The sequence below is a fragment of the Planococcus sp. 11815 genome, assembly GCF_051096385.1.
GTDB classification, from domain to species: Bacteria; Bacillota; Bacilli; order Bacillales_A; family Planococcaceae; genus Planococcus; species Planococcus citreus.
Map to the genome: position 1 here is coordinate 830,793 of NZ_CP096991.1, position 216,708 is coordinate 1,047,500.

A 216,708-nucleotide genomic window follows, 5' to 3' on the forward strand; every position below is an offset into this window, starting at 1 on the left:
ATTCCTATCCAAAACTTCTTTAAAATCATCAATTTCGTCAGTAGAAACAATATTGCCAAAAGTAGAGAAGTCTATAGTTCTTCCTTTCAAAGAATGGAAGTCAAACCCCTTATAAATATCGTGAATGTTGTCCATGTTTATTTATGCCCCTTTCTGTAATACTTGAAATTATAGAATAATTAATCTATTTTGAAAATAAAAATATGTTAATATCATATAAGTAACAGTTAAAATGCGGAGGCAAGTCGCAGTCTAACAATAATTTTTTATTGAATAGTTTTTGAACAATTTTCTTTAATGATAAGAAGAAAAAGATAGGAAGTTGCAAAGATGAAAGAAATAATAATAGCGTTAGTAAGTTCATCTATAACAATAGTTATAACGAGTTTCTTTAATTATCACTTCTTAATTAGAAAAGAGACTAGACTACAGGCTAATTCTTATAAAGTTGAGATATTACAAAAATTATATATGCCCCTAATCAAAGAGATTAATAAAGCTTATCATCCACTAGATGGTTATATGGGATTGAGTTATGAAGGATTTCACGTAACTGATAAAATAATTAAAGATAATTATCAGTTTGTAGATCCTGATTTGGTTTTAATTCACCAAATTTTAATTGAAGAGTATTACTTAATAAATTCGGGGGCGTATCAGCCGAAGTTTATTGATGAAGATAAGCATTTACTTAACCATTTAGAGTATAATTTCAATTTCTACAAAAAAGAATTGGGATTGCCGTATAATAAAGAAAAAATGGAAAACGCTTGGAAGGAAGCAAAAATTAGAAGTGGAAAGCTAAGAACTAGGAATAAGGTGAATCATGACGAATAACTCGAAAAGAACAAACCTAGTTATATATACAGTAGTCGGAGCTTTAATAATAATTATCATATCTTTAGTGCTTACTTTAATAACAGAAGGGTTTAATATATTTCCTCAGTGGCTTTTAGAATCAGTAATCATAGGAGGGTTCACACTTTTAGGAGCTGGATCTGGAGCTTTTTTAGCAGGTAGATATACTTTGAAGTCAGTAAATCAACAAATTGAGCATTCTGAAATAGAAGCGGAAAGAATTAGAATTGAGACTAATAATAATGCTTTAAGAATTATTGACTACGTACTTGAAGATTTTTTTGTAAGCTATAATTTTGTAATTAGTCCTTTTAAACGAAAAAGTGTCAGTCCCGAAGTTTTAGTTCGTGGAATCAATGAGTTTAATGGACCTATATCAAAGATTGAAACTTTAATATTAGATCCTGACTTGCTATCTAAAGTTTCGGTTGAATATATGGAGGAAGTACCAGGGAAATTGGGAAGGAAAATTTCGCATTTAAAAGATATTGTAAGAGTAGTTAATTTACATGCGGATATCTTTAACGAAGACCAGGTTGGGGACATCTATGAAGACTTAGAGAGAGTGTGGCAAGGAATTAATGACGTTAGAAATAGAATAGACTCAATAATTAACAATTCTTCAATATAAGTCATTTTTAAGAGTAATATGATGGTAAGTTTTTTTTGCCATATTTATTGAAATGAAGAAACTACTCTATAAAATTTAATACAATAAGTGCTTGTATAAGTGAAAAAATATATTTTTGTAATCAATTTATAGGTGTCTTAAAAAGTAACTTAGAGGGATTAGGTATTGAGTAAAAGTACATAATTATCATATAGAAAAAATAATTTCAATTTCCTTTAAGAATTTTCTTTTTGTATTGGAGGGAAAAAAGGATGGACTACCGAATCACAGAAAAAACGGGATTCTCACCGAAAGTCGGTGAACTTGTGTCGATCCTTGACTATACGCGCTCAGTTACCTTGGCAGATGTAGAAGGTTTGTCTGTCGAAGAGCTTGATTATTTGGCTGACGGGCATGCAAATTCGATTGGGGCGCTCTTGATGCATATAGCGGCAATTGAATTTGTCCACCAGGTCATCGCATTCGAAAACCGTGACTTGACGGAGCGGGAGCTCGATCAATGGCTCGTCCCGCTTGAACTGGGGGACAGGGCAAGAAATGAAATTCGCGACCAGCCGCTTGATTATTACTTGGCTGAATTAAAAAAGGTCCGGGACCACACACTGTCACTTATGGAAAATGTCGACGACAGCTGGTTATACGAAGAAGGTCAGTATGATAACGGAGTCGTCTATAATAAGTATTTTCTCTGGTTTCATGTCGTGGAAGATGAAACGAGCCACCGGGGGCAGATCCGAATCCTCAAACGGATGCTGGAGAAGCAAAATCAACGAAAATGATATTTTAATGTCCAACCGCAACAAGCCGCTTGACTTCTCCCGGGGAGATGCTAAGATTTAAGGCAATTGCAAAAAGCAACGACTAATATTGAATGATGAATGAGTAGGCTCATTGCGCGCAGCACAAAGAGACTGGACGGTCGGTGGAAGTCCAGGCAGCAATCGGGGTGAATTACGCCATCTGTAGTTTCAACGGTCAATTGAGTGGATGTTCTGGAGTGGAACATCAACTAGGGTGGTAACGCGGAGAAAACCTTCGTCCCTTTTTTAGGGATGAGTGGTTTTCTTTTTTTATTTTCACAATACAGGAGGAACTGGACATGTTTCATATTAAAGCGATTTTATCACCGGGTACAAAAGAAGCGGCAGCCCTCGTCGCACTGGTCGTCGCGATCATCAGCGTCAGCATCATCGGATTCGAAGCGGCTCCGCATGTGCCGATCTTACTGGCGATCTTATTGTTGATGTGCTACGGGCTGGCTAAAAAATTATCGTACCGTGAACTGGAGCGGGGCTTGATCGAAGGCGCGGGCGCAGGAATGGGCGCCGTATTTTTGTTCTTCTTCATCGGCATTCTTATCAGCAGTTGGATGATGAGCGGGACGATCCCGACCTTGATCTATGCCGGGTTCAGCCTGGTGACGCCTGTGTTTTTCTTTGCAGTGGTCTTTATCGTCACGGCGATCATCGGGCTGTCTGTCGGCAGTTCCTTGACGACAGTGGCGACGGTAGGTGTTGCTTTGATCGGTATCGCCGGAGCGCTGGATTTGTCGCTGGCGATCACGGCAGGCGCAATCGTTTCGGGTGCCTTTTTTGGGGACAAGATGTCGCCGTTATCGGATACGACCAACTTGGCTGCTTCCATTGTCGGTGTCGATCTCTTCGAACACATCCGCAATATGGGATGGACAACGATTCCTGCCTTTGTCCTGACGCTGATCTTCTTCGGTCTGTTATCGCCGTCGGTTACCTTGGACCATACAGAAGACATCGCCTTGTTCAAGGAAGGCTTGCTTGAGACGGGGTTGATTCATTGGTACGCCATGGCGCCGCTCGTCGTCTTGATCGCCTTGACGGTATTCAAAGTACCCGCGGTTTTGACTTTGGCTGCTAGTTCAGCGGTAGCGCTTGTCGTTTCCTTGTTCCACCAGAGCCTGCAAGCCTCGTCGATGCTTGGCATCCTGTTCGGCGGCTACGAATCATCGACCGGCATTGACGAAATCGATGCACTGCTTTCACGGGGCGGCATGGAAAGCATGTTCTTCACCATCGCTTTAGTGCTCCTCGCACTCAGCATGGGCGGATTATTATTCAAACTCGGCATCATTCAAAGTTTGCTGGCGAAAATCGAAAGCCTGCTGAAAAAAGTGTCATCTGTCATCGTCGCATCCGCCTTGACGGCGATCGGCACGAACATCCTCGTCGGGGAACAATACTTATCGATCTTGCTGACGGGACAAGCGTTCAGTGAATCGTACGGAAAAGTCGGACTGGCCGGAAAGAACTTGAGCCGCGTCATGGAAGATGCTGGGACGGTCGTCAATCCGCTCGTGCCGTGGAGCGTCTGCGGGATTTTCATCGCGTCGGTGTTGGATGTTTCGACATTGGAGTATTTGCCGTTTGCATTCTTTTGCTTGCTGTCGCCTCTTTTGACGGTGTTGCTTGGGGTGAGCGGGAAAACCTTGACGTATATTGAAAAATCTCCAGTAAAGTGAATGCTAAGCAAGCCAAAAGGGCTGTCGCCAAGTCATCTTCATGATCTTAGCGACAGCCCTTTTTCTATATTTCTACTGGTTAAGGATTCCCTTCCTAGCCTGGGAATCGGTTTTGTGCTTGCTGAAAACGCCGTACAAGCCGAGTGCTATTTGGATGAAACTGAGGAAGAAAAAGAACACGAGCGGCAAATACCAGTCGCCCAGCAATACAATCGGCAACGCCGCGCTCAGCGATAACAGGATTCCTAAACTAATAGTAGCGACAAAACATGTCCGCGTTTTCTTAGTGAATCCGCAAACTGCTGCCACAGCGTTTCCGATTCCAAAGACAACCATTCCATAAATAGCTAAAGCAGGCCAACTAGTAAAAGGCATGACGCCGACCCACTCGGGCGGGAACTCCACGAACATCCCCATGAACGGCAGCATGGAAATGCCCATAAAAAACGCGCCTAACGACATGGCTAGATTAAATGCAGCGACCAGTTTTGTCAGCAAGATCTTTTCCTCCTTTGGTTTCGAAGAATGAGCAAGATGCTCTGAAATTTACTGTTTCCAAAAAGCGAAGGAAGTCAGGACTATTCTTCCTCCTGGTATTCCAATACATCGCCTGGCTGGCAGTCGAGCACTTTGCAGATGGCTTCAAGCGTCGAGAAACGGATTGCTTTCGCTTTGCCGTTTTTCAGGATGGACAGATTGGGCATGGTGACGCCGACTTTTTCGGATAGCTCGGTCATGCTCATTTTGCGCTTAGCGAGCATGACATCGAGATTTATGACGATTGGCATTAGATCACCTCAGACCGTAAGATCATTTTCTGATTTGATGTCGATGGCGTGCGTCAGCAGCTTCTGCAAAACCGCTGCAAAAACGGCGATGACGAATGCGGCGAAACCGATGCCAGCGCCCATCAAAATGAGGCCTGGCGCATCGTCGATTTCTGCGATCATGTAAAACAGCGGCATCGCGAGAAAATAGATGCCCGTGATCGCAAGGGCACACAGCTTGATGTTTTTGATTGCCTTCACTGAGCGCACAGAAAAGGCGGTGTTGTCATCGATGAAACTCAATAATTTAAACGTCTGGTACAGCGCCAGGAAATAAGCGACCGCGGTTGCGTAGAGCATGAAGATAAAGACATACTGCAGAAATGCCAGCTGGTCCGGCCCGTCCTGGATAATGCTCGAAAGTGGCAGCACCACGAAGATGCACAACGCGATGACCGGCAGCGCCATGAGGAACAACACCACTTTTAAAAACAAAGTCTCCCGTTTCATAAAACCCACCTCTTTGCTTGTTAATACTTAAAGTATAGCGACTTATTTATCGTTTATCAATAAATAATTGTTGTTTAGCGATATTACAAATTTGAAAGGGAAGGATGAGTAGCTGCATTTTTAATTAGTTTGTAAAAGTTTGTTCCATTAAATAAGGAAATCAGTGGATTTGTAAATTCTCTAGTCTTTTATTATCAGAATATTGAAATACTTATTGAAGAAGAGTACACTGAGAGTGTTTAGGCCTATGGAATTTGTCGCACGCCATCCGAATTTATGGAGTAAAAAAGGAGGAGTAGCAGTGACTAAGTTCGAAGAAAAACAGCCTTCTGTATCCGTCGACAAGCTGATGTGGATGTACGAGCAAATGGTCAAGATCCGCTATTACGAAGACCAGATGGTGGAGGCGTATACGGAAGGCAAGTCACCGGTGTTCAATATCGGTGAAGGCCCCGTGCCAGGTGAAATGCATCTCGCGACCGGACAGGAACCTGCCGCCGCAGGCATGATGGTGCATTTGACGAAAGACGATACGGTGACCGCACCTCACCGCCCACACCATCACGCGATTGCCAAAGGCGTCGATCTGAAAAAAATGACGGCGGAGATTTTCGGCAAGGAGTCGGGGCTCGGAAAAGGCAAAGGCGGCCATATGCATTTGTTCGATCCGGAAGTGAAGTTTTCGTGCGGCGGCATCGTGGCAGCTGGCATTCCTCATGCAGTCGGCGCGGCAATGGCTAGTAAGATGAAAGGGAAAGACTGGGTTGCCGTCGCGTTTATCGGAGAAGGCGCAGCGAATGCCGGCGCGTTTCACGAATCGCTGAACTTAGCGGCGCTGTGGAATTTGCCGCTCATCATCGTCGTCGAAGACAATTCGTACGGCATTTCGGTTCCAAAAACGGCGTCGACTTCTGTCGAATCGAATGACCTGCGCGCTTCGGCGTATGGCGTAGCGGGGGCTTATGTAAAAGATAATGATCCGATCGCGATGTACAAGGCGTCTGAAGAAGCGGTCAATCGGGCGCGCAACGGCCAAGGCCCGACAATCATCGAAATCGAGACTTTCCGCTTCCTCGGCCATTTCCAGGGCGACCCGGAATTGTACCGCGACAAACAAGAAGTGCCGGGACTGCGGGCGCGCGACCCGATCATGAAACTGCGCCAGCAGCTATTGGAGGCCGAACAAGTAACTGAAGCGGAACTGGAAGAGATCGAATCACGCGCCAAAAAAGAAGTCGATGATGCTTATCAATTCGCACGCGAAAGCGACTATCCAAAACCTGAAGCCGCATTGGACGATGTCTTTACATCTTAAGCCGAAAAGGAGAGATTCCGAAATGGAGACAGCGAAAAAAAGAATGCTGACGGGCAATAAAGCGATGGCGGAAGCGATTGCCCAGGAGATGGAGAACAATCAAAACGTATTCGTGCTCGGGGAGGATATCGGAAAATACGGCGGGATTTTCGGTTCGACGCAAGGCTTGATGGAACAGTTCGGGCCGGAGCGCGTGCTTGATACGCCGATTTCCGAGACAGCGTTCATCGGAGCGGCAATCGGAACGGCGGCAGAAGGCATGCGGCCGATTGCGGAATTGATGTTCGTCGATTTCTTCGGCGTCTGCATGGACCAGATCTACAACCATATGGCGAAAATCCCGTACATGTCCGGCGGCAATGTGCGCTTGCCGATGGTGCTCATGACGGCGGTCGGCGGCGGCTATAGCGATGCTGCGCAGCACTCGCAAACTTTGTATGCGACGTTCGCGCATATGCCGGGGATGAAAGTGGTCGCGCCGAGTACACCGTATGACTTAAAAGGCATGATGACGTCCGCGATCCGTGACGACAATCCGGTTGTGTTCATGTTCCATAAATCGCTTCAAGGACTCGGCTGGATGGACCAGCTCGATTATGCGGTCGGCCATGTGCCGGAAGAATCGTATACCGTGCCGCTCGACAAGGCGAATGTCATGCGGGAAGGGAAAGACGTAACCATCGTCGGCATCCAGATGATGACGCATTATGCGATGGAAGCGGCAGAGCGACTCGCACAAGATGGCATCGAAGCGGAAGTCATCGACCTGCGATCCTTGGCGCCGATCGATAAAGACACGATCCTCAATTCAGTGAAGAAAACGCATCGGCTGGTCGTCGTCGATGAAGATTACCGTTCGTATGGCATGACTGCTGAAATCGCGGCGATCGTCTCAGAAGAAGCGCTTTATGAACTCGAAGCGCCGATCAAGCGATTGGCAATTCCGGATGTGCCGATTCCGTACAGCCATGTGCTCGAAGATTTCGTCTTGCCGGGACCGGATAAAATCGTCGAGACAGTCAAACAGATGATGGATGAAGCGTAAGAGGAGGCGATTGGATGCATGATGTGACTTTGCCGAAGCTGTCTGAAGATACCGATGAGAGCTTGATTGTCCTGTGGTTCGTGGACGAGGGAGATTACGTCAAAGAAGGCGCCGTGTTGTGTGAAGTGCAAACGGAAAAAGCGGTGTCAGAAATTCGTGCCGAAACGAGCGGAACGGTGAAGAAGATTCACGTGAAGCGCGGAGATTCCGCGAAAGCCGGCACATTGCTTGCAGTTATCGATCCGAAAGGACAAGCTGCCGAGAACACGGGGGCTTCTGAAAAAGTCCACCTCGAACAGGCGGAAGAAAACGAAGCGGCACAAGAGACCGCGAGCTTTACCCGCGTATCGCCGAGACTGCGCCATCTAGCCAAAGAACTGGGCGTTAAACTTGAAGATGTCAAAGGCACTGGGAAAGGCGGGTCGATCACCGAACAGGACATCCGTGATGAAGCAGGATTATGAATAGAAAAAGACGCAACCGGTTTGATCGGTTGCGTTTTTTTATTGATGAATAGATTATTCATTGCCTCTGAAATAGAGGGAGAGCAGCACTCGTGCCGTTATTACTCGGAAATTGATAAACACTGCCATAGCTTAAAACATGCCTGCTCTTATTGACTGAAGTACAAATGAATAGATCTATTCCATTAATTCAGGATACACCGTTTCCGCCACCAACTGCACCGCTTCGCCGATGCGCGGTCCAGGGCGGGAAGTGATGTCGGAATCGATGAAGTGCACTTCGTCGTTTTCGATTGCCTCTACGGCAGACCAGCTGTCGCGTGCTTCGATATCGCCGACCGCATCTTCGACGTAAGAAACGGTCGTCAAGATGACTTCGGGATCGCGGGTGATGACTTCTTCTTCGGAGATACTCGGCCATCCTTCAAGATCTTCAAAGGCATTGGTTACTTGGGCGTGGTCAAGGATTTCCTGCATGAACGTCGATTTGCCGGTTGTGTAGATTTCTGGAGACGGGCTGATTTCCACGTACACTTCTTTTTGCTCTTCGACCGCTGCAAGGCGTTCTTGGACATCTTCGATTTGCGTTTGGATGCCTTCGATCACTTCAGCGCCTTTTTCTTCCTTGGCAAGAACAGAGGCGATTTGTTCGATATCGCCGTATACTTCATCGAATGAAGTAGCCGATTCGATAACGAATACCGGAATGTCGGCATCTTCAAGTTGGGAAAGGGCAGGCGGTGCCTCGCCGGTTGAATAAGCCAAAACGACATCCGGGTCGAGCTGGATGATTTTCTCGGCATTGAATTCCACGGAATCACTGACGCGTTCGATGTCCTGTGCCGCTTCCGGGTAGTTGTCATAGTCGGTAACGCCGACCAATTGATCGCCGGAATCGAGTGCAAAGACGATCTCGGTGTTGCTCGGGATGAGCGACACGATCGTTTCAGGCGCTTGCTCGAATTCGAGTTCTTCGCCGCGGTCATCGGTGACCGTGTACGGTGCGTCGCTTGCAGTTTCAGTTGGCGTTTCTTCTGTTGTTTCGTCTGTTGCCGGTACTTCGGCAGTATCATCTTGGCAAGCACCGAGTGTTAAAGAGAGTGGAATGCTGAGTAAGAGAAATGATTTGATTTTCACGAGTGAGTCTCCTTTTTCTTCATGCGTTTTGTTGGATAGGATTTGCTGACGAATGGGATTTCATCGACGCCGTGCTGCTTATTGGCATACACGGCCATGACAAAAAAGACATTGGCGAGCAGGTTGGCATAGTCCATCAAATGCTCCGGCACTTCGCGCTCAAGCATCACATGGTGCAGGGCGCGGACGGACTTTTTCGCTTCGCTGCGGCAGACGTGAAGAATGCACGCAGCGTGGGTTCCTTGCGGCAGGACGAACTGGCCGATTTCCTCTTTCACTTCCGCCACGTAGCGGTCGTACAAGTCGCTGAGCTCGGCGAGGTCTTGTTCGGTAATCGCGATTTTCCCGCGCACCGAGCCGTTCAAGTGATAAACCATCGGCTGCAGGCAGCGCAAATCATCGATGATTTGCGGGACATCGTTGACCGCGATGGCTTCGCCGATCCGTGTCGTCAAGGAATCGGTGCGGATCTCGAAATCGACCGTCGAAGCGCTTTCCCGCATGAACGGGTAGCACAGGTAGCGCATGTCTTTTTTCATTTGTTCACCTCCTGGATAGAATCCGTAAATATCAGCAGACGTATCGCTTTCAAAAAGAGACAAAAAAAGCCACTCTCAACGAAGAGAGTGGCACGATTGCGAATATCCAGCACAAGGCTGTCCATAGGAAAAAGTTGCCGTAGATCCTCTTATCTTCCGAAGAGCAAAAATACGTTCAGAAAAAGGTAGGTCTCCTGGCTTGTGCATCGCTTTACTCTAAGGCCTTCCCGGGTCTCCCCAGTGGCATCTCTTATTTCATACGCACTTACAGTTGCGGAAACAGCTCCGGATTTTCACCGGATTCCCTGTTACGCTGACGAATCAGCACCTTTTCCCTGCATGATTATTTACTTAGTTTCAGTGTAGCACTTTTGATTTGGATTTAGGAGGGCTGGACGAAAATGTTTAGAGCATGAGTCGTTAGAATAGGGGGAAGGGGGAGGAAAGTTTTATCAGCTGGGCATATGCCTAATTTTTGAGGGTAATTGAACAATAGCAGGGAAATGAGTGTTATCGCAAAACTTTAAGGAGGGGAACTATGGAAAATCACAATGGCCTGACATGCCCATTTTGCCAATCGGAAATGAAAAAAGGATTTATCCAGAGTGGCACAAGACTCGCATGGGTGCCGAAAGTATCCAAACTGAGTGCTGAGCCGAGCCTGACTAAAGGTTCTGTGTTGTTATCGGAACAAAGCCGTTTTTCCATCAACCATGTCGATGCTTTTCTGTGTGAATCTTGCAAGAAAGTCATCATTGATTATGAAAGCAATGAACAAGAACAATAACATTTATTCTCTTGAGAAAAATGGCAAATTAGATTTTCTATCAAATAAAAAAGAGCAGCGACGTCGCTGCTCTTTTTTGCTTTGAATAAATGAAGTATTCAAGTCATTAATTGCAGATTTGATCAGTAGCGGCTGTGCAGCCAACACTTCCTACAAGCGCACATATCGCAGCAAGGCCAAGACCGCCAAGGCCTGTTGTGATTCCTAACGCGCCAGCAAGAGCGTAACACGCCACACCGCCGCCCGTTCCGCAAAGAGCACCTACTGCATATTCACAAAAAGAAGCATACGCAACAAACTCGTTGCCATTGTCACTGGCATTTTGACTAGCGCCTTTAATGTTCTTTTCTGCATTGGCCACAAAATCTTCATGGCTTACTTCTAAACCATCTTGATCCCAAAGGCCTCCTTCATTATCGACCGTTACGTTGTAAACTTCAGTTTGTTTTCCGTCTAGGTTGAAGACTGCCTGGATATTGATATTGTCGCCATCCATTTGTTTAGCAAAGAGGGCTTGGTCTGTGATGACATCACGGTTCGCTACATCATACGTGAATTGCACGTAAGCCAAGTTTTCGCTTTGTTTAGCAAGTTCATCGAAGATAAATTCGACATATGCGATATCGCCTTTAGGACCTGGGACTGTGTTGATGATGATGTTATCAGTGGAGATGGCATTGATTTTACTAATCTTTTTATAAACTTGGTATTCATCCGTTTTTTTCAAGGTATTTCTGATTTGATTAAATTCCTTTTGACTAACATTCGAGGTCCCTTTTTCAAACATTGGACCTTCAGCTTGAGCAGCGCCTACAGAACTGAATGCTGATGAAACCAAAAGAATGGCCACTGCTACTAACATGAAGACTTTCTCAAACGATTTTATCGACATAGTTAATCTGCCTCCTAATTTTTTCTCTTTTGTGATATAAGCATTAAAGAAACAACCAAAGCGAAAATAAACAGAAACAACACAATGCCTAATTCCAAATTCGTGTCAAACATGTGCCTCCCCTCCTTCTCAAATGTGTCTTTACTATAATTTCCAATTGTTTAACTTTTAAACATATTTTTAGAAAATTAAAAATATTTTTGAAAAATAATTAGCCATAAAGGATCCCGAGTGAGAACGTGCTTCCCTTTTCCTTGCCAACATTATTGATAAGGGGCAGCAAAAGCAGTATGTCATTTATTGATTAATAAACGCACATGCTATAATGACGCTAAACAAGATAGAGGAGGAGTTCAATATGCTACCAACAAATTTGACAGAGGCGTTAAACGCTCAATTCAATAACGAACTTCAGGCAGCACATGCGTACACAGCGATGGCCTCGTACTTTTCAGGAAAAGGGTATCATGGATTTGCCAACTTCTATTTGATCCAATCAAGAGAAGAACATGTGCACGCGATGAAATTCTATCAATATCTAGTGACGATGGATGAACAGCCCGTACTCCAGGCGTTAACAGAACCTAGAAATGAATATGCAAATGCCTTGGATGTCGTGGAAGCGTCACTTGCGCAGGAAAAGTCAGTGACGTCAAACATATATAAATTGGTAAGCTTGGCCGATGAACTGCAGGAACATGCTACGCTTTCATTTTTGGATTGGTTCATTGAAGAACAGATGGAAGAAGAAAAAATGTTCCGCGACATGATCATTCGCATAAAAGGCATCGAAGAAGGCGGCGAGTATTTCCTGAAAATGGACGATGAGTTTGCTGCAAGAAAACTGGAAGAATAATAGGGTAGAAAACAAACAGCACACGGCTTAGCGTGTGCTGTTTTTATATGGATTATAAAGTTTTCACGACTCACTCTGACTTGAGGAGTGATCATTTTCTAACCAATCCACAATTAACTCTACGATGATTTTTTGTTGTTCACTAACGGTGATCTGCGCTTCATTGTCGCCGGATTGACTCCCATATACGCCGAAATAAGCGTGGTTTCCGCCTGGAATTTCAATGAAATCCGTTGTTTCCGGCAAGTTCGGGCTGTTTTCCTTAATTTTTTCAGGCGTACTTAAGCCATCTTCTGAACCGCTGATGGATAAAACGGGTAAGTTGGATTCGCTTAAATAGTCATTGCTTGCTGCGTATGCCCCAAGCAATAGGAGTCCGCTTACGCGGTCTACTTGCTGATCGGCATACATAGCGGCTGCTGCGCCTCCCATGGAATGGCCCGAAACATACCACTCGATGCTGTCGTCACTTTTGATGATTTCATCCGCTTTTGAAACATCTAGAATTGATAAATTCAATCGGACTGAAGGTATGGCGACTGTGATATTTTGCTTTGATAATTCTTGTGCCAAATAGCCATATGCTTCAGGTTCGACTTTTGCACCGGGATAGAGGATCAACCCTTTTTCTGCATTTTCTGCCCTATAGATATACCACCCGTCCTCTGGTTCGATAACTTCCTCCATTTCGATTTGATCCGCATCTATCGCTTCAAATGTATCTTGAGCCCATATAAAAAAGATAGTGAAGCTCAGAATGACGAGTAAAGCTAGTGTGAAAAGCGAGATAAATAAGGTTTTTTTGTTTAGAATTTTTTTCATCACCGTTACCGAATTATTCCTAATCTCATCAAGTGGAAAGATATAGCCAATCCACTATTTAAAATTATAAATAATTTTCCTTTCTGGGTTTTGGAAATTATTAACTTAAGATATATAAAACTAACACTTGTATGAGGACTTAATTCTGAAAAAGAAATGTATATTTTCTTTTTACAATACGTCATATCAGACATATTAGGCTATGACTATGTTAATCGACGATAATTACTGTGGTCAAGGCAATAACCCTCATACTGAAGCAGGAAAAAAGAGGGGTTTCATCAGGCTGATTCTGTTTGGATTACCGAAAGCGCTCTAAAGCAGATATTGCAGTAGAGCTGTGCCGGCCGCTTTAATCATGCCACTCCATCTATCTCCCATCTTTGAAGGCGGTTTTGCTGGCGGCAGTTCATTGTGATGCGGAATATAAATTCAGATTCTCTTTACGTACAAGTTTCTCCCACTTTTCATCCGCCAAGACAAGTCGCTTCAAGACAAACGAGTTTAGTTAAAGTGCAAGACAGGAAAACTATCACTGTATAAATAAAGTGAATAATCAATCAATAATGCGCTTAATCAATCGGTTGAAGGGGGAAGGACATTGAAAATCGCCATCTTATCTGATATTCACGAAGGGCTCAATCACAAAAAGACTGGAGCTGATATTGTAGGGTTGCTGAAAGAGTCGCTGGCACAGCATACGCCGGATGTCTTTATCATCAGCGGCGATATGACAGCGGGACCGGAAAAAAGCTTGGCACTACTGAAGCAACTGCAAAATGAATTGCCGGATCTTCAAATTTTATTTGTCCATGGCAACCATGATCTTTACCACGAGGATTCTACTAATGCGTATGAAAAACTGCTGGAGTTCAAGGGCAATCTGGGAAATGGCCCGGTTTCCTTGAATGAGGAATGGGTCGTGATCGGCGATGGCGGATGGTACGATTATACATTCGGAATAGAAGGGTTTACAGAGCAGGAGTTTTCAGCAGGCCGTTTCAATGATTTTACCTGGCCAGACAAAGCCTATGCACATTGGCCAGAGGATGATGTAACAGTAACCAATAAGTACTTGACGAAACTGGAGAGCTGGCTGTCGCATCATCAAGAAAAGAACATCATCCTGGTCAGCCATTTTGTGCCGTTTGCCCATTTTGTCCAAGTGAAAAAAGACCCTTCCTGGGATTTTTTCAATGCGATGATGGGAAGCAAAGAAATCGGGAAACTGGCTGAAAAGTATGGTGTCAAAAAAATGATTTTTGGTCATATCCACACCCGCTATCATGAAGAATTCAAAGGCATCGACTGCATCTGCAATCCGCTTGGTTATTATCCGCATGAATGGCGCAGCAATTCGGCACAGGAAGAAATCAATTCGGCGTTGAAAATCATCGAAATCTGATGGATTGCCTATTTAAGTTTATGCACTTCTTTCCAAAGGTATAGGCAAGTAAAAGCTTATTGGAAAGGCAGGTCTATTGCTTATGGACATTTATACTATTGGCCATTCCAGCCATTCACAGGATTTTTTTGATGCGATGCTGAAGAAAACCGGAATCGAGCTTCTGGCTGATGTCCGGGCGTTTCCGGGAAGCCGCAAATGGCCCCAGTTTTCCAAGGATGAGTTTCCCGTGTGGCTAGCAGCCGAAGGGATCAACTATGAGCATTTCCCGAAACTTGGCGGCAGGCGCCGGAAGTCGAAGGAGGTTGAAGAAGACAGGAATGCCGGCTGGCGCAACCAGTCTTTTCATAATTATGCGGATTACACATTGACGGAAGAATTTCAGCAGGGCATCACTGAACTACTGGAAAAAGCGGAAGTCAAACGGATTGCCTATTGCTGTTCAGAGCGTCATCCATCACGTTGCCACAGACTGCTCATCAGCAATTACTTAGCAGCGAATGGCCACCGGGTTTTTCACATTATCGATGGCAAAAAAGGGGCAGTGGACATCGTCGAGCACGAAGTGGGGATGTGGGGAGCCGAAGCCGTCGTAAACGACAAGGGCATAATAACTTATCCAGTAACTGGTTAAAGAGAAACTCCGACCAGCAAAACTTAACTTCCCGCAGTTTACTAGAAAGCGCCTTCTGTCACGAATAGGCTCAGCAGAGGGCCTGGGAAACCAAATCCGCACTTAACCAACCTATATTCGCAACAAATTTTTCGATGCAGCCATGGCATAGCCAGCACGACAATATCCGCTCATGTAATGTGGAAAAGATCATCCTATTCCTGGATGATCTTTTTTGTTCTGGACAAATCGATTCAGTGAGTGGATATGCAAAATACTTTTTTGAAAAACAGGTTTACGTGTCAGGAATTATCGGCATTGACATAAGTAGAGGGGGGAAGAGAAGTCTGGTTATAGCTAACTTTTCCCCCTTTTTATTTATATATATTTGGGTAAACCGATCAAATGGCTTTTGCAAAGGTTTCTAGTTTTATTAACTTTATGTAATTTTTACTAAATAATATTGACGCTATAGAGGGGGTTCTGTAAGGTTAAATATGCGAGAAGAAAAAACTGTAAATTAGAATAATTAAGTACCAGTAATTTACAGAAGAAAACTCAGCAAATCAGCATTCCCTAGCTAAACGCTTTTACAAAAAGGAGGACGACAATAAGATGGACAACAGCTTATGGAACAAATCAGCAAAGGCTTTACTATCGGTAGGGTTGGTCGCGAGTCTTTGGGTGCCGGCTTCGCAAACGGCGGTGCAGGCAGCTGCCCCGGCAAGTGATCTTTTCATTTCTGAATACATTGAAGGCAGCAGCTTCAATAAAGCGATCGAAATTTATAACGGGACCGGTGCTTCCGTTGAATTGAGCCCTTATTCAGTCTCGCTGTATACAAATGGCAGCACGTACGCCCAGAGCGAAATGGCGCTTTCCGGTACTGTCGCAAACGGTGATACGGTAGTTATTTACCATAGCGGCGCGGATTCAGCGATTCAAGGCAAGGGAGATCTGCAAAATAACAGCGTGGTTAATTTTAACGGCGATGACGCATTGGTACTTGAAAAATCCGGATCTCCTATCGATTCGATCGGCCAAGTAGGTTCACGCGTTGAAAACTTGAAAGATGTCACGTTGGTCCTCAATCCGGATATCCTGTCCGGCGACAGCGCAGTGAATGATGCGTTTGATCCTTCGGCTGAGTGGACAGCGTATCCTGCAGATACATTTACATACTTAGGAAGCCATGCGATAGATGAGATTGATGAAACGCCAACTCCAGATCCAACTCCAGATCCAACTCCAACGCCTGTTCCATCCGCTTATTACGAAACAGCGGCTGGTTTGCAAGGATCAGCATTGAAAGCGGAACTTCATGAAATCATTGACGACCATACGCAACTCAGCTATTCGCAAGTATGGGATGCATTGAAAATAACGGACGAAGACCCGAATAATCCGAATAACGTGCTGTTATTGTATACGGGCGAGTCGCGTTCAAAATCTTTGAACGGCGGCAATGTCGGCGACTGGAACCGTGAGCACACATGGGCGAAGTCTCATGGCAGCTTCGGGACAGCGATGGGAGCCGGAACGGATATCCACCATTTGCGCCCGACCGATGTGCAAGTGAACGGGCTGCGCGGCAACCTGGACTTTGATTACGGCGGCAGTATCGTCAGCGGCTGCGATGGCTGCTTGCGAACAGCGACTTCCTGGGAGCCGCCGGATGAAGTGAAAGGCGATGTCGCCCGGATGTTGTTTTATATGGCGGTCCGCTATGAATCGGGCGACGCGGTAGATTTGGAACTGAATGACTTGGTGAATAATGGCTCGACGCCTTACCACGGCAAGATCTCCGTGTTGCTCGAATGGCACGAGCAAGACCCTGTCAGCGCTTGGGAACAGCAGCGCAACGAAAAGATCGAAGACATCCAAGGCAACCGCAACCCGTTCGTCGATTATCCAGAATGGGCGGAATCGATCTGGTAGGCAGTTGCTGATGATTTATTAATGCTAAATAAAAACACCTTCATCCTCGCAGCCTTAATAAAGGGACTGCGGGGATTTTTGATATTTGCAGAAACGCAATCATTCTTTCGAGCTTTTGAATTCTAAAAGCATGGGGCTAATATTCAACACAATCGAGATGATTGTCAACACCCATAACGCGGTTGCCATGATCGGCACGACATCTGATAGCGCAGACCAATCCTCTGCCCGGACCCACTCGGCTACCATGCTGTAATCAGCCGCAAGGGTCATAGCGGTAAACGACAGTCCCATGGCCATCGCTAATTTATAATCCTTGCCAATTGCATACAGATAAAGATTTACGCTGGTGGCTGCGATTGCAATCAGCCCGAATAGGAACCACATAGTTTTACCTCCAATTTTATAGGGAATTAATATGAATAACGACAGTATTAGATGATCATTAGTTTCCTAAAGAGTATTGGATATTTATGAGAGACTTTTAGATTTTAGCTTGGTACATCATTAATTTACTGAAAATACCGATTTTTGAAACTTTATGCAGCTATAAACGTATTATTAAGCAAAGGGAAAATGAGTAATAGCTGAAATGAAAGGGGAGGATTTTATGCATTGGATGATGTGGATCTTCTGGGGATTCTTTGGGGCTTTGTTTATCGGGAGTTATGTAGTGGACAAATTGACCAAAAAGAAATACAGCTTAGATAAAAAAGCGAATACTGCAAACCAGGATTCTGCTGCTGCGGATGCGAGCCGGCAAGCCGGGCGCAATAACCACGAAAGCGGCATGTTTTAACAGAGAAGTGACAGGGGTTCTATTCAAGCAGGTGTAAGTTCCGGATGAGCGGGTACAGTATACAAAATGCACGACGAGGAGGAATGCTGTATGGCTAGAAAAGGAACAGCTGGACGCACGCCTGAAAAGCAAGTCGGGGCGCGTGAGTCCGCGATCGATAAAGCAATCAACAAGACAAAAGAAGCCTTGGACGGAGATAACGAAGCAACGGATTACGGCGAAGAAAAAGGCAGAGACCAGCAAGAAGACGCGAAAGAGTATTCGAAGCACGTCTCAAAAGAAGACGAACGCGATTTACCGGAACAACAGAAATAATAAAATGGAGCTTGAGGGAATTCCCTCAAGCTCCATTTTTGTTTAGGACGGGTTGGTCGACCATAATCCCGCGCTTTTGACGAAGACACGCGGATGCAGTTTCAAGCTGGCGACGATCAAGTCGGCCAAATCTTCCGGATGCATGACGCGTTCAGCGTCGCCGGTAATCAGGTTGGACTCGTGGGCAAGGTCTGTGACGACTGTGCTCGGCGTCATCGCCGTGACACGGATATTGTGTTTGCGCACTTCAAGTGCAAGTGATTCGGTCAAGCCCATGACAGCGAATTTGGAAGAGCTATAGGCGCTTGTAACCGGTGCGCCTTTTTGTCCAGCTGTGGAAGAAATATTGATGATATCGCCTGAACTTTGCTCGATCATGCCTGGAAGTACAGCACGTGTTGCATTATAGACGCCCATCAAATTGACGTCGACGATGTTTTTCCATTCTTCTGGTGACAGTTCCAAAAAGCCACCGAATTTGCCGGTGCCTGCGTTGTTGATGAGGATATCGATATCGCCAAGTTCGTTTTTGAGTTTCTCGATCGCTTGTTCAATCGCAGCGAGATCCGTAACGTCGGCAGAGGCAGTTGCCACTTTGACATTCGCATCTTGCAGTTCGACGGATACTTTGTCGAGGTTTTCCTGTTTCAAGCCGATCAAGCCGACATTGACGCCTTCATTGGCGAGGGCGATGGCTGTCGCACGGCCGATGCCGCGTCCTCCACCTGTAATGATCGCTGTTTTTCCTTTAATTGATTGCATCGTAACACTCCTTAAATTCGGGTACGCCAAAGCCGTCCCGTAACTAAATACTTTCCTATTATCAGTGATTTGATTCGGAAATGCATGTGAGGCGTCTTGGGTGTAAACAATAAAGACCAGCTTTCCCTAACTTGGAAAAGCTGGTCTTCGTTTTGGAACAATTATGTTCAGATGCCTGAACTTTTCAGGAAGCTTAGGAGTTCATTATTGAAACGCTCCGGCTCATCTGCATTGATGCCGTGTCCGCTGTCTTTGAACGGTACGAGTACAGAGTTCGGGATTTCCTTGTCCAGGATTTCGCCAAGTTCGTAAGGGCAGATCTGGTCTTTTTTGCCGTGGAAGATGGCTGTCGGAACGGTAATCGATGACAGCTCGCCGCGCAAGTCTTCGTCGCGCAGCGCAACGGCTGAGTTCAGTGTGGAGTGTGCGCCTGCTTCAAGCGCCAGTGACTGGAACCAATCCAGGAATTGCGGTGAATGTTTCTGTTCGAAAAACAGGTCCGCAAACTCTGCAAGAAACGCCGGGCGGTCTTTTTCGATTTGGGCGATGATGTCGTCCACTTCTTCAGGCTTCATGCCGACATTGAAATCGTTACGCTGCGTGAAGATCGGAGCTGCAGCGCCCATCAATAATAGTTTTGCGACATTGTCTTGGCCGAATTTCGTCAAATAGCGGATTGCGATTGGGCCGCCCATCGAAAAGCCGGCGAGCACGAATTGCTCAAGTCGAAGTTCATTGACGACCGCTTCAAGATCTTTGGCCATTGTGTCGTAATCGTATCCTGACCATGGCTTATCGGATTTTCCGTAGCCGCGCATATCGACGCCGATATAACGGAAGCCGTTCTTCGCAAGCAGGCTCGTCTGGTATTCGAATGCTTTGTTGTTCAATGGCCAGCCGTGGAGAAATACAACCGGCTGTCCTGAACCGATATCTTCTACATGAATTTTCACGTTTTCTTCAACTTGAATATAATGTCCCACTAAAGTTCCTCCTAGAGTTTTGACTAACTACTCCCTTCTATTTCCTTTTTCAAAGTTTCTGTAAACTTAAAAACGAAAATAATCTTTAATTAAAATATCTTTAGTTCAAAAGAGGTGTGATTTCAACATGCCGTCTCCAGCGTTTTTTCACTAGCGCCAGGGGACGGTTCTTTTCATTCCAGCGAAATCAAATGAAACCAATCGAGCCGTTCTTCCGTATTCATACTATTCCGCCATCAACTTGGACGGAAGGGTTAAGTGTTTCGCGTAAAGGGTAATCTGACAGGTAACAAGGCTTGTGCGACGGCCAAATAAATCGACGGAAGAGGAGAATGAAAATGGAAATCCTAAAACGCTTCAGAGACATTATGACGAGCAATATCCACGCAATGCTAGACAAGGCAGAAGATCCAGAAAAGATGATCGATCAGTATTTGCGCGATTTGAATAGCGACCTCGGTAAAGTGAAATCCGAGACGGCCGCGATCATGGCTGCGGAGAAACGCGAGCGCCGCGAGCTTGATGAGTTGAAAAAAGAGATGGATGATATGCAGCGCTACGCAGTCAAAGCGCTTGAAGCGAACAACGAAGATGACGCCCGGAAATTCCTCCAGCGCAAAGCGGAACTATCGGAACGCGTGACGGACAAAGAGACAGCGGTCGAACTTGCGGCGACGAATACGCAGCAAATGCGTCAAATGCACGATAAGCTTCAGAGCGATATTGGGGAACTTGAATCGCGCCGCCAGGAACTGAAAGGCAAAGCGGCAGTTGCGAAGACACAGCAGCGCATGAACGATTTCGCGTCCAGTGTCGGAGGGGCAGGCGAACGCATCTCGGCATTCGATGCGATGGAGAAGAAAATCAACCAGCAATTGGACGAATCGGCAGCGATGGCTGAGCTCAATAAAAGTTCCGAGACGAGCATCAAGGATTTGGCGAAGAAATACGACGACGGTCCGAACGTCGACGAGGAACTGGAGTCCCTTAAAGCAGGCACCAATGTCGACGCTGAACTCGAAGCGCTGAAAAGCCAAATCGGAAAGAACGAGTAATGTCCGGCAACTGGACGCGATCCTGAAGCACGAAGGGAGGAAACTCGTTTGGTCATCCATTATAAATGCCCGAATTGCGGGGCCGATATGGCGTTCGATAGCGACTCGGGCCATTTAAGCTGCCCGAGCTGCGGCCACGAAGAAAACATCGAGACCTTTCCGGAACAGAACATCGAACGGAAATTCGATGAAGGCGAAGCGAAAGAATACCATTGCGAAAACTGTGGGGCGATCATCCTGACAGAAGCTGAAACGACCGCGACCCATTGCAGCTTCTGCGGGGCACCGGTCGTATTGGCAGACCGGTTGACGGGAAATCTCGCCCCGGCCAAAGTCATTCCGTTTACCGTCAGCAAAGACGAAGCGGTCGAAGCGTTCAAGAAATGGACGCGCGGCGGGCGATTGACCCCGCGCGGTTTTACGAGCGGCGACCGTATCAAGAAAATGACCGGCATGTATGTGCCATTCTGGCTTTACGATATCGAAGGCGAAGCCCATATCCAGGCGATCGGCACGCAAGTCCGGACCTATCAAAGCGGCGATACGATTTATACGGAAACGAATTTTTATGACGTGTTCCGGGAAATCGATTTGAGCTATTTGAAAGTGCCGGCGGATGCTTCCGAAAAAATGGACGACGTGCTGATGGATAAGCTGGAGCCTTACGATTACAGCGAATTAAAGGATTTCCGCATGCCGTATTTGGCGGGCTATTTAGCCGAGAAATACGATTTCGATGACGAGCAATTGTTTTCCCGTGTCGAATCGAAAATCGTCCCGTATATCGACGCTTATATCAGCACGACCATTTCCGGTTATTCATCCGTCAGCTACACGAACAAGCAAATCGATGCACAAAAAAAGAAAGTCTATTACACCTTATTTCCAGTGTGGATGGTGTATTACGATTTCGACAATAAAGAACATACCTTTGCGATGAACGGCCAAACCGGAAAAGTGGTCGGCAAGCCGCCGATCAGCGCCGGCAAAGTCGCGTTGTGGTTCACCGGCATCGCTGTATCTAGTTTTGCGGCCATGAAAGCCATCGCCTTTGCGATAGGGGGTGTCTTGTGGTGAGGAATTCTTATTGGAAATGGGCATGGATTCCAGTATTAGCATTGTTGTTGTTTTTCATTGGGGGGCTGTCTGTTTCAGCACAGGCCGGTGACTTGATTCACGATGAAGCCGGCTTGCTCAGTGGCGAAGAAGCGCAGGAACTGGAAGCCTTGGCGGAACAATACGGTGCGGAACAAAACGTGGACTTTCTGTTTTTGACGACCGATAGTACGGAAGGGCAATCGATCGAAGGCTATATGGGCGATTTTTTCGATGATCGCGCAGATAGCACCGGCCGGGAAGATGCGGTACTCTTGACGATCGATATCGGCGGGCGTGAAGTGTATCTCGCCGGATTTGGCACGGCCGAGCGGACGCTTGATTCAGAGCGTGTCGATCTCGTGCTTGACCGGATTATCCCTGAGATGCAATCGGGCGATTATGCTGGAGCGTTCGAGGAAACAGTGACGACCTCAAGCGAATACATGGAATACCGGCCGGGCGTCAATCCCGAAAGCATTTTTTTGAAAACCTGGTTTCATTTAGCTATAGCGCTGCTGCTCGCAGGCATCATCGTCGGATCGATGCTTTATAACGCTGGCGGCAGGGTAACGACGACCCCAGGCACATATGTCGACCGCGACCATACACGCGTGCGCAGCCAGGATGACCGCTTCCGCAATAAAACCGTAACCCGCAGAAAGATTCCGAAGAATAAGGATGGCGGCGGGTTCGGCGGAGGCGGCGGCATGACCGGCGGCGGGCGTTCATTCAGCGGCGGCGGCCGCAGCTTCTAGGCAATCGAAAGAAGGAAGGAATGAAGAACATGGCATTTTTCGGCAATCAATTTTCAGATGTGGTGGAATGGGAAGAATTCCGCGACGATATGATTTTTTGGAAATGGACGAATAAGGAAATTAAGAAAGGCAGCCGTTTGATCATTCGGCCGGGCCAGGACGCAATTTTCCTCAATAACGGCAAAGTGGAAGGGATTTTCGAAAAAGAAGGCGAGTACGACATCGTCTCTGAAATCGTGCCGTTCCTATCGACCTTGAAAGGATTCCGTTTCGGCTTCAACAGCGGCATGCGGGTCGAAGTGCTGTTCGTCAATACGAAGGAATTCACCGTCAAATGGGGCACGAAAAGCCCGATCAATATTCCTGCGCCTCAGCTTCCGGGGGGCATGCCGATCCGCGCGAACGGCACCTTCCATTTTAAAGTGAATGATTATGTCAATTTGATCGACAAAGTTGCCGGTGTCAAAGACAGCTACCTCGTCGAAGATGTCCAGCTGCGCATTACGGCACGGCTCGACCAATTATTGATGAAATGGATCACGCGCGAAGGCAAGGACATGTTCAATTTGCAGTCGAATTCCCACGAAATCGGCAAGGGGATTCAAGACGATTTGAATATGGAAATCATGGACGACGGTATGAAAGTGACCGGTTTCCAAGTGATGAGCTTTAATTACCCGAAAGAAATCCAGGACATGATCAATAAAAACGCCTCGCACGGCATGGTCGGCGACGTCTCGAAATACCAGCAGATGTCCGTCGCAGATGCGATGGGCAAATCCTCAGGTTCAAATACGGCATCCGATATGGCCGGCATGATGATGGGGATGAACATCGCCAAGGAAATGATGGATGGCCAGAAAGAATCATCAGGTGCAAGCAGCCAAACTGGCGGGCATCCGGCAGCGGGCGGCGAAGGGCAAAAAGGCCCGAATTTCTGCCCGAATTGCGGCGAGAAAGTGAGCGGCGCCAAGTTCTGCCCAAACTGCGGCCAGAAGTTGGCCGAATAGGAAGCGAAAAAACAGGAAGAGAGCTTATCGCTCACTTCCTGTTTTTTTATTGGCTAGTTCCGGATTCCGCGGAACAACAGCTCCAGCCAGCCATCGATTTCACCGGACAAGTCAAAGTCGCCATCGAAAATTGCCCAATCATACAGCGTTCCGCGCATACTGCGTGATAACAGCAGCGCAAGCCGGCGGGGGGATACAGAGGATGTCAATTCGCTTTTTTTCTGCCCTTCGGAAATCAGTTGTTCCAGAATGGCGTAAAGCGGGCGTTCCGTATCGGACAGATAATTATCAACAGATGGAGTGAGTGCATAAGCATAGAGTGAACGGATGCCATCCTGTCCCATTTCATCCCGCAAATATTCCATTTGGGCGATCGCGAGCTTGCGGATCTTCTGCTCTGCCGACAAACTTTCGGGTAGGCTTTTCTGGAAATCGCTATAGAATTGGTCGATTTCCTTGAATTTTTCAAGGAAGATATCGTATTTGGACGTAAAATGCCCATAGAATGCCCCTTTAGAGGCTTCGCTTTCCCGGACGATTTCATCGACCGACACCCGGTCAAAACCCTTTTCACTGAACAAGTCAAGAGCCGTGCGGAGAATGCGTTTTTTCGTTTCAATCGCTTTTTCCTGTCTGCTCGTCATAATGGCCACCTTTCTTCTAGTTTAAGCATATAACACTAATGAGAGATATCGGTATAGTAAAAGAAAGTGATGAAGTCGTTTCATCTGAACTATTCAATAGATATGGAGCAAAACAGCGCAGACTCCTTGGGGATTAGCGAAGTGCTGAAATCCATTCGGGCAGTAAGCCCGAATTAGTTCAGCGCAAGCCCCAGGAAAGCCAGCTGTTTTGCGGAATATCGTCTACAGTAGAATTTCAAATAACAAAGGTATCTGTAATGGAGTGTATTCTATAATTCGACTGAATTGTTTGAAAATAATTGACAAAGCTCTGTTGGATTGAATAGACTATAGTCTATAGATTATAGACTGCGGTCTATGGAATTGACAAGATGAGAGAGGATGTTGATGATTTTGACAGCGCAACAGACATTGATCGATCTCTTAAACGCCCAGTGCAAAAAACGCAGCGAGCAGCCCTTCCTGGTTTTTGAAGACAATCAGGAAAAAGTGACAGAATACAGTTACGGCGAATTTTTGGAGCGGGTGGAAAAGTTCAGCGGCGCGCTATACACACGCGGCATCCGCAAGGGCGATAAAGTGACGCTTCATTTGCCGAATTCAGCGGAATTTGTCGTCTGCTGGTTCGCCCTCGCAAAGCTCGGAGCCATCATGGTGCCGACGAATATCCTGTCGACTGCAGCGGAAATGGATTATTTGATCGGTCATTCGGAATCGGTCATGCTCATCACAGAACCAGAGTATATCGAAAAATTCACAGCCATCCAAGAGAATCTGCCGAAGCTGCGCCAGATTGTCCTGGCACGTACGGACGAGTCGGTTGAATTTGAAAGCGTTAACAAAATGATTAGGGAATTCTCGGGCGAAGTGCCGGAAGCGAATATCCAGCCGGAAGACGTGGCAGCGATTTTGTATACCTCCGGAACGACATCGAAACCGAAAGGCTGCCTCATTACGCACGCTAATTACATCTACACTGGGCATGCTGTGGCGGAGCATATCGGCTTTACGGAACAAGACCGTGCGCTTGTCGTCTTGCCGATGTTCCACGGCAACGGCCAATATTATATGATCATGCCAAGTTTGGTTGCGGGAGGCAGTGTTGCCATCACCGAACGCTTCAGTGCGAGCCGCTACGGGCGCCAAATTCAACGTTTAGGTGCAACGCTCGGTTCGCTCTTCGCGGCACCGATCCGCATGATCCTTGCGCAGCCATATGATGAAGATGAGCGGAGTAATAAACTGCGGGCAGTCATTTTCGCCCAGTCGGTAACTTCCGAAGAACTAAAGGCGTTTGAACAACGTTATAACACTGCACTTTACCAGATTTACGGCATGACGGAAACGGTTGCGCCGCCTTTGATGAATCCATTGCAAGGCGCTAAAGACAATTCAGGCATCGGCAAACCGATCTCAGGTTCGCGCATCAAGCTGATTGATGAAGAAGGCAATGAAGTGCCAGACGGGGAACCCGGAGAGATTTTGCTTGAAGGCATTCCCGGCCAGACGATCATGAAAGCTTATTTCAATAATCCCGAAGCGACCAATCAAACTTTGCAGAACGGCTGGCTCCATACAGGAGACAAGGCGCGCAAATCGGAGAATGGCTTCTATTATTTCGTTGATCGCCAAAAAGATATGATCAAGCGCGCCGGTGAGAATGTCGCCGCAAGCGAAGTGGAGAATGTCATCATGGAGCATCCAGCCGTCTATGAAGCAATCGTCATTGGGATTCCGGATGCGATGCATGACGAAGCGTTGAAAGCATTCGTCATCCTGAAGCAAGGGCAAACGGCAACGGAACAGGAAGTGATCGACTATTGCAAAGGCCAGTTGGCCAAGTTCAAAGTGCCTTCAGCAATCGAGTTTGTCGAAGACTTCCCACGCACTTCTGTCGGGAAAATCCAAAAGCATAAACTGAAGGAAATCGAATTGAAAAAATTGCATGAATAGAAAGGGCGAAGGCTTAATGGAGGATGTGTTGAATAATCAAGTCGCACTCATTACCGGTAGCGCACGCGGCATCGGCTTTGCCTGCGCGAAAGCACTCGCAAAACGCTGAGCTTCGATCGTCCTCACGGATATTTTGGATTGCGATGAAGCAAAGCAAGAACTCGAAACAGAGTTTCCAGGCATTCGCGTGTTGGCGCAGCAAGTTGATGTCCGCGACAGGGCGCAAGTCGAACAAGCCATCAACAAAACAGTAGAGGAATTCGGGCGCATCGACATTGTCGTCAATAATGCCGGCACTGTCTCGCGTTTCAGTTTAAAGGACATGACGGATGAGGATTGGAGCCGTGATATCGACACCAACTTGCGCGGTACGTTCTTGTTCACGCAAGCAGCCATTTACCCGCATATGGTCAAGCAGGGAAGGGGGCGCATCATCAACATCAGCTCGATTTCCGGCATGATGGGCGGCGCCATTTCCTACGGAGAAGATGGCGAACGGCAAGGGCGTTCTGGCCCTGCCTATGCTGCGTCAAAAGGCGGCATCATCGCCTTTACGAAATGGGTCGCGAAAGAAGTGGGCGAGTTCGGCATCACGGTCAATAGCGTCGCGCCAGGACCGGTTGAGACCGCCATCACCAAAGGCGTCAATTACCCGCTTGAGCTTCAATCGATCAAGCGTCCCGGACAGCCGGAAGACATCGGCGAAGCCGTTGCCTATTTGGCATCACCAGCTGCGGGATATGTAACGGGCGAAGTATTGAAAGTATGCGGCGGTGCAGGAATCGGCGCATAACAAAAAGGTTCCAGGGAATTAATCCCCTGGAACCTTTTTTATTACTTCGTGCTGGTAAATCCGCCGTCGATGCGGATGACGTCGCCGTTGATGTACTGCGCTTTTGATGTCAACAGGAACGCCACGAGTTCTGCGACTTCGTCTGCAGTGCCGAGGCGTTGCTGCGGGATACCTGCTTCTGCGTTTTTCTTCATTTCCGGATTGGCATCGAAATAGGCTTTGACCATCGGCGTTTCCGTCGGGCCTGGCGCGATGGCGTTGACGCGCAAGCCATCTTTGGCGTATTCGGCGACGAGTGATTTCGTCATGCCGACGATGCCGTGCTTGGTGGCAGAATAAGTGACGACTGTATCCTGGCCGATGACGCCGGCGCTCGATGCGGTATTGACGATGGAGCCGCCGCCGTTTTTCACCATCACTTCTGCGACGTAGCGAAGGCCGTATAATGCGCCGAGCAAGTTGATGCCGACGATCTGCTCGATTTCTTTTATATCGGTTTCGAGGAAGTACTTGCCGCTCCCCGAAATGCCTGCGTTGTTGAAGAAATAATCGATCGAGCCAAAATGCTCGACCGTCTTGTCCACATAGTTTTTGACTTCTTCTGATTGGGACACGTCCGCTTTGATGAAGATAGCGTCCGGCCCGAGTTCTTTCACTTTCTGGACGGTATCGTTGCCGCTTTTCTCACTGATATCGACAACAGCGATATTGATGCCTTCCTGTGCGAGACGCAATGCGGCCGATTGTCCAAGCCCGCTTCCGCCTCCTGTGACGATAGCTGTTTTTGCCATGTAGAATCTCCTCCTTGTGCTGGTAGCTTCATTGCTTTCTTTACCCGCAATAAAGCCTGGATAATCAGCAGGGACGAGGAGTATGGGCTTATTGCGCGATGGCTGTTTTACGGTCTTTTGACTCGTGCAGCTTGACCATCGCGAGGCGAGCCAGCGGTTGGATGAGCAGGCTTTCCGCCAGCAAAACGATAATGAAATTGCGCGGCCAATTGGCGAGCCAGTTGCTGAAGATCTCACCGTGCAAACCGTTGGCGACCAGGTCGCCGATAAAGGTCATCGCGACCGACATGCCGATGACCGTGAAAACGATGCGCAATAAAATCTTCTTATGGAAAGATGAGGAGTGTTTCGTCAATTTGCCTGTCAAAGAGTCGGCGATTCTTCCGAAGACAGTTCCTTCAAGAACCATCGCTATGATCCACATGACCGGCATGATTTTGAGGGTCATCCACATCGTCTCCATCGTGAAATGGTCTGCATGAAGCAGCACGCTGTAGCTGGTCATCAACAGCACAGTCATCGTCACTATAAGCGAGCCGTAAAGCAGCCCTTCTTTGCCGTTATGAGGCAGTCGTTTGTCTTGTAGCATGAATGTTCCCCGTTTCTATTGTATTGGCGCCCAGTGAAAAGGCAGGGCAAAAGGTGTTGTTTCAACAACCATTCCAACACTATAGCAATAGGGAAGTGAATTTCGTAAGTGTCTGTTTTGTGACTCATTTATATGAAGAAGTTACTCGTTATTATAGATCAACTGGTGCAAGCCTTCATATATTTCCACAATTTCGGCCTGTTTCATGCGTACGAGCCCACTGGAGGAAGGGGCGACGTATTCGATGATTCCCGGAATGACCGAATCCGGCTGTTTGCCCCAGTGCGTTGATTTCTTGCCGCTGAACTGAAGGTAGACACCTTTGCCGACAAAACAAACCGCTTTTGGCCGGTAGCGTTCAATTTTGCGTTTTAATTGTTCGGCACCTTCTTTGTATTCTTCCTTTGTGATATCGGCTGCCACTTTGGTCGGACGGGGGACAATATTGGTCAAACCATAGCCGAGCTCGAGCAAATCGTGGTTTTCCTCGGGTGCGTATTTTCTGGGCGTCAGCCCGGATTCAAAAAGGATTTTCCAGAAGCGGTTGTTTGGGTTGGCGTAATGATAGCCGGTTTCACTCGAGCGGATGCTTGGATTGAATCCGACGAACAGGATGTCGAGATGGTCTTTCAAATGGTCGGGTATGGGTGTAAGTTCCAAGAGAAGGCTCCTTTCACATAAATGCATTTGCAGAGTATTAGCGTATCAAAAAAATATAATATATTCTCCACTGAACCATCGTATAATAGAAGAAAATGGCAATAATTAATTGATCTTGCCAAAAGGAGCTGCACGATGCAGGAATTTTCGTACGAGTTGACGGAACAGCAATTTGTTGATTTTAACCTTTATCATGCTAAACATTCCGAAGCGGTTAAGCGTTCGTTGACGATCCAGCGCTTTGTCATTCCCGTTATTTATTTGATGATGCCGTTCGTGATGGCGCCAATTTTTGATTGGTCGGTGTGGGGGCTGATGGTTCCCTTTATCCTATTCGCGGCTTTGTGGATCATCTTCTTTCCGCCCTATTTCCACTGGAATATTAAACGCATGAGCCGGAAAATGGTCAATGAAGGGAAAAATGAAGGCTTGCTTGGCACCCATGAATTGTTCATTGATTCACAAGGAATCCGTGAAGTGACGAAAAATGGAGAGACGCATGTGCGCTGGTCAGGCATCGAAAAATATGGGGAGGATGCGGACAATGTGTATTTATATAATAGCGCCATGTCTGCATTGATCATCCCGAAAAAGGCAGTGCCTGAGCTGGAGTCATTGCGCAAGTTATTGGCTGAAAAAGTTCGGGCAAGCGCTTGAAATTGAATGGATCAAAAAACCGAACCGCGCTTGGCGGTTCGGTTTTTCTATTCGATCGTATGCTCAATTTCCGCTGGATAATTCGTGCCTTCTGTCGGCGTCATCCACACTTCAAGCGTGTAGGTGCCTGGTTCAAGATTGGCTTCCGGAACTTGGATCTCGTATTGGAGCTCCTCGCCTTGGCGCAGGATTTCCTCGCCGAGTGCCTGGGTATACATGCTGACAGACGACATGCGGAACACTTCGTTGCCTTGTTCATCGGTCAATGTGAAATCATAGCGCTGCCCGCTCGTGAAGTTGAATGTCACCGCTTCTTGCGTATCGTTTTTGACGGTATAGCGGTAAGTTCCGTTGTCTGTCTTTTCAATAGTCGATGTCACTTCACCTTCGATGATTTCACCCCCTGACTCCGGATCTTCCGGCAGATTATCGCTTTCGGTACCGCATGCCGCGAGCATCAAAGCGGCCATCAATAGCAGTAGCCAGCTGATTGCGTTTTTTTGCCTCATCGGGTTCGCCCCCTTTTTGTCTATAGAGTAGACCGCAAGAGGCCGTAAAAAGTTACAGAAACGAATGCATTGTGCTGTTCTCAGGCCATCTTGTTGTCTTATACTAGCACTATACCCTGAAGGAGGGCGTTGTAATGCCCGGATTATTCAATGATTTCCGTGAAGCGCTGATTGCAAAGATGAAATGCCTCGGCATGAGCACATTCACAGTCGCCAAATATATGGCGATGGGATTGGTTCCGCTGTATCTCATCTACTTAATGATGAATTAATTGAGACATTAAAGGCTCTGAAAAGAGTCTTTTTTCATCTCCAATTATTGGTATATTGACTATATTTTCAGAATATTATAATATTGAAGAACTACCGATCAGGCAGAAGGGGAGATTCATGAGCAAACAAAGGAGGAATGGGAAATGAACATCACAACATCGTTGACGATGAATGCGACGCGCCAGCCCAATTTACCCGCATTGAATTTCGAAGGGAAATCCTATACGTATCAAGAATTGAACGCGGAAGTGAATCGCTTGGCGAACGGCTTGGTGCGGGAGGGAATTTCAAAGGGCGATAAAGTGGCGCTGTTCATGAAGAATTCGGATGCGTACGTTATTGCATTTTTTGCCGCGTTGAAAGCAGGCGGCGTCGTGGTTCCGATCAATTACAGGCTGAATGCCGAGGAAGCGGGCTATCTATTCGGCCAGTCGGATGCAGTTTATGTGTTTTGCGACAATGAATTCGAAAGCTTAGTGGCGGAAGCGAAAGAATTGGACGATCTGCTGCATCAGGTGATCGTCTATCCGCAAGCACAAATTGAAGCGCATCTCAGTTGGGACGAAATACTGGACGATGACCGCTCGGAGCCAAAAGTCGACATCTTGCCGGAAGACGATGCAGAAATCCTTTATACTTCGGGGACGACCGGCCCGCCCAAGGGAGCGCTTTTTGACCATCAGCGCATCGTCAATGTCAGCACTTCGTTCATTCTCGGAACGGGCGTCAACCATGATGACCGCTTGCTTCATGCGGCGCCGTTTTTCCATCCTTCCCAACTCAATCTATTTCTCGTGACCGGGGTCATGCTCGGCATCCCACAAACCATTCTCCGTGAATTCGCGACGCGGGATGTAGTCAACGCAATCCACCAGGACGGCTGCACGGTGTTTTTCGGACTGCCGGATATGTACCATGCGTTGATGGAAGCACCTGAGAGCGCAAATTATAATCTGGGCACAATCCGGAAATGCATGTACGGGACCGACCCGATGCCGAATGGCCTTGTCGCGCGGGCTATGAAATTCTTCGGCCACGAACAATTTTACAATTTATGCTTCCTCACTGAAGGGGGCCCGGGAGGCGTCTATTTGCTGCCAAGCGAGCATGCCCATAAAGAGGGAGCGGGCGGCAAGTCGATGTATATGACCCACGTCCGTGTGGTCGACGAAGAAATGAACGACGTTAAGCCTGGCCAAGTCGGCGAATTCGTCATGCGCGGTGAGACGATCATGAAATCGTATTACAATATGCCGGAAGAAACCGAAGAAGCGTTCCGGGACGGCTGGCTGTTGACGGGGGATCTCGCGACAATCGATGAAGACGGCTACATTACGCTTGTCGACCGCAAATCCGACCGTATCATTTCTGCTGGGAATAATATTTATTCCATCGAAATCGAGCAAGTGTTGAATCGTCATCCGCAAGTCCAGGAAGCGGCGACCGTCGGCATTCCGGAAGAAGAATGGGGCGAAATCGTCGGTGTCGTCATTGTCCCAAAGGACGGGTCGCCGATCGACGAAGTAGCACTCTCCGAATACTTGCTCGAGCATTTGCCGCAGCATAAAGCGCCCAAGAAATTCAGGTTCGCGGATGAATTGCCGCGCAATGCTTCAGGCAAGATTTTGAAATACCAATTGCGCGAACTGCATATCAGTGAATATACATGGTTCCGCCATACGTTTGTCGAACGCTGAAAAATGGCGCCCTGATGCTCCGGGGCGCCATTTCTCTGTGTTATGATGGAACAGGATTTGAATAGAACATGGCAGGAGGATTTTTCATATGGACAATAACGATATTTTGATCCGGCTGCGCTATGCGCTGGATTTGAAAAATAGCGATGTAAAAGAAATTTTCGCACTCGGTGGCGAGAAAGTGGATGCCGTCGATGTGCCATTGATTTTAACGAAAACGCCGGAACCAGACGATGAAGGGGCAGAAGCCAATATCCCATTGGCAAACGACCAATTGGAGCGCTTCTTGAACGGGCTGATCACCTTCAACCGCGGACCGAAACCCGGCGACTCCGGCCCGCCCGAAGTAAGCGGCGAGCACATCAACAACCTGGTCTTGAAAAAGCTACGCATCGCGCTGGAATTGACGAGCGAAGACTTGCTCGATTTATGGAAGCTGGCCGGGATCAACGTGTCCAAAGGCGAACTCGGCGCCTTTCTCCGGAAAGAAGGGCATAAAAACTATAAAGAACTGGGCGACCAGCTCATGCGCAATCTCCTCAAAGGCATCACGCTCAATTATCGTCCATAACGAAAAGCCGCGGCATCCCAAATCGGGGGCCGCGGATTTTTTTACTTGGCGCTTATTCGCCGCCGCTCGTATAGCGGTTGTCGCCCATCGTGTAGTTGGCGCTATCGCCAGGCTTGGCGTCGGGATGCGTCGGCTTGTCATAATAGGCAGAAGCTCTGCGCCGGCGGTCGACGATAAAGCCAAGGCCCACTACAATAGCGATCGGAACCAGAAAATATAACATGCAATTCCTCCTTTTAAGTGGGGGGTTGGCAAATGAAACAAGTGAGTGAGGTGGATCGTTCATTGATGATTTCATCACCAAGCAGCCGCCTCCCGCTTGGGGCATGCCTCCCGCAATGAGTCAAGAAGAACACTTGTCTCATTGCTTCGGCTCGCCCGTGAGCGCGGTTCGGCTTTTACATTTTATTGGATTTTTTTAGTGATGAAGCATCTCTTTTTCTTATGTTCATCCGCTGGTGGATGTTGCTTATTTAGATATGGCAATTATAAAGATGTTATAACTTTTACCTTTCATCTTGGAAGGATATATAAAATTATTGACGCAAATTCCAATGGAAGAAAACATGCCTTCCATTCTAAAGCTAGAGATGAAGCGGAAGGGAGGCGACGCCTGGGGGACCGCGCGGGCTGGCGAGACAAATGTGCCGCGCTCTTTGCGGCACATTGGCTCAACACCCGCCCCATCCCCGGGCAGCTGAAAGCGCGACGTCCTGTCGCATCAGCTGCATGACTCGCATCCTGCGAGCCCCAATCGTCCTCCCTGAAGCGGAATCTCAAACATGAAGAATTTACTATAAGGGCTGGGTTTGATTTTATTTATACAATCCAATCCATAAGAAAAAAAGCGCACCACAAAGGGAGCGCTTTTTTTAATCATGTAATGGATGCTTCGTAGATTTCTTTGATGGACTTCTCGAGCATCGTGTTGAACTCTTCATCCGACTGGTCAGCGCTCAAACCTTCTGACAAGGCGCGTGAGAAGCTGGCAATCAATCCTTTGTTTTCAGCAAGCTTCTGGTTCGCCTGCTCGCGCGGATATCCGCCGGACAATGCCACAACACGCACGACACGAGGGTGGTCGATCAATTCTTTATAGAAATTCGCCAGCGTCGGAATCGTCAATTTCAACATGACGTACTCGTCGTCGCTAAGCTTATCAAGATGGCTGAGGATTTCATCATTCAGCATAGCCTCGATGCGTTCTTTGTCTGCGCTGTTGATATCGACTTCCGGCTCGATGATCGGCACGAGTCCGGCGGCGATGACTTCTTTCGCCACTTCGAATTGCTGGTCGACGACTTGCTTGATGCCTTCCGCATTCGGTTCTTTGACGACGGAGCGCATCTTCGTGCCGAAGACATTGCGTTCAACCGCACGTTTCAACAATTCGTTCAAATTCGGGTTCGGCTTCATCAATTGAACGCCGTTCTGTTCGTCAGCCAAGCCTTTATCGATTTTAAGGAAGGGAACGACGCCTTTCGCGTCCCATAGATAATTACTTGTATATTTGCCGTATACTTCGCGGTCCATCGTCTGTTCAAACAGGATGGCGCCTAGCACATAATCCGACGAAAATGCCGGGGCCGTCATGACGCGCGTTCTCATTTCGTGAATCAGGTCGTACATTTCATCTTCGTTGGAGTAAGCATCTTCATTAACACCATAAAGTTTTAACGCTTTTGGCGTGCTGCCACCGCTTTGGTCGAGTGCAGCGATAAAGCCTTTGCCGTTCTTCATTACTTCAAATTGTTTTGTGTTCATCGTCTCAGCTCCTTAGATTAAGAAATTTTGACTCCATTAATCCTGTTCCCTGCTAAGTGTACCAATAATCGGGTTTTTCATCAAAAAAAGATTTCAGAATTATCGTGCACGTTAGTCGCCAGTGGTACCGTCTGGATTTTTGGCTGTTTCAAAGTCGAAGCGGACGCCTGTCATCTGCTCGGCCACGTCCCATAGTTTTCGGGCAAGCGCTTCGTCAACGGCCGTCGGGTGAGGCGTATCCAGTGCGGGATAGCCTTTCCTGCGGCCTTTGCCGGCAGGGCCGATGTATTCACCGCCTATGAGATCCGGTTCTGTTGCGGCGTGGACGGTAGCGAGCGCTCCCATGTCCGGCGGTTGGAGAAAGCGGTTGGCGAAATCCCTCAGCAAGACCGGCGCATCGTATTTGCCGATCTTGAAGATATTAGTGGCAGAAACGCCGGGGTGGCAGGCGACGCTGATCGTCTGGATGTCATGCTTTTTCAGCCGCCGGTCAAGTTCCATCGCAAACAGCATATTGGCAAGCTTGCTTTGGTTGTAGAATTTTTTCGGGCGATAGCCTTTCGAGCCGTCAAGATTATCAAAATCAATCGCGCCGCGGTTATGGGCGAGGCTGCCGAGCGTGATGACGCGCGATCCTGGAGTTTTCGCGAGCAGCGGCAGAAGGTGGGCGGTCAACGCAAAATGGCCGAGGTAATTGCTGCCGAACTGCAATTCAAAGCCGTCTTTCGTTTTTCCGTAAGGCGGCATCATGATCCCCGCATTATTGACCAGTAAATCGAGTGAACGGAAATGCTTTTTATAGCTGACGGCAAAATGACGGACGCTTGCGAGATCGGCCAAGTCGAGCTTTAGAACGGCGACCGTCGCTTCCGGATGGTAATCGAGGATCTCCCGTTTAGCGTTTTCGCCTTTGACCAGGTCGCGGACTGCCAGTAGGATCGAGAAGCCCCGACCGGCGAGCATGTTGGCGGCTTCCCATCCGATGCCGCTATTGCCGCCTGTGATAATGGCGATTTTATGATGGACGTCCTCCAAGAAATCATCTCCCCTTTTAAAAAATAAATGCTGCGTAAAGCTTCTTTTTCTATCTAGTTTACCCCATTTGAAAATTGAAACCGCATACATTCGAGAAAAACCGAAAATCTTGTGAAAAGATCATCAAATTGTCTAAATTTTTACACAACAAAGCTCGCTGATGTGTTAGAGTAATTCAATAATCAAAATGAAGAGGGTGAATCAGATGGCAAAAAACATCACAGAGCTGGAAAGGGAAGTCGTTGCTAAAGAGGTGACCGTGGCCGATATTATGGTCGCCAATCAGGCGCTGAAGGATGTCATCATCCGGACGCCCTTACAGCGCAACGAGATTCTTTCGGCACGTTATGGCTGCAATGTCTTTTTGAAGCGTGAAGACCAGCAAGTGGTCCGATCGTTCAAATTGCGCGGCGCCTATAATTTCATCCGCAGCATGACCGAGTCCGAACGCTCCAAAGGCGTCGTCTGTGCGAGCGCAGGCAACCATGCGCAAGGTGTAGCGTATTCCTGCAAGGCACTCGGCATCGAAGGCAAGATCTTCATGCCGCTTACGACACCGAGCCAGAAAGTCTCTCAAGTGAAACGCTTTGGCGGCGAGTATGTAGAAGTCGTCTTAATCGGCGATAGCTTTGATGATGCCTTTGCTGCAGCGATGGAAGTCTGTTCGGAAGAAGGCAAGACCTTCGTCCATCCATTCAATACGGAAGCTGTGATTGCAGGGCAAGGAACAGTCGCAGTCGAAGTGCTCAATGATATGCAGGAACCGGTCGATTATATGTTCTGCGCAATCGGCGGCGGGGGATTGGCATCTGGTGTCGGAACGTATTTGAAAGGTGTTTCTCCTGCAACGAAACTGATCGGCGTCGAACCGGAAGGAGCGGCGAGCATGAAAGCTTCCCTTAAGGAAGGACAAGTGACGCGTCTGGACACGATCGATACGTTTGTCGACGGGGCGGCAGTCAAGCAAGTCGGGGATCTATCGATGGCGATCTGCCAAAAAGTACTGGATGACATCGTGCCGGTCCCAGAAGGCAAAGTATGTACGACCATCCTTGAGCTGTACAACGAAAATGCCATCGTCGCAGAGCCGGCCGGTGCGTTATCGGTAGCGGCACTCGACTTTTACCGGGAAGAAATCCGCGGGAAAAATGTCGTCTGCGTCGTCAGCGGCGGCAATAACGATATCGAACGCATGCAGGAAATCAAAGAAAAATCCTTAATCTATGAAGGCTTGAAGCATTATTTCATCGTGACCTTCCCGCAGCGTGCGGGTGCTCTCCGGAAGTTCATGGGAGACGTGCTTGGCGAACAGGATGACATCACCCACTTCGAATACACAAAACGAAATAACCGGGAACACGGACCCGTCTTGGTGGGGATCGAATTGAAGGACCCGGCAGATTACGGGCCGCTCGTTGAACGCATGGCGCAAAATGGGTTCCCGTATAAAGACATCAATAACGATTCATTGCTTTTCAATTTGCTGATCTAATTTGATGGCTGTGCTGCCTGCTGCGTTTTTAAGCGGGTGGCGCAGTTTTTTCATTCCCCAGCAAGTAGCGGCTGATTTGATTTGCATAGACTAAAGGAAAGTATATTTTATCAATAATAAACAGAAAGATGATAATAAAATATTAATTTAAATATTCAGTAATTTAGGGTTTACAAGAAATATGAAATATTGTAGGCTGATACTATCACATCATCTTATACAAACTATCGATTCCCATTTCGGTTAGCGCTTTATAAGCAAGTGCATCGAGTGAAGTGGATGGCTGCTTTCGGATGCGGCAGAGAACGGGGATTGCCGGTTCTGTGCAACTGGAAACTTAAACTTTGGTTGAATGTGACAGACTATAGTGCTGTGCACAGCGCCGGAAGAATTCTCCTCTGGATAGAGGAGTCTGTTCCGGTGCTTTTTTTAGTACGGAAAAAAGAGAGAGAACGTTATGGAAGAAAGGGGAGAACTTGTTAAGCCGTTGGGGAACGCTTGGCAAGAATCACAATCGTCAGTGAAAAGCAGCACCCGAATCGGCAATGGGACTGCAGGAGGGACGATCCGGTTTCTCGGCTACGATAACGGCGGTACAGCCATCAATCAAGTGGATGTTTGGATGAGCCATGAAGAGCTGCCTGTTTTTATCCAGGCGCTTGTCACCCACCCAATGCCGCTGCCGATCGACTACCTGCAGACAGCTGAACCCCATGAAAACGGGTTTTGGGTACGGATCCGTTCCCATGAGTCACCGAAAGTATTCGTTTCAAGGCTGAGTTCGGCGATTGGCTGCCTGGAACAGCCAGCGTAAACAATCCAAACCAAGTGGAAGGCGGTAATTTCAATGGATAATCGGAGTGACCTGATTAAACTGGGCGATGAAGACATTTACCTGATCCTGTACTTGTGGAAAGTGAAAGGCTATGAAACTAAAGAGTTGGCCCAGCGCTTTCATATCAGCGCTGAGTCTTTGGAGGATTTGCTGTCCGGCCATGTGAGAAGAGATTGCTACAAGGGATTCAACCGGATTGAAAAATATTTGGTGGAATCTTACTGAGCAGTATACTTTTGATGGGAGTGTTCAATATGGGAAACCACAACGAGATGAAAAAAATTAGCGCTGCTTTTGCAGCCAGCTATGAGCGCTTTATTAAAGGGTATCAACAATATAAAGCCGAACGCACCCGGCAGCATCCTGATGGGGAGGTCGAACGCTATGACAACAGCACACGAGTTAAACAGGCTCAGCGATGAGGCCGTCTACAGCATCTTGTATTTCTATCATATTGAAGAATTTCCCGCTGAACACTTAGGCATGAAATACGGCGTCAGCAGCTTGACGATCGAAGGCATCGTTAAAGGCCGATACCGCCCGAAATGCCATGAAAATTTCATGATCGTCGAAGGCATTTTAGAACGCCGCTTAGTGAAACGAGCCGAAAGCCAGTAAATATGGAAATCATCATCAAAAAGCCGGACTCCCATTCGAATGGGGGTCCGGCTTTTATTTGTATCAGTTTACTTTGTCGGTCAAATATCCGTAGCCTTGTGTTTCCATCTCTTCAAGCGGTACGAATCTCAACGCCGCACTGTTCATGCAGTAGCGCAAACCGCCGGCATCTTCCGGCCCGTCTTCAAATACATGTCCTAAGTGGCTGTCGCCCGTGCGGCTCCTGATTTCGGTCTGCATGCCGAACAAGGAAAGGTCGTCGTGTTCGGTGACGACTGCCGGATCGATCGGCTTCGTAAAGCTTGGCCAGCCGGTCTCGGAATCGTATTTGTCTTTGGAAGAAAAGAGCGGTTCGCCAGTGACGATGTCGACATAGATGCCGGGCTCGTAAAAGCCATCGTATTCATTATCGAATGCGCTCTCTGTCCCATCTTCCTGGGTGACGCGGTATTGCTCATCCGTCAGCATCTCACGGATTTCCTCTTCAGCCGGTTTTGGATAATCAGCCGGATCGACCAATTGCGGAACTTCCTGGTCCTCTAAGCTAGTGAAATCAACATGGCAATAGCCGTCCGGATTTTTCTCCAAATAGTCTTGATGGTAGTTTTCCGCGAGATAATAGTTTGTCATCGGCTCGACTTCGGTAACAATCGGCTTATCGTATTTTTTCTGCTCATCGGCAATGGCCTCATCGATTGCCGCCACAGCGGATGGGTCGTCATAGAAAATTGCGGTCCGGTATTGGTTGCCGCGATCATTGCCTTGCTGGTCGACGAGTGTCGGGTCGATGATCAGGAAGTAACGGTCGAGCAGCTCCTCGAGCGAAACGCGTTCCGGGTCATAGCGCAAATGGACGGTTTCGGCATAGCCGGTATCGCCTGTCAGCACTTCTTCGTAAGTCGGGTCTTCAATCGTTCCGCCTGCGTAGCCGGACGTCACTTCATAGACGCCGTAGATGCGTGCCATATAGGCTTCAACGCCCCAGAAGCAACCGCCTGCAAACCAAATGTCTTCCAGGTTTTCGGTATCGAACTCCAGCTCTTCGTTGGGATTGTCCGGAAAGCGCGATTCCGAAGAAGAAGAGGAAGCGGTGGTAGAGTCGGTAACTGCTTCACTTGAACAGCCCGCTAGCAGCAATAATAAGAGCAGGGGCAGAAAATATCGTTTCATAGGTGGTTCCGCCTTTCTAGCGAATCGAATTCATCAATTCGAGTATTTCGTCATTGGTCACGTGGCCGGTGCGTTGTTCAGTAATTCTCCCAGCAGAGTTGATCCAGGCAGAGCTAGGATAGGCCTCCATTTCAAATTGCCCGAATACCTCTCCTCCATCATCGAGCAGGACGATGAAATCGCCGTCATGGTCGATGGTCGAGAACCATGCTTTGAACTCATTGGCATTTCGTTCCGCGTATGTTCCGGGGGAGATGACGGTGAGGATCGTGAAGTCTTTATCGCTTTCGGCCAATTCTTCTAGTTCGTTCAATCCGGAAAGGCAAATCGAGCACCAGGATGCCCAAAAGAACAGATAGACTTTTTCGCCTTCGTAGTCTGCGAGATGGTGGACAGTGCCGTCGAGGTCAGGCAATGCAAAATCAGGTGCCGCGGGGCCGCGGTTTTCCGATAACGCTTCCGAGCAGGAAGTGAAAGTGAGCAGAAGGGCGGCTAGTATAAGCAGCCGGAGTGGTAATTTCATGGTGATCATCCTTCCAGGTGAGGGCAATTCGCAAGGGTTTGGCGTTTTCTTGCTGGAATTGCTATCTATTTGAGCTATTCCCCAAATAGAGGCCTTTGAACCACGGAACTGAAAGGACGCGGCATACTTATCGGCAAAATCGGGTAAACTGACGGTAAGTAAAAGTATGGGAGCGGTTAGATGGATAGAGAAACGAAATTATCGGGATTTGCTTTTATCGTGCTGCTTGTTGGCCTAGGGCTGGCATCATTATTCATTGTCTTGTTTGCAGAACTGGCTGATGAAATGCTCGATCAGGAATTGGCCGTATTTGATGCTGTCACCATCCGATTACTGGAAGCGATTGGAAGCGACTGGATGGACACGGTCATGTTTATCATCACCGAGCTTGGGTCTGTTTGGTTTCTTGTATTGATGTCGATTGGCGTCTTGTGGATATTGGGTGTCAAGATGCGCGACAGGTGGGGTGTCTTGTTCTATTTAGTGGCGGTCGGCGGCGGCTCGCTGTTAACGGTTTTATTGAAGCACTTATTCAGCCGGGAGCGGCCGAGCATCAATGAAACGATCGATGCAGTCGGCTATAGTTTCCCGAGCGGCCATTCGATGGGCTCACTGATCTTTTACGGATTTCTTATTTATTTGGTCGTCCGCACCAAGCAGAAACCGTGGTTGCAATGGGCATCGGTTTTCGGGCTCAGTGTATTAATCGTACTGATTGGCATCAGCCGGATTTATCTGGGTGCGCATTTTCCAAGCGATGTCCTGGCAGGCTATATCGCCGGCACCATTTGGCTAGTGTTGAGCCTGGTGGCGCTCGAATGGATTCAATGGCAACAGAGAAGCCCAGTGCCGCCTGTTACAGCCTTGCGTAAAGTATTGGCGCCGGTTTACCGGGCCGTTATCGATAAATTGTAAACACACGGCTGCCGGTTTTGCCGGCGGCTTTTTTTACTAGCTGAATATGATTGATGGAGATGCTGGTTCATTCATGCCAAATTCTCTTATCCCAGACAGGAGGGCAGGTGAATGGAAAATGAATTTCGGGATCCCAATCAGCTTGATGGTGTTGATAGCCTTAATAGCGGTTCTTATTGTCATCTTAGTTTTCTTCAGTAAACAGCGCAACCGATAATAACTGAAAAATCGAACAATTATGTGGCGTTTTTTTTGATTTGGGCGTATGATCAAAGAAAAGGAGGTGCCCTTGAGATGACCGACATTGTTGGGCTGTTGCCCATGCTCATTTTCGGCGGAATAGCTGTTGTCATCATCGGGATGGTATTCTCATTCAAAAATTGGACACATTAACGGAAAATGTGGAAACGGTAGTCAGAAAATCCTGCACAGGGAAGACGGGTGCGGGATTTTCTTATACTTGAAAAGGAATTTCTGAGTCTTTGCCGAATGAAAAACATTAGAGAAGGAATTCAAGCGGCAAGGCGGGGATTCAATGGATGAAATGAAATCTGGAGCTTTGGTAATCGGCGGGGTGGCGCTCATGCTGGTGCTCCTAGGGCTTTATATGCTGCAAGGCAAAGGCACCTTTTTAATCGCTGGCTATAATACGATGCCCAAAGAAGAAAAAGCGAAATACGACGGCCCGGCTATGGCCCGTTTTATCGGGAAGTTATTATTCGCTTTGGCATTCAGTATGCTGTTTTGGCTTGCTGGCATGTTGCTTGAGAAAAGTTGGATGTTTTATATCGGCGTCGCTTTGTTTCTTGGATTTACCGGAGCGGCTTTGATTTATATGAATACAGGCGGGCGGTTCTTGAAACAGCCGCCTGCCAGAGGGCATCAAAAAAACAAGTGAAACGAGATAACTTCTCGTTTCACTTGTTTTTTTGGCTGATGGAACGTCCGCTTCGGCCGAGCGCATAATAGATGCCATGCTGCAGGCTCTGCAAAGTTTCGAATTTCGACAGGTCCTGCATCGTCCGCGTAATAATCATGGCGAGCTCCGGCGAAACGCCGACCAGAATCGTTTCTGTGCCGAGCAAACGTGCAGCTGCCGCTAATTTATCGATCAGCTGCGCGGTATGCTCTGAAATATTGCGGTTTAATCCTGTCAGATCAAGCAGCAAAAATTCTGCCTTATGCTTTGGCAGTTCGTTTAATGTGTTGTTGATCAGGTCTTCTGTGCGGTCTTCGTCGTAGCTTCCGATCATTGGCACGACGATGATGCCTTCAAGCACCGGAATGACAGGGGAAGAAAGTTCACGCACCAGTTTCTGTAGCATGTCGGTCTTTTCGTTGACCATCTCTTCAAGCTGGCGGATTTGTTGGTCTTCCTGTCTTCTTGCGAGTTCCCGGATATTTTGCTGAACGGTGACGTCCGATGGGTAATATTCCACAATGCTGTAAGGCTGTTCGTTGTTTTGGTAGCGGATGGTGCGGTACCAGAAGTTCTGGCCGAATAATCCCGTTAAAACGCCGGCGTAATGGGAAGGGACGAAAATTCCTTTGATGCCTTTGTGGTTCAATTGGTTCATTTTGAATTCCCAATCATCCTGTATATGCATCGTGAACGTGTATTGCTCGATGTCCATCTCGACAATTTCCACTTTGCCCCAGCCAGCCGGGGCATAGGTATTGGAAATCCATTCGACCACATTGCTGGCATCGATATTCTTCAGTTCCCGGAAACCTTCCCCGACAACGATTCCTTGCCTGAATCCGGTGGTCTCAAGCACCAGATCAGTCGCTTCGCTGCCGGTGATTTCCCGGATGGTGTCGAAAAAGGTTTCCATAGCAGAAGTCCAGAAAAAGACGACATCGCCCCCGTCAAAGAGCACTTCTCCTGTCTCCAAATCCCACTTCAACTCGGCTGCGCCGACTGTGATTTCTTTTTTCATGACAGTATCCTCCGCTTCATTCTATATACACTTTCGCCTTCAGCAGGCGGTTGTTTTAGGTATTCCCTGAGTGGATGGGAAGTATGCATGAATCTAACGTGGATTTCAAACCAAAAAAAAAAGCCTGGAATCTCATTTCCGGGCTTTTTGATCGTCATAAAATGATAATGCGGAAATGCTTTGGTCTTTCATTAAATAGCCATGGCAATGCATCAGCCTCTCACGCAAGCTGTCTGAGACGCGGCGTGCATCGTATGCGCAAACGGAAACGACTTTACGCCGTGGGACGGAGCGGTCGATTTCTGTTTCATAGTCGATGATTTTCTGGTCGATATCTTCCTGGCTGCCCCATTCGATATGGCCCCAGGTCCGGCACTGTCGTCCATCCGCAGTGAAAGATCCGACGACGCTCTCGAAATATTCCAAAATGGCCTCGGGATGGAAGTTCCCTTTGCGCCAATAGAAATCGAAGTTATTGACATAATGGATTAAATCCAGCTCTTCGGCAGTCAATAGCTGCTGAAGCTTTTTTTGAATCTGGGGATAAATCCGGGGATTTTCGACGAACAGGACACGGTCGCCATTTCGGACGCCGTCTAAGACATAAGATACGGCATTTTCTATATAAACATCTGTTTGTTCAGTCAGGTATAAAATATGCGCGTAATCGGTCTGGCGCAAAGTTTCGGTGAAATCGCTCATTTTTTGGTTCATTTTTTTCCCTCCATATAACGGATAATCCAAATAGTGATGAAATTCGTCTTCAGCCATAAAAATAGCTGGAAGTGAAAAAAATGACAGCACTTGTGCACTTCCCATTAGTATATACTATATGACGCCTTTACGTCTCTTCTAAGCTGTCAGCCGCAACGCATGTTTAAATACACTGCGATCAAGGGAATGACTGCACACAAGGGAGGCGTATATCCATGGGTATTTTTGATAAACAAGCATTAGCAGAAAAGCATATTTTGGTCACCGGCGCGACTGGCGGCATCGGCTGGGAAACAGCCAAGGCAGTGGCGCAGATGGGTGCGAAACTGACGATCACTGGGCGCGATGCGGAAAAACTGAAGCAGTTGGAAAACGAATTGAAAACCATGATGGATGACAATCAACTGCACGCCCAAACGGCGGATTTGACGGATCCTCATAGCCGCGAGAATCTGATCAGAACCGCTGAAACACAACTCGGCTTTATCGGCGGCTTGGTCAATTCAGCCGGAGCAGCGGGCGGAAAGCAAGTGGAAGAACTGGACCAGGAATTTTTGGAACACTTGATGAATATCAATTACACATCGACATTTATGCTGACACAATTGGTATACCGGCGCATGATGGAAGAAGGCAGAGGCGATATTGTCAATCTCGCTTCTCTTTCAGGTCTTCGCGGAACTGCCGGAAACACGGCCTACGCAGCAAGCAAATTCGCGGTGGTTGGTTGGACGCAATCAATGGCCTTGGAAGCGATTGAGCATGGCATCCGAGTCAATGCAGTATGCCCGGGATATGTCGATACGGAAATGGCAAGGTCCAGCATCCGAAGAAAAGCGGAACGCAAAGGGATTTCGGTTGAGCAAGCGATGGAAGAAGCCCAGTCAGGAATTCCCTCAAACCGGCTATCAACTCCTCAAGAAGTCGCCCAAACGATTGTGTTCCTATTAACGGATGCCGCCCCGAATATCGTCGGTGAATCGGTGAAGATTTCCGGCGGCAGCGTCATGAGATAAAAAAGCGTTGGACTCAAGCTTGGAGTCCAACGCTTTTTTCATTGTTCGATATAGTCCAGCCCATTGTCTTCGATCACGGTATCCGAAATGCGCAATTGATCGAGCGCATCGTTGATATACGGCTCGCAATCCGCATCGTCGATTTTTTCACCGCTGTCGATTGAATAACATTCACCTGACCCAGGGGTAGACGTCAAGTCAGGCTCGAAATACACATCGCCTTTTCGGAACGAACCGTCGCGGAAAACGACGAGCCTTTCAGTATCCGACAGCAATGAAGTGCCGAGCATGAAGCCTTGGTCGATGCCCGCCAGTTCCAGGATGGTCGGTGCCAAATCGATTTGGCCGCCGGCGGTCTCAACCTTTTCGCCTTGTGGCAGGTTAGGCGGCTTGATCCACAATGGGACTTCCCGGAACAATTCAAATTGCTCTGTCGCTCCATTGGCGTCAAGCTCATTCGCCATTTCGCGGCCTTGTTCGGTCAACCCGCTATCGTGGTCGCCATAGAAAATGACCAACGAATCGTCCCACATGTCTTGCTGTTTCAATTCATCGACGAGCACTTCAACCGCACCGTCGACATAATGGATGGTGTGGTAATAATTTCGGGTCAATTCATTTTCATAACCTGGCAGCGACAACTCTTTTTTATCTTCAGGGATCGTAAAAGGGATGTGGCTGCTCAAGGCGATCATGAACGCGTAATACGGTTCTTCTAATTTTTGGATGTGTTCGACCGAAGTCCGGAAGAAATCTTCATCGTTGATCGCCATGCCGATTTTTTCCGTGTCGGGGTAATCCTTTTCGCTGAAGAAGCGGGAAAAGCCGATATGTTCATACACGGTATTGCGATTCCAGAAGCTCGCTTCATAAGCATGCATGGCCGCTGTATCATAGCCGCCTTTTCGCAAGGCTTCCGGAAGCGGGGCGAATGTGCTGTCAGGGAACCGTGTATAGACAGAGCCTGTGCGCAGCGGGTGGAGCGACGTGTTGATGACGAATTCTGCATCCGATGTGCGCCCTTCGTGGGTCTGATGATGGAAAGAAGGGAAATACAGCATTTCCTCCTCGAGCTGGTTCAAGTAAGGCGTCACTTCTTCACCGCCGATTTCCTGGCCAATGACAGAACGCTGCAGCGATTCCAGCTGGACGAGGATAATATTTGGCTGTTCGCCTTTGTTTTCTGTACTGACTTCTGCGGCAGCTTCCTGGAGCAGGGCTTTGTCCTGTTCGGATGGCTGGGGCTCGCGGAAAATGGAAACGACACCTTTTCCGAAATCATAGCCATGGTAGCCCCAAAACCCAAGCTCGTAGTATTCGCGCATATTGCTGGTAGCGTCTCCCGTCAGCCAGCGTTCGCCTTTTGCGATGCTTGTAAGGAGCGGGGCGGCAAATATCAAGAGGCCGACTGCAGCAATCACAGCTGCCAGTTTGCCGTTCGTCGCCTGCCTTGGCGCTAGGCTGCGCTTTTTCAAGGCAAAAATGAAGGCGAGAAACAGCAGGAAGTCAGCAAAAAAGAAAAAGTCCGTCCAGCGGATCAAGCTCAAAAAACCGCCGCCTACGTCATTCATTTGCGTCATCGAGGGAATCAATTGAACGGATAACAGATCCCCGAAATAGCGGTAATACCAGACGTCCGAAATCAGCAGGATGCTGTGCAGCGCCAAAAGCGACAGTAAAATCCAGCGCCGCTTGCGGGCATCAATCAATAAAGTCCAGCTCGAAAGAATCAATGCGCTCGAGAAGCTGATCAGAAAAAAGCCGAAGTTGAACGGCGTATCGGTGTATAAGCTGAAGAGAAATAATTTAAATGCGGAAAAGGCCAAATAGACCCAGTAATCGATTGTTTTCATCGTCGTGCTCCTTTTCTGGCGGTGAGGGCCTTTCCTATTCACTACCTGTAAACAGGCGTTCGGAAACATCGGCGGGCAAAAAGAAAAAAGGGGCTGCCCCAAGAGCCCTGTTTAATGAGCTCTTGGAACAGCCTCTTCTCCTAAATCCAGCCGCGTGCTTCCATCGCTTGGGCAATGCGTTCAACAGCGACCAAATACGCTGCTTCGCGCATCGTGCAGCCTTTTTGTTCTTTCATTTCGTAAACATCGTCAAAAGCCTCTGTCATTTCGGTGTGGAGCCGTTCATTCACTTCCTGTTCGGTCCAGCGCAGATGGGTCGTATTTTGCACCCATTCGAAATAGGAAACCGTGACGCCTCCCGCATTGCACAGAATATCCGGAATGACGGTGACGCCGTTCTTTTCCATCGCGGCGTTGCCGTCCGGTGTCGTGGGCCCATTCGCCGCTTCCGCTACGATCTTGGCGCGGATGGTCGGGCCGGTAGCTGAAGTGATCTGGTTTTCAAGCGCGGCAGGCACCAATATGTCCACATCGGCTGCGAATAATTCCTCATTGCTGAGCGATTCGTAGCCATTGTATCCGGCAACCGTGCCCGTCGTTTGGGCGTAGCCGATCAACTCTTCGATCGGCAGGCCATCCTTATGATAGATGCCGCCGCCAGCGTCGACAATGCCGAGCACTTTCACGCCGCGTTCATGTAATAATTTGGCGGTGATCGATCCGACGTTCCCGAAGCCTTGAACGACTGCAGTCATTCCTTCGAGTTCAAGCCCCATTTTCTTGGCGGCATCTTCGATGGTGAAGACGACGCCGCGTCCGGTCGCTTCGACGCGTCCTTCCGATCCTCCAAGAATCAAAGGCTTGCCGGTGATCGTGCCGGGCACGTTTTTCCCTTTCAGCCGGGAAAATTCATCAATCATCCATCCCATGATCTGAGGCGTCGTGTTGACATCCGGCGCCGGGATATCTTTTTCAGGCCCCATGATCGGTTCGAGTTCGCGGATAAAGCCGCGGGACAATTCCTCGAGTTCCCGTTCGGACAGCTCTTTTGGATTGACGACGATTCCGCCTTTACCGCCGCCGTATGGGATTCCGAGAATGGCCGCTTTCATCGACATCCATATCGATAAGGCTGCGACTTCGTCTTCTGTCACGCCCGGGTGGAACCGGACGCCGCCTTTTGTCGGGCCGAGCACGTCCAAATGCTGGGAGCGATAGCCTTCGAATTCGCGATATGTCCCGTCATCCATGCGTACGGGAATCGATACTTTCAAGATGCGCTTCGGCTTTTTGAGAATTTCGTATACACCTTGTGGCAGCTCGAGTTCTTGGGTCGCCACTTCGAGCATGCGCTGGACGATTTCAAGCGGGTTCGAAAGCTCGACGCCGTTTTTCACTTCCTTTACCGGCATTTCCTGCTTCAAATCTTCTGCTACTTCTTCTTGGCGATGTTCCTGCTGTGTCATTATGTTCTCCTCCTTGGGTGTTTTCCTTCTATACTCTATGTCTTCCTATTAAGAATGAGCCTTAAACATTTAGAAGGGGAGGAGAACAACTTAATGGATATCCGTGCCGTATAAAAACCAGGGGGAGGGCAAATCGAAAGGATGACCTTCCGGCAATGTTCCTGTTTGTTTGCGGGTCAGATCCATCCAGACAAAAGCGCCTTCCTCAGAACCACGGCGGATGTTCTCGAGTGGTGCGTGCAAGGTTTCCCATAACCCTGGCTGTTCGAATAAATCGTCCCAAGGGTAAAGTGTATGCAAGTAATCGTATTTCTTCACATCGTGTTTGGTGATGACGATCCGGTCACGGGCCGGATTTTCATAGAAGTCCCATTGTGCAAGCGCTTGGCCAGAAAAAAGATCCGGGCTTGCAGGAAACGGGTAATAGCATTCGAATGGAAAAACCCGTCCCGAACGGATGTAGACCGCCTCGAGCCAGCGCATTTTTTCCTCGGTGCTTTCGATTTTGCGCCAAACTGCCGCGCCGCTTTCGAAAGTTTCCACATTTGTTGCGATGGCGGAAAACAATTCAGCTTGTCGGGACAGCCCGATTTTTTCCAGGACGCGCTGTGCCGGGAGATTGAACTCCTGTGTATTGGCGCCGACAAAACGGATGCCCGGATGATCGAGTGCCGCATCCCGGACATGGGCCATCAGCTTGGATGATAGGCTTTGGCCGCGGAAGCGCACATCGCTCCGCATGCGCCCAAGCATGGCATAGCTCCCTGCGAAAATGGTATAGCCGCCGATACTCGCCAGGCGGCCGTCATGGAACAAACCGAATAAACGGTTCGGCCCTGTGGAAATCCGGTCGAATACCCGGATGACATAATCATCATCGATGCCCGTATCCATGGCCTGCAAAGCCTGTAAGTCATCCTCGGTCAACTGGCGGATCGTTTCGTTCATGTATCGTCACTCCTTAAGTGGTCAATAGTTGCATAATAATTTTAGTGTATTCCGGCCATGACTACAAAGCGCAAACAGCCATGAAACGAAAAAATTTTTAAGGGGCCGGCATCCCGATTCTGCAAAGCACCCGTTCTGATTTGGATGGGCGGCAGGGGAAACACAGGATGGCGGCGAACTAAACGGAATAGCGAATTGTTTTCCGGAATGCTGGGCAGCTGAAAAAAGTCCGGGAACGACAAGGAGGGAAGGCGTTGGAAAACTGGAAAGCGGTGGAATTGGTCAAGGATCTATTGTTCGGCTTGGGGCTTTATGCATTGATCACTGTTGTCGGGCTGTTGGTGACGATGGTGACTTCTGGTAGTTCGGACACGCTGTTATTGAACGATGACGTAAGAGGTGATATGGCAACAAGCACATTAATGTGGATGGTGGCACCCGCTTTTTTGTTGTCATTGGGCTTGGCCGCGCTAAGACGCATCCGGATGAAAAATGCGGCTCTTCGCATCAGCATCGTCTGGGCAGTGCTTTTATTGTTTTTGTATTTGGTGGCGGCTTTATGGAGCGGCATTTTCACGGTACTCATCGCTTCGGTATCGTTTTATCTATTCTTGGTGGCCATCTTTTTGGGGCCGATCGTCTATTCATTTATGAAAAAATTACCCGCCTGGAAGTAAATGCACGAGTTTAGTGCTAGAAATGGAAGGGAAAAGAGGACGATACGGACAGTTCAAGAGGGGGCGAAGAAGTGGCGATCCATCCACAAATCATTTTTAACGGAAACTGCAAAGAAGTGTTGTCATATTATGAAGGCGTCTTTGGCGTATCCGATGTTTCCGTCATCCATTACGGCGACAACCCGGGATCGAAACTCGACGAGGATTTAAAGGAATTGATCTTGGAGGCGGCGATTCCGCTCTATGGCAATTACTTGCTGCTATCGGACGCGATGCCAGGCAAGCCGGCGACATTCGGCAGCAATTTCCACGTGTCCATCCGTTCGGAAGAGCTGGGCGAAATGAAAGCCGATTTCAAGAAGCTGGCAGAAAGCGGCAAAGTGATCTTTGAATTCGAGGAGAGCTATTGGAGTGAAGCATACGGCGTCGTAGAAGATAAATTCGGCGTGCAATGGCAATTCGATTACCGCAAATCTGAAGCGGGAAACACACAACAAAATCCAGGTGAATAAACGAAACCCCATCGCTCAGGCGATGGGGTTTCGTTAGCTGAAGAAGTTTACGGCTGGAAATGGGATGACAGCATTTCGGATAAGGTGACTGTTGTCTGAAATTCAATTCCCGCTGAAGCAAATCCTCCGACAAAACGGTTATAGAGCGTAATGGCAAAATAGAATCCGATGAACAACAGCGCCGACACCATCAACAAAATCACGAATGTTCTGGTCATCTGGAGTTCCTCCATTTCTAATGTATGCAAAGCTTTCGCGGCCAAGGCCCGGCAATTACAACGGCAGCTAGAAAAATAGCAAGTTCAGTAAAATGGTCAATACAATCGAGAGGATAATTGAAATCAATAAACTCCCCATACAGGAAATGCGCATAAAAAAGACCGCCTTTCTTTCAGATCGCCATCAGGAAGAGGATGGTGGATCAATGACAAGCAAATTGGATGAGCTGGTGATGCTTTTAGGTAGTTTACCCGAAAAAAGCGCGGGGCTAACTTTTCAAACTGGGGGAGGAAGAGGTGTGCTATTGGCCAAGCAAAACGCGAAAAATGCCATAGCTTTGTCGAATTTTGTCTTAATTTCTTGGTTTCTTTAAAAAAACGGATGCTATTTTTAATGTTTTTTGTTACAATCGTGTTACGAATAGATGTCCGGAGGGTAACATGGCTAATTACAATCAATTTTCAGACGGTAATCCGCATAATGAATCCAATCGAATCGAAGCGGAAAAAAGCAACGAAACCGGTGCTGAACCGCCAAATTTTCGACCTAATAAAAAAGATCCAGAACGCCGCAAACTTTGGCTGAAGGCCGGTGGCGGTATTTTACTGTTGTTCATCCTATGGAATGTGTATTCCTTCGCGAGTTATGTTGCTCCGTGGAGTGATGAACGCTCTGCGGATGATGCCAAACAGGATGAAATCCAGCAGTATATTTTCCAAAGCGAGAAAAGCGAGGAAGTGCTCAAAGAAGTGAGCAATTCACTGATTCGCCTGTATGACCATAATTCACTCACCGAACTCCATATCAATGAGATGGAGGAAAAGTTGGAGCAATTGTCCAAAGAACTCGACACGGACGATCCACGTCTTGCACAATTGGAATCCTATCATTTTGCCCAAATCGAGTTGACGCGTGAAATGACAAAGACTTTGCAGAAAAACCAGGTCGAGGAAATCCATGAGAAACTGGATGAAATCCTGGACCGCCAAAAAGAGCAAGCGGACGACAAAGCCGAAATCTTGATTTCCTTGATGGAACAAGAAGACATTACGTATGAACAGAAGGCAGACGGTTCGATTGCCTACGAATAGTCCACAATTGAAAAAGCTCCTTCGAGACTCTGTATGGGTTTCGAAGGAGCTTTTTTGTACAAGTTGTGTGTAGCCTTTGCTAGCTTGTGGTGGGAAAATATTAAATAACAGATTGAGAAAAAAGCCCTGTAATTCCAAATGCTGAAAAAGGGTATGGAAAGAAAACCAATAATATTTCAAGGAGTGATTTCATGGATACCCAACAATACAAAGTGAAGGCTGGACGCAAAGTGGATTTGAAAGACTGGCCGACACGTGAAGATAAAGGCACCGAACCCGGGCAAATCGAACAGCAATTGAAGGATACGATCGAAGAACTGAAAAAATGGCATGTCCGGCTTCATGCAGAAGAAGAAAAAGGAATTGTGGTGGCCCTTCAGGCAATGGACGCGGCTGGAAAAGATGAAGCTATCACTTACCTGTTCTCGAACTTGACCGCCCAAGGGCTGAAAGTGACGACGCTCGGAAAACCGACCGAAGAGGAATTGAAGCATGATTATTTATGGCGCTTGCACAAAGCTTTGCCAGAGCGCGGGCAAATCGGAATTTTGAACCGTTCCCATTACGAAGAAGTGATTGCGACGCGTGTCCATAATCTCCTTGAAGAAGAGCCGCTGCCCAATCAATTGATCGACGGCGAAGTTTGGAACCGGCGCTATCGCCAGATCAATGACTTCGAACGTTATATGTTCGAGAACGGTTTTCCGTTTGTGAAATTCTTTTTTAATATTTCCAAAGAAGAACAAACTGAGCGCCTGCTCGAACGCATGAAAAACCCAGAGAAGAATTGGGAGTTTTCCTTCAGCGATGTCGAAGAACGCGAGCATTGGGCGGATTACCAAGACATTTTTGAGGATATGCTGACAAACACGTCTACAGAACATGCTCCTTGGTATATATTGCCGGCAGATGATGAGATGTATTCCCGTTTGATCATCGCCCAGGTGATGGTGGAAATGCTGGAGGAAATCAACCCGGAACTGCCTGAGATCAGTGGTGAGCAAAAAGACAAACTTAAGCATTACATCGACAAGCTGGAAAAGGAAGCGAAATGACAAAACCCGAAGCGGCATATGCTGCTTCGGGTTCCTTTTTTGACTGTGATTTATTGAAACAATAAATAATCATTTTCAGAAATAAATTCGTAGCTTAAATCGATGAACAGGAAGCATTCGTCCGATAGCGGATAGCTGAATGTGCGGATCATTTCCCCTGTTTCGATATCGGCGTAGATGTCCGAAAGCCGTCCTTTATGACTCGCTTTCATAAGCATCATATTCTCCAGGAAATATGGGCGGAAAGCCCAGTGTGAACCGATTTGCTGCGGTTCGCCTTGCCAACTGCCGGCGGTTTTCCGAAAGTTGGAGGAAACTTGCTCCCCGTCGCCATTGCAAATATAGATGCGGAAACTTTCCGCTTCGAAAAGCGGCAGCACTTCCTGGATGAACTGGTCGGCATAGTCTGGGCTTTGCCATTTGCCCATCAAGCGTTTGAGTTTTTCTTCTGAACGGGCGGTATAGGCCAAGCGTTCGCCAACCATTGCTTTTTCGCGGTGGACGAATTCCTTTACTTGATCGCCCACATGGATGGACAAGGAATCCGTCGTCAGCAGGGCAGGGTCCGGATGGGCCAAATAATAGCCTTGGTAATAATGTCCGCCGTGTTTCCAAGCGAAATACAATTGATGGTTGTCTTCTATGTATTCGTATAACAGGCGGGCGCCAATGCGGTGGGCAAGCATCGATAAGGAATGGATGATGTCCTGGAATGCATCGGGCTGATGGTGGCGGCTGATGCTCATATCAATTTTCAGGATATGCGGCCGCAACTGGCGGATGCGGTCGATGTTCGAACTTTTCGCGCCCACATGATCGACAGCAATCTGGATGCCGTAAGTTTTGAAATACAAAAGCAAGTGGTTGAGTGTATCGAAATCATCATTGAAATCGTGCTCGGTAATTTCAAGGACGATGCGTTCGAGCGGGAATCCGCGTTTGCGGTATTCGAGCAAGGTTTTCAGGAAATCTTCGCCGTCTCCTGCCATCAGTTGGCGGGCGTTGCGATTGATGAACAACAGGCAGCCGTTGTTTTGCAGCAGCAATTGATCGAGTGCCATTTCGAGCAGTCTTTGGTCCACTTCAGTTTTGTACTCGTCCGGAACTTCCGGGTCGTTGAAGAATTCGCCGAGTGATTTGGTTCCGTCCGGTTCTAAGTAGCGGCCGAGCAGTTCGTAGCCGATGACGTCGTGTTTGACGGCACTGACGATCGGCTGGAACACTGGCATGATTTTGTCCATATTGTCGATGATGTCTAACGGATCCATAATATCTCTCCTCGCCGTGCACTGTCTTCTTCTATTTTAGTCTTAATTTTTCTGGCATTCAATTGAAGCTTTTGAAACACTATTCAAATGACGAATATTCCGTGAATGAAAAGAAACTGTAAATCCGGTCAGAAGTGCTTGCTTTTCTATGATCGCACCCCCTATAATGTGAATCGCTGCCTTGCCTCATCGCCTTCAACGGAATGCAGGCATCGCTCATTACCATTAGATGAACGGAGAATATGAAATGGACAAATTTTACCGCCTCGGGGCAATTTTCATTGCTTCCATTGTTATGGCGATCGCTTTTAATATGTTTTTACTGCCACATGAAATTCTATCAGGGGGCGTCACCGGCATCGCCATGATCTTCGGTTTGATGACGCCGGTCAACTCGGGGATTTGGTTGATTTTGCTGAACCTGCCGATCCTGGTTGTCGGGTGGATGAAACTCGGCAAGACCTTTATCGCCAATAGTATTTTCTCGGTGGCCGTCACGTCGATTGCCATGCTGTATATCCCGATTGTCCAAGTGACAGAAGATGCCTTGTTGTCATCGGTCTTCGGCGGCGTCATTTCAGGCGCTGCAGTCGGGATCATCATCCGCTTTTACGGGTCGACCGGCGGCTTTGACGTCATCGGCCTGTTGCTGACAATGAAACGCGACATCCCGCTTGGTTTTATGGTGTTCACTTTGAACAGCGGCGTCGTGTTCATCTCGGGCTTTATCTTCAACTGGGAGCTTGCGATGTACACGATGGCATCAATTTATATCACGGGCATCGTCGTCGACCGAATCCATACGCGCCATATTAAGCTCAGCTTGATGGTGGTGACGGCAAAAGGCGACGAAGTGAAGAAGAAACTATTGACGAACCTGTACCGCGGGATTACGGTAACGGACGGGGAAGGCGCGTATACTGGCGCCAAGGTGAAAGTGCTGCATAGCGTCATCACCCGTTACGAGCTGGCATTTGTCCGGCCCTTGATCCGGGAAATTGACCCGAATGCCTTCGTCAGCATCACCGAGACGATGGAAGTGGTCGGGAACTTCCGGCGAGATGAAAACTATAAGAAAAATCAGATGTAATGGAAAAAGCCGTCCGGAAAAAGTGCGAAGACACTTTTCGGGACGGCTTTTCCTTTGCTTGCTGAATCCCTCACATGACAGGCAGCTACTGCGCTACCTCAACAAACACGCGGTACACCACTTCATCAAATAAATCGCGGCCATGTCCTGGATAAATCTCGCGGTATTGGAAGTTGCGGCGCTTCAAGGCATTCGCCAACAGGAAATGATCGATTTTCTGAAAAGCATCCCCGGCCGATTCAAGCTTTTTGGAGCTGCGCAATTGAACCGATAGCCCATCTTCGAACTCCTCGAATGCCGCTTCGGGAAGCAGCGGGAACTTTCGCTCTTTGTGGATCAAATTGAACGCACGGTCGATCGTTTCGTTATCGATGAAATCCGGCTGGCGGACCATCAACGAGAAAGTTGCCGGCCGCCCGTCTTGGTTGTCTGTATGGTAGAGCGTTTCCGGCGGATAAATGGAGTAATCCGCAAATCCAGGCGGGCAATAGCCGTGTCCTGGCATCGCCCGAACCGCTTCCGACAGGGCAGTCAATACGCGAAGGCGTTCGTGGAAATCCCCAGACCCGATGCTTCCATGGCCGTCGATGACAAAATAGAATTGTTTCGGGATGTGTAGGGCGTGGGCTTCGGCGGCAGGGGTATATATTTTTCGTTCCTCCGTTTTCCAGTCCTGCATCATCAATTCACTCCTTTATTCGCGGAATTCCAGTTCTGTCATCCAAGTGGCAAGATGGGCTTTCGTATTGGCGTTCCATTCGTCATTGATGTCTTTCAATAATAAAACTTCAAAATCCGTAAACCTGTCGTGCTGGACAAAGGTCGGGGTGAACGATGGGTTGGTGATGGCGATGCTTGAGCCTTCAGGAGTTTCCAGTTTCTCGATATCCACATGGGCAATGCCGCCAATCCGCCGTTCGACGCCTTTTTGCCCAGACAGGAAATTGCCGAGTGAGTAAAAGACGAAGCTGCGCCGTCCATCTGCAGTGTCAATCCAGGCAGGCGGCTGGAGGACGTGAGGGTGATGGCCCAGGATGATGTCTGCGCCGTTCTCAGCGGCAAACAGGGCGAGGTCCGCTTGTTCTTGCGTCGGCATCGGTTCGTATTCATTGCCAAAATGGAGGCTTAACACCGTTACATCGGAATGCTTTCGCGCATACGCCAAATCCTGTTGGATCAACTCCCGGTCGATGCGATTGACTAAATGTGGCCGGCCGGCGGGTGTCGGGACGCCGTTGGTGCCGTATGTATATGATAAAAATGATAAAGTGATGCCGTTGCGCTCAATCACCGGAATGTCGGCACGCTGTTTTGCGGACAGGTGAGAACCGGTTGACACCATGCCGATATCCCGCCAATGGGAGATGGCGTTCTCGATTGCCTGGACACCGCGGTCCAAAGTATGATTATTCGCCATGGAGACAACATCGATTCCGGCGTTTTTCATGGCATCCCCCAGCTCGAACGGGCTATTGAATGATGGATAGGTAGATACACCGATTTCGCTGCCACCGATAATGCTTTCGGAATTGGCGACGGTGATATCTGAAGAGTCCAGGAAAGGCTGGATTGGCGCAAACATGGAATCGAAATTATACCCGTTGCCTGTCTTGGCATCTTCGTAAAGCGGCTCATGGATGAGTACATCACCGATTGCCGACAAGCTCACCCGGTGGTTTCTCGCCAATCGCTCAGGCATCACCGCAAGCGGAGCAGTGCGCAAAGTAAATTCATGCGGGGCGGAGTCAGCCGCCGACGGCTGTTCACCGCTGATAGCCAAAGTTCCGATAGCAGCCAGGCAAACGATAAACCATTTTGGGAGAGTCGCCATGAGTCAATTCCTTTCGGGTGTCCTGCCCAGACAACAGGGCGGGAACAGCGTGTATTCGTCAGATCGATTGATTTCAGAATACTATATCCGTGAGGAAATAACTAGGAGTTTTATGGGTTAAGTATGATAAATATCCTGTCTTTTAGCGGCAGATCTGAAAGCTAATAAACTTCAGCCGCAAATGATTCACATAATGATAAAGAAATAGATGATGACCATGATAATCATGATCGACAGCATCGTGGAAATCATGCTGATGCGCAAATTCGAGGAGTAGAACGTTTCCTGGATGATCTGTTGGCGTTTTTCCCGGTAAGTGCGCGTGGCCGTAAAAATAATGACCAGGCCGAAAATACAAGCGAAGATGCCGAGTATGATCGTGAACAAATCGACAAATGGATTGCGCACGACGCCCATCGTGAAATGCAGGCTCGTGGCCAGGAACCCGACGCCGACGATGGAAATCGCTGTGCGGATCCAAGCGAGATAGGTGCGCTCGTTGGCGAGGTGCTGCTGGGTATAAGTCAGTTGGTTTTTTTCCTTGCGGTAGGATTGACGTGACAAGTTCTGGACCTCCTTCGACTGGTACTTTCTTCTAGTTTACCCGAAACGGATGTATTCTGATTAGAAATTAAGCAAGAAATGGATAACCGAAAACATAAACGGGGTATACACATATCATCACAAGTAAATGGGGAATATCGATGGAATTATTGCTGACTATCCTGGTCCTGCTGATCGCGCTTCTCGTCTCCAATGTAGTGAGCCACTACGTGCCGCAAGTGCCGGCAGCGCTTATCCAAGTGGCGCTCGGGACGATCATCGTGCTGGTCTTCGAGGATTTTACATTTGAATTGGAAGCCGAATGGTTTCTGCTGCTGTTCATCGCACCGCTCCTGTTCAACGATGGGCGGCATTTTCCGCGCGAGGAATTATGGCGCATGCGGGGGCCGATTTTCGGCAACGCCGTCATCCTGGTGCTGCTGACGACCTTGATCGGCGGTTACTTTATCCACTGGCTTATTGAAGACATTCCGCTTGCCGCTGCGTTCGCACTCGCTGCCATCCTATCGCCGACGGACCCTGTGGCCGTGAATGGCATCTCGCAGCGCGTCCGTATCCCGAGCAATGTCCTGAGCCTAGTGCGCGGTGAGTCGCTGATCAATGACGCCTCGGGGCTCGTCGCATTCAATTATGCAGTCGCCGCAGTCGTCACTGGGACCTTCTCGCTATACTCCGCTATTTTTAATTTCTCCTATAAGTTTTTGGCGGGTGCACTTCTTGGAGCTGTGATCGCTTTGCTGTTCGTCGGTATCCGCTTATTGTTCCGCAAACAAGGGATTAATGATGTTACGTTCCATTCGCTATTGCAAATCATGACGCCGTTTATCATCTTTGTCATCGCGGAAGAGTTGTTAGGCGCATCCGGCGTTATCGCCGTGGTCGTTGGGGGAATTGTCCATTCGCTTGTGCAGGAAGATACCGAAGCGCTGGTCGCAGAAGAGCAGATGCTGACGGAAAATATTTGGACGATCATCACCTTCGTGCTGAACGGCATCATCTTCTTGCTGCTCGGGCTCAACATCCCGGGCGCGATGAGCGGCGCGTTGGAAAATCCGAGTATGGATGAAAGTGTCTTGCTGTCGTATGTATTGGCGATTACCGCTATGCTGCTCGGCATCCGTTTTATTTGGGCCTATTTATTCTCCCATTATGAATACCGCTTCGGCAAAATGGAAGACGCTGCAAAGCCGAGCCTCAAGCTGACTTTATTCGTCAGCCTGACGGGCGTCCGCGGAACAGTGACCATGGTCGGGATTTTGTCCTTGCCGATGATCATTGAAGGCGGCTATATTTTCCCGCAGCGTTCATTGCTGCTGTTCCTGGCAGTCGGGACGATCCTCCTGACACTGCTGCTCGCGACCGCTTGCTTGCCATTGCTCAGCAAAGGCAAATTGGCGGGAAGCGATGACGGTGATACAATCGATTTGGAAGAAGCGCGGCGGCGCATTTTGCTGGCATCGATCGCCCGCATCAAATCGGAAATGACCGAAGCGAATGAAACGGCAGCTTATGAATTGATGGATGAATACCGTTTGCGTTTCCAGCAAGTCCAGCCTGAAGGCGAAGAAGCGAAAGAGGCGAACAAGAAATACCAGCGCCGCATGAAGGAAGTGCGGCTGCGGGCTTTGAAAGCCGAGCGCCGTTTTATCGAGAGGCTGAAGAAGACAGAAGGGATGGAACGGGAGGTCTATGCGGCTTTCGAGCATTCGCTGAACCGACGTGAGGAAGCGATCGCCCATAACGCCCGTTCAACTCTATTGTATTTACAAGGCAAGCTGATCCGCGCATGGCGCAGGTTCCGCGGGGAAAACTGGCAGGATGAGGAAATTCGCCTGGTTGAATACCAGGTCGGCCGCGAGGTGCAATTGAAGGCACTTGAAGCCGCCCTGGAGAATTTGGAAGCCTATCATCAAAAAGCATCCCGCAAAGACATCGTCGAAGCAGTTTTGACCGAGTACCGGAAAATGATCAGCCGTCTCAAACGGCCCGAAACCTTGTACGATGAACGCTACGAGATGCAAAAAGAAGAGTTGCGCATCAATGTCATGGACATGGGACGCGCCAAAATCTACGATATGTATGATGCTGGGGAAATCACACGGCAGCAGGCAAAAGAATTAAGGAAATACATCAATTACATCGAGAGCGTCACCTTGTACGATCCGACGGAATAAAAGCAGAAGCTCAGGCTTCTGCTTTTCAGGCTGTCGAGAAACTAAGGAAACCGTATTTTCCGAAGCTTATCGCTCGCTTTCCGTGGGGCGGGAATCGAGTCTCCTCGTCACTGCGTTCCTGCGGGGTCTCTCAAACCCGCTAGTCCCACAGGAGTCGAGCGAATGCTTCTCCAAATACTCAGATAGAACATTGATTTTTGAATGTAGAAATGATGATTCCCTTTTTCATTCATAGCGGATTATAGACTTCTTCAACACTCTGGAAAGCAGAAGCTTAGGCTTCTGCTTTTTCATTTAGATTGAAAAATCTGTCACTTCTGTAAATGACATGCTTTCTACGGGATAAAAAGCGAACAAAATTCAAAAAAACTATTGAATCGTCCGTTATATAGCGTAGACTAGGTTTATAGATTGCGGTTTAATTGAAAAATCGTTGTCAGTTCCGAAGAAAGCGAGGAGAAGAGATGGAGAAAGTAGAATTGAAAACTGTTATTAAGGATTGGCGTTTGCATGCCATTGCATTCATTTTGGTAGCCATCACCGAAGCGATCGGCCAATTCAGCATTGCTGTGGGGCCAGGAGTTATTCTATTATTACCGATGCTATATGCATTCTTTTTGGGTCTTGGCTTATATTTCACGCCGCTCATTTCCGAGAAAAACGCCAAAAATGCAGAACCGCTCATTATTTTAGGGGTGACGTTGCTCATTGCCAAAATCGGTGTCACAATCGGGCCGCAAATTGAAGCGATTATCGCAGCGGGTCCGGCACTTTTACTGCAGGAACTTGGCAATTTGGGAACGATTTTCCTGGCACTGCCGCTTGCGGTGCTGCTCGGGTTCCGTCGTGAAAGTATCGGCATGACCCACTCGATTGCACGTGAGCCGAATGTCGGGCTGATCGTTAACAAGTTCGGATTCTCTTCGCCAGAGGGCCGCGGCGTCATGGCGGTCTATATTTTCGGAACAGTGTTTGGAGCCGTTTTTCTCGGCTTGATATCTGGATTGCTTGCGACGGCGACGCCGCTGCATCCTCTGTCGTTCGCCATGGCATCGGGCGTCGGGAGCGGGTCGATGATGGCTGCGGCCAGTGGTTCGCTGATTGGTGCATATCCGGAATTGGAAGAACAGATTGTTGCCTTTGCGGGAGCGAGCAATTTGCTGTCGCTTTCCACTGGCTTGTATTTCAGTATCTTCATCGGCTTGCCGCTGACGGAGAAATTGTACAGCATCATGATGAGACGATCGGAACGAAAAGCTGCAAAAGGAGGCGGGCCGAATGCTTAAGAGTGTCATCGAATGGACGTGGGTATTGGCTATTTTCGGCGTCGCCGCCTTGATCGGCAATTGGTTCGGCATGGACGTCTTGCCATGGGAAGCGATTCCGGGAATGCTTGTCTTGATCGCCGTGAGCCTTGTTGGTTTGATGCTGGAGAAGGCATTGCCCTTCAGCATGCCGGCCGTCGGCTATATCGGCATACTCGCCATCATCATTTCCTTGCCATGGTTTCCAGGTTCGGATTATGTCGTTGCCTGGACAAGCCAGATCGGCATTTTGGCCCTTGCCACGCCGATCCTTGCCTACGCCGGCATCTCGGTCGGATCGAACTGGGCGGATTTCCGCAAGCTGGGATTCCGGAGCTTTTTGGTCGCCATCGCGGTCTTTCTCGGGACCTTCATCGGCTCAGCCCTTATCGCTGAAGTGATTTTGCGCTGGCAAGGTATTATCTAAAGAAAAAAATCCCCGCAGCGATATTTGCTGCGGGGATTTCTTGATTGAGCGCAAAAAGAAATGGCCCGCTGCAGTCGCCTGCAGCGGGCCTTCAAAAAATTTGGGGGTGAAGGGGAAGCTCACTAAACGCTTCTGTTTACTAGTTACCACATGCCGATGGTGCTCAAACATCTTGCCGCAACTTTTTGAAACTTGTACATTCTATATAGATAGATTTTTTTAGATCGATCGCATTCATAGTTAGGGGGAGTTTGATGAAAATTATTGTGGCGCCGGATTCTTTTAAAGGCAGCATTTCAGCTGAGCAAGCTGCCCGTGCAATGGCACAAGGGATAATAGAGGCAGCTCCAGATAGCGAGGTCATCGAATTGCCGTCCGCGGATGGCGGTGAAGGGACCATGGTGAATCTGGTCGCAGCGACAAATGGCCGCATGGTCACACACCAAGTATCAGGGCCTCTCGGAAAGCCGGTTGCTGCCAGTTATGGAGTGCTCGGAAACGCCGAGACTTGCGTCATTGAAATTGCTGAGGCATCCGGATTAACTTTGCTTTCACAAACAGAGCGCAACCCGGAACGCGCATCGACGGAAGGCACCGGCGAATTGATCCGCCATGCCCTCGACGCCGGGTTTCGGGATTTTATCATCGGGCTTGGAGGGAGCGCGACGAATGACGGACGCACAGGATTACTGCGCGCGCTCGGCATGCGTTTTCTCGATGCTGCAGGTGAGGCGCTGCTGCCAGGAGCTGGGGCGCTGGATAAACTGTATGCGATAGATGCACACTCTTTTGACCCGCGCATCCAGGATTGCCGCTTTGTCATCGCGAGTGATGTCGACAATCCACTGGTCGGCCCGAACGGCGCTTCGCATATATTCGGCCCGCAAAAAGGCGCGACCGATAAAATGGCGGAAGCGCTGGACCGGAAGTTAAGCCATTACGCCGATATCGTGGAGAAACAGACTGGAGTGTCTTTGCATGACTATGCGGGGGCAGGGGCTGCGGGCGGTGCAGGCGGCGCGTTTTTGGCATTCTTTCCAGCAGTCATGCGGCGCGGCATCGATGTCGTTCTTGAAGCTTCTGGATTTTCAGAAAGCGTGGCGTCGAGTGATTTGATTTTCACGGGTGAAGGAAAATCGGACCGCCAAACCTTATCCGGAAAAACAGCTTTTGGAATTGCCCAAATGGCAGCTGTCCACGGCAAGCCGGTCATATTATTGTCAGGTGCGATCGATCCCGAGAGCCGCAAGGACTTGATGCGCTTTTTCGAAGAAGTGCATTCAGTATCAGGTGGGGCTGTGACCGAAAAACAATCGATGGACAACGCCTCTGTGCATGTGCGCAAACGGGCATCGGAAATTCTCAACGCTTATTTGGACAATCATCCACAATCCGATTAAGCATCCGCACAATTTTTATTTCGGAACAGGTGTAACAAAATGCGAAACGGGGTAGAAATCATTAACTGCCCCAAGCATATATGCACATGCGGACGAAATAAAAATAAGGAGGGATTTCCCGTGACGACGCCAATTACCAGAAGCAAGCTTCGGAAAGACACCAGTAGTTTGTATGCTGATATGATGGCTTTTTATCAACGTTTTTCCAGGTCCCACGAACCAGGGCAAGCAGATTTACAGCGCATGAAATTGAATCTGGACAGGTTAAACCCATCTTCTACTGGTGAACAGATTGAAGCGATCCGTTTTTTGGAATTCTTTTTGGCGATCCATCTCGGGCAAATCGATTCCGCACATGAAGCAGAGCGCATCCAATTGCTTGGCCGTGCCAAAGACTACACAAGCCGGGACTCAAGACAACGGCGTGCGCTGAGAAAATGGCGACGCGAAGTGGAAGAAAGCAGCGAACAGGCTGTTTGAGACAAGAGAGCCGCGAGTGGCTCTTTTTTTATTGCCTGCAATTCCATCCTCCAAAGCGAAAGGAAACGCGCTATAATGAAGCTGTTATTTAACTTTGAATGGAGGCCGAACGATGGCTAACGAAAGAACGCAAGCAGGCAGTCACACGCTTGAAAGCTATATCGAGTCGCCGGAAAAACTTCAGGGCTTGTATAAGCGCACCTTATGGATTGTCATGCTCTCGCAAATTTTCGGGGGAGCGGGACTGGCTGCCGGGATTACGGTCGGCGCCTTGCTCGCGCGGGATATGCTCGGCACAGAAAGCTATGCTGGGCTTCCGGTCTTTCTCTTCACACTCGGCTCTGCAGGGGCTGCGCTCGTTGTTGGGCGCTTGTCTCAGCGTTTCGGCCGCAGGACAGGCTTGGCTGCTGGGTTTCTTACGGGCGGCATCGGCTCGATCGGTGTCGTATTTGCCGCGATATGGGGCAATGTCTTTCTGCTGTTCCTGTCGCTTCTTATTTACGGTGCGGGAACGGCGACGAATCTTCAAGCACGTTATGCAGGAACCGACCTGGCAAGCACGAAGCAGCGCGGCACGGCCATCAGCGTTGCAATGGTGGCGACCACGTTCGGCGCATTTGCCGGCCCGAATCTGGTTGGCGTCATGGGAAGTTTCGCTGAATCGATCGGGGTGCCCGCACTTGCCGGCCCGTTCATTTTAGCGGGAGTCGCATACATACTGGCAGGCATCGTGTTATTTGCGCTATTGCGCCCAGATCCGCTCATGGTGTCGCGTTTTATCAGCGATCAGCAAAAACGGAATCAGGCTGCGTCAGGAGAAGAAGAAGTGGCAGGCCCAGCGGTCAATAGCCGCGGCGTTTTTCTCGGTGCAACAGTCATGGTCATCACGCAAATCGTCATGGTCGCGATCATGACCATGACGCCGGTGCATATGGGCCATCATGGCCATAGCCTCAATGCGATCGGCATGGTCATCGGCATCCATGTAGCGGCGATGTATTTGCCTTCGCTCGTGACCGGGGTGCTGGTCGATAAGGCCGGGCGCGTCGCGATGGTCGTCGCAGCAGGGGTGACCTTGCTCGCAGCAGGGCTTGTTGCGGCCTTCGCCCCTGGAGATTCGCTGTTTGTCCTGATTCTCGCCTTGGCGTTGCTCGGGCTTGGCTGGAACTTCGGTTTGATCAGCGGCACGGCGTTGATCGTCGATTCGACAAAACCGAAAGCGCGAGCGAAAACACAAGGGACGGTCGATGTCCTGATCGCCTTGGCCGGTGCGACTGGCGGCGGCATGTCGGGAATGGTCGTAGCCGGTACCAGCTTTGCGGTGCTGTCTCTTGCCGGCGGGATTCTGTCATTGTTATTGGTGCCTGTCGTCATTTGGTTTTGGCGCAATCAAGAAACCAGTATTTCATAAGGAGAGGAGGCTTGGATGCCCCCGCTTTTTTCATTCTCATGGAATTTTAATGTTCTCCTCAGCAGTCACTCAGTCCACGCGGATATGATAGAACTATCATAAAGCGAGAAAGGGTGTTTGAAGATGAAGAAAATGACGGCAGGAATGGCCGCAGTGATTTTATTGGCAGGATGCGGCACAGGACAAGATACGAGCGAAACGACAACAGCGGATACTGAAAATGCGACGCAGCAACAAGGGGATGCAACGAACGGAGATAGCGACGCAGCGCAGGGAGAATCTGTTGAACAAGCGGACAGTTCGGAACAAGCAGCGCAAGATGAACAGGCATCATCTCCAGCAGCAAGCGGCGAGATCCGCGAATTTGACTTGGATTTGAAGTTCACGGATGACCGTGAATGGGAATTCGATTACGACCGCAACCAAGCTTCGATCGAGCGCGATTCTGGAGACCGGCTATCTGGCCAGGAAGCCCAAGATGAATTTGCGCAACTTTTCCAAGCCATTCAGTTTTCAACGGCACGCCCGCTTGAAGACATCAAGCGTGAAGTGTTGGAGGCGGTCAATGCCCAGCAAGCGGATGTCCGGGAGTTTGAGCTGGATGTGAAATTCGAGTCGGGGGAAGAAATGGAAATCGACCACGATGTGAGAAACGGCGCAAGATCTGAAGAGCTCGATGAATTCTCGCTCGAACTGACATTTATGGGAGGCGGCGAATCGAGTTATGATTTCGAAAGCGATGAGCGGGAAGCGGAAATCGAGCGCCGTGATGGATCGGAAAGCGAAGGGGCAGGAGCACTCGATGAGATGGAGCAGTTGCTCGGCCAAGTCAACGTCACGACAGCCCGTTCCATCGATGATATGAAAGCTGAAGTTCTGCAAGCATTGTCGATCGATGCGGCTGAAGTAGAGGATTTCGATCTCGAAGTCGATTACCGGGGCGGCGAAGAAATTAAGTTTTCCCATGATATGAAGTAAAGAGGAAGAGCCTTCTGCGGAAGGCTTTTTTTATGTGGATTTAAATTCACGGCAAAGTGAAATCAAAACAGCCGATTTTCTTTCGGTAAACATTCAGCTTTTCGTATACACTGTAAAACAAAGGAGGCGGGCGTGATGGCGATGCTTTTGGCGATTTTAGGCGGAATCGGCTTATTTCTTCTAGGCATGCAAATGATGACCGGCTCCTTGAAAGAGCTGACTGGAGAATTCATCAAAGGATGGATGAACCGGTTTGCGGGAGGCACCGGGCGCGCCATCTTTTCAGGCGCTTTCATCACGGCCATCATCCAATCCTCCACAGCTGTTACGCTTTTGACAATCGGCTTCGTCAGTGCCGGTTTGCTCAGTTTTGCCCAGTCTGTTGGCATCATCATGGGGGCGAATATCGGCAGCACCAGCACCGGATGGCTCGTTTCACTTATTGGATTCAAGGTGGATCTTCAAGGGTGGGCGCTGCCGATCATTGGATTCGGAGTGTTGTTGAAGACTTTCCTTCCCGAGCGAAGCCCGGCTTACGGGTCGGTTCTTGCCGGATTCGGCCTGTTGTTTCTTGGCATCGGGGTTTTGCAAGAAGGAATGGGGGAACTGCAGCATGCTGTTTCCTTTGCCGGGCTGACAAACATCTTCCTGCTCGTTTTGATCGGCATCATCATGACCGTCATTATGCAATCTTCAAGTGCCGCTGTGGCTACCACATTGCCGGCTTTATTTTCAGGCGTCATCGAATTCGAACAAGCGGCGTATCTCGTTATCGGGCAAAATATCGGAACGACGCTCACCGCAATTCTTGCCGCTGTCGGGGCAGGGACAGCAGCGAAGCGGGCGGGCTTGACGCATGTGTTGTTCAATATCGGGACAGCCCTGTTGGCGTTAATTCTAACACCTCAATTATTGCAGGCGACCGCTGCCATCACCCGGTTGATATTTGATGAATTCGACGCGGCATTCGGCATCGCCATTTTCCATACTTTGTTCAATGTGCTCGGTGTTCTGGTTTTTGCGCTGTTGATTCGCCCGTTCATCCGGTTGATCGAAAAAATCGTTCCCGAAAAAGGCAATCCGTTCGTCCAGCATTTAAATCCTCAAGTAGCTAAACTTCCGGAAGTGGCGCTTGAAGCGGTTCATCAGACAATCCAATTAATCTTATCGGAATTGATGCAGCTGATGCGGATGGTGCTGTGGGACGGCACGGTGGACCGGCGCAAAGTGGATACTTTGCATGGGGCAGCGATGGAAGTCCGTACTTTCCTCGACCAAATCCAGTCCATGCCGCAAGAGGCTTTTCAGCGGCATGTGCAGATTCTCCATACGCTAGACCATGTCGACCGCCTGCTGCAAGTGATTGAAGAGCCGATTGGCCGGGAAGCATACCAGGTTCACCCGGGCCTCACCGGCAAATGGATGCCGCTGCTCGACAAAGCGCAAACCGAAATAACCGAAGACGAACAATTGCCGGAGCTGGCGCAAGAGTTCCGTGGTGCTTCGGAAGAAATGGCCGCCGAACGGAAAGCGCGGCGCAACGAATACTATATCCGTGCTGCTAAAAACGAAGCAGAGCTTGCGACGGTCTTGAAAAAAGTCGATGCCTTATTATGGTTCGACCGCTTGATCTATCATGCTTGGCGAGCTGTTGCGCGGCTTGAAAAAGCACAGCGGACATGACAAAAGCCCCCACCTGAATTGGTGGGGGCTTTTGTTCTTTCATTCATTTAGTTTAAAAACTGTGTATCGGTCAATTCGCTGAAGTCAGGTTTTTCTTTCAGGAATTTCAAGTCGAAGGATGAATCGCCGAAGGCTTGGATTTCTTCGCCATCGATGTCCGTGCTGAAGAACATATTATCCCAAGCGCCGTCGATAACGGATTTTTCAAGCTCTTGGCCGGTGATATCGTCGATTGTGGAAATGACGATTTCTTTGGATTCTTCCGGGTTTTCTTCAATATAGGCAGTTGCTTCTTCATGTGCGTCAACAATCGCTTGCACGGTTTCCGGATCGGACTCGATCAATTCGCTGGAAGTGACGAGAACCGATGCCGGAAGCGTCGTGCCGAAGGAAATTTCATCCGGCTGTATGATCACCTTCGCGCCGGTATTTTGGGCGAGTACAGATGCCCAAGGTTCCGGTGCCACCGCAACATCGATCTTCCCTGTTTCAAACATCGCTTCGTACTGGGCAGGCTTGCCGGTCTGATGGATCATTTCCCCGCCGATGCGGTTTGAGGTGATGCCGTTTTCTTTCATATAAGTCTCGAACTGGACATCGTGCGTGCAGCCGACACGAGGTGTGATGAACGTGCTGCCTGGGATGTCTTCGATGGATTCGATGCCGCTGCCATCACGCGCCATGACGACGGTTCCGCCGCTCGCGCCGCCAGCGATCATGCGCACATCCGCCCCGTTCGTATAGTTATTCATCGCTGGGCCCGGGCCGACCAGGCCGCCGTCGATGTCGCCGGTTTTCAAGGCGGTCATGAAGTCGGAGCCGTCAGCGAATGTGACGTATTCGACATTCGTGCCTTCCGGCAAATTGCTTTCATAGAACTGCTGGTCTTTTGCGACCATTGCCGTGGCGTGGTCAAGGTTCGGGAAATAACCGAGTACAATGGTATCTTCAGCATCGCCTGAGGCGGCGCCTGATGCTCCGCAAGCTGACAAAATTCCCGCAGCTGCAAGGGTCGTTAATACAAGTCCGGATCTTTTCATGGAATAATTCCTCCTCTAATGGTTTCGAATTTTAGGATTCGAGTCCCCAGCGTTTCAGGACGTTCTTTTCAATGCGTTGGAAGATCAATTGGTCGACGACTGCGCCGACGACACCGATGATGATCATGACACCGATGACGAGTGCCATATTGCCGAAATCGGAAGCATAGCGCAAAGTATAGCCAAGCCCTGGCCCGGCACTTAATAATTCACCGGCCATGAGCGCGCGCCAGGCAAAAGCCCAGGCGAGACGCGCGCCGGTTACAAGATAAGGGACCGACGCCGGGATGATGACTTTCCAGAATAGGTCGATGCCACCGGATCCCATCGTGCGGGCTGCTTTGATATAAAGCGGGTTGACGTTTTTGATGCCTGTCCGGACATTGAGCGTCATGACGAATGTACCGCCGAGGATGACGACGAAAATGATGGCGCCTTCCCCGAGGCCGAACCACATCATCGCAAGCGGCAGCCAGATGATGCTCGGTACGCTTTGCAAAGCCAGGACCATCGAGCCAATCGTGTCATCGGCCGTTTTGGAGCGGGCCAGCAAAATGCCGAGTGCCGTCCCAATCAAAAGTGAAACGGCGAGGCCGATCAACAGGCGCCGGAAACTCGCCACCAGGTCATAGACCAAAGTCATATCGGCGAATCCTGCGACCAGTGCGTCCCATACGCTGAACGGCGAAGGCAGGATCGTTTCATGCCATAATTCGAATTGGGAACCGAGACCCCAGAAAACAATCAGTCCAGTGAAAAACAGGAGGCGCTTAACTGCGGGCTTCATAAGCAAGCTCCTCGTTTATGACTTTATCGATTTCACCTTTCAACAGCCCCATGATGCGTTCTTCGAGCGCGGCGACTTGTTGTTTATGTTCATCGCGCGGGCGTGGGATATCGACTTCGATGTCCGCGATGACAGTTCCGGGACGGGTGCCCATCACGACGATGCGGTCCGATAGCTTGATCGATTCCGAAATGCTGTGCGTGACAAAAACGATGGTTTTCTGCGTATCGATCCAGATTTTCTCCAATTGCCCGTGGAGCCGGCTGCGCGTCTGTTCATCAAGCGCGCCGAACGGTTCGTCCATCAAGAGCACAGCGGGGTCCATCGCTAAGGTGCGCGCGATCGAGACGCGCTGCTGCATGCCGCCCGACAATTCATGCGGGTAGTGGCCCGCGTAATTGCTGAGCTGGACCATCTGCAGGAAATGGCGTGCGCGTTCTGCAGCTTGCTTGTTGTTCATGTCCTTGCGCAACGGAAACACGACGTTTTCCGTCACGGACATCCAAGGGAACAAGGCTGCTTCCTGGAACACCATGCCGCGGTCTTTGCCGGGCTTCTGGACATTCTTTCCGTCGACGACGATGCCGCCGGACGAAGCGGAGGTGAGGCCGGCGATCATCGACAGCAAAGTCGACTTGCCGCACCCGGATGGGCCAAGAATCGAGACGAATTGGCCTTTCGGGATTTCAAGGTTTATATCTTTTAATACGGTATTGGCATTATTGTCTTTATCGGTATAGATCTTGTTGATGTGCTGGATTTCAATAAACAAAATAATTCACCGGCTATAAAACCTACCTTTCCAATCGGATATCATTTAATAAAGTATAGTAGTTTTATAGGGATTGTCAATAATCTCGCGCAAAAAAGTTTCGGGCAATAAAAAAAGAGAGGCATCTGCCTCTCTTTCCAAAACAAAATTCATTCGAATAGGTTCATGCTCAAATAGCGTTCACCGGTGTCCGGTGCAATGCACAATACCTTTTTGCCGGCTCCGAGCCGTTTGGCGATCTCGATTGCCGCATAAATAGTCGCGCCGGCAGAAGGGCCGACAAAGACGCCTTCTTCCCGAGCGGAGCGGCGGAACATCTCGATGGCGTCTTCATCCTCGATCGCCATAATTTCATCGTAGATTGCCGTATTTAAGGTATCCGGCACGAATCCAGGGCTAGTACCGACGAGTTTATGCTTGCCGGGCTTGCCGCCTGACAGGACAGGTGAGCCTTTCGGTTCGACGACTGTAATGTGGAGGTTCGGCAAGTGATCTTTCAAGGTCTCGCCGGTTCCGGTAATGGTGCCGCCTGTTCCAGCCGAAGCGACGAATGCGTCGAGCTGTCCGTCCATTTGCTCAAGGATTTCAAGCGCCGTCGTGCCGCGATGGGCATCGGGGTTGGCTGGATTTTCAAATTGCTGCGGGATAAAGCTTCCAGGAATCGTTTCCCGCAATTCAAGCGCTTTTTGGATCGCGCCAGGCATTTTATCGTCACTTGGCGTCAAGACGACTTCCGAACCGAAAGCTTTCAGCAAATTGATGCGTTCTTGAGTGGCATTGTCCGGCAGTACGAGGATGGAGCGGTAGCCTTTTGCTGCAGCGACCATCGCCAGGCCGATGCCGGTATTGCCGCTCGTAGGTTCGATGATTGTCGACCCTGCCTTCAATTCGCCGGACTCTTCAGCTTGCTTGATCATATTGTAAGCCGCCCGGTCCTTGACGCTTTTGGTCGGGTTGAACATTTCAAGTTTTACATAGACATCCGCTGCGCCTTCAGGGACGATGCGGTTCAATTTAACGACAGGCGTATCGCCAATCAGGTCTGTAATGGAATCAAATGGTTTCATTAACTAAACAACCTTTCTCTATCGGATATAAAGGATATTACCTTCCATTGTAGTACAAAGCGAAAGGCTGTGCCATTCGCTTGTTTCAGGAGTTGGAGAATGCGTCAATATAATATAGAAGAAAGTTTGTCGGTCCTTGCTCGGTTAAATAAGCAAAACGGGGTGAAATCTTCGACAAAATGCCAAAGAGTAGCGTACTATTTTGGTAACGGGAAATCGTTCGAATCATGCAACGGAAAGTAGGGACAGACGTGAAAAAACAAATAGTGGTAATCGGGCTTGGGCGCTTCGGAAGCAGTGTCTGCAAGGAACTTTACGGAATGGGGCACGATATCATGGCGATCGATTCCAATCCGGAAACGGTCAGCACGATGTCCGATTATGCGAGCCATACGGCAACAGCCGATGCGACGGATGAAGGCAGCCTGAAGTCGCTAGGTGTCCGGAACTTCGAGTACGCCATTGTCGCAATCGGCGATGACTTGCAAGCGAGTGTTTTGTGCACGCTCATGCTGAAAGAACTGGGCGTGCCTAAAGTTTGGGTGAAAGCACGCGACCAGCAGCACCAAAAGATACTGGAACGCATCGGGGCAGACCGTGTCATCCAGCCGGAATATGAAATGGGCGTCCGGACTGCCCATCACATCGATTCCGAAAAAGTGGTCGACTATATCAACTTATCCGAAAACTACAGCATCATCGAACTTGCGGCATCCGACAAAGTGATCGGCAAGACACTCGGATCATTGAATATCCGGAAAGATTACGGCTGCATGATTTTGGCGATCAAACACGGGGAGGATGTCAATATCGCGCCGCTCTTGGAGGATTCGATCGAAGACGGGGATATCCTGATTGCGATGGGGCATAAAGACGACCTTAAACGCTTTGAAGACAAAGGGCTGTAAAGAACGGCAGCACAATCGATGGGAAAAGGCGGTGGCTGAATGAAAGTACGGATCGATTGGACGTATAAATCACCGAAAAACAAAATCGTGCAATTTCTCTCCGAAGAGCTTGAAGCAAATGAAGCGCTGATGGTGGCCGAGGACCTGGATCGCACAGGCCGCACCAAACGCCTTCAGTTTGCCGATCGCCATAACAGCAACTGGAGCGTCAAGGAACTGAAAAACTATGTCAAGGAAGTGGAGACAGAGCCGCATGACGCCGTCGCCTATTACGATGGGGGCTTTGACCGCCATTCGAAACGGGCGGGACTCGGCTGCGCCATCTATTTCAATCAAAACGGCAAGGAATATCGCTTACGGAAAAATGCCGTCATCGATGGAATCGATTCGAATAATGAGGCTGAGTATGCAGCACTGTCGATGGCGGTCCAGGAAATCGAATTGCTCGGCGTCCATCATCTCCCTGTCCGCTTTATCGGCGATTCGAGGACGCTGGTCAATCAGATGAGCGGTGAATGGGCAGTGCCGGAACAAAGCTTGGCAAGGTGGGCAGACCGGATCGACCAGCGCCTGGAAAAGCTCGGCATCCATCCCGAATACGAATTTGTCCCGAGAAAGGAAAACGCGGAAGCTGACCGTTTGGCAACACAGGCACTTGGCGAAACGGTGATTGAGAGCTTGATTGACTTGAATGCTGATAAATGAATAAATAATGGGTGGTTGCCAGGAATAAGGACTCCTGGCAACTTTTTCTATTCCACGTAAGTTTGTATCACTTTACATGCCAAATCACTCAAATTTATCAGAATAGTTAGATATCTATTGAAATTATCTTGTGTAGGGTGTATAAATGAGGTGTACAAAAGTTATACAAATACTATATGGAAAGAGGTTGGACACATGAAGAAGTTATCTGTCTCTCTTGTCGCAATGCTGGTGCTGTTTTCGCTTCTCGGATCTTTGGTCATGGCGGATGAACACGGTGACATGGCAAAAGTTCGGGTGTTGCACGCTTCACCTGATACCCCTGCAGTAGATGTGTACGTCAACGGGGATTTAACGCTCGAAGAAGTACCATTCAAGACGGATTCCGGATATCTGGAAGTCCCGGCTGGAACGCATGATGTAGAAGTATTCGCTGCGGGTACTGAATATGCAGCAGGAGAAGGCGTCTTGCAGGCTGACTTGGAAGTGGAAGCCGGAAAAGCCTATACAGTAGCTGCTGCCAACCTATTGGAGTCCATCGAATTTGTAGTTGCTGAAGATTCCATGGAAGTCACTGAAGGCCAGGCGAAAATCCGTGTCGGCCATTTGTCCCCGGATGCTCCAGCAGTTGATGTTGGGATCATCGGTGGAGATGCATTGTTCAGTGGAGCAGAGTTTCCAGGAATCACGGATTATGCCGAAGTAGCTCCTGACACATACGACTTGGAAATCCGCTTGCCGGATGGCACGCAAGTATTGCCGCTCGAAGGAACTGAACTTGCTGCAGATACAGTTTACTCAGTCTTTGCAGTGAACACAGTCGATTCGCTTGAAGTGATCGCCCTTGTCGATTACGAAGCAGCTGCTTCACCGGACGAAATGCCGACAACTGGACTTGGTACGCCTGAACAATCCCAGTCCATGTGGTTGTTGGTCGGCGGCGCGTTGTTGATTGTCGCAGCTAGTGGGCTTGTGTGGAGAAAACGATTTCAATAAATTCGCACTGCCCCTCGCTGCCGTATTTCTTGCAGGCTGTACGGCTGCCCCGCAAGATGAAGTGAGTGTCCGCAGTGCGGAAGTCGGCTTTGCCGTCAAGGCAGAACCGGCCAAGCCCGAACAACCGAAAGAAGTAGAGAAGGCAAAAGCCGCTGAGAAAGAAAAACCGGGGGCGCAGTCGAAGCAGGCGGCCAACCCGATCAATGAATTGAACCAGCCGGGAATCACACCAGAGAAGCTGTCGATTCCATCCATTGAAGTGGAAGCGGAAGTCACGCATCTCGGTGTCACCGATTCGGGGGAAATGGCGGTGCCGGATAACGGCGATGAGTTGAGTTGGTTTTCCCCAGGCTACCGTCCCGGACAAAGAGGCCGGGCGGTCATAGCTGGACATGTCGATGATTTGGACGGGCCGGCTGTATTTTGGGATTTGACAGAGCTCGAGCCGGGCGATGAAATTCTTATATCCGGCGACGACCGCGAGCTCAAGTTCAAGGTCCATACGATGGAGTCGGTGCCGCTCGATCTGGCGGATGTCGATTCGGTGTTCGGTTATCATTCATCCCCGGAGCTGGTGTTGATTACTTGCTCTGGAACTTATGATTATGACCGGGGCACGAGGGAAGAGCGCTTGATTGTCTACGCTTCGCTTGTACAAGAATAGAAAGCGTCTCCTTGGAGGCGCTTTTTTTGTGGGCTGGTTTTGGTCTTTAGCTGGCGAGAGTGGGCAGGGCATGGAATCGACACATTTTCGCAACAATACTTACAGCAGCTCTCCACTGAGAGGCAACTTCCTTATAGCTGCATGATATAATTGGATGGAACTTTTTGCGCAATGAGCGTATCGGTTACATCAGATTATACAAGGAGTCGTCTATCGCCTTATGAAGGAATCATTGAAGCGAATCGTGGAAAGTGCGCGGTTCAATACATTCATCACTGTTTTGATTTTAATCAATGCCTTGCTGGTCGGCTTGGAGACCTATCCGTCGATTGCGGAAAACTACGGGTCATGGCTGTTGGTGCTGGATATCATCATCCTGGCATTCTTTGCTTTAGAGATACTTGCTAAGCTATTCGTGTACCGGGCGAAATTCTTCGGCAATGCATGGAATAATTTCGATTTCATCATCGTTGTCGGTAGTCTTATCCTCTACAACTCGCCGTTTATCAGCGTGTTGCGGATTTTCCGCGTGCTGCGGGTATTGCGGACGGTGTCGACCATTCCATCGCTGCGCCGCGTCGTGACGGCTTTGTTTATGGCCATTCCGACTATTACCAGCGTAATTTTGCTCATGTCGATCATTTTTTACGTTTATGCGGTCATCGGCACATTCTTTTACGCCGATATTGAACCGGAATATTTCGGCGATCTCGGCCTTTCGCTTATCTCGCTGTTCCAAATTTTCACTTTGGAATCCTGGGCGAGCGGGATTTTCCGGCCAGTCTTTGCGGCAGAGCCGTGGTCTTGGCTGTATTTCATTTCCTTTATCATCGTTTCGACGTTTTTGATGATCAACTTAATCGTCGGGGAAATCGTCAACAACGCACAGAAGATTTCAGATGAAATCGACAAAGAGACGGCTGAACTCGAAGGCATCAAAGAAGACACCTCGGAAATTGAAAGTTTGAGGAAAGAAGTCGGCGAACTGAAAAGCATGATCCAAACACTTGTCGATCGGAAATAATAGTAAGCAAAAGAAGCTGCCTAAGATGGGCAGCTTCTTTTTTGGTGAATCAAACTTTCGGCAGCTGGTTGACGAGTGTGATGAATTCGCGGGAGACATAGGGCACGTAGCGGTTCTTGGCCATGATGATGCCGAGCCGCCACGGGAAGGTCTGTGTCAGTGAGACCATTTTGAACGGACCGTCCTGGACGCGGTCGCAGATCAGTTTCGGCATCAAGGTGACCCCGAGATTTTTCTCGACCATGCCGACGATGAAATCCCATTGAGAGCTTTCGTAGGCGATTTTCGGTTCGAATCCTTCGCTCCGGCAAAATTCCACGGTCCGCCCATTAAGCGTGAATTCCTTGCTGAGAAGCAGGAACGGGTCGTCTCGGAAATCGATCAAATCACGAGTTTCCTGGTTTGCGAGTGGATGGTCTTCGTGGACGAGCAGTTTAATTTCCTGATCGACAAAAGGAACGACATCGAAACGTTGAGCATCGACAGGGAGCATGACGAATCCGAGATCCACTTCGCCGTCGGCCACTTTTTCCTCTACTTTCTTGGCGCCGTCTTCGATCAGAATGACGGTCACATCGGGGTAGCGGGATTGGAACGCTGCGATGATCGTCGGGAAAAACAAGGTGCTGATGACCGGCGGCAAGCCGATTTTGATCTTGCCTTTATTCAAGTTCATGACGTCATACAGCGAAGAAGACAAATCGTCGAGGCTATTGACGATTTTCTGCGCCTGGATGAAGACGACTTCTCCGGCGTCGGTCAAGCGTACTTTCCTCGAAGAGCGGTCGAATAACGATACGTCCATTTCCTGTTCCAGGTTTTTGACCATCTTGCTGAGTGTCGGCTGGGTCACGTGAAGGGCTTGTGCAGCTTTTGTAAAACTTTGATGCTTGGCCACTTCGATGAAGTAGCTGAGCTGTCGGATATCCATGTGAATGCTCCTTGTCTATAACTAATGTCTATGGAAGCTATTATTATTATTCATTTTACCTATCGATTTCTTCGTTGTATAGTATTAAAAGGTTTCAGGACTAAATATTTAGACAATTCATCTATGCTTTTCAGGGAGAAAAGTAAGCGTTTCCAATTTGTTAGAAAAACCGTAACACATTCAAAAGGGGGATTTATCATGTTAAGTATGATCGGAATGGTTGGAGGACTTATTCTATTGATCGTGTTGACGATGAGGGGCGTCAACTTGTTGATCGCTGGCCCATTGTCGGCATTATTCGTCGCGGTTCTCAGCGGCTTGCCGTTGTTTCCGCAATTAGTGGGGGAAGGGGAAGCTAATTTATTGTCGAACTATATGGGCGGCTTCTCCGGATTCATCACCTCATGGTTCCCGATGTTCTTGCTCGGGGCTATCTTCGGTAAAGTCATGGAAGATACAGGAGCGGCAGACAGCGTCTCCAAATGGCTGGTCGGAAAGTTCGGCTTGTCAAAAGCGGTGTTGGCGATTGTCATTGCCTGTGCCGTCCTGACTTATGGCGGCGTCAGCTTGTTCGTCGTTGCTTTCTCGGTTTATCCGATGGCGCTCAGCTTGTTCAAGCAAGCGGACCTGCCTCGCCGTTTTATCCCGGCAGCGCTTGCACTCGGATCTGTCACGTTCACGATGACTTCTGCAGGATCACCGGAGATCCAAAACTGGATCCCGATTGAGTATTTGAACACGAGCCCATACGCCGGCTGGGAAGTCAGCATTATCGTTGCGGTCTTTATGGCGGTATTCGGCTACTGGTGGCTCAAGCGCATGATCAATAAAGCCGTGAATAAAGGCGAGCGCTTCGAGGCAAGAGAAACTGACCCGCAATTGACGGACCGAGTATTGCCGCATCCAGTGACGGGCTTGATTCCGTTGCTGGTCGTTCTGGCCATTTCGTTCATCTTCCACGATTCACTCGGTACTTCTGCCTTGATCTTGGCATTGCTCGGCGGCGTCATCACGACATACCTATTGAATATGAAATACTTCACGAATCTCGGCAAAGCATTGACCGATGGAACGATCGGCGCGTTGATCGCAATCGGCAATACGGCAGCGGTTGTCGGCTTCGGCGGCGTTGCAAAAGCAGTACCGGCTTTCCAAGTGGCAGTCGATGCCATGACAAGCATTCCGGGAAGCCCGTTGATCGGCGGCGCCGTGGCGGTCAGTGTCATCGCAGGCCTCACAGGATCCGCATCCGGCGGCCAGGTCATCGCCTTGCCATTGATTGCCCCTCATTATATCGATATGGGCGTCAACACAGAAGCACTTCACCGGACTATCGCGATTTCTTCCGGCGCACTCGATTCATTGCCGCATAACGGTTACGTCGTTACAACGATCCAAGGGATTTGCGGCGAGACCCACAAAGCAGCATACGGCGCTATGGGGGCTGTAACGGTGATCGTGCCGCTGGTTGGGTTGGCGATTGCGATTGTACTGTTCACCTTAGGACTAGGCATTTAATTTTTCACTTGGAGGGACTCCATCATGGTAGATAAGAAAGTGGTATTGATCACCGGCGCCGCGAGCGGCATCGGCTATGAAATCAGCGTGGATTTTGCCAAAGAAGGCGCAAAGATCGTGTTGACCGATATCAACGAAGAAGCAGTGCAACAAGCTGCGGATGAGTTGAAGGGGCAAGGCTTTGATTGCATCGGCATCAAATGCGATGTTACCAGTGAAGCAGAAATCAAAGCAGCTATCGATAAAACGGTGGAAACATTCGGTTCCTTGGATGTACTGATCAATAATGCGGGGATGCAGCACGTCTCGCCGATCGAAGAATTTCCGACCGAGAAATACGAATTGCTGATTAAGATTATGCTGGTTGCACCGTTTATCGCGACCAAGCATGCCTTCCCGATCATGAAGAAACAAGGCTTCGGGCGCATCATCAATATGGCGTCGATCAACGGTCTCGTCGGCTTCGCCGGGAAAGCGGCTTATAATAGCGCCAAGCACGGCGTAATCGGATTGACGAAAGTCGCGGCACTAGAAGGCGCAGAGCATGGCATCACGGTCAATGCGATGTGCCCGGGTTATGTCGACACGCCGCTCGTGCGCAATCAGCTGGGCGATTTGGCGAAGACGCGCAATGTCTCGCTGGAAAAAGTGTTAGAAGAAGTCATCTACCCATTGGTTCCGCAAAAACGCTTGTTGTCGGTGCAGGAAATCTCCGATTACACGATGTTTCTCGCGAGCGATAAAGCCCGTGGCATCACCGGGCAGGCAGCGGTCCTTGACGGCGGCTATACAGCACAATAAAAGCACGGCGCATTTTGCGCCGTGCTTTTCAGAGTGTTGAAGAAGTCTATAAATCCATTACGAACTAGAATGGAGTCGTTTTTTCTACATTCAAAAATCAATGATCTTTCTAAGTATTTGGAGAAGCGTTCGCTCGACTCCTGTGGATTAGCGAGATGACCGAGACCCCGCAAGGCGCATCGCGACTGAGGAGGCTTGGGCGCGAGCCCACGGAAAGCGAGCGATAAGCTTCGGAAAATACGGTTTCCTAAACTTCTCGATGGCATGGTAAAGCACGGCGCATTTTTGCGCCGTGCTTTCTTATTTTTATATAGGCTTTTAAATGAAACTCAATCGTCGAGAAAGTTTTCAGCGATGCCGAGAAACAGGCGAGGCTGTTCGACGTTGGGGGCATGGCCCGAACGCTTGAATTCCATAAAGCTGGCGTGCGGGATGAGCTGCGCCGTCTCGCGTCCTTTGTCCGGTGGGTTCAATTCATCATAGCGTCCGCTGATGACCAAGGTTTCTGCTGAAATCTTCGAAAGTTCCGGGCGCAAATCAAAGCGCTCTAAGGCGTTTGACGCGATGCCTTGCTGCTCCATCGTCAGTTGGGGGCTATTTTGGGCCGTTTTCTCCTGCCATTTCTTAACGGCCGTCAAGCGATGGAACATATAGGCTTGAGCTTTATCGAGCTTGTCGTGGATAGATAAGCCGTTAAACTCGTCTTCATGGCGATCGAATAATTCAGCCATGGATGATTGCTCGCCGTAGGATTTGGTGGCGACCAACAATAATTTGCGCACGCGTTCAGGGCGTCTCGCAGCCAATCCTTGTGCAATATAACTTCCCATGGAAACACCGATGACATCGACCGACTCCAGCCCCAGCTGGTCCAATAAAGCGGCGGCGTCTTCGATGTGGTTGTCGAGTGTATAGGAATCAGGTTTTGCCGAGTGGCCGTGACCTCTTGAATCGAGTGCGATAATGCGGCGCTTCGTACGGAAAAAATTGATTTCGCGGTAAAACATGGAGGAGCTGGTAGTTAATCCATGAAACAGGAGGAGCGGCTGGCCGCTTCCAATATCTTCGTAATACAGGCTAATATCGTTTTGGGTGAATATAGGCATTAGTTTCTTCCTCTCATCTCTATCTACTATTTTACTATACCTCAATAACACAAGCGCAAACGGGAAGCCGTCTGCGCTTGTCAGGTTTTGTCCAATTTATGCTTGCGGCTTTGCCATTTATCGATAAAGCTGAAAATCGCAGCGAGCAATAAGAACATGCTGAGGGTCGTATACCAAGGGAATTCCGAAATGGCTCTGCCGAAAGCGGTATAGAGGATAGCTGGAGCGATCAAACCAAGTGCGGAATAATACATGTATTCCCTGCGTGTATTGGTCATCTCCATCAAATAAAACGACAGAAGGTGAAAATGGACAAAGGGCATGACCCGCAGAATCATCACCTGGGAAACGGTTAGGTTGCGGTCAGGAAACCATTTGTCTTTCAAAGCGGCGAGTTTGGCACGGAAGCGCGGGAATTTATTGATCATCATATAAGAAATGAAACTCATCAGCGTCAATCCGATAAAAGACAGGATGGCGCCTTGGAAAAAACCGAAAAGAAAACCGCCTGCAATGCATACGGCGATCACCGGCAAAAACAGCAGCGGCCGGATCAAATGGAGCAAAATGAACAAAAGAGGCGCCCAAAGTCCCGCATGCCCAATGAAGTTTTCTATCGCTTGCTCGAACTCAGCCAAATCCACTGTTCTCCCCGCCTTTCAGCTTCTATTACTAATAAGGAAGAATAAGCGAAAAGGTCCGGAAAAGCAAGGATTTGTTTGATCCCCCCCAAATTAGGGGTATGAAAAATTATCTACATAAAACACATTTTGATAAGCATCTATGTTAACCATCATCAGGAAAAGGGAGAGGATTTTATGAAAAGAAGCTTGAAAATAGCCAGTGCCTTCATCGGGATAGTTGTCGGCGCTGGCTTTGCGTCCGGACAGGAGATTTTGCAATATTTTACCAGTTTTGGCTATTGGGGTGTAGGCGGCGTCCTGGTCGCTACTGCATTATTCGGCTATATCGGGATGATTCTGACCCGTCTAGGAAGCCGTATGCAAACCACCTCACATGAAGACGTTGTCTACCGAATCAGCGGGAAATGGCTCGGAAAAGTGATCGACTATACATTGATTTTGACCTTATTCGGTATTTTAGTCGTTATGATCGCAGGAGCTGGATCGATATTTTCCCAACAATTCGATCTAGCGCCAGCATTCGGGCGCAGCATCATGATTGTCTTGGTCATCGTGACCATCATGATGAATGTCAAAAAAGTTATCACTGTCATTTCCAGCATTACGCCATTTTTGATTTTAATGGTAGTGGGCATCGCTATTTACAGTGTCATCACGATGGACAGCAGTTTCAGCGCACTCGACCCGGTTGCGAAAGAACAACTGTCCGCTACACCGAACTGGCTATTGTCGGCAATCAACTACGTGTCACTCGCCATCGCGCTTGGGGCATCGATGTCGCTCGTGATGGGTGGTGCCGAACAAGATGAGAAAGTAGCAGCCCGCGGCGGTTTGATCGGCGGGCTCGGTTTCGGCGTGTTGATCCTGCTCAGCTATGTGGCGATATTCGCGAAAGTGGATGTTGTCGGGGGAGCGGATTTGCCAATGCTCGCTATCGGGGATGATATCTCCCCAATTCTCGGAATCATCATGGCTGTTGTTATTTTTGCGATGATTTACAATACGGCTGTCAGCATGCTGCTGTCGTTCTCTGCACGGTTCACGGAAATCGGCACGAAGAAATTCCGGATCTTTGTTATTATTGCCGGATTGATCGCTTTTGCACTCAGCTTCGTCGGATTTACGGCTTTGGTCAATTATCTGTACCCAGCAGTCGGCTATCTCGGCTTGCTGTTGATCGGAGCCTTGATCTTGGCGGATATCCGCAAAGTCGGCAAAAACGACAAAGCCCAGCGTGAAAAGAAAGCAACAAACTAAGAAAAGGCCTTCTGCCACGCAGAAGGCCTTTTTGGTATAGTGAAGAAAGCAGACATGGATGGAGGAGGAATAGGATGAAGATTTTGATTGCCGGGGCAGGCGCGATGGCTTGTCTGACTGGGGGCAAACTGAAGACAAGCGGGGAACAAGTGCGCTTATACAATCGAATGAATAAACACGTGGAAACCATCAATAAGCAAGGTTTGCGCATCGTCGAAAAAGATAATTCGGTTACGCAAATCAATCTGGAAATCATACAGGACTTAAAAGCCCATGAGCAGGTGGATATCCTGCTCGTCCTGTTGAAAGCCCAGGCCAATGAAGCGGTGCTCAGCAAACTGCGTGGCAAGCTGGCTGAGGGTACGGTGATCGTCACGATGCAAAATGGCATCGGGAACGCCGAAACGATCCAACAATTGTTTCCGATGAATACGGTCGTCTCCGGAACACTTGGCCATGGCGCGAGCGTTGAACACGATGGCACAATTCTGCATAGGGGCTGGGGCATAAACTATTTGGGCAATGTCGAAGAAGAAGCTGCCAGCGAGAAACTCAAAGCTTTTGCCGAAAAATTGAGTACAGCGGGCATGAAAACGGAAGTGTCGGCAGACGTCAACGCCGTCATCTGGAATAAATTATTCGTCAATGCCGCTTTCAACTCCGTGACCGCCCTCACCCGCCTGAAGAACGGCGACATCCTCAATACGCAGGAAGGAGAAGACTTGCTGCGTGCGGTCACGGCAGAAGCGGTGCTCGTCGCCCGTGCGGAAGGGGTGGATGCGGACGCAGAAGCGGTCGCAGAGGAATGCCTGAGAATGGGCCGCCAGGATATCGGCGGCAATAAATCATCGATGCTCATGGACATCTTGAAGAAACGCCAGACCGAAATCGAAGTCATCAATGGCGGCATCGTGAAGCTGGGGAAAAAACACGGAATCGAAACGCCCGTCAATGCCAGCTTGGCTGGGTTGATCCGCATCATCGAACAGAATTACAAGCTGCGCGTCGACGAATCGAGCGTACAAAAATAAGCCAGTTGCCGGGATTCCGGCAACTGGCTGTTCCTGTTAAGGCAAGTATTTCTTGATGATGGGCTGCATCCGGAAGCCGAACAGGCCGGCAAAGACAGCGAGCAGCACGTCTTTTGGAAGAGGCACCGCCATCCAAGCCCAAGCCATCCCGTAAGTAAAGCCTTCCGGCGCGGCAAACCATAGTTTATAAGCGGCATACATCCAGTTGGTGCCGAACACGTAATTGATCGCTGTCGCTACAAGAGCTGCGAAGATAAACCCTTTTTTTGAAGGCATTTTTTCTGCAATCCAACCTGCTGCAAAAGCGGTAAAGATATAAGATAGGATAAAGCCGAATGTCGGCGAGATCAATGTGTCCATACCACCTGAAAACTTGGCGAAGACCGGGACGCCGGCAAGGCCGATTGCGGCATAGACGATCATCGCAGCAGCGCCGAGACGCTTGCCAAGCAGAATGCCGGCAAGAACTGCGAAGAAGGTCTGCAAGGTGATCGGCACGCCCCCGACGATCAGGAAAGAGGAAATATTGGCGCCGATCGCCATGAGCGCTGCGAACATGGCGATGTGAACGAGTGTTAAGGTACGCGAATGATTGCTGGATCTGGTTATTGAAGTTGTCATGAAAATCCTCCACTTCGTATGTACTAAAACCGAGTATAAAGAATGAGTTATTTTAAGTCAACTTATTTTTATAAAAGGTTTACTTAAAAAGTTCTGTGTTTCTTTTCCAATTTTCCGTATGATAAAAAGAAATGAATGAATCTTCAGGAAAGCAGGCGAGACTATGACGGAGTGGTGGAAAAAAGCAGTGGTGTATCAAATTTATCCGAGAAGTTTCATGGATTCTGATGGCGACGGGATTGGCGACATCCAAGGGATCATCCGCAAGCTGGATTATCTGGCGGAGCTCGGCGTGGATGTGTTATGGCTCTCCCCTGTCTACGATTCCCCGAACGATGACAATGGCTATGACATCCGCGATTACCAAAAAATCATGCAGGAGTTCGGGACGATGGACGATTTCGACCGGATGCTTGACGGAATTCACGAACGCGGGATGCGCCTTGTCATGGATTTGGTGGTCAATCATACTTCTGACGAACACCATTGGTTCACGGAACGGCCTGAATATTACATCTGGAAAAACCAGCCGAACAATTGGCGCTCTTTTTTCAGCGGATCGGCGTGGCAATTCGATGAAAAGAGACAGCAATACTATCTGCACCTGTTTTCCAAGAAACAGCCGGACTTGAATTGGGAAAATGAAGAACTGCGAAATGAAGTGTATAAGATGATGCGCTGGTGGCTGGATAAAGGCGTTGACGGCTTCCGCATGGACGTCATCAATATGATTTCCAAAGATCAGGATTTCCCGGATGGCATCGATGGCGATGGCACACCACACTTCTTCAACGGGCCGCGCGTCCATGAGTTTTTACAGGAAATGAACAAAAAAGTGCTGTCCGATTACGATATCGTCACAGTCGGCGAGATGCCAGGCGCTGCGACGGAAGACGCCAAACTGTATACGGGTCCAGGGCGCAATGAATTGAATATGATTTTCACTTTCGAACATATGAACTTGGACCAGGGACCGAGCGGGAAATGGGAGCTCCAGCCGCTGCGCCTCACGGATTTAAAAGAAAACCTGGAAAAATGGCAAGTGGAGCTTTATGAGAAAGGCTGGAACAGTTTGTATTGGAACAATCACGACCAGCCGCGCATCGTCTCGCGTTTCGGGGATGACGGCCAGTACCGTAAACAATCGGCGAAAATGCTTGCCACTTGCCTTCATTTCCTGCAAGGGACGCCGTATATTTACCAAGGAGAAGAACTTGGCATGACCAATGTAGCGTTTTCGTCGATCGATGATTACCAGGATATCGAGACTTTGAATATGTATAAGGAAAAGCGGGCACAAGGTATTCCGCACGAAGAGCTCATGAAGGCGATTCACGCAAAAGGACGGGACAATGCCAGAACGCCGATGCATTGGAACGCTTCTGAAAACGCCGGCTTTACCGATGGGGAGCCGTGGATCTCAGTCAATCCGAATTACCCGGAGATCAATGCAGAAAACCGTCATGAAGCGGATTCAGTATTCGGCCATTACCAAAAATTGATCGCGCTCAGAAAAGACTTGGCAGTCATCACAGAAGGCGATTTCAACTTATTGCACCGTGAGGATGAAGAGATTTTCGCCTACACACGCAATACGCCGGATGAGCAATTGACGGTTTACTGCAATTTTTCCGAAACGCCGCGTGAACTGCCAATGCCAAAGGGCCAAGTGTTGATCGGGAATTACACGCCGCAGGAAAATCAGGATGTAGTGTTGCTCGAGCCATATGAAGCTGTATGCTTTTATGATGGCACCAGAAAAATGGATGAATGAGTTTAAGGAAGGATGGAGAGAATGAGTAAAGTAATCGGGGTAGACATTGGGGGAACGAAAATCCGCATGGGGGTCATCGATGCAGAAGGGCGGATACTCGCAGAGCGGCAAGTGAAGACGGAGTTTCCGCTGTATCCGCATTTGGAGCGTCAAGTGCTGTTGTTTTTAGAGGAGCATCCTGACGTGTCGGCAATCGGCATCGGAACGCACGGGTTTGTCGACCCGAAAGAAGGGCGCATCGTTTTTGCGGGCGACATGCTGCCAGGATGGACTGGGACAGAGGTCAAAGCGCCACTCGAACAAGCGTCAGGGCGACACGTGGAAGTGGAGAACGATGCCAATTGCGCGGCGCTCGCTGAAGCGAAATTTGGCGCAGCACGGGGGCTTGGACGCGTTGTATGCATTACGCTCGGCACGGGGCTTGGCGGCGGCATCATCTGGGACGGCAAGCTCTTGAGCGGCGGCCCGCACGGCGGGGCTGCAGAACTGGGCCATATGATCTTGTATCCAAACGGTTCACGCTGCGCTTGCGGCCGGCTTGGCTGTGCAGAGCAATACCTGTCGGGTACGGCCCTTGTGCGCCGCATCAAGGAAACGGGGCTTTCGGTGACGCCGCCAGAATTATTCGAACTGGCTGAAACAGATGCCCAAGCGCAAAAGCTGGTCATTGACTTCACCGAGGACTTGGCAATCTACATCAGCAGCTTACAGGCGATCTTCGATATGGACATGCTCATCATTGGCGGTGGTGTATCGGAATCGGCCTCTGCATGGATGGATGAACTAAAGCGCCAATTGGCGGAAGTGCTATTGAATCCATTACCGGTGGAAGTGGCACAATTCGAAAACGATGCCGGCATGCTTGGGGCAGCGCTGCTCGTTTTGGAGAAATAAAGATAAGAGTTCAAAGGTCCTGAAGCCTGAGCCATGCCCGAGTGAAAAGGCTGGCGCAGGCCGTGAAGGGTGCCGGTTGACTATAGATTGCTTGCACGACATAAAAACAATTGAAATATTTTAAAAATAGATTGCGCAAACGTTTTCATTGTGATAATCTGTTAATAATTATTAGTTGGAAACGCTTACCAAGGAGTTTCCATTTTTTTCTACTCTATCGTGCAATCGTTTGCACAACAACTCAAAGGGGGAGTTCAAGTGAAGGAATTAAAGTTCAGCAAGGGGTTATTGGCATCTGTTTTACTATCAGCGGGGGCGCTTGCAGCATGCAGTTCAGGGGATGAAGGATCAACGGCAGAAGGCGGCGGCGAGCAAGTGACCGTCGATATCTTCCAATTCAAAGTAGAGTTTAAAGACCAGTTTGAAGATGTCGTCGCACAATACGAAGAAGAAAATCCTGATGTCAACATCGAAATCACGACAGTCGGCGGCGGAGAAGATTACGGCGCTGCGCTTCGTTCCCGTTTCGCTTCAGGCAATGAGCCGGCGATCTTCAACATCGGCGGGCCACAGGACGTAACGGACTGGAAAGATAACTTGACTGACTTGTCCGATACAGGCGCAGCGGATGCAGCACTCGAGGGCACACTAGACGGCGTGACAGTCGAATCGGAAGTGCTCGGCTTGCCGTATAACCAGGAAGGCTACGGATTTATCTACAATACACGCTTGTTCGAAGAAGCTGGAATCGATGCCGCCTCTATTACGGATTATGCGAGCTTAGAAGAAGCGGTGAAAACGCTTGATTCGAAAAAAGAAGAACTCGGCCTTGAATCGGTCTTCGCGTTGCCAGGAAAAGAGACGTGGGTGACAGGGCTTCATTTGTCGAACACTTTCCTCGCGCCTGAATTCGATAATAATGTCTTGACGGCATACGATGCAGATACAGTGGAATTTGAATACGGCGAAGGCTTCAAGAAAATCCTCGATTTGCAAAACGAGTATTCGAAGCAGCCGACTGTGAGCCTCGACTATTCACAGCAAGTTGAAGAGCTATTTTCGCTTGAACGTGTGGCGATCATCCAACAAGGAAACTGGGTTTACGGTTCGATTGCAGGAATTGACCAGGAACTCGCAGATTCAGGTGTTGGCATGATGCCGATCCCAGTTGAAGGCTTGGAAGATGGCGGATTACCAGTCGGCGTGCCGATGTATTGGGGCGTCAACTCGAACCAAGACGAAGAAGTCGTAACGGCAGCAAAAGATTTCCTTGATTGGCTATACACGTCCGACACTGGGAAAACAGCTGTTTTGGAAGACTTTAAATTCATCCCGGCATATGAAGGTTATGACACATCCAAAATCACCGATCCAATGTCCAAAGCGATCTATGATGCTTCAGAAGCTGGCGAAACAATCGGTTGGGTCTTCATGGGCTATCCGACTGGATGGGGCGAAGATGAACTCGGCGCGAACATCCAGAAATACTTGAGCGATGAAGCGAGCTGGGACGAAGTGGTCGATTCAGCAAAAGCGGCATGGGAAACGAGCCGTGGGGAGTAATTTGTCCATCATACCAGAGCAGCCATTGTGCTGCTTTGTTTTGTTTCAGGGTTTAAATAGAAAGAGAGGCTAAACTATGCGTACACGGGATCTTTCCTATTGGTTATTTTTAGCGCCTGTATTGTTGGCGCTGGCACTTGTCGTCGTCGTGCCGATGCTGCTCGGGCTTTTCTATTCGTTCACGGCATGGAACGGCATCCAAACCGGCGAATTTGTCGGCTTCCAGAATTACTTGAACTTATTTAAAGATGAGCGCTTCCTCGATTCGCTTTGGTTCACGACGAAATTCTCGGTCGTATCTGTTATTTTGATCAATTTCATCGGACTGTCACTCGCTTTGATCGTCACATCGAAGATCAAGACGAGCAGCTTGCTGCGCACGACTTTCTTCATGCCGAACTTGATCGGCGGCTTGATCCTCGGGTTCATCTGGCAGTTCATTTTCCTGAAAGTGTTCGCGAGCGTCGGCGAAGCAGTCGGCATGGAAAGCTTGCAGGCATGGCTGTCGACGACCGAAACCGGGTTCTGGGGCTTGGTCATACTGATGAGCTGGCAGATGGCCGGCTATATCATGGTCATCTACATCGCTTATTTGGAAGGCTTGCCGAAAGAGTTGATCGAAGCGGCTGAAATTGACGGCGCATCGACCGTACAGCGCTTCCGCTACATCATCTTTCCGCTTGTTGCCCCGGCGTTCACAGTCAGTATGTTCTTGACTTTATCGAATACATTCAAGCTGTACGACCAGAACTTATCGCTGACAGCGGGCGGCCCATACAATTCGACGGAAATGGTCGCCATGGAAATTTTCAAGACAGCGTTTGTGCAAAATGCCTTCGCCTATGCTCAGGCAAAAGCGATCATCTTCTTCCTGATCGTCGCTATTATTGCACTCGTTCAAGTGTATATCAATAAACGCCGGGAGGTCGAAATGTAATGCGCAACCGCTGGAATATAAAAGTTGAAGTGCTCGGCGTCGCACTGGCGATTCTATGGCTATTGCCTTTTTACTTAATGTTCGTCAATTCCTTCAAATCAAAAAAGGAAATTTTCCTCGACACGACGAGCCCTCCGGAAGCGTGGAGCTTCGATAACTACATCGTGGCATTTCAGGAACTCGACTTTCTCAGAACTTTGTTCAATTCTTTATTGATCACCGTTGTCAGCGTCGTGCTCATCGTCTTGTTCTCGGCGATGGCTGCTTATGCGTTGTCGCGAGCGAAAAGCAAGATATCCACATTCTTGTTTTTCCTGTTTGTCTCGGCGATGCTCATCCCGTTTCAATCGGTGATGATCCCGCTCGTCACGGTATTCGGCCAGTTCGATATGCTGAACCGCGGCGGATTGATTTTCATGTATATCGGTTTCGGTGCGAGCCTGTCGATTTTCCTGTATCATGGTGCTTTGAATAATGTCCCGAAATCGCTCGATGAAGCGGCGAAAATCGACGGGGCGAACCGTTGGCAAGTGTTTTGGCATATCATTTTCCCGATCCTCAAGCCGATCACTGTCACGGTCGCCATACTCAATATCATCTGGATCTGGAACGATTACCTGTTGCCGTCGCTGGTCATCAATACGACCGGCAGTGAAACGATTCCGTTGAAGATGTTCTTCTTCTTCGGCGAATATACGAAGCAATGGCATTTGGCGCTTGCGGGACTTACGCTGGCGATCATTCCGGTCATTATCTTCTATTTCTTTGCGCAGCGCTCGATTATCAAAGGTGTCTCGGATGGCGCTGTAAAATAAGGGGGCAATCGCAATGGCAATTACAATTAAAGATGTCGCGAAACTGGCGGAAGTTTCGCCGGCGACAGTTTCTAGGGTTATTGCGGATCATCCGAAGATCACCCCGAAAACAAAGCGCAAAGTGCGAAAAGCCATGGAAGAGCTCGGCTATTACCCGAATTTCCAGGCACGCAATTTGGTAGCGAAAAAAAGCAAAGCGATCGGCGTCATCATGGAAAATTCCACGACGCTTGCTTTCCAGAATCCATTCTTCCCGGAAGTGTTGCGCGGCATTTCCGTCAGTGCCCATCATAGCCAGTACGGTCTGTACCTGTCGACAAGCGCGACTGAACAGGAAATCTATGAGGAAGTGGTGGCGATGACACAAGGAAAACGCGTCGATGGCGTTATCTTGCTGTATTCGAAAATTGATGATAAAATCTTGGACTACCTACTGGCAAATGGCATTCCGTTTTCAGTGGTCGGGCGGCCATACACGCGCCCGGACGCCATCTCCTATGTCGATAATGATAATGTCGCCATTGCGAAAGAAGTGGTGGGCCATTTGATTTCACTGGGCCACCGGGACATTTCATTCGTCGGTGGCGCATCCGATTTTATCGTGTCTTCTGACCGTTTGAGTGGCTACCGGCAAGCGCTGGACGGAGCGGGGATCCCGTTCACTCCAGATTATGTGGTCACACAGGAAGAAATGGAAGGGCACGAACAGCAGGCGATCCGCAACTTGATGGAACAAAAAAATCCGCCGACAGCCATCGTCACGCACGATGACCTGGTCGCCTATGAAGTGATCAGTTATCTGGAAGATTTGAATATTGCCGTGCCTACCGATGTGTCAATTGTCGGGTTCAACAACCATGCTTTGTCGAGCCATTTAAAGCCGCCGCTCAGTACGGTGGATATTTCGATTTTTGACCTTGGAATGGAAGCGGCGAATCTGGTATTGGAAAAAATAAACGATGACAATGCCCCTCCCCGGAACATCATCGTTCCGGCAACATTGATCGAAAGAGGATCTTGTCAAAGTCTTTGAAAGGAACAAGATTATGAACAAAACATGGTGGAAAGAAGCAGTGGCGTATCAAGTCTATCCACGCAGCTTCAATGACTCAAATGGAGACGGCATCGGGGATATCAACGGTGTCACGGAAAAACTGGATTATTTGAAAGAACTGGGGATCGATGTCATCTGGCTCTGCCCGATGTATAAATCGCCGAATGACGATAATGGCTACGACATCAGCGATTACCAGGAAATCATGGATGAACTCGGGACGATGGCTGATTTCGACCGTTTGCTCGATGAAGTGCACGCGCGCGGCATGAAATTGATCATCGACCTAGTCATCAACCACACGAGCGATGAGCATCCGTGGTTTTTGGAATCACGCTCGTCACTCGATAACCCAAAACGCGATTGGTATGTTTGGCGCGACCGCCCGACGAATTGGGAAAGCATTTTCGGCGGCCCGGCATGGGAGCTCGACGAGAAGACGGGGCAATATTATTTGCACATTTTCTCGAAAAAGCAGCCGGATTTGAACTGGGAAAATCCGGAAGTTCGCAAAGCCTTATATAAAATGGTCAATTGGTGGCTGGATAAAGGCATCGACGGGTTCCGCGTCGACGCGATCAGCCATATCAAGAAAGATTTCAGCGATCTGCCGATAGAAGAGGGCAAGCCATGGGTGCCGGCATGGGAAAAAATGATGAATGTCGATGGCATCCAGCCGTTGCTCGCTGAATTGCGCGATGAGACATTTGCGAAATACGACATCATGACGGTTGGGGAAGCGAATGGGGTCTATGCAGAAGATATCGATGAATGGATCAGCGAAGAAGACGGCAAATTCGACATGGTGTTTCAATTCGAAGATTTGACGCTTTGGGACAATGATGTCAAACAAGGGATTAACGTCAATGATTTGAAAACCGTCTTGACGCGCTGGCAAAAAGCGGTCGACGGCGTCGGCTGGAATGCGTTGTTTATCGAAAACCACGACAAGCCGCGCGTCGTCTCGACTTGGGGCAATGACGGGGAATACTGGCGCGAAAGTGCGACAGCGCTCGCTTGCATGTATTTCTTCATGCAAGGAACACCGTTCATCTATCAGGGCCAGGAAATCGGCATGACCAATGCGCCGTTTGAGGAAATCCATCATTATGACGATGTCCATACGCATAATTTGTATTTCTATAATTTGGCGGAAGGCATGGAACATGATGCGATCATGACTTTATTGAAATCGACAAGCCGCGACCATTCCCGCACGCCGATGCAATGGAACGCAGCAGAAAATGCTGGATTCACGACAGGCACTCCGTGGCTGCAGATGAACCCGAATTTCGAATGGCTCAATGTCGAAAGCCAAAAGCAGGATCCGGCATCCGTTTTGTCGTTCTATAAGCAAATGATCTTCCTGCGCAAAAACATGGATGTGCTGGTCTATGGCAGCTACGATTTGGCCGAGACCGATTGCGAAGATGTTTACGCTTATACCCGTACGCAAGGGGAGGAACAAGTGCTCATCCTTTCGAACCTTGGAAGCACCACATGCACTTGGCTGGAACCGGAAGGCGCAGAACTGCTGCTGGCCAATTACCACGACCGTGACTTGCATCAATTAAAGCCGTATGAAGCACGGGTGTACAAGCTCGCTTAATGGTTGTGCAACAGGAATATCCATTTTTCTATTGAAAAACGCTTTTCCCGATTGGCCAGAAGGCTGTTCGGGAAAAGCGTTTTTTTAGAATCCTGGTTTTTTCAAGAGCTTGAAGATATTGTTCTTGTATTCTTCGACGCCCGGTTGGTCGAACGGGTTGATGCCGAGAAGGTACGCGCTATACGCGCAGCTCAGCATGTAGAAATACAGCAAATGGCCGATCTGGGATTCGTCGATGCGGTCCACGGTCAAGCTCAATTGCGGTACGCCGCCGGACAAATGGGCGTTCGATGTGCCTTTATGGGCGATGTGGTTAAATTCCTGCAAGGACAAGCCGGCAATATAATTCAATTCGTCGCCGTCTTCAAGTGTTTCGAAAATCTCCAGGTCTTCCTGTGCTTCTTTTACCAGCAGGAAGGTTTCGAACAAGTTGCGCTGCCCGTCTTGGATGAATTGGCCAAGCGAGTGCAAGTCCGTCGTGAAGACGACCGATGCCGGGAAGATGCCTTTTCCTTCTTTTCCTTCACTTTCACCGAATAATTGTTTCCACCATTCCTGGACGAACGACAGCTTCGGCTCGAAGATGGCGTTCACTTCTGTCGTATAACCTTGGACATACAGGTGATGGCGGATCGCCGCGTATTGCATCGCTGGGTTATGGTCAGGGCCAGCATCCCGGTAAGTCGTTTCCGCTTCTTTTGCACCATCCAACAGCTTGCGGATTGAATGCCCGGCAGCGGCAATCGGCAACAGCCCAACTGCCGTGAAGACGGAGTAGCGCCCGCCGACATCATCCGGCACGATAAAGCGTTGATAGCCTTTTGTTTCCGCTAATTGGCGAAGTGCCCCTTTTTCAGCGTCGGTTGTCACGATGATGCGTTCGGCCGCACCGTCGCCGTAGCGTTTTTCCATATAGTCGCGCAGGAAACGGAACGCGATAGCTGGCTCTGTCGTTTTGCCGGATTTCGAAATGACGTTGACGACGACTTCCTTGCCTTCTAGATGTTCAAGCAATTGCTTCAAGTATTCACCGCTCACTTGATGTCCCGCGAACAGCACTTCCAATTGCTCGTCTTTCTGGAAATAAGGCGACAGCGCAGAAAGGACGGCTTTTGCCCCTAGATAGGAACCGCCGATTCCGATGACGACCAAGACGTCAGCCTTTTCGCGGATTGCTTTGGCGGTGTCTTCGATTTTTGCCAGAAAATCCTCCGGCAAAGAAGAGGGCCAGTCAAGCCAGCCAAGGAAATCAGAGCCGGCTCCTTTTTTCGCGTACAGATCCTCCTGAATTTGGTGTAAACGGGTTTTCATTTTAAGATCTACTGCAGACTCAATCGCTTGTGAATATGTTAAGTTGATCATAAACATCCTCCTATTCTATGATTACTGATTTTACCATAGTGGGGGAAAAGATAGCATATCTAGCAAGAAAAACTGCAAAGCGTTGAAAGCGAGTGAATCGGGTTTGCTTCGGTGCCACTTATTGGTAAAATAAAGAGAAACTTCAATTAGCTTGGGTGTTTCACGCAGTTAATGAAGTGACACTGGCTATTTTTTTGCGTCCTATTAATTTTCCATTTAGATAAATAGGGATTTCGGCCAAATCAAGAGCATAATTTAGAAAGCTACAGGAGGTCACGAAAATGAAACGATACATAGCAATAGCAGCGGGTGCTGGCGTACTTGCGATGGCAGGATGCCAGCCGCAGCCGACGCCGGAAGACCGATTAGGTGAATACGTCAGCCATTGGAATGAACAAGATTTCGCAGCGATGTACGAAGACTATTTGACACAAGGCTCGAAAGAAGCTTTTCCCCAAGAAGCGTTCGATGAGCGGCAGCAGCAATTGATTGAGGACCTCGGCATCGAGAATCTTGAAGTCAGCTATACTGCGCAGGAAGATGCGGAATGGGACGAAGCGGAGCCGGCTGAGTTTCCGCTTACTATCGCGATGGATACGCTTGCCGGGCCGGTTGAATTCGACCAGACGGTTTCCTTGATCCATGAAGAGCAGGAAAGCGGAGAGAACTGGTTTGTCGAGTGGGATCCGTCCTTGATATTCAAGGATCTTGAAGAAGGCGATGAAGTCGCAGTGCGGACTGAAGCCGCTGAGCGCGGGGAGATTGTGGACCGTGAAGGGCGCGGCTTGGCTATCAATGGCACCGGCTATAATCTTGGCGTGGTGCCGGACCGGCTGGAAGGAGACAGCGATATAGCTGAGGCTGCTGAACTTCTTGGGTTGACAGTGGAATCGATTGAAGAAAGCCTGAACCAAAGTTGGGTTCAGCCGGATCAATTCGTGCCGCTGACAAAAGCGTCGAAATCAGCGGAACAATTAATCGCTGACGTGGAAGCGAGCGATGTCGTCACTTATCAGGAAACGGCGATGCGCGAATATCCATACGGCGAAGCATTCGGCCACTTGACCGGCTATATCGGCTCGATTACAGCAGAGCAATTAGAAGAATTAAAAGGCCAAGGCTACGGAGCAAATGACCTGATCGGCCGCCAAGGGCTTGAACGCCGTCTCGAAGAACAGCTGCGCGGCCAGAGCGGCGCACGCATCCTCATCCAAAAACAGGCAGAAGGGGCTGAAGATATCGTCCTCGCTGAACAGGAACCGACAGCTGGGGAGGATGTGGAACTGACCATCGATGCTGAATTGCAGACAGCTGTCTATGATTCGATGCAAGGGGAACCGGGAAGCGCTGCTGCAGTGTCGCCTGAAAACGGCGAAACTTTGGCGCTCATCAGCTCTCCTGGCTTTGACCCGAATGAATTCATTGCAGGCATCAGCGGAGAGCGCTACACGGAATTGTCGGAAGATCCATTGAATCCGCTGTTCACGCGTTTTGCTGCAAGTTATGCCCCGGGGTCGACCATTAAACCGGTGACAGCGGCCATCGGCATGGAAGCAGGAACACTCGATCCGCAGCAAGGGCTCGAAATCAATGGCCAGACTTGGCAAAAAGACAGCTCATGGGGCTCCTACCGTGTATCCCGCCTGCACCCAGAAGCGCCCAATCCGATTGATTTGAACCGTGCACTCGTTTACTCGGACAATATTTATTTTGCGAGGCAGGCGCTTGAGATGGGAACGGAAACATTCATTGATGGGCTTACTGCCTATGGCTTCGGAGAGGAATTGCCGTTTGCCATCGAGTTGGAGAGTTCTCAAATCTCTAATGACGGCACTCTTGGGTCTGAAGGGCAATTGGCGGATACATCATTCGGCCAAGGGCAGATGCTCGCCAATATCCTGCATCTCGCCTCGGCTTACGAGCCATTCCTCAATGGCGGCACGATTTATGAGCCGACGCTTTACGCTAGCGAAGAAGCTGGGCAAGTATGGAAAGAAGGCTTGATCAGTGAAGGCAATGCGGCTGTGCTTCAAGAAAATCTTCGCAATGTCGTCACGGACGGCTATGCCAAATCGGCCGATATCGATACTGTGCCGATTGCCGGAAAAACCGGCACCGCTGAATTGAAAGGCGCTCTAGGTGAAGAAGGGCAAGAGAACGGGTTCTTCGTTTCTTATCACGCTGAACAGCAAGATTTCATTTTGGCGATGATGATTGAATCGATCGAAGACGATGGCGGCAGCGATTACGTCGCCGGCTTTTCGGCCAACGCTATGGAACAGTATTACTTGAATAATTGACCGAAACCGTCCGCATCTCGCGGGCGGTTTTTATTATATGGGCAAAGAGGACTTTCAGGGGAAAAGGCGTATACTATATAAAAAAACAACGGTTGTCAGCAGTCAATGTGAGCACATCAATTCCGCAATAGCAGGAAGAGGGGGATGAGCTTGAGAAAGACATGGTGGAAAGAAGCGGTGGTCTATCAAATTTACCCGCGCAGTTTTTTTGATACAAACGGCGACGGGGTCGGGGACTTGAACGGCGTCCGGGCAAAACTCGATTATCTGCAGGAGCTCGGTGTCGATATGATTTGGCTATGCCCGGTCTACAAATCGCCGAATGTCGACAACGGGTATGACGTCAGCGATTATCAGGCGATCATGGATGAAATGGGGACGATGGATGATTTTGATCGTTTGCTTGACGATATTCACTCGCGCGGCATGAAGATCATGATGGATTTGGTATTGAACCATACGAGCGACCAGCATCCATGGTTTCTGGAATCGAAATCATCGCTCGACAATCCCAAGCGCGATTGGTATGTCTGGCGCGATAAGCCGACGAACTGGGAAAGTATATTCGGCGGGCCGGCTTGGACTTATGACCCAAAAACCAGGCAATACTATTTTCATTTGTTTTCAAAAAGCCAAGTCGACTTAAATTGGGAAAATCCCGAATTACGGCGTGCGCTATACGATATGATTCTGTGGTGGCTCGATAAAGGGATCGACGGTTTCCGTGTAGATGCCATCAATCATTTGAAAAAAGATTATACGGATATGCCAAATCCAGACGGGCTGAATTACGTGCCGGCGTGGGAGAAAATGACGAATGTCCAAGGGATTCAGGACCTTCTGGCAGAATTGCGGCGCGAAACCTTTGACCGCTATGATGTGGTGACCGTCGGTGAGGCGAACAGCATCAGAGCGCATGAGATCAACGAATGGATCAGTGAAGAAGAAGGCAAATTCAATATGATCTTCCATTTGGAGGCGCATGAAGAAGCGTGGGATGAAGAAAGTGCGGGCGTCGATGTCGACGATTTGCGGATCGTCCTCGATCGTTGGCAGCGCAGTGCACAAGGGATTGCCTGGAATTCCTTGTACTTGGAAAACCACGATCGACCGCGCACCGTTTCGACCTGGGGCAATGACCGTGAGCATTGGCGGGAAAGCGCCACAGCACTTGGGTGCATGTATTTTTTCATGCAAGGCACGCCCTTCATTTATCAAGGGCAGGAAATCGGAATGACCAATGCGCCGTTCGACGATATCGATATGTACAGGGACATCGAGACGAAAAATATGTATCGCTATCATCGTCAAAAAGGAGTTTCGCATAAAGAGTTGATGAAGACCATCAAGAAAATCAGCCGGGATCATGCAAGGACGCCGATGCAATGGAATTTTGGCGCAAACGCCGGCTTTACAGGGGGCAAGCCGTGGATTCCGGTAAACCCGAATTTCAATTGGCTTAATGTAAAAGCGCAGCTAAAAGATCCGCAATCGGTGCTGTCTTTCTATAAGAAGATGCTGCAATTGCGAAAGGAGCATGAAACTTTGGTGTACGGCAGCACGCATTTGGCATTTCTGGAATGTCCATATGTTTATGCGTATACGAGGGAATACGGGGCAGCACGCTATTTGGTCATTTCACATCTCGATGACGATACCTGTTCTTGGTGGAACCCGGTCGACGGGGAATTGTTGTTGTCGAATTACGACAGCTATGTCGACGGCAAACTGCAACCATACGAAGCGCGTGTCTATTTATTGAATTAAAAGCCGCATCGAGCGGCTTTTTTTAATGTTCTCATTTTCCTCATTTAAAGGAATATAGTTGTGGGTATAAAGTTATGTTTTGGTTATAAGGAGCTTTCCTGGGCAAGGATTTTCCCAATTACACAATCCGTTTTTCTCTGCTAGATTTAAAGCATGGCAACAGCTGCAGAACAACAGGCGGGACGCCGCTTGCTGCACAGGGCCATACAAATCTATTCGGAAAAGGGGATTCGAAAGATGAAAAAATCAGCAAAATTCATTACGACAGCCATGCTGGCAGCGACTATGCTAGTACCAGCAATGGGGGTTTCAGCAAATGAAGCTCCAGACGCACAAAAAGCGAACGCAAATGAGACGATCCGTGTGCTCGTGGATATGCCAGGGAAAAACGACCTTGAAAAAGCGAAAGATCAATACGGCGTCCACTGGGATTTCAATAGCGAAGGCTTCACAACCGATATGACGGAAAAGCAATTCGAAGCCTTGAAGAAAAACAAAAATGTAACGATTGAAAAAGTGCCTGAATATGCAGTGGAAACGACAACACTTGAACCACAAGCGCGCTATCAAGCAATGGCTGCATCCCAGTCTACTCCTTGGGGCATTAAAGCAATCTATAATAACAGTTCCATCACGAAAACAAGCGGCGGGTCAGGCGTCAACATTGCAGTCCTGGACACAGGCGTCAACACTAGCCACCCGGATCTTGCAGCGAACGTTGAACAATGTAAAGACTTCACTATCGGAACAAGCATCCGCAACGGTTCTTGCACGGACCGTCAAGGGCACGGGACGCACGTAGCCGGCTCAGCACTTGCGAACGGCAATGGCGGCTTGTACGGCGTAGCGCCGCAAGCCGACCTTTGGGGATACAAAGTGCTTGGCGATGACGGATCCGGTTCTGCCGATGATATCGCAACGGCCATCCGTCACGTAGCCGACCAGGCTTCAGCCTTGAACCAGAAAACGGTCATCAATATGTCTCTTGGCTCTTCAGCAGAAAGCAGCTTGATCACGAATGCGGTCAACTACGCATACGGTAAAGGGGTACTTGTTATTGCAGCAGCAGGCAACGAAGGCCCGTACCAAGGATCGATCGGCTTCCCAGGTGCATTGCAAAATGCCGTAGCGGTAGCAGCTCTTGAGAATGTGCAGCAAAATGGCACGTACCGCGTAGCGGATTTCTCTTCACGCGGATACAGCCAATATGCTGGTGATTATTCCATCGGGAAATATGATGTAGAAGTATCAGCTCCAGGTGCAAGCATTTACTCCGCTTGGTATGACGGAGGCTATGCAACGATTAGTGGAACATCGATGGCATCTCCTCATGCAGCCGGCCTTGCAGCGAAAATCTGGGCAGCAAACCCATCTGCAACGCACACGCAAGTCCGCGGCGACCTTCAAAACCGCGCAGCGAACAACGACATTCTATCCGGCTATTATGCAGGATCTGGAGACGACTCCGCTTCTGGATTCGGATTCTACCGCCTGCCATAAGAGTTAGACTGAAGACAAGCCCGGCTGTAACAGCCAGGCTTGTTTTTTTGTGTTAATATTTATATATTCTGACAAAGAAAGGTGAGTTTATGAACATCGGTTCTGTGATTAAATACTATCGGCTCAAGCACAACCTCACACAGTCACAGCTCGCTGATGGCATCTGTTCCGTATCGCATTTGAGCAAAATCGAATCCAATACCTATACGCCGCACGAAGAAACTTACGAAGCGCTGCTTTCCAAAATGGGCGTGCAATTGAAAAAAGAACTGGAACACCAGAAGCGGCTTGAACAGCAATTAGGGCGGTTTATTGATTGCGCACTTCATTACGATCTCGACAATTTGCATAAAATCTATGAAGAGCTTTTGGATGAGGACGATTACCTGCAATCAACCGACCTGGTGAATCAATATGAATTGTATAAATTCCGCTATTATGTCCTGGATTTGCAGATGGACAAAGCGTCAGCACAGCAAAAGCTGCTTGAAAAGCTGAAAGCTTCTTTTACAGCACCCGAGTTATGGATGAGCCGATTTTTTCAGGCGCTCTATTTCACTACTTTAGGCCAGCAAAAAGAAGCAATGGACTTGATGTACAGGTTGGATCAAGGGCTTCAAAGCATTCCGCAAAAACTGGAAGGAGAATTTTATTATCAAAAAGCAAGAATTTTAATAGTACATGACCGTCTGGAACTTTCTGCATATTTTGCGGAGCGGGCAGTGCGTTCTTACGAGATGCACCACAATTATATCCGTCTGCTGCATGCGCAATTGCTGCTCGCGATTAATTACACAAGGCGCAATCTAAGCACTCAAGCCGCCAGCTTATATGAAGTGGTAAAACGCAACGCCCATTTGACCCATCAGCATGAATTGTATCAATCGGTTCTTTACAATTATGCGGAATTAATGAAGAGCCAGAAGCAAGACAGCCAAGCATTCGAGCTGTTTTCGGAGCTCAAAGATGTGTTGCAGCCAGGAAGCTATATACACAAAGCGGTCATCGTCAATCTGCTGGAACTAAAAGGCGTAAGTGAAGAAGAAACAGTTGGCCTGATCGAACAATTGCGTATGCCCGGGACCCCGAAAGATGAAGAATACTTTAAGTTATACAGTGATTACTACGGGAAACGAGAATTTTCCCAACAAGAACTTTTGAACTATAAAGAAGATAAAATGTTTCCATTTTTCAAAAAATATGGTTATATAAAAGACACCAAACATCTTTCTGAAGAGCTTGCGACTCATTACAAAGAGCAGCAAGATTGGCAGAAAGCCTATTACTATCAAACTCAATTTCTGGAAAGTGACGGTGAATAACATGGAAAAGAAAAAATTATTGGTTGGTGCAACCTTAGCGCTAATCTTGACTTTGTCGGCTGGATTGTCTCAAATCGCAACACAAGCAGAAAATGCTGATGGAAACGTGACAATCAACGGACCACAGGTATTGCCGCCAGTATAATAGAACAACAGGAAAGCTTGCCAATTCGGCAAGCTTTTTTTAGCGAATTTTAAGTTGCCAAAGCCATTAACCTCAGACTCGCCTCATTCCTCTCATCCCTACTACTGTGTATACGCATCCTCTTAGGGTAAACTAATCAAAAAGAAAGGCGGCGACACAATGTATAAAAAACAGCAATACGTTTTTAAGGATGGGCGTCCGGTTTTAGCGACTATCAGGACCTACACAGAAGAAGACTTTTCTGGCTTGATCGAAGTCCAGCGTGAAAGTTTTCCGCCGCCGTTCCCTCCCGATTTGTTATGGAACGAGCGACAACTTGGAAACCATATCGCCTTTTATCCTGAAGGCGCAATCTGTGTAGAGATCGATGGCGAAATCGCAGGGTCCATGACAGGGATGCTCACGAAATTCGATCCCAATCGTCCTTTACATACATGGGAACAAGTGACTGATTCGGGATCGATCGGAACGCATGACCCAGACGGTGAATCGCTGTATGTTGTCGACATCGGCATCAAGCCGAAATTCCGCAAACTGAAACTTGGCAAGTTATTGATGGAAGCGATGTATGAGCGGGTCGTTGCGGACGGGCTCGAGCGTCTCGTGGGCGGCGGGCGCATGCCAGGGTATCATCGTTACGCGCATGAACTGTCCGCTGAACAATACATAGAAAATGTGCTGGCGGGTGAGCTGAGGGATCCAGTCATCAGCTTCTTGCTCAGTTGCGGCCGCATGCCGGTGACCCTAGTTCCGAGATATTTAGATGATGAAGAGTCCCGTGATTATGCTTTATTGATGGAATGGAAAAATCCTTTTCATTTATAATTTGTTCTGATTATTCGGACACTTACTTTTTCAGAAGGTTTGTTTTTGCTATACTGGCAGAAACCAATGTAGCGCGGAGGGGATCATATGCAGCTGACCGTGCAAGATGTCTTGGATTATGAATTGTTGGAAGGGGCGGTCGTCCGTACAGCCAAAGAATATGCACATGCGCAGCCTGTGCACTGGGTGTCGGTCATGGAAATGCCGGTGGAGAATTTCGTACGCCGCAATGAGCTGGTATTGACGACTGCGATGGGATGTAAAAACGAGTTGGAGACATTTCGCGGATTTGTCCAGGACATCATCGATTCTGGGGCAGCCGCCCTCATGATCGCGATGGGGCGGCACGTTTTTGAAATTCCCAAAGAGATTGCAGAAATGGCCGAAGAGCAGGCATTCCTGCTCATTGAACTGCCGTGGGAGCTACGCTTCTCAACGGTCATCGAAGAAGTGATGATCGATTTGAACGATCTGCACCGTCAAGAGCGGCAACGTTCGGAACAAGTGCAGCAGGATTTATTGAAATTGATTCTGGCGGATGCGGAATTGGAGAAAATCGCTGCCTATATCCGCCGTGAGCTCGACAGTGCGCTGCTCATCACGGATGCACACGGGGCAGTGCAAGCAGCTGCCGGTTTTTCGCGCACCAAACTGGAAGCGTGGGAACAGCAGGTCGGCAAAGGGATTTTCCCGATTCGCCAGGAAACTCCAAAAGGAAACCGTGACCCGATGATCCAGAAATTCCGCAGGGGCGAATTGGGTGGCCGAAGGATCGTCCAAGTCCCGGTGCTCCAAGTATCAGAGGAAGCTCAGGGTTATCTATTCGTCGAACTGCCGGAAAATGCAGGCGATGGGCGTCTTGATGTCTTTTCGGTTCACGTGCTGGAGCATGCGGCAACGACCATTTCCTTATGGCGCTCAAGGCAAAATGCAGTCGAAGAGACAAAAGCGGCGCTGCGCATGGATTTCGTCCGCGAACTTGCCAATGGGGAATTCACGACCAAAGAGCAGGCGGCTTCCCGTGCCCGCGCACTCGGCTATGACCTGGAGCTCCCATATATTGGCCTGGCGGGCAGCCCGGAGAATTTACGTGAATTATTTGGACGCCGAAAGCCGGATCATAGTTCGTATACTGATTGGTCGAAAAGCATGATTGCCTATATCGAAGAAGAAATCCATTACGCGGCCCATGCCATGAAACGCACGGTGATGACGGGTTATGTAGACGGGTATTTGATCATCTTCCTGGAAAAGCCACCCGAAAGCGGGCAGGAAAACCAGGTCAATTTTTTGGATTTGATCGAACGGCGGCTGGGGAATTTATTGCCGGAAGTCCTGCTGTCCTGGGGCATAGGCGATCACGCGCAAGACTTTGCCGGCTTCAGCAGCAGTTTTCAGCATGCGAAGGCGGCACTTGAAATCGGGCGCATGAAAAAAGGGCCGGGGCACCGGATGGATTACCGCGATACCCGCGCAGACCGGCTGCTATTGCAATTGGCCAAAACCGAAGGGATGAAAGACATCATCGAGTCGACGATCCAGCCGCTTGTCGATTACGACCAGCAGCGGCAAATGGATCTGATCGGCACTTTTTCGGCCTATAACCATTATCAAGGAAATGTTAGCCAAACGGCGCGTGCCTTGAACTTGCATCGCCAATCGCTGCTATACCGCTTGCGCAAAATCGAGTCATTGACAGGGTTATCGCTTGTCGACCCGGACGATTTGTTTCTATTGGAATTATGCGTCCGCACCCATCGCATCCGTGCCTCTGAACCGAACGACGCTTGAATGAAAGCCTTCTAAGTCAAGAAGGCTTTTTTTGTGTGGAAAAATTGACTAAAGTGCTGCACGCATTTTCATACACTATGACGGATGCATTAAAAGAAACCTGGCAGTTATACTGAGCACAAGAATAAAAGATTGACTATTCCGACTTTTAAATCGTGAACTTAAGGAGGGGATTCCCCATGTCGTTTGGAACTGCAGAGTATCAGGGGCGTATCAGAAATACGAAACAGCGGATGGCAGACAAAGGCATTGAAGTGCTGCTCATCACCGATCCTGCCAATATGAATTATTTATCTGGATATGATGCTTGGTCGTTCTATGTACACCAGATGCTCATTGTCATTGAAGACGAAGATCAGCCAATATGGGTTGGCCGCATTATGGATGCAAATGGAGCGAAGATCACTACTTGGCTTTATCCCGACAACATCATTGCCTATCCGGAAATCTACGTCCAAACAGAATTGCGCCACCCGATGGATTTCGTAGCGGAAATCTTGACGCAAATCGGCCAGGACCGGCGTTCGATCGGCGTTGAAATGGATAGTTATTACTTTACCGCGAAATGTTTCGCCAGTCTGCAAAAAGGGCTGCCGAATGCCCGTTTTCACGATGCCACCTCCTTGGTCAATTGGGTAAGGTTAGTGAAATCCGATACTGAAATCGTCTACATGAAACGTGCGGCACGTTTTTCAGAAAAAGCGATGGCAGCAGGCATGGAAATGATTGGGGAAGGTGTCCGTGAATGCGACGTCGCGGCGAGGATACTTGAAGTACAAGTGAGCGGCACGAAAGAACACGGCGGCGATTATCCATCGATCATGCCGCTTTTGCCGACGGGTGAACGAACAGCAGCTCCCCACCTCACGTGGACCGACAAGCGCTATAAACAAGGAGAATCGGTCACGCTAGAATTATCGGGTTGTTATAAACGTTATCATTCGCCGCTGGCACGCACCGTGTTTATCGGGACGCCTGATGCAGAGCTTCAGCATCTTGCGGATGTGACGACAGAAGGCATCAACGAATGCCTGGCGATGATCAAGCCGGGCATATACTTGGAAGAAATCTGTGCCACTTGGACAAAAACGATCGCCCGTTACGGTTTTGAAAAAGAAGCACGCATCGGCTATCCGGTGGGCTTGAACTACCCGCCCGACTGGGGCGAGCATACCGCAAGCATCCGGATGGGCGACCGCACGATACTTGAGCCGAACATGGCCTTCCATATGATTCCGGCGATGTGGTTCGATGATTCGGGATTTGAAGTGAGCGAAACCTTCCGCGTGACGGAAACCGGCTGTGAAACGCTGGCGAATATGCCGCGCGGCTTGTTCACGAAAGGGCATTTGATCGGCTATCAAGGCGGTGCCTGATCATCGGCAATGAAAAACTGAAAGCAATTAAAAATATGAGGAGTGAGTTCATGACTAACAACAAAATCCATCAATCAACACAAGCAGTCTGGGGCGGGGAAAAAGATTATTTGGTACACGGGGCATCGCAAGTGCCGGTCGTCTTGAGCGTGGCCTATACGTACGACGATATGGATGAATGGTACGACGTTGCGATTGGCAAGAAAAAAGGCCATATTTATGGGCGCAATACGAACCCGACCGTTCAGGCTTTCGAAGACAAAGTGAAATTGCTCGAAGGCGCGGAATCGGCGACCAGCTTCTCAACGGGCATGGCAGCCATTAGCAATACGCTTGCGACTTTCCTCGTGCCTGGCGACCGCATCGTCTCGATCAAAGACACTTACGGCGGCACGAATAAAATTTTCACGGAATTCCTGCCACGCCAGCAAATCGATGTTGCACTCGTCGATACTGGTGATCATGAGGCAATTGAAGCGGAACTCAAAAAGGGCTGCAAGATCCTCTATTTGGAAACGCCGACCAACCCGACTGTCAAAATCACGGACATTGCACGCATGGCAAAAGCAGGTCACGAAGTAGGGGCGCTGGTCATTATCGACAACACATTCGGCACACCGATTAACCAGAATCCGCTTGAAGATGGCGTCGATCTCGTTCTCCACAGCGCGACTAAATTCCTCGGGGGGCATGCGGATGCGCTCGGCGGTGTACTGGTCGGATCGCATGAACTTGTCGAACAGGTTTATCATTACCGCGAAATCAACGGCGCGACGATGGACCCGATGGCTGCTTACCTGCTACTGCGCGGCATGAAAACTTTGCATTTGCGCATCCGCGAACAAAGCAAGAACGCCATGGCGCTCGCCAAGTATTTGCAGACGAAAGACATCGTCGAAGACGTCTTTTATCCAGGGCTCGAAACGCATCCGAACCATGATATCGCGAAACGCCAAATGAAAGGCTTCGGCGGCATGCTGAGCTTTTCCGTAAAAGGCGGCGTCGACACTGTGCGTGATTTGCTGCCGAAACTCCAATATGCGAACCGTGCCGCAAATCTCGGGGCGGTCGAGACGACTGTCGGCCCGGCGCGTACGACAAGCCATGTGGAATGCACACCGGAAGAACGCGCCGCTATGGGCATCCCAGAAGGTTTGATCCGCGTTTCTTGCGGCATCGAGGAAATCGAAGACATCATCAACGATTTTGAGCAGGCATTCCAGCACGTCGAAACGGTGATGAACGTCTAATCGGAAAGCCGGTGAACAAAATGCAGGACAAAGATGAACTACTGAAAGAAGCGGAGAAAATGAACGGAAAGCTTAGCGAATGGCGGCGGACGCTGCATCAATTTCCGGAGCTGAGCTTCCAGGAATTCGAGACAGCGGATTTTATCGCATCTGTTTTGGCGACTATCGATGGCATTACCGTCGAACGGGGGATCGGCTTTGAGACGAGCGTAATCGCAACCCTCGGAAAAGGCGAGGGCCCGGTAATAGCACTGCGTGCGGATATCGATGCTTTACCCATCGACGAAGCGAATACATGCGATTACCGGTCGAAAACTCCAGGAATCATGCACGCCTGCGGGCACGATGCGCATGCCGCCATCCTGCTCGGCACCGCTTCGCTTCTCGCGGACTACTTTCAGGACAAGCCATTGGGCGGAACGGTCAAGTTCATTTTCCAGCCGGCAGAAGAAATGATTGACGACGAATCCATGTCAGGCTCACCGTATCTGTTGCAAGCGGGTGCTTACGACGAAGCGGAGCTGGCGATTGCTCTTCACATGTGCCCATGGCTACCAGTCGGTGCAGTCCAAATGCATGACGGCATCAGCATGGCGAACGTCGATGTGTTTCATGGGTCGATTCATGGAACCGGGGGGCATGGTGCCTACCCAGAACTCGGCAGCGACCCGACTTGGATGCTCGGCCTCATTTTGCAGGCGCTGCATGGCATCGTGCCGCGGAAAGTATCCGCACTCGAACCCGCAGTCGTCAGTGTCGGGCAAATCCATGCAGGAACTGCCAGCAATATAATCCCGCACGAAGTTCAAGTGGAAGGCACTGTGCGAAGCTATTCAGCCAGCACGCGTGATCTGCTCGAAACGGAAATCCGCGATGCATTCGCACTCGCGAAACATCTGGGCGGCGATTATTCCTTCCATTACCAGAGGGGAGAGCCTGCGTTAATCAATGATCGCCATGTGAATGAACAGATCACAAAAGCTATCAAAAAAACGGATCCATCTATAAAGTTCATTCATCAGGCGTTCGGCATGGGAGGCGAAGACTTCGCTTATGTCACGCAGCAGTTGCCGGGGGCAATGTTTTTCCTCGGCTGTTCGCTGGATGACGGAATCGAGCGGGATTTGCATACGCCGCATTTCGATATCGATGAACGCAGTTTGCCGCTGGGCGCTGCCATTTTAGCGAACGCGGCAATCGAGTTTTTCACTTGAACGGGCGAGCAAGGAGAACAGGAGGGAAAGCATGACACATAAACTGGCATTTATCGGGTTCGGCGTCGTCGGCCAAGGGCTCGCGGAAATCCTGCACAATAAACGGCAAAGCCTGCGGGACCGGGAAGGCTTTGAAGCGAAAGTCGTCGCGATATCCGATTTCAAGAAAGGCTCGTTATACCATCCGGACGGGCTCGATCTCGAAACGGTCTTGGACGCTGTACAAAAGACCGGAAGTTTGGAAAGCTATCCGAAAACAGAAGGGCTCGTCACAGGATGGAACAGCCTGGAAACAATCCGGCAATCGAATGCCGATACGGTGGTGGAAGTGTCCTATACCGACGTGAAAACCGGCCAGCCGGCAATCGACCATTGCCGCGCAGCTTTCCAAAGCGGCAAGAATGTCGTCATGACCAATAAAGGGCCGGTTGCGCTCGCGTACCAGGAACTATCATCTTTGGCAAATAAGCATAACGTCTCTTGGGGCTTTGAAGGTACGGTCATGAGTGGGACGCCTGCCCTGCGGATGCCTAAACTGGCGCTTGCCGGAAATGACATCACCGAGATTCGCGGCATCTTGAACGGCACGACCAATTTCATGCTCATGCGAATGGACGAGGGCGAAAGCTATGAATCTGCGCTCAAGGAAGCACAAAAGCTTGGCTATGCTGAAGCGGATCCGACGAGTGATGTCGAAGGCCTCGATGCGCGCTATAAAATCGTCATTCTCGCGCAGCATGTCATGGGCATGCCTTTATCGGTCGAAGACGTCGAATGCACAGGCATCTCGAAAATGACGCCGGAACTGATCGAACAAGCGCGCGTTGAAGGCAAGCGCTGGAAGCTAATCGCTTCGGCAAAGAAAGAAAACGGGCTGGTTTCAGCGAAAGTGGCAGCGGAAAAAGTGCCGCTGGATGACCCGCTTGCTTCCGTTTCAGGAGCGCTCAATGCCATCACTTATGAAACCGACCTATTGGGACCGGTCACCTTGAGTGGCGCAGGAGCCGGTAAAACGGAAACCGGCTTTTCCTTGCTCATCGACCTATTGACGATCGCAAAGGCAAGAGAAGCGGTACGGTCATGAAAGGAGGAGGAATAGATGGCGACACATGTTGAAGGCCGGAAAATGTTTCTGGCAGGTGAATGGGTAGACGGAAAACAATGGATCGACGTCACCGATCCTCAGGATGGATCTCTTGTCGATCGGGTTCCCGCCGCAACGAAAGAAGATATGGAGACGTGCATCGAGGCAGCTAAATCAGGCGCAGAAGTTGCTGCACGGATGCCGGTCGTTGAACGCATGCAAATTATCGGAAAAGCAGCGGATTATATCGAAACGAACGCAGAACATTATGCGCGCACCATCTCTAAAGAAAGTAGCAAAACCATTCGAGAAGCACGGAAAGAAGTGGGGCGGGCAGTGGAAACTTTGCGCTTGAGTGCAGAAGAAGCGAGGCGCATCACTGGTGAGACGATTCCGTTCGACCAATCGCCCGGCGGAATCGGCAAAGTCGGCTATTACCGGCGCTTTCCGCTCGGCATCATCGGGGCAATCACGCCGTTCAACGACCCGCTGAATCTGGTGGCGCACAAAGTTGGCCCAGCGATTGCATCGGGCAATGCCATCATCGTCAAACCGGCAACTGTCACGCCGCTCAGCGCGCTGTTATTGGCGCAAGCCTTTTCACACGCGGGATTGCCGGAAAAAATACTTTCCGTTATCACCGGAAGAGGCGGGGAAATCGGGGATGTCTTAGTCGAACATCCGGCTGTCCGGATGATCAGCTTTACCGGAGGCGTCGAGACCGGGCTTGCGATCACCAAAAAAGCAGGGCTGAAAAAAGTGGGCATGGAACTCGGATCGAATTCGCCGGTCATCGTCTTGCAAGACGCCGATTTGGAAGACGCGGTGGCGTCATCTGTCTCGGGCGCATTTTGGGCAGCCGGGCAAAATTGCCTCGGCGTACAGCGGGTCTATGTTGAAGATTCTGTATTCGATCTGTTTAAAGAACGATTCGTCGAGCAAACGGAACGCTATATCGTCGGCGATAAGCAATCCGAAATGACGGATATGGGACCGTTGATTACAGAAAAAGAAGCGAAGCGCGTCGAAGGGCTGGTCCAGGAAGCGTTGGATAAAGGTGCTACGCTCGAGACGGGCGGCGAGCGTGACGGCGCATTTTACTCGCCGACGGTACTCGCCGATGTGCCTGCAGATTGCACGCTCGCAGCAGAAGAAATCTTCGGCCCGGTCGTATTGCTCTATCGAGTGGCTGGTTTGGATGAAGCGATCGAACGGGCAAATGCCGTCGATTATGGACTGCAGGCCGGAATCTTTACGAAAAATCTCGACCATGCCCACCGTGCGATCGAAGAACTCGAAGTTGGCGGTGTCATGATCAATGACAGCAGCGATTTCCGGATCGATGCCATGCCGTTCGGCGGCGTTAAGCAATCGGGGCTCGGCAGGGAAGGCGTCAAATTTGCCATCCAGGAAATGACTGACACGAAAGTGGTCTGCTTTAAATTGGGATAGCTGAAGCACGAAGCGCATAGCCGGCAAGCTATGTGCTTTTTCATTGTTATAGCGCACTATGTAAATTTAGACATCGAATTAATCAATAATGGACAGAAAAGCTTTTATACCATATGAAAGCGGATACATATATAATATCTGTGACAAATTGTGAAATATTATTATTAATTATCGTTTTATTCGTTGAATTCTGAAAAATGTCCTCTATAATAAAGAGAAACTCAAATCAGCCAGGAAATCACTTCCTCGCTGCTAGCTAGTTGATCTAAGGGGCCGTTAATAGGTACCCTGTGAATCCGCGGAGCAGATACATAAAAAAGAAAGGATAGGATACTTATGAAGAAGGATTTGCGCATCAAGAGTAAGGTTTTCAGCGAAGGGCCGATGAAAGCCCCGAACCGGGCAATGCTGCGGGCGGTCGGAGTGACGGATGAAGGTTTCAAGCAGCCGATGGTCGGCATCGCAAGCACATGGAGCGAAGTCACGCCATGTAATATACATATCGATGAACTGGCAAGAGCGGCGAAAAAAGGTGCTCAAGAGGCCGGGGCTGTCCCATTCATTTTCAATACGATCACCGTTTCCGACGGGATCTCGATGGGGACCGAAGGCATGAAGTATTCACTATCGAGCCGCGATGTCATCGCGGATTCTATTGAAACGGTCGTCGGCGCAGAAAGTCTGGACGGGCTTGTCGCAATCGGCGGCTGTGATAAAAACATTCCCGGCTGTTTGATTGCCATCGCAAATTCCGAAGTGCCGGCAGTATTCGTTTACGGTGGCACCATCGCGGCCGGGCGCTATAATAGCCAGGATATCGACATCGTTTCTGTTTTTGAAGGCGTCGGCCAGCATAATAACGGCACAATCGATGACGCGGCGCTGCGCAAAATCGAATGCAGTGCATGCCCTGGTGCGGGTTCATGCGGCGGCATGTATACGGCGAACACAATGGCGTCAGCAGCTGAAGCGATGGGCATGAGTTTGCCTGGAAGTTCTTCGAATCCGGCAGTGTCCGAGTATAAAGAAGCGGACTGTGAAGCGGCAGGTGCTGCGGTGCATAATCTTCTGGAGCTTGGCATCTACCCGAAAGACATCATGACCAAAGAAGCGTTCGAAAATGCCATCACGGTCGTCATGGCGCTCGGAGGCTCGACCAATGCCATCCTTCACTTGCTTGCGATCGCGCACGCTGCGGAAGTGGATTTGACGATCGACGATTTCAACCGTCTCCAAAAAACGGTTCCGCATATCGCGGACCTGAAACCGAGCGGCAAATACGTCATGCAGGATCTTCACCGCGTCGGCGGCGTACAGGCAGTCATGAAGATGCTATTGGAAGCGGGTTATTTGCATGGCGATTGCATGACGGTTACCGGAAAGACCGTGGCAGAGAATTTGCAGGAAGCGCCGAGCCTGACAGAAGGCCAGGACGTCATCATGTCCTTCGATAATCCGAAACGAAAAGACGGCCCGTTGATCGTCCTGAAAGGCAATCTGTCTCCGACAGGCGCGGTTGCCAAAGTGTCTGGTGTCAAAGTCAACCGCCACACAGGCCCAGCCCGCGTCTTCGATAATGAAAAAGAAGCGACCGCAGCAGTTATGGCGAACGAAATCAATGATGGCGACGTCTTGGTCATCCGCTATGTCGGCCCGAAAGGCGGTCCAGGCATGCCGGAGATGCTGTCGATTTCAGCGATCCTCGTCGGAAAAGGCATGGGCGAATCCGTTGCGCTCCTGACCGATGGAAGGTTCTCGGGCGGCACGCATGGTTTGGTCGTCGGACATATCTCACCGGAAGCGCAGTCGGGCGGCCCGATCGCCTTGCTCCACGAAGGGGATATGGTGACGATTGATTCGGATCTGCAGGAAATCTCCATGGACGTTTCTGAAGAAGAACTTGAAAAGCGCAGAAGCGAATGGGTCGCACCGCCGCTTCACCGTAAAGGCGTTCTCGGCAAATACGCGCATAATGTTTCCTGTTCTTCCAAGGGAGCCGTTACCGATTACTTGAACCGATAATAGAAATAAGCAGCGCCGATCCGGGCATAAAACCGGATCGGCGCTTTTTAGCTCTGATACAATTGGAAAAGGGCCGTCCTCAAATGAGGACAGCCCTTTGTTTATTAGGTAACAATCATGTGTTTTGACTTAAATATTAACCCGTAACGAACGGGGAATCATTTCCATTGAAAGTGTTTGCTTTCATTGCCGCGGTAATAGTTCCACTGGGTGCTTTAAACTTAAGCAACGTAAACCCTACCTTCTTTTACGTCCTTGCGATCCTGTAATCGCGCCAGTGTGAATAAGTATCTTCAAAAACATTGCGTAGAATGCCAGTCATCAAAATTTATGTGTTACCTCGTAGTTAACTCTGAATACTATCTCATATTTTTGGGTATATGTCAATGATAGGGCCTATGTGGCGATTCATCATCTTATAATATAAGAAATTTGATGTATAATGATAGTCATTACTGTGGAAGAAGGGGATTTTTGTGGAAACGCGTTATGCAGATGATAGCTTGGCATTACATACCGATTTATACCAAATCAATATGGCGGAAACCTATTGGGCGGATGGGATGCATGAACGGAAAGCGGTTTTTGAATTGTTTTTCCGGAAATTGCCATTCGGCAATGGTTATGCCACATTTGCGGGGCTTGAGCGAGTACTCGATTATTTGAATAACTTCCATTTTTCGGAAAGCGACATTGATTATTTGCGCAACGAACTTGGCTATAAGGATGATTTTTTAAATTATTTAAAAGAAATCCGTTTTACGGGGGATGTTTATTCAGTCGTCGAAGGCGAGCTCGTTTTCCAAAATGAACCGCTGATTCGCATCGAAGCGCCTCTTTTGGAAGCGCAATTGGTCGAGACAGCGCTTCTGAATATCGTCAACTACCAGACTTTGATTGCCACCAAAGCAAGCCGCATTAAACAAGTCGTCGGCACAGAACGCGTCATGGAATTCGGTACGCGCCGTGCACAGGAAATGGATGCAGCGATTTGGGGCACACGCGCAGCGTATATTGGCGGTTTGGAAGCAACGAGCAACACCCGTGCCGCCAAATTATTTGGCATTCCAGCAGCCGGCACCCATGCCCATTCGATGATACAGGCCTATAAAGACGAATACGAGGCGTTCCATGCATATGCAAAGCGCCATCGTGAATGCGTCTTTTTAGTCGATACTTACGACACGTTGAAATCTGGCTTGCCGATCGCTATCCAAGTGGCGAAGGAGCTCGGTGACAAAATCAACTTCCGCGGCATCCGCTTAGACAGCGGAGATATTGCCTTTTTATCCAAGGAAGCACGGAAAATGCTCGATGAGGCAGGGTTCCCTGACACCGAAGTGGTCGTTTCCAACGATTTGGATGAATACACCATCCTCAACTTGAAAGCGCAAGGAGCAAAGGTCGATGCATGGGGAATCGGGACAAAGCTTATTACTGCATATGACCAGCCGGCACTTGGCGCAGTCTATAAACTTGTTTCAATTGAAAACAGTGCAGGCGAAATGGAAGACACCATCAAAATTTCGGGCAATGCGGAAAAAGTGACGACGCCCGGGTTGAAAAACGTTTACCGGATTATAGATAGGGAAAACGGAAAATCAGAAGGTGACTACATCACGATGCATGATGAAAACCCGGCTTCTGAAGAACGTTTGAAAATGTTCCACCCCGTCCATACATTCGTCTCGAAATTCGTCACCAATTTCGATGCCGTCAACATCCATCAACAAGTCATTAAAGCAGGCGAAGTCGTTTATGAAAATCCGCCGCTCAAGGAAATACAAAAATATGCGGTAGGAACGCTCGATTTGCTGTGGGATGAGTATAAGCGATCGCTTAATCCGGAAGAATACCCGGTTGATTTAAGCGAAAAATGTTGGAACAATAAAATGCGGAATATCCAGGAAGTGCGGGAATCGGTTCAAGAATTCACGAACAAATAAGGGAGGATCCACATGTCGACATTACAACAGCAGATCATCAATGAATTGAAGGTGCAGCCTTCTATTAATCCACAGGAAGAGATCAAGCGTACGGTCGAATTCCTCAAAGAATACTTAAAGCACCATTCATTTCTGAAAGGTTTTGTGCTCGGTATTTCGGGCGGTCAGGATTCGACACTTGCCGGTAAACTGGCACAGATGGCAGTCGATGAACTGAACGAGGAAGCAGGCGATCAAATTTATAGTTTTTACGGTGTGCGCTTGCCGTACGGCGTCCAATCCGATGAGCACGACGCTCAGGATGCCATCCAATTTATCCAGCCGACGAAAGTCTATACCATTAACATCAAAGAAGCTGTCGATGGCAGCGACCGCGCACTAGAAGCGGAAGGCATCAAATTGACGGATTTTGCCAAAGGCAACGAAAAAGCGCGTGAACGCATGAAAGCGCAATATTCGGTTGCGGCCATGCACAATGCGGTCGTGCTCGGTACTGACCACGCAGCTGAAGCGATTACCGGTTTCTATACGAAATACGGCGATGGCGCAGCTGATGTAGTGCCATTGTTCCGATTGAATAAGCGTCAAGGGCGTGAAATGCTGAAGGCACTTGGCTCGCCGGAGCATTTGTATACAAAAATCCCGACCGCCGACTTGGAAGAAGACAAACCGGCCATACCGGATGAAGTCGCGCTGGGCATCACATATGAGCAAATCGACGACTATCTGGAAGGCAAGGAAATTGCCGACGATGCGCGTGAAAAGCTGGAAGGCTATTACTTGAAAACCCAGCATAAGCGCAATTTGCCGGTGACGATTTTCGATGACTTCTGGAAAAATAATTAATAAGACAACGGGAAAAGCATATGCTTTTCCCGTTTTTTCATTTTCAAGAGTGGTTCAAAGGAATCCTTCAAACCGGCATGCCGTGATGGCTCAGTTGAGTTATCGCCTGGAATCCGATATGATGGCAATAAGATTGTGATTATTCAAAACCTTTTTCACTTATATGGGAGGAACCGATATGAAAGCGACAGAACGATTAGGAAAAGTCATAGATAATATCGAAAAAGTGATTATCGGAAAACGCGAAATCGCCGAGTTGAGTCTGGTCGCTTTATTATCGCATGGCCATGTTTTGCTTGAAGATGTTCCGGGCGTCGGCAAGACGATGCTTGTCCGGGCGCTGGCAAAATCAGTCGGGGCGGATTTCAAACGTATCCAGTTCACCCCGGATCTCTTGCCTTCAGACGTAGTGGGCGTTTCCATCTATAACCCGAAAGACATGCAATTCCATTTTCGCCCGGGCCCGATCATGGGCAATATCGTCTTGGCGGATGAAATCAACCGGACGTCACCGAAAACGCAGTCCGCATTATTGGAAGCGATGGAGGAAGCGTCAGTCACAACAGATGGCGTGACGATGCAGATCCCGAAACCATTTTTCGTCATGGCGACCCAAAACCCGATTGAATACGAAGGAACCTACCCATTGCCGGAAGCGCAGTTGGACCGCTTTTTGCTGAGAGTGAAAATGGGCTACCCGACGAGGGAAGAAGAAATTGAAGTATTGACCCGTTCCCAGTCGATTCCGCCGATTGAAGAGCTTGAATCAGTGCTGACGCTAGAAGAACTGCTCAAATTGCAGGAAGAAGTGCGGACGATTCGCGTGGATGATACGATCCGTACCTATATTGTAGAATTGGCGACTCAAACCCGCCGCGATCCTTATGTCTATCTCGGCGTCAGCCCGCGCGGCTCGATTGCCTTGATGAAAGCGGCACAAGCTTATGCCATGCTCAAAGGGCGTGATTATGTCACGCCGGATGATATCCAGTACTTGGCGAAATTCGTCTTTGGCCATCGCATCATGCTCCGTTCGGAAGCCCGCTATGACGGGATTACAGCCGAAGAACTAACGGAACGCATCATCTCTAAGACGCGTGTTCCTGTACAAAGGCTTGTGAATCAATGAAGCGGGTCAAACAAATTTTAAGTTCTTCGGGCAGGATGATATTTGTGCTCGTCCTGCTTTTTTTGACTTTTTCGTTCGCCATGTTCCAAGGCGGCTTCGTCAGTTGGTTCATTTTCTACGTATCTGTTCCTTTCATTCTATACTCTGTATTGCTGTCGTTCTATCCGTTGCGGAATTTGCGCGCAGAACGGGTAGTCCATACGCCACGAGTGCGGAGCGGCCACCGCTTTTCGGCCACTGTCACCGTTCGGCGGGCGTTTCCGTTCCCGCTGCTTTACACCGTCCTCGAGGAACAGGCACAATCTGCACGGCTTAAAGTCCGCATGGCCGATGCAGGCCGTCAACTGCTGCTACCTGGATTTCGCCGTGAATTTTCCTGGACTTATGAAATCGGGGAAATGCCAAGAGGCGAACATGTTTTAGAAGGCGTCACGGTAGAAACCGCCGATTTTTTCGGCTGGGTAAAAAAACGCCAACTGCTGCCAGCCCGCCAGTCCGTCCTAGTTTATCCGAACACTGTTGAAATGATGTACCGCCCCATCGGTTCCAGTTTTGACCAAGGTTCGATCGCGGCGCCATTTACTTTAGTGAAAGATACCACGATGGCGAGCGGTATCCGCGATTACCAGCCGGGAGACCGGGTCTCCTGGATACACTGGAAATCGTTTGCACGAACGCAGACGATGCGCACGAAAGAATTCGAAGACCGTCAATCGCAAGATTTGTTCTTGCTTGATGACCGTTCCCCATCCGAAAGCTTCGAAATTCAAGTCGAGCTAATCGCTTCGATTCTCACTTCTGTAGTGGCATCCCATGCCAGTGTCGCCTATTTATCCGCCGGCACGCCGCACGCCTTTTTCCCGCTGATCCAAAGCGATGAACAATTGCAGCGCGCACTCTATCATTTGGCGAAAGTCCAGGATGATTTGGACCGGCCGATCGAAGCGGTTGTCGGACAGGATTTGAAGCAAGTCCGAGTGTCGAGCCTAGTCTATGTAACGGGTTCGTTGTCACGTGAAATGGTCGATGAAATCCGCCGGAACGTAACGAGTTTGAGCCAGTGTTTGTGCCTGGTCGTGACAGAAGCAGGCCAGTCGGTCACCCCGCAAGACGAAAAAAACCATCAATATGCAAGGTCTAAAGGCTTCCACGTGAAAGTTATCGGGCCAGAGAATTTCGCTTCGGCGTTTATGGAGGCGAATCGTTCATGACATCGATCAGAAAAAATAAAGTATTTATGGGCTTATTGTATATTTTGGTATTTTTCTTGTTGTCTGAATGGCTGCGCCCTGTCATCGAATTAACCGAAACCGGCCATCACCGGCTGTTTTTGGCTTTTGTGGCATTGGGGCTCGTCATGGCATTCTTCGACATTCCGTGGTGGATCACTGGTCCCTTGAAGTTGTTCTATATTCTGTGGTTTATCGTCTATGTTTACACAGGAAATCTCTTCTTTACGGCAGAAAGCATACGGTTTGTCGTGGAGCAGGCGAGCATCAGCTTATCGGCGCTTTTCAGCCAAGATTGGCAGGCGACCACTGACGTATTTCGCACCGTCCTGTTCTTTGCGCTGTTGTGGATGGCCATCTATTTAATCCATTATTGGGTCAGTTTCCGGCTGAGCATCTTCCTTTTCTATCTATTGACGGTCATTTTCGTTGCCGTGCTGGATACATTCAGCCCTTATTCGGGCGATGCAGCGATCGTCCGCATCATGGTCATTGGCCTATTGTTGGCGGGATTATTGCATTTGGCCAGGTGGATGGAACGACACGGCGCAGCAGCGAAGACGGATAAATTGCTAGTCTTTTCGATTCCCTTATTACTACTGTTGGTCGCTTCAACCGCGCTTGCGTTTTATCTGCCAAAAGCAGAGCCGATTTGGCCGGATCCTGTGCCGTACATCACCTCCTATTCCGGAAAAGGGGGTGTCGGTGAAGGCGGCGTCGGGCGCATCGGTTACGGCGTTGATGATTCACAGCTTGGAGGCTCGTTCGTTTCAGATGATACGACTGTTTTCAGGGCAGAAGTCGAAGAAGGCCAGTACTGGAAAGTCGAAGTAAAAGATGTCTATACCACAAAGGGCTGGGAGCTTTCGGAAGAAGATGCGGATGAGCAGCTTTACCGAAACGGCGATGAAGTTACGACAGACTTTCCGCCAGCAGGGGAAGAGCGTTCTTCAGCCCTAGTGGATATGCAGCTACCGTTTCCGTTCGTTCTCTATCCTTACGGCACTGCTTCATTCTTAATGGAAGAAACACTGGATTATCGTTATGATCCGGTCCAGCAGCGCTTTGACACATTGCAAGAGAATACCGCTTTTGAACCGGATGTCTATGAAGTGTTCTATAGTGAACCTTCTTACAGCCTGACAGCATTGCGTGAAACAGATACGGAACAACTGTCTGAACTGCCGCCAGAATACGACCGCTACTTGCAATTGCCTGATGAATTGCCGGAGCGGGTTGGGGAACTAGCGGAAGAAATCGCTGCCGGGTCAGATACTGTTTACGGCCAAGCACAGGCTGTCGAACGTTATTTCGGCACCAATGGCTTTGAATACAGCCAAAGCGATATAGCTGTTCCAGCGGAAGACCAAGACTATGTTGATCAATTCCTTTTTGAGACGCAGCGCGGGTATTGTGATAATTTCTCAACTTCGATGGTCGTCTTGTTGCGTTCATTGGATATTCCAGCACGCTGGGTGAAAGGCTTCAATGAAGGCGAAGTCATCGATACAGTAGATGGCTACGACGTATACGAAGTCACCAATAATAACGCGCATTCTTGGGTAGAAGCTTATATGCCAGGCGTGGGTTGGATGATGTTCGAACCAACCATCGGCTTTACCGGTGCTTCATCCATTGATTTCGATTTGGAAATTGATACTTCCGAACCGGAAGAAGAAGAGATGCCGGACCGCCCTGAACCTGAACCCGAAGCGCAGCCAGAACAACCGGATGGCGACGCAGGAACAAATGCCAGCCCAACAGTGGGTGAGCGTTTCCTTGCTTTTGTCTCCGAACAGGCTGGCAAGCTCATCGCAGCAACAATCGTCTTGTTATTGCTCGCATTCATGCTATTCAAGATCCGCAAGAAATGGATGCCCAAAGTGTTGATTCCTTATTACCGCCGTAAAGTGGGGGACGCGGAAACCTTTGAAAAAGCCTATCTGCGGCTCTTGAAGCAACTGGAGCTTTATGGAATAAAACGAGCGCCAGGCCAAACATTGCGCTCTTATGCTGAATACGTCGATTCATTCTTTGGAACGAAAGAGATGACGAAATTGACGGCAGCGTATGAAAAATCCGTGTACGGCGGGGACGCCGAATCAGTCGACTGGCCGAAACTGAAGGAAAGTTGGGAAAATTTAATCAATCGGACAAGCGGTTGATTTTGAAAACACTAGCCTGTACAATTGAGAAAATTATAGAATACAGTGCCCTCATATATGTCCGATGATACGGTTCGGATGTCTCTACCAAGTCACCGGAAATGACTTGACTATGAAGGCGGATGACGCATGCTTATTTGCATGCGCATTCGTCTTTTTAACGTAGAGGACAAGAACGCGAGGAGTGATTTTTTCGCGTTCTTTTTTATATTGTGGCCTGAATCGAATAGAAGAGGTGAAGGATTTGCCAGTCAGCCCTATGTTGAAGGAACAGAAAAAAATCGTCGTCTTGGATTTCGGCAGCCAATACAACCAATTGATCACGCGCCGCATCCGTGAAATCGGTGTCTATAGCGAACTCCATCCGCACACGATTACCGCGACAGAAATCAAAGAAATGAACGCAACAGGAATCATCTTCTCAGGCGGACCGAATTCCGTCTATGATGAAAATGCATTCTCCATCGATCCGGAAATTTTTGAAATGGGACTTCCGATACTCGGCATCTGCTACGGCATGCAATTGATGGCATTGCGTATGGAAGGGAAGGTCGAAAAAGCTTCCAACCGCGAATACGGCAAAGCCGAACTGACCTTGACGAAAGAAAGCTCCATTTTCAAAGATGTGCCAGAAGAACAAATCGTCTGGATGAGCCACGGCGACCTCGTCACAGCAGCACCTCCTGGATTTGATGTCATCGCTACAAGCCCCGGCTGCCCGATTGCAGCAATGGCAAACGAAGAGCGCAAACTATATGGAGTCCAGTACCATCCGGAAGTCCGCCATTCCGTTTACGGAAACGAAATGCTCCGCCAGTTCGTCTTCGATGTCTGCGGCATGAAAGACGAATGGTCGATGGAAAACTACATCGAATTGGAAATCGCGAAAATCCGCGAGCAAGTGGGCGACAAGAAAGTCCTTTGCGCACTAAGCGGCGGCGTCGATTCTTCTGTTGTTGCCGTCTTGATCCACAAAGCAATCGGCGATCAATTGACGTGCATGTTCGTAGACCATGGCTTGCTCCGTAAAGGGGAAGCCGAGAGCGTCATGAAAACCTTCGCCGATGGTTTCCACATGAACGTCATTAAGATCGATGCCCGAGAGCGCTTCATGAAAAAACTTGAAGGCGTAAGCGACCCTGAACAGAAACGTAAAATCATCGGCAATGAATTCATCTATGTATTCGACGATGAAGCAGAGAAACTGAAAGGCATGGATTTCCTTGCCCAAGGCACACTCTATACAGATATTATCGAAAGCGGCACAACGACTGCCCAAACAATCAAATCCCATCACAACGTGGGCGGATTGCCGGAAGACATGCAATTCGAATTGATCGAACCGCTCAACACTTTGTTCAAAGACGAAGTGCGTGCGCTCGGCACCGAGCTTGGCATGCCGGATGAAATCGTTTGGCGTCAGCCATTCCCAGGCCCAGGCCTCGGCATTCGCATCATGGGGGCTGTCACTGAAGAAAAACTTGAAATCGTCCGCGAATCGGATTGGATTTTGCGCGATGAAATCAAAAAAGCCGGCCTTGATCGCGATGTCTGGCAATACTTCACGGTGCTACCGGATATCCGCAGCGTCGGCGTCATGGGCGATGCCCGCACATACGATTACGCGATCGGCATCCGTGCGGTTACATCGATCGACGGCATGACATCAGATTGGGCGCGTATCCCATGGGATGTTCTCGAGAAAATCAGCGTCCGTCTCGTCAACGAAGTAGATCACATCAACCGCGTATTATACGATATTACGAGCAAGCCACCTGCAACCATCGAGTGGGAATAGAAACAAACGGCTGCCATTAGCAGCCGTTTTTCTATTTTACGAACTTTCGGTCAAAAAAATAGATAATTGTTCGTGTTTCACCTTGTTTTTCCATACCTATCGTGGTATTCTATAAATGAAATTAAATAAGCTTGTCGTATAAATTCAGGAATATGGCCTGAGAGTCTCTACCGGTTCACCGTAAATGATCCGACTACGATTTTTTGTCCGCCTTATAAAATAGGCGGACTCTCTGTTTTCGGACGGGGATAATCGGACGCATACGGCAAATCGCTGTATGCGTTTTTTCGTAGACTTATACAAAAGCATACGGAGGAATTATGCATGAAGAAGTATTTTCAATTTGAAGAACTCGGTACAAACTACCGTCAGGAATTCATCGGCGGTTTAACCACATTTTTAGCGATGGCTTATATTTTGGTCGTCAACCCTTTGACGTTGACGATGGATTCAATTCCTGATTTGGATCCTGCCCTCCGAATGGATTACGGAGCGGTATTTATGGCAACGGCTTTAGCAGCCGCTATTGGCAGCCTGTTAATGGGAATTGTCGCTAAATACCCGCTCGCTCTGGCGCCAGGCATGGGGCTCAACGCTTTCTTCTCCTATACAGTTGTTCTTACGTACGGAGTGCCGTGGCAAACTGCGTTGACTGGAGTGCTCGTTTCCGGATTGATCTTTATTCTGCTGACATTGTCAGGCATTCGTGAAACGATCATCAACGCCATCCCAGCCCAACTGAAATATGCAGTCGGTGCCGGTATCGGGCTTTATATTACATTTATCGGGCTGCAGAATGCAGGAATCGTTGTAGGCAATCCCGATACGCTTGTGGGACTCGGAGACTTGACGACTGGTTCAGCTTTGCTCGCGATTTTTGGTTTGTTTGTCACAGTGATCATGATGGTTCGCGGAGTGAAGGGTGGAATTTTCTTCGGGATTTTAATCGCTGCTGTAGTCGGGATGATCTTCCAAGTAATCAGCTTGCCGACTGCCATCATCGATTTGAATGTTCCAAGCCTTGCGCCGACATTCGGCGTCGCGCTAGAACCAATTTTCAATGATCCTGGTTCATTGATGACTATTCAATTCTTGGTTATCGTCCTAACATTTTTGTTTGTAGACTTTTTTGATACAGCTGGAACGTTGGTGGCAGTAGCGAACCAAGCAGGCTTAATGAAAGATAATAAATTACCGCGCGCAGGAAAAGCTTTGCTTTCTGATTCAATTGCAACAGTTAGCGGGGCGATCTTCGGAACATCGACAACGACTTCGTACATTGAATCGACATCAGGCGTAGCAGCCGGAGCTCGTTCTGGTTTTGCTTCAGTAGTTACTGGAATCCTCTTCTTGGTTGCGATTCTTTTCTATCCATTATTGTCAGTGATCACGAGTGCGGTCACGGCGCCAGCGTTGATCATCGTCGGAGTCTTGATGGTGTCAGCTCTTGGACAGATTGAATGGGGTAAATTTGAAATTGCTGTTCCAGCGTTCCTTACAATGATCGCGATGCCGCTCGGTTATAGTATCGCAACGGGAATCGCAATTGGATTCATTTTCTATCCAATCACGATGATGGTCGCGGGCAGAAGAAAAGAAATTCATCCTATCATGTATGGATTGTTTGTTATCTTTGTTTTGTATTTTATATTTCTTGCTTAAAGAGAAGCTGCCGGCTTATGCCGGCGGCTTTTTTCTATATAGAAGAAACCTTTCTTCTATATAGAAGGAAACTCATTTAAATAAATCGGTGATGAGTGTTTCATTTATGATTATCTTTCTATTTACAGACACCATTATTAATGACTGTGGAAGGAGGTAAGTATTTGTATGAAAGGAAACTAACTCCTTTCAAAACTGTAATAATTTTTTAGTTGAATATTTAGAATATTACGTTATAATAAGAAGAGTAAAAGTTTCTCGTAAAAGCTTGACGGGATTTTTCCAGCGTGCTATATTAGTCAAGTCGCCAAGAGAGGCGCACAACATGAACCTTGAAAACTGAACAGCAAAACGTCAATAATACAGCCGCGAGTGATCGCGGCAAACGTACTGATCAGCTTCGGCAGATCAAGCGAATCGCGCGTCTTTCGAGACGGCGATGCGCCAGCAGTATTGAGCAATCAACTACTCTATAATGGAGAGTTTGATCCTGGCTCAGGACGAACGCTGGCGGCGTGCCTAATACATGCAAGTCGAGCGGAACCATTGGAGCTTGCTCCTTTGGTTTAGCGGCGGACGGGTGAGTAACACGTGGGCAACCTGCCCTGCAGATCGGGATAACTCCGGGAAACCGGTGCTAATACCGAATAGTTTGCGGCCTCTCATGAGGCTGCACGGAAAGACGGTTTCGGCTGTCACTGCAGGATGGGCCCGCGGCGCATTAGCTAGTTGGTGAGGTAACGGCTCACCAAGGCCACGATGCGTAGCCGACCTGAGAGGGTGATCGGCCACACTGGGACTGAGACACGGCCCAGACTCCTACGGGAGGCAGCAGTAGGGAATCTTCCGCAATGGACGAAAGTCTGACGGAGCAACGCCGCGTGAGTGAAGAAGGTTTTCGGATCGTAAAACTCTGTTGTGAGGGAAGAACAAGTACCAACTAACTACTGGTACCTTGACGGTACCTCACCAGAAAGCCACGGCTAACTACGTGCCAGCAGCCGCGGTAATACGTAGGTGGCAAGCGTTGTCCGGAATTATTGGGCGTAAAGCGCGCGCAGGCGGTCCTTTAAGTCTGATGTGAAAGCCCACGGCTCAACCGTGGAGGGTCATTGGAAACTGGGGGACTTGAGTGCAGAAGAGGAAAGTGGAATTCCACGTGTAGCGGTGAAATGCGTAGAGATGTGGAGGAACACCAGTGGCGAAGGCGACTTTCTGGTCTGTAACTGACGCTGAGGCGCGAAAGCGTGGGGAGCAAACAGGATTAGATACCCTGGTAGTCCACGCCGTAAACGATGAGTGCTAAGTGTTAGGGGGTTTCCGCCCCTTAGTGCTGCAGCTAACGCATTAAGCACTCCGCCTGGGGAGTACGGCCGCAAGGCTGAAACTCAAAGGAATTGACGGGGGCCCGCACAAGCGGTGGAGCATGTGGTTTAATTCGAAGCAACGCGAAGAACCTTACCAGGTCTTGACATCCCGCTGACCGCCTAGGAGACTAGGCTTTCCCTTCGGGGACAGCGGTGACAGGTGGTGCATGGTTGTCGTCAGCTCGTGTCGTGAGATGTTGGGTTAAGTCCCGCAACGAGCGCAACCCTTGATCTTAGTTGCCAGCATTCAGTTGGGCACTCTAAGGTGACTGCCGGTGACAAACCGGAGGAAGGTGGGGATGACGTCAAATCATCATGCCCCTTATGACCTGGGCTACACACGTGCTACAATGGACGGTACAAAGGGCTGCAAACCCGCGAGGGGGAGCCAATCCCAGAAAACCGTTCTCAGTTCGGATTGCAGGCTGCAACTCGCCTGCATGAAGCCGGAATCGCTAGTAATCGCGGATCAGCATGCCGCGGTGAATACGTTCCCGGGCCTTGTACACACCGCCCGTCACACCACGAGAGTTTGTAACACCCGAAGTCGGTGGGGTAACCCTTACGGGAGCCAGCCGCCGAAGGTGGGACAGATGATTGGGGTGAAGTCGTAACAAGGTAGCCGTATCGGAAGGTGCGGCTGGATCACCTCCTTTCTAAGGATTATATCGGAACCGATTCTCACGAATCGGGTTGACGTTTTGCGTTCAGTTTTGAAGGTTCACTCCGCAAGGATTGACTTTCAAACTTGTTCTTTGAAAACTGGATAGATCGACATTGATTAAGAAACAAGCATCAAGTAGCGTGATCGCTTTGCGATCAACTTATTTTTTTTGACCCTCAGTGGTTAAGTTAATAAGGGCGCACGGTGGATGCCTTGGCACTAGGAGCCGAAGAAGGACGGCACTAACACCGATATGCCTCGGGGAGCTGTAAGTGAGCTGTGATCCGGGGATTTCCGAATGGGGAAACCCACTGTTCGTAATGGAGCAGTATCCATGTGTGAATACATAGCACATGAGAAGGCAGACTCAGGGAACTGAAACATCTAAGTACCTGAAGGAAGAGAAAGCAAATGCGATTCCCCAAGTAGCGGCGAGCGAAACGGGATCAGCCCAAACCAGAAGGCTTGCCTTCTGGGGTTGTAGGACACTCTATACGGAGTTACAAAGGAACGGATTAAGCGAAGCGACCTGGAACGGTCCGCAAGACAGGGTAATAGCCCCGTAGCTGAAAGTTCGTTCCCTCCAGAGTGGATCCTGAGTACGGCGGAACACGAGAAATTCCGTCGGAATCCGGGAGGACCATCTCCCAAGGCTAAATACTCCCTAGTGACCGATAGTGAACCAGTACCGTGAGGGAAAGGTGAAAAGCACCCCGGAAGGGGAGTGAAATAGATCCTGAAACCGTGTGCCTACAAGTAGTTAGAGCCCGTTAATGGGTGATAGCGTGCCTTTTGTAGAATGAACCGGCGAGTTACGATTGCATGCAAGGTTAAGGTGAGAAGCCGGAGCCGCAGCGAAAGCGAGTCTGAATAGGGCGAGTGAGTATGCAGTTGTAGACCCGAAACCAGGTGATCTACCCATGTCCAGGGTGAAGGTAAGGTAACACTTACTGGAGGCCCGAACCCACGCACGTTGAAAAGTGCGGGGATGAGGTGTGGGTAGCGGAGAAATTCCAATCGAACCTGGAGATAGCTGGTTCTCTCCGAAATAGCTTTAGGGCTAGCCTCAAGAAGAGAATCCTGGAGGTAGAGCACTGTTTGGACTAGGGGCCCATCCCGGGTTACCGAATTCAGACAAACTCCGAATGCCAGTGATTTATGCTTGGGAGTCAGACTGCGAGTGATAAGATCCGTAGTCAAGAGGGAAACAGCCCAGACCACCAGCTAAGGTCCCCAAATATCCGTTAAGTGGAAAAGGATGTGGCGTTGCTTAGACAACCAGGATGTTGGCTTAGAAGCAGCCATCATTTAAAGAGTGCGTAATAGCTCACTGGTCGAGTGACACTGCGCCGAAAATGTACCGGGGCTAAACGGATTACCGAAGCTGTGGATGGACATCGTAGATGTCCGTGGTAGGAGAGCGTTCTAAGGGCGTTGAAGTCAGACCGGAAGGACTGGTGGAGCGCTTAGAAGTGAGAATGCCGGTATGAGTAACGAAAGACGGGTGAGAATCCCGTCCACCGAATGCCTAAGGTTTCCTGAGGAAGGCTCGTCCGCTCAGGGTTAGTCGGGACCTAAGTCGAGGCCGATAGGCGTAGACGATGGACAACAGGTTGATATTCCTGTACCACCTCCCCGCCGTTTGAGTAATGGGGGGACGCAGAAGGATAGGGTGAGCGTGCCGTTGGTTGTGCACGTCCAAGTTGTGAGATGAGAAACGAGGCAAATCCCGTTTCTATGTACATCAAGCAGTGATGGCAAGAGGTTTAACCTCAGAGTCCCTGATTTCACACTGCCAAGAAAAGCCTCTAGCGAGGCGGGAGGTGCCCGTACCGCAAACCGACACAGGTAGGCGAGAAGAGAATTCTAAGGTGAGCGAGTGAACTCTCGTTAAGGAACTCGGCAAAATGACCCCGTAACTTCGGGAGAAGGGGTGCTCTGGTAGGGTGAATAGCCCGAGAGAGCCGCAGTGAATAGGCCCAGGCGACTGTTTAGCAAAAACACAGGTCTCTGCAAAACCGTAAGGTGACGTATAGGGGCTGACGCCTGCCCGGTGCTGGAAGGTTAAGGGGAGTGCTTAGCGCAAGCGAAGGTGCGAACCGAAGCCCCAGTAAACGGCGGCCGTAACTATAACGGTCCTAAGGTAGCGAAATTCCTTGTCGGGTAAGTTCCGACCCGCACGAAAGGCGTAACGATCTGGGCACTGTCTCAACGAGAGACTCGGTGAAATTATAGTACCTGTGAAGATGCAGGTTACCCGCGACAGGACGGAAAGACCCCGTGGAGCTTTACTGTAGCCTGATATTGAATTTTGGTGCAACTTGTACAGGATAGGTAGGAGCCAGAGAACCCGGAGCGCCAGCTTCGGGGGAGGCGTCGGTGGGATACTACCCTGGTTGTATTGAACTTCTAACCCACAAGCCTTAGCGGCTTGGGAGACAGTGTCAGGCGGGCAGTTTGACTGGGGCGGTCGCCTCCTAAAGAGTAACGGAGGCGCTCAAAGGTTCCCTCAGAATGGTTGGAAATCATTCGCAGAGTGTAAAGGCACAAGGGAGCTTGACTGCGAGACGGACAGGTCGAGCAGGGTCGAAAGACGGACTTAGTGATCCGGTGGTTCCGCATGGAAGGGCCATCGCTCAACGGATAAAAGCTACCCCGGGGATAACAGGCTTATCTCCCCCAAGAGTCCACATCGACGGGGAGGTTTGGCACCTCGATGTCGGCTCATCGCATCCTGGGGCTGTAGTCGGTCCCAAGGGTTGGGCTGTTCGCCCATTAAAGCGGTACGCGAGCTGGGTTCAGAACGTCGTGAGACAGTTCGGTCCCTATCCGTCGCGGGCGCAGGAAATTTGAGAGGAGCTGTCCTTAGTACGAGAGGACCGGGATGGACACACCGCTGGTGTACCAGTTGTTCTGCCAAGAGCATCGCTGGGTAGCTATGTGTGGCCGGGATAAGTGCTGAAAGCATCTAAGCACGAAGCCCCCCTCAAGATGAGATTTCCCATTGCGCAAGCAAGTAAGATCCCTCAAAGACGATGAGGTAGATAGGTTCGGGGTGGAAGCGTGGTGACACGTGCAGCTGACGAATACTAATCGATCGAGGACTTAACCAACAAACTGAAACGCACGTTTCTCACAATGTCGATTTATCCAGTTTTGAGCGAACAAGCTCAAGAGTCCAGTGATGATGGCAAAGAGGCCACACCCGTTCCCATCCCGAACACGGAAGTTAAGCTCTTTTGCGCCGATGGTAGTTGGGGGTTTCCCCCTGTGAGAGTAGGACGTCGCTGGGCAAGTAAAAAGGTCGTTACTGGTTCATTCCGGTAACGGCTTTTTTTGTTTCATTTGCCTTTTTCACGAAACAATGCCTATTCCCTCTTGCATTCGTACTTTGATTGACCTAATATGAAATTTAATTGCGAAGGAAAGGGTGCAGAAATTGGATATTAATCCGTGGTTAATGGTTCTCATTATATTTTCAATCAATATAGTCTATGTCACCTTCTTTACTGTGCGAATGATTATGACACTCAAAGGCTTCCGTTATTTAGCGGCGCTTGTCAGCATGGTGGAAGTGGTCATATATATAGTAGGGCTCGGCTTGGTGCTAGATAATTTAGATCAGATACAGAACTTGGTCGCTTATGCGATTGGTTATGGATCTGGGGTTGTGATCGGTTCTAAAATCGAAGAGAAAATGGCGTTAGGATATATAACGGTCAATGTTATTAGCAACGATGAAAGTGATTATCTCCCGCGGAAGTTGCGTGAAAAAGGCTACGGTGTAACCGATTGGGATGCGAACGGAAGAGATGGCGGCAGGCAGGCTATGCAGATTTTGACCCCGCGAAAGATGGAATTGAAACTATACAAAACCATCCAAGAAATAGATCCCAAAGCCTTTATAATTGCCTATGAACCAAAAACGATTCATGGTGGATTCTGGGTAAAACAAGTGAAAAGAGGTAGATTGTTTAAATGAGTAAAAAGACGATTTGGTTCGAAGTACAGGAACACGAGACGATGGAAGACTGCCTGAACCGAATGAAAAAAGAAGGGTATATGGCTGTTGGCCGGAAAGAAGAGCCCTTATTTGAAGAAATTAATGGAGAGCCTGTACCTGTCCGTCAGATTATCAAGTTTAAAGGTAATAAAATCGAAAAATAGCAGATGATGGGTAAAAAACACGAACGTTGAAAGAAAGGTCTTGTTTATCGTTCGACTTTACCATTGACGCATATGAACCATCTTGTTATGATTAATAAGGAAACCCCATATATGCAGAAGAATTGGCTTCTGCGTCTCTACCAGGACACCGTAAATGTCCGGACTATGCGGGAAAGCAACTTATGGTACTTATAACGGAGGATGTGCTTTTTTATGCCATCACGTATGTTTTCGTTGAATCAAAGTCCTTAAGTAAACTGCTTTTCACGTCATGTGAGCAGTTTATTTGAGGGCTTTTTACTTTTGAAAGAGAGGTTATTGAATGAATCCGCGAATTGGCATTATTATGGGAAGTTCGAGTGATTGGGAAACGATGAAACATGCATGCGAGGTTCTAGATGAACTGAAGATCGGCTATGAAAAAAAAGTGATATCAGCTCATCGGACGCCGGATTTGATGTTCAGTTATGCAGAGGAAGCACGCAGTAAAGGTTTGCATGTGATCATTGCAGGAGCTGGCGGTGCTGCTCATTTGCCGGGAATGGTCGCGGCAAAAACAACTTTACCGGTTATCGGTGTTCCAGTTCAGTCTAAAGCCTTGAACGGGATGGATTCATTATTGTCGATTGTTCAGATGCCCGGTGGGGTGCCGGTTGCAACTGTAGCGATTGGGAAAGCCGGCGCGATTAATGCGGGACTCCTGGCTGCCCAAATTCTTGGAACGGTCGATAATGAAGCAGCACAAGCTTTGGAAGATAGACGCAAGCGGACTGCGGAAGCCGTGTTGGAAAGTTCAGGTGATCTGGTATGACAAGAACGATTTTACCTGGACAGACGATTGGTATTATCGGCGGAGGGCAGTTAGGCCGCATGATGGCGCTGGCAGCGAAGGAAGCAGGATTTAAAATTGCGGTTTTGGATCCTGGTATGGATTCACCCACCGGGCAAGTTGCGGATATTCAAATTGTAGCCCCGTTCAATGATTCAGAAGCGCTTGAAGAATTGGCGGAAGTGAGTGATGTCATCACTTATGAGTTCGAAAATATTGATGTGGAAGGACTCCGCCATTTGACCGAAATCGCTTATGTGCCTCAAGGGGCTGAGCTGATAGGTGTCACGCAAAATCGGATTTTCGAGAAACAAGCCATTCGTGAAGCTGGTGTTCCAGTAGCGGATTATATAGAAGCTTCTGCATTTGACGAATTGAAAGAGCGAATCGCCAATTTTGAATATCCTTTTGTCGTTAAAACGGCTAGAGGTGGATATGACGGCAAAGGCCAGCAAATTGTGGAGAATGCAGAACAGTTATCAGAGGCGGAAGCCCTGTTCCAGAACGGGGATTGTGTCGCGGAAGCGTTTATCGATTTCACGATGGAGATATCGGTTGTCATCCAGCGCAATACTTTAGGTGAAACGGCTATATTACCGATTGGGGAGAATATCCACAAACACCATATTCTTCATCAGACAATCGTCCCTGCAAGAGTTGGGGAGGAAACGCTGACAAAAGCAAAAAAGGCGGCAGAAGCAATTGCTGAACATCTACAGATGGTCGGAACGCTTGCGGTTGAAATGTTCGTTTTGCCAGATGGAGAGATTCTGGTCAATGAACTGGCACCGCGCCCTCATAACTCAGGGCATTATTCAATTGAAGCGACGAACATTTCGCAGTTCCACCAGCACATCCGCGCCATTTGCGGATGGCCGTTAAGAGAGCCGAAGCTTTGGAGTTCTGCTGTCATGGTCAATGTGCTCGGAGAACATGTAGCGCCGCTCACGACGAAAATCGCACATTATCCGGACTGGTCGATTCATTTATACGGCAAGGACGAAGCAAAACATAAACGCAAAATGGGGCATGTGACCATTTTGACGGAAGACATAGATCGAACATTAAACGAAATCGACGCATCCGGCATTTGGCCGGAATAATTGGAGGATATAGATTATGATCGCACGTTATACACGCCCGGAGATGGGTGCCATTTGGACAGAAGAAAACAAATACCAAGCATGGTTGGAAGTAGAAATCCTTGCATGTGAAGCTTGGGCAGAAATCGGCGATATCCCGAAAGAAGATGTAGCCAAAATCCGTGAGAATGCAGGGTTTTCAGTCGATCGAATTCTAGAAATTGAAGAAGAAACGCGCCATGACGTTGTTGCTTTCACGCGTGCGGTTTCCGAGACACTTGGGGAAGAGCGCAAATGGGTTCATTACGGATTGACGTCAACGGATGTTGTCGATACGGCACTTTCTTATCTGCTGAAGCAGGCAAATGAAATCCTGCGCAAAGATTTGACGAACTTCATCGATATTTTAGCGGTGAAAGCGAAAGAGCATAAAATGACGGTCATGATGGGCCGTACACACGGTGTTCACGCAGAGCCGACGACATTCGGTTTGAAATTGGCGCTTTGGCACGAGGAAATGAAGCGTAACTTGGAGCGTTTTGAAGCAGCAGCGAAATCGATCGAAACAGGTAAAATGTCTGGTGCGGTTGGAACGTATGCGAATATCGACCCGTTTGTTGAAGAGTATGTGTGTAAAAACTTAGGAATCGCCGCATCGCGCATTTCCACACAAACTTTGCAGCGTGACCGCCATGCGCAGTATATGAGCACACTCGCGTTGATCGCTTCATCTATCGAGAAGTTTGCGACAGAAATCCGTGGTTTGCAGAAGTCTGAAACACGAGAGGTTGAAGAGTTTTTCGCCAAAGGGCAAAAAGGATCGTCGGCAATGCCGCATAAACGCAACCCGATCGGTTCTGAAAATATGACTGGCCTTGCACGCTTGATCCGTGGGTATATGATGACAGCTTATGAGAACGTCTCACTATGGCACGAACGCGATATCTCGCATTCCTCTGCAGAACGTGTCATCTTGCCGGATGCGACGATTGCATTGAACTATATGCTCAACCGCTTCGGCAATATCGTTAAAAACTTGACTGTGTTCCCGGAGAACATGAAGCGCAATATGGACTCAACACTCGGCCTTATTTATTCTCAGCGTGTGCTTCTGACATTGATCGACAAAGGAATGGCGCGAGAAGCCGCATACGATACCGTTCAGCCGTGCGCGATGGAAGCTTGGGAAACGCAGACTTCGTTCCGTAAAGTCGTGGAAGCGAACGAAACGATCACTTCCCAGCTGACGAAAGAAGAGCTGGATGATTGCTTTGATTACAACCACCACCTGCAGCAAGTCGATATGATCTTCAACCGTCTCGAATTAAATTAAACGGAGGCATCAATCATGGAAAAAGCTCAGCTATTGTATGAAGGAAAAGCGAAACGCCTGTATAAAACGGACGAGCAAGGCATTCTTTGGGTGGAATATAAAGACTCCGCCACTGCATTCAACGGAGAGAAGAAAGAAGAGATTTCAGGCAAAGGACGCTTGAACAATCAAATCACCTCTTTGCTGTTTGAGAAATTGAAAGCAAACGGCATCGCTTCCCATTTTGTGAAGCAGTTGTCCGATAGCGAGCAATTGGTGCGCGAAGTGAGCATCGTACCTATTGAAGTAGTGGTCCGCAATATCGTCGCCGGCAGCATGGCGAAACGACTTGGACTCGAAGAAGGCAAAGAGATCGAAAAGCCGGTCGTGGAGTTTTACTTGAAAGACGATGAGCTGGGCGATCCGTTGATTACGGACGATCATGTCGCCATGCTTGAACTTGCGACAGAGCAGGAAGTGGCGGTCTTGAAAGACAAAGCGCGGAAGATCAATGAGGTATTGATCGGCTTTTTCCAGGAAATCGGTGTCGATTTGGTCGATTTCAAGATTGAATTTGGCCGTGATGAAAACGGTGAAATCCTATTGGCTGATGAAATTTCACCCGACACGTGCCGCCTATGGGATAAGGAAACGAAACAGAAACTCGATAAAGACGTATTTCGCCGGAACCTCGGCAATTTGACGGATGCTTATGAACTCATTTTATCTCGACTGGGAGGACAAAACTGATGAAAAAAGTAAAAGTGTATGTGACATTGCGTGAAAGTGTACTCGATCCACAAGGTTCCGCGGTGATGGGATCGCTCCATAAGATGGGCTATGACGAGGTCCAGGATGTCCGGATCGGTAAATACCTGGAACTGGTCATTGGGGATAGCGAACGTGATGTCGATGCGTTGGTCGATGAATTGTGCAACCGGATGCTTGCGAATACGGTGATTGAAGATTACAGGTATGAAATCGAGGAGGTTGTCTCGCAATGAAATTCGCAGTGATTGTTTTCCCAGGGTCGAATTGTGACTTGGACATGTACCACGCCATCAAGGATGAACTCGGAGAAGAAGCGGAATATGTCTGGCATGATACGCATGACTTAAGTGGCTATGACGGAATCTTGCTTCCAGGCGGTTTCTCATACGGGGATTATTTACGCGCAGGAGCGATTGCCCGTTTTTCAGGCGTGATGGACGAAGTGCGCAAAGCAGCAGAAGAAGGCAAACCGGTTCTCGGCATCTGTAACGGATTCCAGATCCTGACGGAAGCCGGCTTGCTTCCGGGTATGCTAATGCGCAATAAAGACTTGAAATTCACTTGCCGCACAGTCAGCTTGAAAGTAGAGAACGCCCACACTTTGTTCACGAATGAATACAAAGAAGGCGAAGAAATCCGCATTCCAGTCGCTCACGGGGAAGGCAATTATTATTGCGACGATGCGACATACCAGCATTTAAAAGACAATAATCAAATCGTTTTCACATACGCAGAGGATTTTAACGGCAGCCGCAATAACATTGCCGGCATCATCAACGAACGCGGCAACGTACTTGGCATGATGCCGCATCCGGAACGTGCGGTTTCCGACTTGATTGGCGGAACGGACGGCTTGCCATTATTCAGATCAATCGTCAAACAGTGGAGGGAATCACATGTCAGTCACGCTTGAGCCGAACACACAACAGATCAAAGAACAGAAAATCTACCAGCAGATGGGCTTATCGGACGCCGAGTTCCAAATGGTCGAAGACATCCTGGGCAGAACGCCGAATTACACAGAAACCGGTTTGTTTTCTGTCATGTGGTCTGAACATTGTTCTTATAAAAATTCCAAGCCGGTATTGTCGAAATTCCCGACTAAAGGCGACCATGTATTGCAGGGGCCAGGAGAAGGCGCTGGCATCGTCGATATCGGCGACGGTCAGGCAGCTGTATTCAAAATGGAATCCCATAACCATCCGTCTGCAATCGAACCTTACCAAGGAGCGGCGACAGGCGTCGGCGGCATCATCCGCGACGTGTTCTCGATGGGTGCTCGTCCGATCGCGCTATTGAACTCCTTGCGTTTCGGCGAACTTGAAACGCCGCGCGTCAAATATTTGTTAGAGGAAGTGGTCGCAGGCATCGCCGGTTACGGCAATTGCATCGGCATTCCGACGGTCGGAGGCGAAGTGCAGTTTGATGCATCGTATGATGGCAACCCGCTTGTCAACGCGATGTGCGTCGGCTTGATCGACCATAAAGATATCCAAAAAGGCGTCGCTAAAGGAACCGGCAACCCGGTCATGTATGTCGGCGCTAAAACAGGCCGCGACGGCATCCACGGCGCGACATTTGCTTCAGAAGAGTTGACGGACGCATCTGATGAAAAACGCCCAGCTGTTCAAGTGGGCGATCCGTTCATGGAGAAATTGCTCCTTGAAGCTTGCCTGGAACTCGTGAAATCCGATGCGCTCATCGGCATACAGGATATGGGTGCTGCAGGACTCACTTCATCTTCAGCGGAAATGGCGTCGAAAGCCGGATCTGGCATCGAGATGGATTTGGATCATGTGCCGCAGCGCGAAACGGGCATGACGGCTTACGAAATGATGCTGTCGGAATCCCAGGAACGCATGCTGATCGTTGTCAAACAAGGGCGCGAACCGGAAATCGTCGAGCTGTTCGAAAAATACGGCCTGGATGCCGTGACAGTCGGACGGGTAACGGACGATTCCACATTGCGCTTGAAGCATAAAGGCGAAATCGTTGCAGAAGTGCCGGTCGACGCACTGGCAGAAGATGCGCCGGTCTATCACCAAAAATCGAGCGTGCCGGAATATTACCGCGAATTCCAAAGCTTGCCGAACGAAGAGCCGGAAGTGGAAGACCATCAAGCAACCTTGGTTTCATTATTAAAGCAGCCGACTATCGCTTCGAAAGAATGGGTTTATAATCAATACGATCACCAAGTGCGTACTAGCACAGTCGTCTCACCTGGCTCTGACGCTGCAGTCATCCGTGTGCGCGGAACGAATAAAGGCCTTGCGATGACAACGGATTGCAACTCTCGTTATATTTACCTTGACCCAGAAACAGGCGGCAAGATCGCTGTCGCAGAAGCGGCGCGTAACGTCGTCGTCTCAGGCGGGCGCCCGCTTGCGATCACCGATTGCCTGAACTTCGGAAACCCGGAAAAACCTGAGATTTTCTGGCAGCTTGAAAAAGCGGCTGACGGCATGTCGGCAGCTTGCCTTCAATTGAACGCACCAGTTATTGGCGGAAACGTCTCTTTATATAATGAAACAAACGGTACAGCGATTTATCCGACGCCGACGATCGGGCTTGTCGGGCTTGTCGAAGATTTGAAGCATGTCACGACGCAAGATGCGAAAAAGCAAGGCGATTTCGTCTATCTTGTCGGCGGCAGCATGACAGAATTCGGCGGCAGCGAATTGCAGAAAATGGTAGAAGGCCGTATTTTCGGAAAAGCGCCATCTATCGATTTGGACGTCGAAGCACAACGCCAATCCGCTATCCTTACTGCTATCCAGCAAGGCTTGGTCCAGTCGGCTCATGACGTAGCGGAAGGCGGCGTCGCTGTCGCTTTGGCTGAGAAGACTTTCGGCAACGGGCTTGGCGTAGACGTAAGCCTTGCCGGTTCCAAGACGACCGCTTTATTCAGTGAAACACAATCGCGCTTTTTGCTCACGGTATCGCCTGAGCAAGCACAAGCATTCGAGGATACAGTGAAAGATGCACGGAAAATCGGTGAAGTCACGGGTGATCGCATGATCGTCAAAGGGGAAGACGGAGCCGTCTGGATCGATGAATCGGTCGAAACGCTCCGCTCCGCCTGGAAAGGGGCTATACCATGCTTGCTGAAATCAGAGGCTTAAACGAAGAATGCGGGATTTTTGGCATTTGGGGCCACACCAACGCAGCGCAACTTACGTATTATGGGCTTCATGCTTTGCAGCACCGCGGCCAAGAAGGCGCAGGAATCGTTTCGACTGATGGAGAGGCTTTACGCGCATTAAAAGGGGAAGGCATGGTCAGTGAAGTGTTCACTCCAGAGAAATTGGAGAAGATCACCGGTACTGCAGCCATCGGCCACGTCCGCTATGCAACAGCAGGCGGCAGCGGCATTGAAAATGTCCAGCCTTTGCTGTTCAATTCGACGACAGGAAGCCTGGCAATTTCGCATAACGGCAATTTGGTCAATGCGACGCAATTAAAAGGACATTTGGAGCGCCAAGGCAGCATCTTCCAAACGACATCGGATACGGAAGTGCTCGCACACTTGATCAAGCGCAGCGGTTATGAAAGCTTTGAAGAAAAAGCGAAAAACGCCTTGTCGCTATTGAAAGGCGCGTTTGCATGCTTGGTCTTGACAGAAGAGGCCATGTTTGTGGCGCTCGACCCGAACGGCTTGCGTCCCTTATCCGTTGGGAAAATGGGGGATGCTTGGGTTGTCGCTTCTGAGACTTGCGCATTCGATATTGTCGGTGCAGAGTTTGTGCATTCTGTCGAACCGGGTGAATTCTTGATTATCAACGATGATGGCATGCGCAAGGAACGTTTTGCGTATCCGGAAGAACGCTCGATCTGTACGATGGAGTATGTCTATTTCTCCCGGCCGGACTCGGATATTGACGGCATCAATATCCATTCGGCGAGAAAACGCCTCGGCAAGCAATTGGCAAAAGAAGTCCACATCGAAGCGGACGTTGTGACGGGTGTGCCCGATTCTAGTATTTCCGCAGCGATCGGTTTTTCTGAACAGAGTGGGATTCCGTACGAACTCGGGTTGATCAAAAACCGTTATGTTGGGCGGACGTTCATCCAGCCTTCACAGGAAATGCGCGAGCGTGGCGTCAAGATGAAGCTGTCTCCAGTGCGCCAAGTCGTCAATGGCAAACGCGTCGTCATGGTTGATGACTCAATTGTGCGCGGAACCACTTCCCGACGCATTGTCGCTTTATTGAAAGAAGCGGGCGCAACGGAAGTCCACGTCGTCATCAGTTCGCCGCCGATCAAGAACCCTTGTTTTTACGGCATCGATATCAGCACATCCGGCGAATTGATCGCCGCGAACAATACAGTAGAAGAAATGCGTGAAATCATCGGTGCGGATTCGCTAACGTTTTTGTCGGTCGATGGCATGGTCCAAAACATCGGACGCACCGACCCAGGCTCGAAATGCGGCCATTGCTTGGCTTGTTTCACTGGCGAATATCCAACGAATATCTATCCGGATACCGTCTTGCCGCATGAAAAAGAAAAAGTGAAATAGGGGGAACCGAAGTGTCTAAAGCGTATGAAAAAGCAGGCGTCAATATCGAAGCGGGCTACGAAGCCGTCAAGCGGATGAAATCCCATGTCGAACGCACCGCGCGTACAGGAATGCTGGGTGCATTCGGCGGGTTCGGCGGCATGTTCGATTTGTCCGAGCTGAATTTGAAACAACCGGTTCTCGTTTCCGGAACAGACGGTGTCGGCACGAAGCTAAAACTGGCTTTCATGGCGGATAAGCACGATACGATCGGTGTCGATTGCGTCGCAATGTGCGTCAACGATATCGTTGCACAAGGTGCGGAACCTTTGTTTTTCCTCGATTATATTGCTTGCGGCAAAGCGGTTCCTGAAAAGATCGAACAAATCGTCAAAGGCGTTGCCGATGGCTGCGTAGATGCAGGCGCGGCATTGATCGGCGGAGAAACGGCTGAAATGCCGGGGCTTTATGATGAGAATGAATACGATATCGCCGGCTTTGCGGTCGGTGCTGCCGAGAAAGCAGATATCGTGACAGGTGAGCACATCCAAGCGGGCGATGTCTTGGTGGGGCTTACTTCAAGCGGCATCCACTCGAATGGCTATTCGCTCGTCCGCCATATTTTATTCGGCGACCAGGAAGGTTCGTTGAACGAGAAAGTAGCGGGCTTTGAAGAGCTCGGCACACTCGAATCCTTGCTGCTCGAGCCGACGAAAATTTATGCTAAGACTGTCCAATCGATACGCAAACAGGCGGACGTCCACGGTATGGCGCATATCACGGGCGGCGGGTTTATCGAAAACTTGCCACGCATGATGCCTGATGGGCTAGGTGTTGAGATCGAGCTTGGCTCTTGGCCGGTGCTTCCAGTATTCGACCTGTTGAAAGCAAAAGGCGAACTGGCAGACCGTGATCTGTATTCGGTGTTCAATATGGGCATCGGATTTGCAGTGGCCGTTTCTGAAGCGGATGCACAACAAGCGATCCAGGCAGCAGAAGCGAGTGGAGACAAAGCCTATGTGATCGGTAAAGTGACAGAGATCGAGGGTGTCCAGTTCCAAGGCAGTCAGGACGGGACTTTACATGAAAAATAGAACAAAAATGGCCGTTTTCGCTTCTGGAAACGGCTCTAATTTTCAAGCGCTTTACGAAGCAACTCAAGACGGGCGTCTCGATGCGGACATCGTTCTGGTCGTGGCGGATAAGCCGTCTGCGTTTGTGTTGGAACGGGCGAAGCAGGCAGGAGTGCCGGCGTTCTCGTTTACACCGCGTGAGTATGCGTCCAAACAGGCATATGAATCGATGCTGGTGGAGAAATTAGAGGGAGCGGGTGTCGAGTGGCTCGTGCTGGCTGGGTTTATGCGGTTGATCGGCCCGGTTTTGCTAGGGACTTACGAAAACCGCATCGTCAATATCCACCCATCGGTGCTGCCGGCGTTTCCTGGAAAAGATGCCATCGGCCAGACGCTAGAAGCAGGGGCAAAAGAGGCTGGAGTCACCGTACATTTTGTCGATGAAGGCATGGACACGGGAGCGATCATCGCACAGCGCTCGTTTGCTGTAGATGGCGCAGACCGTGAGACAGTGGAACGCAAAATCCATGAAATCGAGCACCAATTATACCCTGAGAGTTTGCAGCAATTATTCAGCCGGCAGCAGTCGGTCTAGGAGGTCCATGAATGAAAAGAAGAGCATTGATGAGCGTATCGGACAAATCCGGCATTTTGGAATTTGCCCGTGAACTAGTGAAAATGGATGTAGAAATCTTATCGACAGGCGGCACGCGCAAGCATTTGGAAGACAATGGCGTTCCGACGACAGCAGTCGACGAAGTGACCGGGTTCCCTGAAATTTTAGGTGGACGGGTGAAAACTTTGCATCCGCTGATCCATGGCGGTTTGCTCGCGAAACACGACGATAGCGAACACCAGCAGCAAATGAGCGATAACGGCATCGCACCGATCGAATTTGTCTGCGTCAATTTGTACCCATTCCGCGAAACGATTTCAAAACCGGATGTGACAGTTGATGATGCGATTGAAAACATCGATATCGGCGGCCCGACGATGCTGCGTTCGGCAGCGAAAAATCATGCTTACGTGACGGTCATCGTCGATTCTGGTGACTACGAAGCGGTGCTTGCAGAACTGCACGAGCAGCAAACAACAAGCCCTGAGCTGCGCCGGAAACTCGCAGCGAAAGTATTCCGCCATACCGCGGCGTATGATGCCTATATTTCCAATTACTTAACGGAACTGACGGATGAACAGTATCCGGAGCAGTTAACCCTTACATATGAATTGTCCCAAGCGCTGCGCTACGGGGAAAACCCGCACCAGAAAGCAGCGTTCTATAAGAGCGCGCTCGGTTCGGATTTCTCAATCGCACATGCCATGCAATTGCACGGCAAAGAGCTTTCCTATAACAATATCCAAGACGCCAACGCTGCGCTGCAAATCATCAAGGAATTCACGATGCCGGCAAGCGTCGCAGTGAAGCATATGAACCCTTGTGGCGTCGGGACCGGTGCTACCCTTTCCGAGTCGTTCAAGAAAGCGTATGAAGCGGACTCGACATCGATCTTCGGGGGTATCGTCGCCTTGAACCGTGAAGTCGACCTCGAGACAGCACAGCAATTGTCGCAGATTTTCCTTGAAATCGTCATTGCGCCATCGTTCACGGAAGATGCACTTGCAGAACTCGGCAAAAAGAAAAACATCCGTTTGTTGACGGTGCCGTTTGAAACGAAACGCCGCGACAAATGGAATACCGTAACAGTTGAAGGCGGATTGCTCGTCCAGGAGCCGGATACATTCGGCTACGGGGATGCAGATATCCGTGTCGTGACGGAAAGACAGCCGACAGAACAAGAACTCGAAGCCTTGAAACTTGGCTGGAGCGTTGTCAAACATGTTAAATCGAATGCGATTGTCGTGTGCGACGAGTCGATGACGTTAGGTGTTGGCGCAGGGCAAATGAACCGTGTCGGGGCAGCTGCTATTGCACTTGAGCAGGCAGCTGACAAAGCGAATGGCGCTGCGATGGCATCGGACGCTTTCTTCCCGATGGCTGACACGGTGGAAGCGGCCGCGAAAGCTGGCATCAAAGCAATCATCCAGCCGGGCGGTTCGAAAAAAGACCAGGAGTCAATCGATGCGGCGAATGCGCACGGCATCGCGATGGTCTTCACAGGCGTCCGCCATTTCAAACATTAATCGGAGGTGCACGGCTATGAACGTATTGGTAATCGGCAAAGGCGGGCGTGAACACGCGCTTGCCCATCAATTCGCCATCTCGCCATCGGTCGCGAAAGTTTATGTGGCGCCTGGCAATGACGGCATGGAACAAGATGCACAACTCGTTGACATCAGCGAGACAGATTTCGAAGCTTTGGCAGCGTTCGCCAAGGACAATAATATCGCCTTTACATTCGTCGGGCCGGAACAGCCGTTGTCAGAAGGCATCGTCGATTTCTTTGAAGCACGCGGCTTGAAGATTTTTGGGCCGAACAAAGCGGCGGCGCGCATCGAGGGCAGCAAAGCGTTCGCCAAGGAATTGATGAAGAAATACGATATTCCGACCGCAGCTTATGAAAGTTTTTCGGATACTGAGGAAGCTATAACTTACATCAAGCAGCAAGGCGCGCCGATCGTCATCAAGGCGGATGGGCTCGCAGCCGGAAAAGGTGTCGTCGTGGCGTTAAGCGAACAAGAAGCAATCGATGCCGTAAAGGATATGCTCGACGGGCAAAAATTCGGCGATTCGGGATCGACCGTCGTAATCGAGGAATTCTTGGACGGGGAGGAATTTTCCTTCATGTCATTCGTCCAGGATGGCAAGATTTACCCGATGGTCATCTCGCAAGACCATAAGCGCGCGTTTGATGGCGATAAGGGGCCGAATACCGGTGGCATGGGCGCTTACTCGCCAGTGCCGCAGATTTCGGAATCGGTCGTCGAAGAGACCTTCTTGAAAATTGTCCGTCCGATAGTAGAGGCGATGAGCAGCGAGGGCACACCGTTCAACGGTATTTTATATGCCGGCATCATCTTGACGGCCAAGGGCCCGAAAGTGATCGAATTCAATGCGCGTTTCGGAGACCCGGAAACGCAAGTGGTCTTGCCGCGCCTGAAAACCGACCTCGGCGCGTTCATTTCAGCCATTCTAGACGGCGGAGAAATGGAGCTTGAATGGGATGCGCGCCCTGTCCTCGGTGTCGTCATTGCCGCGGATGGCTATCCGGGAACTGTGGAAAAAGGGGCGGCCTTGCCGGAGCTGGATGAATTGCCGGATGTAACCGTCACCCATGCCGGCACGAAGCGCTCTGAAGGCCGCTTCACTGCAAACGGCGGCCGTGTGCTGCTTGTCGCAGGCAGCGGGGAGACTTTGAAAGATGCTCAGTCTACTGTCTATCAAGCACTCGGCAAGTTGGAGTGGGACGGTTTCTTTTACCGCACAGATATCGGTTGGCGTGCAATATAAGTGAATAATTGTTATAATAGAATGGCACAATTTCATCATGAAACTGTGCCATTTATTTATGCGGCACCTTGCCGCAGAGGATTTTCAAAAGCCCACTTTTACCTCTTTTATTAAACTCCAATTTTTACCCATCACTACCCCGGAACCAACAAAACCAGCAGGGCATTCAAACTCGGAAGGAGCAAAAATGATGAACTGGTATGAAAAACTGAATCAATATTTCCCAGTGGAGGAAATGAAATCGAAAGAACATATGGACACGTTGCTGAAGGAAAAAGGCAGTGTCTACTACAAAGATGAGGGCCCGTATCACGTCTTGATGTACGCGGAATTCCCAAGCTTCTCATTTGTCGACTATTTATTCGTATCAAAAGAATCGCGCGGCATGGGCATCGGCAAGAAAACATTGCAAATGCTTAAGGATAAGAACAAGCCGATCATTTTGGAAGTGGAACCGGTCGATTACGAAGACACGGATTCCGAAAAACGCTTGCGCTTTTATGCCCGCGAAGGCTTCGAGCATGCCTCGTCAATCGGCTATTGCCGCCGTTCACTCGCGACAGGTGAAGAAAACTCGATGGAGATTCTTTACTGGGCGCCGAACGGCGAAACCGAAGAAGAGATTTTCGAAGCAATGAAGAAAATGTATGAAGACATCCATACGTACAAAGACGAGCATTTCTACGGCGAGTCGTACGATCCGGTTTCTGATGTCTTGACGAGAAAAGAGCAAGACCAGCAGGATATCCTGAAGCCTTTCAGCGATCCGGTCAATAAATAAACAAAAATCCACGTCTAAAAGGCGTGGATTTTTTATGTCCGGCCCGGCATAAGAGAGGAGCATTTTCACGTCATTCTCTGTAAAAAAATGCATAATTATGCTAGTATACGATGTATGGATATTGAAGAGAGAGCAGGTGCCTTCGGATGGTAAACCCTTTATGGAGAAATACAGAAATACGGAAACAATTGAAGATTGTGTCGAAAGAATTGTCCCCGGATCTTGTGCTGACGAATGCCACATATCTGCACGGGATATTTAAAAAATGGATGACCGGAAATATATGGATCAATGGAGACCGCATCATTTATGCAGGGCAAGACATGCCGAAAATCGATGATTCGACAGAAGTTGTGGATGTCAGCGGCAAGTGGATCGTGCCTGGCTATATCGAGCCGCATGTCCATCCGTATCAACTTTACAACCCGCAGCAATTCGCTGATTATGCTGCACAAGGCGGAACTACCGGGTTCATCTCAGACAACTTGCCGTTATTTTTATCATTAGAAAACGAGAAAGCGTTTACATTGCTTGACCGCATGGCGGAGTTGCCGTTCACATTCTATTGGTGGACGCGATTCGATTCGCAGACCGAACTTGTCGGGGAAGATCAAAAATTCACCTCGAAAGCGGTCGGCGAGTGGCTGGAGCGTCCGGACGTCATCCTTGGCGGTGAATTGACGGGTTGGCCGAAGCTATTGGCTGGCGACGACCAGATGCTTTATTGGATCCAAAAAGCGAAAATCAGCTTGAAAAAAATTGAAGGGCATTTCCCGGGAGCTTCCGAGAAGACCTTGGCGCGCATGAAACTGCTGGGCGCTGACGGGGACCATGAAGCGATGACTGTCGATGAAGTGGAAATGCGTTTATTGCACGGCTACGGCGTGACATTGCGCCATTCATCGATACGCCCGGATTTGCCGCAATTATTGTCAGGGATTGTCGAGCGGGAATTAAATGTGTTCGATAAATTGATGATGACGACAGACGGCTCGACACCGGTGTTCCATAAAGACGGCGTCATGGATTTGTGCATCCAGATCGCGCTCGACGCCGGCGTTGCTCCGATCGATGCCTATATGATGGCTTCTTATAACGTGGCACGCTATTACAACTTGACGAGCTTGCACGGTTTGATCGTGACCGGGCGCTATGCGAACTTGAATATCCTCGATTCGATCGATAACCCGGTGCCGAGCGGCGTGATTTCCAAAGGGGTCTGGCTCAAGCGCGACGGCCAAAAAGTGCGTTCGCTCGACGATGTGGATTGGTCGGTGCTGCCGGAATTGGATCTCGATTTCGAATTGACCGATGATGATTTCCAGTTTTCAATGCCATTTGGCGTGGACATGGTCAATGACGTCATCACCAAACCGTATTCCGTAAGTGTCGACACGAACGTCGAACGCTTGTCGAAAGAACATGGCGAAAGCTTCCTGATGCTGATCGACCGCAACGGCAAATGGCGGGTCAATACATTGATCAAAGGCTTCGCGACAGAAGTCGACGGATTTGCTTCATCTTACACAAACACAGGAGATATCGTGTTGATCGGCAAAAGCCGCCAGGATATGTGGCAAGCGTTTGAACGAGTGAAGCGCCTCAAGGGCGGCATCGTCTTGATTGAAGATGGCGAGATAGTTTGCGAATTGCCGCTTCCTATCGGGGGCATCATGTCCGATTTGCCGATGGAGCCCTTGATGGAGCAGGAAACTGCGTTGAAGAGCGCATTGAAAGAGCGCGGCTATGAACATGGCGACGCTGTCTATACTTTATTGTTCTTGATGGCGACACATTTGCCGTATGTCCGCATTACCCAAAAAGGGATTTATGATGTTATGAACAAAACGATTCTATTTCCGGCATTCATGAGGGGCCAGGGATGAAAAAATGGCTGATCTTGCTTGCTTTGCTGATGGTTGCAACTGTCTTGGTTGTTTGGCTGGTCGGAAGAGAACAAGCGGGAGAGCCGGAAACGCCCGCAACACCACAAGCGCCGGAGAAGCCTGAGGTGCCGGAGGAAGTGCTCACCACAGCCCCGTTCATGGGCATGCAGGGAGACGGACCGTATGACAGCCGGGCGGTGATGGCGGTCATCAATAATCATCCGGCCGCGCGTCCGCAAACGAGCCTGGTGGAAGCTGATATGGTATTCGAGTTAATTGCGGAATACAATATCACGCGGTTTTTGGCCTTGTATCAAAGCCAGTTTCCGGTGAACATCGGGCCCGTGCGCAGTGCGCGCGATTATTTTGTCGAACTGGCCGATGCATATGATGCGTTTTTTGTTGCCCATGGCTATAGCCCGGAAGCGAAACAATTGCTTGATTCGGGAGTGGTCGACCATATCAACGGCATGCAGTATGACGGGACTTTGTTCAAGCGTTCATTGGACCGTGTGGCGCCGCACAATTCCTATATCACTTATGAAAACGTCGAACTTGCGATGGAGATGACAGACGCTTCATCCAATTACAGCATGAAAGCACCTTATGCTTTCTCTGCACCGGGCAGTAATGATAAACTAGGGGAACAAGCTGCTTCTATAGAAGTAACCTATGGCGGAGATCCGCTTTTTGCGAGCAACTATGCTTACGATGCGGAGTCGCAGCTTTACGCCCGGTCATCGGGAGGAACCGCGACTGCAGATAAGGAAACTTCACAGCCGATTGAAATCGCCAATGTGCTGGTCATTGAAACAGCGCATGACACGATCGATGCCAAAGGCCGCCAGGAAATCGACTTGACTTCCGGCGGGCAGGCATTATTGTTCCGTGAAGGAACCGTGCAGGAAATCACGTGGGGCGCAGAAAATGGCATGCTTGTGCCAGTCGACGAAAATGGGACAGCCGAATTGACGCAAGGAAAAACCTGGGTCCACATAATCCCAGACTCACCGGGAATTGGCCAGGCGGTTCAGTATAGCCCGTAGAAGCGGGATCAATCGAAGAGCAATGAAAGGACGTTGAATGTGCATGCAAGTTGATAAGATTAGAGGGCCGCAGACCGATCAATTGATCGAAGCGGTGCTGGCATTGGAAAACAAAGAACAAGCCTATCGATTTTTTGATGATTTGTGCACGATCAGTGAAATCCAATCGTTATCGCAGCGCTTTGAAGTGGCGCATATGCTGCGCTTGAAAAAGACTTACGAAAAAATCAAGAACGAAACGGGCGCAAGCACAGCGACCATTTCCCGCGTGCGCCGCTGCTTGAATTACGGCAATGACGCATACGAGGAAATGCTTGATGTGCTGTATCCGGAAGAAAAACAAATCGAACTTCCAAAAGATTGACCAGCGAACGGTGCTGGTCTTTTTTTATGCGCCAAATCCTTCATTTGTGGATGGATGGGAACGGAGTGTTGGCTGATCTTTTGTTATAATGGAAAGATGAAAACCAAAGTACAGTTAGGAGAATACCTGTGGACTTTCAAACATGGCGGCATGTCTTTAAATTAGACCCTGCGAAAGAACTTTCGGATGGACATTTGGAACGAATTTGCGAATCCGGGACTGATGCCATCTTGATTGGCGGAAGTGATGATGTCACACTCGACAATGTCTTAGAATTGATGGCCCGCGTGCGCCGCTATTCGGTGCCGGTGGCGCTTGAAGTGTCGACGGTCGAATCGGTGACGCCGGGCTTCGATTATTACTTCATCCCGACAGTGCTCAATAGCAGCGATCCGAAATGGATCAAAGGACTTCACCACGAGGCGATCCGTGAATACGGAGAGATCATGGACTGGACCGAGATCGTGCCGGAAGGCTATTGCATTTTGAATCCGGACTGCAAAGCGGCAAGCTTGACCGGGGCAGATGCATCCTTGAGCGAAGAGGATGTGCTCGGATATGCGCGCATGGCGGAGCATTTTTTCCGGCTCCCCATCTTTTATCTGGAATACAGCGGCATGTACGGTGATCCGGAACTTGTTGAAAAAACCGCGTCGGTGCTGTCTGATACACGGCTGTTTTACGGCGGCGGCATCGATTCAGCGGAGCGCGCCAAGGAAATGGCTAAGCTGAGCGATACGATCGTTGTCGGCAATATCATATACGAAAATCTAAACAAAGCGCTTGCGACCGTCAAGGCAGTTGCGGAAACGGCTGAGCAATCGTTATAATAATAGGAACAAACGTTCGAGGTGGTGCACAATGGAATTAATCACAAAAAACCTGCTGCGGGGGATGAACCCCGAGCAGGAAGAAGCAGTTAAAACAACAGAAGGCCCGCTATTGATCATGGCCGGTGCGGGATCCGGGAAAACACGCGTGCTGACACATCGCATCGCGTACTTGGTGCTGGAAAAACAAGTCTACCCGTCCAACATCCTAGCAATCACCTTCACCAATAAAGCCGCGCGCGAAATGCGCAACCGGATCGATGGGCTGCTTGGCCACGGAACAGGCGACCGCATGTGGGTGTCGACCTTCCACTCGATGTGCGTGCGCATCCTGCGCCGCAATATCGACCGTCTGGGCTTTTCGAAAAGTTTCTCGATCTTGGACACGACCGACCAATTGACGGTCATCAAAAATGTCTTGAAGCAGCAAAACCTGGATCCGAAAAAATACGAGCCGCGGACGATGCTGAATGCCATTTCATCGTCGAAGAACGAATGCATCGATGCGGAAACCTTTGCGGCGAACGCCAATCAATTCAACCCGTACGAAAAGACGGTCGCGGAAGTGTTCACAGGCTATCAGAAGCGCCTTCAGAAAAACCAATCGCTCGATTTCGACGATTTGATCATGATGACTTTAAGGCTCTTTGAAACGGTACCGGATGTGCTGGAATATTATCAGGATAAATTCCACTATATCCATGTCGATGAATACCAGGATACGAACAACGCCCAGTACCAACTGGTGCAATTAATGGCGAAGAAATTCAAGAATATTTGTGTTGTCGGCGATTCCGACCAGTCGATTTACCGTTGGCGCGGGGCGGATATCACCAATATCCTGTCGTTCGAAAAGGATTATCCGGACGCCAAAGTGATCATGCTCGAACAGAATTACCGTTCGACCAAACGCATCTTGCAGGCAGCAAACGACGTCATCCAGAAAAACACGAGCCGCTACCCGAAAGAATTGCGCACCGACAACGATGAAGGACCGGCAATTACGCTCCATAAAGCAGGTGATGAGCGCCAGGAAGCCCAGTACATCGTCCAGACCATCCAGAACCTTATGCAGGAAGAAGGATACAAAACCTCTGATTTCGCCATTCTTTACCGGACCAATGCCCAATCGCGTATTTTAGAGGAAATGTTCGTCAAATCGAATATGAGCTATACAATCGTCGGCGGCACGAAATTCTATGACCGCAAGGAAATCAAGGACTTGCTCGCGTATTTGCGCTTGATTGCCAATAACGAAGATGACCTGTCGCTCGCGCGCATCATCAATGAACCGAAGCGAGGGATCGGTGCGACGTCATTTGAGAAGATGGCGCGCTTTGCCATCGAACAGGACCGCACCATCATGGATTCCTTGCAGGAAGCGGATTTCATGGGCTTGACGGCGAAAACCGCACAGACCGCGCTTGAATTCCGTGCGATGATCGCCGGATTCACCGAAATGCAGGAATTCTTGTCAGTGACGGAATTGGTGGAAGAAGTGCTGAAGAAATCCGGCTATCGCCAAATGCTCCAAAACGACAAGACCATCGAAGGCGAAAGCCGCCTCGAAAACTTGGATGAATTCCTAACGGTGACGCAAGCATTTGAAAAACAAAGCGATGACAAGTCACTGGTAGCGTTCCTGACCGATTTGGCTTTGATTGCGGACATCGATTCATTGGACGAGGAAGAAGAACAAGGCGACGGCCCGATCATCCTTATGACGATGCACGCAGCGAAAGGGCTGGAATTCCCGGTCGTGTTCATTGCCGGGCTGGAAGAAAACGTCTTTCCGCATTCGCGTTCGAATAACGACGAGGAAGAATTGGAAGAAGAGCGGCGCTTGGCATATGTGGGCATCACGCGCGCCGAGAAACGGCTGTATTTGACGCATGCTTCGTCACGGACGATTTTCGGCAAGAGCAATTTCAATATGCCGTCGCGCTTCATCTCTGAAATTTCGGAAGATCTCATCGAGCAGACGTTTGCCAATCACCGTGCAGGTGCAGCGACGAGTTATAAGCAGGCACCGAAACGCAAAGCGGTCATGAAGCCTTCTTATCATCAATCTGGCGGTGACCGCTTAGGCTGGAAAACAGGCGACCGTGCGAAGCATAAAAAATGGGGCACTGGGACTGTTGTCAATGTCAAAGGCGACGGCGAACAAACGGAACTCGATATCGCCTTCCCGAGCCCGACAGGCATCAAGCGGCTGCTCGCGAAATTTGCGCCGATCGAAAAAGAATGATCTGGAGGAACTTGAATGGACCGCATCAAAGCTGAAGAACGTGTAACCGAATTGAATGAATTGCTCCGCAACTACGGGCATGCCTATTATGTGCTCGATAAGCCAAGCGTACCGGATGCCGTGTACGATCAATTGCTCAACGAATTGATCGAACTGGAAAATTTATATCCCGACTTGATTTTCCCGGACTCCCCAACACAGCGGGTCGGCGGGACACCCTTGTCGAATTTCGAGAAAGTCCGCCACGAGCGGCCGATGCTCAGTTTGTCGAATGTCTTCAATGAAGAAGATTTGCGTGATTTCGATAAACGCGTGCGCGGCGGTGCCGGGGACTCGGTCGAATATGTGTGCGAACTGAAAATTGACGGCCTGGCCGTTTCGCTTCATTACGAAAACGGCAAATTCGTGCGCGGTTTGACGCGCGGCGACGGCCGTGTCGGAGAAGACATTACGGTCAATCTCCGCACGGTCCGTTCGATCCCGCTGAAGTTAAAAGAGCCGGTATCGATCGAAGTACGCGGTGAAGTATTCATGCCGAAAAAATCCTTCCATGCACTTAACGAAGACCGCGAAGAGCGGGGCGAAGAATTATTCGCCAATCCGCGAAATGCTGCAGCCGGTTCTTTGCGCCAATTGGATTCGAAAATTGCCGCCAAGCGCAATTTGGATGTCTTTATCTACGGTATCGGCGGCGACGGGGAAACATACGGCTTGAACGACCATGATGAATCGCTCCGTTATTTGAAGGATCTTGGCTTTAAAACGAACGGCGAGCGGAAAGTTTGCCGCTCGGTAGAAGAAGTGCTGGCATACATTGAACAATGGACAGATGGGCGCAACCAGTTGAGCTATGAAATCGATGGCATCGTCATCAAAGTCAATCGTTTTTTGCACCAGCAAGACCTTGGATTCACGGCGAAAAGCCCGAAATGGGCGACCGCCTATAAATTCCCGGCAGAAGAAGTGATGACGACCGTACGTGATATCGAGCTGAGCATCGGGCGCACAGGCGTTGTCACCCCAACGGCCATCCTGGAGCCGGTCGCTGTTGCCGGAACGACCGTGCAACGCGCATCTCTCCATAACGAGGACTTGATCCGGGAGCGCGACATCCGCATCAATGATAAAGTGATCATCCGAAAAGCCGGCGATATCATTCCGGAAGTCGTCAAGGCGCTGATTGAAATGCGCTCCGGCGACGAACTGCCGTTTGAAATGCCGACCGAATGTCCGGCCTGCGGCAGTGAACTCGTCCGGATAGAAGGCGAAGTGGCGCTGCGCTGTGTCAATCCGAAATGCCCGGCGCAAATCGTCGAAGGCATGATTCATTTCGTTTCGCGCAATGCCATGAATATTGATGGGCTCGGTGAGAAAGTGATCGAGCAATTATATCGCGAAGGGCTCATCCACGATATTTCGGATCTCTACGCTTTGACGAAAGAGCAATTGTTGGAACTCGAGCGCATGGGCGATAAATCCGCTACCAACCTAATCGAGGCGATAGCAGCTTCCAAGAGCAATTCGATGGAACGCTTGTTGTTCGGCCTTGGCATTCGTCACGTCGGCGAACGCGGGGCGCGGATCTTGTCGGAGCATTTCGGCTCGATGGATCAGTTGATGCAGGCAAACTTGGAAGAATTGATTGCCATCCATGAAATCGGCGATAAGATGGCCGATGCCGTCGTCACGTATTTTGAAAAAGAAGAAGTTGCGGCACTTGTGGAACGTTTGCGCGAGCGGGGCGTCAATTTATCCTATACGGGCACGATTGTCCGAGTGGAAGAAGGCGCCAATGCGTTTGCCGGCAAGAAAATCGTGCTGACCGGCAAATTGGAAAACATGACCCGCCAGGAAGCCGGCGCGCGAATCGAGGCGCTCGGCGGCAAATTGACCGGCAGCGTCAGCAAGAAAACCGATTTGCTGATTGCCGGCGAAGAAGCCGGATCCAAACTCGACAAAGCGCAGGAGCTCGGCGTGGAAGTGTGGAATGAAGCACGCCTGCTTATGGAATTGAACGAATAAGGAGATTAGCATATGAAACGCATTTGGTGGATCCCGATCAGCATATTGCTGCTTTCGGGATGTGTCCCTTCCGGAAATGACGAGGCGGAAGTGATCAACACAGAAGAAGAAGAGGCAGAAACGGCGATCATTCCGAGCATGCAGCTCGATGATCAATATTACCGGACGCTGTTGCCGTATAAACAGAGCGCCACTCGCGGAAAAATCGTCAGCCGGCTGAATTCGCGCTACGATATCAAGGAAGCGGAGCATGGATTATTGCGCCTGTCGCAGCAGCAATTCTCGCCGGATGATTATTATTTCCAGGAAGGCCAAAAAATCACCGATGAAGAAGCCACGCTTTGGCTCCAGCGCAAAAGCAAAGATAATCCACAAGGGCTAAACCCGGAGGATGGCCGCAGCAAAGCTGAGACGGACGGGGGCGAACGCCCGCAACCGGAACTGCTGGCGCATATCCTTGAGCAAAATTACCTCGTCAAAACCGAGGAAGACAAAATCCGTCTGGGCGGGGTTTCCATCGGGCTTGCGATGAATACGGTTTATTATAGTTCGACGGACAACATCCCCTACGAAGAATCGATCCCTCAAGATCAGATCGCTGAAGAAGGCAAACGGATGGCTGATGAAATCGTCAAGCGCTTAAGGGAGAAAGAAGGAATGTCGGATGTGCCGATCCTCGTCGCTTTATTCGCGCAAAACAGCCGCAACGCGATGACACCCGGCACGTACTTCTCTTACGGCGCTGCCCCGAAAGGCGAGACCGAAGTGGCAAACTGGAATGATGTCGACGAAGAGTATGTCGTATTCCCGACTTCGGGGACGGACGAGCAATACCGGGATATCGATACAGCGTTCCGCAATTTCAAGCAAGATGTCGAAGTCTACTTCTCGAATTTCACGAGCGTCATCGGCAAAGGCTTTTATCAAAGCGGCCAATTGCAGGAAATGAAAATCGAAATCCCAATCCAATTTTATGGTTCGGCCGAAGTGATCGGCTTTACGCAATATGTCACCGGCCTGATCCTCGATCATTTCCCGGACGATATCCAGATTGAAGTGAACGTCACGTCGACCAATGGCGCGGAAGCACTCATTTTACGGAAAGCCGGGGAAACGGACCCGGTTGTCCATATTTACGAGTAAGTCTGTAATTTAAAGGGGCAGCCAGCTGGCTGTCTCTATTCATTTTTTTAGAAAAATGGTATGATAGACCGTATGTTTATTGAATCCGGAGGTGTAGAAAATGGCGAAAATGACAAAAGAAGAAGTAATCGAAGTGGCCCACTTGGCGCGTTTGGCAATTACCGACGAGGAAGCTGTGCATTTTGCGGATCAATTGGAAGCGATCACCAATGCGATGGAATTGCTGAACGAGTTGGATACGGAAAATGTAGAACCGACGACGCACGTATTGCCGCTAGTCAATGTGATGCGCGAAGACAAGTCGATCGAAGGCTTGCCGCGTGAATTGGTAATGAAAAACGTAAAAGAACATGAAGGCGGACAAGTGCGTGTGCCAACGATTCTGGACTGATTGTGAGGAGGGAAAAAGATGAAGTTAGCTGATAAAACTGCAAACGAATTGCAGGAATTACTACATAGCAAAGAATTGACGATTGCGGAGTTGACGGAAGCAACATTCAAGCGCATCAAGGAATTGGACCCGAAAGTCGACGCCTTTTTGGCTTTGAATGAAGAACAGGCGACAAAGCAAGCAGCTGAAATGGATCAAACGGATGCAACGGAACGCGGCCCGCTTTACGGCTTGCCGATCGGCGTGAAGGATAATATCGTCACGGAAGGACTCGAGACGACAGCATCGAGCTTGATCCTGAAAGGCTTCAACCCAATCTATAACGCAACGGTTGTGGATAAATTGCGCGAAGCTGGCATGGTCATCGTCGGTAAATTGAATATGGATGAATTCGCCATGGGTTCTTCCAATGAAAACTCTTACTATAAAAACACGAAAAACCCGTGGAACTTAGAAACTGTTCCAGGCGGTTCGTCGGGTGGTTCAGCTGCGGCTGTAGCAGCGGGTGAAGTTCCGTTCACACTCGGTTCCGATACCGGCGGATCGATCCGCCAGCCAGCTGCTTTTTGCGGTGTTGTCGGCATGAAGCCGACATACGGGCGCGTTTCACGTTTCGGATTAATTGCCTATGCATCATCATTCGACCAAATCGGCCCGATCACGCGTACCGTTAAAGACAATGCGCTTCTTTTGAATGCGATTTCCGGGCACGATGAAAAAGATTCGACGTCCGCAAATGTTGAAGTGCCTGACTTCACAGCGGCACTCACTGGCGATATCGAAGGCCTTCGCATCGGCGTACCGAAAGAATATTTCGCAGAAGGCGTCAGCGAAGCATCGAAGCAAGCCGTGAAAGATGCACTGAAAGTATTGGAAGAAAAAGGCGCAACATGGGAAGAGATTTCCTTGCCGCATTCCAAATACGCGCTTTCTACGTATTACATCTTGGCTTCATCTGAAGCATCATCCAACTTGTCCCGTTTCGACGGCATCCGTTATGGCTACCGCACGGAAAAAGCCGGCAGTCTCTTAGAGTTCTACATGAACACACGCTCTGAAGGCTTCGGCGACGAAGTGAAGCGCCGCATCATGCTCGGAACTTACGCACTCAGCTCAGGCTATTACGACGCTTACTATAAAAAAGCGCAAAAAGTGCGTACCTTGATCAAGCAGGATTTCGATAAAGCGTTCGAAAACTTCGATGTCATCGTCGGGCCGACAACGCCGACACCGGCATTCAAGATCGGCGAAATCATCGATGACCCATTGACAATGTATGCGAACGATATCTTGACAATCCCTGTCAACTTGGCAGGCGTTCCGGCCATTTCAATCCCGTGCGGATTTGACAACGGCTTGCCGCTCGGATTGCAGATCATCGGCAATTATTTCGATGAAGAAACCGTCTACCGCGTCGCGGATGCTTTTGAGCAGGCGACCGAGTTCCATAAAGAAACACCGCAAACATGGGAGGGAGCAGCACAATGAATTTCGAAACGATCATCGGGCTTGAAGTCCACGTCGAACTGAAGACGGAATCCAAAATGTTCTCGCCTTCCCCGGCTCATTTCGGTGCTGAACCGAATACCAACACAAATGTAATCGACCTTGGCTACCCTGGGGTATTGCCGGTCGTCAATAAAACGGCAGTCGATTGGGCGATGAAAGCGGCACTTGCGTTAAATTGTGAGATTACGCGCCATACCAAATTCGACCGCAAAAACTATTTCTACCCGGATAACCCGAAAGCCTACCAGATTTCCCAGTTCGATCAGCCGATCGGTGAACATGGCTGGCTTGAAATCGAAGTGAACGGCGAGAAAAAACGCATCGGCATCACGCGCCTCCATATGGAAGAAGATGCAGGGAAACTGACGCATACCGGCAACGGCCATTCCCTTGTCGACTTTAACCGCCAAGGCACGCCATTGATCGAAATCGTCTCGGAGCCGGATATCCGCACGCCGGAAGAAGCGTATGCGTATTTGGAGAAAATCAAATCGATCATCCAATACACAGGCGTTTCCGATGTACGCATGGAAGAAGGCTCGCTTCGCTGCGATGCAAATATCTCCTTGCGCCCATACGGCCGTGATGAATTCGGCACAAAAACTGAGCTGAAGAACTTGAACTCGTTCAACTTCGTTAAAAAAGGCTTGGAGCACGAACAGATCCGCCAAGAGCAAGTATTGCTTGCAGGCGGTATCATCGAGCAGGAAACACGCCGCTACGATGAATCGACTGGCAAAACCTTGCTCATGCGCATCAAAGAAGGTTCGGATGATTACCGTTACTTCCCGGAACCGGACCTGGTTGATATCGTCATCGACGACGCATGGCTCGAGCGCGTGCGCGCAGAAATTCCGGAACTTCCGGATGCCCGCAAAGCCCGCTACGTATCAGAACTTGGCTTGTCGTCATATGACGCGATGGTGTTGACTTTGCAGAAACCAATTTCCGATTTCTTCGAAGCGACCGTTAAAGCCGGCGCTGATGCGAAACTGGCATCAAACTGGCTCATGGGCGAAGTGTCCGCTTACCTTAATGCTCAGAATAAAGAGCTTGAGGGTACAGAACTGACGCCGGAAGGACTTGCCGGCATGATCAAGTTGATCAGCGAAGGCACGATTTCTTCTAAGATTGCCAAAAAAGTCTTCAAGGAATTGATTGAAAAAGGTGGCGATCCAAACAAGATTGTCAAAGCGCAAGGCTTGGTGCAGATCTCGGACGAAAACGTATTGCTTGAGTACGTCACCAATACTTTGGATGCTAACCCTCAGTCGATCGAAGATTACAAGAACGGGAAAGACCGTGCAATCGGCTTCCTCGTCGGCCAAATTATGAAAGCGACAAAAGGGCAGGCCAACCCGCCGCTCTTGAACAAAATCCTCCTAGAGGAAATCGCGAAACGTTAATCAGAAAAAGGATGGCTCACTTAGCCATCCTTTTTTGGTGGTTTATTTTAGTGAATGCGATCCAAAAGTTAAATCTGGTAGTCGAAATGTTATTTCCTTGAGATTCCGCTCCAAGAAGCACGCTTGAGGCCTGCAGGATGCAGGTCATGCAGCTTATGCGACAGGACGTCGCGTTTTCAGCTGCCCGGATAAGGGGCGGGTGTTGAGCCAAGGTGGCTAATGTCACTGCGTTCGAACATCAGATGAAAAGCGTTGCTCCCACATCTGCTACGCAGATGCGTCGCAAATGAATGGACTCGGCTCCTCCTCGCCATCCATTCGCCCCTTTCCGCTCCATCTCTAGGTATAGAATAGAAATTCAAATGTTTTCTGCATTGAAATTATGTGAACAGTTTTGATTTGTTCGATAAATGCGCGGAAAAGATGAATCATCCTTAATATTAATATTGAGTCTAGCTAGGCGTCTTCACCAGCGGACGAATATAATAAAAAAAGACGCTTCTTCGCACACAACACCCAATGAAATCTAAAAGCCGAACCGCGCACAAGGGCGAGCCCAAAGCGGGAGGCGGCTATCTCATGATAAAATGTTTAATGAATTATCCATCTCGCTCTCACGTCTAACTTGCTGCTCCACATTCTGCATTATAAAACAGCAACCGACTGCGAAATGTAGGGTTAATTGGAACAATTCACTGCTTTTTGCTTAAAAGTTTGCCGCAAAGGGAAAAGAACAGGTAAACTGTTTTGTAAGGAGACGTGATAGAATGATGACGGAACTGGAATATTTTGAGCATGCCATCTCATTGGAGAAATATATGGCGCAGATGGAATCCAATCAGGAAAAAACCTACACGATCTATGAGAAATTCGAGTTGCCGGACGATCCGGAATTTATCGATATGCTGAAACAGCAGCAATTGAACATCTTGGCGATTACCGAAGATTGGTGCGGTGATGCGATGATGGTCAACCCGATTCTTCGGAAATTGGCAGAATCGGCGGATCTTGAAGTCCGCTGCGTCTACCGCGATGACAATCCCGAACTCATGGACCGTTATTTGACGGATGGCGGAAAGTCTATCCCGAAATATATTTTCTTGTCCGAAAGCGGGGAAGTAAAAGGTTCATGGGGGCCGCGGTCACCGAAAGTCCAGCAGATGGTCGATGAAAAGAAAGCGAAACTGCCGGAAAAAGAAGATCACCAATACGAGTTGCATTGGAAAACGGTAATCGGGGAGATATCCGACCGTTTCACGTCCGACCCGGAGCTCTGGCAAGATACGTATGAAGACATTCGCAAGAGCTTGCAGAAAAGCTTGGCTTAACACTATACAGACAGCCGGCTGCAGAATGTCCCGTCCGCGGGAACTTTCTGCAGCCCTGTCATGTCCTGTTTCTATAGAATGGTCCAGAAAGGCTGAATCCGATGAAACGAGCACGCATAATTTATAACCCGACATCCGGCAGGGAATTGTTCCGCCGCCACCTCCCGGAAGTATTGGAAAAGATGGAAATCGCAGGATACGAAACGTCCTGCCACGCGACTACCTGTGAAGGGGACGCAGTGAAAGCGGCGGAATATGCAGTCGAGCGCAAATTTGATTTGGTGGTGGCAGTTGGTGGGGATGGGACGCTCAATGAAGTCGTCTCCGGAATCGCCAAATACCCGGAACGCCCGAAAGTGGGCTTGATTCCAATGGGCACGACCAATGATTTTGCACGGGCTGTGCGCATCCCGCGCGATATTAACCGCGCTGTCGATATCATCATCAAAGGCGAGTCGATCCCTGTCGATATTGGGGTTATGAACGATGACCGCTATTTCGTCAATATTGCAGGAGGCGGGCGCTTGACCGAATTGACGTATGAAGTTCCGAGCAAGCTCAAAACGGTGCTCGGCCAATTGGCGTATTATTTGAAAGGTATCGAGATGATTCCTTCAATTCGCTCATCCCGTGTCCGTATTGAATACGATGGTCAAGTGTTCGACGACAAAGCGATGATGTTTTTGATCGGCTTGACCAATTCCGTCGGCGGTTTTGAAAAACTGGCGCCGGATGCCAGCATCAACGACGGGAAATTCACCTTGCTTATCTTGAAGGAATTGAACATGGCGGAATTTATCCGTGTGGCATCCCTTGCGCTTCGCGGGGAGCATTTATCCGACCCGCATGTGTTGTATGTGAAAGCGAGCAAGATTTCCGTGACGTCCAATGAACGTGTATTGCTGAACCTCGACGGCGAGTTTGGCGGCATTTTGCCAGCTACTTTCGAAAACTTGGAGCGCCATATTGAAATGTTCGTGCCGCTGGAGTATATCAAAGAAAAAGACCGCAAATAAAAAAGCGATCCGCTCATCCCTATATGGGGTGAATGGATCGCTTTTTTTGATAGATCAGTATTCCAGTAATTCGATCGCTTCGTCTTGGTCCGCCGCAAGCTTCGGCAAGCCTTCAATCGGTTCCCAGCGATACTGTACGATAAGGCCGTTGTCGCGCCCTTCGCTTTTGATGGTGTGTTCGAATTCGTCGATTTTCTCGCCAGTGTATTCAAAATGGAAGATGTTGCGCTCGTACGCTTTGTCTTTATGCGCCGGGTAGTAATTGTATTTGTGGATTTTCCCGACGAATTCCAGCACATCACGCGGCAAGCCGGTTTCTTCTTTTACTTCGCGGTATAGGGCATCGATCAATAATTCGTCTTCCCCAATTGTTCCGCCTGGCACTTGCAAGCCGACTTCGGGTTCGCCTTTGTATTCAAATACGAGCAATTCTCGGTTGTGTTCTTCACCTCTGGTAATATAGGCAAATACCTTTCTGCTTGTTTCCATATGAATCATCCTTTTCTTTTGTTCATTATAGAATACTAAAAATTCAGCAAAATTTCAATGGGGATGTTTTCATTTTGTCACAGCTTATTCAAACATCGGGCGGAATCGGATGCCTCGCAGAAGTTTATGGGAGGACCTTTGAGGTACAATAAAACATATAACGGGCTGTGCTTTGGCCTATGTAAAGGGGACGAGAATTTTGGGATTTGAAGATGTGGCTTTACAAAGCCGGATACTGACCTTGATGACCCTATCATTCCACATCATTTACGCGACGATCGGTGTGGGGGTCCCACTCATGATCATGATTGCCCAATGGGTTGGGATCAGAAAAAATGACGAGCATTATATCCTCCTGGCACGTCGCTGGGCGAGAGGGTTCGTCATCACGGTAGCGGTCGGCGTCGTGACCGGTACCGCAATCGGGCTTCAATTATCCTTGTTGTGGCCAAACTTTATGCAGATGGCAGGGAACGTCATTGCGCTTCCGCTGTTCATGGAAGTCTTCGCCTTTTTCTTTGAAGCGATTTTCCTCGGAATTTATCTATATACGTGGGACCGTTTTGAAGACCAGCGCAAACATTTTCTATTGCTGGTTCCGGTCGCACTCGGAGCGGCTGCCTCTTCTGTATTTATCACCATTGTCAATTCGTTCATGAATGCGCCACAAGGGTTTGATGTGTTGAACGGCGAGCTGGTCAATGTGAGCCCATTGCTTGCGATGTTCAGCCCGGCCGTGCCGACGAAAGTCGCACACGTCCTGTCGACAGCGTTCATGACGAGCGCCTTCGTGTTGGCATCAATCGCTGCTTTCCGTTTGCTGCGCGGATCGAATCATATTTACCACAAGAAAGCATTGTTCCTGACGATGAAGCTCGCGCTGATCTTTTCGGTTGCGACCGCTATCATCGGCGACTTTTCAGGGAAATACTTGGCCGAATACCAGCCAGAGAAACTGGCGGCTGCCGAATGGCATTTTGAAACGGGATCGGAAGCTGAACTTGTGTTGTTCGGTGTGTTGGACGGCGAAGAGCCGAAATACGCAATCCGCATTCCATACGCGCTCAGCATTTTGGCGCACGGTGTACCAAGCGGTGAAGTTATCGGCTTGAATGATTTCCCGGAAGATGAAATTCCGCCGCTGTGGATCCATTACCTCTTCGATACGATGGTCACGCTCGGCATGTGGCTCGCGTTCTTCTCCTTCGTGTACGTCGTCGGAGCGTGGCGCGGCTGGTCCATTGTCACGAGAAAATGGTTCCGCTGGCTGACCGTACTGAGCGGGCCGCTCGCAATGCTCGCGATTCAGGCCGGCTGGTGGTTCACGGAAGTCGGCAGACAGCCGTGGATCCTGCGCGGCTATATGAAGACCAGTGAAGGGGCAACGACAAGCGGGCAAGTCGATTTGATGATCGTCATGTTCGCCGGCCTCTATGTCATTCTCGGAATCGGGACAGTTGTCGTCTTGTCACGCATGTACAAACGCAACCCGGTCGAGAAGGAATTGGCACAGCGTGAATCCGTAAAAGGCGGTGAAGAATAATGACACTCGAAATTATCGGGATTTCCGTTCTTTGGCTGTTTTTATTCCTCTACGTCATCGTGGCGTCGATTGATTTCGGCGCTGGATTCTTTAACGCCTACAGTGCTTTTTCCGACAAGCAGCATATTTTGACAGGCATCATCCAGCGTTATCTGTCGCCGGTATGGGAAGTCACGAACGTCTTTTTCGTTTTCTTCTTCGTCGGCATCATCGGGTTTTTCCCGCAGACGGCGTTCTATTACGGCACCACTCTTCTTGTGCCGGCAAGCATTGCGCTTATCTTGCTGGCAGTGCGTGGTTCCTATTACGCGTTCGCCACATATGGCGCGAAGATCAACCACCGCGGTTATATCTATATGTACGGCTTATCCGGCCTAATGCTTCCGGCGGCACTGTCGCCGGTGCTGGCCATTTCAGAAGGCGGCTTTATGCGCCTGGAGGGCGGGCAGCCGTCGCTTGATTACTGGGCGCTGTTTACAAGCCCCTTGATGTGGAGCATCGTCGTCTTGAGCATTGCCGCAGTATTGTATATTTCCGCTGTGTTTTTGACTTGGTATGCGTGGAAAGCTGGAGACGAGAAAGCGACTCAGCTCGTCCGCAAATACGCATTGGTTTGGGCAGGCCCGACAATTGTCACGGCGACCGGCATCATTTTCGAGCTTCGCGGGCACAACCCGGAACATTATGCGAGCTTGCTCGATTTGTGGTGGATGTTCGCGCTGTCGTTCCTGTTGTTCCTCGGTACCGTGTTCTTGATCTGGAAGAAACGCAATTACGGCTTGGCGTTCATCTTGCTCGTCGGCCAATTCTTTACCGCGTTTTTTGCCTACGGGGCGTCTCATTACCCTTATCTGTTGTATCCGCACCTGACGATTTACGATAGCTTCACGAATGAATCGATGGCGATCGCCTTGATCATCGCCTTTATCGCAGGGCTCGGGCTATTGCTGCCATCGCTTTATCTCTTATTCCGCCTGTTCCTATTCGACAAAGACTACGTCAAAGGGAAATCGGATTATCATGCCTAAGGAGGCTGTGAAAGATGAATGATTTCTTCATTTTCTATGCGCCGTTTCTGGTGATCATCCTGGCGATTGCCGTCGGGTTCTGGATATCACTGAAAGATGGCCCGGTAACGAAAGACAAGAAATAAAACTGTGGCGGGAATTTCCCGCCGCAGTTTTTTACTGCTTAAAAAGCGGATATGTTACAATAAGTCAATGTGAAATGGAGTGAACGTAATGAAACCAGTAACGAAAAATGACCGCTTATCCGTCTATGTCGAAGACTTGACGCACGATGGTGCCGGCGTGGCCAAAGTGGACGGCTATCCGCTGTTCATCAAAGATGCATTGCCCGGGGAGACCATCACAGTGCATGTATTGAAAACATTGAAATCTTATGGCTTTGCCAAACTCATCTCGATCGAAGAGAAATCCGCAGACCGCATCGATGCGCCGTGCCCAGTGTTTGAGATTTGCGGCGGCTGCCAATTGCAGCACCTGTCCTACGAAGGGCAATTGAAATACAAAGAAAAAGTCGTGCGGAATGCGATGGCGCGACTCGGCAAATTGCCGGACGTGCCGGTCCATCCGGTCAAAGGCATGGACAATCCGTGGCGCTACCGCAACAAATCGCAAATCCCGTTTGGCCTTGAGGACGGCCGAGTGGTCGCTGGTTTCTACCAGCCGCGCTCGCACCGCATTGCGGATACCGATATCTGCTTGATCCAGACACCAGAAGCGGATATTTTGATGGCGTCGCTCAAGCGCAATTTAGTAGATATGGGCATCGAGCCTTATGAAGAAAAGACACACCGTGGCATGCTGCGCCACGTGGTCCTGCGCAAAGGGCGTGTGACGGGCGAATTGATGGTCGTGTTGGTGACGAAGAAGCAGAAATTCCCTCAAGCAGAACGTGCCGTGGAAGCGATCCGTGCGGCCTTGCCGGACGTGACATCGATCATGCAGAACGTTAACCCAGAAAAGACCAATGTCATTTTCGGGAATGAAACGATCAATCTATGGGGCAAAGACATCATCGAAGACCGGATCGGCGATGTGCGCTTCGAGATCTCTGCGCGTTCGTTCTATCAGGTCAACCCGGAACAGACGGAGGTGCTATACGGGCAGGCGCTAGATTACGCGGGGCTGACAGGAACGGAAACGGTGATCGATGCGTATTGCGGCATCGGCACGATTTCACTATTCCTTGCACAGCGCGCGAAATTCGTCATGGGTGTCGAGATCGTCCCGCAGGCGATTGAAGATGCCAAACGCAATGCCGATTTGAACGGCTTCACGAATACCTTATTTGAAGCAGGCCCCGCCGAAGAAGTCATTCCGCGCTGGTATAAAGATGGCAAAGAAGCCGATGTGCTTGTCGTCGACCCGCCGCGAAAAGGCTGTGACGAGGCGCTCCTTCAGACGATGCTCGAACAACAGCCAGAGCGCATCGTTTACGTTTCCTGCAACCCGGCGACGCTGGCACGCGATTTGCGCATTTTGGAAGACGGCGGCTACCGGACGCAGGAAGTCCAGCCGGTCGATATGTTCCCGCAGACGACGCACGTTGAATGTGTCGCGTGGCTGACGAGAAGATAATTCTTTATTAGTTAATGGGATTAAATGTAAAAATCCACCCCTGATGACTGTTCTTTGAACAGCATTGGGGGTTTTTTTATGCAATAGGGGGTCAAAATGAAAATTTGTACTTTAGCAGGAAGGAATATTCTGCGCAGCAGGGAAGTAATCAATCATCATTGATGGAGTGCGGCTATGGAATTGCGGATGTTTCAACGAAGGAGGGAACGGTATGAAAATCGGCATTATCGTGCATTCCCAGACCGGGTATACCTTGCTTGTCGGGGAACGGATTCGTGAAAAATTACAAAGTGATGGCCATGAAGTTCGTTTAATGAGGATGCAAAATCTAGAGAACGAAGAAGCGAAAAATCCAACAGCTATACAATTGGATTCATTGCCGGAAACCAAAGGATATGACGCCTTGATTTTTGGCGCATGGGTGCAGGGCTTTACGCTATGTCCTGGATTTATGAAGTATGCGGAACAACTTCTGAATCTCGGCCAAGCGCCGGTATCTTGTTTTTTGACGCAGCAATTCCGCTATAAATGGATGGGCGGCAATAGGGCCATGTCCAAAATGACGACATCGCTTGAAACAAAGGGGGCAGTGGTCAAATCGACCGCCATCATCAATTGGTCCCATAAGAAAAGGGAACAGCAAATCGAGGAATTGGCGGAACGCTTCAGCAGCCAATACAAAGCGTAGGCAATGGCAAGAGAGCAGGCCAGGTAGCAAGAAAGGGAGTCGGAAATCATGTCAGACATCCACTTTAAACGGCTGGCGGATGACGCGCAGTCGCTGGAGCGGTTCAGGGAATTGAATGCTTTGTTTGCGGATGCCTTTGAGGAACAAGAAACGTATCTCGAAAACCCGCCGCCCGATGGCTATCTACTGTCTTTATTGGCAAAAGAGCATGTCCTCGTTTGTGTGGCATTGTCCGGCGGCGAACTTGCAGGCGGGCTTGTCGCATACGTCTTGGATAAATTCGAGCAGCAGCGGAAAGAAGTATACATCTATGATTTGGCAGTGGCCAGCAAATACCGCAGGACAAAAGTAGCGACCGGGCTGATCCGTTTTGTCCAGGCAGAAGCGCAAGAGTTGGGCGCATGGGTCGTTTTCGTGCAGGCGGATCCCGTGGACACGGCTGCTGTGAAACTATACAGTTCGCTTGGAACACGGGAAGATGTGTTTCATTTTGATTTCACCTTGGTCGAACGGAAATGACCACCACGTTCCGTGTCGGGCGTTAGGTGTTGAGGCAGGACAATGGATATTATATGTGGAAGTAGAGACCAGGAGTTTTCTGGAGGAGGAGTAGGGATGTACGAACAAAAAACGAAAGAACACGAAGGCAGCGTCATTGAATTCATCGAGTCGGTCGAAAAGCCGTCAAAGAAAGAAGATGCCTACCGGCTGCTGGAAATTTTTGAACAAGCGACCGGCCATCCGGCGAAAATGTGGGGCGACAGTATCATCGGTTTCGGTTCCTATCATTATCGTTATGCGACCGGCCACGAAGGCGATGCACCACTCGCTGGATTTTCCCCGCGTAAAGCGAAAATCAGCTTATACCTGACAGGCTGTGCAGAAAAAGAGCCGGATGCGCTTGAGCGCCTGGGGAAATGCACTTCGGGCAAATCCTGCATCTACATCAATAAACTCAGCGATATCGATTCAGAAGTGCTAAAAGAATTGATCCAAAATGCAGCAGTGTATTTGCAAGAGCGCTATCCTGACAAAGGGTGAGTTGAAATTTGTCGAAACGAGGGCGGACCAAAAAATTATCGGCAGTTTTTCTTTTGGCAGGTTTTAGGCTGTGATCGTTTCGGGTATAGAAATAGTGATACTATCTGCAAGGAGAGAAGAAGCACGATGGAACACATACCCGAGTCAAAATTCGAAGACAAACGGTCAATGGTCATTGATGAGCTCGTTTCGAAGAATGTCTTCAAGATCAACGGCAGGCAGCTTTACGAACTGTCCTTATATGAACTGTTAAAGGAATATACCGATAAAAGCCTAAGCTCATGAGCTCAGGCTTTTTTAGATATCCATGGCCCTGTAAAAGGGTTAATTTTGCATCATGTGGGAGGAACAGTCATGCATCATCAAAAACTGGAAGACTACCGCAAAAACAAGCTCGACGAAATGACGATTGCCCAGTTGCAAAAAGAAATGGAAACGGGCAAGCTGACGTCAGAAGAACTTGTGCTAATGTATAAGGAAAACATTTCACTGCGTGACAAGAACACACGAGCCGTGCTTGAGATCAACCCGGACGCCTTGCTTATTGCCCAAGCGCTGGATTTCGAACGCAAGCATAAAGGGCCGCGCTCGAAACTGCACGGCATCCCTCTGCTCGTCAAAGACAATATGGACACCGGCGATAAAATGCATACAAGTGCCGGTTCACTCGCCATGGCCGACCATTACGCGCTGCGCGATGCGAAAGTGGTGGAAAAACTGCGTGCGGCGGGTGCGATCATTCTCGGAAAAACGAATATGACCGAGTGGGCGAATTTTATGAGCGATAAAATGACCAACGGCTATAGTTCGCGGGGCGGCCAAGTGAAAAACCCATTCGGCGCATTCGATGTCGGCGGGTCGAGTTCAGGATCGGCGGCCGGAGTGGCTTCGAATCTGGCTACGGCTGCGGTCGGGACGGAAACTTCCGGTTCGATCATCAACCCGGCAGCGCAGAACAGCCTCGTCGGCATTAAGCCGACGATCGGCCTCATCAGCCGCGCAGGGATCATTCCTTTATCGCATACGCAAGACACTGCCGGGCCGCTTGCGCGCACAGTGGAAGATGCGGTTACGGTGTTCGCGGATTTGGTCGGCGCAGACCCGGATGACGAAATCACGCTGTTTGCCGAGCAGTTCAAGGGCTATGATTGGCAGCAGCATTTGAAACAAGAGGGGTTATCTGGAGTTGTATTCGGTGTGGACCGCCAATTGTTCACGGATATTACGGAACAGCAATCTGCCACATTCGAGCAGGCCATGGAGCAGCTGCGGGCATGCGGAGCCACCATCAAAGAAATCGATCTTGGCGCGGATCAGGAAGATCTTGGTTTTGCAGTGCTGCTCCACGAATTTAAATCAGACTTAAACGCCTATTTGGCGCGCTCGAATCCCGACCACCGAATCCGTTCAATGAGTGACATCATTTCATATAATGAAGAGCATGCGGAACAGATGTTGAAATTCGGCCAGAATCTATTGGAGCAGGCCAATGGCATGAGCGGAAACTTGACGGAGAGGGAATACGTTGAGGCGCTTGAACGCAACCGCTTCCTGGCGGCCGAACAGGGCATGAATAAGCGGCTCGGGCAAGTCGGGGCAGATGCACTTGTTCTGCCGCAGGATTTTGGCTGCAATATCGGTGCTGCTGCCGGGTTCCCTTCAATCACCGTGCCAGCCGGCTTGACGGAATCAGGCGAACCGTTCGGCATCACGTTTGCCGGACAGGCATTTGATGAACCGAAGCTGATTGAATATGCTTATGCGTTTGAGCAAGCGGCAGCGGGGCGGAGGCGCCCCTCATAAAAAAATCCCCTTCCTTGGATTTTCATCCGAGAAAGGGGATTTTTCATTTGATCTGGCGCCATACATGTTCCAAGAAAATCTGCAGTTCGGTATCGTCCGTGCTTTGACCTAAAGAAGTCAGCACACTATTGACGATCGCTTTACGCGGATTTGGAGCTATAAGTTCATCGGCAAGAAATGCGATCATTTGCTGCAAGTCCGGATTTTTTTCAGCAGCGGCAAGTGCCTGCAATTGCTTTGAACTGTCGGCTAAAGTTGGCGACTGACCGTTTTGCTCTAGCAGGTGCTCGGATAAAAATCGCTTGCCGTCTTTTAATTGGGCCTGTACTGCTTGTTTCATGCGATGGACGATGTAGACGGTCAGTTCATCAAGCGGCAGATGCTGGCCAGTGCCGAGCCGCCAAACATGCATCAATTGCTGGAGCGCCCCGTTGGCCATCGCGGCATTTTCCAGTGCATAAGGACGCGCCTCTTCACCGAATATATCCACAATGCGGCTGCTCAGCCACTTGAGTTCCGCAATGTACTGGCTTTTCCCGAAAGCTTTCAATTCCTCATCTTGTGAATAGAAGATGCTTTCGTACAGGGAGAATAGGTTCTTCTCATGATTCATGCGGATGCGAATCGCCAATTGCCTGGCGAACAGGTCGGTGTCGGCCGGCGATTCCCCGAAAGCGGCGGCGATGCGTTGTGCGCGGATGTCTTCACTGATCGATTCCATCAAAGCGATCAGGCATTCCGATTTCGACGTGAAGTAATTATAAAAAGTTCCCTTGGAGATGCCGGCTTCGTCCAGAATGTCCTGAATAGATGAAGCGTTATAGCCCTTCTGGATGAATAAGCGATGGGCGGCATGGACGATTTGCTGTTTTTTAGGATTCATAATATCCCCTTTTTGGACTGATAGTATAGAAAAAGCATACCGTCAAAAGCTGATGAAATCAATGTTTCGAACTTATAGACTGTTCTCAGGACGTCTTTCTTGTAAAAAATATACCGCGAGTATAAAATGTGTCAATAGAGTATAATCAGCCGAATTAAATCGGCGAGACGGAGGAAAGAAAGATGAAAGAAACAACGAAACCACCTTATGCAATCATCGCCATTTTGTTCACCGGGGCATTTGTAGCGATTTTCAATCAAACCCTTTTGAATATTGCACTCCCGGAAATCATGATCGACTTGAACGTAGACGCTGCAACGGCCCAATGGCTCGTCACAGGTTATATGCTCGTCAACGGTATCCTGATTCCGGCGAGCGCTTATTTGATCCAGCGTTATTCCAACCGGGCCATCTTTATTGTCGCAATGTCCTTGTTCTCACTCGGGACATTGCTTGCGGGAGTTGCGCCGACATTTGCTGTCCTATTGATTGGCCGTATGGTCCAGGCGTCAGGCGCAGCACTCATGATGCCTTTATTGATGAATGTCATGCTCGCCGCGTTTCCCGTCGAAAAAAGAGGGCAGGCAATGGGCGTCTTCGGGATGGTCATGGTCGTAGCGCCGGCAATCGGCCCGACGCTTTCGGGCTTCATCGTCCAAACCTACTCGTGGAGAATCCTGTTCTTTATCGTATTGCCGGTCGCTTTGATTCCGTTACTTCTCGGGATTTTTAAATTGAAAAACCTGACCTTCCAAAACCGTGAGCTGTCGCTTGATCCGTTGTCTCTCGTGCTATCGAGCCTTGGGTTCGGCGGGTTGCTTTATGGATTCAGTTCGGCCGGCTCGCTCGGCTGGGAAAATCCGGCTGTTTATTTAACGATAGCGGTCGGCCTGTTGTCCTTAACAGCCTTTGCGTTCCGACAAATGAAGTTAAAAGAGCCGCTATTGGAACTGCGCGTCTATAAGCATCCGATGTTTGCATTGTCTTCGGTCATTTCAGTCACTTTGTCGATGGCAATGTTCTCGGCCATGATCCTCATGCCGATCTACATCCAGACTATTAAAGGCATCTCCCCGATTCAATCCGGTTTGATGATGCTGCCGGGGGCGCTCGTCATGGGGGTTATGTCTCCGATCACGGGCCGCATTTTTGACCGATATGGAGCTAAAGTGCTGGCATTGCCTGGTCTGGCTCTTGTGGTCATCACCACCTATTTGTTCAGTAATTTAACACTGGATACGGGTTACTATGAAATTATGGCCATCTATACATTGCGCATGTTCGGCATTTCGATGGTCATGATGCCGGTCATGACGAACGGGCTCAACCAATTGCCGATGAAATCCTATCCGCATGGAACTGCCATCAACAATACTTTGCAACAAGTTTCCGGCGCAATCGGTTCAGCGTTTCTTGTCACTTTGATGAATACGCGCACCGAATCGACGGCACAAGAACTGGTCGCTTCGGGGACAAGCGCGCAGGAAGCGACTATTCCTGCCATGCTCGAAGGCATTAACTTCTCCTTTACGGTGTCGACTTACATCGCACTCGCTGCGTTTCTGTTGGCGTTATTCATTAAAAAGCCCGACCAGAAAGCGACAGAAAGACAAAAAGAACGCGTCTATAAACAACGCTATGCAGATTGAAAAGAGGCGGCTCCTTCTAAAAAAGGAACCGCCTTTTCATTTGCCGAAAAAGGCGGCAAAGAGCCGGATATGGTACACTTAAGGCATCGAAAAGAAGGTGGAATGACACATGAATTTTATAGAAGAACTAAGTCCTGTCTGGCAGGATAAATGGAAACAAACCGGCTTTACCGAAGCGATGCCGATCCAGGAACAGATGATTCCGGAAATGCTCGCAGGAAACGACATCGTAGCGGAATCTCCGACCGGCTCGGGAAAAACGCTGGCTTACCTGTTGCCGATCTTGGAACGCGTCGATCCGAAAAAACCGAATACACAAGCGATGATCATTGCGCCGTCACAAGAGCTCGCGATGCAAATCGTCAACGTCTTGCGTGAATGGACAACGGGGACGGATGTCACTGTTACGCCGTTGATCGGCGGCGCGAATATTCAGCGCCAATTGGACAAGTTGAAGAAAAAACCGACGATTGTCGTCGGCACCCCGGGGCGCTTGAATGAATTGGTCAAGACCAAGAAACTCAAAATGCACGAGGTACGCATCATGGTTCTTGATGAAGGCGACCAATTGATGGCACGGGAACACCGCGGCATCATGAAGGACCTCATTGAAAGAACGCAGCAGGATCGCCAGCTCGTGTTGGTATCGGCGACCATTACAGAGGAAATCGAATTGGTGGCAGAGCGCCTGATGAAGCAGCCGACAAGATTGCAAGTATCGGCTGAACAGTTGCCGAAACAAGGAAAAGTGACGCATTCGTTCATTAAAGTCGATGAACGCGACAAGACCGACTTGCTTCGCAGCCTGTCGCATATGACAGGCGTAAAAGCACTTGCATTCGTCAACAATCTCGACCAAGTGTTGATGAAGGAAAGCAAATTGAAATTCCGCGACGCCAAAATCGCGACTTTGCATTCCGAAATGAAAAAAGAAGAACGCAAGAAAGCATTGGACGATTTCCGCAAAGGCGACACGGCGGTATTGATCGCAACCGAAGTGGCAGCGCGCGGGCTTGATATCGACCAATTGACGCATGTCATCCATGTCGATGCACCGATGACAGTCGAGCAATATTTGCACCGTTCCGGCAGAACCGGGCGCGCAGGGGCTGATGGGGAAGTATTGACGCTTCTGGCTTATGCCGATGAAAAGCATTATAAGAAATTGACGAAAGAATTGCCGAATAAGCCGGTGCAGAAAATCATGCATGGCGGCGAATTGGTGGAAGGCAATAGCAAAACCATGACAGCAAAGGGGAAAAAATGATGAGCTTTCAGGACAAGTTAGCGCAATATGCGGAATTGACTGTCCGTGTCGGCGTCAATGTCCAACCGGGGCAGGAGCTATTAATTGCGACGACGACGGATACCGTGGAATTCACGCGTTTGGTCGTCGAGAAAGCCTACGAAGCAGGGGCTAAGCAAGTCCATGTCGCGTTCACGGACCCGTCAGTTATACGGACGCATTACGAATTGGCACCGGACGCCGCGTTTCACGAATTTCCGGATTGGGTCGTCAAACAGCGCGACGCCATCATCGATCATAAAGGTGCATTCTTGTGGATCGATGCGGAAGACCCGGATTTGCTTACAGGCATTCCTGCAAAACGCTTAAGCGATGCGCAAAAATCCGCTGGAAAAGCATTGGAACGCTATCGCCAGGCTGTCGGATCCGATAAGATCGCTTGGTCGATCGTTGCGATCCCCTCTGAAAAATGGGCGCAAAAAGTGTTCCCGGACGAAGAGGATCAAATGGCCGCTCTGTGGCAAGCGATTTTCCAGACCGTGCGCATCGGAGACGGTGACGCAGTCGCGTTGTGGCAGGAACATATCGCCAACCTGGAACGGCGGGCGGCCGCATTGAACGAACGGCGCTACCGGAAATTGCATTACCGTGCGCCAGGAACCGATTTGACGATCGGCTTGCCAGATGGCCATATTTGGATGAGCGGCGCTTCCCGCACACCGGACCATGTGCCGTTCATCGCCAATATGCCGACTGAAGAAGTATATACCGTGCCGGCCAAACTGGAAGTTGAAGGCACCGTGCGTAATACGAAGCCGCTCGTTTACCAAGGCAATATCATCGATGGCTTTACGTTGCGCTTCGAAAACGGCCGTATTACAAAAGCTCAAGCAGAAATCGGCCAGGAACTATTGGATGAATTGCTTTCAGCCGACGAAGGCGCAGCATATCTCGGGGAAGTGGCGCTTGTGCCGGTGGAATCGCCGATATCGGCTTCCGGCATTTTGTTCTACAACACCTTGTTCGATGAAAATGCATCGAATCATTTGGCAATCGGCGATTCCTACCCGACTTGCCTCGAAGGCGGAAAAGACTTGGAACGCGATCAATTAAAGGATTACGGATTGAATACATCGATCGTCCATGAAGATTTCATGATCGGCTCGAGCGAGATGGACATCGACGGCATTACAGAAGACGGCAAGACCGAAGCGATTTTCCGAAAAGGAAATTGGGCATTCTAACGAGGTGAGCACATGAAAAAGACAATGAGTGCGGCAGCAGCTGGGCTATTGCTAATAGCAGGGAATACGGCATCTGCGGAGCCGCAAATTCCTGCCGCTTATGTGGCTATCGGCGATTCACTGGCGGCAGGCCAGACGCCGAACCGGTCAATCGACAGCGGTTATACAGATTTGATTGCGCAGGAATTGACGCGCAACCAGCCGCTGGCGTTCTATTCGAAAGACTTGGCTTTCCCTGGATTCACCACAGGAGATGTCCTGGAAAGCATCGAGTCGGATGAAGCAAAAGAGCTGCTTGGCCAAGCGAACATTATCACGGTGTCTGCCGGAGCGAATGATTTGCTGCGCCTCGTGCAAGCGAATGCCGCTGAAGGGGCGTTGAGCTTTGAAGAGATCCAAGCGGATTACGCACTGAATGCGGCGCGTGAAAATGTCGAAATGATTCTTTCTGGACTGGAAGAGCTTGCGCCGTCAGCGGATATCTATGTAATGGGCTATTATTTTGCTTACCCGCATGCCCGTGACAGTCAAAAACAAGGCACGGCTGGGCAATTGGAGCAATTAAACGACATCCTCAAGAAGGAAGCAGAACAGGCGGGCGCGACATTTGTCGATTTAGCCGACCGTTTCGGTGAGGATGCCGTGGAACTCGTCCCGAATTCCGGAGACGTCCATCCGAACGTAGATGGCTATCAGGAGATGGCGAACGCATTCTTCGAGCAATACGGCGAAGGGTTTGAAGTGGAAGATGCAGAACTTCCGGAACCGGCGCCTGTAACGTTTGAAGAAATCCAGCAAATGCAAGAACAGGAAGAGCCATCAGGTGAAGCGGATGAAGAAGAGGTCGATTCGGAAGATGTTTCAAGTGACGATTCTGCCACCAAGCCTTCTGAAGGCAAGGATCTGGATTATTTAGCGATTCGCCAGGCATTGCCGCTCATTTAAAAAGCTTAAGCAATATAAAAAGGCCGGAGAAAATGAATCATTTTCTCCGGCCTTTTATTGTTCAGCGGCTTTTTCGTGAGTCGCTGCGGTTACGTGCATCGTTTTCATTGTTTGCATTGTTCTTCTTGCGGTTGTTCATCACTTTACGGATGATCGGGTATGCAATCGGCCCGTATTTAATCGCAGATCTGACAAGTCTTCCAATAGCCATATTTATCGCTCCATTCATTTTTTCGTATTGAGGTTTAGTAGAGTTTTCCCGATTTCAGCCTTTTTTAAACCTCTGTTGGGGCATTGGCGTGTGCGATCAGAATATCCTTATAGGAATGGACACTTGAAATGGAGACGTATTCCGCGTTGCCATGCCAGTCGTCTCCGCTCGGCCCGAATTCGATGGCGCCTTGCCCGCCAATTTTCTCGGCGTAATAACGGGTGTCGGCAGCACCGTGCTGGCCGAACAATACCGGCTGTTCCGATAGCGTTGATTCGACGGCCTTCATCAAGGTCTGGATGTATGGATGGTCGTCCGTCGTCGTCAAGGCAGGGGTCGAACCGCTCGCCTTGTATTCCATATCGACATCGAGCGTGTTGGCCAGCTGTTCCATCTGGCGGACGATCTCGTCCTTGTCCTGTCCCGGCATGAAGCGGATATCGTAGGACATCTTACAGATTTCAGGCACTACATTATAACGATCGCCTGCATTGATAATCGGCAAGTTGACGGAAGGCTGCTCATAGTATTCCGTTGATTCTTTGCGGAACGGCAAATCGTTCATGCCGGCATGGAATTTCATCGCCGATTCGATGGCGTTAATGCCTTCCCATGGGCGCGATCCGTGAGCCGGTTTGCCTTTGAATGTCAAATCCATTCTCAGGATGCCTTTCGATTGCAAGCCGATCTTCAAATGGGTCGGTTCACCGCAAATGACGAAGTCGCCGTAATGGCCTTGGTCGACGAGCCATTTCGAAGTATTGCGTCCGCCAATCTCTTCATCGGTGACAATGTGCAAATGCACTTCACGCGGCAATGCAGAAGCGTCGAGTTCGACAAATGCCTGCATCATCGCAGCAACCCCGGCTTTCATGTCTGCCGACCCGCGGCCATATAGTTTGTCGCCTTCTTCGATTGGGGAAAATTGCTCTTTATGCCCGGGCACGACGTCGACATGGCCGTTCCAGATGATCTTTTCGGCGCCTTGCCCTTTAGCTGCTGTCAGCATGAGGTAGCCGTCGTTATCGTGTACTTCGACTTCTTCGCCTTTCGCCTTGAGCCAGGCAGAGCAGAACATCAGCGCTTCGTTCGCTCCTTCTTTCGTATCGCTTTCGATCTTGATCAAATCCTTCAATAAATCAATCATTGATCCGGCAGTTTTCAAACTGCCTCCACCACCTTCCACAAAGTTTGCTAGTTTCTATCTACCCTAATCCGTTTGGCTGAAACGGCCTTGCAAGCCAAGTATGCGTTGTGTACAATACACATAATAGCGGAATAATTGTATACACCACAAGGGGAGCTTTGGCTGAGAGTGAACGAGTAAGTTCTTACCCTTCGAACCTGTAAGTTAACACTTGCGCAGGGATGTGGATGGAAAACCGGCCCAAGCGGCGCCAGGATCTGTCCTGGCGCCGTTTTTTATATGGTTTTTTAAAAACGGCCCTTCTGGTGATGTGCAAATCCAAAAGGAGGCAGTTTGAATGAGGAATAAACGTGTATTGTTAATGGTCGAAATTGCAATTTTTGCAGCTCTCGGCTTTGTATTGGATTTTATCGCCTTTCGCATGCCGCAGGGGGGATCGGTCAGCCTGGTCATGATCCCGATCGTGCTGATGGCATTCCGCAGGGGCGTCGGAGCGGGTGTCATCACGGGGCTTTTAGTCGGCTTGCTGCAGATTGTCACGGGCTTTATCTCGGTAGCGCCGCTGTCGTTCGGCTTTGTGGTCATGCAAGTCATTTTGGATTATTTGCTGGCATATGGCGTCGTCGGTTTGGCCGGTATGATGCGCGGCCGTTACTTGGAAGCCGTGCGTGCGAGAAAGACCGGAAAAGTCATTGCCATGGTCGCACTTGGCGTATTGATCGGGTCATTTCTCCGTTATGTGATCCATGTCATTACGGGGATCCTATTCTTCGGCATGTTTGCGGAAGGCAATGTCTTCGTCTATTCAGCAGTCTATAACGCTACCTATATGATTCCCGTTGCGATCGTCGCAGCGATTGTGTGCTCTTTGTTGTTCATTACAGCGCCGCGTTTGACGCAGCCGGATTCATGATGAAAGCCGCCTTATCGATAGGCGGCTTTTTTTGTTGGATAGATCTATTAATCATACTAAGTTTGGGTATTTATGGGAGTTGAATGAACGGTAGGAGAGGCGAGAGCGGCTTATTCTATGTTATAATGCTCAAATAGAATAGTTTGAAAGAAGGGTCAGTATGATAGCGACTAATGAAAAAGATATTGAAGGTTTGAAAAAAGCCGGACAAATGGTGGCGGAAATCCGCGAAACGATGAAAGCGGCCGTGAAGCCCGGCATAACGACGAAAGAACTCGATGAACTGGGCGGACGCCTGTTCAAAGAATGGGGCGGCGTCTCTGCCCCGAAATCGGAATATGATTTCCCGGGCTATACATGCATCAGCGTCAACGAAGAAGTGGCGCACGGGATTCCAGGTAAGCGTGTCATCAACGACGGCGATATCGTCAATATTGACGTGTCTGGATCATACGGCGATTATTTCGCGGATACCGGCATTTCATTTGTGGTCGGAGAAGGGCACGAAGCAAAAGAAAAGCTTTGCCAAGCCGCGGAATCCGCATTCGAACGCGCCATGATGAAAGTGAAAGCCGGCGCCAAACTGAACCAGATCGGCAAGGCAGTCGAACGCGAAGCGAAAGACCAAGGCTTGTTTGTCATCAAGAACCTGACAGGGCACGGAGTTGGGAAATCGCTTCACGAAGCACCGCAATATATCCTTAATTATTACGATGCGTGGGAAACGACGATCTTGAAAGAAGGCATGGTGCTTGCAGTCGAGCCGTTTATTTCCCAAAAGGCTGAGCATATCATCGAATCAGGGGACGGCTGGACCTTTATCACGCCGGACCAATCGCTCGTCGCACAGATTGAACATACCGTACTCGTCACAAAAGGCGAGCCGATTTTGCTGACAAAACTCGAAAAATAAAATCAACAAATATAAAAAAACAACCATCAGCTGATGGTTGTTTTTTTATGGCGTCATACCTGTTTTTGCCGGCTTCTTCTTAATCAACAAGATACCGGTCAGTAAGACGCCGCTTAGGAATAAAGCTGCCGTGCTGACCAATAGTTCATCCATGCCGTGGCGTACAGCAATCGCGACGAACGCCCAGATGAAGACCAAAGTCAGCGGGATATCCGAATGATGGAAACGTATATGAAGCGCCAATGCGGTCGCCACGGTCAGCATGATGACCGTCCATAACTGATCGCTCAGCCCCCAGCCGCCCCAGCTGTAGAAAGTCAGGACATAGCTAATATTGGCGATGGTCGCGACACTAATCCAGCCCAGATTGACAGAGACCGGCAAACGTTCCGTAAAGCCCCGTTCGCCGTTTCCGTATTCCAAGTACAAAGCGATCAGCGACAATAGATAGGCAATCATTGCAGCGATCGACCAAATAAAGAACTCATAATGCCAGCAAAGCAGCCAGGCGATATTGAAAACAGCGCTCAAGATGAAATACAATGACACTTTTGCTGAAGGGTGCACTCCTTTTTTCAAGCGCAGCCAAAAGCCGATGATCCAGATAGCCAATAAAATATATATAACGGACCAGATGGAAAATGCATAACCGGCCGGCGTAAAGAGGACCGGCACACGGTCGGAGATTTCACCGGTAGTCTGACCGTTGATCGGCAGTATATTCGCCAAGGCATTCATGGTGACGACGGCGATAAATGCCAACGTCATCAGCAGTACGCGAATCATATGAAATCCCTCCTCAAATATCAGTATAAACTCGCCAGCCCGCACGACCAACAAGAAAGTGCAGGAAGTTTTTGAAAAATGGCGATATCGTGAAATGTACCAGGCAGTCGCCGTTCCCGTTCCGTGAAGGGAGATGTTATACTTATTAATGTATTTTGAAAATTCGTGACTGCAGGGGGAAAAAAGATGACGAATACATATCCGGAAGTCTGGGAGCTCGATAGCTTATTTTCAGGGGGAAGCGATTCAGCTGAATTGAGAACGCATCTGGAGGCAACAGGCAATAAACTGGCCGATTTTGAACAAGCTGCTGCTACATTTGATGTGCCAAACCGAACAGCCGACGCGCAGCTAGTAGCGGCGTTCTTGGAACAGACGAGTGATGTATCGGTAGACCTCCGCCAAGCCGGGGCGTTTATCGGCTGCTTGATGGCGCAAAACACCGAAGACAAAAAAGCGGCATTGCTGCAAAGTGAACACGCATTGCTACGGTCGCGTTTCCAAAGTGCTTTCTTGAAATTCAAGCAGGTCCTAATGGAGACGGACCCGAATGTCTGGTCAGAGCTGCTTTCGACTGAAGACTTGCAGGAATTTGCCTTCGTCTTGGACGAATGGCGCAAAGAAGCACAACGGCTATTATCTGAACAAGAGGAAGGGCTCATTACATCGCTCGGCATCGATGGTTATCACGCGTGGAGCGAATTATACGATTTGCTGATCGCTTCCGTATCGGTCCAAGTGGAAGTCGATGGGGAAGACAAGACTTTGTCGGTTGGGCAGGCGAATAATTTAAGCTCCCACCAGGATGCAAGCGTACGGAAGGAAGCTTATGACAAGATGGAAGCGGCATGGGGCGAAAAAGAAGAACTGTTTGCCAAAACCTTGAACTCACTCGCAGGATTCCGGCTGCAAATGTATAAAAAACGCGGCGTCGACAATGTGCTAGAAGAGCCGTTGCAGATGAACCACATGAAACAGGAAACCTTGGACGTCATGTGGCAAGCCATCAGCGAACATAAACAGCCATTTGCGGATTACTTGTCGCGCAAGGCGCAATTGCTTGGCAAAGACCAGCTCGCCTGGTACGATGTCGACGCGCCGGTCGTGGAAAACTCCCAGTCGTTCGACTACGAACAAGGGTCGGAGTTCATCATCCGCCATTTCGGGAAATTCGGCCCGGAATTGGAGAAATTCTCCCGCCACGCGCTGGAAAACGGCTGGGTGGAAGCGGAAGACCGCGCGCATAAGATGCCGGGGGGCTTTTGCACATCGCTTCCGAAAAGCGGCGAATCACGCATCTTCATGACCTATAGCGGATCGATGTCCAATGTCGCGACATTGGCCCACGAATTGGGGCATGCCTTCCATACGCATGCACTGCAACCGATGCATGACTTGAACCGCAGCTATGCGATGAACGTCGCCGAAACGGCGTCGACATTCGCAGAAATGATCGTAGCGGACGCAGCGGTCAAGAACGCTGTGACCAAAGAAGAGAAAATCTCGTTGCTGGAAGACAAGATTCAGCGCAGTGTGGCATTTTTCATGAACATCCATGCCCGCTTCCTGTTCGAGACCAGATTCTATGAAGAACGCAAGAATGGCGTAGTTCCGGCAAGCCGTTTGAATGAATTGATGGAACAGGCCCAAGAGGAAGCGTTTGCCGGCAGTTTATCGGAAGGGCATCCACATTTCTGGGCATCGAAATTGCATTTCTATATCACCGATGTGCCGTTCTATAATTTCCCGTATACATTCGGTTACTTGTTCTCGCTCAGCGTGTACGCGAAAGCGCTCGAAGAGGGACAAGGGTTCGAAGAGAAATATATGGCCTTGCTCCGGGATACGGCGGTTATGAGTACTGAACAATTGGCGATGAAGCATCTCGGAGAAGATATCACCGAAAAAGGGTTCTGGGAAAAAGGCATTGCCTTGTGTACAAAAGATGTTGAGGAATTCATCAAATTGACTGCAGAAGAGGGATAAGATGAATCTGCTTTTTGAAGGGAAAACGTGTTATCTGCGCACACTCACCGTAGAAGATGCTGAAGACATGGTGCGGATCCTGGTGAAAAACCGCGATTATTGGGCGATTTATGAGCCGAGGCATCGCGATAGTTATTTCACGATCGCCGTACAGCGCGAGAAAATCCGTGAATCGATCTACCAAGCGAGAGAAAACCGGGAATACAGTTTTGGGATTTTCTCACGCGACAACAATCAGCTGATTGGCCATATTTCCATATACAGCATCAAGCGCTTGCCGTTCCTCAGCGCTTTGGTCGGCTACTCGATGGACGAAGAGTTTATCGGCCGCGGCATTGCGAGTGAAGCCGTCCGCTTGATCACGGCTTTCGGATTTGAGCAATTGCGCCTCCACCGCGTGGAAGCGTACGTTGCCCCGGATAACATCGGCTCGCTGCGCGTGCTCGAAAAAGCGGGATTTGAAAAAGAAGGCTTGCTCAAGCAATTCCTGTTCATCAATGGGGAATGGAAAGACCATTATTATTACGCATTGCTCGAACAGGATTTTTGAAAGGGCAAGGCCGCCTATCTGAGATGGTGGAAGGATATGCGGAGATGGTTTGAAAGATAATGAAGGGAGAGGGTGCTATATGGATCCCCAGAAATTATTTGCCTATCACCAATGGGCCAGCCAAAAGGTACTGCAATTGGTGGAAGACTCAGGCGAAGAGTATTACACAAAAACAGGTGAAAATTCATTTCCATCGATTCGTGAAACGGTCGCCCATGTCATTGGCGTCGAAAAGATGTGGTTCAAGCGGATGAATGGGGTCAAGAGCCCGGAATTTGAACATTTCGATGTCGACACGGTCGAGAAAGCGAAAAATGCCTTGCTCTTGCTTCATGCGGAGATGGAATTGTATTTCGCCTCACTATCAGAAGAAAGCTGGCAAGAAGAGCTGGATTACCGCAATATGAAAGGCGACGAGTTCCGCCACAGCCGCGAAGAAATGCTTTTCACTGTCGTCAACCACGCGAGCTACCACCGCGGGCAGATCACTTCCTTATTGCGCCAATTCGGCAAAGCCGGAATCCCGCTCGATTATATTTATTTCCAAAAAGAAAACCGCTGAGATTTCTCAGCGGTTTTCGCAGGCTGTCGAGAAAGGTAAGAAATCGTATTTTCCGAAGCTTATCGCTCGCTTTCCGTGGGCTCGCGCCCAAGCCTCCTCAGTCGCTTCGCGCCTTGCGGGGTCTCGGTCGTCTCGCTGATCCACTGGAGTCGAGCGAACGCTTCTCCAAATACTTAGAGAAATCATTGATTTTTGAATGTAGAAAAAAAGATTCCATTCTAATTCGTAATAGATTAATAGACTTCTTCAACACTCTGAAAAAAACCGCTGAGATTTCTCAGCGGTTTTCGTCTTTATTGCCGTCGATGACGACATCGAGTTTTCCGGTTTTCGGGTCGATGACAAGGCCGTGGACGGGAACCGTTTTATCCATCAATGGGTGATGGCGGACCATGTCGACGCTGTGGCGCACGCTATCCGTTACGTTGTCGAAGCCTTGCAGCCATTCGTCGAGATTGACACCTGAGAATTTCATCTGTTCGATCGTGCTTTCCTCAATGCCGCGCTCTTTCATCTTTTCGATGATGCCCTCCGGTTTCACTTTGGCCATACCGCAGTCGTGGTGCCCGATAATATAAATCTCATCGGCCTTCAATTCGTATACCGCGACGAACAAGCTGCGCATGATACCGCCGAACGGGTGGTTGATGACAGCCCCGGCACTTTTGACGATTTTCACGTCGCCGTTCTTGAAGTTCATCGCTTTTGGCAATAGTTCAAGCAGGCGGGTATCCATGCAAGTCAAGATGACGATCCGCTTATCCGGGAGATTGGTGGTGATGAATTCCTCATAGTGTTTTTCTTCTACAAATTTTTCGTTGTAATCCAAAATCTCATTCAATAAAGACATCGTTTTTCCTCCTTGATGGTGGTTTGGGATTTAACGCGACATTTTCTCGAGCTGGTCAATCATGCCGAGCGAGCGGCCAGTGCCGATCGCAACGGATTCCAACGGGTCCGGCGCAATATGGACCGGTACGGAAATTTCTTGCGCCAGCCATTCCTGCAAGCCTTTCAACAAGGCACCGCCGCCAGAAATGACGACGCCCTGGTCGACCATATCGCCCGACAATTCAGCGGGGCAATTTTCCAAGGTGGCGCGGATGCATTCCAAAATGGCCGACAAAGACTCGCTGAGCGCTTTTTGCATTTCGTCGGAACTCAACTCGATCGTTTTCGGCAATCCGCTCAATACGTCACGGCCGCGGATATTCATCTTTTTCGGTTCGTGAGGGATTGGCGCGTAGCCAATTTCTTTTTTGATCGTTTCAGCCGTTTTCTCGCCGATCAATAAATTATAATGCTTGCGGACGTATTGGATGATGTCTTCATCCATCCGGTCGCCTGCGATCTTGATCGTACTGGAAGACACCACGCCGCCAAATGAAATGATGGCAACTTCTGTCGTGCCTCCTCCAATATCGACGATGACCGAAGCGACAGGTTCCGTAATCGGCAAGTCAGCGCCGATTGCTGCGGCAACTGTTTCTTCGATCAGGTGCACGGATTTTGCACCGCTTTGTTTGACAGCATCATGGATGGCGCGTCGTTCGACAGCGGTGGCACCGGACGGCGTGCAGACCATGACTTTCGGCTTCCTGAGAGAGCCGCCGAGTTGTTTCGCGGCTTTTTGCATGACCAGCTTCAAGAGCTCGCGGGTCACGTCAAAATCTGCGATGACGCCTTCTTTCATCGGGCGCACGATGCGGATGGAATCGGGCGCTTTGCCGAGCATCGCTTTCGCTTCGGTGCCGATGGCAATGACAGCGCCGCTGCGTGCATCCAAGGCGACGATGGATGGTTCATTCAAGATGACGCCTTTTGATTTTGTATAGACGAGAATATTGGCGGTACCGAGATCGATCCCGATATCCGTTGCAGAAAACATGGATGAATTCCTCCTAATCGGTATAAACACTGCTTATTCAAATTTTATCACTTTTCTGTGAGATGTGATAGAGGGAGGAGAAACAGAAAAAAGCCCTGCCCCGCATATGCGAGGCAGAGCCTTTTTACTTAATGACGCTCTTTCGGAAGCGGATCGATATGCTCTGCATCATGGCTATGAAGCTCTTTGCCAAGGAAATGAAGCAGTGTGAAGAAGAACATGAAGATCACAGCCATAAATCCGAGGACAGCAGTAATACCGTATAGCATAGTGATAACCCCTCTCTAAACTGTAATAATCCTATTCAGTATACATGAAAACGGATGGAAAATTAAGTGTCGAATTATCGACCTTTAAAATGCCCAGTTGCCGCCTCGGAAGATCGGTTCGCGCGTGCCGTCTTCCAAAATGCCGTCGATGTCCATATCGGCAGACCCGACCATGAAATCGACATGGGTGATGCTTTGGTTCAAGCCGTGTTCTTTCAATTCATCCGCTGACATCGTCTTGCCGCCTTCTAGGCAGAACGCATAGGCGCTGCCGATCGCGAAGTGGTTGGACGCATTTTCATCGAATAAAGTATTGAAGAACAAGATGCCGGAATCCGAAATTGGCGATTGGTGAGGCACTAATGCCACTTCGCCGAGGCGGTGGGAGCCTTCGTCCGTGGCGACCAATTCCTTGAGCACTTCTTCGCCTTGTTCGGCCGTGACATCGGTGATGCGTCCGCCTTCGAACGTGATTTTAAAGCCGTCGATGATATTGCCGCCGTAGCTGAGCGGCTTGGTGCTGGAGACGAAGCCGTTGACATCGTCTTTATGCGGCACTGTAAACACTTCTTCTGTCGGCATATTGGCCATGAAAGTATGTCCTTTTTCATTGACTGAACCAGCGCCTGCCCATAGATGACCTTTTGGCAGCGCGACTTCGAGGTCGGTGCCAGGTGCCTGGTAATGAAGCTTGGCGTATTTCTTGTCGTTCAAATAATCGGCTTTGGTGTGGAGCGTGCGGTCATGCTCGAGCCAAGCTTCGATCGGGTCTTTAGTATCTGCACGGACAGCCTTGAAAATCGCTTCCCAGAGCGCTTCTACTTGCTCGTTTTCCGGGAGGTCCGGGAACACTTTGTTCGCCCATTGTGCAGACGGTGCTGCTAGGACGCACCAGCTGATTTTATCGGATTGGACGTATTGGCGGTATTTATTTAGCGCTTGGCCGGTCGCTTTCTGGGACGCAGAAATGCGTTTGGAATCGATGCCTTTCAGCAGGTCCGGGCTTTGCGAAACGACGCTGATGAACGCAGCGCCTTGTTCGGCCAATTGCTCGCGCTCCTGGACTTTCCATTCCGGGAATTCGGCAAAAGAATCTTCCGGTGCTTTCTCGAAGCGCGTGCGGGAAATCACATCGTCGCTCCAATCCACGAATACTTGTCTCGCACCTTCTTCATAAGCTTTCTTGACAATCAAGCGGACAAACGGTGCTGCATCTATGGAAGCTGCAATATACAATTTTTGGTCAGGCTGGATATTGACGCCTACCTTTACCGCCAATTCAGCATAGCGGGATAACTTTTCATCAAATGTAGTCATTTCCAAAAACACTCCTCTCATCCTCTCTATAGTAGCAATATTCAAACGCACAGCGCAATAGTCGAGAGCTGTAAATGAAAAACGGCTTGCATTTATAATTATAAAAGTTTAATATATAAACAAATGTTTAAAAAGGAGGGAGCCAATGAATCGCAACGAACAGAAAATCCTGGAGCTAATCGAGCGCGATCCGTATTTGTCCCAACAGGAAATGGCAGATGCGCTTGGGATTTCACGGCCATCTTTAGCCAATCTGATTTCCGGGCTCATCAAGCAAGGCAGGATTCTTGGCCGTGCATATGTGCTGCCCGAAGAAAATGCGATCTTGTGTATCGGCGGGGCGAATGTGGACCGGAAATTCCATTTGAAAGCACCGTCTGTCCACGGCACCTCGAATCCGGCAACGGTGACAAGGAGCGTCGGGGGCGTCGCGCGTAATATCGCTGAAAACCTAGGCCGCCTTGGCCACGAAGTCCAATTGGTATCGGTTGCCGGAGACGATCCGGAATGGCGTTTCATCGAAGAAGTGTCTTCGCCTTATATGGACACTGCCATGACCAAGACGCTTTCACAAGGCGCAACCGGCAGCTATACCGCTGTGTTGGAACCTGACGGCGAAATGACTTTGGCACTGGCGGACATGGACATCTACACGGAATTGACACCTAGCTACCTGGAGCATCACCGCAGCAAGTTGATGCGCGCAAAACTATTGGCAGTCGACTTGAACTGCCCTAAAGAAACGGTAATGTATTTGCAGGCTCTCGCGTCGTCTTCCGATGTGCCGCTGGCTGTCATTCCCGTATCAGCCCCTAAAATGGATCGGTTAGGAGAAGACTTGAGCGGGGTCACCTTTCTGATCTTGAACCGCGACGAAGCAGCTCTCAGGCTCGGCATTTCCATCCAGGATCAAGCGGATTGGAAGCGCTCGGTTGAAATGCTTCTTGAGCAAGGCGCAAAAACAGCCGTCGTGACCGGGGGAAAAGACGGCGCCATGGCGGGCGACGAAAATGGCGTGATGTATTTCCCGGCAATCGAAACGCAGCAAGTAGAAGACGTCACGGGAGCTGGAGATGCCTTCTCTGGCGGCCTACTTCACGCCCACCTATCCGGCTATGATTTTCATCAAGCGGTACAGATGGGCATGCTCAATGCATCCAAGACACTCGCAAGCAGCCAGACAGTGCGTCCTGAATTAACGGAAACAGTGTTAACTAAAGAACTGGAGGAATTGAAATGACAAACATGATCAGCTATTCAACAGAAGTACAGGAAGCCATCGAACAGAAAAAACCACTCGTCGCTTTGGAGTCGACAATCATCTCTCACGGCATGCCGTACCCACAAAACGTGGAAACGGCGCGTGAAGTCGAGCAGATCGTCCGCGACAACGGAGCCGTTCCGGCAACGATCGCATTGATGGACGGGCAAATCAAAATCGGCTTGTCGGATGAAGAACTTGAACTTCTGGGCAATTCACCGGACGTTGCGAAAGTATCCCGCCGCGACATCGGCCAATTGCTCGCAACGAAAAAAATCGGCGCCACGACTGTTGCCGCGACGATGATTTGCGCTGAGCTTGCCGGCATCCGCGTCTTCGCGACTGGCGGCATCGGAGGCGTCCACCGCGGGGCGGAAACGACAATGGATATTTCGGCAGACTTGGAAGAGTTGTCGAATACAGGGGTTGCGGTCGTCTGTGCAGGCGCGAAGTCGATTCTCGATATCGGCCTGACACTCGAATACCTGGAAACGAAAGGCGTTCCGGTCATCGGCTACCAAACGGACGAGATGCCGGCATTCTACACACGCCACAGCGGCTTCCCGTTGAGCTACGGTTCGCAAACGACTGAAGAGCTTGCGGCTATCTTGAAAGCGCAATGGTCGCTCGGCTTGAAAGGCGGGGCGGTCATTGCCAACCCGATCCCTCAAGAACATGCACTCGATAAAGACTTCATCGATGGCATCATCGAACAGGCGATGGCAGAAGCGAAAGCAAACGGCATCAACGGCAAAGACGTCACGCCGTTTCTTCTCGGCAAAGTGAAAGAGTTGACGGAAGGCAAGAGCTTGGTCGCCAATATCGAACTCGTCAAGCACAATGCCAAAGTCGGCGCCGAATTGGCCGCTTCATATGGAGCACTATAAGGACAAATTGTGAAAAAAAGACCCCTCGAGGGTCTTTTTTTATTGTTTGCCGGCTGTTCTGTTTTCACGGGCTTGTTTTCAGGGTAAGGAAAGTCAAGGAGTTGAAGCTCATGAAAACGGATGTGTTCATCGGCGGAGGGGGAATAGGTGGGCTGACGCTCGCATTGAAACTGGCGAGGCGCGGCTTTGATGTCGTTCTGGCCGAACGCATGGCTGTCCGCTCGCCGACCTACAAGGGAGAGTTGCTGCAGCCGAAGAGCATGCAAGTATTCGACGGCCTTGATGTATACGATGCGATTTGCGATCGGTCCAATGAAATCAAAGTGCTCGATATGCTGGAACTGTCCAGCACCTTGAAAGTGAAAGATCAATCGTTCATGGATTACAGTGTGTTGCCCGGAAAATACAACGCCGCTTATATGATCCATCACGAAGAGCTAAAGACCATCATTCGGAAAGCGGCTTGCGAATACGACAACTTCCGTTACTTGAAAGGCACTGCTTGCAAAGGATATACCGAAAACACCGCCATTCTTCAAAAAGGAACCGAAAAGTTCGAAGTGGAAGCCAAATTTTTCTTCGGGGCGGAAGGCCGGTCATCGGTGACCAGAAAAGCGATGGACATCGAAGTGAAGCAGACGACGTACAACCATCATTTCCTGACGGTGACGTTTCCGCGGGCGGAGAACTTCACGGACGGCAAGATCATCTCGACTTATAACCGCTTTCTCGGTTTATTTCCGCTTCCAGATGACCAAGTGCGCAGCGTCTATTTGATTCCGCCAGGGGATTACAAAACCTTGAAAGAAAAGCCGATCAGCCATTTCCATAAGCTTTACACCGATTTGGCACCGGCCGTGGACGGCTATGTCCAGCGCTTGACCGACTGGAAGAAAATCCAGTTGATGATTCCGGTTATGTATCATGCTGAATCCTATGTAAAGGGCAATAAAGCAATCATCGGGGATGCGGCACATGCTGTCCATCCGATGGCGGGAGAAGGCATGAACATGGCGATACAGGACGCTGACGTTTTGGGTGAGCTTGCGGCTGACATTTTATCCGATGGAAAAACCGACCCGGAAAATCTTAAGTGGTACGAGAAAGTGCGCTACCGCCGGGCGGACCATGTCATCCAGCTAAGCCATCTGGCGGCGCTCGCCTATTCATTCCCGTATCGTCCGGTCAGCTATTTGCGCCAACGCACTTTTGAGCGCATGGAAGAAGATCCGATTCTTCATTTCAAGCAAATGTTGAATGTCTCGGGGCTTGGCTTATGGAAAGAGAATGTCCGGGACCGCTTTATCCAAGGCGGGTTCATGCCGGTACGCGCGAAGGAACTGACAGAAGGCACGAAAGAACTGAAATACTACAAACCGGAAGATGACTACCCGTGGAAAGTGGAGGGACTTATATGATCGATATAATGAAGATGGTAAAAGCAAGAACGTATATGAAACGCAATGAGCCCTTCCTGTACAGCTGGCATGCTTATGTCGGCTATGAACTGGACCTATTTAAGGCATTCGAACGACCAGTTACACAATTTGATGTAGCCGATGCTTTAGAACTCGATGAGCAGCTACTTGCGCAATGGGTAGCAATCGGCGTCTCGATTGGCTATTTAAAGGAAAGTGGACGCAACCGCTACCAAATAAAGAGCCGCTGGAAATTGCCGAAATCCAAAGGCAATAATTCATCGGGTGTATTGCTGAAGGAAATGATGGAACTGCACATTCCGACGCTTTTGGAGTACCCGAAAATGATGCGCAACCAAAGCCGCCTTCACTTTGATGAAGAGGAGCACGCATCGACTGTCGCAGAAACAAGCCGTTTGCTTGAAGTATTGGCGTATCCGAAAATGGCCAAGAGATTGAAGGAAAAAGACTGCCGCCGTGTGCTTGATATCGGCTGCGGAGAAGGCGGCTACATAAAGAAATTGGGCCAGCGATTCCCAACGACGCAATTCACGGGAATCGAAATCAGTGAAGAAGTTGTCGAGAAGGCGAAAGAACTGACAGCAAACCAAAACAACGTCTCCATCGAGCAGGCGGATTTATGGAATTACAAACCAGAATCCCCACAGGATATGGTGATGCTCAATAACGTGTTACATTATATCCCGCTCGAGAAGCGCCAGGCCTTGTTCAAGGAAATCAGCAGCTGGATTGCACCGGGAGGCATTTTCTCGGTCGTCACCCCAATCGCCGGCGGCCCGGACAGCCCGCCGTTCGCCAATGTCTTCAATAGCTTCTTCTCATCATTCGACAATCTCTACAGGCTGCCGAAAAAGGAAGAACTCATCGAATGGGGAGAAGAATCAAACCTGGAATTCCTAAGTCTCCGCACTGTCATCAAAGAAGGCGGCTGGTACATCGTGCAATATGAAAAGAAAAGCTGAAGTGGCCGTTCTGGCTCGACAGGCGTAAGCCGAGTCCCCGAAGCGGCGTATTTCAGCCGCACAGGGGAATTGGCTTACGACCCGAGAGTCAGGCCACTGAAGCTAGACAAAGAAAAGCGAAAGCGCCCGTTTTTAGGAAGCTAACCTAAGGACGCGACGTCCTGTCGCAACGGTTAGCTGACCCACATCCTGTGGCCCCTCGACAGGCATAAGGCGAGTTTCCGAAGCGAATCACAAAAAAAGCCCTGAAGCATTTAGCTTCAGGGCTTTTCTTATTTGCGCAATGAACCGAGTTCCGAGGCAATGGCCTGCATTTCGTTCGGGCTGAAATTATCGCGATTTTTAACCATCTCGTAAATTTCACGCAAGTCTTCGTACTCGGACGTGTTGAAATGCTCTGCTTTCATTGCATCCACATTGACCATGCGCAGTTTCGTTTTTATTTCTTCAATCATAAAATCGACGTTCTCAGGTGATTGTTTGGATAAATCCATGAGCCATTCCTGCCTTTCGGGTGGGTATGCTTTATCATTTCATTATTCAAATGGAATGTCAATTGCCAGAACGTGCTTGTTCTTTCTCTTCCTTGATCTTCGCCGTGATTTTCTTCGTCTCGTAAACGATGACGCCGGAAAGTCCGAGAAGGCCGATCAAGTTCGGGAAAGCCATCAAGCCGTTCATGACATCCGAGAATGTCCAGACGACGTCAAGCGAGACCGTCGCCCCAACAAAGACCATCGCGACGAAAGCGATGCGGTAGACAATCAACAAGCTTGGATTCTTGAACAAATACTGGAAACATTTCTCGCCGTAATACGACCAGCCGATGATCGTCGAAGAAGCGAAGAAGATCAAGCCGATCGCCACGATGATCGGGCCAGCACCGCCAAGGAACTGCTCGAATGCGGCGGTTGTAAGCGCAGCACCTTCCAGGCTGTCATCGAGATACAAGCCGGACATGACGATTGTGATACCTGTAATCGAACAGATGATTAAAGTATCGAACAATACTTGCGTCATCGATACCAAAGCCTGGCGACCAGGCATATCGGTTTTTGCAGCTGCCGCCGCGATTGGCGCAGACCCAAGGCCCGCTTCGTTGGAGAAGACGCCTCGTGCGACACCGTAACGGATCGCAGCACCGATAGCGCCGCCGACTGCAGCTTCACCAGTAAAGGCAGCACTGAAAATCGTACCGAGCGCTGCAGGGATAAGATCCATATTCAGAATCATGATGATGATTCCTGCAATGATATAGAATAAGGCCATAAATGGAACGAAGAATGCTGTAACTTTACCGATTGTCTTGATTCCGCCGATGATGACGACAGCAGCGAAAATTGTCAAGATGATGCCTGTGATCCATGTCGGCACCGAAAACGTATCGCGCACGACAGATGCCACGGAGTTGGATTGTGTGCCGTTTCCAATGCCGAACGCTGCGATTGCGCCGAAAATGGCAAATAGCACGGCCAACCATTTCTGTTTCAAACCATGTTCAAGATAATACATCGGCCCGCCGGCCATTTGTCCTCGTGCATCCACAATGCGGTATTTGACGGCGAGTACAGCTTCACCGTATTTTGTCGCCATCCCGAAGAATGCAGAAAACCACATCCAGAAGACGGCTCCCGGGCCTCCGAGAATGACGGCGGTCGCAACGCCCACAATATTCCCTGTCCCGACTGTAGCGGCCATCGCCGTAGATAATGCCTGGAAATGGGAAATATCGCCCTGTGCATCTTTATCAGGGTTTTTGCTGAATGTCAGCTTCAGTGCATATGGCAAGAGGCGTAATTGCAAAAGCCCCAAGCGCACAGTCAGGAAGATCCCTGTACCCACCAGGAGAATCAAAAGCGGCGGTCCCCATACATAACCGCTAATCGTGCCTAGAAATTCTGTTAATGCCTCCATCTTTTCTCCTCCTTTTTTAAACTTTGTTCTTTAGAAAAAATTCCTCCTGTAGAGTTAATATTCCGAAAGTTTCATATCATAGTCAAGTTATTTTTAAAAAATAATTTACGAAGTGTTTAGATTATGGAGGAAGAGGGAAAAATTCGAAGTATGATGGAAACTATAATTTATACTAGGAGGAATTTGGAATGAGCCAAAACAAATTAATGACAGGAATAGTAGTAGGCGCGGCTGTAGGGGCACTAGTTTCACTTTTGGACAGCAACACGCGCGAAGATGTGATGAATAAATCGAAAAAAGCAAGTGAAAACGCAAAATATTATGCAAATAATAAAGATGAGCTGAAATCCGCCTTTAAAGAACAGGCAGAACGTGCACAGAATCTTTACTCCCGAATTTCCGAAGACGCTGCTTATGTAGGCGGCAAGGTAGAGCAAGTCAAGAAGTTGGTGCCGGAAGTGAAAGAAGTGGCACGGGACGCGAGAGGCGCTGTCATGGAAACGAAGGATGCGGTGGTCGAATCGAAAGAGGATGTTGTATCAGCAGTCAAAGAAGACAACCCGTCACCGAGTTCTTCACTGACGGAGGATTCTTCTACAAACGACTCTTCATCAAGTAACACCAACTCACAGAACCAGAATCGCAACTAAAGGCCAGATTCATGGCAACACACAAAAAAAGCGGCCAGTCCCAAGTACGGAAACCAAGGTATGACGTGCTGACTGGCCGTGGATTTATAAAAGAATTAGGGAAACGGATTAAAGACGTCGATGTGCAGGGACTCGGAGCGCAATTGGCGTTTTTTTTCCTATTATCGATATTCCCGTTGCTGATTTTTCTCGTCACTTTGCTTCCGTATTTGAATCTGCCGAGGGAAGAAGTCTTCCTGTTTATGCAAGATGTCATTCCATCGGAAGTGTATGTGCTGATTGAGCAGACCTTGAATGAAATCTTGACGAATCAAAACAGCGGCTTGTTATCTTTTGGTGTGCTGGCGACAATCTGGTCGGCGAGTCTCGGGATGGATGCATTGATTAAATCCTTGAATACTACCTACGGAGTGAGGGAGAGTAGGCCTTTATTGATAGCGAGAGGCATGTCGATTTTGATGACCATTCTTTTGATTATCATGTTGGTAGTAGCATTGGCGTTGCCTATATTCGGACGCCAGATCGGCCTGTTCTTTTTTGCATTTTTAGGTCTTGAAGAAGGGTTTCTGGAATTATGGGGGATGATTCGTTTCACCATTCCAGCCTTGATAACATTCATTGTATGCGCCGTGATCTATTGGCTTGCGCCAAATGTCCGGATTAGTTTCAGGACGGTGCTGCCAGGAGCGGCTTTTGCTTCTATCGGATGGTTGTTGCTGTCATTTTTGTTCTCTATCTATATTAATAATTTCGGCAATTTCTCAGCTACTTATGGCAGTATCGGGGGGATCATCCTGTTATTGCTGTGGCTCTACCTTTCAGCCATGTTGTTGATCATCGGCGGGCAAATCAATGCTGTCATGCAAGGAAGGCGGCATTCCAGGAAACGGCTGCATAAAAAGAAGGCGGCTCTCCCCAATAAATGAGGGAGAGCCGTCTTTTGTGTATTGAATTTTAAACATTGCGGTTAAGCATACGCAATCCGTTCAAAATGACCAAGATTGTGCTGCCTTCATGTCCGACCACTCCGAGCGGCAAAGAAATCGCCTGGAAGAAATTCGACAAGATAAGCATGATAATGACGGCGACGGAGAAAAAGATGTTCTGCTTGACGATACGCTGCATTTTTCTCGCCAGCCGGATCGAATAGGAAATACGGGATAAATCGTTTTTCATCAAAATGACGTCTGCGGTTTCTAGGGCGATATCGGTTCCTTCACCCATAGCGATGCCGGTCGTTGCTGTCGCAAGGGCAGGGGCGTCGTTAATGCCGTCTCCTGTCATCGCCACATATTTGTACTTGGCCAATAGTTTTTTCAAGTGCTGCACTTTATCGCCAGGTAGGCATTCACCGATGTACTCATCGACACCGGTTTCTTCCGCAATGGCTTTTGCGGTTTTACGGTTATCACCTGTGAGCATGATGCAATAAATGCCACGGTCCTGAAGTTCGGCGATGGTGGATTTGGTAATGTCGCGAACAGTATCTTTGAGCGCCATAGCAGCGAGAATCCCGTGGCCATCCCTCACGAAAGTGACGGTTTTCCCTTGATTCGCCAGATTTTCAAGAATTCCGCCTTCAAAAGCATAAGCTTCATGCTCGCCGACAAAGCCGGGCTTGCCGATTAGGATTTCAGCGCCGTTGAACTGTGTTTTCAAACCATTACCGGGCACATCCACGACTTGCAGATTGCGCATCGGTTCGAATCCTTGTTGGATGACATAATCGGTCATTGCTTTTGCGAGGGGATGATTGGATTGGGATTCGATTCCTGCGACCAGCGCCATCACCTGTTCGCGATTTGCATCTTGGCGGATGATAAAATCAGTCACTTCGGGTTTGCCGCGTGTCAATGTGCCGGTCTTATCGAATGCGATGGCTTTAATGACGCTTAAATTCTCCAAATGCGCTCCGCCTTTAAAAATGACGCCGCTCTTGGCGCCGTTTGAAATGGCGGCAAGCGTAGCGGGCATGATGGAAGCGACCAATGCGCAAGGCGATGCCACTACAAGCAGTACCATGGCTCGGTAGAAGGTTTCATTCCAGCTCCAGCCCAACAAAAAATGGGGGAGGAACAGCATGAGCACGAAGACAATCAAGACAATTTTGACATAACGGCCTTCAAAGCGTTCGATAAATTGCTGGGAGGGAGATTTCTCGCTTTCAGCGGATTGCACGAGCTCGATGATTTTTTGGAACATCGTTTCAGAACTCGGCTTGGTCATCACCATCGTGATCGAACCGGACAAATTGACGGTGCCCGCAAATAAATTATCGTGTTGGTATTTGGACACCGGAATCGCTTCACCGCTGATGGCGGATTCGTCGACAGCGGTTTGTCCGGAATGGACTTCACCATCGACAGGAATTCGCTCACCGGGCCGGACGGCGACCAGGTCTCCGGTGTTCAATTCACCGACCGGAACGCGCACCGTCTCGCCGGATTCTTTCAATAGCCAGGCTTCATCCGGCTGCATCTCCATGAGGGCAGACAGTTCTTTGCGGCTTTTGTTCATCGTATAGGTTTCAAGTGCGCCGCTTAATGCAAAGATGAAGATCAGGATGGCGCCTTCAGTCCAATAGCCGATGATGGATGCACCAACAGCTGCCAGAATCATCAGGAATTCGACATTCAACTCTTTGTCTTCGATAGTTTTCTTGATGCCGTATTTCGCCTTGGCGTAGCCGCCGATTACGAATGCCAGCAAATAGATGGCGACGGAAGGAAGAGCGATATCCTGTAATTCCAGGATATAGGCGATAATGATCAGAACGCCCGATAACACCGCGGCGATCAATTCGATATGAGGCCGAACTTTATTCCACATAGCCACTCCTCCATTAAATAGTCAGATATCGGTAATTACTGTCAGTTTACCATACGGATCGCCGGATAGAAGCGGGATTTTGCTTAATATATGTCATTTTGGCTAATCCTTTTGCGAATGACATAAAAAGCCCTGAAGCTTTCATTGAAAGCTTCAGGGCTTGGGGATTATTCGTTTTCAGTAGATGGCCGGTTTTTGAATTGCTGCATTTTGTTGTCCAAATCGTCGACCATGGCAATCAGCCGGTCAATATCTTCAAGCTCCGTGCTTTCCGGTTCGATGGCATCTAACACATCGAGGAACATGCTGAGCCTTTGTTTCATATAAGTTACTTGCTGTTCCTTATCAGTAATGGATTTTCCCATTGATTCCACCTCATTTCCATTGTATATAGTAGCTGATAACTAAAGGAATATCAATAGTACAGAAAAAATGCGGAAATAACGAAAATTTATTAATTGAATATTTACACTATTCTATTAATGTGATACAATTGCATCAATCCTTTACGAGGGGAGGACAAGACGGATCACCGAACCATAAAGAACGCGATAGGAAAGAGGAGGCGATTCGAGCATTTAGGTGGCTTCACCGACAGTGCGATTATGGAAACGAACTGTAAACATAAAACATAAAGGCTCAGCCCGCAATCTGCCATGCAGAAACGGACTGAGCCTTTTATGTGTTTAAATCAATTCGTATGTCTCCACAATGTCGATGGTCTCTTCAACAGAACGGACCATCGAGCAGTTTTTACGCGTCAATTCCATCACGCGCGGCATTTTCGCCTCATTGATATCGCCTTTGATGCGGAAATGCAGATGGACTTTTGAAACGCGGTCCGCTTCTTCGGCGACGCGGACGATTTCCTTCACTTCCACTTCGATGTCTTCTGCCGGCATCCGTTGCTTGTCCAATACTTTGCGGATGATCCCTGCGCTGCAGATGGCCAGTGAAGAAACCAGCAGCTGATAAGGGCGGAATCCGTATTCTTCATTAGTCGAGACGTGGAGCTCGCCAAAAGGCAAATGCCCAGTAAATCCGTGTTCATTCATGGAAAATTTCATCTTGTATCTCCTCCTTATGTTAAAATTGTAGCGGAAACTTCCAAAAATAGAAAAGAACGTGCTCGTTCGGGGAGGCATTATGAAATATTTCTTATCAAGCGAACGTGCCCGCTTTTGGATTTTGGTCGCCATTGTGTCGATATCAGGGTTTTCACAAGGCATGCTACTACCGCTCATTGCCGTCATTTTTGAACAGGACGGCGTATCGTCTGCACTGAACGGCCTCAGTGCAACAGGCTTATACATAGGCATTATCGCTGTGGCTCCGTTCATGGAGCCACAGCTGAGAAAGTTCGGTTTTAAACCGCTTATTCTCGTCGGCGGGGCGATGGTCATCCTCGCTTTGCTTTCGTTTCCTTTATGGAAAAGCGTCTTATTTTGGTTTGTCTTGCGCATTTTGATCGGCGTAGGGGACCAGGCGCTGCATTTTTCGACGCAAACCTGGATCACAAGCACTTCGCCTCACCATAAGCTTGGCCGCAATATCGCGATCTACGGCATGTCGTTCAGTGTCGGTTTTGGTGCAGGCCCGCTATTCGTGCCGCTCGTCGAAGTGTTCGAAGCATTGCCGTTCATCATTTCCGGGGTTCTCTGTTTGATTGCCTGGTCATTGGTGTTTTTCCTGCGCAATGATTTTCCGGAGCATTCCGCCAGTTCAATGGGCGCCAAAGGAACCTTGCAGCGCTTTCGAACGGCTCTCGTCATCGGCTGGGTTGCTTTTTTGCCCCCGCTCGGCTATGGTTTTTTGGAAGCATCGCTGAGCGCGATCTATCCGGTCTATGCTTTGCGCCAATCCTTCGATATCAGCATGGTCTCCTATATTCTCGCTGCCTTTTCCATCGGAGCAATCGCCACGCAATTGCCGCTCGGTGAACTCAGTGACCGCATCGGACGGAAAAAGGTATTGATGATTGCGCTAAGCGGCGGGGGGATGGCGTTTTTGGTGGCGACGTTCTTTGAATCAAATGCCTGGCTCACGCTCGTTCTGTTTGTGGTGGCTGGCATGTTTGTCGGTTCGACTTTTTCGCTCGGCATTTCTTATATGACTGACTTGATGCCGAAAGAATTGCTGCCGACGGGAAATTTATTATGCGGCGTGGCATTCAGCGTCGGCAGTTTGCTCGGCCCAGCGGCAGGGGGATTGTTCCTTGAAGTCACAGAGCAGCTGAGTTTCCTATTGCTGATTACCGGGATCTTATTGACCTTATTCACTATCATCGCTTTTAAAGGGCCACACAAACAGACAGCCTAAATTCTGAAATGAATATGGTTCTGCAAAAGTGTAGGAAGCGGACGCTTCCTGCACTTTTTTAATTCCATGAAAAAAGCCACAGGCCCCGTATTCGACGGTTTGGCCTGTGGCTTGAATTATGTCAGCGTTTTGGAATCTTGATCTGCGTGCATTGCCATTTCAATGAAGAACCTAATTTCTTTATCAAATTGGCTGAAATGCTCACGCTTGAGCCGGAACTTATTGGTGTACTTAATTTTATTGCGCTGTTCTTCAGGGAGCAGGTTGTTGATCCACAACTCGGCTAATGCGGATGGTTCGCGGGAGGTGAGCGCAAGCAGTTCTGCGCCGATCTTTTCCCGCTGGCCAGGCCCGCCGCTGCAAATGGTGATAAACGAGTAATCGATTAAACCATCTTTTGACTTTTTAATAAAGGTCCGCATCGGCGCTGCAATTTTTCCAGCCCAAATCGGAGCCAGCAAAATCACCGGGCTGTATTCTCTCAGGTCAAAATCCAGGGGTGCCAAACGGGAGTCGCGCTTGATAAGGAAATCCATCAAGATCGCTATATCTTTCCGTTTCTTTTGTTCTTTGATTTCGCGCAATTCGCACCCGATCCGGCTTTGCAGTTCTATCGCTAGCTTTTGATTGTTTTCGGAATGGGAGTAATAGATAATCAACGGCTTCATGGCAATTCCTCCTGAATAGCTGATTTCACCTGGGCTCTGGCAGTGGATGCTTTCAAAACCTGAGAACCTGCTAAAAAATCAAATGCAATGGCTGGAGTCAAGAGTATGCGAAGCGCGAATCAAAGAGCGGGAAACCTTCTATTTCAAGGTCAACAAGCACACTGCTTCCACTTGCGAAGTCTGCGGGAACATATCGATCGGCTGGATGTATTCGACGCGGTAAATCTTCGTCAATTGCTGCAAGTCTTTCGCGAGTGTCGAAGGGTTGCAGGACGTGTAGACAAAACGTTTCGGTTTTACTTTCAAGATGGTTTTCAAAAGCGAATCTGCAAGCCCGGTGCGCGGCGGGTCGACTGTCAATACATCCGGTACATACCCTTCCTTGCGCCAAGTATCGAGCCATTTTTCTGCTGTGCCCGTCACATAAGTGGCTTGATGGCCTTGTTTTTTTGCGTTGGCTTTTGCATCGGCAATGCTTTCCGGGATGGTGTCCATGCCACGGATTTCACGGGCGGAATCCGCCAGCCACAGGCCGATTGTGCCGACGCCGCAGTAAGCATCGACGACAGATTCCTTGCCGGTCAGTTTCGCTGCACGCTTAATTTCATCGTAGAGCTTGATGGTCTGTTCCGGATTCAATTGGAAAAACGCACGGGCAGACAAGTCGAACGATAATTCGCCGAGTTCTTCGTGGATGGTCGGTTTGCCGAACAGAGTGCGCGTTGTTTCACCGAATACGAGTGAAGTTTTTTCGGTATTGACGTTTTGGACGATGGACACCAGGTTCGGGTCAATTGCGCTCAATCGTTCAACAAGCACTTTCTCTTTCGGGATGTCTTTGCGCGTCGTAATGAGCACAAGCTGGATTTCACCGGTTTTGACGGCTGTACGGACAGCGATGGTGCGCACCAGCCCTTTCATCGATTTGCCATCGTAAATGGATAAGTTCAATTCTTCGATGATGCGCTTCGCGGCATTAGTGATTTTCACCGTATCCGGATGCTGGACGAGGCATTGTTCGATATCGAGCAGCTGTTGGGAGCCTTCCGCAAACAAGCCGGCCATTACTTTGCCGTCTTTCTTGCGTGTTTGGAACTGGCTCTTATTGCGGTAATGCCACGGGTCGTCCATGCCAATCGTCTCGCGTACTTGGATATCCGTCCCGCGCAAATAACGGTCGAGCGATTGCAGCACCAAGTCGCGCTTTTCGACGAGCTGCTGGCTATAGGATAAATGCTGCAACTGGCAGCCGCCGCATGTTTCGAAAATCGGGCACGGCGGCGTCTGGCGGTGAGGGGAAGCTTTGCGGATTTTCAGTATCCGTGCTTGTGCGAAATTATGTTTCACAATGGTCACTTGCGCAGTGACTTCTTCTCCTGGCAGTGCCCCCGGAACGAAGACGACATTGCGTTTGAAAAAGCCGACGCCTTCTCCGTTGATACCGAGTTTTTTAATGGTTAAGGGGAATTTCTGCCCCATTTCAATGATTGGTTTTTCAGTCATGCAGGTCACGTCCTTCAGTTGGTCATCCCTTCATTATACGCTTATTTGTATATGTCAGCCAGTGCTTCCGGCAAATTCGGGAACTCGAACTTAAATCCATGGTCGAGAAGAACGGTTGGCAGCGCGCGCTGTCCTTCGAGCACCAGCCTGCTTTTATCGCCAAGTGCAGCTTTTAACGCAAATGACGGAGCGGGGATCCAGTGTGGCCTGCCGAGTGCCCGGCCGATTTCCTTGCCGACCGTTTTCATACGCTGTGGATTCGGCGCTGTCACATTGAACGGGCCTGTGAGTTCTTTCTGTTCAATGGCAAACAGGATCGCGCGTGCCGCATCGCGGACATGGATCCATGACAGCCATTGCCTGCCAGTGCCGACTGTGCCGCCGGCGAATAGCTTATACGGCAGCGCCATTAACGGCAGTGCACCTTGTTCTTTTCCAAGCAAAATGCCAAGACGTGCATATGATGTTCGGACGCCGTCAATTTGCGCTTGTTCAGCAAGGCCTTCCCAAGCGAGTACAGTTTCAGCAAGAAAATCATTGCCATATTCGCGGTCGGCTTCTGTGTAAGTTTTGTGTTCAGAAGCAGGATAGATTCCGACAGCGCTTGCATTAACAAGTACTTCCGGTTTTTGTTCAAGTGCCGAAAGGATTCGCAGTACTTCTTTCGTCGCCGAGACGCGGCTGTCGTAAATTTTCTTCTTTTGCTTGTCTGTCCACAGTCCCTCGTTGATTGATGTACCGGCCAAGTTGACGAGCGCATCGATGCCTTCCAGCTGGGCTTCAGGGCGTGCACCTTCAGACAGCCAGCGGACATATGTAATGCCCGATTCCTTTGGTTTATCTGAACGTGTTAAAATAAACACTTCGTGGCCTTTTTCTTGCAGCAGTTCCGTCAACACAGAACCGAGAAACCCGGTGCCGCCAGTTATCGCTATTTTCATTTCCATCGCCTCCATTGCTATCCCATACCCAAATCGAGCGAAGCATATGCCAAGAGGGCGTTCAAAGTGTATAATGGAAGGAGAAGCGAGGGGAAATTGATGCCGATCATTACGAAAATAACCCGCGGAAAAAACAATCCGGAGCGCTATAATATTTATTTGGAAGAAAAATTTGCGTTCAGTGTCGACGAATCCTTGATCATCCGTTACCAATTGACCAAAGGCAAAGAACTCGACCAATGGACGATCGAAGAAATGAACTTTGAGGATGAAGTCCGAAAAGCATTCAATAAAGCATTGCATTACCTCGGCTTCCGCATGCGCAGCGAAGGCGAAGTGCGCAAAAAACTGGAAGAAAAAGAGTTTGGAGAAGCCGTCATCGATGAAGCGGTCAAGAAGCTCTACGAACTCAGCTTCCTTGATGACCAGCAGTTTTCAGAAGCGCTGCTCCGGACGCAAATCAAATCCGGCAAAAAAGGCCCGCGGGCCATCCAGCAGGATATGCAAAAGAGAGGAATTGATAAGACGATGCAAAAAGATGTCTTAACAAACTACACGGAAGAAGAGCAGCTCGAAGTCGCCACAGGCCTAGCGGAAAAAATCGCAGCGAAAGAACAGTCGAAAACCCCGAGCCAAGTCAAGCAGAAAATCAATGATTCCTTGATGAGAAAAGGTTATTCTTACGCAATCATCAAGCAAGCGATCGAAACATTGGATCTTGAACGCGACGGGGACCAATGGCTCGACAGCGTCCGCCAGCAAGGGGACAAACTGTGGCGCAAGCATGAAAGCAAATTGTCGGGGAACGATCTGAGCCGTAAAGTGAAGCAAGGCCTGTACCAGAAAGGCTTCCCAGGCGATGTGATCAGCCAGTACATCGAAGAAAAGGAGCTTGAAGATGAGTGAGCATAAACCATATTCACAAATGGACGAGACGGAACTGCGCAATGAAATCGCCCGCCTGAAAGAAAAAGCGCGCAAAGCGGAACAGCTTGGCATCGTCAATGAATTTGCGGTGCTCGAGCGTAAAGCCATCATGGCCGCATCGTTCCTGCTGGATCCGAAAGATTTTAAACCGGGAGAAGTATATCGCGTAGAAGGCGATCCGAATGTCTATTTTCAAATTGATTACCTAAAAGGCAATTTTGCTTGGGGTTACCGCATGGGCGGCGACAAGCACACGGAAGCATTGCCGATTTCCATGCTCCGTCCACTAAAGGAAGGGAAGTGAATCGATGAAAGAAGTCATTGAGCAATTAATCATCGAACTAAGAGAAAAAAATCCGGAGCTGTCTGAAGACAAGGCCCGGACATGGATTGAATTATTGGTTTCTGATTTTGAATCGTCCTACGCCAAAGCGGGTTACGATTACCAAGGCACGGCAGTGGTCGAGAAAGTCGTGCGTCAATGGATTGAAAGCTACGGAGACAAAATCCACGAATTTGCAGGGAACAACCCGAAATACGCGCATCTCTTGCAGGACTTTTAAAACGAAAAAACGGCCGGGAGAAATCCCTGGCCGTTTTTACTATTCAGTTATGGCTGAAATCGAGTTTTTTCCTCAATTTGTCTTCGCTGAAAATCCATCCTGTATAGGAATTCAGGATATTGTGGTCCCCGTCCAGATGGGCAACTGCAACAAACGGATAATAATCGTTGCTGCGGTAGCGCAAATCAATCAAACGGACTTCGTAGATCTCTCCGTATTGATTGATCTCCCAGCGATACAGCGGGGAAAACGACACGAAGGCAGCCAGGTTCTTGTCTTTCATCGCTTTCTGGATCAGGGCGTTTTCAGGCATCGGCTTTTTCAAAAACTTGTCGTAGATATTGATCGAGCGGCCATAAGCCTGTCCTACATAATGGTGGCGGTCGGTATCAGCGGCGATGCGCCATTGGAAATAGCGCATTGTCGGCGCGACGAAGACATCGTTTGTGCCCGGGATCGTATTGCGGATCGCCTGCTTGATCGCGGACTGAAGCGCAAAGCGCGAGACGTAATAGAAGAACAGGATGATATACAAAATGCTCATTGTCCAAACGGGATCTGCTCCGAACGCCCAAATCATGAGGGCCACGACATGCGCGCCGAAAATGATTGGGTCGAAGGTATTGATGACGCCAAGAGCCACCCAATGATTGGAAAATGGGCGGAGCGCTTGCGTGCCGTATGAATTGAATATATCCACAAATACATGGAGAAACACAGCAAGGAAAGTCCATAGCCACAAATGAAGAAGATTGGATTCTGGAAAAATAAGGTAAATGGCGCCTGAAAGCAAAACAGGCCATGACAGCACGGCCGGCACTGAATGTGTTACGCCTCGGTGATGGCGTATATAAACGGCGTTGTCGCGCAGCTTCAGAACGGTATCGATATCGGGGATTTGCGAGCCGATAATGGTGCCGGTCATGACGGCAGCCCAAGTGGCCGGATGAGCAGCGACAATGGGATCGGCCAATGCGAGCCCGCCAAGCGCAATGCCCATGACAATATGAGTTCCTGTATCCATCGACGCATCCCCCTTCTTTACGAGCGTATATAATATCTTGTCAGCCCGCCATTTGATAAAATAAGCATATTCCTTAAGTATACATACCCGCTTCAGGGCCGGAATAATCAGCATGAACGGAGGCAGAAAACATAAATATGGACAAGCAGCAATTTCAGCAGGACCTGATCGGCTGGTTTCGGAAAGAACAGCGTGATTTGCCTTGGCGCCGCACAGCCGACCCTTATCAAATCTGGATTTCCGAGGTCATGTTGCAGCAGACGAGAGTCGATACGGTTATCCCTTATTATAAACGCTTTGTCGAGAAATTTCCCACTGTCGAATCTTTGGCGCAAGCAGAAGAAGAAAGTTTATTGAAGCTTTGGGAAGGCCTCGGCTATTATTCTCGTGCCCGTAATCTGCAGGCCGGTGTGCGCGAAGTCGCCGAACAGTACGGGGGCATCGTGCCAACGACGCGCAAGGAGATTTCCGCGTTGAAAGGCGTCGGGCCTTATACGGCTGGCGCTGTATTGAGCATTGCCTATGGCGTGCCGGAACATGCCGTCGATGGCAACGTCATGCGCGTACTCAGCCGTATTCTCTTGATCGAGGAAGACATCGCCAAGCCGAAGACGCGCAAAGTGTTTGAACAGGCGGTGACGGAATTGATCAGCCATGAAGACCCTTCTTCATTCAATCAAGGATTGATGGAACTCGGCGCGCTCATCTGCACGCCGACATCACCGAAATGCTTGCTATGCCCGGTGCGCGACCATTGTGAAGCATTCCATGCCGGCAGGGAAACGGAACTGCCGGTTAAAACGAAAGCGAAGAAAAATCGTAATGCTGATTTCGCCATGATGGCGATTCGGAGCGGCGATAAACTGTTGATGGAACAGCGCCCGGCTAAAGGCCTGCTTGCGGGCATGTGGCAATATCCGATGCTCGAGCTTACTGCAGCGCTCGAAGCGAATGAAGTCGGTGAATTATATGCGGAGACATTGGATGGCGCACTTTTTGATGTCGAAAAAATTACCGCTTTCAAACATGTCTTTTCTCATTTAACATGGAATGTGGATGGCTATTTGGCCAGGGCGGAAGAATTCACGCCGCCCGAAAACATGAAATGGGTGACACCGGAACAATTGGAGAATTTGCCGATTGCCGGGCCGGGACAAAAAATGAAGACTGCTTTAGAGCAAAGAGGAGATGTAGCGACATGACAGAACAAAAAGTGGCGTTAGTGACAGGAAGCAGCCGTGGGCTAGGCAAAGCGATGGCGATTGCCTTAGCAGAAGAAGGCTATGACATCGTCGTCAACTATGCGCGCAGCAAATCAGCCGCACTCGATACGGTGAAGGAAGTCGAAGCGAGAGGAAGAAAAGCCTTGCTCGTGCGCGCCAATGTCGGCGACGTCGACAAACTGCGCGCCATGTTCGAAACGATTAAGGAAGAGTTCGGCCGCTTGGATGTGTTCGTGTCAAACGCGGCATCCGGCGTCTTGCGCCCCGTCATGGAACTGGAAGAATCCCATTGGGACTGGACGATGAACATCAACGCCAAGGCGATGCTGTTCGGTGCACAAGAAGCGGCGAAGCTGATGGACAAAGGCGGCAAGATCATCGGCATCAGCTCACTCGGCTCGATCCGCTATTTGGAAAACTACACGACGATCGGCGTATCGAAAGCAGCCGTCGAATCGATCACCCGTTATTTGGCGGTGGAACTCGCACCGAAAAATATCGCGGTCAATACCGTCTCCGGCGGCGCGCTTGATACGGAAGCGTTGAAGCATTTCCCGAACCGCGAGGAATTGCTAGGCGATGCGCGCGACAACACGCCAGCAGGGCGCATGGTCGAAATCGATGACATGGTCAAAACGGCGATGTTCCTTATCTCCGACCATGCCGATATGATCCGCGGACAGACGATCATCGTCGACGGAGGTCGGTCTATCGTCATGTGATTCTCGCAACTTTCGGCTTATTGCTGTATGTTTTCAGAATTGATTGATATAATGAACGGGAGATAACATATAGTGATAGTTAGACGAAAAGGTGGGATGGTGCATGGCGGTTCCTGCGGAGGGTGAAACAATCCAGATCCACAGTTACAAGCACAACGGACGCATCCACCGTGTCTGGCAGGAAACAACTGTACTGAAAGGGACGAACAATATTGTGATCGGCGCGAACGAACGCACGCTGGTGAGGGAATCGGACGGCAGGACATGGTTGACGCGAGAGCCGTCGATCTGTTATTTCCATGCCGAACATTGGTTCAACATCATCTGCATGCTGCGTGACGACGGCGTCTATTATTATTGCAATATCAGCTCCCCGTTCGTCTACAATAATGGATCGTTGAAATACATCGATTATGACTTGGATGTAAAAGTGTTTCCGGATATGTCTTACACGCTGTTGGATGAAGACGAATACGAAGACCATAAGCGGCAAATGGGCTACCCAGAAGTCATCGATCAAATACTCTACCGAAATGTGGACAAGCTGATCAGCTGGATCAAGCAAAGAAGAGGCCCTTTTGCCCAGGACTTTATCGAAGTATGGACGAGCCGGTATGAATTTCATAAGCATAACCGGATTCATGATTAACATGGAAAACCTGTTGCCTGCCAACAGGTTTTTCATTTTGAACAGAATGGAGTGAACAGTTTGAGCAGTATGAAACGATATATGAAATTCGTCAAGCCGTATTATTGGCAAATTGCCTTGACGATTTTCATCGGGATCTTCAAGTTTGCGATTCCCTTATTTATCCCGCTTCTCATCAAGATTGTCATTGACGATATTATCGGGGCAGAGGCTTTGTCAGATGCAGAAAAGCTCAGCCAGCTTTACCTATGGCTCGGGGGCACGGCGATCGTGTTCTTCCTGCTGCGCCCGCCGATCGAATATTTCCGGCAGTATTATGCACAGTATGTCAGCAATAAAATTCTCTATGACATCCGCGGGTATCTATACAGCCACCTGCAGCGGCTGAGCTTGCGCTATTATGCAAATACGCGGGCGGGTGAAATCATTTCACGGGTCATCAATGATGTCGAGCAAACGAAAAACTTCGTCATGATCGGCTTGATGAATGTCTGGCTCGATGTCGCGACCATTCTCATTGCCATCATCATCATGCTCACCATGGACGTCTCCTTGACGATTGTTGCGCTGTTGGCATTTCCGTTTTATGCATTCAGCGTCAAATATTTCTTCGGACGCTTGCGTGACTTGACGCGCGAACGCTCCCAAGCGCTTGCCAATGTCCAAAGTTATTTGCACGAACGTGTGCAGGGCATGAGCATCATCAAAAGCTTTGCACTCGAGAAGCATGAAGAAAAGATCTTCAACAACACGAACGATCAATTCCTGGAAAAAGCGATCGACCATACGAAATGGAATGCCAAAGCATTCGCGGTCGTCAACACCATTACCGACGTGGCACCTTTATTGGTCATCGGCTATGCGGGCTACCAAGTCATTCAAGGGAATTTGACGCTCGGGACGATGGTCGCGTTTATCGCTTACATCGAACGCTTGTATAACCCGCTGCGCCGTCTCGTCAACTCGTCGACGACACTTGTGCAATCACTTGCTTCGATGGACCGCGTCTTCGAAATGGTCGATGAGGAATACGACGTGACGGATAAAAGAGACGCACGGGAACTGGGGCGAGTCGACGGCAAGCTTGAATTCCATAATGTTGCGTTCCATTACAACGATGGGGGCAGCGAAGTACTGTCGAACCTTAACTTCACGGTCAATCCAGGAGAGACAGTCGCATTTGTCGGCATGAGCGGCGGCGGAAAATCGACGATCGTTTCGCTCATCCCAAGGTTCTATGATGTCACGGAAGGCTCGATCCGCATGGATGGCCATGATTTGAAAGACGTGACAATTCATTCCTTGCGCGACCAGATCGGCCTCGTCCTGCAGGATTCGATCCTGTTCAGTGAATCAGTCAAAGAAAATATCCTGATGGGAAAACCCGATGCTACCGACGAGGAAGTCATCGCGGCAGCAAAAGCGGCGAATGCCCATGATTTCATCAGCAACTTGCCGGAAGGCTACGACACTAAAGTCGGCGAGCGCGGCGTCAAGTTATCCGGCGGCCAGAAGCAGCGCATCGCCATTTCCCGCGTCTTCCTGAAAGACCCGGCGATTCTCATCTTGGACGAAGCGACATCCGCACTCGATCTTGAAAGCGAAGCGCTCATCCAAGATTCCCTGGAGCGCCTTGCGTACGACCGCACGACATTGATGGTCGCACACCGCTTGTCGACCATCACCCACGCCGACCAAATACTGGTCATCGACAACGGCCAACTGGCTGAACAAGGCACACATGATGAGCTCTTGCAAAAACGCGGCGTCTATTACAAACTATTCCAAGTGCAGAACATAGGTTAACTATTTCAAGCTCCCCAATTTTTGGGGAGCTTTTTTAATAGGAAGGAAGGCTTTCGCCAATCTCCCGAAAACTATTGCATTACTACTAATATTACGTATAATGGAAACACAGAGAATGTTCTGAATAATTTAAAATGAAGAAGGAGGATCTCTATGGACGAACGAAAAACCATCTTGGATGTGAAAGGGCTGCGCACTTCCTTTTTCACTGATGATGGAGAAGTACCGGCAGTGGACAACGTAGATTTCCATATCCGCCAAGGGGAAGTGCTCGGCATTGTAGGGGAATCCGGCTGCGGAAAAAGTGTCACCTCATTGTCCATAATGGGGCTGGTGCCAAGTCCTCCGGGGAAAATAGTGAGCGGGGAAATTTTATTCCAAGATAAGGATTTGACAAAACTATCCGATAAAGAAATGCGCCAGATTCGCGGCGATGATATTGCAATGATTTTCCAGGAGCCGATGACTTCGCTGAACCCGTTGTTTACCATCGGCAACCAATTGCGCGAAGCATTGAAAATCCATAAAAAGGATTGGTCGAAAAGCCAAATCCAGGAACGCGCTGTCGAGATGATGAAATTGGTCGGCCTGCCACGTGCAGAAGCTTTGCTTAACGAATATCCGCACCAATTGTCGGGAGGCATGCGCCAGCGCGTGATGATCGCGATGGCTTTGCTGTGCGACCCGAAAGTGCTGATTGCCGACGAACCGACCACTGCACTCGATGTGACGATACAAGCGCAGATCCTTAAGTTGATCAAAAATTTAAACGAACGGCTCGATACAGCCGTCTTGCTGATCACCCATGACCTTGGTGTCGTCGCAGAAACATGCGAACGCGTCGTCGTCATGTACGCGGGGAAAGTAGTCGAAGAAGGGCCAGTACATACCATTTTCAATGATCCGCAGCATCCCTATACACGAGGCCTATTGGAAAGCGTTCCCGATATGCGTTTCAAGAAAGAACGCCTATATTCCATTCCTGGGAACGTGCCAAAACCCGGATCGATCAAAGTAGGCTGCAAATACGCAGCGCGCTGTGAATTCGCCTTCGATCGCTGCCATGTGGAAGACCCGGCATTATACCAGACGGCAGAAGACCACAAGACGCGCTGTTTCCTATTTGATCCAAAGGAGGCCAAGTCGCATGACAGAACCATTGTTGAAAGTTGAAGGCCTGAAGAAATATTTCCCGATAACAGGCGGGGTTCTTGGCCGCGTAAAAGGGCAGGTTAAAGCAGTTGATGACATTTCCTTCTATGTAAATGAAGGGGAAACACTTGGCATCGTCGGTGAATCTGGCTGCGGCAAGTCGACGACCGGGCGTATGCTGATGCGCTTGCTCGATCCGACAGAAGGCAAAGTGACATTTGACGGGCAAGAATTGACCAGTTTGTCAGCGTCCGATATGCGCAAAGCAAGACGCGATATCCAAATGGTGTTTCAGGATCCATACGCGTCCCTCAATCCGCGCCACAGCATCGAAAAAATCCTGATGGAGCCCTTGAACGTACACAATATCGGTGAACCGAAAGAGCGCAAGCAGAAAGTGCATGAGTTTCTTGAAATCGTCGGGCTCAGCAGCTATCACGCCAAGCGTTATCCGCACCAATTCAGCGGCGGACAACGCCAGCGAATCGGCATTGCGCGCGCGCTCATGACCAATCCGAAACTGATCATCGCCGATGAGCCGGTTTCGGCACTTGATGTGTCGATTCAAGCGCAAGTGCTCAATTTGATGCAGGATTTGCAGCGCGACTTGAAATTGACGTACATATTCATCGCCCATGATCTCGGGGTCGTACGCCATATTAGCGACCGTGTGGGTGTTATGTATTTGGGCAATATGGCGGAGCTTGCGGATACAGAAAGCCTGTATGAAAAGCCGCTTCATCCCTACACACAAGCGCTGCTATCTGCCGTGCCTGTGCCGGACCCTGATTTTGTCCGCGAAGAAGTAGTGATCAAAGGGGATGTGCCGAGTCCGGCCAATCCGCCATCAGGCTGCCGCTTCCATACACGCTGCCCATTCAAGATGGATATCTGCTCGCAGGAAATTCCGCGTTTCGCGGAAGTTGAACCAGGTCATTCTGTGGCTTGCCACCTTTATGAGGAAAGCAGGCCGCAATGATAATAAAAAAACAAAACGGAGGGGTTATTTTGGGGAAAAAGAAAATTGTATCAATCGCTTTCCTGATGCTGCTTTTGCTGTCGACAGCGCTTTACGGCTGTTCAGGCGGTGATTCGGAATCAGGCGGAGAAGGCGGAGATTCAGAATCAGGCGGCGAGAAAGTCCTGATCTTCGGACGCGGCGGCGACTCGGTTTCACTGGATCCGATCACGGTCACAGATGGAGAGTCTTTCAAAGTTACGAAAAACATCTTCGATACATTGATCAATTTCGGCGAGCAGGACACTGAAATTGAAGCAGGGCTTGCCAGCGATTGGGAAGCGGCGGAAGATGGTTTGACTTACACGCTCCAGTTGCAAGAAGGCGTCACGTTCCATGATGGAACGGATTTCAACGCTGAAGCAGTTGTCGCGAACTTTGAACGCTGGGCTGCTGGGGATGCAGACCAATTCCCGTACTATAAATCAATGTTTGGCGGATTTGGCGATGAAGAAGAACACGTCATCGAATCGGTCGAAGCGACTGGCGATTACGAAGTCGTGATTAAATTGAAGCGCCCACAAGCACCATTCCTCAAAAACTTGGCGATGAGCCCATTCGGCATCGCATCACCGACCGCATTTGAAGAAGCTGGCGAATCATTCGGCGATCAACCTGTCGGCACTGGCCCATTCAAATTCGTTGAATGGCAGCGCAACGACACGGTAACAATCGAGAAATTCGATGATTACTGGGTAGATGGAGAACCGAAACTCGACCAAGTCGTGTTCCGTGCAATTCCAGATAACTCAGCACGTTTGAATGCATTATTGTCTGGCGAAATCGATTTGGCTGACGGCATTACCCCATCAGATTCAGAAACGATCGAAAATGATGAAAACCTTCAATTGTTCGAACGTCCGTCGATGAACGTCGGATACCTTGGATTGACGACTACTCGTGAACCATTCGACGATCCGAAAGTGCGCCAGGCGATGAACCATGCGATTGACCGCCAGGCAATTGTCGATTCATTCTTCGAAGGCCGTGCAGAAGTCGCGAAAAACCCGATGCCTCCGGTAATCAGCGGTTATAACGACAGCATTGAAGGCTATGAGTACGATCCTGAGAAAGCGAAAGAACTTCTAGCTGAAGCAGGACTCGAAGATGGCTTCACAATGGAACTATGGGCAATGCCGGTTCCACGTCCGTATATGCCGGATGGCCAAAAAGTAGCGGAAGCGATCCAAAGTGATTTGTCGGAAGTCGGCATTACAGCTGAAATCGTTTCCTACGAATGGGCAACATATCTTGAAAAAGCGGCAGCGGGAGAAGCAGATGCATTCCTTCTCGGCTGGACAGGCGATAACGGCGATGCCGATAACTTCTTGTATGTATTGCTTGACCAAGACAACATCGGTTCAAACAACTACACATACTACGAAAACCAAGAACTTCACGATATCTTGATTGAAGCTCAAACAGAAGTTGATGAAGAGGCCCGCAACGAACTCTATATGCAGGCTCAGGAAATCATCCACGAAGACGCGCCATGGGTACCGCTTGCGCACTCTACACCGCTTCTTGCAGGCGGGACGAACGTAATCGACTTTAAAGCGCATCCAACTGGCTCTGACAAATTGTCTTCAGTAGATTTGGAGTAGGCGTTTCTTTGGGGGAGAGGTCATACTGATTTCTCCCCCTTTTCAATACATAATGCAATTGAGATGGAGAGGTGAAGAAGATGCTTCACTATATCGGGCAGCGGCTTTTGCAATTGATTCCTGTATTACTCGGAATGACATTTATTGTCTTCATGATCATCCGGGCGATTCCAGGCGATCCTGCACAAGTCATCCTTGGGCAACAAGCATCCGAAGAAGCAATTAAAGCATTACGGACCAGTCTGGGGCTTGACAATCCCTGGTACATCCAATATTTCGATTACTTAAAAGGCCTGGTCACAGGCGACATGGGGGATTCGCTGCGTACCCGTTCACCTGTTTCGGAAGAAATTTGGCCATATCTAGCAGCGACATTTGAATTATCTTTGTTCGCGATCATCATTGCCGTGGTCATCGGCATTAATGCAGGCATCATCTCTGCATGGTTCCAGAACTCGTGGTTCGATTACACAGCGATGGTGCTAGCCTTGATCGGTGTTTCCATGCCGATTTTCTGGCTCGGCCTCATGAACCAATGGATTTTCTCGATTGAACTCGGCATATTGCCGACGACTGGCCGTGAAAACGTCCGGGATCCAATCAATAACATCACCAATTTTTATGTGTTGGACACCATCATTCAAGGTGATTTCAATCAATTGGCGACCGTATTGAAGCATTTGGTGCTTCCGGGAACTGCGCTGGCCACTATTCCGATGGCAATTATTGCCCGTATGACGCGCTCATCAATGCTTGAAGTCATGCGTTCGGATTATGTGCGGACAGCACGTGCCAAAGGCGTCAAGATGTTCTGGGTCGTCTACAAGCACGCATTGAAAAATGCGATCATTCCAGTTCTTACAATCATTGGCTTACAGATGGGCTTATTGCTCGGCGGCGCCATTTTGACAGAAACCATTTTCGGATGGCCAGGCATCGGGCGCTATATTTATGAAGCGATCGGTTTCCGCGATTATCCGGTTATCCAATCCGGCATTCTCGTCGTCGCATTTATATTCGTCATGATCAACCTCTTCGTCGACTTGCTTTACGGCTTGGTCGATCCGAGGATCAAATATGATTAGGAAGGGGGAGGAGCACATTGGCTGAAACAGCAGCAGCAGACAAGCAGGAAATGCAAAAAGTCGCCGGTCCTTGGAAAGAGGCATGGCGCGGATTCCGCAAAAGTAAAGTCGCGGTCGTCGGTATGGGCATCGTCATTTTCTTCATTCTTTTGGCGATTTTCGGTCCGTTATTTACACCGCAAGGCATCAATGAACAAAATCTTTCCCAGCGGCTTCTGCCTCCTTCCGGTGATCATTGGATGGGTACAGACGATTTCGGCCGCGATATCTTGTCGCGTGTCGTATACGGAGCGCGCATCTCGCTATGGGTTGGATTCCTGGCGGTTATCGGATCGGTAGTTGTCGGCAGTATTCTCGGTATTTTGGCCGGCTATTATGGACGCTGGGTTGATACCATCATTTCCCGGCTATTCGATATCATGTTGGCATTCCCGAGTATCCTTCTTGCGATTGCAGTGGTATCGGTTCTTGGGCCGTCCCTACGCAATGCATTGATTGCGATTGCCATTATCAACGTTCCGAACTTCGGGCGCTTGATCCGGTCGAAGGTATTGAGCATCAAGGAAGACGAATACATCATGTCGGCAAAAGCGATCGGCATGAAAGATAACCGCATATTGGTTTCGCATATTTTGCCGAACTCCATGGCGCCGGTTATCGTCCAAGGCACGCTCGCGATTGCGACAGCGATCATTGAAGCGGCGGCACTCGGCTTTCTCGGGCTCGGGGCGCAAGCGCCTTCCCCGGAATGGGGCAAGATGCTGGCCGATTCCCGCTCGTACTTGACCAATGCCCCGTGGACGATGATTTTCCCGGGTGTGGCGATTATGTTGACCGTACTTGGCTTTAATTTAATGGGAGACGGGTTGCGCGACGCACTCGACCCACGAATGAAATCATAAGAAAAACGCCCGGAAATTTTCCGGGCGTTTTTTATATGGCGTTTTCGATGTCGCTGTCGACTTCTTCGCTATGGTAATTATGGTATGCGATGATCAGCAAGTCCAGATGCTCCAAATGCTCTTCGTAGTCAAGCAGGGCAGAGAGGACGTGCATCAAATGGTAAACCGAAAATTCGTCTTCTTCGACTTCAGTCGATAAATTGATTTCCTTGACGAAAATCGACATGACTTCATTGCGTTTCAACACCGCGTCCGGCCCTGAACTTTCGCTATGTTCCGGACGGATTTTCCCGATGTATTTCATATAAAGCTGTTCGTGATAGCTCGCCAAGCTCTCGAGCCGCTCCTGCACCATCATGTGGAATTGTTCGGGCAAATCCCGCAGTTCATTATCATAACGGTTCAGGCGCCGCAGAACTTCCAGGCTTTTTTTCGATGTGGCAATCATCTGCCTGTAGAGTACCAGCTTGCGGGCTTTTGTATATTGCTGCTTTTTCGTATAACTGCGTTCTTCTTTATAAAATGAATACCATTGGTCCACTTTCACCAGTTTCTCGGTCAATTTGTCGATGTCTTCTTTTACCGAGGAATGATCGGAAGCATGGCGGATCGAAATCCGGATCCACCGTATGACATCTTCGCTGACGGAATGGATTGACTGGAACAAGCGCGTTTCGTATTTTGGCGGCAAAAAGATCATATTGACGATAAAAGCCGATAAAATCCCCAATAATACTGTCAGGAATCGCAAAGAGGCGAAGACCAGAAAGTCATCCGATTGCGAGTCCATAATGATGATCAAAGTCACCAGTGTCAAGGGCACTGTGTTTTCGAGCTTTAGTTTCAGCATTATGATGATCGCTAAAATAGCGGCGACACCGATCGTTAAATAGTTCGGTCCGAGCGTCAACACGAAGATAACGGCAATCGAGGCGCCAATTAAGTTCCCGTAAACTTGGTCGAGTAACGTCAGGTATGACCGGTAAATGGAAGGCTGTATGGCGAAAATCGCCGCTACCCCTGCAAATACTGGCGTCGGAAGTTCAAGAAGCGTCGCCAGAAACAAGGCAAGTGATATAGCGATACCGGTTTTGAATATGCGCGCACCGAGTTTCATCGGCAAACACCCCCTTCAGAAAGGAATCCGTTTTTACAATTGGGCAAATGCATGCTCTACCGCCCGGATCGACGTATCGATATCTTCCTCTGTATGTTCAGTGGTCAAAAACCAGGCTTCGTATTTGGAAGGCGCCAAATTGATGCCCTGTTCAAGCATCAGTTTAAAGAAACGCCCGAACATTTCGCCATCCGTGGCTTCCGCTTGTTCGTAATTTTTCACTTTTTGATCGGTGAAATAAATCGTCAGGGCACCTTTTAAACGATTGATCGTAATCGTGACGCCGTATTTGTCAGCAGCAGTCAAAATTCCTGATTCAAGACGTTCCCCAAGTTGGTCCATGCGTTCGTAAACACCTTTTTCTTGCAACACTTCAAGACAGGCGATGCCTGCTTGGATCGAAGCCGGATTGCCGGCCATCGTCCCTGCCTGATAAGCGGGTCCAAGCGGGGCGACCGTTTCCATGATTTCACGCTTCCCGCCGTATGCACCGATCGGCAAACCGCCGCCGATGATTTTTCCGAGCGCCGTCAAGTCCGGCTCAAGGCCGAGCAAATTCTGCGCACCGCCGTAATGGAAGCGGAAAGCCGTAATGACTTCATCATAGACAATCAATGCACCTTTCTCTTTCGCCAGTGCGTGGACTTCTTCAAGAAACCCTTCTTCCGGTTCGACAATGCCGAAGTTGCCGACAATCGGCTCGACGAGTATGCAAGCAATTTCATTACCCCAACGGTCAATCGCTTCTTTGAATGCCTCTGGATCGTTAAAGGGAATCGTGATCACTTCTTCAGCTATCGATTTCGGGACGCCTGCCGAATCAGGTGTGCCGAGTGTAGCAGGTCCGGAACCGGCAGCAACAAGCACTAAGTCGGAATGGCCGTGATAGCATCCGGCGAATTTCATGATTTTGGTCCGTCCCGTATATGCACGTGCCACGCGGATAGTCGTCATGACAGCTTCCGTCCCGCTATTGACAAAACGCACTTTATCCATCGCAGGCATCGCTTGTTTCAGCATTTTGGCGAATGTCACTTCGTGCTTTGTCGGGGTGCCGAATAACACGCCGGTTTCAGCAGCATTGGCAATGGCTTTTGCGATATGCGGGTGGCCATGGCCTGTGATAATCGGGCCGTAAGCCGCTAAATAATCGATGTATTTATTTCCATCTACATCATAAAAATGGGCGCCTTTTCCATAATCCATCGCGATAGGAGAGCCGCCTCCTACAGCTTTATAAGAGCGGGAAGGACTATTAACCCCGCCGACAATATGTTCTAACGCTTCTTGGTGCAATTGTTCGGAAATCGAGTGATCCATAAAATGCCTCCTAAAATAATCTATTCCTTATTGTAGACAATATCAGCTGCAAACGCCAAAGAAATTGAAAGTAATGAAACCGTCCGGTACGATAGAAGAAAGAAAAGGAGTGATGGGTTTGGCTACATTAGAAGGATTGGCAGCACCTGACTTCACATTGCAAAATGAACAGGGCGAAACAATTTCCCTATCGGATTACGCAGGAAAAAAATACGTCGTACTCTATTTTTATCCGAAAGATATGACACCGGGTTGTACGACCCAAGCATGCGATTTCCGCGATGCCGAAAAAGATTTTTCGGAGCTTAACGCAGAGATTTTGGGCGTCAGTGCAGATTCCAAAGAACGCCATCAAAAATTCATCGACAAGCACGGTTTGCCGTTTTCGCTTCTCGTTGACGAGGATCACCAAGTGTCTGAAGCTTATGGGGTTTGGAAGCTCAAGAAAATGTACGGTAAAGAATTCTGGGGCATCGAGCGCTCGACATTCTTGATCGACCCGACAGGTACCGTCATCAAGGAATGGCGCAAAGTGAAAGTGAAAGAACATATCGAAGAAGTGTTGGAAACTGTAAAAGCAATCAGCGGTGACTAAGAGAGGAAGAATCTGATGGACGTCCTATTTACATTTTTGCCAAGAGAAAACCAGCAGGAACGGCTTCAAGCCGAATTCCCTGAAGTGAATTTCCGCTTCTTGTATAAGAACAAGACATTTTTGCCGACAGCCGATATTGTTGTCACTTACGGAGAAGATTTAACGGTGGAAGATATCGAAAGTGCCGAAAACTTGAAATGGATCATGGTAGCAAGCGCAGGAATTGAAAAAATGCCCCACGCGGCCATAGCAAAAAAAGGGATCATCGTTTCGAACGTCAAAGGAATCCATAAAACCCCGATGGCGGAATCCGCATTGGCCCATTTGCTGTCGCTCAAACGCTCCTTGCCATTCATTTATGAGAACCAGCGCAACAGGGAATGGAACCGGAAAACCAAATCATCCGAACTTGCAGGTTCTACAGCCGTCCTGTTCGGTCCTGGGGCGATCGGTTCGGAAATCGGCCGCTTGCTTCAAGCATTCGGAGTTAAAACGATCGGCTGCAACCGTTCGGGAAATGATGCTGAATATATGGATGAAATGGTTTCTATTGAAAATGTATCAGCCGTTCTTCCAAATGCTGACATTGTTCTGTCCGTATTGCCGAGCACGAAGGAAACTTATCATCTATTGAAGAAAGAGCATTTCCAGGCGATGAAAGAGGATGCGATTTTCATGAATTTAGGCCGCGGTGATCTGGTGGAAGACCAAGTGATGCTTGAAGCGCTGGAAAACGGCGAAATTGGTTATGCCGTATTGGATGTTTTCGAAGAAGAGCCGCTGCCGGCAGACCACCCGTATTGGAAGATGGACAATGTCATCATTTCCCCGCATGTTTCGAGCCATTCCGGAAAATACGTCGAGCGCGCATTGGATGTTTTCATTCCGAATTTACATGCTTGGATCAAAGGCGATAAATCACCATCAAATCCAGTGGATATGAAAAGGGGTTATTGAAGATGAAAATCTATACGAAAACAGGAGACAAAGGAACGACTTCACTTGTATACGGCAGCCGCGTCAAAAAGAACGACCCGCTCGTCGAAGCCTATGGAACGTGTGATGAAGCCAATACGATGATCGGTCTCGGTGTAGGGCATTTGAATGGAGAATTTTTCGAGCAAAAAGAAGCTCTTTGTGAAATCTTCCATCAGATCCAAACAATTCTCTTCCACGTTGGAGCGGAATTAGCGACCCCGGCAGGAAAAGAAGTGAAATGGAAACTTGAGGAGGAACATATCACTCGACTGGAAACATGGATCGATGAATATGACGCAGAACTCCAACCACTTAGTAACTTCATCTTGCCAGGCGGCCATCCCGCAGGAGCGGCATTTCATGTAGCCCGGACGATCGTGCGCCGCGCCGAGCGCAATGTTATTGCAATAGGGGAAGGCGTTTCGCCTAACGTCCTGGCATATTTGAACAGGCTTTCCGATTTTCTCTTTGTCGCAGCACGATTCGTCAACCAGCAACTAGGTTCTAAAGAAAAAGGGCTTCACGCAGAGTAAGCAGAAACTTCAAGCAGCTGGGTTCTATACCTAGCTGCTTTTTTAATTCGAAAATTAGCTGGTGGAATAAACAGAAAATTAGCGTCCTATAGCGATTTCTTGACACGCAAAGGTTTTTTTAGGTACACTAATTATAACGATTATAATGTAAGAATATATACGAAGTGAGGTGCCCAGCGATGTCTGAAGCCCAATTGAAAGACGCACTCGATACGTTGAAGTCTACAGGTGTCAGAATTACACCACAGCGTCATGCGATTTTGGAGTTTATGATCCATTCTACATCGCATCCGACAGCAGATGATATTTATCGCGCGCTTGAAAAGGCCTTTCCCAATATGAGTGTAGCCACCGTTTATAATAATTTGCGTGTTTTTAAAAAAGCAGGGCTGGTAAAAGAATTAACCTACGGGGATTCTTCAAGCCGCTTTGATTTTGTCACACACGACCATTATCATATGATTTGTAACGAGTGTGGGAAGATTGTCGATTTCCATTATCCAGGATTGGACGAAGTGGAACATTTGGCGTCCCATGTAACAGGCTTCCAGGTGGATTACCACCGTTTGGAAATCTACGGGACATGCCGCGATTGTTATAGCGAGTCAGCTAAAGCCCAATAAAAAGAATGCCCGCCGATTTGGCGGGCATTCTTTTTTATAATTGCGGCTTTTTCTTATTATATTCTTCGTTGAATTCTTTACCTTCAAGAGAAGGGTCCATCGTCAACGGTTCATTGCAATGCATACAGATATCAACACGTCCGAGCATTTTTGTATGGCGCTCGCAATTCGGGCACTGTACAGGGACGGTTTTCATCGACAGTAGGCCGATCCAAGCATAGACACCCGTGCTTCCGATGATGGCGACAACACCGAGCAGCATAAAGATGACCATTACAATCGGTTGGTTACGGAAATAGATACCGACATACATAATCACGATGCCGATGAAAATCAATGCCAAAGCGAAGGTCCGGATGCGGTTGATTTTGTTTTTATAAGATTTCATGAGCGGTTCCTCCTTGCGTCCATCATACTATATCATAAACGTCCACAAAAAGGGTTAAGCTAATTCCGTTAAAGGAATATGAGTGAAATATGTCGAAATAAAGAAAAACGCCTTAGAATATTTGCATGCCTAGAGCATACAGGGCATCATAAAACATACAAAGATAGACTGCAGGGAGTGACGACGGATGGAACAAATATTGAGACCGCTATACCAAGAACGCGCGAGCCAGGAAACAACGCTCGGTGTCATCCTAATAGAAAAGAGAGAAGACATCAGCCCGATTACAGATACATTCGATTCAATCCTTCTGATCATTACAAAAGAAAATGAGACACCGGTTTTCACAAAACATTATACGTACATGGATAAAAAAGCAGCTATGCATATCATAACAGAAAAGCAATTACACAAATGGCTTCTATTGGGAACAAACCGCAAAATTGTCGACTGGCTCTTTAACGGCCGTGTCATATATGATCGCAATGAATTTATGGAAAAGCTCAAAATAGAATTGAAAGAGTATCCCTTCTACGGCAGAAAAATCAAAATGGGGCTGGAGTTTGCTAAACTGATTCGCCGGTACCTAGAAGGTAAAATGTTCTTCGAAGAAAAAAATTATTTAGATGCGTATCATCACATGGTAGAGTCACTCCATCATTTGGCTCGATTATCCGTTCTTGAGAATGGGCTGCCGCCTGAAGTGACGGTGTGGTCACAAGTGAAGAAGATGGAACCGGCAATCTATAAATTATACGAAGAACTCATCTCAAGCGATGAACCGATTGACAAGCGCTTGGAGCTTTTATTCTTAGCCAGCGAATTCTTCATCCATTCTCGCACACAAGACGGATCACAACATATTCGTGAAGTAATGGAGAAGCAAAGCAGCTGGACGATTCAGGAATTGCACGAACAGGAAGAATTGAAAAATTATTCTTCCAACCTTGAAGTGCTAATTGAGTTTTTAATCGAAAAAGATTTAGTTGCAATTAACGGCGTAAAGACAAAAAGCGAAGGTATCTTCCATCGTTATTATTCAAACAAGCGCTAAATAATTTTACAGGAAGAAAGCTGACAGGGAAGTCACCCCGTCAGCTTTCTTCATTATAGCAAGTTAAAGAATAGCAAAATACTGCACAAGA

The 216,708-nt window shown here is 49.3% G+C and carries 211 protein-coding genes, 3 rRNA genes, 2 pseudogenes and 5 riboswitches (1 of these 221 cut by a window edge); of the genes and pseudogenes, 155 read left to right on the forward strand and 61 right to left on the reverse strand.

Translation table 11 applies throughout. The features are described from left to right. Nucleotides 1–135, reverse strand: the 5' end (the start) of a protein-coding gene (locus tag M1Q06_RS04195) for a hypothetical protein (RefSeq protein ID WP_434401837.1). Its footprint begins 477 nt before the window's first position; the window shows 135 of its 612 coding nt (coding positions 1–135); the start codon lies at nucleotides 133–135; its stop codon lies off the left edge, out of view. A 195-nt stretch (nucleotides 136–330) separates the two neighbouring features. On the opposite strand from M1Q06_RS04195, the gene M1Q06_RS04200 reads away from it, so the two are divergent. The 4 genes from M1Q06_RS04200 to nhaC all read left to right on the forward strand — a co-directional run bounded on the left by M1Q06_RS04200 (nucleotide 331) and on the right by nhaC (nucleotide 3,983). Further along, complete coding sequence (locus tag M1Q06_RS04200) at nucleotides 331–837, forward strand: hypothetical protein (protein WP_434401839.1); 507 nt, start codon at nucleotides 331–333, stop codon at nucleotides 835–837. Beyond that, nucleotides 827–1,489, forward strand: a complete 663-nt coding sequence (locus M1Q06_RS04205; RefSeq protein ID WP_434401840.1) for a hypothetical protein — start codon at nucleotides 827–829, stop codon at nucleotides 1,487–1,489. Before M1Q06_RS04200 ends, M1Q06_RS04205 begins: the two co-directional genes overlap by 11 nt. A gap of 251 nt (nucleotides 1,490–1,740) precedes the next feature. After that, complete coding sequence (locus M1Q06_RS04210; protein ID WP_434401843.1) at nucleotides 1,741–2,268, forward strand: DinB family protein; 528 nt, start codon at nucleotides 1,741–1,743, stop codon at nucleotides 2,266–2,268. 320 nt (nucleotides 2,269–2,588) lie between these two features. Beyond that, entirely contained in the window at nucleotides 2,589–3,983 is a 1,395-nt protein-coding gene (gene nhaC / locus M1Q06_RS04215; protein WP_121300511.1) for a Na+/H+ antiporter NhaC, read from the forward strand. A 72-nt stretch (nucleotides 3,984–4,055) separates the two neighbouring features. Here nhaC and M1Q06_RS04220 read toward each other — a convergent pair whose 3' ends face one another. From M1Q06_RS04220 to M1Q06_RS04230, 3 genes are all read right to left on the reverse strand, one after another. Continuing rightward, a complete protein-coding gene (locus tag M1Q06_RS04220) occupies nucleotides 4,056–4,481 on the reverse strand; it encodes a hypothetical protein (protein WP_121300512.1) in 426 nt (141 codons plus the stop codon). An 80-nt stretch (nucleotides 4,482–4,561) separates the two neighbouring features. Further along, entirely contained in the window at nucleotides 4,562–4,771 is a 210-nt protein-coding gene (locus M1Q06_RS04225) for a helix-turn-helix domain-containing protein (RefSeq protein WP_121300513.1), read from the reverse strand. Nucleotides 4,772–4,780: 9 nt separating this feature from the next. Further along, nucleotides 4,781–5,260, reverse strand: a complete 480-nt coding sequence (locus tag M1Q06_RS04230) for a DUF2975 domain-containing protein (protein WP_121300514.1) — start codon at nucleotides 5,258–5,260, stop codon at nucleotides 4,781–4,783. 349 nt (nucleotides 5,261–5,609) lie between these two features. Here M1Q06_RS04230 and M1Q06_RS04235 point away from each other — a divergent pair, with 349 nt between their 5' ends. From M1Q06_RS04235 to M1Q06_RS04245, 3 genes are read left to right on the forward strand one after another with little or no spacing between them, the layout of a single operon-like run. Next, a complete protein-coding gene (locus M1Q06_RS04235) occupies nucleotides 5,610–6,575 on the forward strand; it encodes a thiamine pyrophosphate-dependent dehydrogenase E1 component subunit alpha (RefSeq protein ID WP_434402817.1) in 966 nt (321 codons plus the stop codon). A gap of 22 nt (nucleotides 6,576–6,597) precedes the next feature. Beyond that, a complete protein-coding gene (locus M1Q06_RS04240) occupies nucleotides 6,598–7,620 on the forward strand; it encodes an alpha-ketoacid dehydrogenase subunit beta (RefSeq protein WP_434401846.1) in 1,023 nt (340 codons plus the stop codon). A gap of 14 nt (nucleotides 7,621–7,634) precedes the next feature. After that, entirely contained in the window at nucleotides 7,635–8,084 is a 450-nt protein-coding gene (locus tag M1Q06_RS04245) for a biotin/lipoyl-containing protein (protein WP_121300516.1), read from the forward strand. 177 nt (nucleotides 8,085–8,261) lie between these two features. On the opposite strand, the gene M1Q06_RS04250 is transcribed toward M1Q06_RS04245, so the two are convergent. After that, entirely contained in the window at nucleotides 8,262–9,221 is a 960-nt protein-coding gene (locus M1Q06_RS04250; RefSeq protein ID WP_434401848.1) for an ABC transporter substrate-binding protein, read from the reverse strand. Further along, complete coding sequence (locus tag M1Q06_RS04255; protein WP_434401850.1) at nucleotides 9,218–9,760, reverse strand: hypothetical protein; 543 nt, start codon at nucleotides 9,758–9,760, stop codon at nucleotides 9,218–9,220. The genes M1Q06_RS04250 and M1Q06_RS04255 overlap by 4 nt, the downstream gene beginning before the upstream one ends. 167 nt (nucleotides 9,761–9,927) lie before the next feature. Then, a riboswitch (cobalamin riboswitch) is annotated at nucleotides 9,928–10,107 on the reverse strand. Nucleotides 10,108–10,298: 191 nt separating this feature from the next. Between M1Q06_RS04255 and M1Q06_RS04260 the strand changes: the two genes are divergently transcribed. Next, entirely contained in the window at nucleotides 10,299–10,547 is a 249-nt protein-coding gene (locus M1Q06_RS04260) for a PF20097 family protein (protein WP_211653466.1), read from the forward strand. Nucleotides 10,548–10,653: 106 nt separating this feature from the next. Here M1Q06_RS04260 and M1Q06_RS04265 read toward each other — a convergent pair whose 3' ends face one another. Then, the gene (locus M1Q06_RS04265) at nucleotides 10,654–11,439 is read right to left on the reverse strand and encodes a halocin C8 precursor-like protein (RefSeq protein WP_434401852.1); all 786 of its coding nucleotides are present in this window, start codon (nucleotides 11,437–11,439) and stop codon (nucleotides 10,654–10,656) included. A gap of 358 nt (nucleotides 11,440–11,797) precedes the next feature. Between M1Q06_RS04265 and M1Q06_RS04270 the strand changes: the two genes are divergently transcribed. Then, a complete protein-coding gene (locus M1Q06_RS04270) occupies nucleotides 11,798–12,295 on the forward strand; it encodes a ferritin (protein ID WP_434401854.1) in 498 nt (165 codons plus the stop codon). Between the two features lie 63 nt (nucleotides 12,296–12,358). Here M1Q06_RS04270 and M1Q06_RS04275 read toward each other — a convergent pair whose 3' ends face one another. Beyond that, nucleotides 12,359–13,117, reverse strand: coding sequence for an alpha/beta family hydrolase (locus tag M1Q06_RS04275; RefSeq protein WP_434402819.1), 759 nt, complete (start codon nucleotides 13,115–13,117; stop codon nucleotides 12,359–12,361). Between the two features lie 601 nt (nucleotides 13,118–13,718). On the opposite strand from M1Q06_RS04275, the gene M1Q06_RS04280 reads away from it, so the two are divergent. The 4 genes and pseudogenes from M1Q06_RS04280 (at nucleotide 13,719) to M1Q06_RS04295 (ending at nucleotide 17,073) form a co-directional block, all read left to right on the forward strand. Continuing rightward, a complete protein-coding gene (locus M1Q06_RS04280; RefSeq protein WP_434401856.1) occupies nucleotides 13,719–14,522 on the forward strand; it encodes a metallophosphoesterase in 804 nt (267 codons plus the stop codon). Nucleotides 14,523–14,604: 82 nt separating this feature from the next. Then, complete coding sequence (locus tag M1Q06_RS04285; protein ID WP_434401858.1) at nucleotides 14,605–15,156, forward strand: DUF488 domain-containing protein; 552 nt, start codon at nucleotides 14,605–14,607, stop codon at nucleotides 15,154–15,156. Nucleotides 15,157–15,750: 594 nt separating this feature from the next. Continuing rightward, nucleotides 15,751–16,170 (forward strand): annotated as a pseudogene (locus tag M1Q06_RS04290) (lamin tail domain-containing protein); the annotation flags it as partial. An 84-nt stretch (nucleotides 16,171–16,254) separates the two neighbouring features. Then, nucleotides 16,255–17,073, forward strand: coding sequence for an endonuclease I family protein (locus M1Q06_RS04295; protein ID WP_434402821.1), 819 nt, complete (start codon nucleotides 16,255–16,257; stop codon nucleotides 17,071–17,073). A 99-nt stretch (nucleotides 17,074–17,172) separates the two neighbouring features. Here M1Q06_RS04295 and M1Q06_RS04300 read toward each other — a convergent pair whose 3' ends face one another. Then, nucleotides 17,173–17,460, reverse strand: a complete 288-nt coding sequence (locus M1Q06_RS04300; protein ID WP_411361995.1) for a hypothetical protein — start codon at nucleotides 17,458–17,460, stop codon at nucleotides 17,173–17,175. A gap of 223 nt (nucleotides 17,461–17,683) precedes the next feature. On the opposite strand from M1Q06_RS04300, the gene M1Q06_RS04305 reads away from it, so the two are divergent. Next, a complete protein-coding gene (locus M1Q06_RS04305) occupies nucleotides 17,684–17,872 on the forward strand; it encodes a hypothetical protein (RefSeq protein WP_101189775.1) in 189 nt (62 codons plus the stop codon). A gap of 90 nt (nucleotides 17,873–17,962) precedes the next feature. After that, the gene (locus tag M1Q06_RS04310; RefSeq protein WP_101189776.1) at nucleotides 17,963–18,187 is read left to right on the forward strand and encodes a hypothetical protein; all 225 of its coding nucleotides are present in this window, start codon (nucleotides 17,963–17,965) and stop codon (nucleotides 18,185–18,187) included. Nucleotides 18,188–18,229: 42 nt separating this feature from the next. Here the strand turns inward: M1Q06_RS04310 and M1Q06_RS04315 are convergent, their stop codons facing one another. Together M1Q06_RS04315 and M1Q06_RS04320 are read right to left on the reverse strand one after the other, a co-directional pair. Next, nucleotides 18,230–18,949: a 3-ketoacyl-ACP reductase gene (locus M1Q06_RS04315; protein ID WP_404336828.1), complete on the reverse strand. Its 720-nt coding sequence runs from the start codon at nucleotides 18,947–18,949 to the stop codon at nucleotides 18,230–18,232. 167 nt (nucleotides 18,950–19,116) lie between these two features. Continuing rightward, a complete protein-coding gene (locus tag M1Q06_RS04320) occupies nucleotides 19,117–19,932 on the reverse strand; it encodes an alpha/beta fold hydrolase (RefSeq protein WP_434401860.1) in 816 nt (271 codons plus the stop codon). 338 nt (nucleotides 19,933–20,270) lie between these two features. Between M1Q06_RS04320 and M1Q06_RS04325 the strand changes: the two genes are divergently transcribed. From M1Q06_RS04325 to M1Q06_RS04340, 4 genes are read left to right on the forward strand one after another with little or no spacing between them, the layout of a single operon-like run. Continuing rightward, nucleotides 20,271–20,987 (forward strand): PspA/IM30 family protein, encoded by a 717-nt coding sequence (locus M1Q06_RS04325; RefSeq protein WP_434401862.1) that lies wholly within the window; start codon nucleotides 20,271–20,273, stop codon nucleotides 20,985–20,987. A gap of 48 nt (nucleotides 20,988–21,035) precedes the next feature. Continuing rightward, nucleotides 21,036–22,064, forward strand: a complete 1,029-nt coding sequence (locus M1Q06_RS04330; protein WP_434401865.1) for a TFIIB-type zinc ribbon-containing protein — start codon at nucleotides 21,036–21,038, stop codon at nucleotides 22,062–22,064. After that, on the forward strand, nucleotides 22,061–22,840 hold the full coding sequence (locus M1Q06_RS04335; protein WP_434401867.1) for a TPM domain-containing protein: 780 nt from the start codon (nucleotides 22,061–22,063) through the stop codon (nucleotides 22,838–22,840). The genes M1Q06_RS04330 and M1Q06_RS04335 overlap by 4 nt, the downstream gene beginning before the upstream one ends. A 29-nt stretch (nucleotides 22,841–22,869) precedes the next feature. Then, entirely contained in the window at nucleotides 22,870–23,850 is a 981-nt protein-coding gene (locus tag M1Q06_RS04340; RefSeq protein ID WP_434402823.1) for an SPFH domain-containing protein, read from the forward strand. Nucleotides 23,851–23,903: 53 nt separating this feature from the next. Here M1Q06_RS04340 and M1Q06_RS04345 read toward each other — a convergent pair whose 3' ends face one another. Further along, the gene (locus M1Q06_RS04345; protein ID WP_434401869.1) at nucleotides 23,904–24,494 is read right to left on the reverse strand and encodes a TetR/AcrR family transcriptional regulator; all 591 of its coding nucleotides are present in this window, start codon (nucleotides 24,492–24,494) and stop codon (nucleotides 23,904–23,906) included. 387 nt (nucleotides 24,495–24,881) lie between these two features. Here M1Q06_RS04345 and M1Q06_RS04350 point away from each other — a divergent pair, with 387 nt between their 5' ends. After that, complete coding sequence (locus tag M1Q06_RS04350; RefSeq protein ID WP_434401871.1) at nucleotides 24,882–26,447, forward strand: AMP-binding protein; 1,566 nt, start codon at nucleotides 24,882–24,884, stop codon at nucleotides 26,445–26,447. A gap of 115 nt (nucleotides 26,448–26,562) precedes the next feature. Further along, nucleotides 26,563–27,240: an SDR family NAD(P)-dependent oxidoreductase gene (locus M1Q06_RS04355; protein WP_434402825.1), complete on the forward strand. Its 678-nt coding sequence runs from the start codon at nucleotides 26,563–26,565 to the stop codon at nucleotides 27,238–27,240. Between the two features lie 41 nt (nucleotides 27,241–27,281). On the opposite strand, the gene M1Q06_RS04360 is transcribed toward M1Q06_RS04355, so the two are convergent. From M1Q06_RS04360 to mug, 3 genes are all read right to left on the reverse strand, one after another. Next, the gene (locus M1Q06_RS04360) at nucleotides 27,282–28,031 is read right to left on the reverse strand and encodes an SDR family NAD(P)-dependent oxidoreductase (RefSeq protein WP_101189784.1); all 750 of its coding nucleotides are present in this window, start codon (nucleotides 28,029–28,031) and stop codon (nucleotides 27,282–27,284) included. An 88-nt stretch (nucleotides 28,032–28,119) separates the two neighbouring features. Continuing rightward, nucleotides 28,120–28,620 carry a DUF2798 domain-containing protein gene (locus M1Q06_RS04365; RefSeq protein ID WP_434401873.1) on the reverse strand — a complete coding sequence of 167 codons (501 nt, stop codon included), beginning with the start codon at nucleotides 28,618–28,620 and terminating at the stop codon, nucleotides 28,120–28,122. Between the two features lie 141 nt (nucleotides 28,621–28,761). Continuing rightward, nucleotides 28,762–29,307, reverse strand: coding sequence for a G/U mismatch-specific DNA glycosylase (mug, locus tag M1Q06_RS04370; protein WP_101189786.1), 546 nt, complete (start codon nucleotides 29,305–29,307; stop codon nucleotides 28,762–28,764). A gap of 108 nt (nucleotides 29,308–29,415) precedes the next feature. On the opposite strand from mug, the gene M1Q06_RS04375 reads away from it, so the two are divergent. Next, nucleotides 29,416–29,937, forward strand: coding sequence for a YcxB family protein (locus tag M1Q06_RS04375; RefSeq protein ID WP_434401875.1), 522 nt, complete (start codon nucleotides 29,416–29,418; stop codon nucleotides 29,935–29,937). A gap of 47 nt (nucleotides 29,938–29,984) precedes the next feature. Here the strand turns inward: M1Q06_RS04375 and M1Q06_RS04380 are convergent, their stop codons facing one another. Then, the gene (locus tag M1Q06_RS04380; RefSeq protein ID WP_434401877.1) at nucleotides 29,985–30,446 is read right to left on the reverse strand and encodes a BsuPI-related putative proteinase inhibitor; all 462 of its coding nucleotides are present in this window, start codon (nucleotides 30,444–30,446) and stop codon (nucleotides 29,985–29,987) included. 134 nt (nucleotides 30,447–30,580) lie between these two features. On the opposite strand from M1Q06_RS04380, the gene M1Q06_RS04385 reads away from it, so the two are divergent. From M1Q06_RS04385 to M1Q06_RS04395, 3 genes are all read left to right on the forward strand, one after another. Next, nucleotides 30,581–30,718 (forward strand): hypothetical protein, encoded by a 138-nt coding sequence (locus M1Q06_RS04385; protein WP_434401879.1) that lies wholly within the window; start codon nucleotides 30,581–30,583, stop codon nucleotides 30,716–30,718. Between the two features lie 114 nt (nucleotides 30,719–30,832). Beyond that, entirely contained in the window at nucleotides 30,833–32,416 is a 1,584-nt protein-coding gene (locus M1Q06_RS04390; RefSeq protein WP_434402827.1) for a class I adenylate-forming enzyme family protein, read from the forward strand. An 88-nt stretch (nucleotides 32,417–32,504) separates the two neighbouring features. Then, nucleotides 32,505–32,987, forward strand: a complete 483-nt coding sequence (locus M1Q06_RS04395) for a DUF1456 family protein (RefSeq protein WP_101805354.1) — start codon at nucleotides 32,505–32,507, stop codon at nucleotides 32,985–32,987. Between the two features lie 52 nt (nucleotides 32,988–33,039). On the opposite strand, the gene M1Q06_RS04400 is transcribed toward M1Q06_RS04395, so the two are convergent. The 3 genes from M1Q06_RS04400 to M1Q06_RS04410 all read right to left on the reverse strand — a co-directional run bounded on the left by M1Q06_RS04400 (nucleotide 33,040) and on the right by M1Q06_RS04410 (nucleotide 35,786). Further along, entirely contained in the window at nucleotides 33,040–33,210 is a 171-nt protein-coding gene (locus tag M1Q06_RS04400) for a hypothetical protein (RefSeq protein ID WP_434401881.1), read from the reverse strand. A gap of 653 nt (nucleotides 33,211–33,863) precedes the next feature. Then, nucleotides 33,864–34,751: a fructose bisphosphate aldolase gene (locus tag M1Q06_RS04405; RefSeq protein WP_434401883.1), complete on the reverse strand. Its 888-nt coding sequence runs from the start codon at nucleotides 34,749–34,751 to the stop codon at nucleotides 33,864–33,866. 111 nt (nucleotides 34,752–34,862) lie between these two features. Then, nucleotides 34,863–35,786, reverse strand: a complete 924-nt coding sequence (locus tag M1Q06_RS04410) for an oxidoreductase (protein ID WP_434401885.1) — start codon at nucleotides 35,784–35,786, stop codon at nucleotides 34,863–34,865. Nucleotides 35,787–35,991: 205 nt separating this feature from the next. On the opposite strand from M1Q06_RS04410, the gene ilvA reads away from it, so the two are divergent. From ilvA to M1Q06_RS04435, 5 genes are all read left to right on the forward strand, one after another. Continuing rightward, the gene (gene ilvA, locus M1Q06_RS04415) at nucleotides 35,992–37,278 is read left to right on the forward strand and encodes a threonine ammonia-lyase IlvA (protein WP_058381486.1); all 1,287 of its coding nucleotides are present in this window, start codon (nucleotides 35,992–35,994) and stop codon (nucleotides 37,276–37,278) included. Between the two features lie 457 nt (nucleotides 37,279–37,735). Then, nucleotides 37,736–38,092 (forward strand): hypothetical protein, encoded by a 357-nt coding sequence (locus tag M1Q06_RS04420; protein ID WP_434401887.1) that lies wholly within the window; start codon nucleotides 37,736–37,738, stop codon nucleotides 38,090–38,092. Between the two features lie 33 nt (nucleotides 38,093–38,125). Next, nucleotides 38,126–38,338 (forward strand): hypothetical protein, encoded by a 213-nt coding sequence (locus M1Q06_RS04425; RefSeq protein WP_274842034.1) that lies wholly within the window; start codon nucleotides 38,126–38,128, stop codon nucleotides 38,336–38,338. A gap of 29 nt (nucleotides 38,339–38,367) precedes the next feature. Next, nucleotides 38,368–38,535, forward strand: a complete 168-nt coding sequence (locus M1Q06_RS04430) for a hypothetical protein (protein ID WP_274842033.1) — start codon at nucleotides 38,368–38,370, stop codon at nucleotides 38,533–38,535. Next, nucleotides 38,498–38,731 carry a hypothetical protein gene (locus M1Q06_RS04435; RefSeq protein WP_434401890.1) on the forward strand — a complete coding sequence of 78 codons (234 nt, stop codon included), beginning with the start codon at nucleotides 38,498–38,500 and terminating at the stop codon, nucleotides 38,729–38,731. Before M1Q06_RS04430 ends, M1Q06_RS04435 begins: the two co-directional genes overlap by 38 nt. A 63-nt stretch (nucleotides 38,732–38,794) precedes the next feature. Here M1Q06_RS04435 and msrB read toward each other — a convergent pair whose 3' ends face one another. Then, a complete protein-coding gene (msrB, locus tag M1Q06_RS04440) occupies nucleotides 38,795–39,901 on the reverse strand; it encodes a peptide-methionine (R)-S-oxide reductase MsrB (RefSeq protein WP_434401892.1) in 1,107 nt (368 codons plus the stop codon). Nucleotides 39,902–39,917: 16 nt separating this feature from the next. After that, complete coding sequence (locus M1Q06_RS04445; RefSeq protein WP_158290848.1) at nucleotides 39,918–40,424, reverse strand: TlpA family protein disulfide reductase; 507 nt, start codon at nucleotides 40,422–40,424, stop codon at nucleotides 39,918–39,920. A 180-nt stretch (nucleotides 40,425–40,604) separates the two neighbouring features. Here M1Q06_RS04445 and M1Q06_RS04450 point away from each other — a divergent pair, with 180 nt between their 5' ends. Then, entirely contained in the window at nucleotides 40,605–41,339 is a 735-nt protein-coding gene (locus tag M1Q06_RS04450) for a phosphatase PAP2 family protein (RefSeq protein ID WP_404336872.1), read from the forward strand. 535 nt (nucleotides 41,340–41,874) lie between these two features. Next, a complete protein-coding gene (locus tag M1Q06_RS04455) occupies nucleotides 41,875–42,237 on the forward strand; it encodes a DUF3784 domain-containing protein (RefSeq protein WP_434401895.1) in 363 nt (120 codons plus the stop codon). A gap of 19 nt (nucleotides 42,238–42,256) precedes the next feature. Here the strand turns inward: M1Q06_RS04455 and M1Q06_RS04460 are convergent, their stop codons facing one another. Both M1Q06_RS04460 and M1Q06_RS04465 read right to left on the reverse strand, forming a co-directional pair. After that, nucleotides 42,257–43,279, reverse strand: a complete 1,023-nt coding sequence (locus M1Q06_RS04460) for an STAS domain-containing protein (protein WP_434401897.1) — start codon at nucleotides 43,277–43,279, stop codon at nucleotides 42,257–42,259. Nucleotides 43,280–43,411: 132 nt separating this feature from the next. Then, nucleotides 43,412–43,993 (reverse strand): MEDS domain-containing protein, encoded by a 582-nt coding sequence (locus tag M1Q06_RS04465; protein WP_434401899.1) that lies wholly within the window; start codon nucleotides 43,991–43,993, stop codon nucleotides 43,412–43,414. Between the two features lie 215 nt (nucleotides 43,994–44,208). Between M1Q06_RS04465 and M1Q06_RS04470 the strand changes: the two genes are divergently transcribed. Further along, nucleotides 44,209–45,009 carry an SDR family NAD(P)-dependent oxidoreductase gene (locus tag M1Q06_RS04470; protein ID WP_434401901.1) on the forward strand — a complete coding sequence of 267 codons (801 nt, stop codon included), beginning with the start codon at nucleotides 44,209–44,211 and terminating at the stop codon, nucleotides 45,007–45,009. A 38-nt stretch (nucleotides 45,010–45,047) separates the two neighbouring features. Here the strand turns inward: M1Q06_RS04470 and M1Q06_RS04475 are convergent, their stop codons facing one another. The 3 genes from M1Q06_RS04475 to M1Q06_RS04485 all read right to left on the reverse strand — a co-directional run bounded on the left by M1Q06_RS04475 (nucleotide 45,048) and on the right by M1Q06_RS04485 (nucleotide 49,276). Then, nucleotides 45,048–46,862, reverse strand: a complete 1,815-nt coding sequence (locus tag M1Q06_RS04475; RefSeq protein WP_434401903.1) for an LTA synthase family protein — start codon at nucleotides 46,860–46,862, stop codon at nucleotides 45,048–45,050. A gap of 140 nt (nucleotides 46,863–47,002) precedes the next feature. After that, nucleotides 47,003–48,328 carry a Glu/Leu/Phe/Val family dehydrogenase gene (locus tag M1Q06_RS04480; protein ID WP_434401905.1) on the reverse strand — a complete coding sequence of 442 codons (1,326 nt, stop codon included), beginning with the start codon at nucleotides 48,326–48,328 and terminating at the stop codon, nucleotides 47,003–47,005. Between the two features lie 90 nt (nucleotides 48,329–48,418). Next, on the reverse strand, nucleotides 48,419–49,276 hold the full coding sequence (locus M1Q06_RS04485; RefSeq protein ID WP_434401907.1) for a GNAT family N-acetyltransferase: 858 nt from the start codon (nucleotides 49,274–49,276) through the stop codon (nucleotides 48,419–48,421). Nucleotides 49,277–49,530: 254 nt separating this feature from the next. Here M1Q06_RS04485 and M1Q06_RS04490 point away from each other — a divergent pair, with 254 nt between their 5' ends. Together M1Q06_RS04490 and M1Q06_RS04495 are read left to right on the forward strand one after the other, a co-directional pair. Beyond that, complete coding sequence (locus tag M1Q06_RS04490; protein WP_434401909.1) at nucleotides 49,531–49,953, forward strand: hypothetical protein; 423 nt, start codon at nucleotides 49,531–49,533, stop codon at nucleotides 49,951–49,953. Nucleotides 49,954–50,024: 71 nt separating this feature from the next. Beyond that, the gene (locus tag M1Q06_RS04495) at nucleotides 50,025–50,465 is read left to right on the forward strand and encodes a VOC family protein (RefSeq protein WP_434401911.1); all 441 of its coding nucleotides are present in this window, start codon (nucleotides 50,025–50,027) and stop codon (nucleotides 50,463–50,465) included. 47 nt (nucleotides 50,466–50,512) lie between these two features. Here M1Q06_RS04495 and M1Q06_RS04500 read toward each other — a convergent pair whose 3' ends face one another. Further along, entirely contained in the window at nucleotides 50,513–50,683 is a 171-nt protein-coding gene (locus M1Q06_RS04500) for a hypothetical protein (RefSeq protein ID WP_434401913.1), read from the reverse strand. A 92-nt stretch (nucleotides 50,684–50,775) separates the two neighbouring features. Between M1Q06_RS04500 and M1Q06_RS04505 the strand changes: the two genes are divergently transcribed. The 3 genes from M1Q06_RS04505 (at nucleotide 50,776) to M1Q06_RS04515 (ending at nucleotide 52,830) form a co-directional block, all read left to right on the forward strand. Next, nucleotides 50,776–51,057 (forward strand): hypothetical protein, encoded by a 282-nt coding sequence (locus tag M1Q06_RS04505; protein ID WP_434401915.1) that lies wholly within the window; start codon nucleotides 50,776–50,778, stop codon nucleotides 51,055–51,057. A gap of 67 nt (nucleotides 51,058–51,124) precedes the next feature. After that, complete coding sequence (locus tag M1Q06_RS04510) at nucleotides 51,125–51,775, forward strand: hypothetical protein (protein WP_434401917.1); 651 nt, start codon at nucleotides 51,125–51,127, stop codon at nucleotides 51,773–51,775. 191 nt (nucleotides 51,776–51,966) lie between these two features. Then, nucleotides 51,967–52,830 carry a PPK2 family polyphosphate kinase gene (locus tag M1Q06_RS04515; protein ID WP_434401919.1) on the forward strand — a complete coding sequence of 288 codons (864 nt, stop codon included), beginning with the start codon at nucleotides 51,967–51,969 and terminating at the stop codon, nucleotides 52,828–52,830. 50 nt (nucleotides 52,831–52,880) lie between these two features. Here M1Q06_RS04515 and M1Q06_RS04520 read toward each other — a convergent pair whose 3' ends face one another. Continuing rightward, the gene (locus tag M1Q06_RS04520) at nucleotides 52,881–54,098 is read right to left on the reverse strand and encodes an EAL-associated domain-containing protein (RefSeq protein ID WP_434401921.1); all 1,218 of its coding nucleotides are present in this window, start codon (nucleotides 54,096–54,098) and stop codon (nucleotides 52,881–52,883) included. Between the two features lie 247 nt (nucleotides 54,099–54,345). Here M1Q06_RS04520 and M1Q06_RS04525 point away from each other — a divergent pair, with 247 nt between their 5' ends. Further along, nucleotides 54,346–55,188, forward strand: coding sequence for a YitT family protein (locus M1Q06_RS04525; protein ID WP_434401923.1), 843 nt, complete (start codon nucleotides 54,346–54,348; stop codon nucleotides 55,186–55,188). 85 nt (nucleotides 55,189–55,273) lie between these two features. On the opposite strand, the gene M1Q06_RS04530 is transcribed toward M1Q06_RS04525, so the two are convergent. The 3 genes from M1Q06_RS04530 to M1Q06_RS04540 form a co-directional block, all read right to left on the reverse strand. Continuing rightward, nucleotides 55,274–55,870, reverse strand: coding sequence for a hypothetical protein (locus M1Q06_RS04530; protein ID WP_434401925.1), 597 nt, complete (start codon nucleotides 55,868–55,870; stop codon nucleotides 55,274–55,276). A gap of 12 nt (nucleotides 55,871–55,882) precedes the next feature. Continuing rightward, nucleotides 55,883–57,019: a CapA family protein gene (locus M1Q06_RS04535; protein ID WP_434401927.1), complete on the reverse strand. Its 1,137-nt coding sequence runs from the start codon at nucleotides 57,017–57,019 to the stop codon at nucleotides 55,883–55,885. 186 nt (nucleotides 57,020–57,205) lie between these two features. Then, entirely contained in the window at nucleotides 57,206–57,583 is a 378-nt protein-coding gene (locus M1Q06_RS04540; protein WP_121300569.1) for a YidH family protein, read from the reverse strand. 140 nt (nucleotides 57,584–57,723) lie between these two features. Between M1Q06_RS04540 and M1Q06_RS04545 the strand changes: the two genes are divergently transcribed. The 8 genes from M1Q06_RS04545 (at nucleotide 57,724) to M1Q06_RS04580 (ending at nucleotide 67,440) form a co-directional block, all read left to right on the forward strand. Then, nucleotides 57,724–59,757: a Na+/H+ antiporter gene (locus M1Q06_RS04545; protein WP_434401929.1), complete on the forward strand. Its 2,034-nt coding sequence runs from the start codon at nucleotides 57,724–57,726 to the stop codon at nucleotides 59,755–59,757. Nucleotides 59,758–60,221: 464 nt separating this feature from the next. Continuing rightward, nucleotides 60,222–61,043 carry a DUF3100 domain-containing protein gene (locus tag M1Q06_RS04550; protein WP_058381462.1) on the forward strand — a complete coding sequence of 274 codons (822 nt, stop codon included), beginning with the start codon at nucleotides 60,222–60,224 and terminating at the stop codon, nucleotides 61,041–61,043. After that, nucleotides 61,036–61,488, forward strand: a complete 453-nt coding sequence (locus tag M1Q06_RS04555) for a hypothetical protein (protein WP_101805356.1) — start codon at nucleotides 61,036–61,038, stop codon at nucleotides 61,486–61,488. The genes M1Q06_RS04550 and M1Q06_RS04555 overlap by 8 nt, the downstream gene beginning before the upstream one ends. Nucleotides 61,489–61,742: 254 nt before the next feature. Beyond that, on the forward strand, nucleotides 61,743–62,888 hold the full coding sequence (locus M1Q06_RS04560; RefSeq protein WP_434401931.1) for a glycerate kinase: 1,146 nt from the start codon (nucleotides 61,743–61,745) through the stop codon (nucleotides 62,886–62,888). A 120-nt stretch (nucleotides 62,889–63,008) separates the two neighbouring features. Next, complete coding sequence (locus M1Q06_RS04565; protein ID WP_434401933.1) at nucleotides 63,009–63,368, forward strand: hypothetical protein; 360 nt, start codon at nucleotides 63,009–63,011, stop codon at nucleotides 63,366–63,368. A gap of 112 nt (nucleotides 63,369–63,480) precedes the next feature. Next, nucleotides 63,481–64,779: an MFS transporter gene (locus M1Q06_RS04570; RefSeq protein ID WP_434401935.1), complete on the forward strand. Its 1,299-nt coding sequence runs from the start codon at nucleotides 63,481–63,483 to the stop codon at nucleotides 64,777–64,779. Between the two features lie 123 nt (nucleotides 64,780–64,902). Beyond that, complete coding sequence (locus M1Q06_RS04575) at nucleotides 64,903–65,757, forward strand: YusW family protein (protein ID WP_101189815.1); 855 nt, start codon at nucleotides 64,903–64,905, stop codon at nucleotides 65,755–65,757. Nucleotides 65,758–65,892: 135 nt separating this feature from the next. Next, the gene (locus M1Q06_RS04580; RefSeq protein WP_434401937.1) at nucleotides 65,893–67,440 is read left to right on the forward strand and encodes a Na/Pi cotransporter family protein; all 1,548 of its coding nucleotides are present in this window, start codon (nucleotides 65,893–65,895) and stop codon (nucleotides 67,438–67,440) included. Between the two features lie 47 nt (nucleotides 67,441–67,487). Here M1Q06_RS04580 and M1Q06_RS04585 read toward each other — a convergent pair whose 3' ends face one another. The 4 genes from M1Q06_RS04585 to cysK all read right to left on the reverse strand — a co-directional run bounded on the left by M1Q06_RS04585 (nucleotide 67,488) and on the right by cysK (nucleotide 71,106). Beyond that, nucleotides 67,488–68,480 carry an ABC transporter substrate-binding protein gene (locus tag M1Q06_RS04585; protein WP_112233691.1) on the reverse strand — a complete coding sequence of 331 codons (993 nt, stop codon included), beginning with the start codon at nucleotides 68,478–68,480 and terminating at the stop codon, nucleotides 67,488–67,490. 31 nt (nucleotides 68,481–68,511) lie between these two features. Next, nucleotides 68,512–69,267 (reverse strand): ABC transporter permease, encoded by a 756-nt coding sequence (locus M1Q06_RS04590; RefSeq protein ID WP_101189817.1) that lies wholly within the window; start codon nucleotides 69,265–69,267, stop codon nucleotides 68,512–68,514. Then, nucleotides 69,251–70,039, reverse strand: coding sequence for an ABC transporter ATP-binding protein (locus M1Q06_RS04595; RefSeq protein ID WP_101805357.1), 789 nt, complete (start codon nucleotides 70,037–70,039; stop codon nucleotides 69,251–69,253). The genes M1Q06_RS04590 and M1Q06_RS04595 overlap by 17 nt, the downstream gene beginning before the upstream one ends. 149 nt (nucleotides 70,040–70,188) lie before the next feature. Next, complete coding sequence (cysK, locus tag M1Q06_RS04600) at nucleotides 70,189–71,106, reverse strand: cysteine synthase A (RefSeq protein ID WP_404336908.1); 918 nt, start codon at nucleotides 71,104–71,106, stop codon at nucleotides 70,189–70,191. Between the two features lie 227 nt (nucleotides 71,107–71,333). Here cysK and M1Q06_RS04605 point away from each other — a divergent pair, with 227 nt between their 5' ends. From M1Q06_RS04605 to M1Q06_RS04625, 5 genes are all read left to right on the forward strand, one after another. Next, nucleotides 71,334–72,014: a potassium channel family protein gene (locus M1Q06_RS04605; protein ID WP_434401941.1), complete on the forward strand. Its 681-nt coding sequence runs from the start codon at nucleotides 71,334–71,336 to the stop codon at nucleotides 72,012–72,014. 39 nt (nucleotides 72,015–72,053) lie between these two features. After that, nucleotides 72,054–72,719, forward strand: a complete 666-nt coding sequence (locus M1Q06_RS04610; protein ID WP_434401943.1) for a reverse transcriptase-like protein — start codon at nucleotides 72,054–72,056, stop codon at nucleotides 72,717–72,719. 195 nt (nucleotides 72,720–72,914) lie between these two features. Next, nucleotides 72,915–73,715 carry a DUF4397 domain-containing protein gene (locus tag M1Q06_RS04615; protein WP_434401945.1) on the forward strand — a complete coding sequence of 267 codons (801 nt, stop codon included), beginning with the start codon at nucleotides 72,915–72,917 and terminating at the stop codon, nucleotides 73,713–73,715. Further along, on the forward strand, nucleotides 73,672–74,379 hold the full coding sequence (locus tag M1Q06_RS04620) for a class F sortase (protein ID WP_434401947.1): 708 nt from the start codon (nucleotides 73,672–73,674) through the stop codon (nucleotides 74,377–74,379). Before M1Q06_RS04615 ends, M1Q06_RS04620 begins: the two co-directional genes overlap by 44 nt. A gap of 220 nt (nucleotides 74,380–74,599) precedes the next feature. Beyond that, complete coding sequence (locus M1Q06_RS04625) at nucleotides 74,600–75,403, forward strand: ion transporter (RefSeq protein ID WP_434401949.1); 804 nt, start codon at nucleotides 74,600–74,602, stop codon at nucleotides 75,401–75,403. A gap of 49 nt (nucleotides 75,404–75,452) precedes the next feature. Here the strand turns inward: M1Q06_RS04625 and M1Q06_RS04630 are convergent, their stop codons facing one another. Beyond that, complete coding sequence (locus tag M1Q06_RS04630) at nucleotides 75,453–76,334, reverse strand: LysR substrate-binding domain-containing protein (RefSeq protein ID WP_434401951.1); 882 nt, start codon at nucleotides 76,332–76,334, stop codon at nucleotides 75,453–75,455. Nucleotides 76,335–76,532: 198 nt separating this feature from the next. Here M1Q06_RS04630 and M1Q06_RS04635 point away from each other — a divergent pair, with 198 nt between their 5' ends. Both M1Q06_RS04635 and M1Q06_RS04640 read left to right on the forward strand, forming a co-directional pair. Next, on the forward strand, nucleotides 76,533–77,852 hold the full coding sequence (locus tag M1Q06_RS04635) for a GntP family permease (protein ID WP_404467198.1): 1,320 nt from the start codon (nucleotides 76,533–76,535) through the stop codon (nucleotides 77,850–77,852). A 24-nt stretch (nucleotides 77,853–77,876) separates the two neighbouring features. Continuing rightward, nucleotides 77,877–78,653: a 3-hydroxybutyrate dehydrogenase gene (locus M1Q06_RS04640; RefSeq protein ID WP_404336922.1), complete on the forward strand. Its 777-nt coding sequence runs from the start codon at nucleotides 77,877–77,879 to the stop codon at nucleotides 78,651–78,653. 329 nt (nucleotides 78,654–78,982) lie between these two features. Here M1Q06_RS04640 and M1Q06_RS04645 read toward each other — a convergent pair whose 3' ends face one another. Then, nucleotides 78,983–79,759, reverse strand: coding sequence for an alpha/beta fold hydrolase (locus M1Q06_RS04645; protein WP_434401953.1), 777 nt, complete (start codon nucleotides 79,757–79,759; stop codon nucleotides 78,983–78,985). Between the two features lie 80 nt (nucleotides 79,760–79,839). Next, the gene (locus tag M1Q06_RS04650) at nucleotides 79,840–80,403 is read right to left on the reverse strand and encodes a TVP38/TMEM64 family protein (protein ID WP_308302135.1); all 564 of its coding nucleotides are present in this window, start codon (nucleotides 80,401–80,403) and stop codon (nucleotides 79,840–79,842) included. A gap of 174 nt (nucleotides 80,404–80,577) precedes the next feature. Here M1Q06_RS04650 and M1Q06_RS04655 point away from each other — a divergent pair, with 174 nt between their 5' ends. After that, nucleotides 80,578–81,660: a YkvI family membrane protein gene (locus tag M1Q06_RS04655; RefSeq protein WP_434401955.1), complete on the forward strand. Its 1,083-nt coding sequence runs from the start codon at nucleotides 80,578–80,580 to the stop codon at nucleotides 81,658–81,660. Between the two features lie 74 nt (nucleotides 81,661–81,734). Beyond that, entirely contained in the window at nucleotides 81,735–82,691 is a 957-nt protein-coding gene (locus tag M1Q06_RS04660; protein WP_434401957.1) for a ketopantoate reductase family protein, read from the forward strand. A gap of 36 nt (nucleotides 82,692–82,727) precedes the next feature. Here the strand turns inward: M1Q06_RS04660 and M1Q06_RS04665 are convergent, their stop codons facing one another. Further along, the gene (locus M1Q06_RS04665; RefSeq protein WP_101189828.1) at nucleotides 82,728–83,312 is read right to left on the reverse strand and encodes a biotin transporter BioY; all 585 of its coding nucleotides are present in this window, start codon (nucleotides 83,310–83,312) and stop codon (nucleotides 82,728–82,730) included. A gap of 163 nt (nucleotides 83,313–83,475) precedes the next feature. Here M1Q06_RS04665 and M1Q06_RS04670 point away from each other — a divergent pair, with 163 nt between their 5' ends. The 7 genes from M1Q06_RS04670 (at nucleotide 83,476) to M1Q06_RS04700 (ending at nucleotide 91,958) form a co-directional block, all read left to right on the forward strand. Then, complete coding sequence (locus tag M1Q06_RS04670; RefSeq protein WP_101189829.1) at nucleotides 83,476–85,086, forward strand: glycoside hydrolase family 13 protein; 1,611 nt, start codon at nucleotides 83,476–83,478, stop codon at nucleotides 85,084–85,086. Between the two features lie 21 nt (nucleotides 85,087–85,107). After that, nucleotides 85,108–85,980 carry an ROK family protein gene (locus M1Q06_RS04675; protein WP_101189830.1) on the forward strand — a complete coding sequence of 291 codons (873 nt, stop codon included), beginning with the start codon at nucleotides 85,108–85,110 and terminating at the stop codon, nucleotides 85,978–85,980. Nucleotides 85,981–86,238: 258 nt separating this feature from the next. After that, nucleotides 86,239–87,543, forward strand: coding sequence for an ABC transporter substrate-binding protein (locus tag M1Q06_RS04680; protein WP_434401961.1), 1,305 nt, complete (start codon nucleotides 86,239–86,241; stop codon nucleotides 87,541–87,543). 76 nt (nucleotides 87,544–87,619) lie between these two features. After that, nucleotides 87,620–88,480, forward strand: coding sequence for a carbohydrate ABC transporter permease (locus tag M1Q06_RS04685; protein ID WP_112233674.1), 861 nt, complete (start codon nucleotides 87,620–87,622; stop codon nucleotides 88,478–88,480). Then, nucleotides 88,480–89,295 (forward strand): carbohydrate ABC transporter permease, encoded by an 816-nt coding sequence (locus M1Q06_RS04690; RefSeq protein ID WP_101189832.1) that lies wholly within the window; start codon nucleotides 88,480–88,482, stop codon nucleotides 89,293–89,295. The genes M1Q06_RS04685 and M1Q06_RS04690 overlap by 1 nt, the downstream gene beginning before the upstream one ends. A gap of 13 nt (nucleotides 89,296–89,308) precedes the next feature. Beyond that, nucleotides 89,309–90,328, forward strand: a complete 1,020-nt coding sequence (locus M1Q06_RS04695) for a LacI family DNA-binding transcriptional regulator (protein WP_101189833.1) — start codon at nucleotides 89,309–89,311, stop codon at nucleotides 90,326–90,328. Nucleotides 90,329–90,341: 13 nt separating this feature from the next. Continuing rightward, nucleotides 90,342–91,958 (forward strand): alpha-glucosidase, encoded by a 1,617-nt coding sequence (locus M1Q06_RS04700; RefSeq protein WP_404336934.1) that lies wholly within the window; start codon nucleotides 90,342–90,344, stop codon nucleotides 91,956–91,958. Between the two features lie 84 nt (nucleotides 91,959–92,042). Here the strand turns inward: M1Q06_RS04700 and M1Q06_RS04705 are convergent, their stop codons facing one another. Further along, nucleotides 92,043–93,326 (reverse strand): glucose-6-phosphate isomerase, encoded by a 1,284-nt coding sequence (locus M1Q06_RS04705; protein ID WP_434401964.1) that lies wholly within the window; start codon nucleotides 93,324–93,326, stop codon nucleotides 92,043–92,045. A 275-nt stretch (nucleotides 93,327–93,601) separates the two neighbouring features. On the opposite strand from M1Q06_RS04705, the gene M1Q06_RS04710 reads away from it, so the two are divergent. The 50 genes and pseudogenes from M1Q06_RS04710 to M1Q06_RS04955 all read left to right on the forward strand — a co-directional run bounded on the left by M1Q06_RS04710 (nucleotide 93,602) and on the right by M1Q06_RS04955 (nucleotide 157,285). Next, nucleotides 93,602–95,620, forward strand: a complete 2,019-nt coding sequence (locus M1Q06_RS04710) for a penicillin-binding transpeptidase domain-containing protein (RefSeq protein ID WP_434401966.1) — start codon at nucleotides 93,602–93,604, stop codon at nucleotides 95,618–95,620. A gap of 144 nt (nucleotides 95,621–95,764) precedes the next feature. Further along, the gene (locus tag M1Q06_RS04715; RefSeq protein WP_434401967.1) at nucleotides 95,765–97,387 is read left to right on the forward strand and encodes an alpha-glucosidase; all 1,623 of its coding nucleotides are present in this window, start codon (nucleotides 95,765–95,767) and stop codon (nucleotides 97,385–97,387) included. Between the two features lie 237 nt (nucleotides 97,388–97,624). Then, on the forward strand, nucleotides 97,625–98,887 hold the full coding sequence (locus M1Q06_RS04720) for a S8 family peptidase (RefSeq protein WP_121300600.1): 1,263 nt from the start codon (nucleotides 97,625–97,627) through the stop codon (nucleotides 98,885–98,887). Nucleotides 98,888–98,976: 89 nt separating this feature from the next. Continuing rightward, nucleotides 98,977–100,209 (forward strand): helix-turn-helix domain-containing protein, encoded by a 1,233-nt coding sequence (locus M1Q06_RS04725; RefSeq protein WP_434401969.1) that lies wholly within the window; start codon nucleotides 98,977–98,979, stop codon nucleotides 100,207–100,209. Nucleotide 100,210: 1 nt separating this feature from the next. After that, nucleotides 100,211–100,354 carry a hypothetical protein gene (locus tag M1Q06_RS04730; protein ID WP_434401971.1) on the forward strand — a complete coding sequence of 48 codons (144 nt, stop codon included), beginning with the start codon at nucleotides 100,211–100,213 and terminating at the stop codon, nucleotides 100,352–100,354. A gap of 159 nt (nucleotides 100,355–100,513) precedes the next feature. Next, a complete protein-coding gene (locus tag M1Q06_RS04735) occupies nucleotides 100,514–101,179 on the forward strand; it encodes a GNAT family N-acetyltransferase (RefSeq protein WP_434401973.1) in 666 nt (221 codons plus the stop codon). Between the two features lie 87 nt (nucleotides 101,180–101,266). Then, on the forward strand, nucleotides 101,267–102,970 hold the full coding sequence (locus tag M1Q06_RS04740; RefSeq protein WP_434401975.1) for a PucR family transcriptional regulator: 1,704 nt from the start codon (nucleotides 101,267–101,269) through the stop codon (nucleotides 102,968–102,970). Nucleotides 102,971–103,149: 179 nt separating this feature from the next. Continuing rightward, nucleotides 103,150–104,346, forward strand: a complete 1,197-nt coding sequence (locus M1Q06_RS04745) for a M24 family metallopeptidase (RefSeq protein ID WP_101189839.1) — start codon at nucleotides 103,150–103,152, stop codon at nucleotides 104,344–104,346. A gap of 50 nt (nucleotides 104,347–104,396) precedes the next feature. Further along, complete coding sequence (locus tag M1Q06_RS04750) at nucleotides 104,397–105,596, forward strand: cystathionine gamma-synthase family protein (protein WP_101189840.1); 1,200 nt, start codon at nucleotides 104,397–104,399, stop codon at nucleotides 105,594–105,596. 20 nt (nucleotides 105,597–105,616) lie between these two features. Then, a complete protein-coding gene (locus tag M1Q06_RS04755; protein ID WP_434401977.1) occupies nucleotides 105,617–106,810 on the forward strand; it encodes a M20 metallopeptidase family protein in 1,194 nt (397 codons plus the stop codon). Nucleotides 106,811–106,820: 10 nt separating this feature from the next. Next, nucleotides 106,821–107,894 (forward strand): annotated as a pseudogene (locus tag M1Q06_RS04760) (homoserine dehydrogenase); the annotation flags it as partial. 15 nt (nucleotides 107,895–107,909) lie between these two features. Continuing rightward, complete coding sequence (locus M1Q06_RS04765; RefSeq protein ID WP_434401979.1) at nucleotides 107,910–109,346, forward strand: aldehyde dehydrogenase family protein; 1,437 nt, start codon at nucleotides 107,910–107,912, stop codon at nucleotides 109,344–109,346. Between the two features lie 336 nt (nucleotides 109,347–109,682). Beyond that, a complete protein-coding gene (ilvD, locus tag M1Q06_RS04770; RefSeq protein ID WP_434401981.1) occupies nucleotides 109,683–111,368 on the forward strand; it encodes a dihydroxy-acid dehydratase in 1,686 nt (561 codons plus the stop codon). Between the two features lie 476 nt (nucleotides 111,369–111,844). Next, nucleotides 111,845–113,314, forward strand: a complete 1,470-nt coding sequence (locus tag M1Q06_RS04775) for a nicotinate phosphoribosyltransferase (protein WP_434401983.1) — start codon at nucleotides 111,845–111,847, stop codon at nucleotides 113,312–113,314. A 12-nt stretch (nucleotides 113,315–113,326) separates the two neighbouring features. Then, nucleotides 113,327–114,160, forward strand: coding sequence for an ammonia-dependent NAD(+) synthetase (gene nadE, locus M1Q06_RS04780; RefSeq protein WP_121300611.1), 834 nt, complete (start codon nucleotides 113,327–113,329; stop codon nucleotides 114,158–114,160). A 178-nt stretch (nucleotides 114,161–114,338) separates the two neighbouring features. Beyond that, the gene (locus M1Q06_RS04785; protein WP_434401985.1) at nucleotides 114,339–115,289 is read left to right on the forward strand and encodes an AAA family ATPase; all 951 of its coding nucleotides are present in this window, start codon (nucleotides 114,339–114,341) and stop codon (nucleotides 115,287–115,289) included. Nucleotides 115,290–115,324: 35 nt separating this feature from the next. Next, the gene (locus M1Q06_RS04790) at nucleotides 115,325–116,500 is read left to right on the forward strand and encodes a DUF58 domain-containing protein (protein ID WP_434401987.1); all 1,176 of its coding nucleotides are present in this window, start codon (nucleotides 115,325–115,327) and stop codon (nucleotides 116,498–116,500) included. Next, nucleotides 116,497–118,683: a transglutaminase TgpA family protein gene (locus M1Q06_RS04795; RefSeq protein ID WP_434401989.1), complete on the forward strand. Its 2,187-nt coding sequence runs from the start codon at nucleotides 116,497–116,499 to the stop codon at nucleotides 118,681–118,683. The genes M1Q06_RS04790 and M1Q06_RS04795 overlap by 4 nt, the downstream gene beginning before the upstream one ends. Nucleotides 118,684–118,714: 31 nt before the next feature. After that, a riboswitch (purine riboswitch) is annotated at nucleotides 118,715–118,816 on the forward strand. Between the two features lie 126 nt (nucleotides 118,817–118,942). Continuing rightward, on the forward strand, nucleotides 118,943–120,481 hold the full coding sequence (guaA, locus tag M1Q06_RS04800; RefSeq protein WP_101189849.1) for a glutamine-hydrolyzing GMP synthase: 1,539 nt from the start codon (nucleotides 118,943–118,945) through the stop codon (nucleotides 120,479–120,481). A gap of 114 nt (nucleotides 120,482–120,595) precedes the next feature. Continuing rightward, a riboswitch (purine riboswitch) is annotated at nucleotides 120,596–120,697 on the forward strand. A 108-nt stretch (nucleotides 120,698–120,805) separates the two neighbouring features. Next, nucleotides 120,806–122,143, forward strand: coding sequence for an NCS2 family permease (locus tag M1Q06_RS04805; RefSeq protein WP_274625442.1), 1,338 nt, complete (start codon nucleotides 120,806–120,808; stop codon nucleotides 122,141–122,143). A gap of 472 nt (nucleotides 122,144–122,615) precedes the next feature. After that, nucleotides 122,616–124,166, forward strand: a 16S ribosomal RNA gene (locus M1Q06_RS04810). 189 nt (nucleotides 124,167–124,355) lie between these two features. Beyond that, nucleotides 124,356–127,287 (forward strand): 23S ribosomal RNA (locus M1Q06_RS04815). A gap of 64 nt (nucleotides 127,288–127,351) precedes the next feature. After that, a 5S ribosomal RNA gene (rrf, locus tag M1Q06_RS04820) occupies nucleotides 127,352–127,467 on the forward strand. Together the 16S, 23S and 5S rRNA genes form the textbook arrangement of a ribosomal RNA operon. A 167-nt stretch (nucleotides 127,468–127,634) precedes the next feature. Then, entirely contained in the window at nucleotides 127,635–128,156 is a 522-nt protein-coding gene (locus tag M1Q06_RS04825; protein WP_058383677.1) for a DUF2179 domain-containing protein, read from the forward strand. After that, on the forward strand, nucleotides 128,153–128,341 hold the full coding sequence (locus M1Q06_RS04830) for an NETI motif-containing protein (protein ID WP_211653580.1): 189 nt from the start codon (nucleotides 128,153–128,155) through the stop codon (nucleotides 128,339–128,341). Before M1Q06_RS04825 ends, M1Q06_RS04830 begins: the two co-directional genes overlap by 4 nt. A gap of 85 nt (nucleotides 128,342–128,426) precedes the next feature. Further along, nucleotides 128,427–128,527, forward strand: a riboswitch (purine riboswitch). Nucleotides 128,528–128,663: 136 nt separating this feature from the next. Then, nucleotides 128,664–129,152, forward strand: a complete 489-nt coding sequence (purE, locus tag M1Q06_RS04835) for a 5-(carboxyamino)imidazole ribonucleotide mutase (protein WP_434401992.1) — start codon at nucleotides 128,664–128,666, stop codon at nucleotides 129,150–129,152. After that, nucleotides 129,149–130,273: a 5-(carboxyamino)imidazole ribonucleotide synthase gene (purK, locus tag M1Q06_RS04840; protein WP_434401994.1), complete on the forward strand. Its 1,125-nt coding sequence runs from the start codon at nucleotides 129,149–129,151 to the stop codon at nucleotides 130,271–130,273. The genes purE and purK overlap by 4 nt, the downstream gene beginning before the upstream one ends. A gap of 16 nt (nucleotides 130,274–130,289) precedes the next feature. Continuing rightward, the gene (gene purB / locus M1Q06_RS04845; RefSeq protein ID WP_274623354.1) at nucleotides 130,290–131,585 is read left to right on the forward strand and encodes an adenylosuccinate lyase; all 1,296 of its coding nucleotides are present in this window, start codon (nucleotides 130,290–130,292) and stop codon (nucleotides 131,583–131,585) included. Between the two features lie 15 nt (nucleotides 131,586–131,600). Beyond that, complete coding sequence (gene purC, locus M1Q06_RS04850) at nucleotides 131,601–132,314, forward strand: phosphoribosylaminoimidazolesuccinocarboxamide synthase (RefSeq protein WP_434401996.1); 714 nt, start codon at nucleotides 131,601–131,603, stop codon at nucleotides 132,312–132,314. Beyond that, a complete protein-coding gene (gene purS, locus M1Q06_RS04855) occupies nucleotides 132,314–132,568 on the forward strand; it encodes a phosphoribosylformylglycinamidine synthase subunit PurS (RefSeq protein ID WP_058381411.1) in 255 nt (84 codons plus the stop codon). The genes purC and purS overlap by 1 nt, the downstream gene beginning before the upstream one ends. Beyond that, nucleotides 132,565–133,248: a phosphoribosylformylglycinamidine synthase subunit PurQ gene (purQ, locus tag M1Q06_RS04860; protein WP_121301266.1), complete on the forward strand. Its 684-nt coding sequence runs from the start codon at nucleotides 132,565–132,567 to the stop codon at nucleotides 133,246–133,248. Before purS ends, purQ begins: the two co-directional genes overlap by 4 nt. Beyond that, nucleotides 133,232–135,457: a phosphoribosylformylglycinamidine synthase subunit PurL gene (purL, locus tag M1Q06_RS04865; protein WP_434401999.1), complete on the forward strand. Its 2,226-nt coding sequence runs from the start codon at nucleotides 133,232–133,234 to the stop codon at nucleotides 135,455–135,457. The genes purQ and purL overlap by 17 nt, the downstream gene beginning before the upstream one ends. Then, entirely contained in the window at nucleotides 135,433–136,854 is a 1,422-nt protein-coding gene (gene purF, locus M1Q06_RS04870) for an amidophosphoribosyltransferase (RefSeq protein ID WP_058381408.1), read from the forward strand. Before purL ends, purF begins: the two co-directional genes overlap by 25 nt. A gap of 11 nt (nucleotides 136,855–136,865) precedes the next feature. Further along, nucleotides 136,866–137,927, forward strand: a complete 1,062-nt coding sequence (gene purM, locus M1Q06_RS04875) for a phosphoribosylformylglycinamidine cyclo-ligase (protein ID WP_434402001.1) — start codon at nucleotides 136,866–136,868, stop codon at nucleotides 137,925–137,927. Next, nucleotides 137,917–138,501 (forward strand): phosphoribosylglycinamide formyltransferase, encoded by a 585-nt coding sequence (gene purN / locus M1Q06_RS04880; RefSeq protein WP_434402003.1) that lies wholly within the window; start codon nucleotides 137,917–137,919, stop codon nucleotides 138,499–138,501. Before purM ends, purN begins: the two co-directional genes overlap by 11 nt. A gap of 11 nt (nucleotides 138,502–138,512) precedes the next feature. Then, nucleotides 138,513–140,048: a bifunctional phosphoribosylaminoimidazolecarboxamide formyltransferase/IMP cyclohydrolase gene (purH, locus tag M1Q06_RS04885; RefSeq protein ID WP_434402005.1), complete on the forward strand. Its 1,536-nt coding sequence runs from the start codon at nucleotides 138,513–138,515 to the stop codon at nucleotides 140,046–140,048. Nucleotides 140,049–140,064: 16 nt separating this feature from the next. Next, the gene (purD, locus tag M1Q06_RS04890; protein WP_434402007.1) at nucleotides 140,065–141,315 is read left to right on the forward strand and encodes a phosphoribosylamine--glycine ligase; all 1,251 of its coding nucleotides are present in this window, start codon (nucleotides 140,065–140,067) and stop codon (nucleotides 141,313–141,315) included. 190 nt (nucleotides 141,316–141,505) lie between these two features. After that, nucleotides 141,506–142,096: a GNAT family N-acetyltransferase gene (locus M1Q06_RS04895; RefSeq protein ID WP_058381403.1), complete on the forward strand. Its 591-nt coding sequence runs from the start codon at nucleotides 141,506–141,508 to the stop codon at nucleotides 142,094–142,096. 146 nt (nucleotides 142,097–142,242) lie between these two features. Next, nucleotides 142,243–143,982 (forward strand): adenine deaminase C-terminal domain-containing protein, encoded by a 1,740-nt coding sequence (locus tag M1Q06_RS04900; RefSeq protein ID WP_434402009.1) that lies wholly within the window; start codon nucleotides 142,243–142,245, stop codon nucleotides 143,980–143,982. Then, nucleotides 143,979–145,028, forward strand: a complete 1,050-nt coding sequence (locus tag M1Q06_RS04905) for a DUF3048 domain-containing protein (protein WP_434402011.1) — start codon at nucleotides 143,979–143,981, stop codon at nucleotides 145,026–145,028. The genes M1Q06_RS04900 and M1Q06_RS04905 overlap by 4 nt, the downstream gene beginning before the upstream one ends. Before the next feature lie 43 nt (nucleotides 145,029–145,071). Then, a complete protein-coding gene (locus M1Q06_RS04910) occupies nucleotides 145,072–145,392 on the forward strand; it encodes a YerC/YecD family TrpR-related protein (protein ID WP_068489075.1) in 321 nt (106 codons plus the stop codon). Nucleotides 145,393–145,520: 128 nt separating this feature from the next. Further along, nucleotides 145,521–146,222, forward strand: coding sequence for a heptaprenylglyceryl phosphate synthase (locus tag M1Q06_RS04915; protein WP_434402013.1), 702 nt, complete (start codon nucleotides 145,521–145,523; stop codon nucleotides 146,220–146,222). A 31-nt stretch (nucleotides 146,223–146,253) separates the two neighbouring features. Further along, entirely contained in the window at nucleotides 146,254–148,470 is a 2,217-nt protein-coding gene (gene pcrA / locus M1Q06_RS04920; protein WP_434402015.1) for a DNA helicase PcrA, read from the forward strand. A gap of 15 nt (nucleotides 148,471–148,485) precedes the next feature. Continuing rightward, the gene (gene ligA / locus M1Q06_RS04925; RefSeq protein WP_434402017.1) at nucleotides 148,486–150,492 is read left to right on the forward strand and encodes an NAD-dependent DNA ligase LigA; all 2,007 of its coding nucleotides are present in this window, start codon (nucleotides 148,486–148,488) and stop codon (nucleotides 150,490–150,492) included. A 12-nt stretch (nucleotides 150,493–150,504) separates the two neighbouring features. Beyond that, nucleotides 150,505–151,635 (forward strand): CamS family sex pheromone protein, encoded by a 1,131-nt coding sequence (locus M1Q06_RS04930; RefSeq protein WP_434402019.1) that lies wholly within the window; start codon nucleotides 150,505–150,507, stop codon nucleotides 151,633–151,635. Nucleotides 151,636–151,735: 100 nt separating this feature from the next. Continuing rightward, a complete protein-coding gene (gatC, locus tag M1Q06_RS04935; RefSeq protein ID WP_058381395.1) occupies nucleotides 151,736–152,026 on the forward strand; it encodes an Asp-tRNA(Asn)/Glu-tRNA(Gln) amidotransferase subunit GatC in 291 nt (96 codons plus the stop codon). 18 nt (nucleotides 152,027–152,044) lie between these two features. Further along, on the forward strand, nucleotides 152,045–153,514 hold the full coding sequence (gene gatA / locus M1Q06_RS04940; RefSeq protein WP_434402021.1) for an Asp-tRNA(Asn)/Glu-tRNA(Gln) amidotransferase subunit GatA: 1,470 nt from the start codon (nucleotides 152,045–152,047) through the stop codon (nucleotides 153,512–153,514). Continuing rightward, nucleotides 153,511–154,941 (forward strand): Asp-tRNA(Asn)/Glu-tRNA(Gln) amidotransferase subunit GatB, encoded by a 1,431-nt coding sequence (gatB, locus tag M1Q06_RS04945; protein WP_121301251.1) that lies wholly within the window; start codon nucleotides 153,511–153,513, stop codon nucleotides 154,939–154,941. The genes gatA and gatB overlap by 4 nt, the downstream gene beginning before the upstream one ends. Before the next feature lie 767 nt (nucleotides 154,942–155,708). Further along, nucleotides 155,709–156,269, forward strand: a complete 561-nt coding sequence (locus M1Q06_RS04950) for a thioredoxin family protein (RefSeq protein ID WP_121301250.1) — start codon at nucleotides 155,709–155,711, stop codon at nucleotides 156,267–156,269. A 101-nt stretch (nucleotides 156,270–156,370) separates the two neighbouring features. Next, nucleotides 156,371–157,285: a diacylglycerol kinase gene (locus M1Q06_RS04955; RefSeq protein ID WP_121301249.1), complete on the forward strand. Its 915-nt coding sequence runs from the start codon at nucleotides 156,371–156,373 to the stop codon at nucleotides 157,283–157,285. Between the two features lie 54 nt (nucleotides 157,286–157,339). On the opposite strand, the gene M1Q06_RS04960 is transcribed toward M1Q06_RS04955, so the two are convergent. Further along, entirely contained in the window at nucleotides 157,340–157,774 is a 435-nt protein-coding gene (locus M1Q06_RS04960) for an NUDIX hydrolase (RefSeq protein ID WP_121301248.1), read from the reverse strand. Between the two features lie 199 nt (nucleotides 157,775–157,973). Between M1Q06_RS04960 and M1Q06_RS04965 the strand changes: the two genes are divergently transcribed. From M1Q06_RS04965 to M1Q06_RS05005, 9 genes are all read left to right on the forward strand, one after another. After that, nucleotides 157,974–159,317: a cytochrome ubiquinol oxidase subunit I gene (locus M1Q06_RS04965; RefSeq protein WP_434402025.1), complete on the forward strand. Its 1,344-nt coding sequence runs from the start codon at nucleotides 157,974–157,976 to the stop codon at nucleotides 159,315–159,317. Next, nucleotides 159,317–160,345: a cytochrome d ubiquinol oxidase subunit II gene (locus M1Q06_RS04970; protein ID WP_058381388.1), complete on the forward strand. Its 1,029-nt coding sequence runs from the start codon at nucleotides 159,317–159,319 to the stop codon at nucleotides 160,343–160,345. Before M1Q06_RS04965 ends, M1Q06_RS04970 begins: the two co-directional genes overlap by 1 nt. Nucleotides 160,346–160,359: 14 nt before the next feature. After that, nucleotides 160,360–160,470, forward strand: coding sequence for a cytochrome bd oxidase small subunit CydS (gene cydS / locus M1Q06_RS04975; RefSeq protein ID WP_374703198.1), 111 nt, complete (start codon nucleotides 160,360–160,362; stop codon nucleotides 160,468–160,470). Nucleotides 160,471–160,558: 88 nt separating this feature from the next. Then, nucleotides 160,559–161,920 (forward strand): 23S rRNA (uracil(1939)-C(5))-methyltransferase RlmD, encoded by a 1,362-nt coding sequence (gene rlmD / locus M1Q06_RS04980; RefSeq protein WP_434402029.1) that lies wholly within the window; start codon nucleotides 160,559–160,561, stop codon nucleotides 161,918–161,920. A gap of 211 nt (nucleotides 161,921–162,131) precedes the next feature. Continuing rightward, complete coding sequence (locus M1Q06_RS04985; RefSeq protein ID WP_434402031.1) at nucleotides 162,132–162,608, forward strand: flavodoxin family protein; 477 nt, start codon at nucleotides 162,132–162,134, stop codon at nucleotides 162,606–162,608. A gap of 48 nt (nucleotides 162,609–162,656) precedes the next feature. Next, nucleotides 162,657–163,127 (forward strand): GNAT family N-acetyltransferase, encoded by a 471-nt coding sequence (locus M1Q06_RS04990; RefSeq protein WP_434402033.1) that lies wholly within the window; start codon nucleotides 162,657–162,659, stop codon nucleotides 163,125–163,127. A gap of 96 nt (nucleotides 163,128–163,223) precedes the next feature. Beyond that, complete coding sequence (locus M1Q06_RS04995; RefSeq protein ID WP_121301243.1) at nucleotides 163,224–163,649, forward strand: DUF1801 domain-containing protein; 426 nt, start codon at nucleotides 163,224–163,226, stop codon at nucleotides 163,647–163,649. Nucleotides 163,650–163,775: 126 nt separating this feature from the next. After that, a complete protein-coding gene (gene fbpA / locus M1Q06_RS05000) occupies nucleotides 163,776–163,934 on the forward strand; it encodes a Fur-regulated basic protein FbpA (RefSeq protein WP_083509116.1) in 159 nt (52 codons plus the stop codon). A 69-nt stretch (nucleotides 163,935–164,003) separates the two neighbouring features. Further along, the gene (locus M1Q06_RS05005; protein ID WP_434402036.1) at nucleotides 164,004–165,452 is read left to right on the forward strand and encodes an amidase family protein; all 1,449 of its coding nucleotides are present in this window, start codon (nucleotides 164,004–164,006) and stop codon (nucleotides 165,450–165,452) included. Between the two features lie 43 nt (nucleotides 165,453–165,495). On the opposite strand, the gene M1Q06_RS05010 is transcribed toward M1Q06_RS05005, so the two are convergent. Then, on the reverse strand, nucleotides 165,496–166,335 hold the full coding sequence (locus M1Q06_RS05010) for a TetR/AcrR family transcriptional regulator (protein WP_434402038.1): 840 nt from the start codon (nucleotides 166,333–166,335) through the stop codon (nucleotides 165,496–165,498). A gap of 182 nt (nucleotides 166,336–166,517) precedes the next feature. On the opposite strand from M1Q06_RS05010, the gene M1Q06_RS05015 reads away from it, so the two are divergent. From M1Q06_RS05015 to M1Q06_RS05030, 4 genes are all read left to right on the forward strand, one after another. After that, the gene (locus M1Q06_RS05015; RefSeq protein ID WP_434402040.1) at nucleotides 166,518–167,984 is read left to right on the forward strand and encodes a DHA2 family efflux MFS transporter permease subunit; all 1,467 of its coding nucleotides are present in this window, start codon (nucleotides 166,518–166,520) and stop codon (nucleotides 167,982–167,984) included. 109 nt (nucleotides 167,985–168,093) lie between these two features. Then, complete coding sequence (locus M1Q06_RS05020) at nucleotides 168,094–169,251, forward strand: DEAD/DEAH box helicase (RefSeq protein ID WP_121301239.1); 1,158 nt, start codon at nucleotides 168,094–168,096, stop codon at nucleotides 169,249–169,251. Next, nucleotides 169,251–170,474, forward strand: coding sequence for an aminopeptidase (locus M1Q06_RS05025; RefSeq protein ID WP_121301238.1), 1,224 nt, complete (start codon nucleotides 169,251–169,253; stop codon nucleotides 170,472–170,474). The genes M1Q06_RS05020 and M1Q06_RS05025 overlap by 1 nt, the downstream gene beginning before the upstream one ends. A 12-nt stretch (nucleotides 170,475–170,486) precedes the next feature. Next, on the forward strand, nucleotides 170,487–171,419 hold the full coding sequence (locus tag M1Q06_RS05030) for an SGNH/GDSL hydrolase family protein (protein WP_434402042.1): 933 nt from the start codon (nucleotides 170,487–170,489) through the stop codon (nucleotides 171,417–171,419). Between the two features lie 61 nt (nucleotides 171,420–171,480). Here the strand turns inward: M1Q06_RS05030 and M1Q06_RS05035 are convergent, their stop codons facing one another. Both M1Q06_RS05035 and M1Q06_RS05040 read right to left on the reverse strand, forming a co-directional pair. Continuing rightward, on the reverse strand, nucleotides 171,481–171,630 hold the full coding sequence (locus M1Q06_RS05035) for a hypothetical protein (protein ID WP_167456542.1): 150 nt from the start codon (nucleotides 171,628–171,630) through the stop codon (nucleotides 171,481–171,483). Nucleotides 171,631–171,694: 64 nt separating this feature from the next. Continuing rightward, nucleotides 171,695–172,777: a M20 family metallopeptidase gene (locus tag M1Q06_RS05040; protein ID WP_121301236.1), complete on the reverse strand. Its 1,083-nt coding sequence runs from the start codon at nucleotides 172,775–172,777 to the stop codon at nucleotides 171,695–171,697. Between the two features lie 139 nt (nucleotides 172,778–172,916). Further along, a riboswitch (TPP riboswitch) is annotated at nucleotides 172,917–173,016 on the forward strand. A gap of 98 nt (nucleotides 173,017–173,114) precedes the next feature. Between M1Q06_RS05040 and thiT the strand changes: the two genes are divergently transcribed. Then, nucleotides 173,115–173,690 (forward strand): energy-coupled thiamine transporter ThiT, encoded by a 576-nt coding sequence (gene thiT / locus M1Q06_RS05045; protein WP_121301235.1) that lies wholly within the window; start codon nucleotides 173,115–173,117, stop codon nucleotides 173,688–173,690. A 160-nt stretch (nucleotides 173,691–173,850) separates the two neighbouring features. After that, a complete protein-coding gene (map, locus tag M1Q06_RS05050) occupies nucleotides 173,851–174,603 on the forward strand; it encodes a type I methionyl aminopeptidase (protein WP_101189884.1) in 753 nt (250 codons plus the stop codon). A 45-nt stretch (nucleotides 174,604–174,648) separates the two neighbouring features. Here the strand turns inward: map and M1Q06_RS05055 are convergent, their stop codons facing one another. Next, a complete protein-coding gene (locus M1Q06_RS05055; RefSeq protein WP_121301233.1) occupies nucleotides 174,649–175,389 on the reverse strand; it encodes a tryptophan-rich sensory protein in 741 nt (246 codons plus the stop codon). Between the two features lie 186 nt (nucleotides 175,390–175,575). Between M1Q06_RS05055 and M1Q06_RS05060 the strand changes: the two genes are divergently transcribed. The 3 genes from M1Q06_RS05060 (at nucleotide 175,576) to M1Q06_RS05070 (ending at nucleotide 178,487) form a co-directional block, all read left to right on the forward strand. Next, nucleotides 175,576–177,375: a M3 family oligoendopeptidase gene (locus M1Q06_RS05060; RefSeq protein ID WP_434402046.1), complete on the forward strand. Its 1,800-nt coding sequence runs from the start codon at nucleotides 175,576–175,578 to the stop codon at nucleotides 177,373–177,375. Between the two features lies 1 nt (nucleotide 177,376). Further along, on the forward strand, nucleotides 177,377–177,925 hold the full coding sequence (locus M1Q06_RS05065; protein WP_434402048.1) for a GNAT family N-acetyltransferase: 549 nt from the start codon (nucleotides 177,377–177,379) through the stop codon (nucleotides 177,923–177,925). Between the two features lie 79 nt (nucleotides 177,926–178,004). After that, complete coding sequence (locus M1Q06_RS05070) at nucleotides 178,005–178,487, forward strand: DinB family protein (protein WP_434402050.1); 483 nt, start codon at nucleotides 178,005–178,007, stop codon at nucleotides 178,485–178,487. A 277-nt stretch (nucleotides 178,488–178,764) separates the two neighbouring features. Here the strand turns inward: M1Q06_RS05070 and M1Q06_RS05075 are convergent, their stop codons facing one another. The 4 genes from M1Q06_RS05075 to M1Q06_RS05090 form a co-directional block, all read right to left on the reverse strand. Further along, nucleotides 178,765–179,337, reverse strand: a complete 573-nt coding sequence (locus tag M1Q06_RS05075; RefSeq protein WP_434402052.1) for a beta-class carbonic anhydrase — start codon at nucleotides 179,335–179,337, stop codon at nucleotides 178,765–178,767. Nucleotides 179,338–179,367: 30 nt separating this feature from the next. Further along, nucleotides 179,368–180,375 (reverse strand): rod-share determining protein MreBH, encoded by a 1,008-nt coding sequence (gene mreBH / locus M1Q06_RS05080; protein ID WP_434402054.1) that lies wholly within the window; start codon nucleotides 180,373–180,375, stop codon nucleotides 179,368–179,370. 128 nt (nucleotides 180,376–180,503) lie between these two features. Further along, a complete protein-coding gene (locus M1Q06_RS05085) occupies nucleotides 180,504–180,644 on the reverse strand; it encodes a hypothetical protein (RefSeq protein ID WP_167358028.1) in 141 nt (46 codons plus the stop codon). 84 nt (nucleotides 180,645–180,728) lie between these two features. Next, a complete protein-coding gene (locus tag M1Q06_RS05090; RefSeq protein WP_058381369.1) occupies nucleotides 180,729–181,961 on the reverse strand; it encodes an aminopeptidase in 1,233 nt (410 codons plus the stop codon). A 145-nt stretch (nucleotides 181,962–182,106) separates the two neighbouring features. Between M1Q06_RS05090 and M1Q06_RS05095 the strand changes: the two genes are divergently transcribed. The 4 genes from M1Q06_RS05095 (at nucleotide 182,107) to M1Q06_RS05110 (ending at nucleotide 186,510) form a co-directional block, all read left to right on the forward strand. Next, nucleotides 182,107–183,201, forward strand: coding sequence for a carbohydrate kinase (locus M1Q06_RS05095; RefSeq protein ID WP_434402057.1), 1,095 nt, complete (start codon nucleotides 182,107–182,109; stop codon nucleotides 183,199–183,201). Next, nucleotides 183,198–184,109 (forward strand): pseudouridine-5'-phosphate glycosidase, encoded by a 912-nt coding sequence (locus M1Q06_RS05100; protein WP_434402060.1) that lies wholly within the window; start codon nucleotides 183,198–183,200, stop codon nucleotides 184,107–184,109. Before M1Q06_RS05095 ends, M1Q06_RS05100 begins: the two co-directional genes overlap by 4 nt. Before the next feature lie 110 nt (nucleotides 184,110–184,219). Then, nucleotides 184,220–185,527, forward strand: coding sequence for an FAD-dependent oxidoreductase (locus tag M1Q06_RS05105; protein ID WP_121301226.1), 1,308 nt, complete (start codon nucleotides 184,220–184,222; stop codon nucleotides 185,525–185,527). Beyond that, nucleotides 185,524–186,510 (forward strand): class I SAM-dependent methyltransferase, encoded by a 987-nt coding sequence (locus tag M1Q06_RS05110; RefSeq protein WP_434402063.1) that lies wholly within the window; start codon nucleotides 185,524–185,526, stop codon nucleotides 186,508–186,510. The genes M1Q06_RS05105 and M1Q06_RS05110 overlap by 4 nt, the downstream gene beginning before the upstream one ends. A 272-nt stretch (nucleotides 186,511–186,782) precedes the next feature. On the opposite strand, the gene M1Q06_RS05115 is transcribed toward M1Q06_RS05110, so the two are convergent. Next, nucleotides 186,783–187,004 (reverse strand): DUF1128 domain-containing protein, encoded by a 222-nt coding sequence (locus M1Q06_RS05115; RefSeq protein ID WP_058381364.1) that lies wholly within the window; start codon nucleotides 187,002–187,004, stop codon nucleotides 186,783–186,785. A 58-nt stretch (nucleotides 187,005–187,062) separates the two neighbouring features. Beyond that, nucleotides 187,063–188,424 carry an alanine/glycine:cation symporter family protein gene (locus M1Q06_RS05120; RefSeq protein ID WP_121301224.1) on the reverse strand — a complete coding sequence of 454 codons (1,362 nt, stop codon included), beginning with the start codon at nucleotides 188,422–188,424 and terminating at the stop codon, nucleotides 187,063–187,065. A 188-nt stretch (nucleotides 188,425–188,612) separates the two neighbouring features. Here M1Q06_RS05120 and M1Q06_RS05125 point away from each other — a divergent pair, with 188 nt between their 5' ends. Together M1Q06_RS05125 and M1Q06_RS05130 are read left to right on the forward strand one after the other, a co-directional pair. Next, a complete protein-coding gene (locus M1Q06_RS05125) occupies nucleotides 188,613–189,074 on the forward strand; it encodes a YtxH domain-containing protein (protein WP_121301223.1) in 462 nt (153 codons plus the stop codon). Between the two features lie 11 nt (nucleotides 189,075–189,085). Next, a complete protein-coding gene (locus M1Q06_RS05130) occupies nucleotides 189,086–190,000 on the forward strand; it encodes a YihY/virulence factor BrkB family protein (RefSeq protein ID WP_121301222.1) in 915 nt (304 codons plus the stop codon). 28 nt (nucleotides 190,001–190,028) lie between these two features. On the opposite strand, the gene M1Q06_RS05135 is transcribed toward M1Q06_RS05130, so the two are convergent. From M1Q06_RS05135 to M1Q06_RS05145, 3 genes are all read right to left on the reverse strand, one after another. Further along, entirely contained in the window at nucleotides 190,029–191,903 is a 1,875-nt protein-coding gene (locus M1Q06_RS05135) for a heavy metal translocating P-type ATPase (RefSeq protein ID WP_121301221.1), read from the reverse strand. A 167-nt stretch (nucleotides 191,904–192,070) separates the two neighbouring features. Beyond that, nucleotides 192,071–192,268, reverse strand: coding sequence for an SE1561 family protein (locus tag M1Q06_RS05140; RefSeq protein WP_058381359.1), 198 nt, complete (start codon nucleotides 192,266–192,268; stop codon nucleotides 192,071–192,073). A 321-nt stretch (nucleotides 192,269–192,589) separates the two neighbouring features. Beyond that, the gene (locus tag M1Q06_RS05145) at nucleotides 192,590–192,970 is read right to left on the reverse strand and encodes an OsmC family protein (protein WP_274625132.1); all 381 of its coding nucleotides are present in this window, start codon (nucleotides 192,968–192,970) and stop codon (nucleotides 192,590–192,592) included. Nucleotides 192,971–193,049: 79 nt separating this feature from the next. Here M1Q06_RS05145 and M1Q06_RS05150 point away from each other — a divergent pair, with 79 nt between their 5' ends. Then, nucleotides 193,050–194,222 carry an MFS transporter gene (locus tag M1Q06_RS05150; RefSeq protein WP_434402068.1) on the forward strand — a complete coding sequence of 391 codons (1,173 nt, stop codon included), beginning with the start codon at nucleotides 193,050–193,052 and terminating at the stop codon, nucleotides 194,220–194,222. 116 nt (nucleotides 194,223–194,338) lie between these two features. Here M1Q06_RS05150 and M1Q06_RS05155 read toward each other — a convergent pair whose 3' ends face one another. The 3 genes from M1Q06_RS05155 to M1Q06_RS05165 form a co-directional block, all read right to left on the reverse strand. After that, nucleotides 194,339–194,890 carry a hypothetical protein gene (locus tag M1Q06_RS05155; RefSeq protein ID WP_434402070.1) on the reverse strand — a complete coding sequence of 184 codons (552 nt, stop codon included), beginning with the start codon at nucleotides 194,888–194,890 and terminating at the stop codon, nucleotides 194,339–194,341. A 138-nt stretch (nucleotides 194,891–195,028) separates the two neighbouring features. Beyond that, nucleotides 195,029–196,393 (reverse strand): 23S rRNA (uracil(1939)-C(5))-methyltransferase RlmD, encoded by a 1,365-nt coding sequence (rlmD, locus tag M1Q06_RS05160; RefSeq protein ID WP_434402072.1) that lies wholly within the window; start codon nucleotides 196,391–196,393, stop codon nucleotides 195,029–195,031. Nucleotides 196,394–196,434: 41 nt separating this feature from the next. Then, nucleotides 196,435–197,334 carry a TIGR01777 family oxidoreductase gene (locus M1Q06_RS05165; protein ID WP_434402074.1) on the reverse strand — a complete coding sequence of 300 codons (900 nt, stop codon included), beginning with the start codon at nucleotides 197,332–197,334 and terminating at the stop codon, nucleotides 196,435–196,437. 99 nt (nucleotides 197,335–197,433) lie between these two features. On the opposite strand from M1Q06_RS05165, the gene recX reads away from it, so the two are divergent. The 3 genes from recX to M1Q06_RS05180 are packed head-to-tail and all read left to right on the forward strand — an operon-like array spanning nucleotide 197,434 to nucleotide 198,824. Next, on the forward strand, nucleotides 197,434–198,240 hold the full coding sequence (recX, locus tag M1Q06_RS05170) for a recombination regulator RecX (protein WP_434402076.1): 807 nt from the start codon (nucleotides 197,434–197,436) through the stop codon (nucleotides 198,238–198,240). Then, nucleotides 198,233–198,565 carry a YfhH family protein gene (locus M1Q06_RS05175; RefSeq protein WP_101189900.1) on the forward strand — a complete coding sequence of 111 codons (333 nt, stop codon included), beginning with the start codon at nucleotides 198,233–198,235 and terminating at the stop codon, nucleotides 198,563–198,565. Before recX ends, M1Q06_RS05175 begins: the two co-directional genes overlap by 8 nt. 4 nt (nucleotides 198,566–198,569) lie before the next feature. Continuing rightward, a complete protein-coding gene (locus tag M1Q06_RS05180) occupies nucleotides 198,570–198,824 on the forward strand; it encodes a YfhJ family protein (RefSeq protein WP_434402078.1) in 255 nt (84 codons plus the stop codon). Nucleotides 198,825–198,867: 43 nt separating this feature from the next. Here M1Q06_RS05180 and M1Q06_RS05185 read toward each other — a convergent pair whose 3' ends face one another. Next, nucleotides 198,868–199,848 carry a metal-dependent hydrolase gene (locus M1Q06_RS05185; RefSeq protein WP_434402080.1) on the reverse strand — a complete coding sequence of 327 codons (981 nt, stop codon included), beginning with the start codon at nucleotides 199,846–199,848 and terminating at the stop codon, nucleotides 198,868–198,870. Nucleotides 199,849–199,985: 137 nt separating this feature from the next. Here M1Q06_RS05185 and mutY point away from each other — a divergent pair, with 137 nt between their 5' ends. From mutY to nikC, 9 genes are all read left to right on the forward strand, one after another. Further along, entirely contained in the window at nucleotides 199,986–201,050 is a 1,065-nt protein-coding gene (gene mutY, locus M1Q06_RS05190; protein WP_434402082.1) for an A/G-specific adenine glycosylase, read from the forward strand. Continuing rightward, nucleotides 201,047–201,793 carry an enoyl-[acyl-carrier-protein] reductase FabL gene (gene fabL / locus M1Q06_RS05195; protein ID WP_434402084.1) on the forward strand — a complete coding sequence of 249 codons (747 nt, stop codon included), beginning with the start codon at nucleotides 201,047–201,049 and terminating at the stop codon, nucleotides 201,791–201,793. Before mutY ends, fabL begins: the two co-directional genes overlap by 4 nt. Before the next feature lie 103 nt (nucleotides 201,794–201,896). Next, the gene (gene ntdP, locus M1Q06_RS05200) at nucleotides 201,897–202,442 is read left to right on the forward strand and encodes a nucleoside tri-diphosphate phosphatase (RefSeq protein ID WP_068489119.1); all 546 of its coding nucleotides are present in this window, start codon (nucleotides 201,897–201,899) and stop codon (nucleotides 202,440–202,442) included. Nucleotides 202,443–202,502: 60 nt separating this feature from the next. Continuing rightward, nucleotides 202,503–204,248: an ABC transporter ATP-binding protein gene (locus M1Q06_RS05205; RefSeq protein ID WP_434402086.1), complete on the forward strand. Its 1,746-nt coding sequence runs from the start codon at nucleotides 202,503–202,505 to the stop codon at nucleotides 204,246–204,248. Between the two features lie 153 nt (nucleotides 204,249–204,401). After that, on the forward strand, nucleotides 204,402–205,421 hold the full coding sequence (locus M1Q06_RS05210; RefSeq protein WP_434402088.1) for an ABC transporter ATP-binding protein: 1,020 nt from the start codon (nucleotides 204,402–204,404) through the stop codon (nucleotides 205,419–205,421). Continuing rightward, nucleotides 205,396–206,379, forward strand: coding sequence for an ABC transporter ATP-binding protein (locus M1Q06_RS05215; RefSeq protein WP_434402090.1), 984 nt, complete (start codon nucleotides 205,396–205,398; stop codon nucleotides 206,377–206,379). The genes M1Q06_RS05210 and M1Q06_RS05215 overlap by 26 nt, the downstream gene beginning before the upstream one ends. Nucleotides 206,380–206,408: 29 nt before the next feature. Continuing rightward, the gene (locus M1Q06_RS05220; RefSeq protein WP_434402092.1) at nucleotides 206,409–208,022 is read left to right on the forward strand and encodes an ABC transporter substrate-binding protein; all 1,614 of its coding nucleotides are present in this window, start codon (nucleotides 206,409–206,411) and stop codon (nucleotides 208,020–208,022) included. 80 nt (nucleotides 208,023–208,102) lie between these two features. Next, nucleotides 208,103–209,107: an ABC transporter permease gene (locus M1Q06_RS05225; RefSeq protein ID WP_058381342.1), complete on the forward strand. Its 1,005-nt coding sequence runs from the start codon at nucleotides 208,103–208,105 to the stop codon at nucleotides 209,105–209,107. A 50-nt stretch (nucleotides 209,108–209,157) separates the two neighbouring features. Next, complete coding sequence (gene nikC, locus M1Q06_RS05230; RefSeq protein WP_174520013.1) at nucleotides 209,158–210,009, forward strand: nickel transporter permease; 852 nt, start codon at nucleotides 209,158–209,160, stop codon at nucleotides 210,007–210,009. A gap of 31 nt (nucleotides 210,010–210,040) precedes the next feature. Here the strand turns inward: nikC and M1Q06_RS05235 are convergent, their stop codons facing one another. Together M1Q06_RS05235 and M1Q06_RS05240 are read right to left on the reverse strand one after the other, a co-directional pair. Then, entirely contained in the window at nucleotides 210,041–211,126 is a 1,086-nt protein-coding gene (locus tag M1Q06_RS05235; protein ID WP_434402095.1) for an FUSC family protein, read from the reverse strand. A gap of 33 nt (nucleotides 211,127–211,159) precedes the next feature. After that, nucleotides 211,160–212,446, reverse strand: coding sequence for a glutamate-1-semialdehyde 2,1-aminomutase (locus tag M1Q06_RS05240; protein WP_434402097.1), 1,287 nt, complete (start codon nucleotides 212,444–212,446; stop codon nucleotides 211,160–211,162). A gap of 118 nt (nucleotides 212,447–212,564) precedes the next feature. Here M1Q06_RS05240 and bcp point away from each other — a divergent pair, with 118 nt between their 5' ends. The 4 genes from bcp to perR all read left to right on the forward strand — a co-directional run bounded on the left by bcp (nucleotide 212,565) and on the right by perR (nucleotide 215,175). Continuing rightward, nucleotides 212,565–213,041: a thioredoxin-dependent thiol peroxidase gene (bcp, locus tag M1Q06_RS05245; RefSeq protein WP_121301206.1), complete on the forward strand. Its 477-nt coding sequence runs from the start codon at nucleotides 212,565–212,567 to the stop codon at nucleotides 213,039–213,041. A 15-nt stretch (nucleotides 213,042–213,056) separates the two neighbouring features. Continuing rightward, nucleotides 213,057–213,998 carry a D-2-hydroxyacid dehydrogenase gene (locus M1Q06_RS05250; protein ID WP_434402099.1) on the forward strand — a complete coding sequence of 314 codons (942 nt, stop codon included), beginning with the start codon at nucleotides 213,057–213,059 and terminating at the stop codon, nucleotides 213,996–213,998. A gap of 2 nt (nucleotides 213,999–214,000) precedes the next feature. Continuing rightward, nucleotides 214,001–214,552, forward strand: coding sequence for a cob(I)yrinic acid a,c-diamide adenosyltransferase (locus M1Q06_RS05255; protein WP_058381336.1), 552 nt, complete (start codon nucleotides 214,001–214,003; stop codon nucleotides 214,550–214,552). A gap of 179 nt (nucleotides 214,553–214,731) precedes the next feature. Continuing rightward, nucleotides 214,732–215,175 (forward strand): peroxide-responsive transcriptional repressor PerR, encoded by a 444-nt coding sequence (gene perR, locus M1Q06_RS05260; RefSeq protein WP_058381335.1) that lies wholly within the window; start codon nucleotides 214,732–214,734, stop codon nucleotides 215,173–215,175. Nucleotides 215,176–215,209: 34 nt separating this feature from the next. Here the strand turns inward: perR and M1Q06_RS05265 are convergent, their stop codons facing one another. Next, the gene (locus M1Q06_RS05265; RefSeq protein WP_058381334.1) at nucleotides 215,210–215,563 is read right to left on the reverse strand and encodes a YgzB family protein; all 354 of its coding nucleotides are present in this window, start codon (nucleotides 215,561–215,563) and stop codon (nucleotides 215,210–215,212) included. A 187-nt stretch (nucleotides 215,564–215,750) separates the two neighbouring features. Between M1Q06_RS05265 and M1Q06_RS05270 the strand changes: the two genes are divergently transcribed. Beyond that, nucleotides 215,751–216,617 (forward strand): nucleotidyltransferase-like protein, encoded by an 867-nt coding sequence (locus M1Q06_RS05270; protein ID WP_434402102.1) that lies wholly within the window; start codon nucleotides 215,751–215,753, stop codon nucleotides 216,615–216,617. The last annotated feature ends 91 nt before the right edge of the window (nucleotides 216,618–216,708 follow it).

What these genes read in the sequence shown, in the direction of transcription:
- M1Q06_RS04200 (WP_434401839.1), top strand. Translation starts at nt 331, where the DNA reads ATGAAAGAAATAATAATAGCGTTAGTAAGTTCATCTATAACAATAGTT.
- M1Q06_RS04205 (WP_434401840.1), top strand. Translation starts at nt 827, where the DNA reads ATGACGAATAACTCGAAAAGAACAAACCTAGTTATATATACAGTAGTC.
- M1Q06_RS04210 (WP_434401843.1), top strand. Translation starts at nt 1,741, where the DNA reads ATGGACTACCGAATCACAGAAAAAACGGGATTCTCACCGAAAGTCGGT.
- nhaC (WP_121300511.1), top strand. Translation starts at nt 2,589, where the DNA reads ATGTTTCATATTAAAGCGATTTTATCACCGGGTACAAAAGAAGCGGCA.
- M1Q06_RS04225 (WP_121300513.1), bottom strand. Translation starts at nt 4,771, where the DNA reads ATGCCAATCGTCATAAATCTCGATGTCATGCTCGCTAAGCGCAAAATG.
- M1Q06_RS04230 (WP_121300514.1), bottom strand. Translation starts at nt 5,260, where the DNA reads ATGAAACGGGAGACTTTGTTTTTAAAAGTGGTGTTGTTCCTCATGGCG.
- M1Q06_RS04235 (WP_434402817.1), top strand. Translation starts at nt 5,610, where the DNA reads ATGTGGATGTACGAGCAAATGGTCAAGATCCGCTATTACGAAGACCAG.
- M1Q06_RS04240 (WP_434401846.1), top strand. Translation starts at nt 6,598, where the DNA reads ATGGAGACAGCGAAAAAAAGAATGCTGACGGGCAATAAAGCGATGGCG.
- M1Q06_RS04245 (WP_121300516.1), top strand. Translation starts at nt 7,635, where the DNA reads ATGCATGATGTGACTTTGCCGAAGCTGTCTGAAGATACCGATGAGAGC.
- M1Q06_RS04255 (WP_434401850.1), bottom strand. Translation starts at nt 9,760, where the DNA reads ATGAAAAAAGACATGCGCTACCTGTGCTACCCGTTCATGCGGGAAAGC.
- M1Q06_RS04260 (WP_211653466.1), top strand. Translation starts at nt 10,299, where the DNA reads ATGGAAAATCACAATGGCCTGACATGCCCATTTTGCCAATCGGAAATG.
- M1Q06_RS04265 (WP_434401852.1), bottom strand. Translation starts at nt 11,439, where the DNA reads ATGTCGATAAAATCGTTTGAGAAAGTCTTCATGTTAGTAGCAGTGGCC.
- M1Q06_RS04270 (WP_434401854.1), top strand. Translation starts at nt 11,798, where the DNA reads ATGCTACCAACAAATTTGACAGAGGCGTTAAACGCTCAATTCAATAAC.
- M1Q06_RS04275 (WP_434402819.1), bottom strand. Translation starts at nt 13,117, where the DNA reads ATGAAAAAAATTCTAAACAAAAAAACCTTATTTATCTCGCTTTTCACA.
- M1Q06_RS04285 (WP_434401858.1), top strand. Translation starts at nt 14,605, where the DNA reads ATGGACATTTATACTATTGGCCATTCCAGCCATTCACAGGATTTTTTT.
- M1Q06_RS04300 (WP_411361995.1), bottom strand. Translation starts at nt 17,460, where the DNA reads ATGTGGTTCCTATTCGGGCTGATTGCAATCGCAGCCACCAGCGTAAAT.
- M1Q06_RS04305 (WP_101189775.1), top strand. Translation starts at nt 17,684, where the DNA reads ATGCATTGGATGATGTGGATCTTCTGGGGATTCTTTGGGGCTTTGTTT.
- M1Q06_RS04310 (WP_101189776.1), top strand. Translation starts at nt 17,963, where the DNA reads ATGGCTAGAAAAGGAACAGCTGGACGCACGCCTGAAAAGCAAGTCGGG.
- M1Q06_RS04315 (WP_404336828.1), bottom strand. Translation starts at nt 18,949, where the DNA reads ATGCAATCAATTAAAGGAAAAACAGCGATCATTACAGGTGGAGGACGC.
- M1Q06_RS04325 (WP_434401862.1), top strand. Translation starts at nt 20,271, where the DNA reads ATGGAAATCCTAAAACGCTTCAGAGACATTATGACGAGCAATATCCAC.
- M1Q06_RS04340 (WP_434402823.1), top strand. Translation starts at nt 22,870, where the DNA reads ATGGCATTTTTCGGCAATCAATTTTCAGATGTGGTGGAATGGGAAGAA.
- M1Q06_RS04345 (WP_434401869.1), bottom strand. Translation starts at nt 24,494, where the DNA reads ATGACGAGCAGACAGGAAAAAGCGATTGAAACGAAAAAACGCATTCTC.
- M1Q06_RS04350 (WP_434401871.1), top strand. Translation starts at nt 24,882, where the DNA reads ATGATTTTGACAGCGCAACAGACATTGATCGATCTCTTAAACGCCCAG.
- M1Q06_RS04360 (WP_101189784.1), bottom strand. Translation starts at nt 28,031, where the DNA reads ATGGCAAAAACAGCTATCGTCACAGGAGGCGGAAGCGGGCTTGGACAA.
- M1Q06_RS04365 (WP_434401873.1), bottom strand. Translation starts at nt 28,620, where the DNA reads ATGCTACAAGACAAACGACTGCCTCATAACGGCAAAGAAGGGCTGCTT.
- mug (WP_101189786.1), bottom strand. Translation starts at nt 29,307, where the DNA reads ATGCATTTATGTGAAAGGAGCCTTCTCTTGGAACTTACACCCATACCC.
- M1Q06_RS04375 (WP_434401875.1), top strand. Translation starts at nt 29,416, where the DNA reads ATGCAGGAATTTTCGTACGAGTTGACGGAACAGCAATTTGTTGATTTT.
- M1Q06_RS04380 (WP_434401877.1), bottom strand. Translation starts at nt 30,446, where the DNA reads ATGAGGCAAAAAAACGCAATCAGCTGGCTACTGCTATTGATGGCCGCT.
- M1Q06_RS04385 (WP_434401879.1), top strand. Translation starts at nt 30,581, where the DNA reads ATGCCCGGATTATTCAATGATTTCCGTGAAGCGCTGATTGCAAAGATG.
- M1Q06_RS04395 (WP_101805354.1), top strand. Translation starts at nt 32,505, where the DNA reads ATGGACAATAACGATATTTTGATCCGGCTGCGCTATGCGCTGGATTTG.
- M1Q06_RS04400 (WP_434401881.1), bottom strand. Translation starts at nt 33,210, where the DNA reads ATGTTATATTTTCTGGTTCCGATCGCTATTGTAGTGGGCCTTGGCTTT.
- M1Q06_RS04405 (WP_434401883.1), bottom strand. Translation starts at nt 34,751, where the DNA reads ATGAACACAAAACAATTTGAAGTAATGAAGAACGGCAAAGGCTTTATC.
- ilvA (WP_058381486.1), top strand. Translation starts at nt 35,992, where the DNA reads ATGGCAAAAAACATCACAGAGCTGGAAAGGGAAGTCGTTGCTAAAGAG.
- M1Q06_RS04420 (WP_434401887.1), top strand. Translation starts at nt 37,736, where the DNA reads ATGGAAGAAAGGGGAGAACTTGTTAAGCCGTTGGGGAACGCTTGGCAA.
- M1Q06_RS04425 (WP_274842034.1), top strand. Translation starts at nt 38,126, where the DNA reads ATGGATAATCGGAGTGACCTGATTAAACTGGGCGATGAAGACATTTAC.
- M1Q06_RS04430 (WP_274842033.1), top strand. Translation starts at nt 38,368, where the DNA reads ATGGGAAACCACAACGAGATGAAAAAAATTAGCGCTGCTTTTGCAGCC.
- M1Q06_RS04435 (WP_434401890.1), top strand. Translation starts at nt 38,498, where the DNA reads ATGACAACAGCACACGAGTTAAACAGGCTCAGCGATGAGGCCGTCTAC.
- msrB (WP_434401892.1), bottom strand. Translation starts at nt 39,901, where the DNA reads ATGAAACGATATTTTCTGCCCCTGCTCTTATTATTGCTGCTAGCGGGC.
- M1Q06_RS04445 (WP_158290848.1), bottom strand. Translation starts at nt 40,424, where the DNA reads ATGAAATTACCACTCCGGCTGCTTATACTAGCCGCCCTTCTGCTCACT.
- M1Q06_RS04450 (WP_404336872.1), top strand. Translation starts at nt 40,605, where the DNA reads ATGGATAGAGAAACGAAATTATCGGGATTTGCTTTTATCGTGCTGCTT.
- M1Q06_RS04455 (WP_434401895.1), top strand. Translation starts at nt 41,875, where the DNA reads ATGGATGAAATGAAATCTGGAGCTTTGGTAATCGGCGGGGTGGCGCTC.
- M1Q06_RS04460 (WP_434401897.1), bottom strand. Translation starts at nt 43,279, where the DNA reads ATGAAAAAAGAAATCACAGTCGGCGCAGCCGAGTTGAAGTGGGATTTG.
- M1Q06_RS04465 (WP_434401899.1), bottom strand. Translation starts at nt 43,993, where the DNA reads ATGAACCAAAAAATGAGCGATTTCACCGAAACTTTGCGCCAGACCGAT.
- M1Q06_RS04470 (WP_434401901.1), top strand. Translation starts at nt 44,209, where the DNA reads ATGGGTATTTTTGATAAACAAGCATTAGCAGAAAAGCATATTTTGGTC.
- M1Q06_RS04475 (WP_434401903.1), bottom strand. Translation starts at nt 46,862, where the DNA reads ATGAAAACAATCGATTACTGGGTCTATTTGGCCTTTTCCGCATTTAAA.
- M1Q06_RS04480 (WP_434401905.1), bottom strand. Translation starts at nt 48,328, where the DNA reads ATGACACAGCAGGAACATCGCCAAGAAGAAGTAGCAGAAGATTTGAAG.
- M1Q06_RS04485 (WP_434401907.1), bottom strand. Translation starts at nt 49,276, where the DNA reads ATGAACGAAACGATCCGCCAGTTGACCGAGGATGACTTACAGGCTTTG.
- M1Q06_RS04500 (WP_434401913.1), bottom strand. Translation starts at nt 50,683, where the DNA reads ATGACCAGAACATTCGTGATTTTGTTGATGGTGTCGGCGCTGTTGTTC.
- M1Q06_RS04505 (WP_434401915.1), top strand. Translation starts at nt 50,776, where the DNA reads ATGGTCAATACAATCGAGAGGATAATTGAAATCAATAAACTCCCCATA.
- M1Q06_RS04510 (WP_434401917.1), top strand. Translation starts at nt 51,125, where the DNA reads ATGGCTAATTACAATCAATTTTCAGACGGTAATCCGCATAATGAATCC.
- M1Q06_RS04515 (WP_434401919.1), top strand. Translation starts at nt 51,967, where the DNA reads ATGGATACCCAACAATACAAAGTGAAGGCTGGACGCAAAGTGGATTTG.
- M1Q06_RS04520 (WP_434401921.1), bottom strand. Translation starts at nt 54,098, where the DNA reads ATGGATCCGTTAGACATCATCGACAATATGGACAAAATCATGCCAGTG.
- M1Q06_RS04525 (WP_434401923.1), top strand. Translation starts at nt 54,346, where the DNA reads ATGGACAAATTTTACCGCCTCGGGGCAATTTTCATTGCTTCCATTGTT.
- M1Q06_RS04530 (WP_434401925.1), bottom strand. Translation starts at nt 55,870, where the DNA reads ATGATGCAGGACTGGAAAACGGAGGAACGAAAAATATATACCCCTGCC.
- M1Q06_RS04535 (WP_434401927.1), bottom strand. Translation starts at nt 57,019, where the DNA reads ATGGCGACTCTCCCAAAATGGTTTATCGTTTGCCTGGCTGCTATCGGA.
- M1Q06_RS04545 (WP_434401929.1), top strand. Translation starts at nt 57,724, where the DNA reads ATGGAATTATTGCTGACTATCCTGGTCCTGCTGATCGCGCTTCTCGTC.
- M1Q06_RS04550 (WP_058381462.1), top strand. Translation starts at nt 60,222, where the DNA reads ATGGAGAAAGTAGAATTGAAAACTGTTATTAAGGATTGGCGTTTGCAT.
- M1Q06_RS04555 (WP_101805356.1), top strand. Translation starts at nt 61,036, where the DNA reads ATGCTTAAGAGTGTCATCGAATGGACGTGGGTATTGGCTATTTTCGGC.
- M1Q06_RS04560 (WP_434401931.1), top strand. Translation starts at nt 61,743, where the DNA reads ATGAAAATTATTGTGGCGCCGGATTCTTTTAAAGGCAGCATTTCAGCT.
- M1Q06_RS04570 (WP_434401935.1), top strand. Translation starts at nt 63,481, where the DNA reads ATGGCTAACGAAAGAACGCAAGCAGGCAGTCACACGCTTGAAAGCTAT.
- M1Q06_RS04575 (WP_101189815.1), top strand. Translation starts at nt 64,903, where the DNA reads ATGAAGAAAATGACGGCAGGAATGGCCGCAGTGATTTTATTGGCAGGA.
- M1Q06_RS04580 (WP_434401937.1), top strand. Translation starts at nt 65,893, where the DNA reads ATGGCGATGCTTTTGGCGATTTTAGGCGGAATCGGCTTATTTCTTCTA.
- M1Q06_RS04585 (WP_112233691.1), bottom strand. Translation starts at nt 68,480, where the DNA reads ATGAAAAGATCCGGACTTGTATTAACGACCCTTGCAGCTGCGGGAATT.
- M1Q06_RS04590 (WP_101189817.1), bottom strand. Translation starts at nt 69,267, where the DNA reads ATGAAGCCCGCAGTTAAGCGCCTCCTGTTTTTCACTGGACTGATTGTT.
- cysK (WP_404336908.1), bottom strand. Translation starts at nt 71,106, where the DNA reads ATGAAACCATTTGATTCCATTACAGACCTGATTGGCGATACGCCTGTC.
- M1Q06_RS04605 (WP_434401941.1), top strand. Translation starts at nt 71,334, where the DNA reads ATGCAACGGAAAGTAGGGACAGACGTGAAAAAACAAATAGTGGTAATC.
- M1Q06_RS04610 (WP_434401943.1), top strand. Translation starts at nt 72,054, where the DNA reads ATGAAAGTACGGATCGATTGGACGTATAAATCACCGAAAAACAAAATC.
- M1Q06_RS04615 (WP_434401945.1), top strand. Translation starts at nt 72,915, where the DNA reads ATGAAGAAGTTATCTGTCTCTCTTGTCGCAATGCTGGTGCTGTTTTCG.
- M1Q06_RS04625 (WP_434401949.1), top strand. Translation starts at nt 74,600, where the DNA reads ATGAAGGAATCATTGAAGCGAATCGTGGAAAGTGCGCGGTTCAATACA.
- M1Q06_RS04630 (WP_434401951.1), bottom strand. Translation starts at nt 76,334, where the DNA reads ATGGATATCCGACAGCTCAGCTACTTCATCGAAGTGGCCAAGCATCAA.
- M1Q06_RS04635 (WP_404467198.1), top strand. Translation starts at nt 76,533, where the DNA reads ATGTTAAGTATGATCGGAATGGTTGGAGGACTTATTCTATTGATCGTG.
- M1Q06_RS04640 (WP_404336922.1), top strand. Translation starts at nt 77,877, where the DNA reads ATGGTAGATAAGAAAGTGGTATTGATCACCGGCGCCGCGAGCGGCATC.
- M1Q06_RS04645 (WP_434401953.1), bottom strand. Translation starts at nt 79,759, where the DNA reads ATGCCTATATTCACCCAAAACGATATTAGCCTGTATTACGAAGATATT.
- M1Q06_RS04655 (WP_434401955.1), top strand. Translation starts at nt 80,578, where the DNA reads ATGAAAAGAAGCTTGAAAATAGCCAGTGCCTTCATCGGGATAGTTGTC.
- M1Q06_RS04660 (WP_434401957.1), top strand. Translation starts at nt 81,735, where the DNA reads ATGAAGATTTTGATTGCCGGGGCAGGCGCGATGGCTTGTCTGACTGGG.
- M1Q06_RS04665 (WP_101189828.1), bottom strand. Translation starts at nt 83,312, where the DNA reads ATGACAACTTCAATAACCAGATCCAGCAATCATTCGCGTACCTTAACA.
- M1Q06_RS04670 (WP_101189829.1), top strand. Translation starts at nt 83,476, where the DNA reads ATGACGGAGTGGTGGAAAAAAGCAGTGGTGTATCAAATTTATCCGAGA.
- M1Q06_RS04675 (WP_101189830.1), top strand. Translation starts at nt 85,108, where the DNA reads ATGAGTAAAGTAATCGGGGTAGACATTGGGGGAACGAAAATCCGCATG.
- M1Q06_RS04685 (WP_112233674.1), top strand. Translation starts at nt 87,620, where the DNA reads ATGCGTACACGGGATCTTTCCTATTGGTTATTTTTAGCGCCTGTATTG.
- M1Q06_RS04690 (WP_101189832.1), top strand. Translation starts at nt 88,480, where the DNA reads ATGCGCAACCGCTGGAATATAAAAGTTGAAGTGCTCGGCGTCGCACTG.
- M1Q06_RS04695 (WP_101189833.1), top strand. Translation starts at nt 89,309, where the DNA reads ATGGCAATTACAATTAAAGATGTCGCGAAACTGGCGGAAGTTTCGCCG.
- M1Q06_RS04700 (WP_404336934.1), top strand. Translation starts at nt 90,342, where the DNA reads ATGAACAAAACATGGTGGAAAGAAGCAGTGGCGTATCAAGTCTATCCA.
- M1Q06_RS04705 (WP_434401964.1), bottom strand. Translation starts at nt 93,326, where the DNA reads ATGTTTATGATCAACTTAACATATTCACAAGCGATTGAGTCTGCAGTA.
- M1Q06_RS04710 (WP_434401966.1), top strand. Translation starts at nt 93,602, where the DNA reads ATGAAACGATACATAGCAATAGCAGCGGGTGCTGGCGTACTTGCGATG.
- M1Q06_RS04715 (WP_434401967.1), top strand. Translation starts at nt 95,765, where the DNA reads ATGAGCTTGAGAAAGACATGGTGGAAAGAAGCGGTGGTCTATCAAATT.
- M1Q06_RS04720 (WP_121300600.1), top strand. Translation starts at nt 97,625, where the DNA reads ATGAAAAAATCAGCAAAATTCATTACGACAGCCATGCTGGCAGCGACT.
- M1Q06_RS04725 (WP_434401969.1), top strand. Translation starts at nt 98,977, where the DNA reads ATGAACATCGGTTCTGTGATTAAATACTATCGGCTCAAGCACAACCTC.
- M1Q06_RS04730 (WP_434401971.1), top strand. Translation starts at nt 100,211, where the DNA reads ATGGAAAAGAAAAAATTATTGGTTGGTGCAACCTTAGCGCTAATCTTG.
- M1Q06_RS04735 (WP_434401973.1), top strand. Translation starts at nt 100,514, where the DNA reads ATGTATAAAAAACAGCAATACGTTTTTAAGGATGGGCGTCCGGTTTTA.
- M1Q06_RS04740 (WP_434401975.1), top strand. Translation starts at nt 101,267, where the DNA reads ATGCAGCTGACCGTGCAAGATGTCTTGGATTATGAATTGTTGGAAGGG.
- M1Q06_RS04745 (WP_101189839.1), top strand. Translation starts at nt 103,150, where the DNA reads ATGTCGTTTGGAACTGCAGAGTATCAGGGGCGTATCAGAAATACGAAA.
- M1Q06_RS04750 (WP_101189840.1), top strand. Translation starts at nt 104,397, where the DNA reads ATGACTAACAACAAAATCCATCAATCAACACAAGCAGTCTGGGGCGGG.
- M1Q06_RS04755 (WP_434401977.1), top strand. Translation starts at nt 105,617, where the DNA reads ATGCAGGACAAAGATGAACTACTGAAAGAAGCGGAGAAAATGAACGGA.
- M1Q06_RS04765 (WP_434401979.1), top strand. Translation starts at nt 107,910, where the DNA reads ATGGCGACACATGTTGAAGGCCGGAAAATGTTTCTGGCAGGTGAATGG.
- ilvD (WP_434401981.1), top strand. Translation starts at nt 109,683, where the DNA reads ATGAAGAAGGATTTGCGCATCAAGAGTAAGGTTTTCAGCGAAGGGCCG.
- nadE (WP_121300611.1), top strand. Translation starts at nt 113,327, where the DNA reads ATGTCGACATTACAACAGCAGATCATCAATGAATTGAAGGTGCAGCCT.
- M1Q06_RS04785 (WP_434401985.1), top strand. Translation starts at nt 114,339, where the DNA reads ATGAAAGCGACAGAACGATTAGGAAAAGTCATAGATAATATCGAAAAA.
- M1Q06_RS04790 (WP_434401987.1), top strand. Translation starts at nt 115,325, where the DNA reads ATGATATTTGTGCTCGTCCTGCTTTTTTTGACTTTTTCGTTCGCCATG.
- M1Q06_RS04795 (WP_434401989.1), top strand. Translation starts at nt 116,497, where the DNA reads ATGACATCGATCAGAAAAAATAAAGTATTTATGGGCTTATTGTATATT.
- guaA (WP_101189849.1), top strand. Translation starts at nt 118,943, where the DNA reads ATGTTGAAGGAACAGAAAAAAATCGTCGTCTTGGATTTCGGCAGCCAA.
- M1Q06_RS04805 (WP_274625442.1), top strand. Translation starts at nt 120,806, where the DNA reads ATGAAGAAGTATTTTCAATTTGAAGAACTCGGTACAAACTACCGTCAG.
- M1Q06_RS04825 (WP_058383677.1), top strand. Translation starts at nt 127,635, where the DNA reads ATGGTTCTCATTATATTTTCAATCAATATAGTCTATGTCACCTTCTTT.
- M1Q06_RS04830 (WP_211653580.1), top strand. Translation starts at nt 128,153, where the DNA reads ATGAGTAAAAAGACGATTTGGTTCGAAGTACAGGAACACGAGACGATG.
- purE (WP_434401992.1), top strand. Translation starts at nt 128,664, where the DNA reads ATGAATCCGCGAATTGGCATTATTATGGGAAGTTCGAGTGATTGGGAA.
- purK (WP_434401994.1), top strand. Translation starts at nt 129,149, where the DNA reads ATGACAAGAACGATTTTACCTGGACAGACGATTGGTATTATCGGCGGA.
- purB (WP_274623354.1), top strand. Translation starts at nt 130,290, where the DNA reads ATGATCGCACGTTATACACGCCCGGAGATGGGTGCCATTTGGACAGAA.
- purC (WP_434401996.1), top strand. Translation starts at nt 131,601, where the DNA reads ATGGAAAAAGCTCAGCTATTGTATGAAGGAAAAGCGAAACGCCTGTAT.
- purS (WP_058381411.1), top strand. Translation starts at nt 132,314, where the DNA reads ATGAAAAAAGTAAAAGTGTATGTGACATTGCGTGAAAGTGTACTCGAT.
- purQ (WP_121301266.1), top strand. Translation starts at nt 132,565, where the DNA reads ATGAAATTCGCAGTGATTGTTTTCCCAGGGTCGAATTGTGACTTGGAC.
- purL (WP_434401999.1), top strand. Translation starts at nt 133,232, where the DNA reads ATGTCAGTCACGCTTGAGCCGAACACACAACAGATCAAAGAACAGAAA.
- purF (WP_058381408.1), top strand. Translation starts at nt 135,433, where the DNA reads ATGCTTGCTGAAATCAGAGGCTTAAACGAAGAATGCGGGATTTTTGGC.
- purN (WP_434402003.1), top strand. Translation starts at nt 137,917, where the DNA reads ATGAAAAATAGAACAAAAATGGCCGTTTTCGCTTCTGGAAACGGCTCT.
- purH (WP_434402005.1), top strand. Translation starts at nt 138,513, where the DNA reads ATGAAAAGAAGAGCATTGATGAGCGTATCGGACAAATCCGGCATTTTG.
- purD (WP_434402007.1), top strand. Translation starts at nt 140,065, where the DNA reads ATGAACGTATTGGTAATCGGCAAAGGCGGGCGTGAACACGCGCTTGCC.
- M1Q06_RS04895 (WP_058381403.1), top strand. Translation starts at nt 141,506, where the DNA reads ATGAACTGGTATGAAAAACTGAATCAATATTTCCCAGTGGAGGAAATG.
- M1Q06_RS04900 (WP_434402009.1), top strand. Translation starts at nt 142,243, where the DNA reads ATGGTAAACCCTTTATGGAGAAATACAGAAATACGGAAACAATTGAAG.
- M1Q06_RS04905 (WP_434402011.1), top strand. Translation starts at nt 143,979, where the DNA reads ATGAAAAAATGGCTGATCTTGCTTGCTTTGCTGATGGTTGCAACTGTC.
- M1Q06_RS04910 (WP_068489075.1), top strand. Translation starts at nt 145,072, where the DNA reads ATGCAAGTTGATAAGATTAGAGGGCCGCAGACCGATCAATTGATCGAA.
- pcrA (WP_434402015.1), top strand. Translation starts at nt 146,254, where the DNA reads ATGGAATTAATCACAAAAAACCTGCTGCGGGGGATGAACCCCGAGCAG.
- ligA (WP_434402017.1), top strand. Translation starts at nt 148,486, where the DNA reads ATGGACCGCATCAAAGCTGAAGAACGTGTAACCGAATTGAATGAATTG.
- M1Q06_RS04930 (WP_434402019.1), top strand. Translation starts at nt 150,505, where the DNA reads ATGAAACGCATTTGGTGGATCCCGATCAGCATATTGCTGCTTTCGGGA.
- gatC (WP_058381395.1), top strand. Translation starts at nt 151,736, where the DNA reads ATGGCGAAAATGACAAAAGAAGAAGTAATCGAAGTGGCCCACTTGGCG.
- gatA (WP_434402021.1), top strand. Translation starts at nt 152,045, where the DNA reads ATGAAGTTAGCTGATAAAACTGCAAACGAATTGCAGGAATTACTACAT.
- gatB (WP_121301251.1), top strand. Translation starts at nt 153,511, where the DNA reads ATGAATTTCGAAACGATCATCGGGCTTGAAGTCCACGTCGAACTGAAG.
- M1Q06_RS04950 (WP_121301250.1), top strand. Translation starts at nt 155,709, where the DNA reads ATGATGACGGAACTGGAATATTTTGAGCATGCCATCTCATTGGAGAAA.
- M1Q06_RS04955 (WP_121301249.1), top strand. Translation starts at nt 156,371, where the DNA reads ATGAAACGAGCACGCATAATTTATAACCCGACATCCGGCAGGGAATTG.
- M1Q06_RS04960 (WP_121301248.1), bottom strand. Translation starts at nt 157,774, where the DNA reads ATGGAAACAAGCAGAAAGGTATTTGCCTATATTACCAGAGGTGAAGAA.
- M1Q06_RS04970 (WP_058381388.1), top strand. Translation starts at nt 159,317, where the DNA reads ATGACACTCGAAATTATCGGGATTTCCGTTCTTTGGCTGTTTTTATTC.
- cydS (WP_374703198.1), top strand. Translation starts at nt 160,360, where the DNA reads ATGAATGATTTCTTCATTTTCTATGCGCCGTTTCTGGTGATCATCCTG.
- rlmD (WP_434402029.1), top strand. Translation starts at nt 160,559, where the DNA reads ATGAAACCAGTAACGAAAAATGACCGCTTATCCGTCTATGTCGAAGAC.
- M1Q06_RS04985 (WP_434402031.1), top strand. Translation starts at nt 162,132, where the DNA reads ATGAAAATCGGCATTATCGTGCATTCCCAGACCGGGTATACCTTGCTT.
- M1Q06_RS04990 (WP_434402033.1), top strand. Translation starts at nt 162,657, where the DNA reads ATGTCAGACATCCACTTTAAACGGCTGGCGGATGACGCGCAGTCGCTG.
- M1Q06_RS04995 (WP_121301243.1), top strand. Translation starts at nt 163,224, where the DNA reads ATGTACGAACAAAAAACGAAAGAACACGAAGGCAGCGTCATTGAATTC.
- fbpA (WP_083509116.1), top strand. Translation starts at nt 163,776, where the DNA reads ATGGAACACATACCCGAGTCAAAATTCGAAGACAAACGGTCAATGGTC.
- M1Q06_RS05005 (WP_434402036.1), top strand. Translation starts at nt 164,004, where the DNA reads ATGCATCATCAAAAACTGGAAGACTACCGCAAAAACAAGCTCGACGAA.
- M1Q06_RS05010 (WP_434402038.1), bottom strand. Translation starts at nt 166,335, where the DNA reads ATGAATCCTAAAAAACAGCAAATCGTCCATGCCGCCCATCGCTTATTC.
- M1Q06_RS05015 (WP_434402040.1), top strand. Translation starts at nt 166,518, where the DNA reads ATGAAAGAAACAACGAAACCACCTTATGCAATCATCGCCATTTTGTTC.
- M1Q06_RS05020 (WP_121301239.1), top strand. Translation starts at nt 168,094, where the DNA reads ATGAATTTTATAGAAGAACTAAGTCCTGTCTGGCAGGATAAATGGAAA.
- M1Q06_RS05025 (WP_121301238.1), top strand. Translation starts at nt 169,251, where the DNA reads ATGAGCTTTCAGGACAAGTTAGCGCAATATGCGGAATTGACTGTCCGT.
- M1Q06_RS05030 (WP_434402042.1), top strand. Translation starts at nt 170,487, where the DNA reads ATGAAAAAGACAATGAGTGCGGCAGCAGCTGGGCTATTGCTAATAGCA.
- M1Q06_RS05035 (WP_167456542.1), bottom strand. Translation starts at nt 171,630, where the DNA reads ATGGCTATTGGAAGACTTGTCAGATCTGCGATTAAATACGGGCCGATT.
- M1Q06_RS05040 (WP_121301236.1), bottom strand. Translation starts at nt 172,777, where the DNA reads ATGATTGATTTATTGAAGGATTTGATCAAGATCGAAAGCGATACGAAA.
- thiT (WP_121301235.1), top strand. Translation starts at nt 173,115, where the DNA reads ATGAGGAATAAACGTGTATTGTTAATGGTCGAAATTGCAATTTTTGCA.
- map (WP_101189884.1), top strand. Translation starts at nt 173,851, where the DNA reads ATGATAGCGACTAATGAAAAAGATATTGAAGGTTTGAAAAAAGCCGGA.
- M1Q06_RS05055 (WP_121301233.1), bottom strand. Translation starts at nt 175,389, where the DNA reads ATGATTCGCGTACTGCTGATGACGTTGGCATTTATCGCCGTCGTCACC.
- M1Q06_RS05060 (WP_434402046.1), top strand. Translation starts at nt 175,576, where the DNA reads ATGACGAATACATATCCGGAAGTCTGGGAGCTCGATAGCTTATTTTCA.
- M1Q06_RS05065 (WP_434402048.1), top strand. Translation starts at nt 177,377, where the DNA reads ATGAATCTGCTTTTTGAAGGGAAAACGTGTTATCTGCGCACACTCACC.
- M1Q06_RS05070 (WP_434402050.1), top strand. Translation starts at nt 178,005, where the DNA reads ATGGATCCCCAGAAATTATTTGCCTATCACCAATGGGCCAGCCAAAAG.
- M1Q06_RS05075 (WP_434402052.1), bottom strand. Translation starts at nt 179,337, where the DNA reads ATGTCTTTATTGAATGAGATTTTGGATTACAACGAAAAATTTGTAGAA.
- mreBH (WP_434402054.1), bottom strand. Translation starts at nt 180,375, where the DNA reads ATGTTTTCTGCAACGGATATCGGGATCGATCTCGGTACCGCCAATATT.
- M1Q06_RS05085 (WP_167358028.1), bottom strand. Translation starts at nt 180,644, where the DNA reads ATGCTATACGGTATTACTGCTGTCCTCGGATTTATGGCTGTGATCTTC.
- M1Q06_RS05090 (WP_058381369.1), bottom strand. Translation starts at nt 181,961, where the DNA reads ATGACTACATTTGATGAAAAGTTATCCCGCTATGCTGAATTGGCGGTA.
- M1Q06_RS05095 (WP_434402057.1), top strand. Translation starts at nt 182,107, where the DNA reads ATGAATCGCAACGAACAGAAAATCCTGGAGCTAATCGAGCGCGATCCG.
- M1Q06_RS05100 (WP_434402060.1), top strand. Translation starts at nt 183,198, where the DNA reads ATGACAAACATGATCAGCTATTCAACAGAAGTACAGGAAGCCATCGAA.
- M1Q06_RS05105 (WP_121301226.1), top strand. Translation starts at nt 184,220, where the DNA reads ATGAAAACGGATGTGTTCATCGGCGGAGGGGGAATAGGTGGGCTGACG.
- M1Q06_RS05110 (WP_434402063.1), top strand. Translation starts at nt 185,524, where the DNA reads ATGATCGATATAATGAAGATGGTAAAAGCAAGAACGTATATGAAACGC.
- M1Q06_RS05115 (WP_058381364.1), bottom strand. Translation starts at nt 187,004, where the DNA reads ATGGATTTATCCAAACAATCACCTGAGAACGTCGATTTTATGATTGAA.
- M1Q06_RS05120 (WP_121301224.1), bottom strand. Translation starts at nt 188,424, where the DNA reads ATGGAGGCATTAACAGAATTTCTAGGCACGATTAGCGGTTATGTATGG.
- M1Q06_RS05125 (WP_121301223.1), top strand. Translation starts at nt 188,613, where the DNA reads ATGAGCCAAAACAAATTAATGACAGGAATAGTAGTAGGCGCGGCTGTA.
- M1Q06_RS05130 (WP_121301222.1), top strand. Translation starts at nt 189,086, where the DNA reads ATGGCAACACACAAAAAAAGCGGCCAGTCCCAAGTACGGAAACCAAGG.
- M1Q06_RS05135 (WP_121301221.1), bottom strand. Translation starts at nt 191,903, where the DNA reads ATGTGGAATAAAGTTCGGCCTCATATCGAATTGATCGCCGCGGTGTTA.
- M1Q06_RS05140 (WP_058381359.1), bottom strand. Translation starts at nt 192,268, where the DNA reads ATGGGAAAATCCATTACTGATAAGGAACAGCAAGTAACTTATATGAAA.
- M1Q06_RS05145 (WP_274625132.1), bottom strand. Translation starts at nt 192,970, where the DNA reads ATGAAATTTTCCATGAATGAACACGGATTTACTGGGCATTTGCCTTTT.
- M1Q06_RS05150 (WP_434402068.1), top strand. Translation starts at nt 193,050, where the DNA reads ATGAAATATTTCTTATCAAGCGAACGTGCCCGCTTTTGGATTTTGGTC.
- M1Q06_RS05155 (WP_434402070.1), bottom strand. Translation starts at nt 194,890, where the DNA reads ATGAAGCCGTTGATTATCTATTACTCCCATTCCGAAAACAATCAAAAG.
- rlmD (WP_434402072.1), bottom strand. Translation starts at nt 196,393, where the DNA reads ATGACTGAAAAACCAATCATTGAAATGGGGCAGAAATTCCCCTTAACC.
- M1Q06_RS05165 (WP_434402074.1), bottom strand. Translation starts at nt 197,334, where the DNA reads ATGAAAATAGCGATAACTGGCGGCACCGGGTTTCTCGGTTCTGTGTTG.
- recX (WP_434402076.1), top strand. Translation starts at nt 197,434, where the DNA reads ATGCCGATCATTACGAAAATAACCCGCGGAAAAAACAATCCGGAGCGC.
- M1Q06_RS05175 (WP_101189900.1), top strand. Translation starts at nt 198,233, where the DNA reads ATGAGTGAGCATAAACCATATTCACAAATGGACGAGACGGAACTGCGC.
- M1Q06_RS05180 (WP_434402078.1), top strand. Translation starts at nt 198,570, where the DNA reads ATGAAAGAAGTCATTGAGCAATTAATCATCGAACTAAGAGAAAAAAAT.
- M1Q06_RS05185 (WP_434402080.1), bottom strand. Translation starts at nt 199,848, where the DNA reads ATGGATACAGGAACTCATATTGTCATGGGCATTGCGCTTGGCGGGCTC.
- mutY (WP_434402082.1), top strand. Translation starts at nt 199,986, where the DNA reads ATGGACAAGCAGCAATTTCAGCAGGACCTGATCGGCTGGTTTCGGAAA.
- fabL (WP_434402084.1), top strand. Translation starts at nt 201,047, where the DNA reads ATGACAGAACAAAAAGTGGCGTTAGTGACAGGAAGCAGCCGTGGGCTA.
- ntdP (WP_068489119.1), top strand. Translation starts at nt 201,897, where the DNA reads ATGGCGGTTCCTGCGGAGGGTGAAACAATCCAGATCCACAGTTACAAG.
- M1Q06_RS05210 (WP_434402088.1), top strand. Translation starts at nt 204,402, where the DNA reads ATGGACGAACGAAAAACCATCTTGGATGTGAAAGGGCTGCGCACTTCC.
- M1Q06_RS05215 (WP_434402090.1), top strand. Translation starts at nt 205,396, where the DNA reads ATGACAGAACCATTGTTGAAAGTTGAAGGCCTGAAGAAATATTTCCCG.
- M1Q06_RS05225 (WP_058381342.1), top strand. Translation starts at nt 208,103, where the DNA reads ATGCTTCACTATATCGGGCAGCGGCTTTTGCAATTGATTCCTGTATTA.
- nikC (WP_174520013.1), top strand. Translation starts at nt 209,158, where the DNA reads ATGCAAAAAGTCGCCGGTCCTTGGAAAGAGGCATGGCGCGGATTCCGC.
- M1Q06_RS05235 (WP_434402095.1), bottom strand. Translation starts at nt 211,126, where the DNA reads ATGAAACTCGGTGCGCGCATATTCAAAACCGGTATCGCTATATCACTT.
- M1Q06_RS05240 (WP_434402097.1), bottom strand. Translation starts at nt 212,446, where the DNA reads ATGGATCACTCGATTTCCGAACAATTGCACCAAGAAGCGTTAGAACAT.
- M1Q06_RS05250 (WP_434402099.1), top strand. Translation starts at nt 213,057, where the DNA reads ATGGACGTCCTATTTACATTTTTGCCAAGAGAAAACCAGCAGGAACGG.
- M1Q06_RS05255 (WP_058381336.1), top strand. Translation starts at nt 214,001, where the DNA reads ATGAAAATCTATACGAAAACAGGAGACAAAGGAACGACTTCACTTGTA.
- perR (WP_058381335.1), top strand. Translation starts at nt 214,732, where the DNA reads ATGTCTGAAGCCCAATTGAAAGACGCACTCGATACGTTGAAGTCTACA.
- M1Q06_RS05265 (WP_058381334.1), bottom strand. Translation starts at nt 215,563, where the DNA reads ATGAAATCTTATAAAAACAAAATCAACCGCATCCGGACCTTCGCTTTG.
- M1Q06_RS05270 (WP_434402102.1), top strand. Translation starts at nt 215,751, where the DNA reads ATGGAACAAATATTGAGACCGCTATACCAAGAACGCGCGAGCCAGGAA.